General features: G+C 61.9%; 201 protein-coding genes, 2 tRNA genes, 1 other RNA gene, 17 pseudogenes and 1 riboswitch. Of the genes and pseudogenes, 113 read left to right on the forward strand and 108 right to left on the reverse strand.

Annotation, left to right across the window (positions count from 1 at the left end):
* The first annotated feature begins 122 nt into the window (after nucleotides 1-122).
* The 3 genes from M1B35_RS03420 to M1B35_RS03430 are packed head-to-tail and all read left to right on the forward strand — an operon-like array spanning nucleotide 123 to nucleotide 3,688.
* Nucleotides 123-782 carry a paraquat-inducible protein A gene (locus M1B35_RS03420; protein ID WP_268261220.1) on the forward strand — a complete coding sequence of 220 codons (660 nt, stop codon included), beginning with the start codon at nucleotides 123-125 and terminating at the stop codon, nucleotides 780-782.
* Nucleotides 769-1,392 (forward strand): paraquat-inducible protein A, encoded by a 624-nt coding sequence (locus tag M1B35_RS03425; protein WP_123337942.1) that lies wholly within the window; start codon nucleotides 769-771, stop codon nucleotides 1,390-1,392. Before M1B35_RS03420 ends, M1B35_RS03425 begins: the two co-directional genes overlap by 14 nt.
* Complete coding sequence (locus M1B35_RS03430; protein WP_123337940.1) at nucleotides 1,385-3,688, forward strand: PqiB family protein; 2,304 nt, start codon at nucleotides 1,385-1,387, stop codon at nucleotides 3,686-3,688. The genes M1B35_RS03425 and M1B35_RS03430 overlap by 8 nt, the downstream gene beginning before the upstream one ends.
* Nucleotides 3,689-3,824: 136 nt before the next feature.
* On the opposite strand, the pseudogene mksF reads toward M1B35_RS03430, so the two are convergent.
* The 3 genes and pseudogenes from mksF to mksB all read right to left on the reverse strand — a co-directional run bounded on the left by mksF (nucleotide 3,825) and on the right by mksB (nucleotide 8,635).
* Nucleotides 3,825-6,661 (reverse strand): annotated as a pseudogene (gene mksF / locus M1B35_RS03435) (Mks condensin complex protein MksF).
* Nucleotides 6,658-7,365 carry an Mks condensin complex protein MksE gene (gene mksE / locus M1B35_RS03440; RefSeq protein ID WP_123337935.1) on the reverse strand — a complete coding sequence of 236 codons (708 nt, stop codon included), beginning with the start codon at nucleotides 7,363-7,365 and terminating at the stop codon, nucleotides 6,658-6,660. Before mksE ends, mksF begins: the two are co-directional and overlap by 4 nt.
* Entirely contained in the window at nucleotides 7,355-8,635 is a 1,281-nt protein-coding gene (gene mksB, locus M1B35_RS03445; RefSeq protein ID WP_123337965.1) for an Mks condensin complex protein MksB, read from the reverse strand. Before mksB ends, mksE begins: the two co-directional genes overlap by 11 nt.
* Before the next feature lie 178 nt (nucleotides 8,636-8,813).
* Between mksB and M1B35_RS03450 the strand changes: the two genes are divergently transcribed.
* Together M1B35_RS03450 and rimI are read left to right on the forward strand one after the other, a co-directional pair.
* Nucleotides 8,814-9,623 (forward strand): energy transducer TonB, encoded by an 810-nt coding sequence (locus M1B35_RS03450; protein WP_268261221.1) that lies wholly within the window; start codon nucleotides 8,814-8,816, stop codon nucleotides 9,621-9,623.
* On the forward strand, nucleotides 9,620-10,072 hold the full coding sequence (gene rimI / locus M1B35_RS03455; RefSeq protein ID WP_123337931.1) for a ribosomal protein S18-alanine N-acetyltransferase: 453 nt from the start codon (nucleotides 9,620-9,622) through the stop codon (nucleotides 10,070-10,072). Before M1B35_RS03450 ends, rimI begins: the two co-directional genes overlap by 4 nt.
* A 108-nt stretch (nucleotides 10,073-10,180) precedes the next feature.
* On the opposite strand, the gene M1B35_RS03460 is transcribed toward rimI, so the two are convergent.
* Nucleotides 10,181-10,513: a serine kinase/phosphatase gene (locus M1B35_RS03460; protein WP_268261222.1), complete on the reverse strand. Its 333-nt coding sequence runs from the start codon at nucleotides 10,511-10,513 to the stop codon at nucleotides 10,181-10,183.
* Between the two features lie 153 nt (nucleotides 10,514-10,666).
* Between M1B35_RS03460 and can the strand changes: the two genes are divergently transcribed.
* Nucleotides 10,667-11,311 carry a carbonate dehydratase gene (gene can / locus M1B35_RS03465; RefSeq protein WP_123337927.1) on the forward strand — a complete coding sequence of 215 codons (645 nt, stop codon included), beginning with the start codon at nucleotides 10,667-10,669 and terminating at the stop codon, nucleotides 11,309-11,311.
* An 83-nt stretch (nucleotides 11,312-11,394) separates the two neighbouring features.
* Here the strand turns inward: can and M1B35_RS03470 are convergent, their stop codons facing one another.
* Nucleotides 11,395-12,567, reverse strand: coding sequence for a hypothetical protein (locus tag M1B35_RS03470; RefSeq protein WP_268261223.1), 1,173 nt, complete (start codon nucleotides 12,565-12,567; stop codon nucleotides 11,395-11,397).
* A 152-nt stretch (nucleotides 12,568-12,719) separates the two neighbouring features.
* Nucleotides 12,720-14,420, reverse strand: a complete 1,701-nt coding sequence (locus M1B35_RS03475; RefSeq protein WP_268261224.1) for an acid phosphatase — start codon at nucleotides 14,418-14,420, stop codon at nucleotides 12,720-12,722.
* Nucleotides 14,421-14,657: 237 nt separating this feature from the next.
* Between M1B35_RS03475 and M1B35_RS03480 the strand changes: the two genes are divergently transcribed.
* Together M1B35_RS03480 and M1B35_RS03485 are read left to right on the forward strand one after the other, a co-directional pair.
* A complete protein-coding gene (locus M1B35_RS03480; RefSeq protein WP_268261225.1) occupies nucleotides 14,658-14,891 on the forward strand; it encodes a helix-hairpin-helix domain-containing protein in 234 nt (77 codons plus the stop codon).
* A 4-nt stretch (nucleotides 14,892-14,895) separates the two neighbouring features.
* Nucleotides 14,896-16,293, forward strand: a complete 1,398-nt coding sequence (locus M1B35_RS03485) for an aminotransferase-like domain-containing protein (protein WP_268261226.1) — start codon at nucleotides 14,896-14,898, stop codon at nucleotides 16,291-16,293.
* On the opposite strand, the gene panB is transcribed toward M1B35_RS03485, so the two are convergent.
* Nucleotides 16,269-17,096: a 3-methyl-2-oxobutanoate hydroxymethyltransferase gene (gene panB / locus M1B35_RS03490; RefSeq protein ID WP_268261227.1), complete on the reverse strand. Its 828-nt coding sequence runs from the start codon at nucleotides 17,094-17,096 to the stop codon at nucleotides 16,269-16,271. The genes M1B35_RS03485 and panB overlap by 25 nt on opposite strands.
* 178 nt (nucleotides 17,097-17,274) lie before the next feature.
* On the opposite strand from panB, the gene M1B35_RS03495 reads away from it, so the two are divergent.
* Nucleotides 17,275-18,594, forward strand: coding sequence for an MFS transporter (locus M1B35_RS03495; RefSeq protein WP_268261228.1), 1,320 nt, complete (start codon nucleotides 17,275-17,277; stop codon nucleotides 18,592-18,594).
* 246 nt (nucleotides 18,595-18,840) lie between these two features.
* The gene (locus tag M1B35_RS03500; RefSeq protein ID WP_268261229.1) at nucleotides 18,841-19,296 is read left to right on the forward strand and encodes a hypothetical protein; all 456 of its coding nucleotides are present in this window, start codon (nucleotides 18,841-18,843) and stop codon (nucleotides 19,294-19,296) included.
* A 22-nt stretch (nucleotides 19,297-19,318) separates the two neighbouring features.
* On the opposite strand, the gene M1B35_RS03505 is transcribed toward M1B35_RS03500, so the two are convergent.
* The gene (locus M1B35_RS03505) at nucleotides 19,319-19,747 is read right to left on the reverse strand and encodes a lysozyme inhibitor LprI family protein (protein WP_268261230.1); all 429 of its coding nucleotides are present in this window, start codon (nucleotides 19,745-19,747) and stop codon (nucleotides 19,319-19,321) included.
* A gap of 34 nt (nucleotides 19,748-19,781) precedes the next feature.
* A complete protein-coding gene (locus tag M1B35_RS03510) occupies nucleotides 19,782-20,255 on the reverse strand; it encodes a RidA family protein (RefSeq protein ID WP_268261231.1) in 474 nt (157 codons plus the stop codon).
* Between the two features lie 193 nt (nucleotides 20,256-20,448).
* Between M1B35_RS03510 and M1B35_RS32100 the strand changes: the two are divergent.
* From M1B35_RS32100 to M1B35_RS03520, 3 genes and pseudogenes are all read left to right on the forward strand, one after another.
* Nucleotides 20,449-21,225: pseudogene (locus tag M1B35_RS32100) on the forward strand (PAS domain-containing protein); the annotation flags it as partial.
* A 108-nt stretch (nucleotides 21,226-21,333) separates the two neighbouring features.
* Nucleotides 21,334-21,765 (forward strand): annotated as a pseudogene (locus tag M1B35_RS32105) (methyl-accepting chemotaxis protein); the annotation flags it as partial.
* A gap of 88 nt (nucleotides 21,766-21,853) precedes the next feature.
* Complete coding sequence (locus M1B35_RS03520; protein WP_268261233.1) at nucleotides 21,854-22,453, forward strand: flavin reductase family protein; 600 nt, start codon at nucleotides 21,854-21,856, stop codon at nucleotides 22,451-22,453.
* A gap of 17 nt (nucleotides 22,454-22,470) precedes the next feature.
* Here M1B35_RS03520 and M1B35_RS03525 read toward each other — a convergent pair whose 3' ends face one another.
* Nucleotides 22,471-23,379 (reverse strand): LysR family transcriptional regulator, encoded by a 909-nt coding sequence (locus M1B35_RS03525; RefSeq protein WP_268261234.1) that lies wholly within the window; start codon nucleotides 23,377-23,379, stop codon nucleotides 22,471-22,473.
* A gap of 131 nt (nucleotides 23,380-23,510) precedes the next feature.
* Here M1B35_RS03525 and M1B35_RS03530 point away from each other — a divergent pair.
* A pseudogene (locus M1B35_RS03530) lies at nucleotides 23,511-24,876 on the forward strand (MFS transporter).
* Between the two features lie 38 nt (nucleotides 24,877-24,914).
* Here M1B35_RS03530 and M1B35_RS03535 read toward each other — a convergent pair.
* From M1B35_RS03535 to M1B35_RS03545, 3 genes are all read right to left on the reverse strand, one after another.
* Nucleotides 24,915-25,310 carry a cupin domain-containing protein gene (locus tag M1B35_RS03535; RefSeq protein WP_268261235.1) on the reverse strand — a complete coding sequence of 132 codons (396 nt, stop codon included), beginning with the start codon at nucleotides 25,308-25,310 and terminating at the stop codon, nucleotides 24,915-24,917.
* 79 nt (nucleotides 25,311-25,389) lie between these two features.
* On the reverse strand, nucleotides 25,390-26,199 hold the full coding sequence (locus tag M1B35_RS03540) for an AraC family transcriptional regulator (RefSeq protein ID WP_268261236.1): 810 nt from the start codon (nucleotides 26,197-26,199) through the stop codon (nucleotides 25,390-25,392).
* 186 nt (nucleotides 26,200-26,385) lie between these two features.
* Nucleotides 26,386-27,645, reverse strand: a complete 1,260-nt coding sequence (locus tag M1B35_RS03545) for an MFS transporter (RefSeq protein ID WP_268261237.1) — start codon at nucleotides 27,643-27,645, stop codon at nucleotides 26,386-26,388.
* 176 nt (nucleotides 27,646-27,821) lie between these two features.
* On the opposite strand from M1B35_RS03545, the gene M1B35_RS03550 reads away from it, so the two are divergent.
* Together M1B35_RS03550 and M1B35_RS03555 are read left to right on the forward strand one after the other, a co-directional pair.
* Nucleotides 27,822-28,298, forward strand: a complete 477-nt coding sequence (locus M1B35_RS03550; RefSeq protein ID WP_268261238.1) for a GNAT family N-acetyltransferase — start codon at nucleotides 27,822-27,824, stop codon at nucleotides 28,296-28,298.
* Nucleotides 28,299-28,393: 95 nt separating this feature from the next.
* Nucleotides 28,394-28,747 carry a gamma-glutamylcyclotransferase family protein gene (locus M1B35_RS03555; RefSeq protein ID WP_268261239.1) on the forward strand — a complete coding sequence of 118 codons (354 nt, stop codon included), beginning with the start codon at nucleotides 28,394-28,396 and terminating at the stop codon, nucleotides 28,745-28,747.
* A 9-nt stretch (nucleotides 28,748-28,756) separates the two neighbouring features.
* Here M1B35_RS03555 and M1B35_RS03560 read toward each other — a convergent pair whose 3' ends face one another.
* From M1B35_RS03560 to M1B35_RS03615, 12 genes and pseudogenes are all read right to left on the reverse strand, one after another.
* Nucleotides 28,757-29,338 (reverse strand): hypothetical protein, encoded by a 582-nt coding sequence (locus M1B35_RS03560; RefSeq protein ID WP_268261240.1) that lies wholly within the window; start codon nucleotides 29,336-29,338, stop codon nucleotides 28,757-28,759.
* 218 nt (nucleotides 29,339-29,556) lie between these two features.
* Nucleotides 29,557-29,928: a helix-turn-helix domain-containing protein gene (locus M1B35_RS03565; RefSeq protein ID WP_268261241.1), complete on the reverse strand. Its 372-nt coding sequence runs from the start codon at nucleotides 29,926-29,928 to the stop codon at nucleotides 29,557-29,559.
* A gap of 5 nt (nucleotides 29,929-29,933) precedes the next feature.
* A complete protein-coding gene (locus M1B35_RS03570) occupies nucleotides 29,934-30,236 on the reverse strand; it encodes a type II toxin-antitoxin system HigB family toxin (RefSeq protein WP_123337886.1) in 303 nt (100 codons plus the stop codon).
* Between the two features lie 112 nt (nucleotides 30,237-30,348).
* Nucleotides 30,349-30,426, reverse strand: a pseudogene (locus M1B35_RS03575) (DUF3077 domain-containing protein); the annotation flags it as partial.
* Nucleotides 30,427-30,484: 58 nt separating this feature from the next.
* Nucleotides 30,485-32,326 carry a gamma-glutamyltransferase gene (gene ggt, locus M1B35_RS03580; RefSeq protein ID WP_268261242.1) on the reverse strand — a complete coding sequence of 614 codons (1,842 nt, stop codon included), beginning with the start codon at nucleotides 32,324-32,326 and terminating at the stop codon, nucleotides 30,485-30,487.
* Nucleotides 32,327-32,386: 60 nt separating this feature from the next.
* Entirely contained in the window at nucleotides 32,387-33,127 is a 741-nt protein-coding gene (locus M1B35_RS03585; RefSeq protein ID WP_268261243.1) for a T6SS immunity protein Tli3 family protein, read from the reverse strand.
* 196 nt (nucleotides 33,128-33,323) lie between these two features.
* Nucleotides 33,324-33,400: transfer RNA gene (locus tag M1B35_RS03590), tRNA-Met, on the reverse strand.
* Nucleotides 33,401-33,480: 80 nt separating this feature from the next.
* Nucleotides 33,481-34,953 (reverse strand): amidase, encoded by a 1,473-nt coding sequence (locus M1B35_RS03595; protein ID WP_268261244.1) that lies wholly within the window; start codon nucleotides 34,951-34,953, stop codon nucleotides 33,481-33,483.
* Nucleotides 34,954-35,011: 58 nt separating this feature from the next.
* Entirely contained in the window at nucleotides 35,012-36,046 is a 1,035-nt protein-coding gene (locus M1B35_RS03600; protein ID WP_268261245.1) for an ABC transporter substrate-binding protein, read from the reverse strand.
* Between the two features lie 27 nt (nucleotides 36,047-36,073).
* Nucleotides 36,074-36,883, reverse strand: coding sequence for an ABC transporter permease (locus M1B35_RS03605; RefSeq protein WP_123337878.1), 810 nt, complete (start codon nucleotides 36,881-36,883; stop codon nucleotides 36,074-36,076).
* Complete coding sequence (locus M1B35_RS03610) at nucleotides 36,880-37,800, reverse strand: ABC transporter permease (protein ID WP_123337876.1); 921 nt, start codon at nucleotides 37,798-37,800, stop codon at nucleotides 36,880-36,882. The genes M1B35_RS03605 and M1B35_RS03610 overlap by 4 nt, the downstream gene beginning before the upstream one ends.
* Nucleotides 37,801-37,815: 15 nt before the next feature.
* Nucleotides 37,816-38,934 (reverse strand): ABC transporter ATP-binding protein, encoded by a 1,119-nt coding sequence (locus tag M1B35_RS03615; RefSeq protein ID WP_268261246.1) that lies wholly within the window; start codon nucleotides 38,932-38,934, stop codon nucleotides 37,816-37,818.
* A gap of 248 nt (nucleotides 38,935-39,182) precedes the next feature.
* On the opposite strand from M1B35_RS03615, the gene M1B35_RS03620 reads away from it, so the two are divergent.
* Nucleotides 39,183-40,091 (forward strand): LysR substrate-binding domain-containing protein, encoded by a 909-nt coding sequence (locus tag M1B35_RS03620; RefSeq protein ID WP_123337872.1) that lies wholly within the window; start codon nucleotides 39,183-39,185, stop codon nucleotides 40,089-40,091.
* Nucleotides 40,092-40,136: 45 nt separating this feature from the next.
* Here the strand turns inward: M1B35_RS03620 and M1B35_RS03625 are convergent, their stop codons facing one another.
* On the reverse strand, nucleotides 40,137-42,194 hold the full coding sequence (locus M1B35_RS03625) for a methyl-accepting chemotaxis protein (protein WP_123337871.1): 2,058 nt from the start codon (nucleotides 42,192-42,194) through the stop codon (nucleotides 40,137-40,139).
* Nucleotides 42,195-42,528: 334 nt separating this feature from the next.
* Between M1B35_RS03625 and M1B35_RS03630 the strand changes: the two genes are divergently transcribed.
* Nucleotides 42,529-43,746 (forward strand): MFS transporter, encoded by a 1,218-nt coding sequence (locus M1B35_RS03630; RefSeq protein ID WP_123337869.1) that lies wholly within the window; start codon nucleotides 42,529-42,531, stop codon nucleotides 43,744-43,746.
* A gap of 97 nt (nucleotides 43,747-43,843) precedes the next feature.
* Here the strand turns inward: M1B35_RS03630 and ychF are convergent, their stop codons facing one another.
* The 8 genes and pseudogenes from ychF to M1B35_RS03670 all read right to left on the reverse strand — a co-directional run bounded on the left by ychF (nucleotide 43,844) and on the right by M1B35_RS03670 (nucleotide 50,761).
* Nucleotides 43,844-44,944, reverse strand: a complete 1,101-nt coding sequence (gene ychF, locus M1B35_RS03635) for a redox-regulated ATPase YchF (protein WP_123337866.1) — start codon at nucleotides 44,942-44,944, stop codon at nucleotides 43,844-43,846.
* 23 nt (nucleotides 44,945-44,967) lie between these two features.
* Nucleotides 44,968-45,552, reverse strand: a complete 585-nt coding sequence (gene pth, locus M1B35_RS03640; RefSeq protein ID WP_123337864.1) for an aminoacyl-tRNA hydrolase — start codon at nucleotides 45,550-45,552, stop codon at nucleotides 44,968-44,970.
* A 169-nt stretch (nucleotides 45,553-45,721) separates the two neighbouring features.
* On the reverse strand, nucleotides 45,722-46,318 hold the full coding sequence (locus M1B35_RS03645; protein ID WP_123337863.1) for a 50S ribosomal protein L25/general stress protein Ctc: 597 nt from the start codon (nucleotides 46,316-46,318) through the stop codon (nucleotides 45,722-45,724).
* A 140-nt stretch (nucleotides 46,319-46,458) separates the two neighbouring features.
* Nucleotides 46,459-47,399, reverse strand: a pseudogene (locus M1B35_RS03650) (ribose-phosphate pyrophosphokinase).
* Between the two features lie 47 nt (nucleotides 47,400-47,446).
* A tRNA-Gln gene (locus M1B35_RS03655) sits at nucleotides 47,447-47,521 on the reverse strand.
* A gap of 37 nt (nucleotides 47,522-47,558) precedes the next feature.
* The gene (gene ispE, locus M1B35_RS03660; RefSeq protein ID WP_268261247.1) at nucleotides 47,559-48,410 is read right to left on the reverse strand and encodes a 4-(cytidine 5'-diphospho)-2-C-methyl-D-erythritol kinase; all 852 of its coding nucleotides are present in this window, start codon (nucleotides 48,408-48,410) and stop codon (nucleotides 47,559-47,561) included.
* Between the two features lie 4 nt (nucleotides 48,411-48,414).
* Entirely contained in the window at nucleotides 48,415-49,032 is a 618-nt protein-coding gene (gene lolB, locus M1B35_RS03665; RefSeq protein WP_268261248.1) for a lipoprotein insertase outer membrane protein LolB, read from the reverse strand.
* A 4-nt stretch (nucleotides 49,033-49,036) separates the two neighbouring features.
* A complete protein-coding gene (locus tag M1B35_RS03670; RefSeq protein ID WP_123337857.1) occupies nucleotides 49,037-50,761 on the reverse strand; it encodes a tetratricopeptide repeat protein in 1,725 nt (574 codons plus the stop codon).
* A 183-nt stretch (nucleotides 50,762-50,944) separates the two neighbouring features.
* Here M1B35_RS03670 and hemA point away from each other — a divergent pair, with 183 nt between their 5' ends.
* The 6 genes from hemA (at nucleotide 50,945) to M1B35_RS03700 (ending at nucleotide 56,302) form a co-directional block, all read left to right on the forward strand.
* A complete protein-coding gene (gene hemA, locus M1B35_RS03675; protein WP_123337855.1) occupies nucleotides 50,945-52,222 on the forward strand; it encodes a glutamyl-tRNA reductase in 1,278 nt (425 codons plus the stop codon).
* Nucleotides 52,219-53,301, forward strand: a complete 1,083-nt coding sequence (prfA, locus tag M1B35_RS03680; RefSeq protein ID WP_123337853.1) for a peptide chain release factor 1 — start codon at nucleotides 52,219-52,221, stop codon at nucleotides 53,299-53,301. Before hemA ends, prfA begins: the two co-directional genes overlap by 4 nt.
* Complete coding sequence (gene prmC, locus M1B35_RS03685) at nucleotides 53,302-54,132, forward strand: peptide chain release factor N(5)-glutamine methyltransferase (RefSeq protein ID WP_123337852.1); 831 nt, start codon at nucleotides 53,302-53,304, stop codon at nucleotides 54,130-54,132.
* Nucleotides 54,126-54,881 (forward strand): molybdopterin-synthase adenylyltransferase MoeB, encoded by a 756-nt coding sequence (locus tag M1B35_RS03690; protein ID WP_123337850.1) that lies wholly within the window; start codon nucleotides 54,126-54,128, stop codon nucleotides 54,879-54,881. The genes prmC and M1B35_RS03690 overlap by 7 nt, the downstream gene beginning before the upstream one ends.
* Nucleotides 54,874-55,665, forward strand: coding sequence for a glutamate racemase (gene murI / locus M1B35_RS03695; protein ID WP_268261249.1), 792 nt, complete (start codon nucleotides 54,874-54,876; stop codon nucleotides 55,663-55,665). Before M1B35_RS03690 ends, murI begins: the two co-directional genes overlap by 8 nt.
* A gap of 118 nt (nucleotides 55,666-55,783) precedes the next feature.
* Nucleotides 55,784-56,302: an acyloxyacyl hydrolase gene (locus M1B35_RS03700; RefSeq protein ID WP_123337846.1), complete on the forward strand. Its 519-nt coding sequence runs from the start codon at nucleotides 55,784-55,786 to the stop codon at nucleotides 56,300-56,302.
* Between the two features lie 8 nt (nucleotides 56,303-56,310).
* Here M1B35_RS03700 and M1B35_RS03705 read toward each other — a convergent pair whose 3' ends face one another.
* The 12 genes from M1B35_RS03705 to M1B35_RS03760 all read right to left on the reverse strand — a co-directional run bounded on the left by M1B35_RS03705 (nucleotide 56,311) and on the right by M1B35_RS03760 (nucleotide 66,380).
* Entirely contained in the window at nucleotides 56,311-56,616 is a 306-nt protein-coding gene (locus M1B35_RS03705; RefSeq protein ID WP_123337844.1) for a YkgJ family cysteine cluster protein, read from the reverse strand.
* 54 nt (nucleotides 56,617-56,670) lie between these two features.
* Nucleotides 56,671-57,186, reverse strand: coding sequence for a DUF2878 domain-containing protein (locus tag M1B35_RS03710; protein WP_268261250.1), 516 nt, complete (start codon nucleotides 57,184-57,186; stop codon nucleotides 56,671-56,673).
* Nucleotides 57,179-58,450 carry an SAM-dependent methyltransferase gene (locus tag M1B35_RS03715; protein WP_268261251.1) on the reverse strand — a complete coding sequence of 424 codons (1,272 nt, stop codon included), beginning with the start codon at nucleotides 58,448-58,450 and terminating at the stop codon, nucleotides 57,179-57,181. Before M1B35_RS03715 ends, M1B35_RS03710 begins: the two co-directional genes overlap by 8 nt.
* On the reverse strand, nucleotides 58,437-59,255 hold the full coding sequence (locus tag M1B35_RS03720) for a DUF1365 domain-containing protein (RefSeq protein ID WP_268261252.1): 819 nt from the start codon (nucleotides 59,253-59,255) through the stop codon (nucleotides 58,437-58,439). The genes M1B35_RS03715 and M1B35_RS03720 overlap by 14 nt, the downstream gene beginning before the upstream one ends.
* Nucleotides 59,252-60,499, reverse strand: a complete 1,248-nt coding sequence (locus tag M1B35_RS03725) for an NAD(P)/FAD-dependent oxidoreductase (RefSeq protein WP_123337836.1) — start codon at nucleotides 60,497-60,499, stop codon at nucleotides 59,252-59,254. The genes M1B35_RS03720 and M1B35_RS03725 overlap by 4 nt, the downstream gene beginning before the upstream one ends.
* Complete coding sequence (locus M1B35_RS03730; protein ID WP_123337834.1) at nucleotides 60,496-61,278, reverse strand: SDR family NAD(P)-dependent oxidoreductase; 783 nt, start codon at nucleotides 61,276-61,278, stop codon at nucleotides 60,496-60,498. The genes M1B35_RS03725 and M1B35_RS03730 overlap by 4 nt, the downstream gene beginning before the upstream one ends.
* Nucleotides 61,275-61,700, reverse strand: a complete 426-nt coding sequence (locus M1B35_RS03735) for a nuclear transport factor 2 family protein (RefSeq protein ID WP_123337832.1) — start codon at nucleotides 61,698-61,700, stop codon at nucleotides 61,275-61,277. Before M1B35_RS03735 ends, M1B35_RS03730 begins: the two co-directional genes overlap by 4 nt.
* Entirely contained in the window at nucleotides 61,693-63,138 is a 1,446-nt protein-coding gene (gene phrB, locus M1B35_RS03740; RefSeq protein WP_268261253.1) for a deoxyribodipyrimidine photo-lyase, read from the reverse strand. The genes M1B35_RS03735 and phrB overlap by 8 nt, the downstream gene beginning before the upstream one ends.
* A gap of 13 nt (nucleotides 63,139-63,151) precedes the next feature.
* Entirely contained in the window at nucleotides 63,152-64,087 is a 936-nt protein-coding gene (locus tag M1B35_RS03745) for a MerR family transcriptional regulator (protein WP_123337828.1), read from the reverse strand.
* Nucleotides 64,088-64,090: 3 nt separating this feature from the next.
* The gene (locus tag M1B35_RS03750; RefSeq protein ID WP_268261254.1) at nucleotides 64,091-65,062 is read right to left on the reverse strand and encodes a YbgA family protein; all 972 of its coding nucleotides are present in this window, start codon (nucleotides 65,060-65,062) and stop codon (nucleotides 64,091-64,093) included.
* Between the two features lie 119 nt (nucleotides 65,063-65,181).
* A complete protein-coding gene (locus tag M1B35_RS03755) occupies nucleotides 65,182-65,397 on the reverse strand; it encodes a TIGR02450 family Trp-rich protein (RefSeq protein WP_268261255.1) in 216 nt (71 codons plus the stop codon).
* Nucleotides 65,394-66,380: an NAD(P)/FAD-dependent oxidoreductase gene (locus M1B35_RS03760; RefSeq protein WP_268261256.1), complete on the reverse strand. Its 987-nt coding sequence runs from the start codon at nucleotides 66,378-66,380 to the stop codon at nucleotides 65,394-65,396. Before M1B35_RS03760 ends, M1B35_RS03755 begins: the two co-directional genes overlap by 4 nt.
* Nucleotides 66,381-66,575: 195 nt before the next feature.
* Between M1B35_RS03760 and M1B35_RS03765 the strand changes: the two genes are divergently transcribed.
* Together M1B35_RS03765 and hemH are read left to right on the forward strand one after the other, a co-directional pair.
* A complete protein-coding gene (locus M1B35_RS03765) occupies nucleotides 66,576-67,478 on the forward strand; it encodes a TIGR01777 family oxidoreductase (RefSeq protein WP_268261257.1) in 903 nt (300 codons plus the stop codon).
* A 13-nt stretch (nucleotides 67,479-67,491) separates the two neighbouring features.
* Nucleotides 67,492-68,517, forward strand: coding sequence for a ferrochelatase (gene hemH / locus M1B35_RS03770; protein ID WP_268261258.1), 1,026 nt, complete (start codon nucleotides 67,492-67,494; stop codon nucleotides 68,515-68,517).
* A 57-nt stretch (nucleotides 68,518-68,574) separates the two neighbouring features.
* Here the strand turns inward: hemH and M1B35_RS03775 are convergent, their stop codons facing one another.
* The gene (locus M1B35_RS03775) at nucleotides 68,575-69,849 is read right to left on the reverse strand and encodes a uracil-xanthine permease family protein (RefSeq protein WP_123337817.1); all 1,275 of its coding nucleotides are present in this window, start codon (nucleotides 69,847-69,849) and stop codon (nucleotides 68,575-68,577) included.
* Nucleotides 69,850-69,851: 2 nt separating this feature from the next.
* Nucleotides 69,852-70,490, reverse strand: coding sequence for a uracil phosphoribosyltransferase (gene upp / locus M1B35_RS03780; RefSeq protein WP_123337815.1), 639 nt, complete (start codon nucleotides 70,488-70,490; stop codon nucleotides 69,852-69,854).
* 165 nt (nucleotides 70,491-70,655) lie between these two features.
* Between upp and M1B35_RS03785 the strand changes: the two genes are divergently transcribed.
* The 4 genes from M1B35_RS03785 (at nucleotide 70,656) to M1B35_RS03800 (ending at nucleotide 72,668) form a co-directional block, all read left to right on the forward strand.
* Entirely contained in the window at nucleotides 70,656-71,213 is a 558-nt protein-coding gene (locus M1B35_RS03785) for a hypoxanthine-guanine phosphoribosyltransferase (protein ID WP_123337961.1), read from the forward strand.
* A gap of 3 nt (nucleotides 71,214-71,216) precedes the next feature.
* A complete protein-coding gene (locus M1B35_RS03790) occupies nucleotides 71,217-71,690 on the forward strand; it encodes a WbuC family cupin fold metalloprotein (RefSeq protein ID WP_123337813.1) in 474 nt (157 codons plus the stop codon).
* A gap of 141 nt (nucleotides 71,691-71,831) precedes the next feature.
* A complete protein-coding gene (locus tag M1B35_RS03795) occupies nucleotides 71,832-72,317 on the forward strand; it encodes a hypothetical protein (protein WP_123337812.1) in 486 nt (161 codons plus the stop codon).
* A gap of 63 nt (nucleotides 72,318-72,380) precedes the next feature.
* Nucleotides 72,381-72,668, forward strand: coding sequence for a PA4642 family protein (locus M1B35_RS03800; RefSeq protein WP_123337810.1), 288 nt, complete (start codon nucleotides 72,381-72,383; stop codon nucleotides 72,666-72,668).
* 158 nt (nucleotides 72,669-72,826) lie between these two features.
* Here the strand turns inward: M1B35_RS03800 and mqo are convergent, their stop codons facing one another.
* Nucleotides 72,827-74,335 (reverse strand): malate dehydrogenase (quinone), encoded by a 1,509-nt coding sequence (gene mqo, locus M1B35_RS03805; protein WP_123337809.1) that lies wholly within the window; start codon nucleotides 74,333-74,335, stop codon nucleotides 72,827-72,829.
* Nucleotides 74,336-75,071: 736 nt separating this feature from the next.
* Nucleotides 75,072-75,305, reverse strand: a complete 234-nt coding sequence (locus M1B35_RS03810; RefSeq protein WP_268261335.1) for a hypothetical protein — start codon at nucleotides 75,303-75,305, stop codon at nucleotides 75,072-75,074.
* Between the two features lie 205 nt (nucleotides 75,306-75,510).
* On the opposite strand from M1B35_RS03810, the gene M1B35_RS03815 reads away from it, so the two are divergent.
* A complete protein-coding gene (locus tag M1B35_RS03815; protein WP_123337805.1) occupies nucleotides 75,511-76,095 on the forward strand; it encodes a YajG family lipoprotein in 585 nt (194 codons plus the stop codon).
* An 86-nt stretch (nucleotides 76,096-76,181) separates the two neighbouring features.
* Here M1B35_RS03815 and M1B35_RS03820 read toward each other — a convergent pair whose 3' ends face one another.
* Nucleotides 76,182-76,388: a hypothetical protein gene (locus tag M1B35_RS03820; protein ID WP_123337802.1), complete on the reverse strand. Its 207-nt coding sequence runs from the start codon at nucleotides 76,386-76,388 to the stop codon at nucleotides 76,182-76,184.
* Nucleotides 76,389-76,580: 192 nt separating this feature from the next.
* Between M1B35_RS03820 and M1B35_RS03825 the strand changes: the two genes are divergently transcribed.
* Entirely contained in the window at nucleotides 76,581-76,868 is a 288-nt protein-coding gene (locus tag M1B35_RS03825; RefSeq protein ID WP_268261336.1) for a hypothetical protein, read from the forward strand.
* 75 nt (nucleotides 76,869-76,943) lie between these two features.
* Here M1B35_RS03825 and M1B35_RS03830 read toward each other — a convergent pair whose 3' ends face one another.
* The gene (locus M1B35_RS03830) at nucleotides 76,944-78,107 is read right to left on the reverse strand and encodes a 1-acyl-sn-glycerol-3-phosphate acyltransferase (RefSeq protein ID WP_268261259.1); all 1,164 of its coding nucleotides are present in this window, start codon (nucleotides 78,105-78,107) and stop codon (nucleotides 76,944-76,946) included.
* 144 nt (nucleotides 78,108-78,251) lie between these two features.
* Between M1B35_RS03830 and M1B35_RS03835 the strand changes: the two genes are divergently transcribed.
* From M1B35_RS03835 to M1B35_RS03845, 3 genes and pseudogenes are all read left to right on the forward strand, one after another.
* Nucleotides 78,252-78,434: a CPXCG motif-containing cysteine-rich protein gene (locus tag M1B35_RS03835; RefSeq protein WP_268261260.1), complete on the forward strand. Its 183-nt coding sequence runs from the start codon at nucleotides 78,252-78,254 to the stop codon at nucleotides 78,432-78,434.
* A gap of 12 nt (nucleotides 78,435-78,446) precedes the next feature.
* Nucleotides 78,447-78,707, forward strand: a complete 261-nt coding sequence (locus M1B35_RS03840) for a putative signal transducing protein (protein WP_123337796.1) — start codon at nucleotides 78,447-78,449, stop codon at nucleotides 78,705-78,707.
* 36 nt (nucleotides 78,708-78,743) lie between these two features.
* Nucleotides 78,744-79,363: pseudogene (locus tag M1B35_RS03845) on the forward strand (SOS response-associated peptidase).
* A 121-nt stretch (nucleotides 79,364-79,484) separates the two neighbouring features.
* Here the strand turns inward: M1B35_RS03845 and M1B35_RS32110 are convergent.
* Both M1B35_RS32110 and M1B35_RS32115 read right to left on the reverse strand, forming a co-directional pair.
* Nucleotides 79,485-80,327, reverse strand: coding sequence for a methyl-accepting chemotaxis protein (locus tag M1B35_RS32110; protein WP_425273385.1), 843 nt, complete (start codon nucleotides 80,325-80,327; stop codon nucleotides 79,485-79,487).
* A 12-nt stretch (nucleotides 80,328-80,339) separates the two neighbouring features.
* Nucleotides 80,340-81,626: pseudogene (locus M1B35_RS32115) on the reverse strand (methyl-accepting chemotaxis protein); the annotation flags it as partial.
* 273 nt (nucleotides 81,627-81,899) lie between these two features.
* Between M1B35_RS32115 and M1B35_RS03855 the strand changes: the two are divergent.
* A complete protein-coding gene (locus M1B35_RS03855; RefSeq protein WP_123337790.1) occupies nucleotides 81,900-82,718 on the forward strand; it encodes a M48 family metallopeptidase in 819 nt (272 codons plus the stop codon).
* Between the two features lie 85 nt (nucleotides 82,719-82,803).
* On the opposite strand, the gene M1B35_RS03860 is transcribed toward M1B35_RS03855, so the two are convergent.
* The 3 genes from M1B35_RS03860 to M1B35_RS03870 form a co-directional block, all read right to left on the reverse strand.
* Entirely contained in the window at nucleotides 82,804-83,388 is a 585-nt protein-coding gene (locus M1B35_RS03860) for a TMEM165/GDT1 family protein (RefSeq protein ID WP_123337788.1), read from the reverse strand.
* Between the two features lie 88 nt (nucleotides 83,389-83,476).
* Nucleotides 83,477-83,601: riboswitch (yybP-ykoY riboswitch) on the reverse strand.
* 51 nt (nucleotides 83,602-83,652) lie between these two features.
* Nucleotides 83,653-84,651, reverse strand: a complete 999-nt coding sequence (locus tag M1B35_RS03865; RefSeq protein WP_268261262.1) for a class I SAM-dependent methyltransferase — start codon at nucleotides 84,649-84,651, stop codon at nucleotides 83,653-83,655.
* Between the two features lie 32 nt (nucleotides 84,652-84,683).
* A complete protein-coding gene (locus tag M1B35_RS03870) occupies nucleotides 84,684-85,649 on the reverse strand; it encodes a 2-hydroxyacid dehydrogenase (RefSeq protein ID WP_268261263.1) in 966 nt (321 codons plus the stop codon).
* Nucleotides 85,650-85,733: 84 nt separating this feature from the next.
* On the opposite strand from M1B35_RS03870, the gene M1B35_RS03875 reads away from it, so the two are divergent.
* The 5 genes from M1B35_RS03875 (at nucleotide 85,734) to M1B35_RS03895 (ending at nucleotide 94,799) form a co-directional block, all read left to right on the forward strand.
* On the forward strand, nucleotides 85,734-86,363 hold the full coding sequence (locus tag M1B35_RS03875) for a LysE family translocator (RefSeq protein WP_268261264.1): 630 nt from the start codon (nucleotides 85,734-85,736) through the stop codon (nucleotides 86,361-86,363).
* A gap of 184 nt (nucleotides 86,364-86,547) precedes the next feature.
* Entirely contained in the window at nucleotides 86,548-88,230 is a 1,683-nt protein-coding gene (locus M1B35_RS03880) for a fatty acid--CoA ligase (protein ID WP_123337780.1), read from the forward strand.
* Nucleotides 88,231-88,566: 336 nt separating this feature from the next.
* The gene (locus M1B35_RS03885; protein ID WP_268261265.1) at nucleotides 88,567-90,423 is read left to right on the forward strand and encodes a DUF1302 domain-containing protein; all 1,857 of its coding nucleotides are present in this window, start codon (nucleotides 88,567-88,569) and stop codon (nucleotides 90,421-90,423) included.
* 30 nt (nucleotides 90,424-90,453) lie between these two features.
* Nucleotides 90,454-91,818, forward strand: a complete 1,365-nt coding sequence (locus tag M1B35_RS03890) for a DUF1329 domain-containing protein (RefSeq protein ID WP_123337958.1) — start codon at nucleotides 90,454-90,456, stop codon at nucleotides 91,816-91,818.
* Between the two features lie 245 nt (nucleotides 91,819-92,063).
* The gene (locus tag M1B35_RS03895) at nucleotides 92,064-94,799 is read left to right on the forward strand and encodes a winged helix-turn-helix domain-containing protein (RefSeq protein WP_268261266.1); all 2,736 of its coding nucleotides are present in this window, start codon (nucleotides 92,064-92,066) and stop codon (nucleotides 94,797-94,799) included.
* A gap of 114 nt (nucleotides 94,800-94,913) precedes the next feature.
* On the opposite strand, the gene M1B35_RS03900 is transcribed toward M1B35_RS03895, so the two are convergent.
* Nucleotides 94,914-98,627: a M10 family metallopeptidase gene (locus M1B35_RS03900; RefSeq protein ID WP_268261267.1), complete on the reverse strand. Its 3,714-nt coding sequence runs from the start codon at nucleotides 98,625-98,627 to the stop codon at nucleotides 94,914-94,916.
* Between the two features lie 379 nt (nucleotides 98,628-99,006).
* Here M1B35_RS03900 and M1B35_RS03905 point away from each other — a divergent pair, with 379 nt between their 5' ends.
* The 3 genes from M1B35_RS03905 to M1B35_RS03915 all read left to right on the forward strand — a co-directional run bounded on the left by M1B35_RS03905 (nucleotide 99,007) and on the right by M1B35_RS03915 (nucleotide 101,047).
* On the forward strand, nucleotides 99,007-99,507 hold the full coding sequence (locus tag M1B35_RS03905; RefSeq protein WP_268261268.1) for a methylated-DNA--[protein]-cysteine S-methyltransferase: 501 nt from the start codon (nucleotides 99,007-99,009) through the stop codon (nucleotides 99,505-99,507).
* A gap of 58 nt (nucleotides 99,508-99,565) precedes the next feature.
* A complete protein-coding gene (locus tag M1B35_RS03910) occupies nucleotides 99,566-100,210 on the forward strand; it encodes an MBL fold metallo-hydrolase (RefSeq protein WP_268261269.1) in 645 nt (214 codons plus the stop codon).
* A gap of 111 nt (nucleotides 100,211-100,321) precedes the next feature.
* A complete protein-coding gene (locus tag M1B35_RS03915; protein ID WP_123337768.1) occupies nucleotides 100,322-101,047 on the forward strand; it encodes a YiaD family glycine zipper/OmpA-like lipoprotein in 726 nt (241 codons plus the stop codon).
* A gap of 78 nt (nucleotides 101,048-101,125) precedes the next feature.
* On the opposite strand, the gene M1B35_RS03920 is transcribed toward M1B35_RS03915, so the two are convergent.
* Entirely contained in the window at nucleotides 101,126-101,560 is a 435-nt protein-coding gene (locus M1B35_RS03920) for a Z-ring associated ZapG family protein (protein ID WP_123337766.1), read from the reverse strand.
* Nucleotides 101,561-101,704: 144 nt separating this feature from the next.
* Here M1B35_RS03920 and M1B35_RS03925 point away from each other — a divergent pair, with 144 nt between their 5' ends.
* From M1B35_RS03925 to zapE, 3 genes are all read left to right on the forward strand, one after another.
* On the forward strand, nucleotides 101,705-102,334 hold the full coding sequence (locus tag M1B35_RS03925; RefSeq protein WP_268261270.1) for an alpha/beta hydrolase: 630 nt from the start codon (nucleotides 101,705-101,707) through the stop codon (nucleotides 102,332-102,334).
* 24 nt (nucleotides 102,335-102,358) lie between these two features.
* Nucleotides 102,359-103,714, forward strand: a complete 1,356-nt coding sequence (locus M1B35_RS03930) for a tryptophan--tRNA ligase (protein ID WP_268261271.1) — start codon at nucleotides 102,359-102,361, stop codon at nucleotides 103,712-103,714.
* 88 nt (nucleotides 103,715-103,802) lie between these two features.
* Nucleotides 103,803-104,897 (forward strand): cell division protein ZapE, encoded by a 1,095-nt coding sequence (gene zapE, locus M1B35_RS03935; RefSeq protein WP_268261272.1) that lies wholly within the window; start codon nucleotides 103,803-103,805, stop codon nucleotides 104,895-104,897.
* Nucleotides 104,898-104,949: 52 nt separating this feature from the next.
* Here zapE and M1B35_RS03940 read toward each other — a convergent pair whose 3' ends face one another.
* Nucleotides 104,950-105,849: a GlxA family transcriptional regulator gene (locus M1B35_RS03940; RefSeq protein WP_185039450.1), complete on the reverse strand. Its 900-nt coding sequence runs from the start codon at nucleotides 105,847-105,849 to the stop codon at nucleotides 104,950-104,952.
* A gap of 243 nt (nucleotides 105,850-106,092) precedes the next feature.
* Between M1B35_RS03940 and M1B35_RS03945 the strand changes: the two genes are divergently transcribed.
* Complete coding sequence (locus tag M1B35_RS03945) at nucleotides 106,093-107,229, forward strand: acyl-CoA dehydrogenase family protein (RefSeq protein WP_268261273.1); 1,137 nt, start codon at nucleotides 106,093-106,095, stop codon at nucleotides 107,227-107,229.
* A gap of 81 nt (nucleotides 107,230-107,310) precedes the next feature.
* Here the strand turns inward: M1B35_RS03945 and M1B35_RS03950 are convergent, their stop codons facing one another.
* Entirely contained in the window at nucleotides 107,311-108,351 is a 1,041-nt protein-coding gene (locus M1B35_RS03950) for an NADP(H)-dependent aldo-keto reductase (protein WP_268261274.1), read from the reverse strand.
* Between the two features lie 248 nt (nucleotides 108,352-108,599).
* Between M1B35_RS03950 and rplM the strand changes: the two genes are divergently transcribed.
* The 7 genes and pseudogenes from rplM (at nucleotide 108,600) to M1B35_RS03985 (ending at nucleotide 113,479) form a co-directional block, all read left to right on the forward strand.
* Nucleotides 108,600-109,028: a 50S ribosomal protein L13 gene (rplM, locus tag M1B35_RS03955; protein WP_007928449.1), complete on the forward strand. Its 429-nt coding sequence runs from the start codon at nucleotides 108,600-108,602 to the stop codon at nucleotides 109,026-109,028.
* 14 nt (nucleotides 109,029-109,042) lie between these two features.
* Nucleotides 109,043-109,435 (forward strand): 30S ribosomal protein S9, encoded by a 393-nt coding sequence (rpsI, locus tag M1B35_RS03960; RefSeq protein ID WP_003205364.1) that lies wholly within the window; start codon nucleotides 109,043-109,045, stop codon nucleotides 109,433-109,435.
* A gap of 253 nt (nucleotides 109,436-109,688) precedes the next feature.
* On the forward strand, nucleotides 109,689-110,282 hold the full coding sequence (gene petA / locus M1B35_RS03965) for a ubiquinol-cytochrome c reductase iron-sulfur subunit (RefSeq protein ID WP_123337754.1): 594 nt from the start codon (nucleotides 109,689-109,691) through the stop codon (nucleotides 110,280-110,282).
* A pseudogene (locus M1B35_RS03970) lies at nucleotides 110,282-111,492 on the forward strand (cytochrome b). The gene petA and the pseudogene M1B35_RS03970 overlap by 1 nt, the downstream one beginning before the upstream one ends.
* Nucleotides 111,492-112,274 carry a cytochrome c1 gene (locus tag M1B35_RS03975; RefSeq protein ID WP_268261275.1) on the forward strand — a complete coding sequence of 261 codons (783 nt, stop codon included), beginning with the start codon at nucleotides 111,492-111,494 and terminating at the stop codon, nucleotides 112,272-112,274. The pseudogene M1B35_RS03970 and the gene M1B35_RS03975 overlap by 1 nt, the downstream one beginning before the upstream one ends.
* A gap of 151 nt (nucleotides 112,275-112,425) precedes the next feature.
* Entirely contained in the window at nucleotides 112,426-113,043 is a 618-nt protein-coding gene (locus M1B35_RS03980) for a glutathione S-transferase N-terminal domain-containing protein (RefSeq protein ID WP_123337747.1), read from the forward strand.
* Between the two features lie 16 nt (nucleotides 113,044-113,059).
* Entirely contained in the window at nucleotides 113,060-113,479 is a 420-nt protein-coding gene (locus M1B35_RS03985) for a ClpXP protease specificity-enhancing factor (RefSeq protein ID WP_268261276.1), read from the forward strand.
* A gap of 54 nt (nucleotides 113,480-113,533) precedes the next feature.
* On the opposite strand, the gene M1B35_RS03990 is transcribed toward M1B35_RS03985, so the two are convergent.
* The 4 genes from M1B35_RS03990 to M1B35_RS04005 all read right to left on the reverse strand — a co-directional run bounded on the left by M1B35_RS03990 (nucleotide 113,534) and on the right by M1B35_RS04005 (nucleotide 116,992).
* Complete coding sequence (locus M1B35_RS03990) at nucleotides 113,534-114,115, reverse strand: BON domain-containing protein (RefSeq protein WP_123337743.1); 582 nt, start codon at nucleotides 114,113-114,115, stop codon at nucleotides 113,534-113,536.
* A complete protein-coding gene (locus M1B35_RS03995) occupies nucleotides 114,112-114,705 on the reverse strand; it encodes a phosphoheptose isomerase (protein WP_057451753.1) in 594 nt (197 codons plus the stop codon). The genes M1B35_RS03990 and M1B35_RS03995 overlap by 4 nt, the downstream gene beginning before the upstream one ends.
* Nucleotides 114,706-114,809: 104 nt before the next feature.
* Complete coding sequence (locus tag M1B35_RS04000) at nucleotides 114,810-115,181, reverse strand: YraN family protein (protein ID WP_268261337.1); 372 nt, start codon at nucleotides 115,179-115,181, stop codon at nucleotides 114,810-114,812.
* Nucleotides 115,181-116,992 carry a penicillin-binding protein activator gene (locus tag M1B35_RS04005; protein WP_268261277.1) on the reverse strand — a complete coding sequence of 604 codons (1,812 nt, stop codon included), beginning with the start codon at nucleotides 116,990-116,992 and terminating at the stop codon, nucleotides 115,181-115,183. The genes M1B35_RS04000 and M1B35_RS04005 overlap by 1 nt, the downstream gene beginning before the upstream one ends.
* Before the next feature lie 237 nt (nucleotides 116,993-117,229).
* On the opposite strand from M1B35_RS04005, the gene rsmI reads away from it, so the two are divergent.
* The 18 genes and pseudogenes from rsmI (at nucleotide 117,230) to lpxC (ending at nucleotide 136,634) form a co-directional block, all read left to right on the forward strand.
* A complete protein-coding gene (gene rsmI, locus M1B35_RS04010; protein WP_185039449.1) occupies nucleotides 117,230-118,084 on the forward strand; it encodes a 16S rRNA (cytidine(1402)-2'-O)-methyltransferase in 855 nt (284 codons plus the stop codon).
* A gap of 73 nt (nucleotides 118,085-118,157) precedes the next feature.
* An RNA gene (gene rnpB, locus M1B35_RS04015) (RNase P RNA component class A) lies at nucleotides 118,158-118,511 on the forward strand.
* 308 nt (nucleotides 118,512-118,819) lie between these two features.
* Nucleotides 118,820-119,275, forward strand: coding sequence for a division/cell wall cluster transcriptional repressor MraZ (gene mraZ / locus M1B35_RS04020; protein ID WP_011063319.1), 456 nt, complete (start codon nucleotides 118,820-118,822; stop codon nucleotides 119,273-119,275).
* Nucleotides 119,272-120,219: a 16S rRNA (cytosine(1402)-N(4))-methyltransferase RsmH gene (gene rsmH / locus M1B35_RS04025; protein ID WP_425273383.1), complete on the forward strand. Its 948-nt coding sequence runs from the start codon at nucleotides 119,272-119,274 to the stop codon at nucleotides 120,217-120,219. The genes mraZ and rsmH overlap by 4 nt, the downstream gene beginning before the upstream one ends.
* A complete protein-coding gene (gene ftsL, locus M1B35_RS04030; RefSeq protein ID WP_123337735.1) occupies nucleotides 120,216-120,509 on the forward strand; it encodes a cell division protein FtsL in 294 nt (97 codons plus the stop codon). The genes rsmH and ftsL overlap by 4 nt, the downstream gene beginning before the upstream one ends.
* Nucleotides 120,506-122,229, forward strand: a pseudogene (locus M1B35_RS04035) (peptidoglycan D,D-transpeptidase FtsI family protein). Before ftsL ends, M1B35_RS04035 begins: the two are co-directional and overlap by 4 nt.
* Nucleotides 122,229-123,692 (forward strand): UDP-N-acetylmuramoyl-L-alanyl-D-glutamate--2,6-diaminopimelate ligase, encoded by a 1,464-nt coding sequence (locus tag M1B35_RS04040; protein ID WP_268261278.1) that lies wholly within the window; start codon nucleotides 122,229-122,231, stop codon nucleotides 123,690-123,692. The pseudogene M1B35_RS04035 and the gene M1B35_RS04040 overlap by 1 nt, the downstream one beginning before the upstream one ends.
* Entirely contained in the window at nucleotides 123,685-125,067 is a 1,383-nt protein-coding gene (locus M1B35_RS04045; protein WP_268261279.1) for a UDP-N-acetylmuramoyl-tripeptide--D-alanyl-D-alanine ligase, read from the forward strand. Before M1B35_RS04040 ends, M1B35_RS04045 begins: the two co-directional genes overlap by 8 nt.
* Nucleotides 125,067-126,149, forward strand: a complete 1,083-nt coding sequence (gene mraY, locus M1B35_RS04050; RefSeq protein ID WP_123337727.1) for a phospho-N-acetylmuramoyl-pentapeptide-transferase — start codon at nucleotides 125,067-125,069, stop codon at nucleotides 126,147-126,149. The genes M1B35_RS04045 and mraY overlap by 1 nt, the downstream gene beginning before the upstream one ends.
* A gap of 5 nt (nucleotides 126,150-126,154) precedes the next feature.
* Entirely contained in the window at nucleotides 126,155-127,501 is a 1,347-nt protein-coding gene (gene murD, locus M1B35_RS04055; RefSeq protein WP_268261280.1) for a UDP-N-acetylmuramoyl-L-alanine--D-glutamate ligase, read from the forward strand.
* Nucleotides 127,498-128,715, forward strand: coding sequence for a putative lipid II flippase FtsW (gene ftsW, locus M1B35_RS04060; RefSeq protein ID WP_123337723.1), 1,218 nt, complete (start codon nucleotides 127,498-127,500; stop codon nucleotides 128,713-128,715). Before murD ends, ftsW begins: the two co-directional genes overlap by 4 nt.
* On the forward strand, nucleotides 128,705-129,775 hold the full coding sequence (murG, locus tag M1B35_RS04065) for an undecaprenyldiphospho-muramoylpentapeptide beta-N-acetylglucosaminyltransferase (RefSeq protein ID WP_268261281.1): 1,071 nt from the start codon (nucleotides 128,705-128,707) through the stop codon (nucleotides 129,773-129,775). Before ftsW ends, murG begins: the two co-directional genes overlap by 11 nt.
* Nucleotides 129,768-131,225, forward strand: coding sequence for a UDP-N-acetylmuramate--L-alanine ligase (murC, locus tag M1B35_RS04070; protein ID WP_123337719.1), 1,458 nt, complete (start codon nucleotides 129,768-129,770; stop codon nucleotides 131,223-131,225). The genes murG and murC overlap by 8 nt, the downstream gene beginning before the upstream one ends.
* Entirely contained in the window at nucleotides 131,222-132,178 is a 957-nt protein-coding gene (locus M1B35_RS04075) for a D-alanine--D-alanine ligase (protein ID WP_268261282.1), read from the forward strand. Before murC ends, M1B35_RS04075 begins: the two co-directional genes overlap by 4 nt.
* A gap of 4 nt (nucleotides 132,179-132,182) precedes the next feature.
* Complete coding sequence (locus M1B35_RS04080) at nucleotides 132,183-133,049, forward strand: cell division protein FtsQ/DivIB (protein ID WP_123337715.1); 867 nt, start codon at nucleotides 132,183-132,185, stop codon at nucleotides 133,047-133,049.
* 14 nt (nucleotides 133,050-133,063) lie between these two features.
* Entirely contained in the window at nucleotides 133,064-134,323 is a 1,260-nt protein-coding gene (ftsA, locus tag M1B35_RS04085) for a cell division protein FtsA (protein ID WP_123337713.1), read from the forward strand.
* Nucleotides 134,324-134,413: 90 nt separating this feature from the next.
* Nucleotides 134,414-135,610 (forward strand): cell division protein FtsZ, encoded by a 1,197-nt coding sequence (gene ftsZ, locus M1B35_RS04090; protein ID WP_123337711.1) that lies wholly within the window; start codon nucleotides 134,414-134,416, stop codon nucleotides 135,608-135,610.
* A gap of 112 nt (nucleotides 135,611-135,722) precedes the next feature.
* Nucleotides 135,723-136,634 (forward strand): UDP-3-O-acyl-N-acetylglucosamine deacetylase, encoded by a 912-nt coding sequence (gene lpxC, locus M1B35_RS04095; protein ID WP_009045509.1) that lies wholly within the window; start codon nucleotides 135,723-135,725, stop codon nucleotides 136,632-136,634.
* Between the two features lie 66 nt (nucleotides 136,635-136,700).
* On the opposite strand, the gene M1B35_RS04100 is transcribed toward lpxC, so the two are convergent.
* The 7 genes from M1B35_RS04100 to M1B35_RS04130 form a co-directional block, all read right to left on the reverse strand.
* Nucleotides 136,701-138,194, reverse strand: coding sequence for a diguanylate cyclase (locus M1B35_RS04100; protein WP_425273384.1), 1,494 nt, complete (start codon nucleotides 138,192-138,194; stop codon nucleotides 136,701-136,703).
* Between the two features lie 150 nt (nucleotides 138,195-138,344).
* Nucleotides 138,345-139,673 (reverse strand): OprD family porin, encoded by a 1,329-nt coding sequence (locus tag M1B35_RS04105; protein ID WP_268261283.1) that lies wholly within the window; start codon nucleotides 139,671-139,673, stop codon nucleotides 138,345-138,347.
* 161 nt (nucleotides 139,674-139,834) lie between these two features.
* The gene (locus M1B35_RS04110; RefSeq protein WP_123337706.1) at nucleotides 139,835-140,059 is read right to left on the reverse strand and encodes a hypothetical protein; all 225 of its coding nucleotides are present in this window, start codon (nucleotides 140,057-140,059) and stop codon (nucleotides 139,835-139,837) included.
* A gap of 216 nt (nucleotides 140,060-140,275) precedes the next feature.
* Nucleotides 140,276-141,640: a heavy metal sensor histidine kinase gene (locus M1B35_RS04115; protein WP_268261284.1), complete on the reverse strand. Its 1,365-nt coding sequence runs from the start codon at nucleotides 141,638-141,640 to the stop codon at nucleotides 140,276-140,278.
* Nucleotides 141,630-142,307, reverse strand: a complete 678-nt coding sequence (locus M1B35_RS04120) for a heavy metal response regulator transcription factor (protein WP_123337702.1) — start codon at nucleotides 142,305-142,307, stop codon at nucleotides 141,630-141,632. Before M1B35_RS04120 ends, M1B35_RS04115 begins: the two co-directional genes overlap by 11 nt.
* A gap of 8 nt (nucleotides 142,308-142,315) precedes the next feature.
* The gene (locus M1B35_RS04125) at nucleotides 142,316-145,411 is read right to left on the reverse strand and encodes a multidrug efflux RND transporter permease subunit (protein WP_268261285.1); all 3,096 of its coding nucleotides are present in this window, start codon (nucleotides 145,409-145,411) and stop codon (nucleotides 142,316-142,318) included.
* Entirely contained in the window at nucleotides 145,408-146,568 is a 1,161-nt protein-coding gene (locus M1B35_RS04130) for an efflux RND transporter periplasmic adaptor subunit (protein WP_268261286.1), read from the reverse strand. Before M1B35_RS04130 ends, M1B35_RS04125 begins: the two co-directional genes overlap by 4 nt.
* Nucleotides 146,569-146,791: 223 nt before the next feature.
* On the opposite strand from M1B35_RS04130, the gene M1B35_RS04135 reads away from it, so the two are divergent.
* The 3 genes and pseudogenes from M1B35_RS04135 (at nucleotide 146,792) to M1B35_RS04140 (ending at nucleotide 148,780) form a co-directional block, all read left to right on the forward strand.
* Entirely contained in the window at nucleotides 146,792-147,043 is a 252-nt protein-coding gene (locus tag M1B35_RS04135; protein WP_123337696.1) for a hypothetical protein, read from the forward strand.
* Nucleotides 147,044-147,199: 156 nt separating this feature from the next.
* A pseudogene (locus tag M1B35_RS32120) lies at nucleotides 147,200-147,481 on the forward strand (PAS domain-containing protein); the annotation flags it as partial.
* 243 nt (nucleotides 147,482-147,724) lie between these two features.
* Entirely contained in the window at nucleotides 147,725-148,780 is a 1,056-nt protein-coding gene (locus M1B35_RS04140) for a methyl-accepting chemotaxis protein (protein WP_425273386.1), read from the forward strand.
* A gap of 37 nt (nucleotides 148,781-148,817) precedes the next feature.
* Here M1B35_RS04140 and M1B35_RS04145 read toward each other — a convergent pair whose 3' ends face one another.
* From M1B35_RS04145 to norR, 5 genes are all read right to left on the reverse strand, one after another.
* A complete protein-coding gene (locus M1B35_RS04145; protein WP_123337692.1) occupies nucleotides 148,818-149,567 on the reverse strand; it encodes a YkgJ family cysteine cluster protein in 750 nt (249 codons plus the stop codon).
* Nucleotides 149,568-149,659: 92 nt separating this feature from the next.
* Nucleotides 149,660-149,986 carry a hypothetical protein gene (locus M1B35_RS04150; protein WP_268261287.1) on the reverse strand — a complete coding sequence of 109 codons (327 nt, stop codon included), beginning with the start codon at nucleotides 149,984-149,986 and terminating at the stop codon, nucleotides 149,660-149,662.
* A gap of 56 nt (nucleotides 149,987-150,042) precedes the next feature.
* A complete protein-coding gene (locus tag M1B35_RS04155; protein ID WP_268261288.1) occupies nucleotides 150,043-150,525 on the reverse strand; it encodes a GNAT family N-acetyltransferase in 483 nt (160 codons plus the stop codon).
* Between the two features lie 3 nt (nucleotides 150,526-150,528).
* Nucleotides 150,529-151,431, reverse strand: coding sequence for a chemotaxis protein CheV (locus M1B35_RS04160; RefSeq protein ID WP_123337686.1), 903 nt, complete (start codon nucleotides 151,429-151,431; stop codon nucleotides 150,529-150,531).
* 125 nt (nucleotides 151,432-151,556) lie between these two features.
* Nucleotides 151,557-153,116, reverse strand: coding sequence for a nitric oxide reductase transcriptional regulator NorR (gene norR, locus M1B35_RS04165; RefSeq protein WP_268261289.1), 1,560 nt, complete (start codon nucleotides 153,114-153,116; stop codon nucleotides 151,557-151,559).
* 156 nt (nucleotides 153,117-153,272) lie between these two features.
* Between norR and hmpA the strand changes: the two genes are divergently transcribed.
* The 9 genes from hmpA (at nucleotide 153,273) to queC (ending at nucleotide 162,417) form a co-directional block, all read left to right on the forward strand.
* Nucleotides 153,273-154,454, forward strand: coding sequence for an NO-inducible flavohemoprotein (gene hmpA / locus M1B35_RS04170; RefSeq protein ID WP_268261290.1), 1,182 nt, complete (start codon nucleotides 153,273-153,275; stop codon nucleotides 154,452-154,454).
* Between the two features lie 263 nt (nucleotides 154,455-154,717).
* Entirely contained in the window at nucleotides 154,718-155,227 is a 510-nt protein-coding gene (locus tag M1B35_RS04175; RefSeq protein ID WP_123337680.1) for a disulfide bond formation protein B, read from the forward strand.
* 794 nt (nucleotides 155,228-156,021) lie between these two features.
* Nucleotides 156,022-156,963, forward strand: a complete 942-nt coding sequence (gene cyoA, locus M1B35_RS04180) for a ubiquinol oxidase subunit II (protein WP_123337678.1) — start codon at nucleotides 156,022-156,024, stop codon at nucleotides 156,961-156,963.
* A 3-nt stretch (nucleotides 156,964-156,966) separates the two neighbouring features.
* On the forward strand, nucleotides 156,967-158,985 hold the full coding sequence (gene cyoB, locus M1B35_RS04185) for a cytochrome o ubiquinol oxidase subunit I (RefSeq protein ID WP_268261291.1): 2,019 nt from the start codon (nucleotides 156,967-156,969) through the stop codon (nucleotides 158,983-158,985).
* 3 nt (nucleotides 158,986-158,988) lie between these two features.
* Entirely contained in the window at nucleotides 158,989-159,615 is a 627-nt protein-coding gene (locus M1B35_RS04190; RefSeq protein WP_123337674.1) for a cytochrome o ubiquinol oxidase subunit III, read from the forward strand.
* Complete coding sequence (cyoD, locus tag M1B35_RS04195; protein ID WP_123337672.1) at nucleotides 159,615-159,950, forward strand: cytochrome o ubiquinol oxidase subunit IV; 336 nt, start codon at nucleotides 159,615-159,617, stop codon at nucleotides 159,948-159,950. Before M1B35_RS04190 ends, cyoD begins: the two co-directional genes overlap by 1 nt.
* 11 nt (nucleotides 159,951-159,961) lie before the next feature.
* Nucleotides 159,962-160,849: a heme o synthase gene (gene cyoE / locus M1B35_RS04200; protein ID WP_123337670.1), complete on the forward strand. Its 888-nt coding sequence runs from the start codon at nucleotides 159,962-159,964 to the stop codon at nucleotides 160,847-160,849.
* A gap of 193 nt (nucleotides 160,850-161,042) precedes the next feature.
* Nucleotides 161,043-161,597, forward strand: a complete 555-nt coding sequence (locus M1B35_RS04205) for a cytochrome b (RefSeq protein ID WP_268261292.1) — start codon at nucleotides 161,043-161,045, stop codon at nucleotides 161,595-161,597.
* Nucleotides 161,598-161,718: 121 nt separating this feature from the next.
* Nucleotides 161,719-162,417 carry a 7-cyano-7-deazaguanine synthase QueC gene (gene queC, locus M1B35_RS04210; RefSeq protein ID WP_123337954.1) on the forward strand — a complete coding sequence of 233 codons (699 nt, stop codon included), beginning with the start codon at nucleotides 161,719-161,721 and terminating at the stop codon, nucleotides 162,415-162,417.
* A 78-nt stretch (nucleotides 162,418-162,495) separates the two neighbouring features.
* Here queC and M1B35_RS04215 read toward each other — a convergent pair whose 3' ends face one another.
* Nucleotides 162,496-163,377 (reverse strand): queuosine precursor transporter, encoded by an 882-nt coding sequence (locus M1B35_RS04215; protein WP_123337666.1) that lies wholly within the window; start codon nucleotides 163,375-163,377, stop codon nucleotides 162,496-162,498.
* Nucleotides 163,364-163,966, reverse strand: coding sequence for a helix-turn-helix transcriptional regulator (locus tag M1B35_RS04220; RefSeq protein WP_268261293.1), 603 nt, complete (start codon nucleotides 163,964-163,966; stop codon nucleotides 163,364-163,366). Before M1B35_RS04220 ends, M1B35_RS04215 begins: the two co-directional genes overlap by 14 nt.
* Nucleotides 163,967-164,494: 528 nt before the next feature.
* On the opposite strand from M1B35_RS04220, the gene M1B35_RS04225 reads away from it, so the two are divergent.
* Nucleotides 164,495-165,850 (forward strand): serine hydroxymethyltransferase, encoded by a 1,356-nt coding sequence (locus tag M1B35_RS04225; protein WP_268261294.1) that lies wholly within the window; start codon nucleotides 164,495-164,497, stop codon nucleotides 165,848-165,850.
* Between the two features lie 60 nt (nucleotides 165,851-165,910).
* Here the strand turns inward: M1B35_RS04225 and M1B35_RS04230 are convergent, their stop codons facing one another.
* A complete protein-coding gene (locus M1B35_RS04230) occupies nucleotides 165,911-166,612 on the reverse strand; it encodes a hypothetical protein (RefSeq protein ID WP_268261295.1) in 702 nt (233 codons plus the stop codon).
* A gap of 187 nt (nucleotides 166,613-166,799) precedes the next feature.
* Entirely contained in the window at nucleotides 166,800-167,699 is a 900-nt protein-coding gene (locus M1B35_RS04235) for a LysR family transcriptional regulator (RefSeq protein ID WP_268261296.1), read from the reverse strand.
* Between the two features lie 96 nt (nucleotides 167,700-167,795).
* Between M1B35_RS04235 and M1B35_RS04240 the strand changes: the two genes are divergently transcribed.
* Nucleotides 167,796-168,971, forward strand: coding sequence for an MFS transporter (locus M1B35_RS04240; RefSeq protein ID WP_268261297.1), 1,176 nt, complete (start codon nucleotides 167,796-167,798; stop codon nucleotides 168,969-168,971).
* 26 nt (nucleotides 168,972-168,997) lie between these two features.
* Here M1B35_RS04240 and M1B35_RS04245 read toward each other — a convergent pair whose 3' ends face one another.
* From M1B35_RS04245 to M1B35_RS04275, 7 genes are all read right to left on the reverse strand, one after another.
* Entirely contained in the window at nucleotides 168,998-169,924 is a 927-nt protein-coding gene (locus M1B35_RS04245) for a CobW family GTP-binding protein (RefSeq protein WP_268261298.1), read from the reverse strand.
* Nucleotides 169,921-171,669 (reverse strand): amidohydrolase, encoded by a 1,749-nt coding sequence (locus M1B35_RS04250; protein WP_268261299.1) that lies wholly within the window; start codon nucleotides 171,667-171,669, stop codon nucleotides 169,921-169,923. Before M1B35_RS04250 ends, M1B35_RS04245 begins: the two co-directional genes overlap by 4 nt.
* Before the next feature lie 120 nt (nucleotides 171,670-171,789).
* The gene (locus M1B35_RS04255) at nucleotides 171,790-172,971 is read right to left on the reverse strand and encodes a pyridoxal phosphate-dependent aminotransferase (protein ID WP_268261300.1); all 1,182 of its coding nucleotides are present in this window, start codon (nucleotides 172,969-172,971) and stop codon (nucleotides 171,790-171,792) included.
* 43 nt (nucleotides 172,972-173,014) lie between these two features.
* Nucleotides 173,015-173,704, reverse strand: coding sequence for an ABC transporter permease (locus M1B35_RS04260; protein ID WP_123337642.1), 690 nt, complete (start codon nucleotides 173,702-173,704; stop codon nucleotides 173,015-173,017).
* Nucleotides 173,705-173,713: 9 nt separating this feature from the next.
* The gene (locus M1B35_RS04265) at nucleotides 173,714-174,427 is read right to left on the reverse strand and encodes an ABC transporter permease (protein WP_123337640.1); all 714 of its coding nucleotides are present in this window, start codon (nucleotides 174,425-174,427) and stop codon (nucleotides 173,714-173,716) included.
* Nucleotides 174,428-174,478: 51 nt separating this feature from the next.
* On the reverse strand, nucleotides 174,479-175,252 hold the full coding sequence (locus tag M1B35_RS04270) for a transporter substrate-binding domain-containing protein (RefSeq protein WP_268261301.1): 774 nt from the start codon (nucleotides 175,250-175,252) through the stop codon (nucleotides 174,479-174,481).
* A gap of 50 nt (nucleotides 175,253-175,302) precedes the next feature.
* Nucleotides 175,303-176,097: an ABC transporter ATP-binding protein gene (locus M1B35_RS04275; RefSeq protein WP_123337636.1), complete on the reverse strand. Its 795-nt coding sequence runs from the start codon at nucleotides 176,095-176,097 to the stop codon at nucleotides 175,303-175,305.
* A gap of 224 nt (nucleotides 176,098-176,321) precedes the next feature.
* Here M1B35_RS04275 and M1B35_RS04280 point away from each other — a divergent pair, with 224 nt between their 5' ends.
* The 4 genes and pseudogenes from M1B35_RS04280 (at nucleotide 176,322) to M1B35_RS04295 (ending at nucleotide 180,384) form a co-directional block, all read left to right on the forward strand.
* Nucleotides 176,322-177,242: a LysR substrate-binding domain-containing protein gene (locus M1B35_RS04280; RefSeq protein ID WP_268261302.1), complete on the forward strand. Its 921-nt coding sequence runs from the start codon at nucleotides 176,322-176,324 to the stop codon at nucleotides 177,240-177,242.
* 123 nt (nucleotides 177,243-177,365) lie between these two features.
* A pseudogene (locus M1B35_RS04285) lies at nucleotides 177,366-178,972 on the forward strand (5-guanidino-2-oxopentanoate decarboxylase).
* Between the two features lie 81 nt (nucleotides 178,973-179,053).
* Complete coding sequence (locus M1B35_RS04290; protein WP_123337630.1) at nucleotides 179,054-179,509, forward strand: HIT family protein; 456 nt, start codon at nucleotides 179,054-179,056, stop codon at nucleotides 179,507-179,509.
* Between the two features lie 71 nt (nucleotides 179,510-179,580).
* A complete protein-coding gene (locus tag M1B35_RS04295; RefSeq protein ID WP_268261303.1) occupies nucleotides 179,581-180,384 on the forward strand; it encodes a GNAT family N-acetyltransferase in 804 nt (267 codons plus the stop codon).
* A gap of 54 nt (nucleotides 180,385-180,438) precedes the next feature.
* On the opposite strand, the gene M1B35_RS04300 is transcribed toward M1B35_RS04295, so the two are convergent.
* Nucleotides 180,439-181,488, reverse strand: a complete 1,050-nt coding sequence (locus tag M1B35_RS04300) for a LacI family DNA-binding transcriptional regulator (RefSeq protein WP_123337626.1) — start codon at nucleotides 181,486-181,488, stop codon at nucleotides 180,439-180,441.
* A 185-nt stretch (nucleotides 181,489-181,673) separates the two neighbouring features.
* Here M1B35_RS04300 and M1B35_RS04305 point away from each other — a divergent pair, with 185 nt between their 5' ends.
* The 5 genes from M1B35_RS04305 (at nucleotide 181,674) to M1B35_RS04325 (ending at nucleotide 185,963) form a co-directional block, all read left to right on the forward strand.
* The gene (locus tag M1B35_RS04305; RefSeq protein WP_268261304.1) at nucleotides 181,674-182,771 is read left to right on the forward strand and encodes a fatty acid desaturase family protein; all 1,098 of its coding nucleotides are present in this window, start codon (nucleotides 181,674-181,676) and stop codon (nucleotides 182,769-182,771) included.
* Nucleotides 182,772-182,817: 46 nt separating this feature from the next.
* Nucleotides 182,818-183,138, forward strand: a complete 321-nt coding sequence (locus tag M1B35_RS04310) for a MocE family 2Fe-2S type ferredoxin (protein WP_268261305.1) — start codon at nucleotides 182,818-182,820, stop codon at nucleotides 183,136-183,138.
* 14 nt (nucleotides 183,139-183,152) lie between these two features.
* A complete protein-coding gene (locus M1B35_RS04315; protein ID WP_268261306.1) occupies nucleotides 183,153-184,394 on the forward strand; it encodes an NAD(P)/FAD-dependent oxidoreductase in 1,242 nt (413 codons plus the stop codon).
* A gap of 2 nt (nucleotides 184,395-184,396) precedes the next feature.
* A complete protein-coding gene (locus M1B35_RS04320) occupies nucleotides 184,397-185,254 on the forward strand; it encodes a sugar phosphate isomerase/epimerase family protein (RefSeq protein WP_268261307.1) in 858 nt (285 codons plus the stop codon).
* 67 nt (nucleotides 185,255-185,321) lie between these two features.
* Nucleotides 185,322-185,963 carry a hypothetical protein gene (locus M1B35_RS04325; RefSeq protein ID WP_268261308.1) on the forward strand — a complete coding sequence of 214 codons (642 nt, stop codon included), beginning with the start codon at nucleotides 185,322-185,324 and terminating at the stop codon, nucleotides 185,961-185,963.
* A gap of 6 nt (nucleotides 185,964-185,969) precedes the next feature.
* Here the strand turns inward: M1B35_RS04325 and M1B35_RS04330 are convergent, their stop codons facing one another.
* Nucleotides 185,970-186,599: an SMI1/KNR4 family protein gene (locus M1B35_RS04330; protein ID WP_268261309.1), complete on the reverse strand. Its 630-nt coding sequence runs from the start codon at nucleotides 186,597-186,599 to the stop codon at nucleotides 185,970-185,972.
* A 315-nt stretch (nucleotides 186,600-186,914) separates the two neighbouring features.
* Between M1B35_RS04330 and M1B35_RS04335 the strand changes: the two genes are divergently transcribed.
* Nucleotides 186,915-187,358 carry a DUF3592 domain-containing protein gene (locus M1B35_RS04335; protein WP_268261310.1) on the forward strand — a complete coding sequence of 148 codons (444 nt, stop codon included), beginning with the start codon at nucleotides 186,915-186,917 and terminating at the stop codon, nucleotides 187,356-187,358.
* A gap of 4 nt (nucleotides 187,359-187,362) precedes the next feature.
* Nucleotides 187,363-187,950 (forward strand): hypothetical protein, encoded by a 588-nt coding sequence (locus tag M1B35_RS04340; protein WP_268261311.1) that lies wholly within the window; start codon nucleotides 187,363-187,365, stop codon nucleotides 187,948-187,950.
* Here M1B35_RS04340 and M1B35_RS04345 read toward each other — a convergent pair.
* Both M1B35_RS04345 and M1B35_RS04350 read right to left on the reverse strand, forming a co-directional pair.
* Nucleotides 187,938-188,540: a DedA family protein gene (locus M1B35_RS04345; RefSeq protein ID WP_268261312.1), complete on the reverse strand. Its 603-nt coding sequence runs from the start codon at nucleotides 188,538-188,540 to the stop codon at nucleotides 187,938-187,940. The two genes, M1B35_RS04340 and M1B35_RS04345, sit on opposite strands and share 13 nt — an antisense overlap.
* A gap of 100 nt (nucleotides 188,541-188,640) precedes the next feature.
* Nucleotides 188,641-189,147: a DUF2938 domain-containing protein gene (locus M1B35_RS04350; protein WP_268261313.1), complete on the reverse strand. Its 507-nt coding sequence runs from the start codon at nucleotides 189,145-189,147 to the stop codon at nucleotides 188,641-188,643.
* A gap of 118 nt (nucleotides 189,148-189,265) precedes the next feature.
* Between M1B35_RS04350 and M1B35_RS04355 the strand changes: the two genes are divergently transcribed.
* Nucleotides 189,266-189,937 (forward strand): ArsR/SmtB family transcription factor, encoded by a 672-nt coding sequence (locus tag M1B35_RS04355; RefSeq protein WP_268261314.1) that lies wholly within the window; start codon nucleotides 189,266-189,268, stop codon nucleotides 189,935-189,937.
* Here M1B35_RS04355 and M1B35_RS04360 read toward each other — a convergent pair whose 3' ends face one another.
* From M1B35_RS04360 to gcvA, 3 genes are all read right to left on the reverse strand, one after another.
* Entirely contained in the window at nucleotides 189,938-190,309 is a 372-nt protein-coding gene (locus M1B35_RS04360) for a DUF7079 family protein (RefSeq protein ID WP_268261315.1), read from the reverse strand.
* A gap of 3 nt (nucleotides 190,310-190,312) precedes the next feature.
* Nucleotides 190,313-192,247 carry an alkaline phosphatase D family protein gene (locus M1B35_RS04365; protein WP_268261316.1) on the reverse strand — a complete coding sequence of 645 codons (1,935 nt, stop codon included), beginning with the start codon at nucleotides 192,245-192,247 and terminating at the stop codon, nucleotides 190,313-190,315.
* Between the two features lie 117 nt (nucleotides 192,248-192,364).
* On the reverse strand, nucleotides 192,365-193,285 hold the full coding sequence (gene gcvA, locus M1B35_RS04370; RefSeq protein WP_268261317.1) for a transcriptional regulator GcvA: 921 nt from the start codon (nucleotides 193,283-193,285) through the stop codon (nucleotides 192,365-192,367).
* A gap of 101 nt (nucleotides 193,286-193,386) precedes the next feature.
* Here gcvA and M1B35_RS04375 point away from each other — a divergent pair, with 101 nt between their 5' ends.
* The 7 genes and pseudogenes from M1B35_RS04375 (at nucleotide 193,387) to M1B35_RS04400 (ending at nucleotide 202,681) form a co-directional block, all read left to right on the forward strand.
* The gene (locus tag M1B35_RS04375; protein ID WP_268261318.1) at nucleotides 193,387-194,514 is read left to right on the forward strand and encodes an MFS transporter; all 1,128 of its coding nucleotides are present in this window, start codon (nucleotides 193,387-193,389) and stop codon (nucleotides 194,512-194,514) included.
* 480 nt (nucleotides 194,515-194,994) lie between these two features.
* Nucleotides 194,995-195,513: an Hcp family type VI secretion system effector gene (locus M1B35_RS04380; RefSeq protein WP_123337596.1), complete on the forward strand. Its 519-nt coding sequence runs from the start codon at nucleotides 194,995-194,997 to the stop codon at nucleotides 195,511-195,513.
* An 88-nt stretch (nucleotides 195,514-195,601) separates the two neighbouring features.
* Nucleotides 195,602-197,557: a type VI secretion system Vgr family protein gene (locus M1B35_RS04385; protein WP_123337594.1), complete on the forward strand. Its 1,956-nt coding sequence runs from the start codon at nucleotides 195,602-195,604 to the stop codon at nucleotides 197,555-197,557.
* Nucleotides 197,558-197,589: 32 nt separating this feature from the next.
* Complete coding sequence (locus M1B35_RS04390) at nucleotides 197,590-198,039, forward strand: DcrB-related protein (protein ID WP_123337592.1); 450 nt, start codon at nucleotides 197,590-197,592, stop codon at nucleotides 198,037-198,039.
* Nucleotides 198,040-198,082: 43 nt separating this feature from the next.
* Nucleotides 198,083-198,253: pseudogene (locus tag M1B35_RS32520) on the forward strand (hypothetical protein); the annotation flags it as partial.
* A gap of 48 nt (nucleotides 198,254-198,301) precedes the next feature.
* Nucleotides 198,302-202,300: an RHS repeat-associated core domain-containing protein gene (locus M1B35_RS04395; protein ID WP_268261319.1), complete on the forward strand. Its 3,999-nt coding sequence runs from the start codon at nucleotides 198,302-198,304 to the stop codon at nucleotides 202,298-202,300.
* Nucleotides 202,301-202,681 carry a hypothetical protein gene (locus M1B35_RS04400; RefSeq protein ID WP_268261320.1) on the forward strand — a complete coding sequence of 127 codons (381 nt, stop codon included), beginning with the start codon at nucleotides 202,301-202,303 and terminating at the stop codon, nucleotides 202,679-202,681.
* A gap of 345 nt (nucleotides 202,682-203,026) precedes the next feature.
* On the opposite strand, the gene M1B35_RS04405 is transcribed toward M1B35_RS04400, so the two are convergent.
* From M1B35_RS04405 to M1B35_RS04415, 3 genes and pseudogenes are all read right to left on the reverse strand, one after another.
* Nucleotides 203,027-203,281: a hypothetical protein gene (locus M1B35_RS04405; RefSeq protein WP_268261321.1), complete on the reverse strand. Its 255-nt coding sequence runs from the start codon at nucleotides 203,279-203,281 to the stop codon at nucleotides 203,027-203,029.
* 142 nt (nucleotides 203,282-203,423) lie between these two features.
* The gene (locus tag M1B35_RS04410) at nucleotides 203,424-203,708 is read right to left on the reverse strand and encodes a hypothetical protein (protein ID WP_268261322.1); all 285 of its coding nucleotides are present in this window, start codon (nucleotides 203,706-203,708) and stop codon (nucleotides 203,424-203,426) included.
* Nucleotides 203,695-204,481, reverse strand: a pseudogene (locus tag M1B35_RS04415) (MlaA family lipoprotein). The gene M1B35_RS04410 and the pseudogene M1B35_RS04415 overlap by 14 nt, the downstream one beginning before the upstream one ends.
* A gap of 167 nt (nucleotides 204,482-204,648) precedes the next feature.
* On the opposite strand from M1B35_RS04415, the gene M1B35_RS04420 reads away from it, so the two are divergent.
* The 3 genes and pseudogenes from M1B35_RS04420 to M1B35_RS04430 all read left to right on the forward strand — a co-directional run bounded on the left by M1B35_RS04420 (nucleotide 204,649) and on the right by M1B35_RS04430 (nucleotide 207,229).
* Nucleotides 204,649-205,359, forward strand: coding sequence for a response regulator (locus M1B35_RS04420; RefSeq protein WP_268261323.1), 711 nt, complete (start codon nucleotides 204,649-204,651; stop codon nucleotides 205,357-205,359).
* 71 nt (nucleotides 205,360-205,430) lie between these two features.
* Nucleotides 205,431-206,704 (forward strand): annotated as a pseudogene (locus M1B35_RS04425) (sensor histidine kinase).
* Nucleotides 206,705-206,770: 66 nt separating this feature from the next.
* On the forward strand, nucleotides 206,771-207,229 hold the full coding sequence (locus tag M1B35_RS04430) for a MerR family transcriptional regulator (protein ID WP_268261324.1): 459 nt from the start codon (nucleotides 206,771-206,773) through the stop codon (nucleotides 207,227-207,229).
* Here M1B35_RS04430 and M1B35_RS04435 read toward each other — a convergent pair.
* The 3 genes from M1B35_RS04435 to M1B35_RS04445 all read right to left on the reverse strand — a co-directional run bounded on the left by M1B35_RS04435 (nucleotide 207,153) and on the right by M1B35_RS04445 (nucleotide 209,843).
* Nucleotides 207,153-208,133: an NAD-dependent epimerase/dehydratase family protein gene (locus M1B35_RS04435; RefSeq protein WP_268261325.1), complete on the reverse strand. Its 981-nt coding sequence runs from the start codon at nucleotides 208,131-208,133 to the stop codon at nucleotides 207,153-207,155. The genes M1B35_RS04430 and M1B35_RS04435 overlap by 77 nt on opposite strands.
* Nucleotides 208,134-208,219: 86 nt before the next feature.
* The gene (locus tag M1B35_RS04440; protein WP_268261326.1) at nucleotides 208,220-208,960 is read right to left on the reverse strand and encodes a hypothetical protein; all 741 of its coding nucleotides are present in this window, start codon (nucleotides 208,958-208,960) and stop codon (nucleotides 208,220-208,222) included.
* 37 nt (nucleotides 208,961-208,997) lie between these two features.
* Nucleotides 208,998-209,843, reverse strand: coding sequence for an AraC family transcriptional regulator (locus M1B35_RS04445; RefSeq protein WP_268261327.1), 846 nt, complete (start codon nucleotides 209,841-209,843; stop codon nucleotides 208,998-209,000).
* A gap of 81 nt (nucleotides 209,844-209,924) precedes the next feature.
* Here M1B35_RS04445 and M1B35_RS04450 point away from each other — a divergent pair, with 81 nt between their 5' ends.
* The 3 genes and pseudogenes from M1B35_RS04450 (at nucleotide 209,925) to M1B35_RS04465 (ending at nucleotide 211,807) form a co-directional block, all read left to right on the forward strand.
* Complete coding sequence (locus tag M1B35_RS04450; RefSeq protein ID WP_268261328.1) at nucleotides 209,925-210,557, forward strand: glutathione S-transferase family protein; 633 nt, start codon at nucleotides 209,925-209,927, stop codon at nucleotides 210,555-210,557.
* Nucleotides 210,558-210,618: 61 nt separating this feature from the next.
* Nucleotides 210,619-211,517: pseudogene (locus M1B35_RS04460) on the forward strand (DMT family transporter).
* A gap of 83 nt (nucleotides 211,518-211,600) precedes the next feature.
* The gene (locus M1B35_RS04465) at nucleotides 211,601-211,807 is read left to right on the forward strand and encodes a hypothetical protein (protein ID WP_123337565.1); all 207 of its coding nucleotides are present in this window, start codon (nucleotides 211,601-211,603) and stop codon (nucleotides 211,805-211,807) included.
* Nucleotides 211,808-211,885: 78 nt separating this feature from the next.
* On the opposite strand, the gene M1B35_RS32125 is transcribed toward M1B35_RS04465, so the two are convergent.
* The gene (locus tag M1B35_RS32125) at nucleotides 211,886-212,797 is read right to left on the reverse strand and encodes a methyl-accepting chemotaxis protein (protein ID WP_425273387.1); all 912 of its coding nucleotides are present in this window, start codon (nucleotides 212,795-212,797) and stop codon (nucleotides 211,886-211,888) included.
* 3 nt (nucleotides 212,798-212,800) lie between these two features.
* A pseudogene (locus M1B35_RS32130) lies at nucleotides 212,801-213,991 on the reverse strand (FIST signal transduction protein); the annotation flags it as partial.
* Between the two features lie 244 nt (nucleotides 213,992-214,235).
* Here M1B35_RS32130 and M1B35_RS04475 point away from each other — a divergent pair.
* On the forward strand, nucleotides 214,236-216,179 hold the full coding sequence (locus M1B35_RS04475) for a putative bifunctional diguanylate cyclase/phosphodiesterase (protein WP_268261332.1): 1,944 nt from the start codon (nucleotides 214,236-214,238) through the stop codon (nucleotides 216,177-216,179).
* Here M1B35_RS04475 and M1B35_RS04480 read toward each other — a convergent pair.
* The 5 genes from M1B35_RS04480 to M1B35_RS04500 form a co-directional block, all read right to left on the reverse strand.
* Complete coding sequence (locus tag M1B35_RS04480) at nucleotides 216,101-217,510, reverse strand: TolC family outer membrane protein (RefSeq protein WP_123337559.1); 1,410 nt, start codon at nucleotides 217,508-217,510, stop codon at nucleotides 216,101-216,103. The two genes, M1B35_RS04475 and M1B35_RS04480, sit on opposite strands and share 79 nt — an antisense overlap.
* Before the next feature lies 1 nt (nucleotide 217,511).
* On the reverse strand, nucleotides 217,512-218,831 hold the full coding sequence (locus M1B35_RS04485) for an HlyD family type I secretion periplasmic adaptor subunit (RefSeq protein WP_123337557.1): 1,320 nt from the start codon (nucleotides 218,829-218,831) through the stop codon (nucleotides 217,512-217,514).
* Between the two features lie 19 nt (nucleotides 218,832-218,850).
* Entirely contained in the window at nucleotides 218,851-220,572 is a 1,722-nt protein-coding gene (locus tag M1B35_RS04490) for a type I secretion system permease/ATPase (protein WP_123337555.1), read from the reverse strand.
* A gap of 309 nt (nucleotides 220,573-220,881) precedes the next feature.
* Nucleotides 220,882-221,250: a PH domain-containing protein gene (locus tag M1B35_RS04495; RefSeq protein ID WP_268261333.1), complete on the reverse strand. Its 369-nt coding sequence runs from the start codon at nucleotides 221,248-221,250 to the stop codon at nucleotides 220,882-220,884.
* 27 nt (nucleotides 221,251-221,277) lie between these two features.
* On the reverse strand, nucleotides 221,278-221,607 hold the full coding sequence (locus tag M1B35_RS04500; protein WP_268261334.1) for a hypothetical protein: 330 nt from the start codon (nucleotides 221,605-221,607) through the stop codon (nucleotides 221,278-221,280).
* Nucleotides 221,608-222,118 lie beyond the last annotated feature (511 nt).

A 222,118-nucleotide genomic window follows, 5' to 3' on the forward strand; every position in this document is an offset into this window, starting at 1 on the left:
AAGCAGTTGGGGTTTTGTTTGTGCGCAAAGAAAATGTGCGCTGCTTCGGCGAAAATTTGCACAGTTATTTTCGAGCCGGAACACTAGAATAGCCGCAACTCTTTTCAGACTCAGAGCCCCCTATGCCAGATCCGGTTGACGCCCCCGGGTTGTCAGAATTACCACTGGACGACCTGGTAGCCTGCCATGAATGCGACCTGCTGATGCATAAGCCTCAGCTCGCCCACGGTGAAAAAGCCCAGTGTCCCCGCTGTGGTTATGAGTTGTACGCCCATCGTCATAACGTGGTCGAGCGCAGTCTGGCGTTGGTGATCGCGGCGTTGTTGTTGTACGTCCCGGCGAACTTTTTACCCATCATGCAGCTCAATCTACTCGGACAGTCTTCTGAAGATACGGTCTGGAGTGGCGTGGTCGGGTTATTCGACACCGGCATGCAGGGGGTCGCAGCGGTGGTGTTTCTCTGCAGCATGGGCATCCCCTTGCTCAAGCTGGTCTGTCAGTTGCTGGTGTTGCTGAGTATCCGTTGGGATATCGGCCGCAGCTACGGCCTGTTGCTCTATCGCATTTATCACCACCTGCGCGATTGGGGCATGCTCGAGGTTTATCTAATGGGCGTGCTGGTGGCCATCGTCAAATTGGCGGATATGGCCGTCATCAACGTGGGCCTGGGGCTCATCTGTTTTATCAGCTTGTTATTGGTCCAGGTCTGGTTGGAAGTGGTGATGTCCCCCCATCAGATCTGGCAGGCGTTATCGGGAGAAGATGTGCATGCGGGCGATTGATGCAGGCATTCTGATTTGCACGGAATGCCATGAGTTGAACAAGCAGGAGCCCGACACCGACGAGCAGGTCTGTACCCGCTGCGGAGCCTTGGTTCATGCGCGTCGACCCAACAGTATCATGCGCACCTGGGCGCTGCTGGTGACCGCAGCCATCCTGTACATCCCGGCCAATGTGTTGCCGATCATGACTGTGAGTTCATTGGGACAGGGTGATCCAAGTACCATCATGTCCGGCGTTATCCAGCTGGTTCAACACGGGATGATTCCTATCGCCGCCGTGGTGTTTATCGCCAGTATTCTGGTCCCCACTTTCAAGTTGGTAGGGATCGGTCTGCTGTTGTTTTCGGTACAGCGTCATCAGCCACTCTCGGCGCGGCAGCGGATCATCATGTACCGCTTTATCGAGTTCATTGGCCGCTGGTCGATGCTCGACATCTTTGTCATCGCCATCCTGGTGGCCCTGGTCAACTTTGGCCGGCTCGCCAGTATCGAGGCCAATCTTGGCGCGGTGGCTTTTGCCAGCGTAGTGATCCTGACGATGCTGGCCGCAGTAACTTTCGATCCCCGACTGATCTGGGATAACACGGAGTCGGACGACGACCATGAGTGATTTGCCTACAGCCAAAACCCGACCGGCTTCCAATTGGTCGGCTATCTGGGTCTTACCCCTGATTGCCCTGGTGATCGGCGGTTGGTTGGGTTGGCGTGCCTATAACCAGACCGGCATCGAGATCCAGATCCGCTTTGAGAGCGGTGAAGGCGTACAGGCAAACAAGACCGAGGTGGTCTACAAAGGCATGCCCGTGGGCAAGGTCAAGACTTTGGCCCTGGATGACGAAGGCACCAGCAAAGGGGTCATTGCCACCGTCGAGATGAATAAGGACGTGGAGCAATACCTGCGCACCAACACCCGTTTTTGGCTGGTCAAGCCGAGTGTCAGCCTGGCAGGCATCACCGGTTTGGAAACCCTGGTCTCGGGCAACTACATTGCCGTCAACCCTGGGGAGGGTGAGCCCACCCGCAAGTTCAAGGCCTTGGCCGAGGAGCCGCCGCTGTCGGATGCCAAGCCCGGTTTGCACCTGACCATCAAGGCTGATCGCCTGGGTTCGCTGAACCGTGGCAGCCCGGTGTTCTACAAACAGATTCAGGTCGGCCAGGTGAAGAGCTACCTGTTGTCCGAAGACCAGAATACTGTCGAAATCAAAGTCTATATCGAGCCGACCTACGCCAACCTGGTGCGTAAACACACGCGTTTCTGGAACGCCAGCGGTATCAGCGTCGATGCCAACCTGTCGGGCTTGAAGATTCGTAGCGAGTCCCTGTCCAGCATCGTCGCCGGCGGCATTGCTTTCGCCACGCCGGAGAACCGCAAGGACAGCCCGCCCACCGATCCAAGCCTGCCGTTCCGCTTGTATGAAGACTTCGATGCCGCCCAGGCCGGGATTCGGGTCAAGGTCAAACTCAGCGATTTCGAAGGGCTGCAGGCCGGGCGAACCCCAGTCATGTACAAAGGCATCCAGGTCGGTAGCCTCAAGGCCCTGAAGGTCGACCCGGACCTGTCCAGTGCTACGGCAGAGCTGACCCTCGATCCATTGGCCGAGGACTATCTGGTCCAGGGCACCCAGTTCTGGACGGTCAAGCCTTCGATCTCCCTGGCCGGTATCACCGGTCTGGAGGCCTTGGTAAAGGGCAACTACATCGCCATTCGCCCTGGTGACAAAGGCGCCACGCCTCAGCGTGAATTCGAAGCCCGGGCCAAGGCGCCGCCGCTGGACCTGCGCTCACCTGGTCTGCACATGGTGCTGTTCACCGACAACCTGGGCTCCCTGGATGTCGGCAGCCCGATCCTCTACAAACAGGTGAAGGTCGGTTCGGTGCAGAGCTACCAGTTCTCCAAGACCCGTAACCAGTTGGTGATCGGTGTCCATATCGAGAAGGAATACGCCAACCTGGTCAACGGTTCGACACGCTTCTGGAATGTCAGCGGCATCACCTTGACCGGCGGCTTGACCGGCGGCATCCAGGTCAAGAGTGAATCGCTGCAAAGCCTGATGGCCGGCGGTATTGCCTTTGAGACGCCGCAACCCAACGTGGCGCTGAAAAAACGCATTCCGCGCTTCCGCCTGTTCGCCAGTCAGGAAGAAGCCGCGCAGCGGGGCACTCTGATCAGCATCAAGGTCGACCGCGCGGATGGCTTGCGCCCTGGCACGCCGGTGCGTTTCAAAGGCCTGGATGTCGGCAAGATCGAAGACGTGGACCTCAGCGCCGACTTGCAGTCGGTCATGCTCAAGGCGCGGATCACTGAAGTGCCGGAGCGCATTGCCCGGGCTGGCAGCCAGTTCTGGGTGGTCAAGCCCGAGTTGGGCCTGATGAAGACCGCCAACCTGGAAACCCTGGTCACGGGTCAATACATCGAAGTGCAGCCAGCGGTGAAAAGCCAGGGCCCGCAGACCCATTTTGTCGCCTTGCCCCAGGCGCCGGAAGCCTCTGCGCCCGAGGCTGGGCTGAGCCTGGTACTGAGCGCCGCCCGCCGTGGTTCGCTGAAGATCGGTGTGCCGGTCACTTACCGCGAAATCGCGGTCGGCAAGGTTACCGGATACGAGTTGGGGCAGACGGCGGATCGAGTGTTGATCCATATCCTGATCGAACCCAAGTACGCGCCGCTGATCCGGGGAGGAACGCGGTTCTGGAACAGCAGCGGATTCGGCGTGGACTTTGGCCTGTTCAAAGGCGCTACGGTACGCACCGAGTCCCTGGAAACCCTGATCCAGGGCGGTATCGCCTTTGCTACGCCAGATGGCGAACGCATGGGCAATCCTGCACGTCCGCAACAGACCTTCCCCCTGTTCGACAAGTTCGAGGACGAATGGCTGACCTGGGCCCCCAAGATCCCCCTCGCCCAATAACCCCGTTGTAGGAGCCGGCTTGCCGGCGATAGCGTCCGTAAAGCATTCGGAATAGTTATCGCCTGGACCACCACCGCCCACAAAAAAGGCCGCGTTCGAAAGAACGCGGCCTTTGTCGTTTCAACGGGCTACGAAATCAGACTTCGTCCAACTCCGCCTGCGGTTCGACCGCCACGCTGGCCTTGGCCTGATCGTGACGGCGGATGAACTTCCAGTCCGCCTCGTCGATGTAGATGCCGTTCGCCCACTGCCACCTTCCAGGTCGATGGCCACCTGGGCCGAAACCTGTGGCTTCACACTGGCGAGGATCGGCACGAAGCCCAGTTGCAGGCTGGTTTCCAGCAACGCCGACTGGTTCTTCTCGTCGATATCCGCCGCCTCGTCGAGGTAGTAGGGCAGGCGAATACGCCCGGCCTGATCGCGGTCCATCAAGTGCAGCAACAGGTACATGTTGGTCAGCGCCTTGATGGTCATGGTGGTGCCGTTGGACGCCGCGCCATCGATGTCGGTGTGGATCACCGGCTGGCCGTTGACCTTGGTGATCTCAAAGGCCAGCTCGAACAGGTCCTTCAAGCCCAACTGGTTGTGGTTGGCAGCCACCAGGCGCGCCAGGTATTCCTTGGCCTCTTCGTTCTTGTTGTCCTGCTCGGCACTCTGGCTCAGGTCGAATACCGACAGGGTTTCGCCTTCCTCGTACTGGCCGGCGCTGTGGATGATCTGGTCGATGTGCTTGAGGGCTTCCTTGTTCGGCGCCAGGACGATGCGGAAGCTCTGCAGGTTGGACACCTGGCGTTTGTTGATCTCGCGGTTGAACAGCGCCAACTGGTGCTCGAGGCTGTCGTAGTCACTGCGGATATTGCGCAAGGTCCGAGCGATATCGGTCACTGCCGCGCGGCGCGCCTTGCCCAGGGTCAGGGCTTCGTCGGTGCGGTGGGCATAGGCGTTGATCAACAGTTGCAGGCGCCGTTCGACGTCGTCTTCGCTGTCGAACTTGGCCACGCCCTTGAGGCGTACCTGCGCATACAACGCTTCGATCTGCCCATCGACCCGCTGCAACCCCTGCCAGCTGTCCTGGTAGTCGTTGAGCAGGGGCAGCAGGTTGTCCATGGAGTCGTCCACCGGGTCCATGAACGGCGTGCCGAACGGCAAATCCGCCGGGAGCAGTTGGCGACGGCGCAGGGCATCGTCGAGGGTGCGCTGCTTGGCTTCCATGTCGCCGATCTGCCGGCCCACCAGTTGCAGCTTGGCCGACAATTGCTGGACGCGTTCGGTGAAAGCGTCGCTGGAGCGCTTGAGTTCGTCCTGGGCGGCTTCCATCTGCGCCAGTTGTTCCAGCTTCTCGCCTTCTTCAGCGCTCAGGGTCTGGGAGCGACGGAAGTCCTCAAGGGCCTTCTGTGCATCCAGCACCTGCTGATACAGGGCTTCGGTCTGGGTCTTGCTGGCCGCACGGTCGGCGACCACCGAGGCTTGGGTCTTCAGTTGCTTGAGTTCTTTTTCCAGGCGCTCTTTCTGGTCACGCAACGCGGCGCGGTCAGCCAGGGCCTGCAAGGCCGGCGGCTCGATGTGCGAGATGTCGATGGACAGCCCCGGCACTTCGAAGCGTTCACCCTTGAAGCCGTCGAGGATCAGCTCCAGGGATTTGACCCACTGGCCATCCTCGTCCAGGGCAATGCCGTGCTCGCCCAACGGCAGGCTGAACAGGGCGCTGTTGAACAGGCGCATCAGGCGCTCGACGTCCTGTTGCGAGAACTCTTCACGCAGACGCGCATAGCTGTTGTTGTCGGCGTGATCCAGTTGCTGCTTCACCGACTTCAGGCGCTTTTCCAGGTCCCGCAGCCGCTCATCCAAGTCTTCGGCGGAGAACTGCCGGGACTGGGCCAGGGCGCCGGCCAGCTCATCATGAGCATCCTTGGCCGCCAGCAGTTGCTGCTCCAGGACCTTCACATTGTCCACCAGGGCGAAGCGGTGCTTGAGCACCGACAACTCGCCGAGCCAGCGTTGGGTGCCCGTGATTTCCCGCTCCAGGCGCATCATTTCCTGAGTGCTGCTGCGCTGGTCGTTTTGCAGGGCATCCTGCTCGTGGCGATAGTGCTCGGCCTGCAGGGTCAGTTCTTCCTTGCGTGCACCGGCGTAATCCGACCACGTGCCCAGCAGCGAATCCAGCAACGGCGACAGGCGATGCAACTTGCCACGCTGGATGTCGCGTTGCTTCACGCCGTTGGCCAGGGCTTCCACCAGCGGGCCGGCGGAGACCAGGGAGTTGTAGTCCTGCTCCATGCGCCGCACATCGCGGAAGGCTTCTTCGCAGGCGGCGATGTAGTCGACGCTGCCGGAGCGCAGGCTGTGCTCGAAGGCATCGAGGAACAGTTGCTTGAGCTTGGCCGCAGTGATCTCACGCATGTGCAGCAGGTTGATAAACAACGCGCGGAAGGTCTTCAGGCTCTGCTCGCTGGTGGAGCGCAGCGGAATCAGGGTCAGGTCCAGCGGGATCGACGTATGGCCGCCCACCAACAGCCGGCGCAGTTCATCGGGCTTGAGCTCATAGGCTTTCAGGCCCTGGCGTTCAAGGTTGCTGAACAGCTCTTTCTGCCGCAGGCAGGTGTCGTCTTTCTGGTAATGAGCCAAATCCAGTTGCCCCGCATAGGCGAAGAACTGGTGGCCAAAGCCGCCGCCCGGGCCGCGACCGACCACGCCAATCACGTGAGGGCCGTGGGGCAGCGAGACTTCAACCAGGATGTAGCTGGTGTCCGAGGCGAAGTAGAAACGCCGGGATTGCTCCAGGCTGTACTTGCCGAAACTCATGTCCGACATACGCGCCAGAATCGGGAATTGCAGGGCGTTGATTGACGCCGACTTACCCAGGTTGTTGGCCCCATAGACCGACAGCGGTTCTTCCAGGGGGAACAGCCCGAGGCTGTAGCCGGCGGTGTTCAAAAGGGCAAAGCGGCGAATGCCGTAGCGTTCCTTGCTCATGCGTCGAGCTCCTGTTCTTCGGCAATGGCACGGGCCAGGGCGTCTTCTTCACTTTCGTCGGTGTCGCCGAATTCGCTCAGGTCTAGCGGGTCATCGGTTTCCAGGAGTTTTTCATCGCTGTCGTTATCGATCAGCACCGGGGTTGGCAGCGGCAGCACGCTGTGCAGGCTGGCGGCCAAGTCGCGGTCCTGTTGCACCGACAGGCAGACATCAAGGAAACGGTGCATCGGCGGCAGGAAACGGTAGATGCCCGGCTCCTCGCCGGCAAAACCCAGTTGGGTCATGCGGCGCATGATTTTTTCTTCCAGTTCGTCCTGGGTCTGCACTTCGGCCTGGATAAACAGGTCGCGGTACTTCTCCAGCAACGACGGCAGTTCGTCGCGGCCCAGGCTGCCGCCGTCGAGCACGGCGATCGGGTCACGGCCTTGGTCGGCCAAGTGTTCCACAAGGATGAAAGTGAACAGCGCCAGGCGCTGGGCGGTCTTGTTCACCTGGGCGGCGGCGTTGTCCGGCACGAAGTAATAGAAGCCGCGGGTGTCGCACACCAGCTCAAAGCCCAGGGCCTTGAACAGGGTGCGGTACTGATCCTGGAAGTTCGACAGTTGGGCGTACAGCTCCGGGTCGCGGCGGCTGACGTGATACCCCTTGAACAGCTCGCGAAAGATCGGCGCCAGCTGTGACAGTTCGGAAAGATCAAGATGCATGGGGAGTGCTCGCAGAATTCTCGGGCTGGTCATCACGGGCCGAGAGCAGGGCGAAGGAGCGCAGGCTGACCTGGTGCTCGTGGGTGTGGTAATCACGGCGCTCCAGGCGCTCGCGGGTAAAGCGTTTTTCCCGGGACAGGCGCGAGAACCAGTACAGCAGTTCGTCGGTGGCGCCGTCCGGCTCCTGCTCCAGCAGCCAGCTCATCAGGTCCGGCATCGGCAGGGCGTCCGCGCAGCGGTCCAGCATTTCGCGGACTGTGCGTGGTGCTCGTGGCGCTTCGCCGCCCTTGTGGCTCTTGTGCGCCTTGGGGAAGCGCGCCGGCTTGGGTTCGAAGCGGGCCAGGGCATACACATAGGCTTCCACCTGGCCGGAGCTGCCGAGGAAGGTGCTCTGTGGCCGGGTGAACAGAGGCATGGCCGCCTGGGGCACGGCGTCGATGCCCTTGCGACGGATCGCCGACAGGGCCAGCGCCGCGCCGCGGGTCACGGCGTTGTGCCGGCGGGCTTCTTCACGCAGGGGCAGCAGCAGTTCCCGAGCATGGCGCAGGGTCAACTGGGCGCTGGTCTGCATTTCGAGGATCCGCGCGTGGGTGCGCAGCAGCATGTCATCGTCCACTAACTGGCCCAGGCGCTGCTGCTCGGTGAGCAGGCGCAGCAGGACGTTTTCCACCTTGCGCACGCCTTGCTCGAACGCGCCATCGGCGTTCACCAACTGGATCATCGGTTCGACGTATTCGTCCCAGGTGGCCAGTACTTCGGCATAACGCTGGCGCAACGGAATCTGCCGGTCGCTGGTCTTGGCCCGCTCGGCGACGGCCACCAGGGCCTGTTCGTCATTGGCGAGTTTTTTCAGTACGTCCCGTACGCGCATGTCCAGCAGGCGCAATTGGCGCGCCAGGTCATGGCCGTCGCGGATGTCGAAGGCGTCCTGGATGTAACCGGCCAGGCGTTCCAGATGGCGCAGGTAGGCTTCGATTTCCAGGCACAGGCCCAAGCGGTGCTCGCGGCGCAGGTAGGCGAGAAAGTCGTGGATCTGCGCATTGAGTTCGAAGCGGTTCGGGCTTTTGGCCACGGGAACCAGGATGTCCAGGCGGATCCACACATCCAGCAGGCTGGTGATGTCCTGGGGCGTGCTGTCCAGTTGTTGGGCGGCCAGCTGTGAACGCAGTTCGGCAAGACTCAAGGTGCCTTGGTCGAAGTGCTCGCACAGCGGCTCCAGAAGTGCCCAGTGTTCGGCGAGGGCGCGCAAGACGCGCTTGGGTTCGATCATCGGAATGGCCGGCTGGTTGGCAAATGAAAAGCAGCGATTGTACTGCATCGAAGGGCCGACGATTCACCCCCGGTCTTGTCAGGGGGCTGGTGGTCGGTTTTCTCATGATCAACAGCGGGCGATCTTGGCCGAAGGGCGGTAGAATCCCCCACCTCAGTTATCCACAAGTGGCCGACCTTTGCTTATCGAGTCCCGTCGCCGCGCCTATTTGACCGCCATGCAGGTGGTCAGCTGGCTGCCGCGCACCGAATTGCCCTTTGCCGCGCCGTCGCGCCCTGAGCTGCTGGCGTTGCCAGAGCCGCTGGTGGAGGCGCCCGCACCCTCGCCAACGGCCAGGGCTGCGGTCGAACCGGTGGCCAAGCCCCAGGGCAAGCCCAGCGAGCGGCCGAAAATCGAGGTGCCGCGGCCGTCCAGCAGTGCCGCCAAGGGCGCTGCCAAGCCAGTTGCCGAAGAAACGCCCACCGTCCCCCAGGTGCCCAAGGCCCCGCCGGTGCAGCCGCCGCGTTTCTCCTTGCAACTGCTGCGCGCCGGGCGCTGCCTGCTGTTGGTGGAGTTACCCACAGGCGAAGCCTTCCAGAGCCGCGACCCGGCCTACCTGCTGCTCAAGGATATGTTGCGCGCCGCCGGCCTGCCGGACAGCCCGCAGATCCTCGCCGAGCCGGTACGCTGGCCGATGTTGACTCGCGGCAACCTGGACCAGGGGCCCGAGGCGGCCCGGGATTTCATCCAGGCCTTTGTCGGTGCCCGCGTCGAAGAAGAACCTTGCGTGTGCGTCTGGCTGATCGGCTTGCCGGCCGTGCGTTTTGCCGGTGAGGCCAACGCGGAATCCTACAACCGTGAACTTCAGGTCGAAGGCCTGGGGTCGGCCTGGGCCTTGCCGGGGCTGGAACTATTAATGGAAGAGCCACAGCGTAAGGCTGATGTCTGGCAAGCCATGCGTCGGCTGATGGCGCGCTGGAAGAGCACTGATGAGCAGAATGACCAATGAGTGACGCGTTGACCTTCCGCCTGGCGACCGAGGCGGACCTGGATAGCATCCTGAAAATCGAATATGCGGCGTTCAGCCATCCCTGGACCCGGGGCATTTTCATGGACGCGTTCAAGTCCTACGAAGTGTGGCTGATGTTCGAAGGCAGCCAGCAGGTCGGGCACGGGGTGATCCAGGTGATCATCGACGAGGCTCATTTGCTGAACATCACCGTCAAGCCGGAAAGCCAGGGCCGTGGCCTGGGCCTGAGGCTGCTGGAGGAGCTGATGAAACGCGCCTACCAGAAGGAGGCACGGGAATGCTTCCTGGAAGTGCGCTCTAGCAACCAGACCGCTTATCGGTTGTATGAACGCTACGGTTTCAACGAAGTGGGCCGACGACGCGACTACTACCCAGCCGTGGGCGGCCGTGAAGACGCCCTGGTCATGGCCTGCACTCTGGTGGATTGATAGCCGGCAAGCCAGCTCCCACATAGAGGCGGTCGTAGGAGCGGGCTTGCCAGCGATGGCGTCACTGACAACGGTGCAAGGCTCAAGGCCCAATCGCCGGCAAGGGCCTCAGGGGTTGCCGTCCAGTGGGTCGCGGCGGGCCAGTTCGGCTTCATCCAGGCCGGCGCCGCCACCAATGTCCGCGCCATCGACAATACTCAAATCCCAGTCTGCCGGTTTATCGCCGCCGGCTTCCCGGGCGGAGCGGGCGCCGTCTTCATGGATCAGGGTTTCGGGGCTCAGGTCGTCGTCCGTGGATCCGTCGCTGGTGACACCGGCACCGCTGCCGACGGCGGGTTCGTCGTCATCGAAATGCAGCTCCTCCATGGAGCCCATGCGGTCTTCGTTATCGTCGATGGGCTCGGGTTGGGGAGCCCCGTAGGGACGTCGTGATTCGGTCATGGCGGTTACTCATACTTTTAGGGACTTAAGAGGTGGACCCGGGACGCCGCTCAAGATTCCACTGCAAGGGATGGCCGGTATCTGCAGAACAACGCGTGACCTCGACAGGCGGTCGTCTGTCAAAGCAGCGCATCATTCTTGAGGCCTCACAGCATGAACGAACTACAAGATCTGATTGATAACAACGAGCGTTGGGCCGAAGCGATCAAACAGGAAGACCCGGACTTCTTCTCCAAGCTGGCCCGCCAGCAGACCCCGGAGTACCTGTGGATTGGCTGTTCGGACGCGCGGGTGCCGGCCAACGAGATCGTTGGCATGTTGCCGGGCGATCTGTTCGTGCACCGCAATGTGGCCAACGTGGTGCTGCATACCGACCTCAACTGCCTGTCGGTGATCCAGTACGCGGTGGATGTGCTCAAGGTCAAACACATCCTGGTCACCGGCCACTATGGCTGTGGCGGCGTGCGCGCTTCCATGCAGGACCGTCAACTGGGGTTGATCGACGGCTGGCTGCGCTCGATTCGCGATCTGTATTACGAGCACCGCGACGCCCTGGGGCAATTGCCCACGGAAGAGGAGCGCGTGGACCGTCTTTGCGAGTTGAATGTGATTCAGCAAGTGGCCAACGTCGGCCACACCAGCATCGTGCAGAACGCCTGGCATCGGGGGCAGAGCCTGTCGATCCACGGTTGCATCTACGGCATCAAGGATGGCCGCTGGAAGAGCCTGAACGCGACCATCAGCGGCTTTGAGCAACTGCCGCCGCAGTACCGCCTGCGCCCGGTCGGAGCGCCCTAGGTCCGAACTGCCGGCGATAGCCGCCGGGCTATCGCCGGCCAACCGGCACCCACCCGGTCACGGGTGAGCGCCGGCGTGCGCCTTTAGAGTGTCGGCACCGCCGTGCTAGGCGACGGTGCCGGTGCTTTCAGTTGTTGCAGTTGAGTCTTGATCGGCGCGCTGGTGCATTGCGCCTGGGCCTGTTCCTGCGTCAGGTTGCGCACCGAGGTGTAGAACAGCTCGCAGGTCTTTTCCTTCTGGGTTACTTGCCAGGTTTGCGTACAGCGCTGCAGTTGCGCCGCGGCGTCGCTGCCCGGTGTGCTGCCCATGGCCGCTTGCCAACAGGCGGCGCTCAAGTCTTGCCCCATCACCTTCAAGCCCGCCGCATCGGCTTTGGCCTGGTCGTTGTCGTAGTTCGCCGGGTCCGCCGCGTACCAGATGTAGCTCGGGTGGTTGGAACCCAGCACCGGCACCTTGAGCCCTTCGCTCGGGCTGATCTGCCCCAGGCCCAGCACGTTCACCGTGACGCCGTATTGCTGCTTGATCCAGTTCCGCACCGGTGCGCCGAAGGCCACCATGGGCAGCGCTGCGCCTTGGGCATTCCGGCTGACCTCCTTGACCATGGTGGTCTGGTAATCCTTGAAGTAGTCGTAGACCCCTTCCAGGTCCTTGCCGGCACTGGACGGTGCGGCAATCGGGGCGATGTCGATGATGGTCTGGTAGGCCGGGGTTTGCTCGCTGGCAATGCCGTTGGCCGTCAGCAAGGTGGCCCAGCGATCAGTGGTGGCCGATTCGAGGTAATCCTGGGCGCGGGTCAGCGAGTAGTCGGGTGGGAAGTGCAGCAACTCGACGCTCTTGCGGTTTTCCAGGGCCATACCCAGGGGCAGGAACAGGTACCAACTGTAGGCCCACTTGCCGTCGGCGTTGAGCCGGTAGGCACCGTTATAGGCCAGGTCGCCGGCGTCGAGCAGGGCGCTCAAGGGTTTTGCATAGTCGGCGGGCACGCCGCTGATGTGCGCGTACAGTTGGTCGTTATCGCTGGCCACCTTGACCTTGGCGGCGCTGTAGCCATCGCGCTGCACACTCTGGGTCAGGTAATGCTCAACGGTCTGTTCCAGTGTCCAGTTACGGAAACAGATCACATTGCAGTTGTTGGGGTAGGCGAAAAGCCGGGTGACGCGCTGGGTATCCCCCAGCTTGATGTCAGCATCGGCGTGGGCGGTGGCACTCAGGGAGAGGGCCGCCAGGGCGAGGTACAGGCCTGCGGGTTTGAACATGCTCAGATCCTTTTCAGCGTGGGCCCCTCACAGACAGGGCGACCCTTACTGAAGCACAGAGCCGAGGGGAAAAAACGGGGTGCTGAAAAAAATATCCACACCGTCATCCAGGGCGATGCGCGCCGTGCGCATCGCCCTGGTGCGGCGCCGTATCAACTTTGGAATTGCAAGGCGTTGGTCAGGTCACCCATGGGCGTCTGGCCGCGGGTGATCATCTGCTGGTCACGCTGCTTGATGCCGTCGAGGGTCTCCAGCTTGAACACCCGGGTGATCAACCGCAGGATCGAGGCGGTGTCGTAGACCGTGTGATCCACTGTGCCCTTGCGGGCGAACGGCGACACCACCAGCGCCGGGATACGCGTGCCCGGGCCCCAGCGGTCGCCCTTGGGCGGCGCCACGTGGTCCCACCAGCCACCGTTCTCGTCCACCGTGACCACCACCACCATGTTTGGCCATTGCGGGCTTTCCTGCAGCACTTTCAGGGCCCGGGCGATGTGGCGGTCGCCGGCGGCCACATCGGCGTAGCCGGCGTGCATGTTGAGGTTGCCCTGGGGTTTGTAGAAGCTCACGGCGGGCAGCTTGCCGGCCTCGGCGTCGGCAAAGAACCGGTTGCTGCTCGATTCGTCGCCCAGTCCGCCATCCCGCAGGCGCCGGCTGCGCTCGGCGGGGTTCTCCGGGCCTTGGCGCAGGAAGTAGTTGAACGGTTGGTGGTGGTACTGGAAGTTGGGGATCTTCGGAATGCCCGCCGACTCCTTGAACTGCTCGAGGGTCGCTTGCCAGGCGCCGCCGTACCAGGCCCAGTCGACGTTGTTTTTCGACAGCTTGTCGCCGATGTGTTCGTGGGTTTGCGGCACCAGCACGCTGGGCAGGTCGGCCTTGGCGTAGTCCGGGCGCTCAGGGTCGCGGATCCAGGTCGGCCAATAGGGCGGGGCCATGGTGTTTACCGCGTAACCGTCCGGGGTCAGGGCGCTGGGCCCGAACTGCGGCGGGCCGCTCATGGCACTGGCCGGCGACCCGTCCAGTGGCTTGAGGCGCGTGTCGCTCGGATCATCGCTTTGCAGGGTGGCGATCATCGACTTGGCCACCGAATTCGTTGCGTCCGGGTAGAACGGCACGGTCGCGCTGATCAGGTACTGGTGGTTGAGGAAGGAGCCACCGAAGGCGCCCTGGAAGAAGTTGTCGCAAAGCACGAACTCCCGGGCCACGTCCCACAGGCGCAAGGCGTAACGGCTTTGTGAGTAGTGGCCCATGGTCAGGGCCCCTGAATCGGCCCAGGCGACGAAACCGTCATTCTTGCCGCCGTTGATCTGCATCTGGTTCTGATAGAACACGTGCCATAGGTCACGGGTCACCAACCCCAGTGGCAAGTCCTCGCCGCCAGGGCCCTTGAGGGCGAAGGGCGCGTTGGGCAGGTGTTCCTGGAACTGGGTGCCCACCGGGTACGTCACGCCATCCAGGCTTTGCGGGCCGACCTGGAGGATGCCGCCCCACACCGGCGGCAGTGTCTGTAACAGGCTGCCGTCCCGGTCCCGCTGCTGGCTGGCCTGGGGCTTGAGTGCGCTAAGGGGCTGCTCCAGCCCCGGGAAGTCGGCGAACAGGTTATTGAAACTGCGGTTTTCGGCGTAGATCACCACCACGGTTTTCACTTGCTCCGCGAGGACCTGGTCCAACTCGGCTGCTGAACGCTGGCGCTGCGGCGCCGGGCCCTGGGGCTCGCGGGTGTTGCCGCAGCCGCTCAAGGTGGCGCCCACGCCGAGCACGGCTACGCCGCCGAGGAAGCGGCGGCGGCTGGTATCGGTGGGTTGGTTGGCGGGGGAGGAGGCTGTGTCGCTGTGTTCTTTATCGTCACTCATTACGGTTCCCTGCTCGTCATTTCGACAATTCGTTACAAAATATTTCGGTCGCACGGTAGCAATCGAATATGACGCAACGGTGACGTAAAGACGCTAGGAGCCAGCTGGAGATGCCTTGGGAAAGCTCTGAAAACCTTGAGAGAAAAAACACATCGTCACCGGCGGGCCTCAGCGCGAGCGGGGGTGAAAGCTGTGCCAGAATGCGCGATTGCCATGGACTGCGAAGGAACACCCCCAATGTCATTTTCCCTGGAAGAACGCCAGGCACTGCTCAAGGTCAAGGGTGTCGGCCCGACAGTGGTCGGTCGCCTGGAACAACTGGGCATCCGCTCCCTGGCGCAATTGGCCGAGGCCGACGCCCTGGAGATCGTCACCCAGGCCTCAGCCCTGGTGGGCTCCAGTTGCTGGAAAAACAGCCCCCAGGCCCGCGCAGCGATCCAGGCCGCCATCGCCATGGCCAGGGACACCTGAACCGGTGAGCCGTGAAACCCCCTTCGCCTATCAGGCGGTTTACCGCTACCTGATGGAGTGGATCGACAATGCCAGCGAGGCCGAGCAGCGGCTGCCCTCGCTGCGGGCCCTGGCGCTGCGGCTGAAGGTGTCGATCTCGACCATCAAGCACGCCTACGCCTTGCTTGAAGACCAGGGGCGCATCCAGTCCCGCCCTAAACAGGGCTATTTCCGGGTGCCAATGGCGCCGCCGCAACTGCCGGTGGATGGGCCGAGCCTGATCGACAGTGTCTACGCCCAGGCCCGCCAGCCCGGCATGTTGGCGCTGTGCAGCGATGCGCCGGCCATGCTGCTGTCCCTGGAGAACCCGTTGCTGATGACCGAGCGCGAGCTCACCCGGCAGTACCCGCGCTCCCAGGCGCCGCTGTACCAGCCCTTTGGCGAACCCGAGCTGCGCGCGGTGTTGGCCGAGCGCTATACCCGCTCCACCGCTGACTATTGGCAGGCCGAACAGGTGTACCTGGGCCCGGACCTGCGCAGCCTGCTGGAGTTGGCGCTGCAAGCCTTGGAGCTGACAGGCAGCGTGGCGCTGGTGGAGTCGCCCTGTTCCTGGGCGGTGTTGCGCCAACTGCGCGCCGCGAATATTCGGGTCATCGAACTGCCGCTCGACAGCGCTGGGCGTTTCGATCAACAGCAACTGCAGGACCTCCTGCTACGTGAGCCGGTGCGCCTGGTGGTGCTGTCATCGACTTTTAGCGTGCCCCACGGCAGCCTGATGCCGGCCGCCGACAAACAACAGCTGTGCCGGTGGTTGGACGAGCGAGGTATCTGGCTGTTTGAAAACGACAGCTATGGCGAGTTTTGTTTCAGCCCGGCCCCCGTGCGTTTTCGTGACTACGCCAACCCCGAGCGGCTGTTGGTGTTTGCCACTTGCGACAAGCGGATTGGCGCCGAGGCTCCGTTCAGCTACGTGCTGACCCGTGGGCATGGCCAGCGCCTGCACCGGCAGTTCCTCGAACGGGCCTTTCGCCTGTCACCGCTGCGCCAGCAGGCTGTGGCCCGGCTGTTCAGCTCCGGGCGAGTCGACCAGCATTTGCTGAAACTGCGGGTGCTGTTGCGCGAGCGCATGGGCCAGATGCAGGGCCTGCTTCAGGAACATGCCTGTCAGCAATTGCAGGCACAGCCGGCGGCCGGTGGCGCGACCTTATGGGTCGAGGCCCAGCGCCCGGTGGAGATGCGCCAGGTGTACCAGCGCCTGTTGGCCCAGGGCCTGGTCATCGCCCCCGGGGCAATGTTCAGCCAGCAGGGCCTGTGGCGGCATCACCTGCGCCTGAGCTACACCCTCGACTGGCGCCAGGATATTCCGGGCGCCATCCAGGCCCTGGCCCAGGCAATCGATCAGGAACCCTGCCCGACGCCATAGCAGTGCTGCGCCTCGGGAAACTGCCCGTCGCGCACTTCGGCGGCAAAGCGCTCGCAGGCCTGACTGATCAGCGCGGCTGCGTCGGCGTATTGCTTGACGAAGCGCGGCACCTGCTCGCCGCCCAGGCCCAGCAGGTCCTCGGTGACCAGCACCTGTCCGTCGCAGGCCGGGGAAGCGCCGATGCCGATGGTCGGCATGGCGGAGAACTGGCTGATGCGCCGGGCCACCGGTTCCGCTACCCCTTCCAGCAGCAGGCTGAAAGCGCCAGAGGCGAGGTGGGCGCGGGCGTCGTCTTCAATCGCTCGGGCCGTGGCTTCATTCATGCCTTGCGCCTTGAACCCGCCCATGGCGTTGACGTACTGGGGCATCAGGCCGATGTGGGCCATCACCGGAATGCCCCGTTGCACCAGAAACTCCACGGTCGGCGCCAGGGCCTTGCCGCCTTCAAGCTTGACCGCGTCGCAGCCGGTCCGCGCCAGCACCTGGGCGCAGTTGCGGTAAGCCTGTTGCGGCGACTCCTGGTAACTGCCAAATGGCATGTCGGCGATCACACAGGCCAGGCGGGTGCTGGTGACCACGGCGCGGCTGTGGGCGATGATTTCCTCAAGGCTCATGTCCAGGGTCGAGGTGCGGCCGTAGCCGACCATGGCCGTGGAGTCGCCGATCAGCACGAAGTCGACAAACGGATCCATCAGCCGGGCCATGTGGCTGGTGTAGGCGGTCAGGGAGACGATTTTCTGCCGGCCTTTCATCGCCACCAGTTGCGGTACGGTCAGGCGGCGGGTGCGGGTATGGATGCTCATGGCGGCTTTCCTGTTCTGCTGCGGTTTGGAAAGTTGCCGATTATTGCTGCTGCCCAAAGGGATTCAATGCACAGAAATTGGCTAAAAATAGACCCAGTTACGGGTTCGGGTTGTTCCTGGCTGTTTTTGCGTAGACCATTGGCGCCTTGGTTTCTGTCCCCCCTACAGAGTGACTGCTATGCCTTTGCCTCCAGAGACGCGACCGGCGCCGTTTTCCCGGTCCGACTATAAAACCCTGGGCCTTGCGGCCTTGGGTGGCGCGCTGGAAATCTACGATTTCATCATCTTCGTGTTCTTTGCCCTGACCCTGAGCCAGCTGTTCTTCCCGCCGGAAATGCCCGAGTGGCTGCGCCTGCTGCAAAGCTTCGGGATCTTTGTCACCGGCTACCTGGCGCGGCCCCTGGGCGGCATCCTCATGGCCCACTTCGCTGATCGCCTGGGGCGCAAGAAGGTCTTCAGCCTGAGCATCTTGATGATGGCGCTGCCGTGCCTGCTGATCGGCATCATGCCGACCTACGCGCAGATCGGTTATTTCGCGCCGCTGTTGTTGCTGGTGCTGCGGGTGCTGCAAGGCGCCGCAGTAGGCGGCGAGGTGCCCAGTGCCTGGGTGTTTGTCGCCGAGCACGCGCCGCCAGGGCATCGCGGTTATGCCTTGGGTTTCCTCCAGGCCGGGCTGACCTTTGGCTACCTGATCGGGGCCTTGACCGCGACCTTGCTGGCCCAGGCCTTTACCCCCGCAGAAATCCTCGACCAGGCCTGGCGTTATCCCTTCCTGCTGGGGGGGCTGTTCGGCGTGATCGGTGTCTGGTTACGCCGCTGGCTCAGTGAAACCCCGGTGTTCATGGCCTTGCAGGCCCAGCGCGAGGCGGCCACCGAACTGCCCTTGCGCACCGTGCTGCGGGAGCATCGCCTGGCCATGCTGCCGGCGCTGATCCTCACCTGTGTCCTGACCTCGGCGGTGGTGGTGTTCGTGGTCATCACCCCGACCATGATGCAGAAAACCTTCGGCATGACCGCCAGCCACACCTTTGCCTTGAGCAGCCTGGGCATCGTGTTCCTGAACATCGGTTGTGTGTTGGCCGGGTTGATCGTCGACCGCATTGGCGCCTGGCGCACGGTGATGCTCTACAGCCTGCTGCTGCCGGTGGGCATTGCCCTGCTGTACGGCAGCCTGATCAGCGGCGGGGAGTGGATCGGCCTGGCCTACGCCGTGGCCGGTTTGGGGTGCGGGGTGGTTGGGGCGGTGCCGTCGGTGATGGTCGGACTGTTCCCGGCGCGGATTCGTGTCTCCGGGATTTCCTTCACTTACAACATTGCCTACGCCCTGTGGGCCAGCACCACGCCGTTGCTGTTGATCGGCCTGATGCCCTGGAGCCCCTGGATTTGCGTGATCTATTGCGCGGTGATGGGCACGGTGGGCGTGGTGAGTGCCGGCTACTTCGGCTCACGCATGGCCGAGCCGACAGAGTCGGCGCTGCAAGAGAGCTGGTGCCGATAGCGCCGTCTGCCGGTCTGTCGCGACGGCGGTAACGCCCTGGCAGAAACGCGTCGGCCCGGGCTAGAGCCTTCGCTGCCGAGGACGCCCAACGGCCCGCAAACAGCGGGAAAAATAGCCCTTAGCCCAGGGCGAAATTCCCGCTAATCTCCCCGAATCGCGCGGCCTGCGCCTGAGTGTCCGAGGCCTGTCTTGATTCGCACAAGCAAAGCGTTCGCAGCTTTGGCGCCCCTGCTGCAGGTGGCCCTGGTGTCCTTCCTTCTCGGGTTGGTGTTCGCCCTGATCCAGCTATGGACCCTGAATACCACGGACGACGGCCTTGAGGGCGCCAGCGTCGAAAGCGCTCGCGCCAGGGTGGTGTCCCTGGACAGTTTCAGCCTGATGACCGAGGACCTGGACAGCGGCGAGCGACGTCAATTGAAGGAGGTGCGGGGGCTGACGCGCTGGGTGGTGGAGCGCGGGACGGTCAAAGGCCAGGTCCTGGAACTCACCTATCTGCGGGACTACCTGCTCAGTGGCTCGTTCAACGGTGCGGCGGTCTGTGTGGCCCTGTGTTCGAACGCCCTTGAGTGCCAGGAAAACCGCCGAGAACGTGAGTCGTCCCTGGCCATGCTGCTCTTCGCCTGGGGCACGACCCTGGGCTGCTTGGTGCTGCACGGCATGAGGTTACGGGCGAGCAAAACCACGCCGCTCCCGCCCGGCTGATTGCCTGTGCTTGCCACCCTCCTCAGCTACAGCACTCCGGCAGCGTCTGGTCCAGGTCCCGCGCCCGCTCCTGGCTCAAGCGGGCCACGCAGGCATTGATCAGGGTGGTGTGGGCCGGCATGCCCGGCTGCACCTCGAAGGCTTCCACTACGCAGTTGGTGTCGCGGTACTTGATCCAGGCCCGTTGGGCGTTTTTCAGCTTGCCGAGAAACTCCTGCTCCAGCACCGGGCTGGCCTGGTACTGATGCTGCACTCGCCCCAGCAAACGCTGGTAACTGGCATTGAGCGTGGCGTCGGCGCGCTCCTTATCGAGGTGCGCGCATCGATCTACCTCGACGCTGGTCTGGCGGCGTTGGCAATCGAGGTCAGCGGCCCAGGCCGGGGCCAGGCCGCTGCAGGTCAAGAGGGTGAGGGCGGCAACGAATCGGCGGTGCCGTGGCTGATGACGCATGGGGCTTCCTTGGGCCGAAAAGCGAGGGCGCATTCTACAGGGCGACGATCATGTCGACTTCCACCGAGGCGTTCTTGGGCAACTGATAAACCCCCAGCGAGGTCCGGGTGTGGACGCCGGCGTCGCCGAAGATCCGGTACAGCACCTCGGAAGCGCCATCAGCGACTTCGCTCTGCTGGGTGAAGTCGGCCGCGCTTTGCACATACACATTGATGCGCAGGATTTTGCGAATCGGCTCCAGGTCCCCCAGCATTTGGCCGAGAATCGCCAAGGCGCGCATGGTGCAGATTTGTGCCCCGTGGCGCCCCTGCTCCAGGGTCACCTCGCTGCCGACCCGACCCACCACCATTACCTGGTTGTCGATGCGTGGAATCTGCCCGCTGACGTAAATGTCATGGCCGTTGCGTACCGCCGAAACGTAATTGCCGCCGATGCGTATTTCACCGTCGAAGCTGTAGCCCAACTCCGCCGCTACCTGATCGAAAACCGCCTTACGTGAAGCGTCCATTGAGCTAACTCCGTCGATCGCCGTTGATTGTTCCGGGAGGCGACTATAACTGTTCCCGGATACCGCCAGATATCTCCCCCAAAGCCCTCGAGTATTTTTTCCGCCGAGGGCAAAAGGCACTTCAGAAAAGTCGTTCAGCGCCGATGGTTAAGCCCAAAGCTGCCAACCCTTTCTGCCCAGCGGTGTGTCCCCCATGTTCAACAAACGCTTGAAGCAAGAGCTCGTCGCTCTTCGCGAAGAACTCTCGAGCCTCCAGCAAGTGAGGGACAGCCTCGAAAGCGAGATGCTGGTCATCATTCTTGACCCGGAAGGCCGGATCCAATCGGTCAATCACAACTTCGCCCAAGAGATGCTCTACAAAAGTGGCGACCTGGTGGGTCGTTACCTGGAAGATATCGTGCCGGCCCATGTGAAGTCCGATGAGTTTCATTTGCGCTTCAAGGCCACCCTGACCCGTGGCGAACATTTTGCCGGCGCGGTGCGGCTGCTGCGGGGCAATGGCGAGGAAGCCTGGCTGCGTTCGATCTCCCAGCCGGTGCGTGACTCCAATGGGCGGGTGAAAAACGTCGCCATCTATTCCAGCGACCTGACGCGCACCATCGAAGCCTCCCGCGAACACGAGAACCTGATCGGCGCCCTGGTGCGTTCCACCGCGGTGATCGAGTTCGACCTCAGCGGCCACGTACTGACCGCCAACGACCGCTTCCTCAAGGGCATGGGCTACACCCTGGCGCAGATCAAGGGCAAGCATCACCGCATGTTCTGTGAAACCCAGGATGCCAACAGCCCGGAATACCAAGCGTTCTGGAAGCGCCTGAACAATGGCGAGTTCGTTGCCCACCGTTTCAAACGTGTCGACAGCCTCGGCCGCGCCGTATGGCTGGAGGCGTCCTACAACCCGGTGGTGGACGCCAATAACAAGCTCTACAAAGTGGTGAAGTTCGCCACAGACATCACCGACCTGGTGAACCAGGAACAGGCCGTGGCCGAGGCGGCCAACATCGCCTACAGCACCTCGCTGCAAACCGACAACAGTGCCCAGCGTGGCACCACGGTGGTCACCGAGGCGGTGAATGTGATGCGCGACCTGGCCAAGCACATGCAGCAGGCCGGTGACGGTATCGAGGCCTTGAACGAGCAGTCGCTGGTGATCGGCACCATCGTCAAAACCATCAGCGGAATTGCCGAACAGACCAACCTGCTGGCCCTCAACGCGGCCATCGAAGCCGCCCGCGCCGGTGAGCAAGGGCGGGGCTTCGCGGTGGTCGCCGACGAAGTCCGGCAACTGGCCTCGCGCACCAGCAAGGCCACCGAGGAAATTGTCACGGTGGTGCGGCAGAACCAGGACATGGCCCGTGAAGCGGTAGCGCTGATGGCCGACGGCAAAATGCAGGCCGAACAGGGCTTGGCCCTGGCGGCCGAGGCCGGCACGGTCATCGTCGAGATTCAGGACGGAGCGCAAAAAGTAGTGAGTGCGGTGGGGCAGTTCGCCAACCAACTGTCCACTTAAGCCTCAGGGCTCGCAGAGGGGGGCATCGACGGTGACTGCTGCCCCCGGGCGGATGCCGTTACAATCGCTGCTTTTCCAGGAGCCTGCCATGAGCCCATCCCTGCGTCGCCCGGTCCCGCTGTCCAAAGCCTACCGCCTGCTCAACCATGGGCCCACGGTGCTGGTCAGCGCGGCCCATGGCGGGCAGCGCAACATCATGGCGGCGGCCTGGGCCATGCCCCTGGACTTCGAGCCACCGAAAGTCGCCGTGGTGCTCGACAAATCCACCTGGACCCGCGAACTGCTGGAGGCTTCCGGCAGCTTTGTGCTGCACGTGCCTTGTGTGGCCCAGGCCGATATCGTGCAGACCGTAGGCTCAACGTCAGGCCTGGAATTGAGCCGCGAACCGGGCCATGACAAGTTCAGCGCCTATGGCTTGCAGACCTTTGCCGGTGAGCAGGTCGAGGCGCCGTTGCTGGAAGGCTGTGTGGCCTGGCTGGAGTGTCGCCTGCTGCCCGAACCGCACAACCAGCAGCAGTACGATCTGTTCCTGGGCGAAGTGATCGCCGCCCAGGCCGATGAGCGAGTGTTCAGCGACGGTCGCTGGCACTTCGAAGGGCACGACTCACTGCGCACGCTGCACCATGTGGCCGGCGGGCATTTCCTCAGCATCGGTGCCGCGCTGGACGGCAAGTCCCTGGCGGACTGAGCCGCTGTACTTAGAACTTAGCACTCAGAGGGCGGTGTAACCGCCGTTGCGCTGTGCTCCAGGGCCGCGGCGAAGGCCATGAGTTTGGGCGAGCATTGCCGCGACGGTGGATACACCAGGGACAGCTCGCGGCTACGCCCGGCGAAGTCTTGCAGGATCGGCACCAGGCGCCCGTCGGCGACGGCGTCCTGCACCGCGAACTGCATCACTTGGGCGATGCCGAAACCGCCGAGCACTCCGTCTACCAGGGCGTCGCCAATATCGAAGATCAGACGCCCGGCCACCGCCACTTCCCGCTCCTTGCCCCGGTCCATGAACGGCCATTCCACCAAGCGCCCAGTGTGCAGGTTGCGCACCGTCAGGCAGTCGTGTCGCTGTAGGTCGTCGAGGGTCTGCGGCGCTCCGTGGCGGGCCAGGTAGGCAGGGGCGGCTACCGTGACCCAGTTCAGCGGCGGCAGGCGCCGGGCAATCAAGCGCTGGTCCTGGATGGGGCCGGTGCGCACCACGGCATCGAAGCCTTCTTCAATGATGTCCACCAGGCGATCGGTCATCACCGCCTCGATACACAGGTCGGGGTATTGCTGGGTCAATTCGCCGATCACCGGCATCACCACCTTGCGTCCGTACAACGACGGGGTGCTGATTTTCAGCACCCCGCTCGGCGAGTCGCGGCGGTCCAGCAGCAGGTCGCGGGTCTGGGCCAGTTCCGCCAGCAACGGCGTCGCCCGCTCCACCAGCACCCGGCCGTCCGGGGTCAGGCTGACGCTGCGGGTATTGCGTTGCAGCAGGCGCACACCCAATTGCTGCTCCAGGCGTGAAATGGCTCGGGACAGGCCGGACTGAGTCAGCCCCAGGTCGCTGGCGGCCCGGGTAAAACTGCGGGTTTCGGCGACCTTGACCAGCAGGCGCAGGGCGTTCAAATCCATGATTAAAGTCATTACTGAAAGAAGAAAGTCCGTATTTATCATTTCTGAGTCATCAGTGACACTGGCCGCCGATTTTTCTTTCAAGGACTCCACCCATGCCTTCTTCCGTCGTGCCGCGTCCCAGCGGCTGGATGCTGTTCTTGCTGGCCTGCGCCCAGTTGATCATCGCTCTGGACGCCACCATCGTGTTTGTCGCGCTGCCGGAAATCGGCCGTGACCTGGGCTTTTCCGCGCAGCAACTGCAATGGGTGGTGAGTGCCTACAGCGTGGCATTCGGCGGCTTCCTGCTGCTGGGTGGGCGGGCTTCGGACCTGCTTGGCAAACGGCGCTTTTACATGATCGGCCAAGGCTTGTTCGCCCTCGCGTCCCTGGCGGGCGGCCTGGGCGGCAGTGCCTTGCTGCTGGTGCTGGCCCGGGCGGTGCAGGGCGTGGGCGGCGCCTTGCTGTTCCCCGCGACCCTGGCCCTGATCAACACCCACTACGCCGAGGGGCCGGCGCGCAACCGCGCCTTCGCCGTGTGGAGCGCGCCTCGGCGCCGGCCTGGCCCTGGGGGCATTGCTTGGCGGTGTGCTGACTCAGTGGCTGGGGTGGGAGGCGGTGTTTCTGGTCAATGTGCCGTTGGCCGGTGCCTGTGGCTTGCTGGCCTGGCGCTGGATTCCCGCCGACCCGCCGGCGCAACCCGGTCGGCATTTCGATGTGAGCGGTGCGTTGACGGTGACCCTGGGCGGCACCTTGCTGGTGTTCTCCATCGTCCAGGCGCCCGAGTGGGGCTGGACGGCGCCGGCGACCCTGGGCTGCATGGCGCTGGCCTTGACCCTGCTGGGGCTGTTCGCCTGGATCGAGCAGCGTGGCCATGACCCGCTGATGCCTTTGCGGCTGTTCCAGCATCGCGGTTTGCGCCTGTCGATGTGGCTCACCGGTTTGTTCATGAGCAGCTTCGGCGTGCAGTACTACTTCCTGGCCTTGTACTTCCAGCAGGTCTACGGCTACAGCGTGTTGCTCAGCGGCCTGGCCTTCCTGCCGTCGACTCTGGTCTGCACCCTGGGCATCTGGCTGGCCGAGCGCATGCTGCGACGGTTTGGCCTGCGCGGCACCTTGGTCAGCGGGCTGCTGGCCGGTGCCTTGGGCATTGCCCTGGTGGCGTGGGCCCTGCCTCAGGGGCAGGGGTTCTGGGGGCTGTTGCCGGGCATCGTGGTCCTGAGTCTGGGCCAGGGCATGACGTGGACCGGCATGTGGGTGGCGGCCGGGCAGGGCATTGCCGCGACGGAACAAGGTGTGGCGGCGGGCATGGCGTCCACCAGCCAGCAGATTGGTGGGGCGCTGGGGTTGGCGTTGTTGGTGTCCCTGGCCAATGCTGCAACCCAGTCCAGCGACCTGGCCCACGGCATTCAACTGGCGGTGGCGGCGAGCGCCTTGCTGGCGTTGTTCGGCGCGGCACTGGCGTGGCGCCTGCGCCAGCCCTCGGCGGCACTGTTGCGCTGCGCCGAGGCCGGCTGAGCCCCCTGCTCCTCAGGGCGTATGCCGCAGAGCGCGAGTCAGATCCACACGTCGTTGGCCGCCGTGCGTTCACCGCCTTCACCGCCGGTATTGCGCACGCCCTTGGGCTCGATCAGCAGCAGTTTCACTTCCTCTTCGGCGTAGGGTTTATGTTGCTGGCCCTTGGGCACGACAAACATTTCCCCGGCGTTGAGGGTCACTTGGCCGTCGGGAAAGTCGATGCGCAGCGTGCCTTCGAGGACGATAAACGTCTCGTCGGTGTCCAGGTGGTCGTGCCAGATGAAATCCCCGTGCAGTTTCACCAGCTTGAACTGGTAGTCGTTCATTTCAGCGATGACCTTGGCTTGCCAGTGCTCGTTGATCAGGCCGAGTTTCTGCGCAAAATTCAGGCTTTGGTAAGGGGCGTGGGCGGCGGAAGTCGGGGTGGTGTTCATGGGGCGGATCCTGAGTCGAAGATTGAGCGCTCAGGGTAGCCAGGGCCGCCGGGGTGATTCTTGAACGATTGTGCGTGGCTCAGCGGCCATGCATTTTCAGCCAGCGTGCCGGCGGCAGGCCGTAGGTCTTGCGAAATTGCCGGGTCATGTGGCTCTGGTCGGCAAAGCCGGCCATCAGGGCGGCATTGGCCAAGGGCTGGCCCTGGATCAGCAGGGCGCGCACCAGGTCCAGGCGGCGCATGGTCAGGTAGCGATAGGGGCTGGTGCCGAACAGCAGGCGAAAGTCCCGGGACAGGCTCCAGCGGTCGCGCTCGCTGTGGGTCGCCAGTTGTTCCAGGGTGATGTTCTGGTCCAGGGCGCTGTGCATAAAGGCGCGGGCCCGCTCCGCCGCCCGGTAGTCAAAAGGGGCACCGGGGGCGGGTACGCCGGCAACGTTGTTCAGCGCGTGGGCCAAGTCGAACAGGGCGTCTTCCTGCTCCAGTGGGTCCAGCGGGCTGTCCATGCTGCGCAGCAACACATCGGTGGCGGCGAACAGGCGCGGGTCGGTGGACAGCCCGTTCTTGATAAAGGGCAATGGCTGGCCGCCGAGGATCTGCTGGATCAGCGCCGGCTCGACGTAAATCATCCGGTACTGAAAGCCGTCCTGGGTTCCGGCCTCACCGTCGTGGGCTTCGTCCGGGTGCAGCACCATGGTTCCGCCCGGCAGGCTGTGGCGCCAGCCGCCGCGGTACTGAAAACTCTGCACCCCGGACAGGGTGCGGCCGATGGCGTAGGTGTCGTGGCGGTGCATGTCATAGCCATGGCCAGAGAAATACGCCTCGATGCGCTCCAGCCCCTGAGCGGGTGGCGCACGCTGAACCCAATCGATCAGGGGGGCGGGTCTGGCCATGGGCGGTCCTGTGTTCGGCGTTGACGGAGGGCACTGGCCGCGACGCACTCGATGTCGCTGCCAGCGGCTAAAAATACCCGGATTCCAGCCCGAGTGCTGGGGTAAACAGCGGGGCGGTACCTGGCGGCGGGGTGCTGCAGGGCACACGGGCCGGCCAACGCCGGCCCGTGCCCGATGATCGCGGGTTCATGTCAGCAGCGGCGGTGCTGGATCGTTGTTCAGGTTTGTGTCGGCTGGGGAGCGCTGCAACGTCTCCGGCATGGCCACCAGCAACAGTACGAAGGCAGTGCCCGCTATGGCCGCGAGGGTCAGGAACGCCGCGCTGTAACCGGCTTGTTGCACCACCAGGCCGGCCAGGCCGTTGCTCAGGGCGGCGCCCAGGCCGAACACCGTGGACAGGGCCCCGAGGCTGACATTGAAGCGCCCGGTGCCCTGGGTCAGGTCCTTGACCACCAAGGGGAACAGCGCGCCGAAAATCCCTGCGCCGACACCGTCGAGCAACTGCACGGCCACCAGCCAATAAGGATCATCCGACAGGGTGTACAGCACGCCGCGCAGGGGCAGGATGAGAAAGCCGGCCAACAGCAGCGGCTTGCGCCCCCAGATGTCTGCCTTGGCCCCCACCAGCAAGGCCGCCGGTACCATGACCAGTTGCGCTGCCACGATGCAGGCTGACGTCAGGGGCGTGGCCAGGTGCAGGTTCACCAAGGAGAGTTTCTGGCTCACCAGCGGCAGCATCGCCGCATTGGCCAGGTGGAACAGCGCGCAGCATAGGGCGAACAACAGCAGTGGACGGTTGTGCAGCAATACGCTCAGCCCTGAAGGCTGTTCACCATGGGCCGGGCCTTGAGGGTCGAATCCGCGGGCCACATCGTGGTCGATGGCGTCGGGGTTGATGCAGGCGATGGCGATTACACTGGCCAGGGCCATCAGCGCCATCAGGTAGAACACCGCCACCGGGCCGAACAGGTACGCCAGGCCGCCGGCCAGCAGCGCGGCGCAGGCGTTGCCGGCATGGTTCCAGGTTTCATTGCGCCCGGTGCGGCGGGTGAAGGCCTTGGGCCCGGTGATGCCCAGGGAGATCGCTGCAATCGCCGGGGCAAACACCGAGGCCGCCGCCGCGCTGAGGGCCTGGGTCAAGGCCACCCACGTGAAGGAGGCGGTAAAGGGCAGTACCAGGCAACTGGCGGTCACCAGCAAGGCCGCGATGACCAGCAGGGCACGTTTGCCCCGGATGCGGTCGATCAGTGCCCCGGCGGGCGTCTGGGTCAGTAGGGCGGCGATGCCGGCCAGGGTCATCACCAGGCCGATGCTCGCCGGGTCCCACTGGTGAACGGCCAGCAGGTAAATCGCCAGGTAGGGCCCCAGACCGTCGCGAACGTCGGCCAGGAAGAAGTTGAGCCCGTCCAGTGAGAGGGCGTTACGACGATCGGCGGCTGTGTTCAAGACGATGCTCTCGGGCAGGGGGCAGCAGGGTATTAGCAATGACTCATGTTGAGTGACGGAAGTTTCAGGCGCCACTTGCCTTTGCGCGGCCTGCTGGTGCTTCATGCCTCGGCAGCCCGGCTGCGTGATGGACCAGCCCCCTTTAGACGACACGCCGACGTGTCTGGAGACCGAACATGGCAGTGACTTTCCGTCCGGTGGACGAGCAGGATATTGCGCGCATCTGCAGCTTTGCGCGGACCCAGGAAGAACAGTTTTTCTTCTTTCCCGCCGCCACCTGGCCGCTGACCCACGAACAATTGCGTGACTCCATTGCCCGCCGCTCCGACTCGACGGTGATCGAGCGCGATGGGCAGGTGGTGGGGTTTGCCAATTTCTACCGCTGGGAAACCGCCGGTGTCTGCACCATCGGCAATGTCATCATCGACCCCGAAGCGCGGTCCGGCGGCCTGGGCGCGCAGTTGGTCAAACACATGATCAGCATCGCCTGCGACCGGCACCAAGCGACGGAGGTGACCTTGTCTTGCTTCAACAGCAATGTGGCGGGGCTGCTGCTCTATCCAAAGCTGGGGTTTGTGCCCTTTGCCATCGAGGAGCGGGTGAGCAAGCAACAGGAGCGGCTGGCGCTGATTCACCTGCGCTATCGCCCCTGATCCCTTAGTGAACGGTCGCAGGAGCGGCCTATCACGCATCAGGCCATGAACCTAAACCGCTGAGGCGGCTGACCTTTAAAATCGGGGCGTAACCCATGAGTGCGGCAACAGAAGCATCGGTTTATCTTTTTTCCTACGGCACCCTGCAGGACAAGGCGGTCCAACTGGCCAACTTTGGTCGTGAGTTGCAGGGCCGCGAGGACGCGATGCTCGGTTATGAGCAGAGCTGGGTGGAAATCACCGATCCGCAGGTGCTGGCCACCAGCGGCAAGACCCATCACCCGATCCTGCGCCCGGGCTCGGCAAGCAGCGCGCCGATTCCGGGCATGGTGTTTCTGATTACGCCTCAGGAGCTGGCCGCGGCCGACAGCTATGAAGTCTCGGACTACAAACGGGTCAGCGTGACCCTGGCGTCCGGGATTGAAGCCTGGGTCTACGTCAGCGCCTGAGGGGCGGGGTCATTCGGGTGGCAGGAACACGCCGACGCAGGCCAGCGCCAGCACCACGCCACCCAGCACCATGAACACATAGTTGAGCGGCGTGAAGCGGTCGTTGCTGCGGCCTTCGGGGTCGCCAGCAGCGGCATTCAGGCCGCGTTGGCCGAGCCAGGTGACCCAGGCCAGCACCGGCAGCAGCACCAGGCTGGCAACGTCCACCAGCGGGTAGCCGATGTTGTTGCGCGACAGGGCGTCGACCAGGTTGGTGACGACCACGCCCACTACATAGAGGGTCGCCAGTTCACTAGGGCGCCAGTCATGGCTACGGCCATCTTGCTTGAGCCGAGCATCGGCTTCGCGGTACAGCGCGTGGGTGAAAAAGACCGCGAAGAACGCCCGGGCCACCGGCCAGATATCCCCACCATTGGCGAGCTTGAACTGTTGCCAGTTTTTGTAAGCCCAAAACAGCTGGTAGATGCCCAGGGTGAGGATGAAGAGGGTGAGGAACTTGCGCTGTGACACCACATAAAACGCTTGCAGCTCCACCGTCGGGGACGGGGTGACCAATTCTGCTTGTGGTGGGGCATAGAGATTGTCAGACACGATTACTCCTTGTTGAGGTCTGAAGGGGCGGCAACGTTAGCGCAGCTTGGTGGGTACGCCTAGTGCTGCTGTAGGCGCCCTTCGCTCAGGAGGCTGTCATCTGGCCTGGCCAGGCCTTGTGAAAACGCCTGCTCACCTCGGTGGCCCGTCGACGATCCCGGTGCTGGATCGGACGGGTACATCGGTACGGCGTGAGCGGGCGCCGGCCCTGGCGGGGCTCAAGACGACTTGCCGGGTTTGATCAGGCTCTGGGCAGGAATGCCGAACAGTTGGTGCAGTTTCCAGATCATGGGCAACGTCAGTGCCCGTTTGCCATTGAGCACTTCGTAGACACGGTTGGTTCGGCCAATGGCGGGCGCCAGGTCGGCCGCGGATAACCCGGACTGCTCCATGCGGAACCTGATCGCGTCGATCGGGTTGGGCAGGTCCACGGGAAACTGCTTGGCTTCGTACGCTTCGATCAGGGTGATCATGACGTCGAAGTAATCGCCTTCAGGCGTCCCTGGCTGGGGTTCGTTATCAAACAGAGGCGAGACGCTTTTCAGCGCTGCACGGTAGTCCTGGTCGGTGTGGATAGGACGAATGTTCATGCTGGTTACTCCATTTCTACGCTGTCGGCGTGAATGGCATCGTACTGTGAGTGGGTGCCTACGAACTTGATGTAGAGCGCGCCGAAGTCATAGGCCGGCGCCACGACCACTCGATACTCGTTCCCCTTGATGTTGAAGACCACCCTGCGACTGTTCAGAATGCTGGCGCTGCGATAGTGCTCCTTGATTTGCCCAGGGTTGGACCATGTTGCATTCCTTGCTTCATCGATCCAGGCCAGTAAGGGCTGTTCTGCGTCCGGGTGCTGGTCCCAGAAGGCCTTTAACTGACGGACTGCAATAATTCTCATGGCGTGATCCTGGTCCCGTTATGGGACTTTAATAAATCGCTGGGGGCATTAGCCGATGTACGGGCAGCTTGATCAGTCTGCCCGTAAAAACGCCTGCCCAGCGGTGATCAGGTCATGCAGAGAGGCCGGCGTGCACGTCATCCATCAGTGCCTTGCCCATCTCTGCCAGGTAGTGTGCAGCCCGCGCATAGCGGTCACTCTAGGGCTCCATCGCGGCCTCGCCAGCCCTTGGGTTTATCGGCGGTCGATCAATCCCCCAGTGCTTCTCCTTCACGTCGTGGGTCGGCGCCACCGGCCCAGGAGGTTTTGCCCTGGGCGTCGCGCACACGAACGATGGCCTGGGTGCCGCTGGTCATGTCGATCTCGTTCACTTCATGCCCCTGGGCCTGCAGCGCCTGTTTCAGCGCCGGGCTGAACTGGCCTTGTTCCAGTTCGGTAGGGCCGTTGCGGCTGCCGAAGTTGGGCAGACTGATGGCGGCCTGCGGGTCGAGGTTCCAGTCCAGCAGGCCGATCACCGATTTGGCCACGTACTCGATGATCTGCGAGCCGCCGGGGGAGCCGACGCTGGCCAGCAGTTCGCCGCTGGCGCGATCAAAGACCAGGGTGGGCGCCATGGACGAACGTGGGCGTTTACCCGGCTCGACGCGGTTGGCCACGGGCTGGCCGTTTTCCTCCGGGATAAAGGAGAAGTCGGTCATCTGGTTGTTGAGCATGAAGCCCTGGACCATCAGGTGCGAGCCGAAGGCTGCTTCCACCGTGGTGGTCATGGACACGGCGCCGCCCAGGTCGTCTACTGCCACCACTTGCGAAGTGGAGATGCGCATCGGCGAGCGGTCCGGCGCGTAGGCCACCTGGATGCCCTGGGGTTTGCCCGGCTCGGCCTTGCCCATGCTGCGTTCGCCGATCAGCGCGGCGCGTTGGGCCAGGTACTCAGGGGCGATCAGGCCGGCCACCGGCACGGGCACAAAGTCGCTGTCGGCCACGTACAGGCCCCGGTCGGCGTAGGCCAGGCGTTCGGCTTCGGCGATCAGGTGCACGGCTTGTGGCGCCGGCTCCAGGCCCGCCGGCAAGTGGGTTTTCTGCGGTTTGAGGGATGCCAGGGCATAGCGGGGATCGCGCTGCTCCAAGGCCTGCAAGGTGCCGAGGATTTGCGCCACCGCCACACCGCCTGACGAGGGCGGCGGCATGCCGCACACCTGCCAGCGTTTGTAATCGCTGCACAGCGGCGCGCGCTCTTTGGCGCGATAGCCTTGCAGGTCATTGAGCGACAGGCTGCCAGGGTTGGCATGGCCCTGGACCTTGGCGACGATTTCCGAGGCTATCGGGCCCTTGTACAACGCGTCCGGCCCTTCCTGGGCAATACGCTTGAGCACCGCCGCCAGCGACGGGTTTTTCAGCAGGGTGCCCACGGCCTTGGGGCTGCCATCGGCATTGAGGAAGTAGGCGGCCATGTCCGGGGATTTCGCCAGGTAGGGATCGGCGGCAATCATGCTGTGCAAGCGTGGGGATATCGCAAAGCCCTGTTCGGAGAGTCGGATGGCCGGCTTGAACAACTCGGCCCACGGCAAGCGCCCGTGTTGTTTGTGAGCCAGCTCCAGGGCCCGCAGCACGCCGGGCGTACCGACCGAGCGGCCACCGATCTGCGCCTGGGGGAATGTCATCGGCTGGCCGTTCGCCTGCAGGAACAACTGCTCGGTGGCGCCTGCCGGTGCGGTTTCGCGGCCATCATAGGTGCGCACAGCCTTGCCGTCCCAGAGCACGATCATCGCGCCGCCACCGATCCCCGAGGATTGCGGCTCCACCAGGGTCAGTACCGCCTGCATGGCAATCGCAGCGTCAATCGCTGACCCTCCCTTGCGCAACATCTCGCGCCCGGCTTCGGCCGCCAGCGGGTTGGCCGCGGCCGCCATGTGTTGGTCGGCATGCCGGGTCTGCAGGTCGGTGCGGTAGCCCGAAGCGATCTCCGGTGCGGCGGGCAGGGCGCTGGTGTTGGCGGGCGGGGTGTTGTGGCAGGCATTGAGGGTGAGGGCGGCGGCTATCAGCGAGAGGGTGGTAAGCCGGCGGTGACGCGGATGGAAGATCGAAAACACGCGTTGAACTCCGTTCACTGGGAAAAATGATGTGTCGTCCGTGACGGGAATCTACCGCACTCACGGGCCAAGAGGGGCGCGAACCTGTGCGTCGAGAGGATTCTGGAGGGGTGAGTCCTGGGTGTTTCCGGTTGCGCAATTGAAGCGGTCATCGATGGGGGCTTGGCGAGCTGGTTCGAAGTAACCGGGCGTACGACGGCTTTCGACGCGTTGCCAGCGCTGTGGATAAGACAGCATCGAATAGGGGGACGGGTCCTTCAGCGTTTCGTAGTGCAGGGACAGGTCGATCTGCACGGCGCCGTGCAGAAAGGGGCCTTCGACTGAAAGCAGGGAGCCGGTCAGCCAGGTGCTGTCCGGGCTTTCAAGGTAACCCGGGGCGGTGATGTGCAGCCAGGTGCGTCCGGCATCCTGGGAAAAATACAGACGCGGCAAACCGCCACCGCCGTGACCAAAACTCGGTGCCCGAATGATCGGGATGACCAGGTAGTCGGAGTTGGCGGCATCGATCATCAAGGGGGCGCCTTTACCCCGCACGGTGATGCCATTGAAGGTGCCAAAAGGCGCGACCGGCGTGTGCACGCCAAGTCGGGTGTCGGTGTAGTACACCATGTCGCCTGAACTGGCGATGACCGGCGAGGTGCCAGTGCAGAGTTTGAAGGTGGTCCGATCGATCTCGAAGAAGCGCGATGAGTCGATGCGATAGATTACCCGGCCGGGCAAGTACTGGATCGGTTCGGGGGCGCTGCTGCAGGCTCCCAGTACCACGCACGACATCAGGGTCCACTGCGTCCTTGCCCACATGAACATACGGCTCCTTGTTTCTGCTTGAATGCAGGGTCCGGCTTTATGGCCCGTCTGAAGCGCTTACGCAACACTGGCAATGCATTCGGCAGGGCTCGGCTTCCAGGAAGGCGCTGCTCGACACTGGCGTCATCCCTGGTACTTTTCTGCAGGCATAAAAAAACGGCCTACCTTGCGGTAAGCCGTTTTTAGTACTTGGTGGCTACACAGGGACTTGAACCCCGGACCCCAGCATTATGAATGCTATGCTCTAACCAACTGAGCTATGTAGCCAAGTGGCGCGCATTATTCGCTCAGAACGATAAAGCGTCAAGCGTTTTTATAAAAAAATTATCTACGCTATCAACCGTTTATCAAACTCCCCCTTCCACAGCCTCCTTTAGCAAGGGTGATGGGCAGCGCTGGAACCAGCGGCTGGCCTGTTCGTACGCGTGGGCCAGTTGCAGGACGGCGAAGTCGGCTTGGTGGCGGCCGATGATCTGCAGGCCCATGGGCAGGCCGTTTTCATTGAAACCGGCCTGTACGTTGGCCACCGGGCAGCCGGACAGGGTGCCGGGGATGACCACTTCCATCCAGCGGTGATAGGTGTCCATGGCCACCCCATCGATGCGCCGCGGCCAGGGAATGGTTTTGTCGAAGGGGAAGACCTGGGCGCTGGGCAGCAACAGGAAGTCGTAGCGCTCGAAGAGTCGATGCAGGGTCCGGTACCAGTCGCTGCGTGTCGCCGAGGCGGCAAAGATGTCGCTGGCGGACAGTTTCAGGCCATTTTCCACCTCCCAGCAGGCCTCCTCCTTGAGGTGGGGGCGTTTCTGCGGGTCGGCGTAGGCGCTGCCCAGGGAGCCGGCGACCAGCCAGTGACGCAGGGTGCGCCAACTGCTCCAGAGCCGCTGCGGAGTGAAGTCGACGGCTACCGGCTCAACCTCGCAGCCCAGGCTTTGGAAGTCGCCGAAGGTTTTTTCGCAGAGCTCAAGCACGCCCTTTTCCATGGGCAGGTAGCCGTTGAAGTTGCCCAGCCAGCCCAGGCGGGTGCCGTTGAAGTCGCGTTCCAGCGGTGCGCTGAAGGCCTCGCCGGATTCGGCAATGGACAGCGGCGAGCGGGCGTCGCCGCCGGCCTGCACCGAGAGCAGCAGCGCCGCGTCACGCACGCTGCGGGCCATGGGGCCTTCATAGCCGAGCTGATCGAAAAACAGGTCGGCGCTGTCGTCGAAGGGCACCCGGCCCTGGGACGGGCGAAAGCCGATGATATTGTTGAAGGCAGCGGGGTTGCGCAGCGAGCCCATCATGTCGCTGCCGTCTGCCACTGGCACCAGGTGCAGGGCCAGGGCTGCGGCGGCGCCTCCGCTGCTGCCGCCGGCGGTCTTGCTCGGGTCAAAGGCGCAGCCGGTGGCACCGAACAGCGGGTTGTAGGTTTGGGAGCCGAGGCCGAATTCCGGGGTGTTGCTCTTGCCGATCAGGATCGCCCCCGCGGCCTTGATCCGTTCCACCATGATGCCGTCGCGCTCAGGCACGAAGTCGCGGTACAGCGGCGAGCCCAGGGTGGTGGGAATGCCCCGGGTCAGCGACAGGTCTTTGATGGCGTGGGGCAGGCCGTGCATCCAGCCACGGTACTCACCGCGACCCAGCTCGGCGTCGCGCTGGTCGGCCTGGGCCAGCAGGTCCTCGGGGGCTTGCAGGCTGATCAAGGCATTGACCTTGGGGTTGAAGCGCTCGATGTGGTCCAGGTACGCCTGCATCACTTCCCGGCAGGACACCTGGCGCTGGCGAATATGTTCGGCGAGTTGGTGGGCCTGGAGCAGGACCAGTTCGCTGAGGGGAGTAGAAGTCATGGCAGCAGCCTTATGCTCGGCTAAAAGAAGCCCCGCCGCACAAGCGGGGGGGGGCAGGTCAACGCATCAGGTTGGTCCACAGACGGTCGGCCAGGCGGATCGCCCCTTCGCCGCAGGTCTGGCTGAAGACCACCTTAGTGCCCTCGGGAATGTGCAGCTCGGGGGCATCCTTCAGCCCGGCGTCGAGGAAGGGTTCCACGCCCTTGATCGGGCTTTGGTGCTTGAGGAAGTTCTGGGTCAGCGCAGCGTTCTCAGGCTGGCTGAGGAAGGCGATAAACGCCTTGGCGTTCGCCGGGTTCTTGCTGCCCTTGGGGATGACCATGTTGTCCACCCAGGCCAGCACGCCCTCTTTCGGGTAGAGGTACTTGAGGCTGGGTTTCATCTCCCGGGCGCGCATCGACGAGCCGCCCCAGAACATCGACATGTCGATTTCCCCGGCTGCCAGGTTCTCGCGGATCGAGCCCGCCTTGGAACTGTAGGTTTTCACAAAGGGTTTCTGCGCCTTGAGCAGGGTCAGCACCTGCTGCATTTGCTTGGGGTCTTCGCTGCACAGGGGGATGTTCAGGTACAGGCTGGCCATGTCGATGACGTCGCTGACCGAGTCGAACATGTTGATCCGCCCTTGCAGCTCTTTGGGCGGCTCGTAGAGCACTGCGTAGCTGTCAGCCGGGCCTTGGTAGCGCGCGCCGTCCAGGACCACGCTGGTGGTGCCCCAGATAAACGGCACCGAGTAGGCGCCTTGCGGGTCCCAGGTGGGTTTCTTCAGGTTGTCGATCAGGCTTGCGTAGTAGGGCTCCTGGGCCGGGTCGAAGCGTTCCAGCAACTGCTCCTTGACCAGGATCGGGATGAACTGGTGCGACGGGATCGCCACGTCATAACCGGTGCCGCCCTGTTTCAGCTTGGCCAGCAGAGTCTCGTTGGAATCGTAGGAATCCACGGTGACTTCGATGCCGGTCTGCTTCTGGAACTTGGCGAGAATCTCCGGCGAAAAGTAGCCGCTCCAGCTCACTACGTTGAGTTTCTCGGCGGCGTGCGTGGCCAGTGGCAGGCTCAGCAACAACGAGGTACCCAGGCTTGCGATCAACTTGCTCATGTCATTTCCCCAAGGTCAGTGGAAGGTTCAAGCGTGTTTTTTGCCCAGCAGGTAAGAGAGGCTGACGAACAGCACCGACACGCCCAGGATCAGGGTCGAAACGGCATTGACGTCGGGTGTCACGCCCATGCGCAACAGGCCGAAGATGAAGATCGGCAAGGTGGTGGTGCCGGCCTGGGAAACCATCATCGAGATCACGAAGTTATCCAGGGAGACGATAAATGCCAGCATCAGCCCGGAGACGATCCCCGGCGTCAGCAGGGGCAGGGTGACCTTGTGAAAGGTCCGCCACGGGCCGGCGTACAGGTCCGCCGAGGCCTGTTCCAGGGACAGGTCCATGTCGTTGAGGCGGGCGCGGATCGGCAGGTAGGCGAAGGGGATGCAGAACACCGTGTGGGCGATGATCAGGTTGCCGTAGCCCAGGGACAGGCCAATGCTGGAAAACAGCGCCAGGGTGGCGACGCCGACGACGATTTCCGGCAGCACCAGGGGCAGCATGATGGCGCCCATGGACAGTTGCAGGCCCTTGAACTTGGCACCGCGCGAAGTGCCCAGGGCGGCCAGGGTGGCAAGCGCAGTGGCGATCATGCTGGCGCACACGGCAATCAGCAGGCTGTTGCCGGCGGCCTGGCGCAGGGCCTGGTTGGCGAAGGCGGCGCGGTACCAGTCCAGGCTGAAACCGCTCCACACCGTGGCCGACTGGTTGGCGTTGAAGGAGAACACCACCAGCACCAGGATCGGTGCGTAGAGGTACAGGTAGAACAAAAAGCTGAAGCCGCCGAACCCTGGGAAGTCCTGCACGCCCAGACGGTTGGCTTTGAAAAGTCGGCGCATCATGCACCTCCCTGGACAGCGCGCTGGCGCTTGGCGCGCAGGGCATACACCGTCAGTACCAGCATCACCGCCGCCATCAACACCAGTGACAGAGCGGCCCCCAATGGCCAGTTACGCGCATCGCTGAACTGTCGGAAGATCAGGTTGCCGAGCATCATCCGCGTACCGCCGCCCAACAGTTCCGGGGCGACCATGGCCCCGAGGCAGGGCACGAACGTGAGGATGGCCCCGGCCAGGATCCCCGGCTTGGCAATGGGCAGCACCACCTTGCGCAAGGTGCGCAGCCGCCCGGCGTAGAGGTCCTGGGCGGCTTCCAGCAGGCGGATGTCCATCTTTTCCAGGGTGGCGTAGATCGGCAGCACCACGAAGGGCGCGTAGGTGTAGACCAGCCCCAGCAGCACCGCGCCGTCGGTGTAGAGCAGTTGCAGCGGTTGCTCGATCAGCCCCAGGCCCATCAGGCTGTTGTTGATCACCCCGGTGTTGCGCAGCAGCAGGATCCAGGCGTAGGTGCGGATCAGCAGGTTGGCCCAGAACGGTACGGTGATCAGGAAGATCAGCAGGCCACGCCTGTTCGGCGGTTGCATGGCCAGCCACACCGCCACCGGAAAGCCGATCAGCAGGGTGATGAGGGTGGTCAGCCCGGCGATGCCGATGGAGCGCAGGGCGATGACCAGGTAGGCGTCAGCGAAGGCCAGGCTGTCGTCCAGCTGCCGCTCGTAGAGCAGGGCGGTGTAGGCGTCCTGGCTGAAGACCGGATTGACCCCGCCGTAGGGGTTGGCCTCCATCAGTGAGTAGCCGACGACGATCAGCATCGGCACGATCAGAAACAGGCCGATGGCGACCAGCGCCGGGCTGACCCCCAGGACATTGCCCAGGGCCTTGCGCCGTTCCAGGGTGTTGCACAGGGTTGAGGCGTGCATGGCGAATCCTCGTGTTCAATCCAGCAGGACGCTGGCGCTGCCACGGTCGAAGCGCAAACCGGCACGGCTGCCCACGACGTGGCGCTGGCTGTGATCGACGCTGTTGGGCGTACGCACGGTGAGGCGTGAACCGTCGCTGAGGCTGACCTGGTATTGCAGGTCGGTGCCGAGGTAAATCTGCGCTTCGATCCGGCATGGCAACGCACCTTCGCTGCCGTCGGCCACCAGGTGCAGGCGTTCGGGCCGGACCGACAGGGTCACCCGGGCCCCGACCTGTGCATCGTTGCAAGGTTGCGCCGGCAGCGGATGCCCGGCGGGGCCGGTGAACCAGGCGAGGCCGGCTTCCACCCGGGTCACGTGGCCCTGGATAAAGTTGGTCTCACCGATAAAGTCGGCGACGAAGCGGTTGCGCGGATGCTCGTAGATCGCTTGCGGCGGGCCGACCTGTTGCACTTCACCGTCGGCGAGCACGGCGATACGGTCGGACAGGGTCAGGGCTTCTTCCTGATCGTGGGTGACGAAAATAAAGGTGATGCCAGTCTGGGTCTGGATGGCCTTGAGTTCTTCGCGCATGGCCTGGCGCAGCTTGAGGTCCAGGGCCGACAGCGGCTCGTCCAGCAGCAATACCTTGGGGTGGGGCGCCAGGGCGCGGGCCAGTGCGACACGTTGCTGCTGGCCGCCGGAGAGTTGGCCGGGCTTGCGCTTGGCAAAGGCTTCCATCTGCACCAGGGCCAGCATTTCCCGCACGCGTTCGGCGATTCGCGCTTTGTTCAGGACTTGGCCCATGGGCTGGGATTCCAGGCCGAAGGCCAGGTTCTCGGCAATGGTCATGTGGGGGAACAACGCGTAGTGCTGGAACACGGTGTTCACCGGGCGCTGATAAGGCGGTCGGTCGGCGATGTTTTCGCCGTAGAGCAGGATCTCGCCCTGGGTCGGAAACTCGAAGCCGGCGATCATCCGCAGCAGGGTGGTTTTGCCGCAGCCGGAGGGGCCCAGCAGGGTGAAGAATTCGTTGTCGCGGATATCCAGGTCGATGTTTTTCAGGGCCACCGGGCCGCTGTCCGGGTCACCGTAGACTTTGCGCACCGCGCGCACAGACACCGCCATCGTTTGCAGCGAATGCAGGGCATTCATGGGTTACCTCCGATTCCCCCATCGCCTGTGCCGAGGTGCTGTGAGCGCCGTATCGTCAGGCCATGGATCTTATTTTTCTGGGCAGGATCGAGATGAATTCGGGTGTGCAGCGAGCCGCTTTTTTCGCGCCCTTGTGGGCTTTTATTCTGCGGTTGTGGGCCGATTATCAGTGAGGGGTTGCGGGGGCGAAACTTCAATTTTAACATAGCAGCTGTTAATTAATTTAATAGCAAAAGGCGCCCCAAGCCATGGCTGATCAGCGTTTGCCGCCCTTGAATGCCGTCCGTGCCTTTGATGCAGCCGCCCGCTTGGGCAGCTATGTTGAAGCCTCTAAAGCCTTGCACGTGACCCAGCCTGCCATTGGCCGCCATGTGCGCTTGCTGGAGGAGTGGCTAGGCGTCCAGCTGTTCGAACGCACCTCTCGCGGGGTCATCCTGACCCTGGCCGGGGAGAAGTATCACCGCAAGATCGCCTCGGCCTTGCAGCTCATTATCGAGGCCGGCAAGGAGTTGCAACCCAAGGGGGGCGAGCGCTGGCTGCGGATTATGGTGGTGCCGGGCTTCGCCAAGCGCTGGCTGACGCCTCGGCTGGAAGCACTGCGCCACCTGCGCCCAGGCTTGAAATTCGCCATCGAACCCAACTCGACCTTTACTGAAGTGGACGCCAAAAGCAGCGACCTGGGCATCGCCTACGGCCTGGACGGGCAATACGCCGAGTCTCGCGCGACCTTGATCTGCCCCCGGGTTTTCCCCATCTGCACCCCGGCTTACCTGGCCAGTATCGAACCGCTGTCGTGCCCGGCCGATTTGCTCAAGCATGAGTTGATCCACTTCGACGACGGTGAGTGGTGGAACATGTGGTTCGCCGCCAATGGCCTGGAGATCCAGCTCACCTCGGACCTGATTTACGTCAACAATGACCACGCCCTGTCGGTGGCGGAAAGCGGGCAGGGCATCGCCTTGGCCAATGAGGTGCTGGTGCGCGAGGAGCTCAAGGCGGGGACCCTGGTACGGGCCCTGGAGGATCAGGTGAAGCTGGAAAGCTACCGGATACTGACGCCGTCGGCGGTGCTGACGGCGGATGTGCAGTGGTTTATCCAGTGGCTGAAAACCGAGCTGGAGCAGGACTTTCCTGAGGCGGTGATTGCGCACGAATGAGCCGGGCTCATTCGTGCGCACGGTGCTTGGCCCGTGGGGCTTGTGTCAGGCCAGTTGGAAGCGCCCGGTGTTGTCACTCAAGGCCCGGCTGCCGAGGCTCAGGGTATCCGCCGCGAGGTTCACCGCCCGTGCACCTTCCAGTAGCCGCAACGCCGCCTGATCCACTTGCTGGATATTGCTGCTGACTTCGTCGGCGGTGCTGGCCTGTTCTTCTACCGCCGTGGCGATTTGCGCCAGGGTATCGGTGACGCCTTGCACGGCGTTGGCGATTTCCACCAGACGTTCACCCAGGCCTGTCACTGATTGCGCATCGCTTTGCGCCTGGCCACAGGCGGCCTCCATCAGGCTGACCGCTTCATTCACCGTGCTGCGCAGGCTGTCCACGGTGCCGGCGATCTGCGCGGTGGAAGATTGAGTACGTTGCGACAAGCTGCGCACTTCATCGGCCACCACGGCAAAACCGCGGCCCTGTTCACCGGCCCGCGCGGCTTCAATCGCCGCGTTGAGCGCCAGCAAGTTGGTTTGCTCGGCCACGCCGCGAATGGTGTCCACCACCAACTGAATCTGTTGCCCTTGCTCACTGACTCGGCCCAGTGCCGCAGCGGTGTCGTTCAGGCGCTGGTTGAGTTGTTGGATGCTGGCGGTGGTGCGCTGGCTGTCGCGGCTGCTTTCGGCGGCAATCCGTCGTGTGTGCTGAGCGCTGCCGGAGGCCTGTTCGCAACTCTGGGCCACCCCTTGCGAGGTGGCGGCCAGTTGGGTGGCGGCGGCAGCGATCTGGCTGATCTGTTGCTGCTGGGCTTCGACTTCACCCAAGGCGCCGCTGGAGTGATCGTTGAGGCTGCGCACAGCGTTACCCAGTTGCAGGGTTTCGTGGTCCACGCCCTGCAGGCTGGCGCGCAGTTGCACCACCGCGACATTCAGCGCGGTGCTGATGGCCGCCAGTTCGTCACGGCCGTGCACCGGCACTTGCAGGCACAGGTTGCCGTCGCGCAGGGCTTCGGCCAGCAGGGTGATGCCGCTGGCGCTGCGGCGGATCGCCGCCTGCAGGCAGATGAACAGGTAGAGCGCTGCCAGTACCAGGCAGCCGAGGACCGTGGCCACCAGGATAAATTGGCGCAGGGCCGAGCCCTGGTGCTGATCCAGGCGGCTGTCGAGTGCCTTCAACGAGGTTTGGCGCAGGGCCGCGAGGTTGCCCAGCAAGGCATCGAGATTGCGTTCGAAGTCTTCCGGCTTGAGGTTGATGCTGCCGCCGAACACGCCGTCGTCGAGGACTTTGAGGGTGGCGTCGAGGTGCTTCAGACTGCCTTGATACTGCCCGGCCCAGGCGTTCAGTTCACTGGGCAGGCGAGCCTCCAGCAGGCTACCGGTCTTCACCAATTGTTCCCGAGCATCGCCGATGCGGCTGCGCAAATCGCGCAGTTGCAGGCGGCTTTGCAGGGTGAATTGCCCGGACACCACCGAGGCCTGGCCGACGCTGGCCAGGCGCCCGACGCGTTCGATCAGGTCGGGTGCGTGCTGGGTGGAGATCTGCGTCAGTAGATAGGTTTCCAGCCAAGGGGCGAGGGTCAGGCGGTTGTCCATGGCGATCTGTTCGCGCAGGGCTTGCAGGGCACTCAAGGCGCTGGTGAAGCGGTCATAACCGTCCGGCCACCAGCCGACGCTGCTCAGGCTCTTGGAGTCGAGCCCATTCAGTGCCGTTTGCAGGGCCTGGTAGCGGCTCAGGATCGGCGCTTCGGCACCTTCCTTTTGCAGGGCCTCGCCCAACTCGCTGGCGGCCTGGGTCAGTGCGGGTTGCACGGCATCGAACGCGCCCATGGCGGCGACCGTGGCAGGTGTTGGCTGGCGATTGGTTTCCGTGGCGCGCCAGCGTGCTGCGCGGTCACGTTGGGCGGCCAGCAGGTTGTCGAGGTTATCCAGGGCCAGCAGTTGACGCACCCCGGCGCGTTCCCCGGCGACCAGGCTCAGCTTGTCGCGGTAGTCCTGGCCGATCATCCACAGGCTGCCCAGCAACGGCAGGATAAACAGCAGGAACAGCAGCTGAAACTTGCGGGCGAAACCGAAACGCCCAAGCAGTCGAATCCCCGGTGCTAGAAAAAGATGCATTCGACAGTTCCCCCAAGGCACCACGCACCACTGGCGTGCGATCGCGGCCTTTGGCCTCGACTCTGTGCCCTTGTAAAAAGGCCTCGGAAAGTGCGCCAGTGCAGCCTTTGTCGGGCCAGCGCTGTAGCGATACTTCCCATTTTCGGCCCCCTTTGTAAGGCGACCGGGTTAGGACGGTTGGGGGAGCAAGATTCAGACCATGGCGATGGGCTATCAGTCGGAAGATTCAACAAAGGTCGGTCGTTAGCAAGCTAATGGGATGGCGTGCCTGCACTGAAAAATGGCACATTGGCGCACCTGCACCTGTGCACCCATCCGCTGTACGGAAATTCTCATGGCTATCAGCAATGCCCAGCCCGTCCCGACGACGGCGCCCACTCCCTCGCAAAGCAGCCCGTTGGTCATGCGCATCATTGGTGCGGTGGCGTTGGCGCATTTGATCAATGACCTGATCCAGGCGGTGCTGCCGTCGATCTATCCGATGCTCAAGACCAACTACGGCCTGAGCTTTACCCAGGTCGGCCTGATTACCCTGACCTTCCAGCTCACTGCCTCGTTGCTGCAACCCTGGGTGGGCTACTACACCGATCGCCACCCCAAGCCGTTCCTGTTGCCGGCGGGCATGGTCTGCACCCTGGTGGGTATTTTGCTGATGTCTCAGGCCGGTAGCTTCGCCATGATCCTCCTGGCGTCAGGCCTGATCGGCATCGGTTCCTCGACCTTTCACCCGGAAGCCTCGCGGGTGGCACGCCTGGCCTCGGGCGGGCGTTTCGGCCTGGCGCAGTCGACCTTCCAGGTCGGTGGCAATGCCGGGACTGCATTCGGCCCGCTGCTGGCCGCGGCGATCATCATTCCCTACGGCCAGGGCAACGTCGCCTGGTTCGGGCTGTTCGCGGTCTTTGCCCTGGTGGTGCTCTATGCCATCAGCCGCTGGTACGCCAACCACCTGAAGCTGTTCAAGCTCAAGCAGGGCCAGGCCGCGACCCACGGTTTGTCCCGGAACCGGGTGATGGGTGCGCTGGTGGTGCTGGGGATGCTGGTGTTCTCCAAGTACTTCTACATGTCCAGCCTGACCAGCTACTTCACCTTCTACTTGATTGAGAAGTTCGACCTGTCCATGGCCAGCTCTCAGTTGCATCTGTTCTTGTTCTTGGGGGCGGTGGCGGCGGGGACCTTCTTTGGCGGGCCAATCGGCGACAAGATCGGGCGCAAGGCGGTGATCTGGTTCTCGATCCTCGGCGTGGCACCGTTCACCCTGTTGCTGCCCCATGTGGACCTGTTCTGGACCAGCGTACTCAGCGTGGTGATCGGCTTCATCCTGGCTTCGGCGTTCTCGGCCATCGTGGTTTACGCCCAGGAACTGGTGCCGGGTAACGTGGGCATGATTGCCGGGGTGTTTTTCGGCCTGATGTTCGGTTTTGGCGGGATTGGCGCGGCGCTGCTGGGGCGTCTGGCGGACATTCATGGCATCGAGTACGTGTACTTTCTGTGCTCGTTCCTGCCGTTGTTCGGCGTGCTGGCGATCTTCCTGCCGCGCACTCGCAAAGCCTGAAGCCCTTTGCTGGAGCGGCTGGCGTGACAGCACCTCGAGCAGAAAATCCGGGCATAAAAAAACCGCGTATTCACGCGGTTTTTTTGTGCGGTACGGCTTAGACGTTGAAGCGGAAGTGCATCACGTCGCCGTCCTTGACGATGTATTCCTTGCCTTCCAGGCGCCATTTACCGGCTTCCTTGGCACCGGCTTCACCCTTGAACTGGATGAAGTCGTTGTAGGCGATCACTTCGGCGCGGATAAAGCCTTTCTCGAAGTCGGTGTGGATCACGCCAGCGGCTTGTGGTGCGGTGGCACCGACGCGGACGGTCCAGGCGCGGACTTCTTCGACACCGGCGGTGAAGTAGGTCTGCAGGTGAAGCATTTCGTAGCCCGCGCGGATCACGCGGTTCAGGCCAGGCTCTTCCAGACCCAGGGCCTCGAGGAACATGTCTTTCTCTTCACCGTCGTCGAGCTCGGCGATTTCTGCTTCGATCTTGTTGCAGACCGGAACAACCATCGCGCCTTCTTCTTCGGCAATGGCCTTGACCACGTCCAGGTGCGGGTTGTTCTCGAAACCGTCTTCCGCGACGTTGGCGATGTACATGACCGGCTTGGTGGTCAGCAGGTGGAAGCCCTTGATCACGGCTTTCTCGTCGGTGCTCATGTTCTTCATCAGGCTGCGCGCAGGCTTGCCTTCGGTGAAGTGAGCGATCAGTTGCTCCAGCAGGGCTTTCTGAACGACGGCGTCCTTGTCACCACCCTTGGCGTTGCGAGTGACTTTCTGCAGTTGCTTTTCGCAGCTGTCGAGGTCGGCGAAGATCAGTTCCAGGTCGATGATTTCGATGTCGCGCTTCGGGTCGACGCTGTTGGAAACGTGGATCACGTTCTCGTCTTCGAAGCAGCGCACGACGTGGGCGATGGCATCGGTTTCGCGGATGTTGGCCAGGAACTTGTTGCCCAGGCCTTCACCTTTCGACGCGCCGGCCACCAGGCCTGCGATGTCGACGAATTCCATGGTGGTCGGCAGGATGCGCTTCGGATTGACGATGGCAGCCAGTGCGTCCAGTCGTGGGTCCGGCATCGGCACGATACCGCTGTTGGGCTCGATGGTGCAGAAGGGGAAGTTCTCGGCCGCGATCCCGGATTTGGTCAGGGCGTTGAACAGGGTGGACTTGCCGACGTTAGGCAGACCGACGATGCCGCAATTGAATCCCATGGTGTTTCCCCGAGGAGTTAGAGTCAGGCCTTCTGGCTGTGCAGGTTTTTCATCGCACGGTTCCATTCACCGGCGAAGATATCCGGCAGCACGCCGAGGGCAAAGTCGATGCTGGCATCGAGTTTTTCCTGTTCGGCGCGTGGCGCACGACCCAGGACAAAGTTTGAAACCATACTGGCAACGCCTGGGTGGCCAATGCCGAGCCGCAGACGGTGGAAGGTATTCTGATTACCGAGCTGCGCGATGATGTCCCGCAGTCCGTTGTGCCCGCCATGCCCGCCGCCGGTCTTGAGTTTGGCGACGCCGGGTGGCAAGTCGAGTTCGTCGTGGGCCACCAGGATCTCTTCCGGCGCGATGCGAAAGAAGCCGGCAAGTGCCGCTACGGCTTGGCCGCTGCGGTTCATGTAGGTGGTGGGGATCAACAGACGAATGTCCTGACCTTGGTGACTGAAGCGCCCGGTCAGGCCGAAATACTTGCGATCGGCGACAAGGCTGACACCTTGTTTGTCGGCGATGCGCTCAACAAAAAGGGCCCCTGCGTTATGCCGGGTCTGTTCGTATTCGGCGCCTGGATTACCCAGGCCAACGATCAGTTTGATGGCAGTCACGATAGGGGCCCTTCCTTTGGAGTGGTGGATGACATCGCCGCAACAGGGGCTGCGGCGAAAGTGGACGACAAGAGCTGATTTACCTTGCGGCAAACTTCGCGTTCTCGCCCGCTTTCTCGCTACGTTCCAGTCCGCGATGTATTCCGCTTACTCCGGCGTCAGAGTGAAATTACTCTGCAGCGCCTTCTGCTTCTGGAGCAACACGTGGTGCGTGGACGTTGGCTACTGCCAGGTCGTTGCCGTGTGCCAGAGCGACGAACTCAACGCCTTTAGGGGCCTTGATGTTCGACAGGTGAACGATGGTGCCGATTTCAGCGTCAGCCAGGTCGACTTCGATGAACTCAGGCAGGTCTTTCGGCAGGCAGGAAACTTCGATCTCGGCGATAACGTGCGAAACTTCGCCGCCTTTCTTGATCGGAGCTGCTTCGCCAACGAAGTGTACAGGCACGATAGCGGTCAGTTTCTGACCGGCTACAACGCGTACGAAGTCAGCGTGCAGTACGTGGCCTTTAGCCGGGTGACGTTGCAGTGCCTTGATGATGACGTTCTGCTTGGTGCCACCAACGTTCAGCTCGATGATGTGGCTGTAAGCCGCGTCGTTTTCGAGCAGTTTGGCAACTTCTTTGGCCAGCATGCTGATGGATTCAGGGGCTTTCTCGCCACCGTAAACTACAGCTGGAACCAGGCTTGCGAGACGACGCAGGCGGCGGCTCGCACCTTTCCCCAGGTCGGAACGCACTTCAGCATTCAGAGTAAAATCGTTCATGTTGTATCTCCAAAATAACCACATTCGCCCTAGCGTTTGCGACCAGCGCTAAAGGCGATATGGGCAAAAAAGCCCCGCCCCAGCAGGAATGCTGGGGCGGGGCGCTTTTCGTCATTGAGATGTTGGGCTAGGGCAGGGCCTTAGCGGAACATCGCACTGATCGATTCTTCGTTGCTGATGCGGCGAACCGCCTCGGCAACAACCGGTGCGATATCCAGTTGGCGGATACGCGCACAGGCTTGTGCTGCAGCGGACAGCGGGATGGTGTTAGTCACCACCAGCTCGTCCAGCACGGAATTTTCAATGTTCTCGATGGCTCGACCCGACAGCACAGGGTGTGTGCAGTAGGCAAAGACCTTGGCTGCGCCATGCTCTTTCAAGGCCTTGGCCGCGTGGCACAGAGTGCCGGCGGTATCGACCATGTCGTCGACCAGAATGCAGGTACGCCCTTCGACATCACCGATGATATGCATCACTTCAGAGTGATTGGCTTTCTCACGGCGCTTGTCGATGATCCCGAGATCCACGCCCAGGGACTTGGCCACGGCACGTGCACGCACGACGCCGCCAATGTCCGGGGACACGATCATCAGGTTCTCGAAGCGTTGGTCTTCGATGTCATCCACCAGTACGGGGGAGCCGTAGATGTTATCTACCGGAATATCGAAGAAGCCCTGAATCTGGTCAGCATGCAGGTCAACCGTGAGAACACGGTCAATGCCGACAACGGTGAGCATGTCAGCAACCACTTTCGCGCTGATAGCCACACGTGCGGAACGCGGACGGCGATCCTGACGGGCATAACCAAAATAAGGAATAACAGCAGTGATACGAGTTGCTGAGGAGCGGCGGAAGGCATCAGCCATCACGACGAGTTCCATCAGGTTATCGTTGGTCGGAGCGCAAGTCGGCTGGATAATGAAAACGTCTTTACCGCGGACATTTTCATTGATCTCGGCAGTAATTTCGCCGTCGAAAATTTTCCAACAGAGATGTCACCGAGAGGGATATGCAGCTGACGTACGACACGCCGAGCCAGATCGGGGTTAGCGTTCCCCGTAAAGACCATCATCTTGGACACGCGCAGTACCTGAAGGCTGAGGGTATACCTGGATGAGTATAGGAAAATGGCAGGGGCGGCTGGATTCGAACCAACGCATGGCAGGATCAAAACCTGCTGCCTTACCGCTTGGCGACGCCCCTGTATCTGTTGCTTGCAAGTGCCGAGCACTTGGTTCCTTTAGAGCAGACTTTGCAGCTTGCGATGCAACATTGAAATGTTGCTTCCTTTCGCTACAAACCCTGTAAGGGTCTCTGTCAGAAGGGCCGAGACTTTATCAGCTTCAGCTTTGCTTGGGAAGCCCCCAAACACACAACTTCCAGTGCCGGTTAGTTTTGCTTCGGTAAATTTACCTAGCAAATTCAATGCGTTACGTACATCTGGATAACGCCTTGCAACAACCGGCAAGCAGTCATTTCGACTGTTTCCCTTGGGAACGGGGCGCACTTTAATGGGCGGGGAGTTACGTGTCAACAGCGGATCCGAAAAAATTTCTGCTGTACTAACAGAGACTTGCGGCACCAGCACCAGATACCACGGTTCTTCGGGTTCCACAGGGGTGAGTTTCTCTCCCACGCCCTCGGCAAAAGCGGCATGCCCACGGACGAAAACCGGGACGTCGGCGCCTAGGGTCAGGCCCAGTGTGGCGAGACGATCTTCATCCCACCCCAACTGCCAAAGGTGGTTGAGCCCCAGCAATGTAGTGGCGGCGTTTGAACTGCCGCCGCCGATGCCGCCGCCCATGGGCAGGACCTTATCGATCCAGATGTCGATGCCCTGCGCACAGCCGGATTGTTCCTGCAGTTGTTTGGCCGCCCGCACAATGAGGTTGCTGTCGTGGGGCACACCAGGGAATTCGGTGTGCAGTTGGATCACACCGTCATCGCGCACGGCGAAGGTGATTTCATCGCCGTAGTCGAGAAACTGAAAGATCGTCTGCAATTCGTGATAGCCGTCCTCACGACGACCCAGGATATGCAGCATCAGGTTGAGTTTGGCGGGAGAGGGCAGGGTCAGGCGTGGAGCAGTCATGAATTTACTGCCCCAGCTTGCGCGGTTGCCATTCCTTGATCACCAGGGTGACATCAAGGTCGCTGCCGTGGAGCTTGATTCGCTCCGGCAGCCAATAGCCGTTCTGCTCGGCATAACTCAGGTATTCGACCTGCCAGCCATCCTGTTCGAGACCGGCCAGGCGGCTATCGCCATTCAAGGTCAGGCGGCTTTTGCTCTCCGGCGCAGGCAGCCCACGCACCCACCAGGCCAAATGAGACACTGGCAACTTCCAGCCGAGTTGCTCTTCCAGCAGGGCTTCCGGCGTGGTGGCGTCAAAACGGCCCTGGTTGGCGACTTCCAGCGACACCTGACCCGGGCGACCGGTCAAGCGAGCCGCACCGCGACCCAGGGGGCCAGACAGGCGGATGTCGTAGTAATCCTGGCGTTGCAGCCAGAACAGGGTGCCACTGCCGGAATCCTTGGGTGCGCGAATGCCGATTTTTCCGTTGATCTGCCAGCCATCGAGGCTGCTCAGCTGTTCTTTGTGCGCTCGCCATTGTGTTGGGGTGCCCTGGCCTTGGACGGACTCTCGAGCACCAAAGCCCGCGCAACCGGCGAGCAGGGCGATAAAACTGAAAACGATAATGTGGCGCAAAAACATGGTCTTAAAGGGTCTCTGATCCGGTCAGGCGCTTGATGGTGCTGCGCAAAATAGGGCTGTCGGGCTGTTCCTTGAGGAACTTGCTCCAGATCTGTCTGGCTTCCCGTTGCTTGCCATTGGCCCAGAGCACTTCACCCAGGTGTGCAGCCACTTCCTGGTCGGGGAAACGCTCCAGGGCCTGGCGCAGCAGGCGCTCGGCTTCGTCGAGGTTGCCCAGGCGATAGTTGACCCAGCCCAGGCTGTCGAGGACTGCCGGGTCTTCCGGGTTCAGCTCATGGGCTTTTTCGATCAGTTCCTTGGCTTCCGCATAGCGGGTGGTGCGGTCCGACAGGGTATAGCCCAGGGCGTTGAGGGCCATGGCATTGTCGGGGTCGCGCTTAATGATCAGGCGCAGGTCCTTTTCCATCTGCGCCAGGTCATTGCGCTTTTCCGCCTGCATGGCCCGGGTGTAAAGCAGGTTCAGGTCGTCCGGGTATTGCAGCAGGGCTTGTTGGAGGATTTTCCAGGCGCGATCCCCTTGGTCATTGGCCGAGAGGGTTTCGGCTTCGACCAGGTACAACTGGATGGCGTAGTCGGGCTGGGCGTCGCGGGCAGCGGCCAGGCGCTTTTCGGCCTCGTCGGTACGGCCGTTGTTCATCAGGATATCGGCCTGGCGCAGTTGCGCCGGCAGGTAATCGTTGCCCGCGCCAACCTGGGCGTACTCGACCAGGGCACCCTGCGGATCGTTGAGCTCTTCTGCGATGCGACCCAGGTTCAGGTGGGCCGAATCGACATGGCTTTCACGAGCGATCAAGTCTTCCAGGTAACCCTTGGCTTCTTGCCAAGCCTTGGCTTCCAGGCACACCAGCGCCAGGGAGTAACGCAGTTCGTCGTCTTCCGGGTACTGCTGCACCAAACTCGAGAACTGAGTCTTGGCGTCGTCCATGCGGTCCTGCTCCACCAGCATGCGGGCGTAGGTCAGGCGCAGGCGCTTGTCGTCCGGGTACTTGCGGATGCTTTTTTCCAGCAGCGGCAGCGCTTCCTTGCCACGGTCGAGGCTTTGCAGCAGGCGAGCGCGCAACAACAGCGGCGCGACTTCACCGTCTTCCGGTGGGTTCTGCTCCAACAGGGTGAGGGCACCCTTGGCGTCGCCGTCCTGTTGCATCAGCAGGGCCTTGCCGAAAATCAACTGGCTGTTATTCGGGTGTTTCACCAGCAAGCGGTCGAAGCTCTTGACCAGGCCATTGCGGGTGTCCTGGTCGGTATCGGCAGCCGACAAGGCGAGGAAGTCGAAATGGGTGTCGCCCTTGCCCTGCAGGACTTTCTCCATATACACCATGGAGTCGTCATAGCGGCCGGCGCGAGCCAGTTGAATCGCCGCAGCCCGCTGTGCTTCCAGGTCGTCCGGGGCGTTTTTCGCCCAGATCAGCGAGGTGTCCAGCGCTGCCTGGTCAGCGCCCAGGTACTCGGCGATGCGAAAGGCACGCTCGGAAATGCCCGGGTCCTGGGTGTTGATGGCCTGGGTCACGTAGTTGTCCAGGGCAATGTCGAAGCGATTGCGCTGGCCGGCCAGTTCCGCGCTTAGCAGGCTGAACACGGTTTCTTCACTGAAGGAAGAATAAACCTTGGGCTTTTCAGGGGCTGGAGTGCTGTCTTCAACCGGCGGCGTACCGTCCGACGAAACGGGAGCCAATGACTGGCAGCCGCTGAGGAAGACAAAGGCGAGGAGCAACGCGGAAGATCTATTCATATAGGAAGAGGACGACTAACCTGCGGTCGGATCATCATGACACAAGCCTTCGGCCAAACATAACCGAGACTCAACGGGGAGCCAGAACAGAGGCCGTCTATTAGGACAATAGTCGACGGTGGTTGTTCTGAATCTTTCGAAGTAGGACAATTGTCGGCTTCTCGACATCATCAGCGACCTTGAATGGCCTTCCTTGCACTCGGTATTAACCACAAGACTGCTTCAGTAGACGTCCGCGAGCGCGTGGCCTTTACCCCTGAGCAGTTGGTTGAGGCCTTGCAGCAGCTCTGCCGCCTCACCGACAGCCGCGAAGCTGCGATCCTCTCCACCTGCAATCGCAGTGAGCTTTATATAGAGCAGGATCACCTGTCGGCGGATATCGTGCTGCGTTGGCTGGCCGATTATCACCATTTGAGCCTGGATGAGCTGCGTTCGAGTGCTTATGTGCACGAAGATGATGCGGCAGTTCGTCACATGATGCGCGTCGCCTCCGGGCTGGATTCGCTGGTGCTGGGCGAACCGCAGATCCTCGGGCAAATGAAGTCGGCCTACGCCGTGGCTCGGGAAGCCGGCACCATTGGCCCGCTGCTCGGTCGCTTGTTCCAGGCCACGTTCAGCGCCGCCAAGCAGGTGCGCACGGACACCGCCATTGGTGAGAACCCAGTATCGGTGGCCTTTGCCGCGGTGAGCCTGGCGAAACAGATTTTCAGTGACCTGCAACGCAGCCAGGCCTTGCTGATCGGGGCCGGCGAGACCATTACCCTGGTGGCCCGTCACCTGCACGACCTGGGGGTCAAGCGTATCGTCGTGGCCAACCGAACCCTGGAGCGGGCCAGCATCCTGGCCGAACAATTTGGTGCCCACGCCGTGTTGCTTTCGGACATTCCCCAGGAGCTGGTGCACAGCGATATCGTCATCAGTTCCACCGCCAGCCAGTTGCCGATCCTCGGCAAGGGCGCTGTGGAAAGCGCTCTGAAGCTGCGCAAGCACAAGCCGATTTTCATGGTGGATATCGCTGTTCCCCGGGATATCGAGCCAGAAGTCGGCGAGTTGGACGACGTTTATCTCTACACCGTCGACGACCTCCACGAAGTGGTCGCGGAAAACCTCAAGAGCCGCCAGGGTGCTGCCCAGGCCGCCGAAGAGCTGGTGACCATCGGCGCCGAAGATTTCATGGTGCGCCTGCGCGAGCTGGCGGCGGTTGATGTGCTCAAGGCCTACCGCCAACAGAGCGAGCGCTTGCGCGACGAAGAATTGCAAAAGGCCCAGCGCCTGCTGGCCAATGGCGCGAGCGCCGAGGACGTGCTGGTGCAACTGGCCCGTGGCCTGACCAACAAATTGCTGCACGCGCCGAGCGTGCAGTTGAAAAAGCTGTCCGCCGAAGGCCGCCTCGATGCGCTGGCCATGGCCCAAGAACTCTTTGCCCTCGGAGAGGGCCCTTCGGATAAAACCCCGCAATGAAAGCGTCACTGCTCAATAAGCTGGACATTCTCCAGGACCGTTTCGAGGAATTGACCGCCTTGCTCGGTGATGGCGAAGTCATCTCCGATCAGACCAAATTCCGCGCCTATTCCAAGGAATACGCCGAAGTCGAGCCGATCGTCGCCGCCTATAAACAGGTGCTCAAGGTGCAGTCTGACCTTGAAGGCGCCCAGGCGCTGCTCAAGGACAGCGACCCGGACATGCGGGAAATGGCCGTGGAAGAAGTTCGCGAAGCCAAAGAGCAATTGCTGGAACTGGAAAGCACCCTGCAACGCATGCTGCTGCCCAAGGACCCCAATGACGGGCGCAACGTGTTCCTGGAAATCCGCGCCGGCACCGGTGGTGACGAGGCGGCGATCTTCTCCGGCGACCTGTTCCGCATGTATTCGCGCTACGCGGAGCGTCGTGGGTGGCGCCTGGAGATCCTCTCGGAAAACGAGGGCGAACACGGCGGCTATAAAGAAGTCATTGCCCGGGTCGAAGGCGACAACGTCTACGGCAAGCTCAAGTTCGAATCCGGTGCCCATCGCGTGCAGCGGGTCCCGGCCACTGAATCCCAAGGGCGCATTCACACCTCGGCCTGCACCGTGGCGGTATTGCCCGAGCCGGACGAGCAGGAAGCCATCGAGATCAACCCGGCGGACTTGCGTGTCGACACTTACCGCTCCTCGGGCGCCGGTGGCCAGCACGTGAACAAGACCGACTCGGCGATCCGCATTACCCACCTTCCCACGGGGATTGTGGTGGAGTGCCAGGAAGAGCGCTCCCAGCACAAGAACCGTGCCCGGGCCATGTCCTGGCTGTCGGCCAAACTGAATGACCAGCAGACCAGCGCCGCGGCCAACGCCATCGCCAGCGAGCGCAAGTTGCTGGTGGGTTCCGGTGACCGTTCCGAGCGGATTCGCACTTACAACTTTCCCCAGGGCCGGGTCACCGACCATCGGGTCAACCTGACCCTGTATTCCCTGGATGAAATCCTCGCCGGTGGCGTCGAAGCGGTGATCGAACCGTTGCTGGCCGAGTACCAGGCGGACCAACTTGCGGCTTTGGGTGAGTAAATGACCATCATTGCCAGCCTGCTGCGCGCAGCCGAGTTGCCTGATTCCCCGACCGCCCGCCTGGACGCCGAGCTGCTGCTGGCGGCTGCCCTAGGCAAGTCCCGTAGTTTTCTCCACACCTGGCCCGAGCGCATCGTGCCCAGCGAGGCCGCGCTGGTGTTCGCCGAGTACCTGCAACGCCGCCGCTCCGGCGAGCCGGTGGCCTACATCCTCGGCCAACAGGGGTTCTGGAAGCTTGATCTGGAAGTGGCGCCCCACACCCTGATCCCGCGGCCGGACACCGAGTTGCTGGTGGAAACAGCCCTGGATCTGTTGCCGGCGACCCCGGCCAAGGTGCTGGACCTGGGCACCGGCAGCGGTGCGATTGCCCTGGCCCTCGCCAGCGAGCGTCCGGCCTGGAATGTCACGGCGGTGGATCGGGTGCTGGAAGCCGTGGCCCTGGCCGAGCGCAATCGCCAGCGCCTGCAGTTGCATAACGTCAGCGTACTCAACAGCCACTGGTTCGGCGCCTTGCAGGGCCAGCGTTATCAGTTGATTGTCAGCAACCCGCCCTACATTGCGGCCGCCGATCCCCATCTGGCGGCCGGTGATGTGCGCTTCGAACCTGAAAGCGCCCTGGTCGCCGGTCATGACGGCCTGGACGATCTGCGCCTGATCATTGCCCAGGCGCCGCAGCACCTTGCGGCGGGCGGCTGGTTGATGCTCGAACATGGCTACGATCAGGCCGTGGCGGTGCGTGACCTGCTGCTCAGCCAAGGCTTTATCGAGGTTCACAGCCGCGTTGACCTCGGGGGCCATGAACGCATCAGCCTGGGGCGCCTGCCGTGCTGAACGATCAGGAGCTGTTGCGCTATAGCCGGCAGATTCTGTTGCAGCACGTCGACATCGAAGGCCAGTTGCGCCTGAAAAACAGCCGGGTGCTGATCGTCGGTCTCGGCGGCCTCGGCGCGCCGGTCGCGTTGTACCTGGCGGCCGCGGGGGTGGGCGAGCTGCACTTGGCGGATTTCGACAGCGTCGACCTGACCAACCTGCAACGTCAGATCATTCACGACACCGCCAGCGTCGGCATGAGCAAGGTCGACTCGGCCATGGCGCGCTTGAGCGCCCTCAACCCACAGATCCAGTTGCTGCCAAGGCGCACTGCGCTGGATGAGGATTCCCTGGCCGCAGCGGTGGCCGCCGTGGACCTGGTGCTTGATTGCAGCGATAACTTCACCACCCGTGAGTCGGTCAACGCCGCCTGTGTGGCGGCGGGCAAACCCTTGGTCAGCGGCGCGGCGATTCGCCTGGAAGGGCAACTGTCGGTGTTCGATCCACGGCGCCCGGAAAGCCCCTGCTACCACTGCCTGTACGGGCATGGCAGCGAGGCTGAACTGACCTGCAGCGAAGCCGGCGTGCTGGGCCCCTTGGTGGGCTTGGTCGGCAGCCTGCAAGCCTTGGAGGCGCTAAAGCTGCTGGCTGGGTTCGGTGAACCGCTGGTGGGCCGCCTGTTGCTGATCGATGCCTTGGGCACGCGCTTTCGCGAGTTGCGGGTCAAGCGCGACCCAGGCTGCAGCGTCTGTGGGTCGCACCATGGGTGAAGCGCCCATCGGCGTTTTCGATTCCGGCGTTGGCGGCCTGTCGGTGCTGGCCGAAATTCAGCAACGCCTGCCTCAGGAATCGTTGTTGTATTTCGGCGATTGCGGGCACATTCCCTACGGCGAAAAATCCCCTGAATTCATTCGCGAGCGCTGCAGCGTGATGGCGCGCTTTTTTCACCAGCAAGGCGCCAAGGCCCTGGTGCTGGCGTGCAATACCGCCACGGTGGCCGGGGTGGCCGATTTACGTCGTGATTACCCCGATTGGCCCATCGTCGGCATGGAGCCGGCGGTCAAGCCGGCGGCTGCGGCTACCCGCAGCGGCGTGGTTGGCGTGCTGGCCACCACCGGCACCTTGCAGAGCGCCAAGTTTGCCGCCTTGCTTGATCGTTTCGCCACCGATATGAAAGTCATCACCCAACCTTGCCCGGGGTTGGTGGAGCGGATCGAAGACGGCGACTTGCACAGCCCGGTCCTGCGCGGGCTATTGCAAGGCTATGTGGAGCCGTTGCTGGCCGCCGGTTGCGACACCATCATCCTGGGCTGCACCCACTATCCCTTCCTCAAGCCTTTGCTCAAGCAGATGCTGGCCGACGATATCAGCCTGATCGACACCGGCGCTGCAGTGGCGCGGCAACTCCAGCGCTTGCTGGACGAGCGTGGGCTACTGGCTTCAGGTCCTGCACGTGACACTCGCTTCTGGACCAGTGGCAATGTGCAGCACTTCGCCCAGGTCTTGCCCGTGTTATGGCAGGGTGCTGGCGCGGTACAGGCGTTTCCCGGTTAATCCCCATCCAGCAAAAAATTCGAATCGGCGCTGAACTTCTGTTTCGGCGCAGATTTCTATACGCCCTGTACGACCTTGTACTAAAACCTACAAAAATCGATCAGAAAGGGTGTTCTTGATGAGGCGACTATTTTGTCTGGCCGCACTGGCGGCCGCTATGGTGGGGCACAGTGTTTCTGCGCAAGCCGCAGGCGTCGAATTTGCCGTGGGGCAAACCAGCGACTCGACCCAGACTTATCGCTTGGGTATGCAATGGGATTGGGACAAGAGCTGGCTGCAAAGTGATGTCGGTCGTCTGACCGGCTACTGGAGCGGGGCCTACACCTTCTGGGATGGCGACGATAAAGCCAACAATCACAGCCTGTCGTTCTCGCCGGTACTGGTCTACGAATTCACCGGTGCCAGCGTCAAGCCATACATCGAGGCGGGCATTGGTGTGGCCGCGTTCGCCCACACCGAGGTGGAAAGCAACAAGCTGGGCTCGGCGTTCCAGTTCGAAGACCGCCTGGGCTTCGGCTTGCGTTTCGCTGGCGGGCATGAGGTGGGGATTCGTGCGACGCACTATTCCAATGCCGGTATCGCCAGCCCCAACGATGGGGTCGAGAGCTACGCGCTGCACTACACCCTGGCGCTGTAAGGCGCCCCTCAGCGATACGCCGTGGCGATGCCTCGGCGTTCGTTGATGCAGTCCACTTCGCCCATCTCGAACTCCCGGCAAATCAGCGGGCGTTTCTCGTAGATGCTGCACATCATGGTGTTGCGATCCAGCGCGGCGCACCAGCCGTCATCCAGGCGCAGCATGACTTCCCCACCCCAATCGTCGGTGTCGATGTAACGCTCGGGCACGCCGGTGTCAGTGATCAGCATGACCTCCAGCTGGCAGCAGCAGGCGGCGCACGTTGAGCAGGTGACGGCGGGTTCGGCGATCTGGGTAATGGGGATAGTGGTCATAGGCGCGCAGTGTAAGGCAGCCGGCGATGGCTGTGTGAAGCCCCTGACAGACGTTCAGGGATTATCGTGCAATGGCGTGCCAGCCTCGGCGTAGCGGGCCAGGGCATGTAAGCCCGGAAACACCAGGCCCCAGAGCACTCCCAGGCCCACCAGGGTCGGCCATGTGCCGTAGGGAAAGTGCACCCCCGCCAGTTGCCCGCCGGCGTAGTAGGACAGCGGGCCGCCGACTGCGCCCAGTACTGCAGCCAGCCACCAGGGGCGCGCGCTCCAGGCCAGGCAATGGCGCAAGGTGGTGGCCAGCAAGGCCCAGAGCAGCATCAGCCAGAAGGGAATCAGCAGGGTGACCTGTTGGAACTCGAACACCCCCAGCCAGTGCAGGAAACTGTCCAGCACCGTGCCCAGCAAGGCCACGCTGATCACCAGCCGACCCTCTTCGGCCCAGGTGCCGATCCACAGCAGGTGAATCACCAACACGGTGGCGCCGAGCAACAGCCAGGGGCCATCGCCGCCCATGACGCAGGCGAACCAGCCCAACTGAAACAGCAGGGCGTTGGCCAGGCGTTTACGCATTGAAGCGTCCCAACAGCGGTTGTGGCACCGCAGCAGGTTTGGCCAGGAGCATCTGGGCGGTGCCGATGGTGCGTTCCAGGAAGCCGCCCTCGCAGTAGCACAGGTAGAACTCCCACAGGCGCAGGAAATACTCGTCGTAGCCCAACTCACTCAGACGGCCATGGGCGCGGCGGAAGTTCTCGTGCCACAGGCGCAGGGTGCGTGCGTAGTGCAGGCCGAAGTCTTCCATGTGCAGCAGGTTCATGTCGGTGTCGCGGCTGACCACTTCGAGCATCTTGTGCACGCTGGGCAAGGCGCCGCCTGGGAAAATATAGCGCTGGATAAAGTCCACGGCGTTTTTTGCCTGCTCGTAGCGCTGGTCGCGAATGGTGATCGCTTGCAGCAGCATCAGGCCGTTGCTTTTCAGCAACTGCGCGCATTGCTTGAAATAGGTCGGCAGGAAGCGATGGCCTACGGCCTCGATCATCTCGATCGAGACCAGCTTGTCGTACTGCCCCGTCAAGTCGCGGTAGTCCTCCAGCAGCAGGGTGACTTGGTCCTGCAGGCCCAATTCGTCGATGCGTTGCCGGGTAAAGGCGAACTGCTCTTTGGACAGGGTCGTGGTGGTGACCTTGCAGCCATACTGCTGCGCGGCGTACAGGGCCATGCTGCCCCAGCCAGTGCCGATCTCCAGCAGGTGGTCGTCGGGGGTGAGGGCGAGTTTCTGGCAGATGCGCTCCAGCTTGTTCAACTGGGCCTGCTCCAGGCTGTCGTCCTCGCGCAGGAACTGCGCGGCCGAGTACATCATCGTCGGGTCGAGAAACTGTTCAAACAGCTCGTTGCCCAGGTCGTAGTGGGCGGCGATGTTCTTCTGCGAGCCCTTGCGCGTGTTGCGGTTAAGCCAGTGCAGGCCCTGGATCATTGGCCGGCCGAGCTTGACCAGGCCGCCTTCCATGGCGTCCAGCACCTCAAGGTTGCTGACGAACACCCGCACCACCGCGGTCAGGTCCGGCGTGCTCCAGTAGCCGTGGATAAAGGCTTCACCGGCACCGATCGAACCGTTGCTGGCGACCATGCCCCAGGCAGCAGAGTCGTGGATGTGGACCTCGCCCAGCAGGCTGGCGCCGCTGGCACCGAAAACATGTCGCTCACCGTCTTCAATTACCACCAGTTGGCCGTTGCGCAACTGGGCCAACTGGCGCAGGACCCCGCGACGCAACAGGTTGCCGGTCAGGCCGTGGGCGCTGAGCAGGTTGGGCTTGGCCGATACGCTAGAGGATTTCATGGCGGCGATCCTTGGGTTGTACAACGGCTGTTTGATAGGCGCCGTCGGCAGCCTGATGGGGGAAGAACGGAATGCGTTTACCGGCCAGGCGCAGGGCCTGCCAATAGATGGCCAGGCAGGTCTTGGCGGTCATCCAGGGGAAGCGCAGCAGGTACTGGTGCAAGCTGCGCCGGCTCAGGGCCTGGCGTTGCAGGTTGAGGGTGGCGTCGAAGACTTTCAGTTCACCCTGCCAGTCGGCCATGTGCACGCCGAGTCGCTCGCTGGGCGGGCTGAAGCTCATGCGGTATTCCAGGTTCCGGGGCAGAAAGGGCGAGACATGGAAGGCCTTGGCCACGGCGAAGTGCTGATGGCCGGGCGCTTCATCGGCGGCCTGGGCTTTGGCCGGCAGCACGTAGTGATAGCGCTCGCGCCAGGGCGTGTTGGTGACTTCGCAGAGAATCGCCGCCAGGCGCCCGTCGTTTTCGAAGCAGTAGAAGAAACTCACCGGGTTGAACGACAGGCCCCAACTGCGGGCTTGGGTCAGCAGGCAGACCGAACCGCCGGGCACATGGCCGATGGCCTTGGCGACCTGTTGCCGCACCGCGTCGATCAGGCGCATGCCCTGGCTGGTAAAGGTTTTCAGGTAATCGCTCTCACGGAACGAGAAGGGCGCAAAACGCCGGCTGCCGGCCAGGGGCGACAGGCCAAGCACCGTTTCCTGCTCATCCAGGTCCAGGTACAGCAGGCCGATCCGATAGCGGAAGGCATGGTCCTTGGGCGAGAACCGCCGGTGGCTTATCCAGCCGCTGTACAGGGCGCTGTTCACAACAGTTCCCCAAAGGCCTGGGCCACGCGCAGGGCACTGACCACGCCGTCTTCGTGGAAGCCGTTGGCCCAGTAGGCGCCGCAGTAATAGCTGTGGTGCGCGCCCTGCAGTTCAGTCCAGCGTGCTTGCGCGGCTACGGCCGCCAGGCTGTATTGCGGGTGGGCGTAGGTGTAACTGGCGAGAACCGTTGCCGGGTCGATGGCGGCGGTCTGGTTGAGGCTGACACAGAAGGTGGTGTCGCTTTGGATGCCCTGGAGGATGTTCATGTCGTAGGTGACCGCGGCCTGCTGGTCGCCTGCACCGCCCAGGCGATAGTTCCAGCTGGCCCAGGCCAGGCGGCGTCGGGGCAGCAGGCGGGTGTCGGTGTGCAGCACCACCTGATTGTCGGCGTAGGGCAGGGCGCCGAGGATGTCTTGCTCGATGTGGCTGGGTTCGGCCAGCAGTTGCAGGGCCTGGTCGCTGTGGCAGGCGAACACCACCTTGTCAAAGCGCTCGCTGCCGGCCGCGCTGTGGATCACCACCCCCTGTTCATCGCGCTCGACCCGAGTGACCGGGCAATTGAGGCGAATCCGCTCGCGGAAGCTGCTGGTCAACGGCTCGATGTAGCGGCTGGAACCGCCCTCGATCACGCACCATTGCGGGCGGTTGCTGACGGACAGCAGGCCGTGGTTTTTGAAGAACCGCACGAAGAACTGCAGGGGGAAACCAAGCATCTGTTGCAGGGACATCGACCAGATCGCCGAGCCCATGGGCACGATGTAGTGCCGGATGAAACGTTCGCCGTAGCCTTGGTCTCGCAGGTAGTCGCCGAGGGTCATGGCCGGGTCGATCTGCTGGTGCTCGAGGTCGCGGATCGCTTCTTTGTTGAAACGCAGGATGTCCCGCAGCATGCCCCAGAACCCCGGGGACAGCAGGTTGCGACGCTGGGCGAAGAGGCTGTTGAGGTTGTTGCCGTTGTACTCCAGCCCCGAGGCGGGGTCGGTCACGGAAAAGCTCATTTCGGTGGGCTTGAAGGTGACACCGATCTGCCCCAGCAGCCGGATGAAGTTGGGGTAGGTCCAGTCGTTGAACACGATGAAGCCGGTGTCCACGGCGTGGGTTTCACCCTTTACCGAAACGTCCACGGTGTGGGTGTGGCCGCCGATCCAGCTGCCGGCTTCGAAGACGCTGATGTCATGGCGGCGATTGAGCAGGTAGGCGCTGGTCAGCCCGGAAATGCCGCTGCCGATAATGGCGATTTTCATGAGGGGTTCCCTGTCGGCGAAGCGTTACGGGCCAGGCGGCGTCCCACCGCCAGTTGCAGGCGTCCAGGCAACCAGGACAGCAGCTTGAGGCCAAAGATAAAGCCGGCCGGAAAGGCGATTTCCAGCGGCCGCCGCGGCAGGCGCTGATGGATATGCCGGGCGGCCCGTTCCGCGCTCCAGCTCATGGGCATGGGAAAGTCATTACGTGCGGTCAGCGGCGTTTCGACGAAGCCGGGGCTGACCAGGGTGACGTCGATCCCTTCGGCGGCCAGGTCGACGCGCAGGGACTGCAGGAGGTAGCGCAACGCCGCTTTGGACGCGCCGTAGGCTTCGGCGCGCGGCAGGGGAAAGTAGGTCACCGAACTGGCCACGCCCACCAGATGGGGGCGAGTGCCGGCACGCAGCAGCGGCAGTGCGACTTCGATGCAATAGCTGCTGGCGAACAGGTTGCTGCGCATCACCTGTTCGATGACCGTAGCGTCGAACTGACGGACTTCAACGTATTCACAGGTGCCGGCGTTGAGAATCACTGTGTCCAGGGCGCCCCAGTGCTGGGCGATTTGCGCGCCGATCCTGTGCACTTGTTCGCGGTCGGTGAGGTCCCCGGGGACCACCAGCACGCGGCCGGGATACTGTTGGGCCAAGGCATCCAGGGGCTCTCGCGAGCGTGCGCTGAGGGCCAGCTGGGCGCCGGACTTGAGCAGCGCTTGCGCCAATGCCGCGCCGATCCCGCTGCTGGCGCCGGTCAGCCAGATACGCTGCGGCAATGGGCTGTTCATGCCAACCTCCCTTTCAACCAGTGGATGACCCGACCCAGCAGGGGCAGGTGTTCGTAAAGCAAGGCGCCGGCGTCGAAATAGTCGCGGTGGCGATAGACCTTGTCGTCGCGCCACAGCAGGTGCGAGCAGCCTTCGACCTGGATCGGCTGGCCACCCTGCAAGCGCGGGTGCCGGTAGGTCATGGTCCAGCGCAGGTAACCCTGGCCTTCGCCGCTGGCATCAAAGCCATGGACGTTGAATTTCAGCTCGCTGACATTGGCGTACAGCTCGGCGAAGTAGCGCCGCACTTGCGGCAGACCCTGCACCTCATGCAACGGATCGGTGAAGCGGATGTCGTCGCTGTACAGCTGGCTCAGGCGCTCGAGGTTGTGTTTGTCCAGGGCCGCGAAGTCCCGGGCAAAGCCTTGCAGGAACTCACTCATAGGTTCCTCCGGCGTCCATCCTTGAGGGCAGGCTCTTGAAGGCCGCCAGGGCACGTTCCCGGGACATCGACAGGTTGACGATGGGCGCCGGGTAATCGGCGACGCCGAACAGGCCGCCCAGGGCCGCCGGGTTGTGGACCTCTTTTTTGTTCAGCCCCGCCAGTTGTGGCAACCACTGCTTGATAAAGCGCCCCTCGCTGTCGAACTTCTCCGACTGGCTCACGGGGTTGAAGATGCGGAAGTAGGGCGCCGAGTCGGTGCCGGTGGAGGAACTCCACTGCCAGCCACCGTTGTTGGCCGCCAGGTCGCCGTCGATCAGGTGCTGCATAAAGAAGCGCTCGCCTTCACGCCAATCGATCAACAGGTTCTTGGTCAGGAACATCGCCACGATCATCCGCAGGCGGTTGTGCATCCAGCCGGTTTCCAGCAGTTGGCGCATGGCGGCGTCGATGATCGGCAAGCCGGTGCGGGCTTCCTGCCAGGCGGCGAGTTCCTCGGGGGCGTCGCGCCAGGCCACGGCCTCGGTTTCCGGGCGAAAGGCACGGTGCCGGGACACCCGCGGGTAACCCACCAGAATGTGTTTGTAGAACTCGCGCCACAGCAGCTCGTTGATCCAGGTAACGGCGCCGACATTGCCGCTTTCGAACTCGCCCTGGTTACTTTGCAGCGCGGCGTGCAGGCACTGGCGTGGCGAAACCACCCCGGCGGCGAGGTAAGGCGACAACTGGCTGGTGCCGGGTTTGGCCGGAAAGTCGCGCTCGCTCTGGTAGTCGCTGATCTGCTCATCGGCAAACTGCTCCAGGCGGCGCAGCGCCTCGGTTTCGCCGGCGGGCCAGAGATCACGCAGCGCCTGGCTGGGCGTGGGGAAACCTGGGACCTGTTGCGGCACCGGGTCGGCCTGGATGGCCAGGGCGGCTTGGGCCTTGGGCGTGCCCGCTAAACCTGGCAGGGCGCTGTGCAAACGGTTGTAGCAAACCTTGCGGAACTGGCTGAAGACCTGGAAGTAGGTGCCGGTCTTGGTCAGCACGCTGCCGGGCTTGAACAGCAACTGGTCGAGGTGGCTGTGGAAGAGCACGTCCTCGGCGTCCAGGGCTTTGGCGACGGAGCTGTCACGGCGACTTTCGTGGATGCCGTACTCCTCGTTGACGTGCACGGCCTTGATTCCGAGTTGCCGGCACAGCTCCAGCAATACCTGCGGGGCCTGTTCCCAGGTCGGGGCGCTGCGGATCAACAACGGAATGTTCAGTTGCCCCAGGGCCTGGCTCAACGTCGCCAGGTTGCGCAACCAGAAGTCCACTTTGCAGGGCGCGTCGTCATGGGTCAGCCACTGCTCCGGGCTCAGCAGGTACACGGCCACGGTGGGGCCGCGCTGGGCGGCGGCGCACAGGGCGGTGTTGTCATGTAGGCGCAGGTCGCTGCGCAGCCAGATCAATTGCATGGGACGTTCCGCATCAGATAAGTCCTCGTTGAACCAGTGCCTGATGAGCCGAGACGGGGTCTTCGGCCAGGTACAGGTCAGCGATTTCAGTGGTACATACGGCCAACTCGGCGTGATGGATGCACACCGTGGGGCCGACAATGAATTTTGCGCAGGCAATGCCGTTGAGCAGCTTGGGCAACTGGCCCGGGTTCAGGGCCTTGCTGGAGTACAGGAGCACGCCCCGGGCTTGCAGGTGGTCGGCGGCCAGGGCCAGTTCGCCCACGGGCAACGGCCAGTCGAAGACTTCCACCGGACAGTCGGCGCTGCTGATCAGCCAGGCGGTGAGCCAGAGATTGGGCTCCAGGGGCAGGTCCGAGTGGTTGATCAGTAGCAGCGGCGAGCTCTGCAGTTGACGGTTGTTGTGATAGATCCGCGCGCCCAGTTTGCTGCGCAACCAGGAGTAGAAAAACACCTGCTCCATCTGGCTGCCGAACTGGCCTTGCCAGCGCTGCTCCAGTTCCGCCAGCAGCGGCACCATCAACTGTTCGCACAAGGTTCTGGGGGGGTACAGGGCCATGGCCTGGTTAAACGTGTCATCGACCCTGCGTTCCGCCAATTGGCTGATGGCCTGGATCAAGGTCTGGCGCAGCAGGTGCCAGTCGTTCTCGGCCGGTTCGCTGAAGGCAGGGGAGGAACTCAGCAGGTGCTTGACCTGGCTCACCGCCACGCCGCGATTGAGCCAGGTGAGGATGGTGAAAATCTGCTGCACATGCTCGGCCGAGAACAGCCGATGCCCCTTGGGCGTGCGCTGGGGCACGATCAGCCCGTAGCGGCGCTCCCAGGCGCGCAACGTGACGGCGTTGACTCCGGTCTGGCGCGCCACCTCTCGAATCGGCAGCCAGCCCTCTTCCAGTGCCCGGTTGTAATCGGTGCCGGCGTTGTCGTCGTCGACCGTCGTCTGCGTCATGGCTCAGATTCCATTGCGCAGGCTGAGGTTTTCCGGGTGCGGCTGCAGGTACACCTGCTGTGCCACATAGGGATCGGGGTGTTGGCGGAAGTGGTGCTTGAGCAGGGTCAGCGGTACGACGAGAGGCACGATGCCGTGGCGGTACTGGCCGATGATCTGCTGCACTTCCTGCTTGTCTTCGGCGCTGATGACTTGTTTGAGGTAGCCGCTCAGGTGTTGCAGGACGTTGGTGTGGGTGCGGCGCGTGGCGCATTTCTTCAGGGCCGCCATCAGTTCACTGAAATAGCGTGGGCCGATTTCTTTCGGGTCGCCCTTGCCCATGCTGCCCAGCAGATTGCCCAGGGTTTTGTACTGCACCGGGTTGTGGGCCATCAGCAGGTATTTGTATCGGGAGTGGAATTCCACCAGGCTGCGGCGGGTCAGGCCTTGCGTCGCCAAGAGGTCCTGCCAGGCGCTGTAGGCGAAGACTCGAGTCAGGAAGTTCTCCCGCAGTACCGGGTCGTTGAGACGCCCGTCTTCCTCCACCGGCAGGTCCGGGTGCAGGTCGCAAAAGGCTTGGGCGTAAATGCCGCGGCCACCGTCATCGCTGGGCATGCCGTTGGCCTGGTAGACCTTGACCCGCTCCAGGCCGCACGACGGCGACTTTTGCATGAAGATGTAGCCGCAGATATCACCCAGCGCCTCGGCCATGCGCCGGCCGTAATCGGCCAGGGGCTCGGTCACGTCCAGGCTAGCGTCCACCGTGCCCACGGCTTGGGGATGTTGCGGGTTGCCCACCAGGCGAATGGGTTGCCGTGGCGTACCGAGGCCGATGGCGGCCTCGGGGCACAGGGGCACGAAATCAAAATGCTCGCTCAGCACCCGGCTGCACAGCCGTGATTCCTTGTGCCCGCCGTTGAAACGGACCTCGATGCCCATCAGGCAAGCACTGATGGCGATTTTGGGTTTGCCGTCACGGGGTGCGATGTCGGGCATGGGAGGACCTCCAAACGATACCTGTACAAAATAAATATCCTGTACAACTTGGCTCATCATAGGAGTAAGGCTGTACAAGTCAAATATTTTGTATAGGTTTTGTCGGTGGCGGTCCGGGGCTATTTCCAGCCCATCTTCCAGTCCTGATCGTTTTGCAGGGTCTGCCAGGTCAGGCGTTGGCTGCGCTTGCTGAGCACCGCCTGCAACTCGATGTCCAGCACGGTGCCTTCGTCGTCGCAAAACAGTTCGGTGACCAGAAAGTGTTTCTCACGATTTTGCGGGCGGGCTGCTGTCCATTTCGACAGCAGCAACTTGCGCGGGTTGAGGCGGTTCACTGCAGGCTCTCGTGGAGTCGGCGCGCGGCTTCCTGGCCGCTCAGCCAGGCGCCTTCGACGCGGCCGGACAGGCACCAGTCGCCACAGACATAAAGCCCCAGGTCGGCATCCGCCAGGGCGCCCCATTCATGGCTGGTGGCAGGGCGGGCATAGAGCCAGCGGTGGGCGAGGCTGAAGGTCGGCGCGGGCATGGCGCTGTGCAGCAACTCGGCGAAGGCACCGTGCAATTGCTCGATCACCGCTTCTTTGGGCAGGTCGATGTGCTGGCGGCTCCAGATGCTGGTGGCGTGCAGGACCCAGGTGTCCAGCGTGCTGTCGCGCCCGGGTTTGCTGCGGTTGCGGGCCAGCCAGTCCAGGGGGCTGTCTTGCACGAAGCAACCTTCGACGGCGGTCTCAAGGGGCTTGTCGAACGCCAGGGCGACGGCCCAGGTCGGGTCCATTTTCACTCCAGCGGCGACTCCCGCGAGCTTCGGTGCGGCGGCCAGCAGCGCGGTGGCCTGTGGCGCCGGCGTGGCGATGACCACATGGCTGAACGGACCGTGGGTGAAGCCCTCGGCGTCCTGCAAATGCCAGTGCCGTTCGCCGCGAAACACCTCGGTAATACGACAGGCGAAATGCACTTCGGCGTCGCCGAGCAAGGCCCGGGTAATGGCGCTCATACGCGGGCTGCCCACCCAGCGAGTCTGCTCGTCGGGCGAGGGGCTGAGTTGACCACTGTGGGAGTTGTAGAGTTGCGGCGTCCATTCGGCGACCCAGCCATTGGCTTGCCAACGCTGCACTTCATTGACGAAGCGCCGATCACGCGCGGTGAAGTATTGGGCCCCCAGGTCCAGCGCGCCGGCATCACTGCGCTTGCTCGACATGCGCCCGCCACTGCCGCGGCTTTTATCGAAGAGTTGTACAACGTGCCCGGTGTCTCGTAGCGCCTGGGCCGCTGAGAGTCCGGCGATGCCGGTACCGATGATTGCGATGGGTACTGTCATAGGGGCCTCGTTTACCTTTCTGTACAGACTACGCCGTCACTAAAACCTGTACAATATTGTTTTTTGGTATAGCTTTTGGCGGTTGTCGGAGGTTCAGGTTGTCTATTGTTAAAAGAGAGCCTGCCCGATTGAAAAGATCCCTGCCTATAAAAATAGACTAGTGATTCAGGTTAAACGCCACGCGAGGAAGAACTCATGCACATATTGCTGACCGGCGGTACTGGTTTGATTGGGCGTGAGCTCTGCCGGTACTGGCTTTCTCAAGGGCATCGGCTGACGGTCTGGAGCCGTCACCCCGAAACTGTCGCTTCGTTATGCGGTGCTCAGGTCCGCGGGATCAAGCAGTTGCAGGAGTTGGGCCAGGAACCTCTGGATGCCGTGGTCAACCTGGCCGGAGCTCCAATTGGTGATCGGCCATGGACCCACAAGCGCAAGGCGCTGCTCTGGAGCAGTCGTGTCACCCTCACGGAAACCCTGCTGGCCTGGCTGGAAAGTCGCGAACAAAAGCCCGCCGTATTGATCTCGGGATCGGCCGTGGGCTGGTACGGCGATGGCGGCGAGCGCGAACTGACCGAAGACTCGCCACCGGTGAATGAGGATTTCGCCAGCCAGCTGTGCATCGCCTGGGAGGAAACCGCGCAACGCGCTGAAGCCCTGGGCATGCGTGTGGTGTTGGTGCGCACCGGGTTGGTGCTGTCGGCCGAAGGCGGCTTTTTGTCGCGCCTGCTGCTGCCATTCAAACTGGCCCTGGGCGGCCGCATTGGTAGCGGTCGGCAGTGGATGCCGTGGATTCACATCAAAGACCAAATCGCCCTGATTGATTTTCTCCTGCATCGCAGTGATGCCAGTGGTCCTTATAATGCGTGCGCGCCGAAGCCGGTGCGCAATCGCGAGTTCGTCAAGGCGCTAGGCCGTGTGTTGCACCGGCCCGCCCTGTTGCCGTTGCCGGCGTTTGCCTTGCGCATCGGCCTGGGTGAGCTGTCGCTGTTGCTGCTCGGCGGACAACGGGCATTGCCCGCACGCTTGCAAGCAGCCGGGTTCACTTTCCAGTTCACTGATTTGCCCGCGGCCCTGGACGACCTGTCCAGCCGCCTCTGAAATAGGACGTTGCATGACCGATCACGCGTTGCTCCTGGTCAACCTGGGTTCGCCGGCTTCCACCTCGGTGGCGCATGTGCGCAGCTACCTCAATCAGTTCCTGATGGACCCGTACGTCATCGATTTGCCGTGGCCGGTGCGGCGTCTGCTGGTGTCGCTGATCCTGATCAAGCGCCCTGAGCAGTCGGCACACGCCTATGCCTCGATCTGGTGGGAAGAGGGCTCGCCACTGGTGGTGCTCAGCCGTCGCCTGCAACAGGTGATGAAGCAGGAATGGCAGCAAGGTCCGGTGGAGTTGGCGATGCGTTACGGCGAGCCTTCCATCGAATCGACCCTGGTGCGCCTGGCCGCTCAAGGGCAGAAAAAAATCACCCTGGCGCCGTTGTATCCGCAGTTTGCCGACAGCACCGTGACCACGGTGATCGAGGAAGCCAAGCGGGTGGTTCGGGAAAAACGTCTCGATGTGCAGTTCTCGATACTGCAGCCCTTCTACGATCAGCCCGAGTACATCGATGCCCTGGTGGCCAGCGCCCGGCCTTATCTTGCCCAGGAGCATGATCACCTGCTGTTGAGCTTTCACGGCTTGCCGGAGCGTCACCTGAGCAAGCTCGACCCCACCGGCCAGCATTGCTTCAAAGATGCCGATTGCTGCAAGAATGCGTCACCGGCGGTGTTGGCCACCTGTTATCGCGCCCAGTGCATGCGCACCGCCTCAGCCTTTGCCGAGCGCATGGGCTTGGCGCCAGGCCAGTGGTCGGTGTCGTTCCAGTCCCGTTTGGGCAAGGCGAAATGGATCGAACCCTACACCGAGGCGCGTCTGGATGAGTTGGCCAAGCAAGGGGTGAAAAAGCTGCTGGTGATGTGCCCGGCGTTTGTCGCGGACTGCATCGAGACCCTGGAAGAGATTGGTGATCGCGGGCGTGAACAGTTCCGCGAAGCCGGGGGCGAAGAGTTGGTGCTGGTGCCGTGCCTGAATGATGACCCGCAATGGGCCAAGGCGTTGACGACCTTGTGTGAGCGGGCGCCGTTGGCGCTTTAAGAGCATCGTCAGCAAGCCGGGCCCCTTAGGCGCCGGCTTGCTGGCGATAGGTTTGGCTTAAATCAGCGGCTCGTCGGCTTTTTTGTTCTTCCAGCCATCATTGCCCGGCAGGATCAGGTTCAGCGCGATCGCCACCACGGCGCACAGCGCAATCCCCTTGAGGCCGAAGTCATCCGGGCCGGTGCCGGTGCCTACCAGCACACCGCCAATTCCGAACACCAGGGTCACTGAGACAATCACCAGGTTGCGTGCTTCTCCCAGGTCGATCTTGTGGCGGATCAGGGTGTTCATGCCCACCGCGGCGATCGAGCCGAACAACAGGCAGAGAATCCCGCCCATCACTGGTACTGGAATGCTTTGCAGCAGCGCACCGAACTTGCCGATAAAGGCCAGGGTAATAGCGAACACCGCCGCCCAGGTCATGATTTTCGGGTTGTAGTTCTTGGTCAGCATCACCGCGCCTGTGACTTCGGCGTAGGTGGTGTTGGGTGGGCCACCGAACAGGCCGGCGGCGGTGGTGGCGATGCCGTCACCAAACAGGGTGCGATGCAGGCCAGGCTTCTTCAGGTAGTCGCGACCGGTCACGCTGCCTACGGCAATCACGCCGCCGATGTGTTCGATGGCCGGAGCCAGGGCCACGGGCACGATGAACAGGATCGCCTGCCAGTTGAACTCCGGTGCGGTGAAGTGGGGCAGGGCCAGCCACGGTGCCGCCGCAATCTTCGCGGTGTCGACCACGCCAAAGTAGAAGGACATGGCAAAGCCCACCAAGACCCCGGAGATGATCGGCACCAGGCGGAAGATGCCCTTGCCGAACACTGCAACGATCAGGGTGGTCAGCAGCGCTGGCATCGAGATCATCATTGCCGTCTGGTAATGAATCAGCTCGCTGCCATCACCGGCCTTGCCCATCGCCATGTTGGCGGCGATCGGTGCCATGGCCAGGCCAATGGAAATGATCACCGGGCCGATGACCACGGGTGGTAGCAGGCGGTCGATAAAACCGGTGCCCTTGATCTTCACCGCGAGGCCGAGAAAGGTGTAGACGAAACCGGCCGCCATCACGCCGCCCATGGTCGCGGCGAGGCCGAACTGGCCCTTGGCGAGAATGATCGGGGTGATGAAGGCAAAGCTCGACGCCAGGAACACCGGCACTTGGCGCCCGGTGACAACCTGGAACAACAGAGTCCCGAGACCCGCCGTGAACAGCGCCACGTTGGGGTCAAGACCGGTAATCAGCGGCATCAACACCAACGCGCCAAAGGCCACGAAGAGCATCTGCGCGCCAGACAGCACCTGGCGCCAGAGCGGATCGTTGAACTCATCCTGCATGGTCAGGCGTCCTTCTGCTTGGTACCGAAGATCTTGTCGCCGGCATCGCCCAGGCCCGGGATGATGTAGCCGTGTTCATTGAGTTTTTCATCGATGGACGCGGTGTAGATGATCACGTCGGGGTGGGCCTTTTCGACCACGGCGATGCCTTCCGGCGCGGCCACCAGGACCATGGCGCGGATGTCTCGGCAGCCGGCTTTTTTCAGCAGGTCGATGGTCGCGACCATGGAGCCGCCGGTGGCCAGCATCGGGTCGATGATCATCGCCAGGCGCTCGTCAATTTCCGGCACCAGCTTTTCCAGGTAGGTGTGGGCTTCGAGGGTTTCCTCGTTGCGGGCCACGCCGACGGCGCTGACCTTGGCCCCTGGGATCAGGCTCAATACGCCTTCAAGCATGCCGATGCCGGCACGCAGGATCGGGACCACGGTGATCTTCTTGCCGGCGATTTTTTCCACCTGGACCGGGCCGCACCAGCCAGGAATTTCGTAGCTTTCCAGGGGCAGGTCTTTGGTGGCTTCGTACGTCAGCAGGGCTCCGACTTCCTGAGCGAGCTCGCGGAAATTCTTCGTGCTGATGTCGGCGCGGCGCATAAGGCCAAGTTTGTGTCGGATCAGCGGGTGGCGGATCTCGCGGATGGGCATAGGGAAAAGCTCCGGCGGCGGGCAAAAAAACCGGCCTAGATTAATCTATCCGGGGTTGTTGTCCTATAGACATGAAGTACGTTAGTCCAGAAAGGCTTGATCTGACCCGGCGGGATGCGTACCTTTGCCCGCTTTTCCGAAACTGCCACCCCCTTGGAGAGCGCCATGTCCGCTGATCTCGAGCATATCCGTCAAATCATGCGAGAGGCTGACTGCCTGTACACCGAAGCTGAAGTCGAGGCGGCCATCGCCCGGGTCGGTGCACACATCAATGAAGAACTGGCTGAGCGCAATCCGGTGGTGTTTTGTGTGATGAACGGCGGCCTGATTTTCGCCGGCAAGCTGCTCACCCACTTGCAGTTCCCGCTGGAAGCCTCCTATTTGCACGCCACCCGTTATCGCAATGAAACCAGCGGCGGCGAGCTGTTCTGGAAGTCCAAGCCGGAAGTCTCCTTTATTGACCGTGACGTGCTGATCATCGACGACATCCTCGACGAAGGTCACACCCTGGGCGCGATCATCGACTTCTGCAAACACGCCGGCGCTCGCGCGGTGCACACCGCAGTGCTGATCGACAAGGACCACGACCGCAAGGCTCGTCCTGACCTGAAGGCCGATTACGTTGGCCTGCCGTGCGTTGACCGCTACATCTTCGGCTATGGCATGGACTACAAAGGTTACTGGCGCAACGCGGCTGGCATCTTCGCCGTCAAAGGCATGTAAGCCATGAGTCAGCCGAGCTTTCTCGACCAATCGCTGTTTGCCGAGTTGGCCGAGAAGGCCGCGGCCAACCCCCGTGGCCGGCAGCACCACAATTTCCACCAGATGGATGAGCCGTGCCATCGCATGGCGGTCGGCCTGCAACCGGCCACCTATATACCGCCACACCGCCACCTGAGTGCTGACAAAGCGGAAACCCTGCTGGTGCTCAAGGGGCGATTGGGCTTGCTGGTGTTTGACGAGGCGGGCCATGTCCTGGCCAAGCGGGTGCTGCAGGCCGGTGGTGAGTGTGTCGGTGTCGATCTGCCGGCCGGGGTGTTCCACGGCCTGGTGGTGCTGGAGGCTGACAGCCTGATGTTCGAGTGCAAGGCCGGCCCCTATCGTCCGGTGGGCGAGGGTGAGCTGGCTGCCTGGGCTCCTCGCGAGGGCGAGCCGGCAGTGGCCGAGTATCACGCCTGGATGCGTGCCCAGTTCGACTGATCCTGCGGCGTGCAGCGTTTCTGCCGTTCGCAGGCACCTGCCCATCTCCGGGGTTGTTTGCATGGCCTACAGGCTCCACCGCTGCATGCAAGGCTGATCAGAAGCCGTGCTAGAGTGATCGGCCCTTGCCTGGAGCCTGTCATGAGCCTGTTGATTCGCAGTAGCGCGGCCCTTCTTTTGACCCTGAGCCTTCCACTGGCGGCAGCCCCGGCGCCGATGCATGCGCAGTTCCTGCCCCCCGATGACCTGACCTTGCGTGACTCCGCGCCGGAGCAGCAGCAACTGCTGCAAGTCACCGAGTACTCGGTGGTGATCGGCAGCCAGCGTCAGTCCAACCAGCAACCCATTCCAGTGACTTCGCCCTTGCTGGTGCGCCTCAAAGGCAAGCCGTTGAACAAGGGGGCGAGCATCAGCCAGGTGTTGGTGAACTTCGACGGCGAAAGCAAAAGCCTGAAAAAGCCGATTTTCGACCCTAAGAGCAAGACCCTGACCCTGTACTACCCGCTGTCCCAGTACCGGGTGGTGATGGACTTGCTGCGCAACGACACGGTGTATTGCCAGTTCCTCAGCTACGCCAATGGCCATGTCTGGGCCGACTTGCACACCGGCGCCGTACGCTCGCGTTGAGGCCCGGTGCTGCCTGGGGGTAAACTGCCCGCCCCGTGAAATGTCTGCGAGCTGGAGTCGGCAATGCGTAAAGATAAGAAACAACTGATTGGTGACGAGATCGGCGATGGGCAGATCAAGTTGTTCCTCGATTTCGAACCGGTCGACGCGACTTCGCCGTCCCTGCACAAACTGATCAAGGCCTACCGTGGCCTGCGTATCGATGATTTTGAGCGTTTTTTGGTGTTCTTTGTCGAAGCCGGTCACGACCTGGACGGCAAGGACGAGCAAGGCAAGACCTTCGTTGACCTGATCCAGGACCAGCGCAACGCAGCCGAGTACATCGAGCTGATCGAGAAGGCCCGCGGCTGATCGGTGCTCCTGTAGGCGCGGGCTTGCCCGCGAAGGGGCGCGCAGTGTTGCTAGCGGCCCCCTTCATCGTTGTTCGCCGGCCTTGTGTCCCTATAAGAAGCCCAAAAAAAAAACGCCCCGTCCTGCAGCAGGACGGGGCGTTTTTTATGGGGCGCCGATTACGCGAAGCTTTCGCTTTCCTGGTTGGCCTCGACCAACTCCAGGCTGACGTTGTTCTCGCTGTTGACCTTGCGGTACAGCTCGGCGTCGGTTTCCAGGACCTTTTCCCGAGCCGGGAAGATTTCCTTGAGCTTGGCCGCCCACTCGCCACTGGCCTTGGCTGGGAAGCAGCGTTCGATCAGTTCCAGCATGATCGACACGGTCACCGAAGCGCCCGGGGACGCGCCGAGCAGGGCGGCCAGAGAGCCGTCCTTGGCCGCCACCAGCTCGGTGCCGAACTGCAGCACACCGCCTTTCTTCGGGTCTTTCTTGATGATCTGCACCCGCTGGCCGGCCACTTCCAGGCGCCAGTCTTCGGCTTTCGCCTCCGGGTAGAAGCGGCGCAGGGATTCCAGGCGCTGCTCCATGGATTGCATGACTTCGCTGACCAGGTACTTGGTCAGGTCCATGTTGTCCCGGGCCACGGCCAGCATCGGCCCGATGTTGCCGGCGCGAACCGACAGCGGCAGGTCGAGGAATGAACCGTGTTTGAGGAACTTGGTGGTGAAGCCCGCGTAAGGCCCGAACAGCAGGGATTTCTTGCCATCGACTACACGGGTGTCCAGGTGCGGCACCGACATCGGTGGCGAACCCACGGCGGCTTGGCTGTAGACCTTGGCTTGGTGGTGCTTGACCACTTCCGGGTTGTCGCAACGCAGCCACTGGCCACTGACCGGGAAACCGCCAAAACCTTTGCTCTCTTCGATGCCCGAGGCTTGCAGCAGCGGCAGGGCCGCACCACCGGCGCCGAGGAACACGAACTTGGCGTCGACGTCGCGGCTGGCGCCGTTGTTGACGTCCTTGATGCTCACGGTCCAGCCGTTGGCATTGCGCTTGAGGCCGGTTACGCGCTTGCAGTACTTGACCTGTGCATCGGGGGCGCTGGTCAGGTGCTTGAGCAACTGGTTGGTCAGGGCGCCGAAGTTGACGTCGGTGCCGTTCAAGACGCGGGTGGCGGCGATGGTTTCATCCGCCGGACGGCCCGGCATCATGAGGGGCATCCACTCGGCCATCTTGGCTTTGTCTTCGGTGTATTCCATGTCCGCAAAGGCATGGTGCTGGCTCAGCACGTCAAAACGCTTCTTGAGGAAGGAAACGCCTTTGTCGCCCTGGACGAAACTCAGGTGCGGCACCGGGCTGATAAAGGACTTGGACGAACCGAAGGTGCCTTGCTTGGTCAGGTACGACCAGAACTGCTTCGACACCTCGAACTGGGTGTTGATGTGCACGGCTTTCTTGATGTCGACACTGCCATCGGCGGCCTGTGGTGTGTAGTTCAGCTCACAGAGGCCAGCGTGGCCGGTACCGGCGTTGTTCCACGGGTTGGAACTCTCCGCGGCACCCGAATCCATCAGCTCAACGACTTCCAGCTTGATGCTGGGGTCGAGCTCTTTGAGCAGTACAGCGAGGGTGGCACTCATGATGCCGGCCCCAACCAATACAACGTCTACTGCTTCGTTATGCGCCATTAACGCGTCTCCAAAATCTGCAGCACCAAATTGACGGCATAGCTGCCAGGAGTGACGGGGCGGTTCACGTGATGCCCCAAGTTACCCATGGCCAGGATCACCATGTCCGAATCTTCGCAATTTTTTGCAACTTCTACGGACGCTGCCCACCCGGCCTAAGGTGCGTATGAACGCATCCCGGGGCGCTGGGGGCAATTCGACTTATGGTCGAGGCCTCCGTTCGTGCAACCAAATCCGTCAGCGGACAGGCATCAAGCGCAAGTATCTGAGGAGGGCTCGGTCCTGTGTAATCGGGCTGTTGTAGAGGCTAATGGTGCCAGTTCAGACGCAAAACTATTCATTTGCTCGCCACACTCTTGTGAAGTTGTGAAAACCCGTTTTTTCACGCTCTTTTGAAGACGTGAACCTCAAAAAAGGGCTGCCTCAGCCTGGCACCTGGCCCGAATGGATGACGCCATGCAGGGCATGGGGCACAAACGGGCGAACAGCTTCAGTGTCCGAGCAATGGCAGCTCTGGCAGATTCGCGAAAAGTGGTGGTTTGCAAGGTGCACAGCAAGCACGCAGCTTCACTCGATCTGTGTGGGCGGCTCTCTGTGGGCGGTGCGGGGTGCCAAATACCTGGGTATTGGCGGTGCTGCGAGGCCCGATCAGGAGACGTCCTTATAATCGGGGGGAGATTGTAACGAAGAAATGCGCAGAAATGATCCTGTTTAATGACTTTTATTAGGTGTTTGGTCAGGTGGCCAGCAAGGGTTGTACCCCGGGGCGGGCCAGGCGCGGGGTGATACGGGCGCTGGCGGGCAGCGGCTGGTGCAACCAGTTGAGGCGGATTTCTTCTATCTCCACCCAACCATGGCCCGCAGGTGCCTGGCTGCAATGCTTGAAGGCTTGGCAGCGACCCTGGGCGTCGAGCAGGGCGTAGCTGCGAAATTTGGGCCGAGGGCTGAACAGGGACCAGAGAAAGTGCATGGCGATGTACCAGTTGGGGCAAGTAGGGCCAGCATGCATGGTCGGCGTTACACCGCTGTGTAATGCCTGTGACGGCGAGGTGACAGGAACCGCGGTGTGCCGTCCCTGTCTGAGCCTTGACTAACTCTTGGCTGACGCTGGTTAGCCGCTGCCGAGCCCCGCTATACTGGCGCCCTGTTTGTGCCTGATTTCTGGAGAAATGAGCATGTTGCAACGCCTGTTGTTCGGTTTGATCACTGTGACCAGCTTGTCCCTGGTTGGCTGCGCCCACAGCCCGCAACAACTCAGCCCTGAACCTAAACTCACGACTCAACTGGCCCCTGTAGGTCACGGTCAGCCGGTGGTGGTGCGGGTCGTGGATGGTCGTCCGTCGCCGACCCTGGGCACTCGCGGTGGCCTGTACCCGGAAACCAGTGCCATCACTGTCCAGGGTGCGCAAATCCTGCCGAAACTGCAGGCCCAGGCTGAAGCCGCCGTCCGCCTGTTGGGCTTTACCCCAACGTCCAACGCCTACAACGCTCCTCAATTGACCGTGACCCTGGCCGAACTGAAGTACCAGTCGCCCAAGGAAGGCCTGTATGTGACTGAAGCCACCATTGGCGCGACCTTCCGCTCCGATGTGCAGAACGCCAACCGTCGCTACAGCGGCCGTTATGGCGCGTCGCTGGATCAGCGCTTCGGCATGGCGCCGAACCAGGAAACCAACACCAAGCTGGTGGGCGATGTACTGAGTGACGCCCTGACCCGCCTGTTCAAGGACCCGACCATCGGTCAGATCCTCGGCGAGTAACAGCCCGCCCCGAATCATCGGCGGGCCCAAAAGAAAGCCCGGCTTCATCCCTGAAGCCGGGCTTTTTCATGTTCGCGGGCCGGGGTTCAGGCGGCTTCCACGTAGAAGTCCAGGAAGCTCAGGCCGGTGGCCGGATCGCTTTCCGGCAGGTCCGCATGCTGATGGCCGCCCAGGGCGCAGTACACCAGCCAGTGACGGTCCTGGACGTTGAACGCCAGGGCGCCAATCAAGGCTTCCTGCTCGTCGCTGGGGGAGATCAGGTACAGGCGATCCTGGTTTTCGGCGTGCAGCATGACAAGCTCCATGGACTATCAAGGTGCAACAGACTGGCTTGTTCAGATGACGAATGGATGACAGGGCAATTTAAACCGCCAGTCCCCGTAACTGGTCGGAAAAAACCGGGCAAGGTGTCGGGCTTTGGGTAGAATCCGCGCCGCGCGCTGTCGATCGACGGCCCGCCAGTTCTGTTTGATTCGAGGTTCATGATGTCGCTGCAAGTGCTTTGGTCGTTGTTCAATGCCCACCCCGCCAAACTGATCAACATTCTCGCCCTGCTGTTTGCCTGCCCAGGCGGCTGGGTGCTGCACGCCACCCGTCGTCGTGAGCAACGCGCCATGGCCAGCCTGGCGGCACAAAGCACCCAGCGCGGCGTCGAACAGCCGCTGCCCATGCTCGACCTGGCGACCGTACGCATGAACCGGTTTTTCTACCGCTTCGGTTTTTCCTGCCTGGGCCTGGCGCTGCTGGTGTCGTGGATTAGCACGCGTTTCTGAGTCGGCGCGCGGGACGGTTCTGCACCTACAACAACGGCGCCCTGGGGCGCCGTTGCGGTTTTTCTGATCGGTGTTTTACAGCGCCAGCCCGGCCTTGACCCGGTACTGATTGCGCACCGGCGTCGCGTATTGCAGCACCAGGTACGGGCGATGCTCGGGTGGACAGGCGTCCAGCCGGCGCTGCCATTCTTCCTGGGCCTTGGCCAGCTCCTGGGCCGGGAACACGTCCTCGGCCTTGGGCACCTGCAACTGCGGGTCGGCCTCGTTCCACTGGGCATACGCCAGGTAATGCACCGGGAACAGGCGGTAGCCGCCGAGAATTTGCCGGTCCATCTCAATGGCCAATTGCTTGGTGTCTTCAAACGGCTCGCTGATGGGCGGGGCGAAGTTCACATGGACCCGGCCTTTATAGCCCGTGATGCCCTTGGCGATGCTGACGTCGTCCTCGCCCGGCACCTTGGTGTAGCTGCCGGTGGTGGCGCGGATGTACAGCTCCCGGGCCTTGGCCTGATCGCAGGGGTCGTATTCGTAGCTGATGGACACGGGCGTCAGGTTCAGCGACTGGATCACTTCACCGAACGGCTCGTCCTTGCGGCTCATGTGGAACATCTTGAGGATCGCCGACTCGGTGCGATCGTCGCCGTCCTTGGCCCGGCCTTCGGCCTGGGCGATCCAGATCGATTGGCAGTCGTTGCGGATCGAGTGGTTGATGTACGCCGACAGCAGTTGGTAGGCCGCCATCTTCTCGCGCCGACCGGTGATCGAACGGTGCACGATAAAGCTCTTGTTCAGGCGCATCAGGTCGCTGACGAAGGGCTTTTGCAGGAGGTTGTCGCCAATGGCGATGCGCGGCGTGGGCAGGCCGGCGTGATACACCGCGTAGTTGACGAAGGCCGGGTCCATGACGATGTCACGGTGGTTGGCCAGGAACAGGTAGGCAACGCCGGACTTGAACTGCTCGACCCCGGTGTAGGTGACGCCGTCAGTGGCCCGCTCGATGGTGTGGTCGACGTAGAACTCGACCTTGTCCTGCAAGGTCGCCACCGTCGTGACCCCGGCGAACTCACGGCGCAGCCGTTGCGCGATCAGGGGTTTGAGCAGCCAGCCGAACGTGCCGGCAAAACGCGGGAAGCGGAAGTGGGTGAGGATATCTAGAAACGCCTTGTCCCCGAGCAGCCGGGCCAGCACCGCTGGTACTTCACTGTCGTGGTAAGGTCGGATGGCATCGAATTCGCCCATCATGCTCTCTTGTTGGAAACGGCTAGGGTAAGAAGAAGGTTTGGATCGAAAAATGGCCGGGCACGGTCTGAAAAGTCAGCTCAAACAAAAATAGCCCTGCGAATAGACCGGCGATTATACGCACAAGTCACTCGGGAGACCGCGATGCTGGAAACCGATCACTATCAATGCCCTTACTGCGGTGAAGACGCTGAAGCCGTGCTGGATCTGTCCGGTGGCGACCAGACCTATATCGAAGACTGTCCGGTGTGTTGCCGGCCCATTGTGTTCCACCTGCAAACCGATGGTCAGGAATGGATGCTCGACGTTCACAGTGAAAACGAGTGATGGGGTGGCCCTATGCAGCGCATCTACGAACCGGAAAATCTGATGGAAGGCGAGTTGTTGCAGAGCATGCTGGCCAGCGAGGGCATTGAGGCTCACCTGGTAGGGCGCGATCTGCTGGGGGGCGTTGGCGAGCTGCCGGTGTTCGGTTTGCTGGGGCTGTCGGTGGAAAACGATCAGGCGCAATACGCACGGGAGTTGATCGCCGCGTACAATGCCGCGCTGCCTATGCCCGGCGAAGAGCCGGAAAGCTTTGCTGGCGTGCTGGTCTGTTAGGCTGGCCGCCGATCCTGTCGAGAGTTGTCTTGCCTCATGTGTGGACGTTATGCGCTGTTTCGTTGGAATCCCGCCTTTGCCGCCTTGCCGGGGTTCCCGGCGGACCAGCGGGCGCAGTGGAGTATTTCGCCCAACGATTCGGTGCTGATCCTGCGAGCCGACGGTGACCAGCGCAGCCTGGCCCGGGCTCGCTGGGGGCTGACGCCGCCCTGGCTGACGGACCTGTCGCGCACCCCGGCCCATGCCCGGGCCGAAACCCTGGCCGAGCAACCGATGTTTCGCCAGGCCTTTCGTGAGCGTCGCTGCCTGCTGCCGGCCAACGGCTTTTATGAATGGCGCGGCACAACCCGCAAGCGGCCCTACTGGCTGACGCCGGGGGAGGGTTCATCGATCTTCTTTGCCGCCATCTGGGAGGCGTATCCGGTTCAGGAGCAGGTCTGGCTCAGCACGGCGGTGGTGACCCAGGCGGCGTCGTCCTTGCGTCGCCGCTGATCCTCGACGCCGAGGGCCAGGCGGCCTGGCTCAATCCCGAGACCCCGCTGCACACCCTGCAAGCCCTGCTGGCCAGCGAGCCCGCGCCCTTGCGTGAGCGGGTCCTGGCCAACCTGGTCAACGACCCCAAACTCAATGGCCCTGAATGCCTGACCCCCGCCTAACCCCGCCTCGCGCCCTGTAGGCGCTGGCTTGCCAGCGATACGCCCGCAAGCCTTCAACACCATTATTCGCGCGGGCGCTTGAGATGGCTTCGCCGGCAAACCGGCTCCTACAAAGAGGCGTTCAGACCCGGAACTGGTTGATCAGGCGCCGCTGTTGTTCGGCCAGTTTGGTCAGGCCAGCGCTGGCGGCGCTGGATTCATCGGCGCCACCGGCCATTTCATTGGCCACCTGGCCGATGTTGATGACATTGCGATTGATGTCCTCGGCCACCGCACTCTGTTCCTCGGCGGCGCTGGCGATCTGGGTGTTCATGTCGTTGATCACCGACACCGCCTGGGTGATGCTTTCCAGGGCCTGGGCGGCCTTGGCGGCGTGTTCCACGCTCTGGTCGGTCTTGTGCTGGCTGTCCTCCATGACCCGCACCACGTCCCGTGTGCCTTGTTGTAGCTGTTGGATCATCGACTGGATTTCTTCCGTGGCCTGCTGGGTTTTCTGCGCCAGGTTGCGCACCTCATCCGCCACCACGGCAAAACCCCGGCCCTGCTCACCGGCCCGGGCGGCTTCGATGGCGGCGTTCAGGGCCAGCAGGTTGGTCTGTTCGGCGATGCCACGAATGGCCGTGAGAATCGCATTGATGTTTTCACTGTCCTTGGCCAGGGTTTGCACCACGCCGACGGCCTTGCCGATTTCCGCAGCAAGGGCGCCGATGGCCCCCGAGGTGTCGCGCACAATCTGCAGGCCCTGGCTGGCGGCCTGGTCGGCGTGGCTGGCGGCTTGGGCGGCCTGGGTTGCGTTGCGCGCCACGTCCTGGGCGGTGGCCGTCATCTCATGCACCGCGGTGGCCACCTGGTCTATTTCCACCATCTGTTTGTGCACCCCTTGGTTGGTGCGAATGGCGATGTCAGCGGTGTGTTCCGAGGAGTCGCTGACGCTCTGCACCGAGGTCACCACCTGGGTGATCATCGCCTGCAGTTTGCCGAGGAAGGTATTGAAGCCCTTGGCGATGGCGCCCAGTTCATCGGCCCGGTCGCTGCTCAGGCGGCGGGTCAGGTCGCCTTCGCCCTGGGCGATGTCGTCGAGCATGGCCACCATTTGCTTGAGGGGGCGGGCGATGCCATGGCCCACCAGCCAGATCACCAGCAGGCCGATGCCTGCAATCACCAGGCCGACCATGGCCATGCTGAAGGTGTCGGCCTTGCGTTGGGCTGCCAGTTCGCCCTGGAGTTTTTGCAGGTCAGCCATCACCGCATCCAGGGGCAGGTGCAGCATGAAGGTCCATTGTGCCTCGGTTTGGCCGATGCCGAACGGCAGGTAGAGTTCGATCTCGTTGCCGGCCTGATCGACGCTGTACGTCACTTCGCCGCGCTTGAGGTGGTTCAGCTTGGCGAGCTTCTCGGCGTCTAGCACTGTGCTGACCGGCTCGCCGAATTTGCTCGAGTCCTGGGTGTAGGCCACCAGGCGTCCATTGCTGCCGATCAGGGCCATCTCCCCGACCCCGTTGTAGAGCTTCTGGTTGGCGCTCAGGAGCATGTCCTGGATGAAGTTCACCGACAGGTCGGCGCCGACAATCCCTTGGAACTGGCCATTGATCAGGATCGGCTGGATAAAGGAGGCGAGCATTACCACCTTGTCCCCGACCTTGTAGGGTGCCGGGTCGATCACGCAGGACTTTTTACTGTCCTTGGAGCACAGGTAGTACTCGCTGGCGCGCACGCCGGTGGACAGGAGTTTTTGGTCATTCACGTCTGCCAGCTTGTCCAGGCCCAGGCTGCCGTCGTCGTTGCGGAACCACCAGGGCAGGAAGCGCCCGCTGGCGGCGTCGATGCCGATGACCGAGCTGCCGATGAAGGCCGCGTCGTTGTGGTCGACGGCACCCGGCTCCCAGGCGATATAGGCGCCGAGCATTTTCGGATTTTTTACGAGGTTTTCCTTGAGCAGGGCGATCAGTTGTTCGCGGCTCAGGTTCAGTTGCGCCTGGCCCTGGGCATCTCTGGCCCCCAGTAGTGCGTTGACCCGCACCAGGCCGTCGGCAATCAGCAGCGGGGCTTCCAGGTCACGCAGGATCTGGCTGACCTGGTTCTGTGCCAGCCCGCTCAGGCGCTGCTCGATGACCTGCTCGAACTGGGCCTGGGTCCGCTGTTGCACCATGTCCTGGGTGCGAGCGCCGGAAAACAGGGCATAGACCACCAGGGCTGCCACCACGCTGAGGACAATGGCACCGGCCAATGCGGCCACAGAAAACTGGATCGACTTGAACTTCATAGAGGCTCCGGGCGCAGGAATTTAGGTCTGCCGTGTTGTATCGGCCGCCGCCTTGCGGGTCATGAGCCTTGAGTGTCGATATGACCGTTTTAGATGGGTTTATGTCGCTATTGATAAGGCGTATTCCGGGTGGTTGGCGCTCTGGCGGGGCATATGAAATTTTTCCTACAGGGTTGGCATATGTATCTGAATCGCGACCGATAACGTGTTTTGCATCTGGCGCGGATACAGTTCCGCCCTTAGGATACGCGCCATGTTTTCAGGGAGGTTTGCATGAAGAAGTCATTAGTTGTGTGCGCACTGAGTGCTGCGGTTCTGCTCGCCGGTTGTGAAACGGTCAACACCACCAGCGGAGGCGTGGTGGGCGTGGATCGCAAGCAATCCATGTTCAGCATGGTGTCCAGCGCCGAGGTCAACCAGTCCTATGCTCAGTCCTACCAGGAGACTCTGGGAGAGGCGAGCAGCCAGGGTGTGCTGGACAAGACCAGTGCCAACGCCAAGCGTCTGCAGGTCATTGCTGATCGTCTGATCGCCCAGGCCCCCACTTTCCGCCCTGATTGCGCGCAGTGGAAATGGGAAGTCAACCTGATCAAGAGTGACGAGCTCAACGCCAACTGCGGTCCTGGCGGCAAGATCATTTTCTACTCCGGGCTGATCGAAAAACTGAAACTGACCGACGATGAAATCGCCGCGGTGATGGGTCATGAAATTGCCCACGCCCTGCGCGAGCACGGTCGTGAAGCCATGTCCAAGCAGTACGCGGTCGGCGCAGGCAAGCAGATTGCTACTTTGTTCGGGGTTTCCCAGCAAACCGTCGCCCTGGGCGACAACGGCGTGAGCTTGCTGATGACCCTGCCCAACAGCCGCGAGAACGAAAACGAAGCGGACCTGATCGGTCTGGAGCTGGCCGCTCGCGCCGGTTACAACCCGAATGCAGCCATTACCCTGTGGAACAAAATGGGCCAGGCTGCCGGCGGTTCCGCACCGCCTGAGTTCATGAGCACTCACCCGGCTTCCACCAGCCGTATCGCTTCGTTGCAGGCGGCGATTCCCAAGGTGATGCCGTTGTACGAGCAAGCCAAGAAGTCTTGATCCCCCCGCGTCATTCTCGGTGACGCTTTCGCCGGCAAGCCAGCTCCTACGTACTTTGTAGGGGCCGACTGGCCGGCGATTTCATTTACAGCCAGCCGCTGCTCTGCATGGCCTTGTACACCGCCACCACGGCGAGAATGACAAAGGCCGACGCCGCCAGGCGACGAATCAGGGTCAGGGGCAACTTGTCCGCCGCAAAATTACCGGCCAGTACCACCGGCACGTTGGCAATCAGCATGCCCAGGGTGGTGCCGATGATCACCAGCCACAGCTCCGGGTATTGGGCGGCCAGCATCACCGTGGCGACCTGGGTCTTGTCCCCGATTTCGGCGAGGAAGAAGGCGATCAGAGTGGTCAGGAATGGGCCGAACTTGCGTGCGGTGCTGGCTTCGTCATCGTCCATTTTGTCCGGGACCAGGGTCCAGAGCGCAGTGGCGGTGAAGCTGGCGGCAAGTATCCAGTGCAGCGTTGCGTCCGAGAAGAAACTGCCGACCCAGGCGCCGACAGCCCCCGCAGCGGCGTGGTTGGCCAGGGTCGCGGCGACGATGCCGGCGATGATCGGCCAGGGTTTGCGGAAGCGTGCGGCAAGAATCAGGGCAAGCAGTTGCGTCTTGTCGCCGATTTCGGCCAAGGCAACGATTGCGGTGGGGACGAGTAGAGAATCCAACATCAGGGTTTTCCTAAGGGGCGGGTCGACACGGCTATGACACGTACAGCCTTCCCGCCCCGGGTAAGGTGTTCGTGTCATAGGTCTTGTCAAACCCCGGGATCCGTCTGTGCGGAACCTCTGGGTCGCATGCGCCATGGTCTGTTGACCAAGTATGTTGACGCATGCCGGACGAGCGTGGCGCTCGTGGGAGACTACTCCCCTAGGACGGAGCGGATTCTGCCTAGGCAAAACCCTTTCGGCAAGCCTTGTGTGTGAAAAATAATCTCAACCACGCTTGGCGCTGTAGATCCGGAATCCCTGGCCTTCGGCCTTGACCGAACAGGGCCCCAGATGCTCTTCGATCAGCGGTTGGTAGCGCAGGAAGCTGTTGGCAACTAGCCGAAGTTCGCCACCATTTTTCAGATGTTGCTTGGCTTTTCGCAGCAGGTTTTCCGTTGCCTGATAGTCCGTGTGAACACCGACATGGAACGGCGGATTGGTCAGGATGCTGTTCAAACCCATGGGCGCGGCGTCGATTCCGTCGCCGGTCAGCACCTCGGCTTCCAGGCCATTGGCAGCCAGGGTCAGGCGGCTGCTGGCGGTAGCAAAGGCGTCGACATCCAACAGAGTGACGGTGTTGTGGGGGTAGCGGCGTTTCACCGTGGCCCCGAGCACCCCGGCGCCGCAACCGAAGTCCAGCACATGGCCGCTCGGCAGTTTGTCCAGGTGCTCCAGCAGCAGTGCGCTGCCGCGATCCAGGCGTCCATGGCTGAATACCCCCGGCAGGCTGACGACTTTGAGCGGGCCTTCGGCCAGGGGCAGTTCATATTCCTGGGCCAGGCTTTCCAGGGCGACCGCCTCGGGGGCGTTGGCCACGGTCACTTGCCACAGTTGGCAGTGCCGCGCGCTGTCCAGCTTGCGCGGCTTGCCGAAGGGGTTGAGCTGCTTGGCCGCACTTTCCACGCCGCTGCGTTTTTCGCCCACCAGGTACAACTCACGGCCGGCCAGACGCGAGGCCAGGGCGTTGAGCAGGTAGTCGGTCAGGTCCTTGGATTTGGGCAGGAACAACACCGCCGTTTCGAAGGCTTCGTTGGGGGCGTGCACGCCGAAATGGCTGCGCTCGGCAAAGCGCGCATCCAAGGCGGCCTGGTCACCGGCGTGCCAGCACCAGCCGCGGGCATTGGGCAGACGACCGAGCAGATCGTCGGCGGGCAAGCCGGCCAGCAGCAGGGAACCTTGAAACAATTCAGCCTGGCGTAGCAGTACTTCGCTGCGAGTGTCCATTGTCTGCACCTGAAAAAAAGTGGCGCAGTTTATCAATTCACAACCCGCAGCGGTGCGCCGTTGAAAAATGCCCGGGCATTTTCCGCCAGTTGGCCGACGATGCGCTGCCGGGCCTCGCGGCTCCCCCAGGCGTTGTGGGGCGTAACGATCAAGCGCGGGATGTCATTGGCCAACAACGGATTGCCAGCGCTAGGCGGTTCGACACTCAGCACATCGGTGGCTGCGCCGCCCAAGTGGCCGCTGCGCAAGGTGTCGGCCAGGGCTTGTTCGTCGATCAGGCCGCCGCGAGCGGTGTTGACCACCAGGGCGCTGGGCTTGAGCAAGGCCAGCTCCCGGGCGCCGATCATGTGGCGGGTATGTTCGTTGAGCGGGCAGTGCAGGGTCAGGGCATCGACCTGGGGCAGTAGCTCGTCCAAGGGCAGGCGGTCGGCCCGGGCGGGGCGACCGGGAATCTGCCCCAGCAACACACGCATGCCGAAGGCTTCCGCCAGGCGCGCCACGGCGCTGCCTAACTCACCGTGGCCCAGCAGGCCAAGGGTTTTGCCTTCGAGTTCGATGATGGGGTAGTCCAGCAGGCAGAACTGCTTGGCTTGCTGCCAGCGACCGGCACCGACCGCGTCCTGGTAGTCCCGCAGGCGGGTGGCCAGGTTGAGCAGCAGCATCAGGGTGTGCTGGGCCACCGAGGGGGTGCCGTAGCCCTGGCAGTTGCTGACGCTGATGCCTTGGGCGCGGGCGGCGGCCAGGTCGATGTTGTTGGTGCCGGTGGCGGCCACCAGGATCAGTCGCAGATCGGGGCACGCAGCCAGGGTGCGCGCATCCAGCAGCACTTTATTGCTGATGGCGACCTGCGCCCCCTGCAGGCGTTCGATCACCTGTTCAGGTGCGGTTTGCGCGCAGAGCTCCAACTCGCTGAAGGTCTCGCGCAGCGGGGTCATATCAAGGTCCCCGAGGTCCAGGGAAGGGTGATCAAGGAAGACCGCGCGGTGATTGTTGGTCATCAACTGTACCTTTTGCACAAGGGTTCGAAGGCGTAATCTGCCGAGCCTAACAGATGAAATAATTAGACACATGCAGGAGCGTCCATGTACCTCACCGAGTTTCTGACCGTTGCCTTGATTCACCTGCTGGCCGTGGCCAGCCCCGGGCCTGACTTCGCCGTGGTGGTGCGCGAAAGCGTGACCCATGGCCGCCGTGCTGGCACCTGGACCGCCCTGGGTGTGGGCTCGGCCATCTTTCTGCATGTGGGGTATTCGCTGCTGGGCATCGGCCTGATCGTGTCCCAGTCGATCGTGCTGTTCAACGCCCTGAAATGGCTGGCGGCGGCTTACCTGCTGTACATCGGCTTCAAGGCCCTGCGCGCGCAGCCGGCCAAGCCGGCAGCGGATGACCTGCAGCAGGAGGCTGGCGAGCGCACGGCCCGCGGTGCCTTCACTTCCGGTTTTGTCACCAATGGCCTGAACCCCAAGGCCACACTGTTCTTCCTGTCGCTGTTCACCGTGGTCATCAACCCGCATACGCCTTTGGCGATCCAGGCCGGTTACGGCGTCTACCTGGCGGCCGCCACGGCGGTCTGGTTCTGCCTGGTGGCGATGCTGTTCAGCCAGCAGCGGGTGCGCGCCGGGTTTGCCCGCATGGGGCACTGGTTTGATCGGACCATGGGCGCGGTGCTGATCGCCATCGGTGTGAAATTGGCTTTTACCGAGATGCATTGAGCGGGGCAGGGCGCCGATTCGGCTGATTCAAGGGCCTGGAGCCCTGGATTGCCCCACAAATACTGGCTTAAAGCTAGTATTTGGGGGCCCTGCAAATCATCCCTTTGGCTGATTTAGCGGTGGCGCAGGAGCTCTAGAGTGAGCATTCTTCAGCTACGACCGAGCAGTCAGAAAAGGGATTCTTATGTTGCAGACTCGTGTGATTCCGCCCGCCGACGGTGCTTACCAATACCCACTACTGATCAAACGGCTGCTGATGTCGGGCGCCCGCTATGAGAAAACCCGCGAAATCATTTATCGGGACAAGCTGCGTTACACCTACCCGACCCTGATCGAGCGTGTGGCGCGGTTGGCCAACGTACTGACCGAGGCCGGGGTCAAGGCCGGGGATACCGTGGCGGTGATGGACTGGGACAGCCATCGCTACCTAGAATGCATGTTTGCCATCCCGATGATCGGCGCGGTGATCCACACCATCAACGTGCGCCTGTCGCCGGAGCAGATCCTCTACACCATGAACCATGCCGAAGACCGCTTCGTGCTGGTCAACAGTGAGTTTGTAGGGCTCTACCAGGCGATCGCCGGGCACCTGACCACAGTGGACAAGACCCTGCTGCTCACCGACGGCCCGGAAAAAACCGCGGAACTGCCGAACCTGGTGGGCGAGTACGAAACCTTGCTGGCCGCTGCCAGTACCCAGTACACGTTCGAGGATTTCGACGAAAACTCCGTTGCCACCACCTTCTACACCACCGGTACTACCGGCAACCCTAAGGGCGTGTACTTCACCCATCGGCAGTTGGTCCTGCACACCATGGGCGTGTCGACCATCATGGGCTCCATCGACAGCGTACGCCTGCTGGGCAGCAACGATGTGTACATGCCCATTACCCCTATGTTCCATGTGCATGCCTGGGGCTTGCCGTACGTGGCCACCATGTTGGGCCTGAAGCAGGTCTACCCCGGCCGCTACGACCCCGAGTTCCTGGTGGAGTTGTGGCGCAAGGAAAAGGTCACCTTCTCCCACTGCGTGCCCACCATCCTGCAGATGCTGCTCAATGCCAAGGCCGCCCAAGGCACCGACTTCGGCGGCTGGAAGATTGTCATTGGCGGCAGCGCCCTGAACCGCGCTCTGTACGACGCCGCCAAGGCCAAGGGGATCCAGTTGACGGCCGCCTATGGCATGTCGGAAACCGGTCCTCTGGTGTCCTGCGCCCACCTCAATGACGAACTGATGGCAGGCAGCGAAGACGAACGCACCACCTACCGGATCAAGGCCGGGGTGCCAGGCCCCTTGGTGGAGGCGGCGATCATTGACGCTGAAGGCAACTTCCTCCCGGCGGATGGCGAATCCCAGGGCGAATTGGTGTTGCGTGCGCCGTGGCTGACCGAAGGGTATTTCAACGAGCCGCAAAAAGGCGCCGAACTGTGGCACGGCGGCTGGCTGCACACCGGTGACGTGGCGACCCTGGACAGCATGGGCGTGATCGATATTCGCGACCGTATCAAGGATGTGATCAAGACCGGCGGCGAATGGATCTCCTCCCTGGACCTGGAAGACCTCATCAGCCGCCATGTGGCGGTACGTGAAGTAGCAGTGGTGGGGATTGCCGACCCGCAGTGGGGCGAGCGGCCGTTTGCCCTGCTGGTGATCCGTGAAGGCCATGTGATCGGGGCCAAGGAACTCAAGGAACACCTCAAGCCCTTTGTCGAACTGGGGCACTTGAGCAAGTGGGCCATCCCCAGTCAGATCGCCCTTGTTACTGAAATTCCCAAGACCAGCGTCGGTAAGCTCGACAAGAAGCGCATCCGCGTCGATATCAGCGAATGGCAAGCCAGTAATAGCACCTTCCTCTCCACGCTCTGAGCGTCCGTTGTCGTGCCCGAAAGGGCACGACATGCCCACCAAGCAAGCGCTTGGCTTGTGAAATCCGAATTTTCAGCCATTCTCCCATCGCCAGTTTCTGCTGGTATGGCAAAGGGGCGCTCCAGCGCGCGCGGGGTCTGCAAATCACACTTTAGAGGGATCAAGCACTACCCCCTGCTGGATATAGTCCGTTCAAGGAATTCTTAAGAACGATGCACCGCGCAGTGCGCTGCGCCATGCAACTTTGGAGGGGGACGCAAGGTTTGTTTGCCCTTCTTTCGAAGTGTTTTTAGAAGAACTCACTGCCATAACAATAATGCACATGGAGTAGCGTCGATGACCTCTGCAAACCAGTTCTGGCGCCGGGCGAAACTGCCTCTGGCCGTCAGCCTCGCTTCAACGCTCGCCGGCCCGGCATTCGGTGTCACCTTCAACGTCGGTGAAATCGAAGGCAGCTTCGACTCGTCCCTGTCGCTGGGGGCCAGTTGGTCTACGTCAAAAGCCAATCGCGACCTGATCGGCGCCAACAATGGCGGCAAGGGGTTGTCGCAAACTTCCGACGACGGTCACCTGAACTTCAAGCGTGGGGAAACCTTCTCGAAGATCTTCAAGGGCATTCATGACCTGGAGCTGAAGTACGGTGACACCGGCGTCTTTGTGCGTGGCAAGTACTGGTATGACTTTGAGCTGAAGGACGAAAGTCGCCTGTTCAAGGACATCAGCGACAACAACCGCAAGGAAGGCGCCAAGTCCTCCGGCGGGCAGATCCTCGACGCCTTTATCTACCACAACTATGCGATTGCCGATCAGCCGGGTTCCGTGCGTTTCGGCAAGCAGGTGGTGAGCTGGGGCGAGAGCACCTTTATCGGTGGCGGCATCAACTCGATCAACCCGATCGACGTCTCGGCGTTCCGTCGTCCAGGCGCAGAGATCAAGGAAGGCCTGATCCCGGTCAACATGTTCTACGTGTCCCAGACCCTGACCGACAACCTCTCGGCCGAGGCGTTCTACCAACTGGAATGGGACCAGACGGTGACCGACAACTGCGGCACCTTCTTCTCCCAGCCGGACATCATTTCCGACGGCTGTGACAACAACCTGCGCGTCTTGAACAAGCGTTCGACCATCAACCCATTGGCGCTTCCGACCATCGATGCCTTGGGCGTGGACGTTAACGAAGAAGGTGCCCTGGTTCGCCGTGGCCCAGATCGTGATGCCCGTGACAGTGGTCAGTTCGGGGTGGCCTTCCACTACAACTTTGAGCCGCTGGACACCGAGTTCGGCGCCTATTTCATGAACTATCACAGCCGTGCGCCAATCTTCAGCGCCCAGGGCGCCTCGCAGTTCTACTACAACGTGCCGCTGGGGCCTCTCGCGGGCGCACGGCCGTTGATCGTCGCCGGCAACTCCAACTACTTCGTCGAGTACCCGGAAGACATTCGCCTGTACGGTTTGAGCTTCTCGACCACCTTGCCCACCGGCACCGCCTGGAGCGGCGAGTTGAGCTACCGGCCTAACGCACCGGTGCAGTTGAACTCCACCGACATCCTGTATGCGGGTGTGACCCCCATTGGCGGCTTTCAAGATGCGTCGCTGCTGAAGGGGAGTCCAGGCCAGGACCTGCATGGCTATCGGCGTAAGGAAGTCACCCAGTTCCAGACCACCTTTACCCACTTCCTCGATCAGGTCATGGGCGCCAGCCGCCTGACCCTGGTGGGCGAGATTGGCGTGACCCATGTGGGCGGCCTGGAAAGCAAATCCGATGTGCGTTATGGCCGTGACCCGGTATTCGGTCCAGGCGAGTTGCCCAATGGCTTCTGCACCACCCTTAACGCCGGGACCGCAGCGGGTGCGGGTACCACTGCCAGCAACGTCAACAGCAACTGCAACAATGACGGCTTCACCACCGCCACGTCCTGGGGCTACCGCGGTCGGGCGATCTGGGAATACCCGGATGTGTTCGCAGGCGTCAACTTCAAGCCCAACGTGGCCTGGTCCCATGACGTCAAAGGTTACTCGCCAGGCCCTGGCGGCAACTTCGAGGAAGGTCGCAAGGCCATCAGCCTCGGGCTGGACGCCGAGTACCAGAACACCTACACCGCGAGCCTGGCCTACACCAACTTCTTTGGCGGCGATTACAGCACCGTGGACGACCGGGACTTCGTGGCCTTCAGCGTTGGCGCGAACTTCTAAGCACACTGTCTTTTCAGGAAGAACAACATGATGAAAACCACCAAGAGTCTGTTGCATATCGGTGTGCTAGGCCTGTCGCTGTTGGCGACCAGCGTCATGGCCGCGGTGTCGGCCGACGAAGCGGCCAAGCTCGGCACCAGCCTGACGCCGATGGGCGCGGAAATGGCCGGCAACGCCGCCGGTACCATTCCCGCCTGGAAGCCGTTGGCGACCAATGCCGGGACTGTGGACAGCAAGGGGTTCCTGTCCAACCCTTACGCCAGTGAGCAGCCGCAATTCACCATCACGGCGCAGAACGTCGATCAATACAAAGACAAGTTGGCACCCGGCCAGTACGCGATGTTCAAGCGCTACCCGGAAACCTTCAAGATGCCGGTCTACCCGTCCCATCGTGGCGCTACAGTGCCCGCGGATGTGTTCGCCGCTATCAAGCGCAACGCCACCAACACCAACCTGGTGTCTGGCGGCAACGGCCTGGAGAACTTCGAAACTGCCGTACCGTTCCCGATTCCGAAGAGCGGTGTGGAAGTCATCTGGAACCACATCACCCGTTATCGCGGTGGCAGCGTGACCCGCCTGGTGACCCAGGCCACACCGCAAGCCAACGGCTCCTACAGCCTGGTGTACTTCCAGGACCAGTTCGTGTTCCGCGACAAGATGAAGGATTACGACCCGAAAAACCCGGGCAACATCCTGTTCTACTTCAAGCAGAAAGTGACCGCCCCGGCGCGCCTGGCCGGTGGCGTGCTGCTGGTTCACGAAACCCTGGACCAAGTGAAGGAACCGCGTTCGGCGTGGGTCTACAACGCCGGCCAACGCCGTGTGCGTCGTGCGCCGCAAGTGTCCTATGACGGCCCGGGTACTGCCGCCGATGGCCTGCGTACCTCCGACAACCTGGACATGTACAACGGCGCCCCGGATCGCTACGACTGGAAGCTGGAAGGCAAGAAGGAGATGTACATCGCCTCCGACAGCTACAAGCTCGACTCGCCGACCCTGAAGTACGCCGACATCATCAAGGCCGGCCACATCAACCAGGACCTGGCGCGCTATGAGTTGCGCCGTGTCTGGCACGTGGTCGCCACCTTGAAGGAAGGCCAGCGTCACATCTACGCCAAGCGTGACTTCTACATCGACGAGGACACCTGGCAGGCGGCAGTGATCGATCATTACGACGGTCGCGGCCAACTGTGGCGCGTGGCCGAGGCCCATGCCGAGAACTACTACGACAAGCAAGTGCCGTGGTACGCCCTGGAAACCCTCTACGACCTGCAGTCCGGCCGCTACCTGGCGCTGGGCATGAAGAACGAAGAGAAACAGGCCTACGACTTTGGCTTCACCGCCACCACCAGCGATTTCACCCCCGCCGCTCTGCGCCAAGACGGCGTGCGTTAATCGGTTGTACCTATAGAGGCCGCATCCTCGCTAAACGCCCCGACTGGTTCGGGGGCGTTTTTTTTGGACTTTTTGTGGCTTGGTCTAATGTTCATTGGGATAAATCTGGCTCGACTACAGATCGTTACATTTTCTTTGTAGGCGTTTTCTATCCATCTGTAGCAAAAATCTCCAAATGGCCGGTTTTTACGGCTAGTCTGCGGGCATCTGCGACGCCGACACCCGCACATCAATAAGAGTTGGCTATGACTGAGCTGTCCCGAATTCCAGGACCTGCCAGTGCGGCAATTCCCGCGTTGGAAGGGCGCTTTTATCGACCTCCCTTGCCCGATGGCCATGTTCCACGAGGCCGTTTGTGCGAGCGCTTGAGTGCCGGCTTGAGCGGGCGCCTGTTGCTGGTGTGCGCGCCCGCCGGGTTCGGTAAAAGCTCCCTGGCCGTGGAGTTTTGCCAGGGCCTGCCGAGTCATTGGCACAGCCTGTGGCTGGGGTTGAGCCGACGGGACAACGATCCGGGACGGTTTCTCGAACGGCTGATGGAGGGCCTGCAGCAATATTTCCCCCTGCTGGGTGGCCAATCCCTCGGGCTGCTGAAAATGCGCCAACGCCATCAACCGTTCGCCTTCGAAGAGTGGCTGGACGGGCTGCTGGATGAGTTGGCGGTGCATTTATCCAGCGCTTCGCCCTTGTTACTGGTCCTCGACGACTATCACTTGGCCCAGGGCCCGGTGCTGGACCGTTGCCTGCAGTTTTTCCTCAACCACCTGCCCGATGGCTTGCTGGTGCTGGTCACCAGCCGGCAACGCCCGGACTGGCACCTGGCTCGCTTGCGCTTGTCGCGGCAGTTGCTCGAATTGCATGAGCAGGATCTGCGCCTGACCCATGACGAATCCTTGAGATTGCTTGATCGCCACAGCAGTTCACTGCGCGGCGAGGCCCTGGAAAACCTGATCCGGCGCAGTGAAGGCTGGGTGGCCGGGTTGCGTTTCTGGCTGTTGGCCGCGTCCGAGGCCGGGAGTGATGGTTTGCCCCAGGTCCTGCACGGCGGTGAGGGGCTGATTCGCGATTATTTGCTGGAAGAGGTCATCGATTGCCTGCCCGCCGAGGTGCAAGCTTTTCTGTACGACACCGCATCCCAAGAGCGTTTTTGCAGCGAACTGTGCGACGCCATTCGCGAAGCCCATGACAGTGCCGAGATCCTGCGGTTTCTCCAGGCCCATCAAGTATTCCTGGTGCCGCTGGACGAACACGGCCATTGGTACCGTTATCACCACCTGTTTTCCGACCTGTTGCGCACCCGCCCAACGGCCGATGCGGTCGTGCCCGCGGCCAGCCTGCACCTGCGGGCCTGTCGCTGGTTCAACGCCCAGGGGCTGCTGGACGAGGCGGTGGAGCAGGCCTTGCGCGCCGGTCACCTGGATGTGGCGGCCAACCTGGTGCAGAACCTGTCTGAAGAACAACTGCTGGCGGAACAGAACGTCGGCATGTTGCTGCGCTGGAAAATGGACCTGCCCGACAGCCTGCTGATCAGCACGCCGCGCCTGATTGTGCTGTACAGCTGGGCCTTGGGGCTGGCGTGTCAGTTGGATGCTGCCGAGGAGCTGGCGGCCCATTTGAGTCGCTTCCTGCCGGCGCCTTCGGCCACGGCGCAAAAGTCCATGCTCGCGCAATGGCTGGCCTTGAGCGGCATTATCGCCCGGGGCCGAGGCCACCGTGAGTTGACCCTGAGCTATTGCAGCGAGGCGCTCGCCAGCTTGCCCCACAAGCGTTATGGGCAACGCCTGATGTGCCTGTCGACCCTGTCCAACCTGGCCATTGCCGACGCCGACCTGTGGCGTGCCCGGAGCCTGAACCGCGAGTCGCTGGAGCTGGCGCAGCGGGTCGGCAATCCGTTGTTCGAGGCGCTGTCCCATTACGATCGGGCGCGGGTGCTGCAGGCCCGTGGCGAAGTGTTGAGGGCCCAGGAAGAGGTGCGCCTGGGCCAGGAGCGCCTGCTGGGCTTATCGGCGCAACGCTTGTATGCGGTGCGTGCCCGGCTGACTTTGTACGAAGGTTATCTGCTGACCCTGCGTTTGCAGCCCGAGGCGGGGTTGGCGCGTTTGCAGGCCGGGCTGGTGGAGGCCCGTGCCTGCCGGGATATCAGCGTGCTGATCGGGCATTGCGTGATTGCCAAGCTGGAAGGCCAGGCCGGGCAGTTCGCCAGGGCCTTTGCCGAGTTGGCCGAGGCTGAGCGCCTGATGCACATCTGGGATGTGCCGCCGATCTACTACCTGGCGATGATTACCCTGGTGAAGTGCGAGCTGTGGCTAGCTCAGGGCCGTACTGACCTGGCCCAGGCCTGGCTCACCCGCCTGGGCCAGACCTACACCGGCGGCCAGGCCGCGGCACCACCGGAATTCCACCCGCAACTGCCGCTGCACATTGAGTTGCAACAGGCGCTGCTGGAGCGTATCCAGGGCCAGCCGGAGCTTGCCGAGGAGCGCCTGGAGCGCTTGCTTGAACACGGCCAGCAAAGTGGTCGGCAGTTGCTGAGCCTGATGGCCCTGAGTCAGAAGGTCAGTTTGCTGCTGGCCAGCGGCCGTGCCCCTCAGGCTCGCCAGGCGTTTATCCAGGCCCTGGAGTCGGCCCAGGGAGGGGCGTTGCAGCCGTTCGACGGGTTGATTCGCGAGCACCCCCAGTGGTTGCGCGAGCAGTTGCAGCAGGCTCAGCAAAGCCCCTTGGCCGAGGCCTTGTTGGCGCGGCTGCCGCAGGCCGCTGCACGAGAGGTCAGCGAGGCTGCGCATCACAGTGAGACCCTGAGCTCCCGGGAGCTGGCGGTGCTGCAGTTGATTGCTCACGGCTGCTCCAATCAGGAAATCAGCGAGCGGTTGTTCATTTCCCTGCACACGGTGAAAACTCACGCCAGCCATATCAACAGCAAGCTGGGCGTGGAGCGACGGACCCAGGCGGTGGCCCGAGCTCAGGATTTGGGGTTGCTGGGTTGAGGAGGCGTCTGTCGGGCTTGATTGGGCGTGGCGATCGCCTATCGCCTGCAAGCCGGCTCCTACAGGATAAAAAAAACGCCCCGGATGTCGGGGCGTTTTCATTGGGGCTTGGGGTTACGCCGCTAGGTCGTTGGCGGTGAAGCTGGTGACACCCACCAGATGGATCTCGAAATCCGCGGCCAGGTTGCCGTTGATATTGCCCGAGAGTATCTCGTTGTCGAAGCGCAACTGCCCGGCGCCGGTGAAGCTTTCGGAGCCGATAAAGGTGAAGGCGTCGAGACCGGTTTTGAGCAGGTTGGCGTCGATCTTGGTCAGGTCGATCTTGTCGCCTTCGGCGCTGCTGAAATCGGTGATCACGTCCCGTAAGGTGCCCAGGCCCAATTCCTTCAACAGGTTGAAGACAAAGCGGTCGGCGCCGGTGCCTCCGGTGAGGGTGTCGGTGCCGAGGCCGCCGATCAGGATATCGTCGCCTGCGCCGCCATCCAGCGTGTCGTTGCCCGCGCCGCCATTGAGCACGTCATTGCCGGCACCGCCCTCCAGGATATTGGCCTGGGCGTTGCCGATCAGGGTGTTGTCCTGATCGTTGCCGACGACCCGGAATAGCCCGCTGCCTATCAGGTTGACGTTCTCCACATTGAGCAGGTTGAGGGCGCTCAGGTCGACGACATCGGTGGTGGCGGTGGCTTTGTAGGTGATGTTGAGGGTGTCGTTGCCCTCGTTGGCCAACTCCTTGATCAACCCCAGTTCGCCGAATTGGTCCAGCACGTAGGTGTCGTTGCCGTCACCGCCTTCCATGGTGTCCAGGCCGGCCTTGCCGTCCAGCAGGTTGTCGCCGGCATTGCCGATCAGCACGTTATTCAGGGTATTGCCGGTGCCGTTGAGGTTGTCGTTGCCGCTGAGAGTGAGGTTTTCCAGGTTGGCGCCCAGGCTCCAGTTCACCGACGAAATCACGGTGTCGATCTCGGTGGCCAGTTTGCTGGTTTCCACGATCACGTCGCGGATGTTGTCGACGATGTAAGTGTCGTTGCCCAGGCCACCGACCAAGGTGTCGATGCCGGCACCGCCGTCGAGGATGTTGTTGCCCGCGTTGCCGGTGATGCGATTGTTCAGGGCGTTGCCGGTGCCGTTGAGGTGGTCGGTGCCAGTGAGGGTGAGGTTCTCCAGGTTGTCGCCCAGGGTCCAGTTCACCGAGGCAAACACGTTGTCGATTTCTTTCAGCGACGTGCCCAGTTCGATGATCACGTCATTGACGTCGTCGACATAGTAGGTGTCGTTGCCGGCGCCACCGTCGAGAATGTCCGCACCCAGGCCGCCGTCAAGAATGTTGGCGCCACTGTTGCCGATCAGGGTGTTGTTCAGGCTGTTACCGGTGAGCTTGAGGGCGGCACTGCCGAGCAATTGGCCGTCTTCGATGTGGTCGGCGAGGGTGTAGCTGATGCTGGTCTTGACCAGGTCATGGCCTTGGTTTTCGAGCTCGATGACTTCGTCGCGGATGTTGTCGACGATGTAGGTGTCGTCGCCGGTGCCGCCCTTCATGATGTCAGCACCCGCGCCGCCATTGAGCAGATCGTTGCCGGCACCGCCTTCCAGGGTGTTGGCCTGGGCGTTGCCGATCAAGGTGTTGTCCAGGTCGTTACCGACCACTTGAAACAGCCCGGCGCCCAGCAGTGTGACGTTTTCGACGTTACGCAGATTGCTGGCGCTGAGGTCGACAATGCTGGTCGCGGTGGTGGCTTTGTAGGCGATGTTCAGGGTGTCATTGCCCTGGTTGGCCAGTTCTTCGATCAACGCCAGTTCGCCGAATTGATCCAGCACGTAGGTGTCGTTCCCGTCACCGCCACGCATGGTGTCCAGGCCGGTCTTGCCGTCCAGCAGGTTATCGCCGGCATTGCCGATCAGCAGGTTGTTCAGGGCGTTGCCGGTGCCGTTGAGGTGGTCGCTGCCGGTAAGGGTCAGGTTTTCGAGGTTGGCGCCCAGTGTCCAATTGACCGAGGACATTACGGTGTCGATCTCTTCGGCCAGTCTGCTGGTTTCAATGATCACGTCGCGGATGTTGTCGACGATGTAAGTGTCGTTGCCCAGGCCACCGACCAAGGTGTCGATACCGACACCGCCATCGAGGATGTTGTTGCCCGCGTTGCCGGTGATACGGTTGTTCAGGGCGTTGCCGGTGCCGTTGAGGTGGTCGCTGCCGGTGAGGGTGAGGTTCTCCAGGTTGTCGCCCAGGGTCCAGTTCACCGAGGCGAACACGTTGTCGATTTCTTTCAGCGACGTGCCCAGTTCGATGATCACGTCATTGATGTCGTCGACGTAGTAGGTGTCGTTGCCGGCGCCGCCATCGAGAATGTCCGCCCCAAGGCCGCCGTCAAGAATGTTGGCGCCACTGTTGCCGATCAGGGTGTTGTTCAGGCTGTTGCCGGTGAGCTTGAGGGCGGCACTGCCAAGCAGTTGGCCGTCTTCGATGTTGGCGCCCAGGGTGTAGCTGATGCTGGTCTTGACCAGGTCATGGCCTTCATCTTCGAGCTCGATGATTTCGTCGCGGATGTTGTCGACGATGTAGGTGTCGTCGCCGGTGCCGCCGATCAGTGTGTCAGCGCCTGCGCCGCCGTCGAGCACGTCGTTGCCGGCTCCGCCCTCAAGGAGGTTATTGCCGGCGTTGCCGGTCAGAATATTGTCCAGTTCGTTGCCCGCGCCGTTGATATTGCCGCGGCCGGTGAGGGTCAGCACTTCAACGTTGGCACTCAGGACGTAGCTCACCGACGCCAGGACGGTATCGATCTCGCTGGCCAGGGTGCTGGTTTCCACCACGATGTCGCTGACGTTGTCGACGATGTAGGTGTCATTGCCCAGGCCACCGGTCATGATGTCGGCGCCGGCTCGTCCATCCAGAACGTTATCCAGGTCGTTGCCGATCAGGTTGTCGTTGTAGATCGAGCCGATGGCGTTCTCTATCTTGGTACCGAAGGCGATTGCCAGGCCGTTGTTGATTTCGACGCCACGCTGATAGTCGATGAAGGCCTTGCCGATGTTGCTGAACTGCCCTTCATTAAGGTTCAGGGTGACCGCAGCGGCCTGGTTGCTGGCATCGATGGTGTCGGTGCCACCGCTGTCCCAGAGGGTCTCGAAGACCGACTGGTTGGTGGCCCATTTGTAGGTGTTGTTACCGGTTTGCCACAGATTGTTGGCCCCGTAGAGTTTCTGGATGGCCAGAATATCCAGAAGCATTGGCGTGGTTGGCTCGTAAGAGTAGGCGTTGGTGTAGCTCATGATGGTGTAGTGCACATCATCATATTCATCCGCCAGTACCGTGCTGTTCTGGGGGCTGGTGCTGAAGGGGTGTTTCAAGCCCAAGGCATGACCGATTTCATGCATGAAGGTCATGTAGTCGTACGTGCCTTTGATCGGGCTCTTGTTGTTGGTCGCGTAGCCGATCCAGACGTCTCCAGCCACCGGTGCGTCGCCTGGGAAGTAGCCCCACGCCGCGGTGTTGCTGTCCATCCCGGCGTAGCCGCCAAAACGCAGGTCACCGACGTTGCTCCTGCTTTCACTGACCTGAGTGAACTTGATATTGGCCACTGCCGCCCAAGTGCCAAGGCTGCTGGTGATTGCCGTTTTTTGCGCTGAGGTCAGGGCGTAGCTGTTCTGATACTCGTTGTCGCTGCTGTAATTGCGGGCGAACAGTGATGAGCCCGGCGTGATGAAGCTGTAGCTCAGCCATGCAGTGTTGACCCCATCGCCCCAGGAGGTGCCGAACACCAGACTGTCGAGCAGAGGGTTATTGGTCAAGGTCACCGACCAACTTGGGGAGTAACTGAGTGGACTGGGCATTCTAACTTCCTGAAATGACGGCGGCCTTCCCGATGTGACCGCTACATGGTGCGATTCATCGTGAGAACGTATCGCGTTTAAAGGGGCTTTTAGAAAAAATTGACGCCAGAAAAGCGCGCATTCTATCGAGCTTTATCGGACGAATGTGTCAGAAACTTAAGAATATGGCTAATAGCCATCTTTCTCCGACTGTCGGTCTGTCGCTAGGGGGATGACCGTTGCGAAAATGCCTGAAGTTCAACCGCAAGAAACACAGTTCATGGCGATGGCCTTGAACGTAAAGTGAGCACTTTCCCAGCCGGGACAACGGTATTGTGAGGGCCTGAACCTGCAGCTTTATGATCGCCTCATCGATGCCCGCGACCCAAGGAGCCGGCCCATGCCCTGTACCTACACCTTGATGAACTCCCCTGTTGGTCAACTGACGCTGGTGGCCAGGGGCTCCAGGCTGGCGGCCATTTTGTGGGAGAACGACGCTCCCCAACGGGTCCGCCTGGGGCCGATGCGGGAAGCCCCCGACACGCCGGTGCTGCAGGAAACCCAGCGGCAATTGGGCGAGTACTTTGCCGGTGGCCGAAGCGGCTTCGAGCTTGAGCTGGATTTTACGGGGACCGAATTCCAGCGCCAGGTGTGGCAGGCGCTGCTGACCATTCCTTTCGGAGAGACCCGCAGCTACAGCGACATTGCCCGGCAAATTGGCCGGCCCAAGGCGGTACGCGCGGTCGGTGCGGCCAACGGTCGAAACCCCATCTCGATCATCGCCCCCTGTCATCGAGTGATTGGCGCTTCCGGCAGCCTGACCGGGTTCGCGGGTGGCCTGCCGGCCAAGCAGTTTCTCCTGGCCCTGGAGGGCGGTGCGACCGGGCAATTGGCGTTCTGATTCTGCGGCTCGGCGGGCTGTGCCAAAATGCCCGCTCAAATTTTCACAGGAACGCCCCATGGACGTCGCCCGCCCGGCTCTTATCCGCGAAACCTTCCCCGTCGGCCCTTTGCAGTGCAACTGCACCATCATCGGTGACCCCATCACCAAGAAGGCCATCGTCGTTGATCCGGGCGGCAATCCGGAATTGATCCTGGCGCGTCTTGAGGCCCTGGGTTTGCACGTGGTGAGCATCATCCACACTCATGCCCACCTGGATCACTTCCTGGCGTCGGGGCAGATGAAGGAGAAAACCGGCGCCACCTTGCACCTGCACAAGGAAGACCAGTTCCTTTGGGACAACCTGGAAATGCAATGCAACATGTTCGGCGTGCCCTATACGCCGGTGCCAGCCCCTGATCGCTGGCTGACCGACGATGAGGAGCTGGCCTGTGGCTGCGGCGTCGCTTTGCACACGCCAGGACATACGCCAGGTTCCATGAGCTTTTGGTTTTCCGAGGCTAAGCTTCTGATTGCCGGTGACACCCTGTTCAAGCGTGGTGTCGGGCGCACGGATTTATGGGGCGGCGATCAAGCCACCATCGTGCGCTCGATCAAGCAGCGCTTGTACACCCTCGATGAGGACGCAATTGTGGTCGCTGGGCATGGTCCCGACACGCGTCTGGGCGATGAAATGCGTGAAAACCCCTTTGTCAGAGCCTGATTTTTTGCTGAGCGGCCCACGGAATTTTTGCCACCCCGTGCGTTCCAACGCCAGCAGAGGTCGGTTGCCAATGTCCGCTGCATCACAGAATGCAAAAAGTAGGAGCTTTCCATGTTCACCTCGCGTCGTTTGATTATTGTCGCTACTGCTGTGGCCCTGTTGTCCGGCTGTGCTTCGCCTAACCCTTATGACAATCAGGGGCAGGCCGAGGGCTCCTCGGGCATGAGCAAAACTGCAAAATACGGTGGCCTGGGGGCCTTGGCCGGTGCGCTGGCCGGTGCCGCCATCGACCACAACAACCGTGGCAAGGGCGCGCTGATCGGCGCCGCAGTGGTCGGGGCATCTGCCGCCGGTTACGGCTACTACGCTGACCAGCAGGAAAAGAAACTGCGCGCCAGCATGGCCAATACCGGTGTTGAAGTGCAGCGCCAGGGCGATCAGATCAAACTGATCATGCCGGGCAACATCACCTTCGGCACCGACTCGGCGAACATCGCTCCGAGCTTCTATCAGCCGCTGAACAACCTGGCCAACTCCCTCAAGGAGTTCAACCAGAACCAGATCGAGATCGTCGGTTACACCGACAGCACTGGCGCCCGCCAGCACAACATGGACCTGTCTCAGCGTCGGGCGCAAAGCGTGGCCACTTACTTGACCTCCCAGGGTGTCAGCGGTGCCAACCTGTCGGCACGCGGTGCCGGCCCGGATAACCCGATTGCCAGCAACGCCGACGTCAACGGCCGTGCCCAGAACCGTCGTGTCGAGGTCAACCTCAAGGCCATTCCAGGCCAGCAATACCAGCAACAGGGTCAGCAGCAGTACCAGCAATATCCGTAAGTACCCGGCCTGAACGTCAGGCACAAAAAAGCCCGCCCGATCTGAGAATCGGGCGGGCTTTTTTATGCCGGAAGAAGGTTACTTCTTAAGACCGTAATGTTCGTCCAGCATGCCCGGCGCGTTTGGCGTCTTGGGCGCGTAGTCCCGTGGCGGCTCCTGATCGCGTGGTGGAGTCAGGCGTTCGCGCGGCGCTTGGGCCGAGTCCGAATGCAGGGCTGCCAGCAGGCGTTGGCGGGTCAGTTCGTCCAGGGCCAGGCGGTTGGCACCCTCGGCGAGATGATCCTGCACTTCCTGATAGCTTTGGGTGAGTTTTTTCACCAGGGTGGCGGTGCTGTTGAAGTGGGTGACCACTTCGTTCTGATAGCTGTCAAAACGTTCCTGGATATCATCCAGCTGACGTTGCGTGCGGTTAGGCGCGGCGTTCGGCAGCAGGCGAGCGATCAGGAATCCGATGGCGACACCCGCGACCAATGCAAGAGTCGGCAACAACCAAACTAAGAGCGAGTGTTCCACGAGTCCTTCCTCTATAAACGGCTTTGCTTTACGTTAACGGCTCGAACCTGCGCTGTATACCGCGATTCACTCGCAATAGATTGGCACAGACAATTTGCTAGACGAGTCGACCCGATTCGAGGTCACGGAGTTCCTTCCTTGCTAATGCGTGAAACCCCTGTAGTGATTGCCGGCCCGGTGGGCCAGTTGGAAGCCCTGTATCTGGAAGTGCCCGACGCTCGCGGTGTGGCGTTGATCTGCCACCCCAACCCGGTGCAAGGCGGCACCATGCTCAACAAGGTGGTTTCCACCTTGCAGCGCACCGCGCGGGATGCCGGCTTGACCACCTTGCGTTTCAACTACCGTGGCGTCGGTGCCAGCGAAGGCAGTCACGACATGGGGAGCGGCGAAGTGGATGACGCCCAGGCCGCAGCCGAGTGGTTGCAGGCCCGGCATCCGGAACTGCCATTGACCCTGCTGGGTTTCTCCTTCGGCGGTTTTGTCGCTGCCAGCCTCGGCGGTCGCCTGGAAGCCCAGGGCGTGCAGCTCAAGCACCTGTTCATGGTGGCCGCAGCAGTGACCCGCCTGCGCGATACCGACGTGCTGCCGGAGAACTGCCCGCTGACCCTGATCCAGCCGGAAACCGACGAGGTCATCGACCCGCAAGCGGTGTATGACTGGTCTGCCGCGCTTGTTCGTCCCCATGAGCTGCTGAAAGTGGCAGAATGCGGGCACTTTTTTCACGGCAAGCTCACCGATCTCAAGGATCTGGTGCTGCCCCGACTCTCGAATTGATAGCAGTCTGATAAGCGATTACCCATGACGACTCGTACCCGTATCCTCACCGGCATCACTACCACCGGCACGCCGCACCTGGGCAACTACGCCGGTGCGATCCGCCCGGCGATCCTTGCCAGCCAGGACGCCAATGCCGACTCTTTCTACTTCCTGGCCGACTACCACGCCCTGATCAAGTGCGATGACCCGCAGCGCATTCAGCGTTCGCGTATGGAAATCGCCGCGACTTGGCTGGCCGGTGGCCTGGATGTGAACCGGGTGACTTTCTATCGTCAGTCGGACATCCCGGAAATCCCCGAACTGACTTGGCTGCTGACTTGCGTTGCCGCCAAGGGCCTGCTCAACCGTGCCCACGCTTACAAGGCGTCGGTGGATAAAAACGTCGAAGCCGGCGAAGACCCGGATGCGGGCATCAGCATGGGCCTGTACAGCTACCCGGTGCTGATGGCGGCGGACATCCTGATGTTCAATGCGCACAAAGTGCCGGTCGGCCGTGACCAGATCCAGCACGTTGAAATGGCCCGGGACATCGGCCAGCGTTTCAATCACCTGTTCGGCAAGGGGAAAGAGTTCTTCACCATGCCGGAGGCGTTGATCGAAGAAAGCGTTGCCACTTTGCCGGGCCTCGACGGCCGGAAGATGTCCAAGAGCTACGACAACACCATTCCGTTGTTTTCCAGCGCCAAGGACATGAAAGACGCCATCTCGCGGATCGTCACCGACTCCCGCGCGCCTGGCGAAGCCAAAGACCCGGACAACTCGCACCTGTTCACCTTGTTCCAGGCATTTGCCAGCAAGGCCCAGGAAGAAGAGTTCCGTGCCGAGTTGCTGCAAGGCCTGGGTTGGGGCGAAGCGAAAAACCGCCTGTTCCAACTACTGGATGGTCAACTGGGCGAAGCCCGCGAACGTTATCACCAACTGATGTCGCGCCCGTCGGATATGGAAGACCTGTTGCTGGTCGGCGCCAAGAAGGCCCGTGCCGTAGCGGCTCCGTTCCTGGCCGAGCTGCGTGAGGCCGTTGGCCTGCGCTCGTTCGTCGAACAGGCCGTAGCGCCGGTCGCCACCAAGAAGAAAGCCGCAAAAGCCGCACGCTTTGTCAGTTTTCGCGAAGACGACGGCAGTTTCCGTTTCCGCTTGTTGTCGGCTGATGGCGAGCAGTTGTTGCTGTCGCGTCACTTTGCCGATGGCAAGGCTGCCGGTGCGGTGACCAAGCAGTTGCAAGCCGGTGAGGCGTTGGATCTGCGCAGCGACGAGCTGAGCTTCAGTGTCTGGCTGCAAGACCAATGCGTGGCGGACAGCCCGGCGTTTGCCGATGCGGCTGAGCGTGATGCGGCCATCGAGCAGTTGCGTGTCGCTTTGACTCCGGCGCAGGACTAATCGGAATCATCCCGACCAAGGGCTGATTGCCATTCCCCAGGGCCGTCGCTACAGTGACGGCCCGTTTTTGTTGCCTTGCTAACGAATTATGACGCCCCTAGAACGATATCAAGCTGATCTGAAACGCCCCGAGTTCTTCCACGACGCTGCGCAGGAAACGGCGGTGCGTCATTTGCAGCGTCTGTATGACGACCTGGTTGCGGCTTCGCAGAACAAGCCGGGCCTGTTGGGCAAACTGTTCGGCAAGAAAGACCAGGCGCCGGTCAAGGGCCTGTATTTCTGGGGCGGCGTGGGTCGTGGCAAGACCTATCTGGTGGACACCTTCTACGAGGCTTTACCGTTCAAGGAAAAGTCGCGGACGCACTTTCACCGCTTTATGAAGCGTGTGCACGAAGAGATGAAGACCCTGGGCGGCGAAAAGAACCCGCTCACCATCATTGCCAAGCGTTTTTCCCAGGAAGCCCGGGTGATCTGCTTTGACGAGTTCTTCGTGTCCGACATTACCGACGCGATGATCCTTGGCACCTTGATGGAAGAGTTGTTCAAGAACGGCGTGACCCTGGTGGCGACCTCGAACATTGTTCCGGATGGCTTGTACAAAGACGGTCTGCAACGGGCGCGTTTCCTGCCGGCCATTGCCTTGATCAAGCAGAACACCGAGATCGTCAACGTCGACAGCGGCGTGGATTACCGTCTGCGTCACCTGGAACAGGCCGAGCTGTTTCACTTCCCCTTGGACGAGGCGGCCCACGAAAGCCTGCGCAAGAGCTTCCGCGCGCTGACGCCGGAATGCACCCAGGCTGTGGAAAACGATGTGCTGATGATTGAAAACCGCGAAATTCGTGCCTTGCGTACCTGCGATGATGTGGCCTGGTTCGATTTTCGTGAGCTGTGCGATGGCCCGCGGAGCCAGAACGACTACATCGAGCTGGGCAAGATTTTCCATGCGGTGTTGCTCAGTGGCGTGGAGCAGATGAGCGTGACCACCGACGATATCGCCCGACGTTTTATCAACATGGTCGACGAGTTCTACGACCGTAACGTCAAGCTGATCATTTCGGCGGAAGTCGAGCTCAAGGACCTCTACACCGGCGGTCGCTTGAATTTCGAGTTCCAGCGCACCCTCAGTCGATTGTTGGAGATGCAGTCCCACGAGTTCCTGTCGCGGGCGCACAAGCCGTAACGGCGCTTCGGATCGACGCAAAAAAGGGCCTGCATTGCAGGCCCTTTTTCATTTACGCGGCTTGTTGCAAAAACTGCTGTCGGTACTGGTTGGGCGACAGTTCGGTGTGCTGGCGGAACAGCCGGGCAAAGAAGCTCGCATCGTCATAACCCACCTCGTAGCTGATGGTCTTGATGCTCTTACGGGTACCCGAAAGCAAGCCTTTGGCAGTTTCGATGCGCAGGCGTTGCAGGTAGTGCAGGGGCTTGTCGCCGGTGGCAGTCTGGAAGCGCCGCATGAAGTTACGAATGCTCATGCCGTGTTCTCGGGCTACGTCTTCGAAGCGGAACTTGTCGGCGAAGTGTTCCTCGAGCCACTGTTGGATCTGCAGGATGATCACGTCCTGGTGCAGTTTCTGGCCGCCGAAACCGATGCGCCCGGGGGAGTAGCTGCGCTGCACCTCATAGAGAATGTCCCGGGCCACCGCCTGGGCCACGTGGGCGCCGCAGAAGCGCTCGATCAGGTAGATGTACAGGTCGCAGGCCGAGGTGGTGCCGCCGGCGCAATAGAGGTTGTCGGCGTCGGTCAGGTGTTTGTCCTGGTTGAGCTGGACGTTGGGGAAGCGTTCGCTGAAAGCGTTGAAAAAACGCCAGTAGGTGGTGGCTTCCTTGCCGTCGAGCAGGCCCGCTTCGGCCAGCCAGAAGACACCGGTGGCTTCGCCGCAGAGCACGGCGCCGCGAGCATGCTGCTCCCGCAGCCAGGGCATGATCTGTGGATAACGCTGGCACAGCGTCTCGAAGTCATCCCAGAAGGCCGGGAGGATGATCACATCGGTGTTTTCCAGGGCGCCGTCGACCGGCATGATCACGTCGCTAAAACTGCACACGGGTTGGCCGTCAGGGCTGACCAGGCGAGTTTCAAAGGCCGGGGTCAGGCCCAAGCCCAGTTGTTTGCCGTAGCGCAGGCTGGCCAGATGGAAAAAATCCTTGGCCTGCATGAGGGTTGAAGCGAAAACCCGGTCGATAGCCAGGATGCTGACGCGCCGCAAGGGCGTGGAGGTTTGGTTAGACATAATTCAATTGTTCTTATAGGGGAAAGTGGTCACCAGACGGCTGGATCGTCTTATTTTTTGTCGGATGTGTCCAGTGCCCTGTGTGGCAGGTCGGGCATAGGCTTTGTGGGCTGATCCCCTCCGACAATTCTTTAAGGTGGCCGCATGATCCCTAGAACCTTGTTCAGTTCCGAGCACGAGCTTTTCCGTGACAGCGTGCGGACCTTCCTGGAAAAGGAAGCCGTGCCGTTTCATGGGCAGTGGGAAAAGCAGGGCTACATCGACCGTCAGCTATGGAACAAGGCGGGGGAGGCGGGGATGTTGTGTTCCCATCTGCCGGAGCAATACGGCGGCTTGGGTGCGGATTTTCTCTACAGCGCGGTGGTGATCGAAGAAGTGGGGCGGCTCGGCCTGACAGGGATCGGCTTCTCTCTGCATTCGGACATCGTTGCGCCGTACATCCTGCATTACGGCAGCGAGGCCTTGAAGCGGCACTACCTGCCGAAACTGATTTCCGGGGAGATGGTCACGGCCATCGCCATGACCGAGCCGGGGGCGGGGTCCGACCTGCAAGGGGTCAAGACCACGGCGGTGCTGGACGGTGATGAGTACGTGATCAATGGTTCCAAGACCTTTATCACCAACGGTTACCTGGCTGACTTGGTGATAGTGGTGGCCAAGACCGATCCCAAGGCTGGCGCCAAAGGCACCAGCCTGTTTCTGGTGGAGGCGGATACGCCAGGCTTCTCCAAGGGCAAGCGCCTGGAGAAAGTGGGCATGAAGGCCCAGGACACCTCCGAACTGTTCTTCCAGGATGTGCGGGTGCCCAAGGAAAACCTGCTGGGGCAGGCGGGGTTGGGCTTTGCCTATCTGATGCAGGAGTTGCCCCAAGAGCGCCTGACGGTGGCGATTGGCGGCCTGGCGTCTGCCGAGGCGGCGCTGCAATGGACCCTGGACTACACCCGTGAGCGCAAGGCGTTCGGGCAAGCCATTGCCGATTTCCAGAACACCCGGTTCAAACTCGCGGAAATGGCCACCGAGATTCAGATTGGCCGGGTGTTTGTCGACCGCTGCCTGGAGCTGCATCTCCAGGGCAAGCTGGATGTGCCGACCGCAGCGATGGCCAAGTATTGGGGCACGGACCTGCAATGCAAGGTGCTCGACGAGTGCGTGCAGTTGCATGGTGGCTACGGTTTTATGTGGGAATACCCGATTGCTCGGGCTTGGGCGGATGCGAGGGTCCAGCGGATTTATGCCGGGACTAACGAGATCATGAAGGAGATCATCGCGCGCTCGCTGTAGGAGGCGGCTTGCCGGCAAATGAACGCGACGCGCAATGCGTGTCGCGCCATTTGCCGGCAAGGCTGCGGCTACAGCGGCGGTTTATGGCGCAGGGTTTGGGTGGTCCTTGTGGATCGCCTCGATCCCGGCCAGCACTTCATCCGACAGCTTGAGCTCGAAGCTGGCGATGTTGCTGTCCAGTTGTTCCAGGGTCGTCGCACCGATGATGTTGCTGGTCACGAACGGCTGTTGGTTCACGAATGCCAGGGCCATTTGTGCCGGGTCCAGGCCGTGCTCGCGCGCCAGGGTCACGTAACGGCTGCAGGCCGCTTCCGATTGCGGGTTGAAGTAGCGGCTGAAGCGGTTGTATAGGCTCAGGCGACCTTTCGGCGGGCGGGCGCCGCCTTCGTATTTGCCCGACAGGAAGCCGAACGCCAGGGGCGAGTAGGCCAGCAGGCCGCATTGTTCGCGCAGGGCGATTTCCGCCAGGCCGACTTCAAAGCTGCGGTTGAGCAGGTTGTAAGGGTTCTGGATCGACACTGCCCGTGGCCAGCCGCGGCTTTCGGCCAGGGCCAGGAACTTCATGGTGCCCCACGGCGTTTCGTTGGACAGGCCAATGTGACGGATCTTGCCGGCCTTGACCTGTTCGTCCAGGGCTTCAAGGGTTTCTTCAAGCGGCGTGAAGTCTTCATCGGCCTTGTGCTTGTAGCCGAGTTGGCCGAAGAAGTTGGTGCTGCGCTCGGGCCAGTGCAGTTGGTACAGGTCGATCCAATCGGTTTGCAGGCGCTTGAGGCTGGCGTCCACGGCTTCGACGATGTGTTTGCGGTTGTGCTTGAGCTGTTTGTCGCGGATGTAGTCGATGGTGTTGCCGGGGCCGGCAATCTTGCTGGCCAGGATCCAGTCGGCGCGGTCACCGCGGCTCTTGAACCAGTTGCCGATGTAGCGCTCGGTGGTGGCGTAGGTTTCGGCTTTGGGCGGCACCGGGTACATCTCGGCGGTGTCGATGAAATTGATCCCGGCGTGCTTGGCCCGTTCGATCTGGGCAAAGGCTTCGGCTTCAGTATTTTGCTCGCCCCAGGTCATGGTTCCCAGGCAAATGGCACTCACATTCAGATCGGTTCGGCCTAGCTGGCGATAGTCCATCGGGTACTCCCTTGGCAAAACAATCATAAAAGCAGGTTGAAATTTTTTTCGCAATCTGCATAATTCCGCAGCTCTTTCTGCAGTGGAAGTGATGCGCCGCCTGCCGAAGAATCTTGCCGTATCACGGACGCGCTGACCCGAGCCCCCGATAGCGTCTGTATCCGGCTGCCTTTGACCTTGTCAAAGTACGCACTATTCAGTAAGATCCGCCGTCTAATTTATCAGGGCGGCCCCTGAGGCTATAAAGAATGAAAACTTTTACTGCTAAACCGGAAACAGTTAAGCGCGACTGGTTCGTCGTCGACGCTGCTGGTCAGACCCTGGGTCGTCTGGCCACCGAAATCGCGAGCCGTCTGCGTGGCAAGCACAAGCCTGAGTACACTCCTCACGTTGACACCGGCGACTACATCGTCGTGATCAATGCCGAGCAGGTACGTGTTACTGGCGCTAAAACCACTGACAAAATGTACTACTCCCACTCCGGTTTCCCGGGCGGCATCAAGTCGATCAACTTCGAAAAGCTGATCGCTAAAGCCCCTGAGCGCGTGATCGAGACCGCGGTTAAAGGCATGCTGCCTAAGAACCCGCTGGGTCGCGACATGTACCGTAAGCTGAAAGTCTATGCGGGCGCTGCTCACCCTCATACTGCTCAGCAGCCCCAAGAACTGAAGATTTAACGGAATAGTTCATTATGTCGGCGACTCAAAATTACGGCACTGGCCGTCGCAAGACTGCAACCGCACGCGTTTTCCTGCGTCCGGGTACTGGCAATATCTCCATCAACAACCGCTCCCTGGATAACTTCTTCGGCCGCGAAACTGCCCGCATGGTAGTTCGTCAGCCGCTGGAACTGACCGAGACCGTCGAGAAATTCGACATCTACGTCACCGTTATCGGTGGTGGTGTGAGTGGCCAAGCTGGCGCAATCCGCCACGGCATCACTCGTGCCCTGATGGACTACGACGAAACTCTGCGCGGTGCTCTGCGTAAAGCTGGCTTCGTAACTCGCGACGCTCGTGAAGTTGAACGTAAGAAAGTTGGTCTGCGTAAAGCGCGTAAGCGTCCGCAGTACTCGAAGCGTTAATTCGCTTCCGCGTTCAAAAACGCCCAGTCTCCTCGCGGAGCTGGGCGTTTTTTATGGGCGATGTTTTTTCATGTGACAACTTGCCACATCCGTAGAGCCCCTATAATACAAGGCTTGGAGCTTGGACGACTTGGTAATTACCTTGTCAGAGGTGGGGCTTTTCATTACCATTCGGCAAAATTTTTATAAGTTCAGATTTTTACTTAGTAGACGCCTGATTTAACAGGCCACAAAGCTGATGGGAGAGGACTGAATGAGCAATGACGGCGTGAATGCAGGCCGGCGTCGCTTCTTGGTAGCAGCCACATCCGTGGTGGGTGCTGCAGGAGCGGTGGGGGCTGCGGTCCCGTTCGTGGGGTCATGGTTTCCCAGCGCCAAGGCGAAAGCCGCAGGTGCTCCGGTGAAAGTGAATATCAGCAAGATCGACCCAGGTCAGCAGATGATTGCTGAGTGGCGTGGTCAGCCGGTATTTATCGTCCGCCGCACTGAGGAGATTCTGGGGAATCTGAAAAAGATCGAGGGCCAGCTCTCTGATCCCAACTCCAAGAACTCGGACCAACCCACCTACGTCGACCCGGAAGTGCGTTCGATCAAGCCAGAGATTCTGCTGCTGATCGGTATCTGCACCCACCTGGGCTGTTCTCCAACCTTCCGTCCTGAAGTGGCGCCCGCGGATCTGGGCAAGGACTGGGTCGGTGGCTATTTCTGCCCTTGCCACGGCTCCCACTACGATCTGGCTGGCCGCGTCTACAAGTCGCAACCCGCGCCTTTGAACCTGCCAGTACCCCCGCATTCCTATGAGTCGGATGACCTCATTGTCATTGGCGTCGACACGGAGAAAGCGTGATGAGCAAGTTCATGGATTGGGTTGATGCGCGCTTCCCCGCAACCAAAATGTGGGAAGACCATCTCAGCAAGTATTACGCTCCGAAGAACTTCAACTTCTTCTACTTCTTTGGCTCCTTGGCGCTGTTGGTTCTGGTCAACCAGATCGTGACTGGTGTCTGGCTGACCATGAGCTACACCCCTTCGGCGGAAGAGGCTTTCGCTTCCGTTGAATACATCATGCGTGACGTCGAGTACGGCGCCATCCTGCGTCTGCTGCACTCCACCGGCGCGTCAGCGTTCTTTGTGGTGGTTTACCTGCACATGTTCCGTGGCCTGCTCTACGGTTCGTACCAGAAGCCTCGTGAGCTGGTGTGGCTGTTCGGCATGCTGATTTACCTGGCGCTGATGGCTGAGGCCTTCATGGGTTATCTGTTGCCGTGGGGGCAGATGTCCTACTGGGGCGCCCAGGTGATTATCTCGCTGTTTGGTGCGATCCCGGTCATCGGCAAGACCTGACTCAGTGGATCCGTGGTGACTACCTGATTTCGGGCATCACCTTGAACCGCTTCTTCGCCTTGCACGTTGTCGCTTTGCCCATCGTGATCCTCGGTCTGGTGGTCTTGCATATCTTGGCGTTGCACGAAGTGGGTTCGAACAACCCGGATGGTGTCGACATCAAGAAGCATAAGGACGAAAACGGTATCCCGCTGGACGGCATTGCCTTCCACCCGTACTACACCGTGAAAGATATCGTCGGCGTAGTGGTGTTCCTGTTCATCTTCTGCTCGATCGTGTTCTTCTTCCCAGAGATGGGTGGCTATTTCCTCGAGAAGCCAAACTTCGAGCAGGCCAACCCGTTCAAAACGCCTGAGCACATCGCCCCGGTTTGGTACTTCACCCCGTTCTACGCGATCCTGCGGGCGGTTCCGGACAAGCTCCTGGGGGTTATTGCCATGGGCGCGGCAATCGCGGTCCTGTTCGTGCTGCCTTGGCTCGACCGCAGTCCGGTCAAGTCCATGCGCTACAAAGGCTGGCTGAGCAAGATCTGGTTGGTGGTGTTCTGCATCTCGTTCGTGATCCTGGGTGTGCTGGGGGTTCTGGCGCCGACTCCGGGTCGTACGTTGCTGTCGCAGGTATGCACCTTCCTGTACTTCGCCTACTTCATTCTGATGCCGTTCTACACCAGGCTCGAGAAGACCAAACCGGTTCCGGAAAGGGTGACTGGCTGATGAAAAAGCTATTTGCTGTACTGATTCTTGCGGCTATGCCTGTGTTGTCCTTTGCGGCTGAGCATGGTGGCCCTGAGCTGGAAAAGATTGATATCGATCTGTCCGACAAGGCTGCGATGCAGGATGGCGCGCGCACGTTCGCCAACTACTGCATGGGTTGCCACAGTGCCAAATTCCAGCGCTATGAGCGCGTGGCTGATGATCTGGGCATTCCCCATGACTTGATGCTGAGCAAGCTGGTCTTCACCGGTGCCAAGATTGGCGATCACATGAATATCGGCATGCAACCAACGGACGCCAAAGCCTGGTTCGGTGCTGCTCCGCCGGATCTGACCCTGGTGGCTCGTGTTCGCGGTACCGACTGGCTCTACGGTTACCTGAAGTCGTTCTATGAAGACCCGGCGCGCCCTTGGGGTGTGAATAACAAGGTGTTCCCGAACGTCGGCATGCCTAACGTATTGGTGGGGTTGCAAGGTCGCCAGGTGGTGGGTTGCAAGCAGATTCAGACGGTGGTCGATGGCAAGAAGCAATACGACACCTTGACCGGTACGCCGCTGACTCACGAGGCCTGTGACCAACTGACCATCGTGGAGAAAACCGGGACCCTCAACGAGCAGCAGTTCGATGAGAAGGTCAAGAATCTGGTGACGTTCCTGGCCTATTCGGCCAACCCAGTGAAACTGCAGCATCAGCGTATTGGTACCTACGTGTTACTGTATCTGGCCTTTTTCTTCGTGTTCGCTTATCTGCTCAAGCGCGAATACTGGAAAGACGTTCATTGATATAGCTGTAAACAATAGCTGTTGAATGCGCGCGCCCCAGGGCGTCTCTGAAGGTGTAGCGAGTCTGGATCATCCAGCCGTTACGAGAGGCGCCCTCCGGGCGCGCTCGTTTTTCTGCTTCCGATAATTTCAACAAGCGAGGAGGATCGCCATGGGCGTGACCAATCGGTTGGCCTGTTACTCCGACCCCGCCGACCACTATTCCCACCGAGTACGTATCGTACTTGCAGAGAAGGGTGTCAGCGCCGAGATCATCAGTGTGGAGGCGGGGCGTCAGCCGCCGAAACTGATCGAAGTGAACCCTTACGGCAGTCTCCCCACTCTGGTCGATCGTGACCTGGCGTTGTGGGAGTCGACCGTGGTGATGGAATATCTGGATGAGCGTTACCCGCATCCGCCTTTACTGCCGGTTTATCCTGTGGCGCGTGCCAATAGCCGCCTGTTGATTCATCGCATCCAGCGTGACTGGTGTGGGCAGGTGGATCTGATCCTGGATCCGCGGACCAAGGAAGCGGCCCGCGTGCTGGCTCGTAAAGAGCTGCGGGAAAGTCTGACGGGGGTTTCTCCCTTGTTTGCCGAGAAGCCGTTTTTCCTCAGTGAGGAACAAAGCCTGGTGGATTGCTGCCTACTGCCCATACTCTGGAGATTGCCGATTCTGGGTATTGAATTGCCACGGCCAGCCAAGCCGTTGCTTGATTATATGGAGCGCCAATTTGCGCGTGAGGCTTTCCAGGCGAGTCTGTCTGGCGTCGAACGTGATATGCGCTAAGGCTTAAGGAGCCGCTATGAACTCCAGTCGACCTTATTTGGTCCGCGCGCTCTATGAGTGGATTGTGGATAACGATTGTACGCCGCACATGCTGGTCAATTCCGACTATCCGGCTGTGCAGGTGCCTCAGGGGTTTGCCAGTGATGGGCAGATCGTCTTGAACATCTCGCCGAGCGCTGTGCGCCATTTGCACATGGATAACGATGCGGTGACCTTTGAGGGGCGCTTTGGTGGCGTGCCTCATAGCCTGCACGTGCCTATAGCTGCGATCCTGGGTATTTACGCTCGGGAGAATGGTCAGGGTATGGTCTTTGATCTGGAGTCGCCCCTGGATGACGAGGGTGATGATGAGATCGATCAGGACGATGATGCCCCGCCACCTGATAGCGAGCCACCGCGCCCCAGCGGTCGGCCAAGCCTGAAGGTAGTGAAGTAATAAAAAAAGGCGATCCGATGGATCGCCTTTTTTATGCCTGTCGTTTGTGCCGTGTCAGTCGATGTATTCGAACACTTTCACAATCTTCTGGACCCCGGAAACACCCTGTACCGCATTGCTCGCCAGGTTGGCTTCCTGCTGGGTCACCAGGCCCATCAGGTAAACGATGCCGTTTTCGGTGATGACCTTGATTCGCGAGCCGGGGATGTTGGAGTCAGTCAGCATCTGGGCCTTGATCTTGGTGGTCAGCAAGGAGTCGTTGCTGATTGCCAGCAAGGTGATGGGCTCCATGACTTGCAGTTCGTTATGCACCTTCTTCACGCGTTGCACGGTGCTCGCCGCTTGCTCGGCCTGGGCCTTGAGATCCTCGCGCGGAGTTTGCCCGACCAGCAGTACCACGCCGTTGAAGCTGGTCACGCCGATGCGCGACGCGCCGTTGCTCAGGTCGGTGGCGGCTTTGGCGACATTGACTTCGACCTTGGTCTTGATCAGTGAGTCGTCGATCTTGCTGCCGAAGGTGCGTGTACCACGGTCGTCCTCGATGGGGGTGTCACGGCTCGCAGTGATCACCGAGCTGCACCCGCTGATACCAAGGCACAAGGTCAAAGCCAGTAGGCTGAGGCGATTAACGGTCATTCTTCACTCCCGAACAGTTGGCTGTCGATCAAGTCGCAGAGGCAGTGGATCGCCAGCAGGTGGACTTCCTGGATACGTGCGGTGACGTTGGCCGGTACGCGAATCTCGACATCTTCGGGTAGCAGCAGCGAGGCCATGCCGCCGCCATCGCGTCCGGTCAATGCTACGACAACCATTTCGCGATCATGTGCGGCCTGGATCGCTTGAATAATGTTCGCCGAGTTGCCACTGGTTGAAATCGCCAGCAACACGTCCCCGGGTTGGCCCAGGGCGCGGATCTGCTTGGAGAAGACTTCGTTGTAGCTGTAGTCATTGGCGATTGAGGTGATCGTCGAACTGTCGGTCGTCAATGCGATGGCTGGCAAGCTCGGGCGCTCACGTTCAAAGCGATTGAGCAGCTCCGAGGAAAAGTGCTGAGCGTCTCCGGCGGAGCCGCCGTTGCCGCAGGAAAGCATTTTGCCTTCGTTGAGCAGGGCGTTGACCATCACCTGGCTGGCTTGCTCGATGTGCGGTGCAAGTACGTCCATCGCCTGTTGCTTGGTGTCGATACTGGCCTGAAAAAGCTGGCGAATTCGGGATTGCATGTCCATCTGTGTGACCTTAAGTAGCGCGGCTTTTTGGCACAAAAATGTGCAGCCCGCAAAGCAAAGAGCAAAAGTGTTAAGTGAAAATGGGCTCTGCCTGAGCGCCTTGATCAGCTGTCAAAGGCATTGCGTAGCCAGTTCAAGTGAGGTTCTGCGCCAGGGGCTTTTTCTATGGCGATCACGTCGAAGCGGCAAGGGTGGTTGGACCAGCGCGACTCGCGTTGCAGAAAAGACTGCGCGGCGAAAATCAGTTTTTGCCGCTTGCGCCCGTCGATGCTGCCGAGCGCGCCACCCCATTGCGTGTGTTGTCTGTAGCGGACTTCGACGAATACTACTGTATCGCCGTCCAGCATGACCAGATCAAGCTCGCCGCCTTTGCACAACCAGTTCTGCGCCAGCAGGTGCAGCCCCTGTTGCTCGAGATACCGCAGCGCTTGGCTTTCGGCATCTCGACCGCTTTGCAAGCGTGATCCTTGGAGCATCAGCGCGGCGTGTCGGGCAGGCGAGTCACCTGGCCGCTGACGAACTGTGCCCATGGCAATTGGCGCTCAACGCGACGGCTTGGGCTCATGCTCAGGCTGCCGGTCACCCCTTCCACGCGGCTGTCCGGCAAGGCCTTGAGTTGGCCGATGCGGGGGGCCAGGCGATAGGCGTCGATACCCAGGGCATACAGGCGGCCCAGGCTGCCACCGGCTGCCGGCCATTGCGCTGCAACCTGTTTGCGCAGTGGGTCATTGGCGTCCAGCAGCCACGGGGTTTCGCAGAAGCGTACGCCGTTCATATCGTTGTACTGATTCTGGTCGCCGCTGGCGCTGAACACCTGGGAAGTGGCATACACCGGCACATCGCCTGCGTACTGGAAGTTCAGTGTCGGCTTGATCTGCTGGGCTTGTTGCGGTGTGGCGTCGAGGAAGATGAACTCGATGTCCTGGCGTCTCGACGGCTGTGCGGCCACTTGTGTGCCTACGGTGCTTTGCAGGCTCTTGGCGCGCCCTTCGCTCTGACGCAGGTGGAACATGTCGGCGATTTGCTGGGCCAGGGCTACGGGCTGGTCGACGCGAACGATGTCGATGATGCTGCCGCCGTTGGCTTCCCAATCCTGGCGGAAGGCCTTGACCATGCGATCGCCTCGCTCCCCTTTGGAGATCATGATCGCTGCACGATGCAGGCCGTCGGCACGAGCGCGACGCGAGACTTCGCGGGCCTCGTCCTCGGGTGCCAGGCCAAACTGGAAGAGTTGGGCTGGGCCTTGTTCACCTTCGCTGTAATTCAGCGCCAGGGTGGTGATAGGCAGCTGGGGGCGGGCGGCCAGTTGTTTGACTTGGTTCTTCTCCAGTGGGCCGATTACCAGTTGTACGCCGGCGGCCTGGGCCTTGCTGTAGAAGTCATCCAGGGATGTCAGGCGCGAGCTGTCATAGAACTCGATGCTGGGTGGCTTTTGTCCGGCTTGTTGAGCCTGATAATGCGCCGCCATGAAACCTTCGCGCAGGGCCTTGGATACCGACGCCAGTGGGCCGTCCTGCGGTAGCAGCAGGGCGATTTTCGACAGTGGCTGGCTGGCCAGTTGCTTGAGCTGGGTCAGTGGCAGTGGCAGTTGAACAGCGGCTGGGTGTTTTGGGTTTTGCGTGCGCCAGTTGTCGATGGCGGCTTGCTGTTGTTCCAGAGTGCCAGCGGATTTGACCGCCAGGGCCAGGCTCATCCAACCGGCAAGGTCGTCGCTGCCGGCAGGTTGCAGTTGGTCGATCGGCAGTGCGGCAATCAGGGCCCAGATGGCCTCGTGGTTCTTACTCGCAGCATCGCCTGTCAGCATTGGTGCGATGAAGATGCGTTCGCGCGCGGCAGCCAGGGTCTGGCCGTCGGCTTCAAATGCGCGTGCATGCACGGTGCCGGTGCGTACCTGCTGGTCGGCCGGCAATTCATTCAGCCGTTGCAGGCTGGGGTGGCTGAGCGCGGTCAGTGCGGCTTTTGGCTGGTTGCGCACCATGGCCAATTCGGCAGCCAGAGTGCTGGCGAAGACCTGTTGGCCTGGCTTGAGGGACTCCATTGGAACTTGTTGGAGAATTTGTCCAGCGCGGCCCGCGTTGCCTTGGCGGTAAGCCATGTCGGCAGCGCTCAGGCGCAGCAGGGCAGCCTGGTCAGGGGTTTTGCTATTGGCGGCCTGTTCAAGCAACTGCTCGATACTGGCATCCGGAGTCCGTGGAAGTTCGCCAAGGCTGGAGGAGGGCGAGCTGGCGCAAGCCACCAAAAGGGTAGCCAGGCAAAGGGCAAAGAGCAGCCGCAAGCAAGCGATCATGTAAGTGTTCCTGATACTCGATCAAATTAGCCCGGGATTGTACCCAAGCGTCGACCGGGGCGCGATGTTAGTGGCGATAAACCGTTTATTTAGGTCGTGGAAATGTTACAGCTCGTCGGGACGGGGCGCGTTATGCCGATCTAAAGGCTGGTAGCGGTGACTATTCTGAGCGCCTTGACGCGTTACAATGGCGCTTTTGTCGTTCATGAGGTGTGCGCTTTGACTGCTCCAGGTCCTTTGAATTCAGCTGCGGGCTCGCTTTATGTGGTGGCGACGCCTATCGGCAACCTGGATGACATCAGTGCTCGTGCACTGAAGTTGCTGCGGGAAGTCGCCCTGATTGCTGCGGAAGACACGCGTCACTCCCAGCGGTTGTTACAACATTTCGGGATTTCCACGCCGCTTGCAGCCTGTCATGAGCATAACGAGCGAGATGAAGGCAGTCGCTTTATCACGCGGCTGCTGGCTGGCGATAACGTGGCCTTGATCTCGGATGCGGGCACGCCGCTGATTTCCGATCCCGGTTATCACTTGGTTCGCCAGGCGCGTGCAGCAGGCATCAATGTGGTGCCTGTGCCCGGTGCCTGTGCCTTGATTGCTGCGTTGTCGGCGGCAGGGCTGCCGTCGGACCGTTTTATCTTCGAGGGCTTTTTGCCGGCCAAGGCGGTGGGGCGTCGTGCGCGTCTGGAGCTTGTAAAGGAAGAGCCGCGAACGCTGATTTTCTACGAAGCGCCGCACCGTATTCTCGAGTGCCTGCAGGATATGGAGTGGGTGTTTGGTGGCGAGCGCCCGGCGTTGCTGGCCCGGGAGCTGACCAAGACGTTTGAAACCCTCAAGGGCTTGCCCCTTTCGCAACTGCGCGAGTTCGTCGAGTCCGACAGCAATCAGCAACGGGGTGAGTGTGTTGTACTGGTCGCAGGTTGGACAGCTCCACAGAGCGATGAGGCGGTCAGTGGCGAGGCGATGCGCATTCTCGATCTGTTATTAAAGGAGATGCCGCTCAAGCGGGCGGCGGCGCTGACAGCGGAAATTACCGGTGAGCGCAAGAATGTCCTCTACCAGGTCGCACTGGATAAACAGAAAGCCGAGTAAAGGGTGGCGGCAAAGTGGCAAAAGGCTTTTAGCGCTTGTTCTTCCGCCTCTCTGCCGTTAACCTGCGCGGCGGAGAGTCGATTGGACAGTCGCTGCCCTCTATGAAAATTAGGGGGGGGAGGAAAGTCCGGGCTCCATAGGGCGGAGTGCCAGGTAATGCCTGGGGGGCGTGAGCCTACGGAAAGTGCCACAGAAAATAACCGCCTAAGCACTTCGGTGCCGGTAAGGGTGAAAAGGTGCGGTAAGAGCGCACCGCACGTCTGGCAACAGTTCGTGGCTAGGTAAACCCCACTCGGAGCAAGACCAAATAGGGTTCCAAGGCGTGGCCCGCGCTGGAACCGGGTAGGTTGCTAAAGATGTCCAGTGATGGCCATCGTAGAGGAATGACTGTCCTCGACAGAACCCGGCTTACAGATCGACTCTCCACCTTTTCCCTCCCTGCTTGATTCAATAGCAGAAGCGTTTTTGTAATACCGAAAAAATCTTACTCTTAACAAACTACTTTAACTTCGTGATGCAGCTTCATGAGCTGGATGAAGTTATTGGGTCAAAACCCTCCGCAAATTCTTGTTATCCCTCTTTTTCGTCTCCTAAATCTCCGATCTATAAGGCTTTTCCGTCGCTGCGCGCCTTGACGGTGTGGTGGGCGCATTCCTATAGTGTGCGCAAGTGGCGGAAAGTGGCATGAAGTGGGTTTTTTGAGCGCAAAACGCTAAAATTTGGAGAAACGCTGACGTGTTTCGCGGAGCTAACGCTATCAGTCTCGATGCAAAAGGCCGTCTCGCCATGCCGAGCCGGTATCGTGACGAGCTGGTTTCGCGAAGTTCCGGGCAGTTAATCGTCACGATCGACGCTGTTGATCCTTGCTTGTGTGTTTACCCCCTTGATGAGTGGGAGCTGATTGAAACCAAACTGCGCGCACTGCCTTCGCTTCGCGAAGAGAACCGTCGTTTGCAACGTTTGCTGATTGGTAATGCCGTCGACCTCGAGCTCGACGGCAGTGGTCGTTTTCTGGTTCCGCCACGCCTGCGCGAATATGCCAAGTTGGATAAGCGCGCAATGCTGGTTGGCCAACTGAACAAGTTCCAATTGTGGGACGAGGATGCCTGGAACGCTGTGTCTGCAGCGGACCTGGCAGCTATTCAACAACCGGGCGCGATGCCTGATGAACTGCGTGATTTGATCCTGTGACTATTGATAGCGGCTTTAACCACATCACCGTACTGCTTGACGAAGCCGTTGAGGCTCTCGCCGTGCGTGCTGATGGCTGCTATCTGGACGGTACGTTCGGTCGGGGTGGCCACAGTCGCTTGATCCTCAGCAAGCTCGGGCCGGGTGGTCGGCTCCTCGGGTTCGATAAAGATCCCCAAGCGATTGCCACCGGGCAAGCGCTAGCGGCCGAAGACGGCCGCTTTGTCGTTGTACAGCGCAGTTTTGCCGAGCTTGGGTCGGAGGTCTCCGATCGCGGCCTGGATGGCAAAGTCAGCGGGGTTCTGCTGGACCTGGGCGTGTCGTCGCCACAGTTGGACGATCCTGAGCGTGGCTTCAGTTTCCTCAACGATGGCCCCCTGGACATGCGCATGGATCCGACTCGTGGTATCAGCGCTGCCGAGTTCATTGCCACGGCTCCCGTGGAAGAAATCGCCCGTGTGTTCAAGGAATACGGTGAAGAGCGCTTCTCCGGACGCATGGCCCGTGCCGTGGTCGAGCGTCGCGAGATCCAGCCCTTTACGCGTACCGCCGATCTGGCCGAAGTACTGAAAGTCGCCAACCCCGCTTGGGAAAAAGGCAAGAACCCGGCGACTCGCGCATTCCAGGGACTGCGTATTCATGTGAACAATGAGCTGGGCGATCTGGAAGCCGGTCTTGAGGCTGCGCTGGAATCCCTTGAAGTGGGCGGCCGTCTGGTAGTGATCAGCTTTCACTCCCTGGAAGATCGCATCGTCAAACTGTTCATGCGTCGTCTGGTGAAGGGTGAGTCCGATAACCTGCCGCGCAACCTGCCGGTACGTTTTGAAGCCTTCGTGCCGAAAATCAAAGTCCATGGCAAAGCGCAGTTCGCCTCCGAGGCCGAACTCAAAGCCAACCCACGCTCCCGCAGTGCTGTCATGCGCGTTGCGGAGAAGCTGCGGTGAGCAAGCTTTTCGCCAAGCCACTTCCAGGCGGAAGCTTTTTCATGCTGCTGCTGTTTGTCGGCGTGCTGGTTTCCGCGATCGCGGTGTCTTACAGCGCCCACTGGAATCGTCAGTTGCTCAACACGCTTTACGGCGAGTTGAGTGTGCGCGACAAAGCCCAGGCTGAGTGGGGGCGACTGATTCTCGAACAAAGCACCTGGACGGCTCATAGCCGTATCGAAGTCCTGGCGACCGAGCAGCTGAAGATGCGCATTCCTGGCGCTGCCGAAGTGCAAATGGTGGCCCCATGAAGCTCGAGGGCGCGCTCTATCCATGGCGCTTCCGCCTGGTGCTCGGCCTGCTGGCAGTGATGGTGTCGGCGATTGCCTGGCGCATCATTGACCTGCAAGTTGTCGACCGTGACTTTCTCAAAGGCCAGGGCGACGCGCGCAGCGTTCGACATATTCCTATCCCGGCTCACCGTGGTCTGATCACCGACCGTAACGGCGAGCCATTGGCCGTGAGCACCCCAGTGACCACCCTGTGGGCCAATGCCAAGGAAATGCAGCTGGCAAAAGACAAGTGGCCGCCTTGGCTGCCGCTCTTGGCCAAGACCCTAAAGCCCTGGCCGAGCGTCTTGAGGCCCAGGCCAACAAAGAATTCATTTACCTGGTTCGCGGCCTGACCCCTGAGCAGGGGCAACTGGTGCTCGACCTGAAAGTACCCGGTGTCTATGGCATCGAAGAGTTTCGGCGTTTCTACCCTGCCGGTGAAGTCACCGCCCATATGGTTGGTTTTACCGACATCGATGATCGAGGGCGGGAAGGGGTCGAACTGGCCTATGACGAATGGTTGGCCGGGGTCGCCGGCAAGCGCCAGGTCATCAAGGACCGGCGCGGTAGGCTGATCAAGGATGTGCAAGTCACCAAAAACGCCAAGGCCGGTAAGCCCTTGGCGTTGTCCATTGACCTGCGCCTGCAATACCTGGCCAACCGTGAATTGCGTAACGCCATCGTCGAGAACGGCGCCAAGGCCGGCAGTCTGGTCATCATGGACGTGAAGACCGGCGAGATTCTGGCCATGGTCAACCAGCCGACCTACAACCCGAACAACCGTCGTAACCTGCAGCCGGCGATGATGCGCAACCGCGCCATGATCGATGTGTTCGAGCCCGGTTCGACCATGAAACCGATCTCCATGAGTGCGGCACTGGAAACCGGCCGCTGGAAACCCAGCGACACCGTCGAGGTGTATCCGGGGACCCTGCAGATCGGCAAGTACACCATTCGTGACGTATCCAAGACCGAAGGTCCAGTCTTGGATCTGACCGGCATCCTGATCAATTCCAGTAACGTGGGCATGAGTAAGGTCGCCTTCGATATCGGCGGCGAAGCCATTTTCCGGCTGATGCAGAAGGTCGGCCTCGGCCAGGATACGGGCCTGGGTTTCCCGGGCGAGCGTGTGGGCAACCTGCCGAACTACCGGGAGTGGCGTAAAGCCGAGACCGCGACGCTGTCCTACGGCTACGGCCTGTCGGTCACCGCCATCCAGCTGGTTCATGCGTTCTCGGCACTGGCCAACAACGGACGTATTGCGCCCCTGACTCTGATCAAAACCGACAAGGTTCCGGACACCGCTCAGGTGATTCCGGAAAACGTCGCCAAGACCATGCAGGGCATGTTGCAACAGGTCATCGAGGCCCCGCGCGGCGTGTTCCGTGCCCAGGTTCCGGCTTATCACGTGGCTGGCAAGAGTGGTACCGCGCGTAAGACTTCGGTCGGCACCAAGGGGTATGCCGAAAACTCCTACCGTTCCCTGTTCGCTGGCTTTGGCCCGATGAGCGATCCGCGTTACGCAATCGTGGTGGTCATCGATGAGCCGAGCAAGGCGGGTTACTTCGGCGGCCTGGTCTCGGCCCCGGTGTTCAGCAAAGTCATGTCCGGCACCCTGCGTCTGATGAACATTACGCCCGACAACTTGCCACCGACCCAACAAGTCAATGCAGCTCCAGCCAAAGGAGGGCGCGGCTGATGTCTCTTAGCCTGAACAAGATTTTCGCCCATGCCGGCCGTGATTTGCTGATTCGTGAACTGACACTGGACAGCCGCCAAGTGCGCGCCGGTGATTTGTTTCTGGCTGTGCCTGGCGGTAAGTTCGACGGGCGTGCGCACATTGCCGATGCACTGCAGCGCGGTGCGGCCGCCGTGGCTTATGAAGTCGATGGCGCCACGGTGCTGCCGATCACCGATGCTCCCTTGATTCCCGTCAAAGGCCTGGCCGCCCAACTGTCCGATATCGCTGGGCGCTTTTATGGCGACCCGAGCCGCCAGCTCAACCTGGTGGGTGTGACCGGTACCAATGGTAAAACCAGCGTGACCCAATTGGTCGCCCAGGCGTTGGACCTGCTTGGCCAGCATTGCGGCCTGGTGGGGACCTTGGGCACCGGTTTTTATGGCGCACTGCAAAGCGGCCAGCACACCACGCCGAATCCGATTGCGGTGCAAGCCACCCTGGCCGACTTAAAAAAGGCCGGTGCCAAGGCGGTGGCCATGGAAGTGTCGTCCCACGGCTTGGATCAGGGTCGTGTCGCGGCTCTGGCCTTCGATGTGGCGGTGCTGACCAATCTGTCCCGGGACCACCTGGATTATCACGGCACCATGGAAGCGTACGGCGCGGCCAAGGCCAAACTGTTCAACTGGACCGACCTGGCGTGCCGGGTGATCAATCTTGACGATGACTTCGGTCGTCGGTTGGCCGCTGAAAAGCACGACTCGCGCCTGATCACTTACAGCCTGGAAGATGCCAGCGCCTACCTGTATTGCCGCGAGGCGCGGTTCGATGATGAGGGCGTGCGCGCCACGCTGGTCACCCCCCAGGGTGAGCATCACTTGCGTAGCACCTTGCTCGGGCGTTTCAACCTGAGCAACGTTCTGGCGGCGGTCGGCGCCTTGTTGGGCCTGGATTACGCGCTGGATGAAATCCTCGCCGTGCTGCCCAAGCTCGAAGGCCCGGCCGGGCGCATGCAGCGTTTGGGTGGCGGCAATCAGCCGCTGGTGGTGGTCGATTACGCCCACACCCCGGACGCGCTGGAAAAGGTTTTGCTGGCCCTGCGTCCCCACGCCAAGGGGCGCTTGCTGTGCCTGTTCGGTTGCGGCGGCGATCGTGATCGCGGCAAGCGGCCGTTGATGGCGCAAGTGGTGGAGCGCTTGGCGGACGCGGTGCTGGTCACCGACGACAATCCTCGCACTGAAGACCCTGCGCTGATTTTCGACGACATCCGAAGTGGTTTTGCTGCAGTGGACAAGGTCGAGTTTGTCGCCGGTCGTGGTTTGGCCATCGCCCAACTGATTGCCAGTGCTTCGGCAGAGGACGTGATCGTTCTGGCCGGCAAGGGCCATGAGGACTATCAGGAAATCAACGGTGAACGCCACGGGTTTTCCGACTTGGTGGAAGCCGACAAAGCCCTGACTGCCTGGGAGGTCGCCCATGCTTAACGCTTTGAAACTGAGCGAACTGACCCGCGTCTTGGCCGGGCGCCTGGTTGCCGCCGATGCCTCCTTCAATGGCGTCAGCATCGACAGTCGCGCCATCCAGCCCGGGCAGTTGTTTATTGCCTTGGCCGGCCCGCGTTTCGACGGTCATGACTATTTGAATGAAGTCGCTGCCAAGGGTGCGGTCGCAGCCTTGGTTGAGCGTGAAGTCGTGGACTCCACCCTGCCGCAACTGCTGGTCAGCGACACCCGTGTGGCCCTGGGGCAACTCGGCGCGCTCAATCGTTCGGCGTTTACTCAGCCGGTGGCGGCTATTACCGGCTCCAGTGGCAAGACCACGGTCAAGGAAATGCTCGCCAGTATTCTGCGTACTCGCGGCCCGGTGCTGGCCACGCGCGGCAACCTGAACAACGACCTCGGTGCGCCACTGACCTTGCTCGAACTGGCTCCGGAACATACAGCCGCGGTCATTGAGCTGGGCGCTTCGCGGATCGGTGAGATCGCCTACACCGTTGCCATGACCCGGCCTCAAGTCGCGGTCATCAACAATGCCGGGACCGCTCACGTCGGTGAGTTCGGTGGCCCGGAGAAGATTGTCGAAGCCAAGGGCGAAATTCTTGAAGGGCTGGACGCTTCTGGCGTCGCCGTGCTGAACCTTGACGACAAGGCCTTTGCGATCTGGAAAGCCCGGGCTGCTGGCCGGCAGATCTTGAGCTTCGCTTTGAGCGACCCTCGTGCGGACTTCCATGCGTCGGATATAGACCGCGATGCGCGGGGCTGCCCCTCGTTCAAACTCCACAGCCCGCAAGGCGTGGAGCAGGTGCAGCTGAACTTGCTGGGCACCCATAACGTGGCCAACGCCTTGGCGGCGGCTGCAGCCGCCCACGCCATGGGCGTCTCGCTGTTTGGCATCGCCACAGGCTTGAACGCCGTGCAGCCAGTGAAGGGGCGCACGGTGGCGCAGTTGGCGAAAAACGGCATTCGCGTGATCGATGACACTTACAACGCAAACCCCACCTCCATGTGCGCCGCCGTTGATATACTCGCCGGCTTTTCCGGCCGCACCGTCCTGGTGCTCGGAGACATCGGCGAGTTGGGCGAGTGGGCGGAGCAGGGGCACCGCGAAGTGGGTGCATATGCCGCCGGCAAGGTTTCGGCCTTGTACGCCGTAGGTCCGATGATGGCCCATGCCGTGGACGCCTTTGGCGAACATGCGCGCCATTTCGCCAGCCAGGCTGACCTGATTGCCGCTCTGGACGTCGAGCAAGACCCCAATACCACCATTTTGATCAAAGGATCGCGCAGTGCGGTGATGGAAAACATCGTCGTGGCGTTGTGCGGTCCCCTTCTTCAAGAAAAGAACGGAGTGAAACATTAATGCTGCTGCTGCTAGCGGAGTACCTGCAACAGTTCTACAAAGGCTTCGCGGTCTTTCAGTACCTGACCCTGCGCGGGATTCTCGGTGTGCTGACCGCGTTGTCGTTGTCGCTGTGCCTGGGGCCGTGGATGATCCGCACGTTGCAGAGCCGGCAGATCGGTCAGTCCGTCCGTAACGACGGGCCGCAGTCTCACCTGTCCAAATCCGGCACCCCCACCATGGGCGGTGCGCTGATTCTTTCTGCCATTGGTGTCAGCACCCTGCTGTGGGCAGACCTGCGCAACCACTATGTGTGGGTTGTGCTGTTGGTGACCCTGGCGTTTGGCGCCATCGGTTGGGTGGATGACTACCGCAAGGTGATCGAGAAAAACTCCCGAGGCTTGCCGAGCCGCTGGAAGTATTTCTGGCAGTCGGTGTTCGGCCTGGGTGCGGCGATCTTCCTTTATATGACCGCGCAGAGTCCGGTGGAAACCACCCTGCTGATCCCGATGCTCAAGGACGTCAGCATTCCATTGGGCGTGGGCTTCGTGGTGCTGACCTACTTCGTCATCGTCGGTTCGAGCAACGCGGTCAACCTCACCGACGGCCTCGACGGCCTGGCGATTATGCCGACCGTGATGGTGGGCGGTGCGCTGGGCATTTTCTGCTACCTGTCGGGTAACGTGAAGTTTGCCGAGTACCTGCTGATCCCTTACGTACCGGGCGCTGGTGAGCTGATTGTGTTCTGTGGCGCGTTGATTGGCGCCGGCCTGGGTTTCTTGTGGTTCAACACTTACCCGGCCCAAGTATTCATGGGCGACGTCGGCGCACTGGCGCTGGGCGCGGCCCTGGGCACCATCGCGGTAATCGTTCGCCAGGAAATCGTCCTGTTCATCATGGGCGGTGTCTTTGTGATGGAGACCCTGTCGGTGGTGATCCAGGTGGCCTCTTTCAAACTCACCGGTCGTCGTGTGTTCCGCATGGCGCCGATTCACCACCACTTTGAACTCAAGGGCTGGCCCGAGCCGCGCGTGATCGTCCGTTTCTGGATCATCACTGTGATTCTCGTGTTGGTCGGCCTTGCCACCCTGAAGCTGAGGTAGAACGAGTGTCTCTGATCGCTTCTGACCACTTCCGCATCGTTGTCGGCCTCGGCAAGAGCGGCATGTCCCTGGTTCGCTTCCTGGCGAGCCGGGGCGTGGCGTTTGCAGTGGCCGACACGCGGGAAAATCCACCTGAGCTGGCCACGCTGCGTCGTGACTACCCTCATGTGGAAGTGCGTTGTGGCGAACTGGACGTGGAATTCCTGTGCCGTGCCGACGAGCTCTACGTGAGCCCTGGCCTGGCCCTGGCCACGCCCGCCCTGCAAGCGGCAGCAGCCCGTGGCGTCAAGCTGTCGGGTGACATCGAGCTGTTCGCGCGTAACGCCAAGGCGCCGATCGTCGCCATCAGCGGCTCCAACGCCAAAAGCACCGTCACCACCCTAGTCGGCGAGATGGCCGCTGCGGCGGGCAAGCGTGTGGCGGTGGGCGGGAACCTGGGGACCCCGGCCCTCGACCTGCTCAGCGACGACGTCGAGCTGTACGTCATGGAGTTGTCCAGCTTTCAGCTGGAGACCACCCACGACCTGGGTGCCGAAGTGGCGACCGTGTTGAACATCAGCGAAGACCATATGGACCGCTACAGCGGCCTGCCGGCCTATCACTTGGCCAAGCACCGGATCTTCCGCGGGGCGCGGCAAGTGGTGTTCAACCGTCAGGATGCCTTGACCCGTCCGCTGATCGGCGAAGGCCTGCCGTGCTGGACCTTCGGCCTGGGCAAACCCGACTTTAAGGCCTTCGGTATTCGGGAAGAGAACGGCGAGAAGTACCTGGCCTTCGAATTCCAGAACCTGATGCCGGTACGTGAACTGAAGATCCGTGGCGCGCATAACCAGTCCAACGCCCTGGCGGCCTTGGCCCTTGGGCATGCGGTGGGCCTCCCGTTCGATGCCATGCTCTCGAGCCTGCGCACCTTCGGCGGTCTCGAGCATCGCTGCCAGTGGGTGCGCGACCTGGACGGTGTCAGCTATTACAACGATTCCAAGGCCACCAACGTCGGTGCTGCATTGGCCGCTATCGAAGGCCTGGGGGCTGATATCGACGGGAAGCTGGTGTTGATCGCCGGTGGCGACGGCAAGGGCGCCGATTTTAAAGACCTTAAAGCACCCGTGGCCGCGCACTGCCGCGCGGTGGTGCTGATGGGCCGCGATGCCGATTTGATCGCCGCTGCCCTGGGCGACGCCGTGCCGCAAGTACGCGCCACGTCCCTGGACGACGCCATCGCCCAGTGCAAGGCGCTGGCCCAACCCGGCGATGCGGTGTTGCTGTCGCCGGCGTGCGCCAGTTTCGACATGTTCAAGAACTACGAAGAGCGTGGGCAGCTGTTTGCCCAGGCTGTGGAGGGCTTGGCATGAACCTGCGCAATATCATCAAGCCTTATCCGTCGCCGCTGATTACCGGTCGTGGTATCGACCTCGACTTCCCATTGCTTGCCGGTTGCCTGGCACTGCTGGGCCTTGGGTTGGTGATGATCACCTCGGCCTCTTCAGAAGTGGCCGCCGTGCAGTCGGGTAACCCGCTGTACCACATGATTCGCCATTTGATTTACCTGGTCATCGGCCTCGGCGCTTGTGTGGTGACCATGATGATTCCCATCGCCACCTGGCAGCGCCTGGGTTGGTTGATGCTGATCGGTGCCTTCGGCCTGCTGGTGATGGTGCTGGTGCCGGGTATTGGTCGTGAGGTCAACGGTTCGATGCGCTGGATCGGCTTCAGCTTCTTCAACGTGCAGCCCTCCGAGATCGCCAAGGTGTTTGTGGTGATCTACCTGGGCGGCTACCTCGTGCGTCGGCAGAAGGAAGTGCGTGAGAGCTGGATGGGCTTCTTCAAGCCGTTCATCGTGCTGCTGCCCATGGCGGGCCTGTTGCTGATGGAGCCGGACTTCGGCGCCACCGTGGTGATGATGGGCGCGGCGGCGGCCATGCTGTTCCTGGGCGGTGTCGGGCTGTTCCGATTTACCTTGATGGTGGTGTTGGCAGTGGCGGCGGTCACCATTCTGGTTCAGGCCCAGCCCTACCGGATGGCGCGTTTGATCACCTTTACCGACCCCTGGGCCGATCAGTTCGGTTCCGGCTACCAATTGACCCAGGCGCTGATTGCCTTCGGTCGCGGCGAGTGGCTCGGCGTTGGCCTGGGCAACAGCGTGCAGAAGCAGTTCTACCTGCCTGAAGCCCACACCGACTTCGTGTTCTCGGTACTGGCTGAAGAGCTGGGCGTAGTGGGTTCCCTGGCCACCGTCGGGCTGTTCGTATTCGTGTGCGTGCGTGGCATGTACATCGGTCTGTGGGCCGAGAAGGCCAAGCAGTACTTCGCCGCTTATGTGGCTTACGGTTTGTCGTTCCTGTGGATTGGTCAATTCCTGATCAACATCGGCGTGAACGTAGGCTTGTTGCCGACCAAGGGCCTGACTTTGCCGTTCCTCAGTTATGGCGGCAGTTCCCTGGTGATCTGCTGTGCCTGTCTGGGCTTGTTGCTGCGCATCGAGTGGGAGAGTCGAACCCACTTGGGCAGTGAAGAAATGGAGTTCAGTGAAAGTGATTTTGCCGAGGAGCCAATCCATGGGCGCTAACGTGCTGATCATGGCGGGCGGTACCGGGGGCCACGTGTTCCCGGCCTTGGCCTGTGCGCGGGAATTCCAGGCCCGTGGCTACAGCGTGCATTGGCTCGGGACCCCGCGAGGCATCGAGAATGAATTGGTGCCGGGTGCCGGGTTGCCCCTGCACCTGATCAACGTCACCGGCCTGCGGGGCAAGGGCAAGCTGTCCCTGCTCAAGGCGCCGTTCGTGCTGATCAAGGCCGTGTTGCAGGCGCGCAAGATCATTCGCCAACTGAAGCCGGTCTGTGTGCTGGGCTTTGGTGGTTATGTCACGGGCCCTGGCGGAGTCGCCGCCAAGTTGGCCGGTGTGCCGGTGATCGTTCATGAACAGAACGCTGTGGCCGGTACCGCCAATCGGCTGCTGGTGCCGTTGGCTGCGCGAGTCTGCGAAGCTTTCCCGGACACCTTTGCCACCTCCGTCAGCCGCCGCACCACGGGCAACCCGGTGCGTGGCGAGCTGTTCCTCGAAACACCGCGTGAGGCTCTGGCCGGACGCAAGGCGCGTTTGCTGATCCTCGGTGGAAGCCTGGGTGCAGAGCCGTTGAACAAGTTGCTGCCTGAGGCCCTGGCGCTGGTCGATCCCCAGTGGCGCCCGGAGGTCTTCCACCAGGCTGGCAAAAACCACGATGAAGTGACTGCGCAGCGTTATCGCGACGCTGGTGTCGAGGCGCAAGTGCAGCCCTTTATCAAAGACATGGCTCAAGCCTATGGCTGGGCCGACCTGGTGGTCTGTCGCGCAGGTGCGTTGACCGTCAGTGAACTGGCCGCCGCCGGTCTGCCCTCGATGCTGGTGCCTTTGCCCCACGCGATCGACGATCACCAGACCCGCAACGCCGACTATTTGGCTCGTGAAGGCGCTGCCTTCCTGATGCCGCAAAGAACGACTGGTGCCGCGGATTTAGCCGCTCGCCTGACAGAGGTTTTGATGCAACCGGAACGACTCGACAACATGGCGCACGCAGCGCGCCGACTGGCCAAACCCGAAGCCACCCGCAGCGTGGTCGATATCTGCCTGGAGGTGGCCCATGGTTGAGAATCAGAAAGCCATGCCGCATCCGGAGATGCGCCGCATCCGTCGTATCCACTTCGTCGGTATCGGCGGCGTGGGCATGTGCGGGATCGCTGAAGTGCTGTTGAACCTGGGCTATGACGTCTCGGGTTCCGACCTCAAGGCGTCGCCGGTTACCGAGCGCCTGGAGTCGTTCGGTGCGCAGATCTTTATCGGCCACCGTGCCGAAAACGCCGCCAATGCCGATGTGCTAGTGGTGTCCAGTGCCGTGAATACGTCCAACCCGGAAGTCGCCACCGCCCTGGAACGCCGCGTACCCGTGGTGCCGCGTGCGGAGATGCTCGCCGAGCTGATGCGCTACCGCCACGGCGTGGCCGTTGCCGGTACTCACGGCAAAACCACCACCACCAGCCTGTTGGCCTCGGTGTTCGCCGCTGGCGGCCTGGACCCGACCTTCGTCATCGGTGGCCGGCTGAATGCAGCCGGTACCAATGCACAGCTCGGTACCAGCCGTTACCTGATCGCCGAAGCCGACGAAAGTGATGCCAGCTTCCTGCACCTGCAGCCGCTGGTGGCCGTGGTCACCAACATTGACGCCGACCACATGGCGACCTACGACGGTGACTTCAACAAACTGAAGAAAACCTTCGTCGAATTCCTGCACAACCTGCCGTTCTATGGGCTGGCGGTGATGTGCCTGGACGATCCGGTGGTGCGCGAGATTCTGCCGCTGGTCAAGCGTCCGACCGTGACTTATGGCTTCAGCGAAGAAGCCGACGTACGCGCGATCAATGTGCGCCAGCAAGGCATGCAGACGTTCTTCACTGTGCTGCGTCGCGACCGTGAGCCGCTGGACGTCTCGGTGAACATGCCGGGCAACCACAACGTCCTGAACTCCCTGGCGACCATCTGCATCGCCACCGACGAAGGCATCAGCGATGAAGCCATCGTCCAGGGCCTGTCAGGCTTCCAGGGCGTGGGCCGACGCTTCCAGGTCTACGGCGAGTTGCCGGTGGAAGGCGGCAACGTGATGCTGGTGGACGACTACGGTCACCACCCGACCGAAGTGGCCGCAGTGATCAAGGCGGTTCGTGGTGGCTGGCCGGAGCGCCGCCTGGTGATGGTTTACCAGCCGCACCGCTTCAGCCGCACCCGCGACCTGTACGACGATTTTGTGCAGGTCTTGGCCGACGCCAACGTGCTGCTCTTGATGGAGGTCTACCCGGCCGGTGAAGAACCGATCCCGGGTGCCGACAGTCGCCAGCTGTGCCACAGCATTCGCCAGCGTGGTCAGCTCGACCCGATCTACATCGAACGGGGTGTCGACCTGGCTCCTCTGGTCAAGCCGCTGCTGCGTGCCGGCGACATCCTGCTGTGCCAGGGCGCCGGTGATATCGGCGGCCTTGCGCCCAAATTGTTGAAAAGTCCGTTGTTCGCCGGTGCCGTGGTGGCTGGACAGGAGAAGTTGAAATGACCGCTGCTTACGCCAGCCTGTTTTCTACCCTCGACCCGAAAGCCTTCGGTCGTGTTGCTGTGCTGTTCGGCGGCAAGAGCGCCGAGCGTGAAGTGTCGCTGAAGTCCGGCAATGCCGTGTTGCAAGCCCTGCAAAGTGGCGGTGTGGATGCGTTCGGCATCGACGTCGGCGACGATTTCCTGCAGCGCCTGCTGAGCGAGAAGATCGACCGTGCCTTCATCATTCTCCACGGCCGTGGCGGTGAAGACGGCAGTATGCAGGGCCTGCTGGAGTGCCTGGGCATCCCCTACACCGGCAGCGGTATCCTTGCGTCGGCCCTGGCCATGGACAAGCTGCGCACCAAGCAGGTCTGGCACAGCCTGGGGATTCCAACGCCACGCCACGCCGTCCTGAGCTCCGAAGCCGATTGTATTTCTGCGGCTGCGGAACTGGGCATGCCTTTGATCGTCAAACCGGCTCATGAAGGTTCCAGTATCGGTATGGCCAAAGTGACTTCCGCGTCTGAATTGATCGACGCATGGAAAGCGGCCAGTACCTACGATTCGCAAGTCTTGGTTGAACAATGGATTCAAGGTCCGGAGTTCACCATCGCGACGCTGCGTGACCAGGTGTTGCCACCCATTGCCCTGGGCACTCCCCACACATTTTACGACTACGACGCCAAGTACCTGGCTTCCGATACCCAGTACCGGATCCCTTGTGGCCTCGATAGCGCCAAAGAACAAGAGCTCATGGACCTTACGGCGAAAGCCTGCGAGGCGCTCGGTATCGCCGGTTGGGCCCGGGCCGACGTGATGCAGGACGCCGATGGGCAGTTCTGGTTCCTGGAAGTGAACACCGCCCCAGGCATGACCGATCACAGCCTGGTGCCGATGGCGGCCCGTGCTGCGGGTCTGGATTTCCAGCAGTTGGTATTGGCCATTCTGGCCGCCAGTGTCGAGGCACGAGGTTAAGTCCATGCAAGGCGCATCGCTACGTCATCAGCAACCCGCTCCCGGCCGCAAGCCGGTGCCGCGGGGTGCCAGCCGGATGGTGGCTAAAGAGCCGATGTCGGTGCGCCTGCCGAAAGCCAACTTCGGCTTTCTGAAAAGCCTGTTCTGGCCCGTGTTGCTGGTGGTGCTGGGTTTTGGCACCTACGAAGGCGCCCAGCGCCTGCTGCCTTACGCGGACCGGCCGATCACCAAGGTCGCGGTCCAGGGTGACCTGAGTTACATCAGCCAGCAGGCGGTGCAGCAGCGAATCGCGCCTTACGTGGCGTCGAGCTTCTTCACCATCGACCTGGCGAGCATGCGCACCGAGCTGGAACAGATGCCCTGGATCGCCCACGCCGAAGTGCGTCGGGTGTGGCCGGACCAGGTGGTGATTCGCCTGGAAGAGCAACTGCCGGTGGCCCGTTGGGGCGACGAGGCACTGTTGAACAACCAGGGCCAGGCGTTCACTCCGCGTGAGCTGGCGAACTATGAACACTTGCCGCAGTTGTTCGGACCCCAGCGGGCCCAGCAGCAAGTGATGCAGCAGTACCAGGTGTTGAGCCAGATGCTGCGGCCCATGGGCTTTTCGATTGCCCGTTTGGAGCTGCGCGAGCGTGGCAGCTGGTTCTTGACCACCGGTGCCGGCAGCGCCGGGCCCGGCATTGAGTTGCTGCTGGGTCGCGATCATCTGGTGGAAAAGATGCGCCGCTTCATTGCCATTTATGAAAAGACGTTGAAAGAACAGATTACGAACATTGCGCGCATCGACCTGCGCTACGCCAACGGCCTGGCCGTCGGCTGGCGGGAACCTGTAGCGCCCACGACAGCCGAACCCGCTGTCGCGAAGAATTAAGAAGAGGCAGGACCATGGCAAACGTGCAAAGCGGCAAAATGATCGTCGGTCTGGATATCGGCACCTCCAAAGTGGTGGCGCTGGTGGGCGAAGTCGCGGCCGATGGCACGCTGGAAATCGTCGGTATCGGTACGCACCCGTCCCGCGGCCTGAAGAAGGGCGTGGTGGTGAACATCGAATCCACCGTGCAGTCGATCCAGCGCGCGGTAGAAGAAGCGCAACTGATGGCCGGCTGCCGGATCCACTCGGCGTTCGTCGGCGTTGCGGGCAATCACATCCGCAGTCTGAACTCCCATGGCATCGTGGCGATTCGCGACCGCGAAGTGAGCTCTGCCGACCTGGAGCGTGTGCTGGACGCCGCCCAGGCCGTGGCGATCCCTGCTGACCAGCGGGTGCTGCACACCTTGCCGCAGGACTACGTGATCGATAACCAGGAAGGCGTCCGCGAGCCTCTGGGCATGTCCGGTGTGCGCCTTGAAGCCAAGGTGCACGTAGTGACGTGCGCGGTGAATGCCGCGCAGAACATCGAGAAGTGCGTGCGTCGCTGTGGCCTGGAAATCGACGACATCATCCTCGAGCAACTGGCGTCTGCGTACTCGGTACTGACCGATGACGAGAAAGAGCTGGGCGTGTGCCTGGTGGACATCGGTGGCGGCACCACGGACATCGCGATCTTCACCGAAGGCGCGATCCGTCACACCGCAGTGATCCCGATTGCCGGCGACCAGGTGACCAACGACATCGCCATGGCCCTGCGTACGCCGACCCAGTACGCCGAAGAAATCAAGATTCGCTACGCCTGCGCCCTGGCCAAGCTGGCCGGTGCCGGTGAAACCATCAAGGTGCCGAGTGTCGGCGACCGTCCGCCCCGCGAGCTGTCCCGTCAGGCCCTGGCCGAGGTGGTCGAGCCACGTTACGACGAGCTGTTCACCCTGATCCAGGCAGAGCTGCGTCGCAGCGGTTACGAAGACCTGATCCCGGCGGGCATCGTGCTCACCGGCGGCACGTCGAAAATGGAAGGCGCGGTCGAATTGGCCGAAGAGATTTTCCACATGCCGGTGCGCCTGGGGGTTCCGCACTCCGTCAAAGGCCTGGCCGATGTGGTGCGCAACCCGATCTATTCCACCGGCGTCGGCTTGCTGTTGTACGGGCTGCAGAAACAGTCCGACGGCATCTCGTTCTCCGGGATCGGCAGCCGCGACAGCTACAGCAATGAAGAGCCGAAAGCGGCCCTGCTCGATCGCATCAAGAGCTGGGTGCAAGGCAACTTCTAAGCAACGGTTTCACGCGACACGTTTCAAGCAACAGGCAGTAAACGCAGTAGGCAGTAGGCGAAAAACTAGAGAAATGAAAGGAGAGGGAAAATGTTTGAACTCGTAGACAACGTCCCGCAAAGCCCGGTAATCAAGGTTATCGGTGTCGGCGGTGGCGGCGGCAACGCCGTCAATCACATGGTCAAGAGCAACATCGAAGGCGTGGAATTCATCTGCGCCAACACTGATGCTCAAGCGCTGAAAAACATCGGCGCGCGGACCATCCTGCAACTGGGTACTGGTGTTACCAAGGGTCTGGGTGCCGGCGCAAATCCTGAGGTCGGTCGTCAGGCCGCTCTGGAAGACCGCGAGCGCATCGCTGAAGTCCTGCAGGGCACCAACATGGTGTTCATCACCACAGGCATGGGCGGTGGTACCGGTACCGGTGCTGCGCCGATCATTGCCGAAGTGGCCAAGGAAATGGGGATCCTCACCGTTGCGGTGGTGACTCGTCCGTTCCCGTTCGAAGGCCGCAAGCGTATGCAGATCGCCGATGAAGGCATCCGCGCGCTGAGCGAAAGCGTCGACTCGTTGATCACCATTCCCAACGAGAAGCTGCTGACCATCCTCGGTAAAGACGCCAGCCTGCTGTCGGCGTTCGCCAAGGCTGACGACGTGCTGGCGGGTGCCGTTCGCGGTATCTCCGACATCATCAAGCGTCCAGGCATGATCAACGTCGACTTCGCCGACGTGCGTACCGTGATGAGCGAAATGGGCATGGCGATGATGGGCACTGGCTGCGCCAGCGGTCCGAACCGTGCACGTGAAGCCACTGAAGCGGCCATCCGCAACCCGTTGCTGGAAGACGTGAACCTGGAAGGCGCACGCGGCATCCTGGTGAACATCACCGCCGGTCCTGACCTGTCCCTGGGTGAGTACTCCGACGTGGGTAGCATCATCGAAGCCTTCGCTTCCGAGCACGCCATGGTCAAGGTCGGTACCGTTATCGATCCGGACATGCGTGATGAGCTGCATGTCACCGTGGTTGCCACCGGTCTGGGCGCGAAAATCGAGAAGCCTGTAAAGGTCATCGACAATACCGTTCACACCAGCCACGCCAGCCAGTCGGCTGCCGCTCCAGCGCCTGCGCGCCAGGAACTGCCGTCGGTGAACTACCGTGATCTGGACCGTCCGACCGTTATGCGCAACCAGGCTCAGGCCAGTGCTGCGACTGCGGCGAAGCTGAATCCGCAAGATGATCTGGATTACCTGGACATCCCGGCCTTTCTGCGTCGCCAGGCCGATTGATGGAATGTATCAGGGGTATTAGGGTGATTGGTGTTCAGCAAAGGCATGGTCTGCTATTATCGCCAGCCTTTGTTGATACCAGTTCGCAATTTGCGCTGAAGCGGCCCAAGCCATGATTAAACAACGCACCCTAAAGAATATTATCCGTGCCACAGGTGTAGGCCTGCATTCCGGGGAGAAGGTTTACCTGACTCTCAAGCCTGCGCCTGTCGACACCGGCATTGTGTTTTGTCGTGCCGACCTGGACCCTGTGGTGCAGATTCCTGCTCGCGCGGAAAATGTTGGTGAAACCACGATGTCGACCACATTGGTCAACGGTGACACCAAAGTGGACACGGTGGAGCATTTGCTCTCGGCCATGGCTGGCCTGGGCATCGATAACGCCTACGTCGAGCTCTCCGCGTCCGAAGTCCCGATCATGGATGGTAGCGCTGGACCCTTCGTATTCCTGATTCAATCTGCCGGCCTGGAAGAACAGGACGCAGCTAAGAAGTTCATCCGCATCCTTCGTGAAGTGACTGTGGAAGATGGCGACAAGCGCGCCACTTTCGTGCCTTTCGATGGTTTTAAAGTGAGCTTTGAGATCGATTTCGATCACCCGGTTTTCCGTGACCGCACCCAGAGTGCCAGCGTGGACTTTTCCAGCACGTCGTTCGTGAAGGAAGTCAGCCGCGCCCGGACCTTTGGTTTCATGAGTGATATCGAGTACCTGCGCAAGCACAACCTCGCACTCGGCGGCAGCGTGGAAAACGCCATCGTGGTCGACGCGGATGGTGTACTGAACGAAGACGGCCTTCGCTATGAAGACGAATTCGTGAAGCACAAGATCCTCGATGCAATTGGTGACCTCTACCTGCTGGGCAACAGCCTGATAGGTGAGTTCAAAGGCTTCAAGTCGGGCCATGCCCTGAACAACCAGCTACTGCGCAAGTTGATTGAGCAGAAAGATGCCTGGGAAGTTGTGACTTTCGAAGACGCCAGCACTGCACCGATCTCTTACATGCGTCCGGTTGCGGCCGTGTAATTTACTCTCTCTTTCCTTTTGTTTTTAAAGGCTGCCCTTAGGGTGGCCTTTTTTTATGCCTGTTTATTAACCCGGTACCACGCGATTGCGGCCATTGTGCTTGGCTCGGTAAAGCGCTTTGTCGGCGTTGTAGAGCAGGTTCTCCAGGGTGGCGCCGGTTGTTCCCGACCAAGTGCTGGTACCGATGCTGGCGGTCAACGTCGACACTTGGGGGCCGATCGGTGCCAGTTGTTCAATGGCGATACGAATCTTTTCCGCCAGGGCCAAGGCCCCCATCACGTCGGTGTCGGGCAGGATCACCGAGAACTCCTCACCGCCGTAGCGTGCCGCCAGGTCGGCAGGGCGGCGCACATTGGCCGCGATCAACTGGGCTACCACCTGCAAGGCGGTGTCCCCAAGCTGATGACCATGGCGGTCATTGAATTGCTTGAAGTGGTCGACATCGATCATCAGCAACGACAGCGGCGTGCCCGAGCGTTGGGCCCTGGCCCATTCGCGGGCGAGGGTTTCGTCCAGGGTTCGGCGATTGGCCAGGCCGGTCAAGGCATCAATGGCCGCCAGTTGTGCCAACTCCTGCTCGGCGCGATGGCGCCGCCTGAGTTCGTGGCACAGCAGCAACGTCAGCCACAGCAGGCCAATGCACAGGGCACCGGTGGCGCCGCTCACCAGCCAGGCCGTGCGCTGCCAGGAGGCGTAGACCTCGGCCGAGGACAGTGCCACCACCACGATCAGCGGCAAGTCGCCCACTTGGGAAAAGGTGTACAGGCGCGGCGTTCGGTCGACGCTGGAGATGCCGCTGAAGCTGCCGTTGCCCTCGCGCAGGATGCGCACGAAGTTCGGCCGCTGGCTGAAGTCCTTGCCGATCAGATCGTCGGCCAGGGGCGGTTGTTGGGCCAGCAGTATGCCGTCGCGGCTGACCAGGCTGATCGAGCCGTTGCGTCCGATATCGAGGTTTTTGAACAGCTGGTTGAAGTAGTTCAGGCGCATGGGCGCTTCGGCGACACCGAAGAATTGTCCCTGCTCGTCCACCACTCGGCGGCTGAAACTGATGCGCCAGTCATGGTCTGCGGTGCGGGTGCGGAACGGTGGGCTGATTGTCATGCCCTGGTTGGGGTTTTGCACATGGGAGCGGAAGTACTCGCGATCGGCGTAGTTGCCCGTCCTGGGCGTGACCGAGGCCGAGTCAGCGAGGACGTCGCCGTGTTTGTCCAACAGTAGGATGTCGCCCTTGTAGGGCGCGGCAGTGGCGCGGTCGAAGAGCGCCAGATGGCGGATCTCAGCCGAGACTTTTTGCAGGTCTTCACGTCCGGCCGCGGCAATCAGGCCTTTGAGGGACAGGTCATAGAGTTCGACGTTGCGCAGTACGTCGGCGTCGATCAGTTGCACAATGTTGTTGGCCGAACGGGCCGCTGCCTGCTCGGCGCTGGCGTATTCGCGGATCAGTAAAAACGTCACGATGCCCAGGATGGCGATCACCATCAGTGAGCTTCCAGCGATCAGCATCCGTTCCGAGCGTGTTGAAAGCATCATATTGCGAGGTATCGCACTCCCTTCGCCCACGGTTCTGATTACGGCCGTTGGGTGAGTTGATAAGAATCCTTTTGGATAACGCCGACGCGCTGGCAAGGGCCGGCCATCCCTGCGGCGCATGTATAAATCCCAGGCACAAAAAAGGCCAGCAAAACGTGCTGGCCTTTTACTTCGCTGAGCTTAGAACAGGTTGAGCGGGTAATCGACGATCAGGCGATATTCATCCGTGTCGTTGTCCAGGGCGGCATAACCGCCGCTGCCGTGATGGGTCGCCCACTGCAGGCGCAGGGCCAGGTCTTTGGCTTCGCCGCCTTGCACCACGTATTGCAGGTCCAGGTCGCGCTCCCAATGCCGGGCATGCTTGCCCTCTGCGCTGTACCAGCTGGCGTAGCCACGGCTCTGCGGATCAACCCGGGTCAAGTCCAGTTCGCCACGGGAGTAGGACAGGGCCGACGTCAGCCCAGGCACGCCCAGGCCGACGAAATCGTACGCGTACTTGAGTTTCCAGGAGCGTTCATGGGGGCCGTTGAAGTCCGAGTATTGCTGGGAGTTGTCCAGGTACACGCTGTCGCCCTGGGCGATGTAGTCGAAGGGCGTGTCACCGTTGACCCGCTGATAGGCGGCCGTGACGCTGTGGTGACCCACGCCAACCGTCAGGTGCAGGCTGTAAGTGGTGTTGTCGATGTCGCCCAGTAACGCCTGGCCGGTGTCCTGGGTGTGGTAGAGGTGCAGGCCGGGGTTGATGACCAGTTCGTTCAGCATGTAGCGGTAGTCGAGGTCGTAGTAGTACTGGTTCCAGATGTCTTTGAGCTCTGAGGCGTACAGGCTGCTGGCCCACCCGGGAACGCCGCTCCAGGCCGCGCCGGCCCAGTTCAGGTGTCGGCTTTTGTCGCCGTCACCCAGGGTTCCGTAACTGCTGCCGATGCGCACGTGGTCGCTCTGGTTATAGGGTTTGGTGAAGCTGGCCTGGCCGCCTTCGAGCAGCCAACCATCGAAGCTGTGGTTGCTCAGGCTCACGCCGCGAAAGGTCTGGGGCAGCATGCGAGTCTGGCCGCCGGCGATCACCGGGTTGTTGAGGAACAAGTCGCCGATTTTGAGCTCGGTGTCGAAGGCCCGGACTTTCAAGGTTGCGCCCGCCGTAGAGAACGACCCCGGTGCTTTGCCGCTGCCGTCGCTGACCGGCAGGATGCTCGAACTGTCGGTGCCGCCACCGCCATCGAGCTTGAGGCCGAGCATGGCATTGGCGTCCAGGCCGAACCCCACGCTGCCCGTGGTGTAGCCCGATTCGAATACCCCAAGGAATCCTTGGCCCCATTCGATGTTGTCGTCGTTGTGCTGTTGTCGGTTGCGATTCATGTAGTAGTTGCGGGCATTGAGCTTGAGGCTCGAACCCTCGACGAATCCCTCGGCCGTGCTATCGTCCGCTGCGTGGGCGGTACACGCCATCGTTGCAGTCAATGCAATGAACAGGGGGTTGAGTGTTCGTGTTGCCTTTATCGCTGCCTTCATCGTATCGGGGCTCCTTGGGTCAATGGCGGCGTTTTTTATTCTGCACCGTCGCCAGTTTTCTACAGGGCAAAAAAAAGCCGCTGCAAGCAGCGGCTTTAAGACAATGGTCGCCCGGGTTGAACGCGGCGGCCTTGTCGAGGGAAACGTTCTAACGGGCTGCCTCAGCTGTCTTTCCGGGTGTCGGCCTGGTTGTGTTCGGCCGTGATTTTCTGGGCACTTTCACCTGTTTTCTGGCGGGTTGCCTGGGCCACCTGAGCGTCCTGGAACGCTGCGTCGCGTGCCGCATTGCGGGCCACGAAAGCCTGGGACTCTTCGGCCATGGCCAGGGGGCTGAGGAACAGGGAAGACAGGATAAAAGCGCTGGCGATACCCATGCTGTTTGACATCGTTGGCAGACCTTCTTGCAAAGCAAGTTCAATTCGGTGTGGCAAAAATATAGCGCCGCGCCTCAAGGAAAAAGAGCTCAAGCGTAAAAGGACTATTACCAAATAAACAAAAGTGGGCGCTGGCTTGTCAGCGATAGCGGTAACGCGGTTTGCAGCTGAGGGGCTGGCGTGATCGTCGGCAAGCCGGCTCCCACAGAGTCAACGTCAGAGCCAGCATCAGAGGGGGAGGTGGAGGCCGAAGGTGTTGATGCCTTGCTCGCTGCGCACAAACACCTCGCCACCGTGCATCAGGGCAATGGCCTTGACGATGGCCAGGCCCAGGCCATGGTTGGCGCCGCTGTTGCGACGTGAGGCATCGACTCGATAGAAACGCTCGAACAGCCGCGGCAAGTGCTCGCTGGCGATGCCCAGGCCGGGGTTGCTCACGGCAATCGCCACGTGTTGTTCGTGGCGCTGGATACGCACTTGGATCACCTGTCCGGGTTCGGTGTGTTGCACCGCGTTGCTCAGCAGATTGATCAATGCCCTGCGCAAGTGGGCGATCTCGATGGGCACCTGGGCATCGCCTTCGACTTCTACCCGGACCTGGGCGTCTTCCAGAATGAAATCCAGGTAGTCCAGGGTCGTCGCCACTTCCCCGGCCAGGGAGGTGCTGGTCAGGTGGGTGGCCTTGCTGCCTTGGTCGGCGCTGGCCAGGAACAGCATGTCGTTGATGATCGAGCGCAGGCGCTCCAGTTCTTCGAGGTTGGATTGCAGCACTTCGAAGTAATGTTCTGCCGAGCGCCCGCGGGTCAGCGCGACTTGGGTCTGGCCGATCAGGTTGGTCAGGGGCGAGCGCAATTCATGGGCCACATCGGCATTGAAGGATTCCAGCCGCGAATAGGCCTGTTCCACCCGCTCCAGGGTGGAGTTGAACGAGTTGACGAACTGGCTCAGCTCCGGTGGCAGCGGCGACAGCTGCAAGCGCCCGGACAGCCGAGGCGGCGCCAGGCGCTGGGCTTCCTGGGACAGCTTGATCAAGGGTTTGAGGCCGATCCGCGCCACCCAGTAGCCCAGGGCCGAGGCCAGCAACACGCCGACGATGGCCAGGCCGATCAGGGCTATCAGCAACTGATGCTGGGTCTGGTAGAAGGTCTCGGTGTCGATGGCGATCAAAAAGCGCAGGGCCGGGCGCTGTTCCTTGGCCGGCAGTTGGCTGACCAGCACTTTCAACGGGTAGGGATGCTCGGCCAGTGTCAGGTCGTGCATGCCCGCAGGGCCCTCGGCGAGGTCGCGGATCTGCCGGTCAGGGTTGCCGTATTCGTAGGCGGGGTCGCCGCTGACCGCCCAGAAGCGGATCCGCTTGTCTTCTTCGCTGAGCAGCTTGAGCTTGGCGTTGATCTTCGCCCAGTGCTCGGGCGTGCCGTAGCGGGTCAGCGCCGACTCCAGCACGCTGTAACGGGCGTCCAGTTCGGCTTCGGGCAACAGGCCCAGGCCCTTGTCCACCTGTTGATAGAGCGCACCGCCGATCAACAGGAAGATCAGCAGCGCCACCAGGGTGAACAGGCCGCTCAGGCGCAGGGCGATGGAGTTACTGGGCACTGCGGCTCTCCAGCACATAGCCCATGCCACGGATGGTGTGCAGCAGTTTTTCTTCAAAAGGCCCGTCGAGCTTGGCCCGCAGGCGCTTGATCGCGACTTCGACGACATTGGCGTCGCTGTCGAAATTGATGTCCCAGACCATTTCGGCGATGGCGGTCTTGGAGAGGATTTCGCCTTGGCGGCGGGCCAGCACGCTGAGCAGGGAGAACTCTTTGGCGGTCAGGTCGAGGCGGCTGCCGGCGCGGCTGGCCTTGCGGCTGATCAGGTCGATCCACAGGTCGGCGATGCTGATTTGCACCGGCTCGTGGCCACCGCTGCGCCGTGTCAGGGCTTGCAGCCGGGCCACCAGTTCAAGGAAGGAAAACGGCTTGCCCAGGTAATCGTCGGCACCGTCACGCAAGCCCTTGATGCGGTCCTCCACACGCTCGCGGGCGGTGAGCATGATCACCGGCGTCTGCTTGCGCGCGCGCAGGGCTCGCAATACACCAAAGCCGTCGAGGCCCGGCAGCATCACGTCGAGCACGATCACCCCGTAGTCGTTTTCCAGGGCCAGGTGCAGGCCCTCCAGCCCATCCCGGGCCAGGTCCACGGTGTAGCCCTGTTCCGTCAGGCCACGGTGCAGGTAGTCCGCGGTTTTTTCTTCGTCTTCGATAATCAGAACGCGCATGACCCGCCTCAGGTAGTGGTCGCCAGCACCGGGGCTGGTTTGGGCCGGTGGAATAGTCGCTCAAGCCACAAGTATATGACCGGCGTGGTGAACAGCGTCAGGGCCTGGCTCACCAGCAAGCCGCCGACCACCGCAATGCCCAGGGGTTGGCGCAGCTCGGCGCCGGCGCCGTAGCCGAGCATCAGCGGCAGGGCGCCGAGCAAGGCGGCCAGGGTGGTCATGATGATCGGGCGAAAGCGCGTGATACAGGCCTGGTAGATCGCGTCCTGTGGCGACAGACCGCGCTGGCGCTGGGCTTCCAGGGCGAAGTCGATCATCAGGATGCCGTTCTTCTTGACGATGCCGATCAGCAGCACCAGGCCGATCAGGGCCATGATCGAGAAGTCCTGGCCGAGCAGCCAGAGCATCATCAGCGCGCCGAGCCCGGCCGAGGGCAGGGTCGAGATAATGGTCAGCGGGTGCACGAAGCTCTCATAGAGCACCCCGAGAATGATGTACACCGCCACCAGCGCCGCGAGAATCAGCCAGGGCTGGCTGGCCAGGGAACTTTGGAACGCCTGGGCCGCGCCCTGGAAGTTGCCGCTGATGGCCGCCGGCATGCCGATCTCGTTCTTGGCCTGGTTGAGCAGGATCACCGCGTCCCCCAGGGCCACGCCAGGTGCCAGGTTGAAGGACAGGTTGGCCGCCGGGAACATGCCGTCATGGGCGATGGACAGTGGGCCGATGGTGGGCGCATCGAAGCGCGCCAGGGCCGACAGCGGCACCATTTCCCCGGTCAGCGGCGAGCGCAGGTAGAAGTAGTTGAGGCTTTCCGCCTTGCCGCGCTGGCGGGTGTCGAGTTCCAGGATGACGTTGTACTGGTTGATCTCGGTCTGGAATTCGTTGATCTGCCGTTGGCCGAAGGCGTCGTACAGGGCCTCGTCGACATCACTGGCGGTGAGCCCGAAGCGCGCCGCAGCGACACGGTCGATGTCGATGTGGGTGATGCTGCCGCCCAGTTGCAGGTCATTGGAAATATCGCGGAACGCCGGGTTGCTGCGCAGCTTTTCCGTCAGGCGCTGGGTCCAGGTGCTGAGGGTCGGGCCGTCGTTGCTCTTGAGCACATATTGGTATTGGGCCCGGCTCGGCCCGGAGCTGAGGTTGATGTCCTGGCCGGCCCGCAGGTACAGGACGATGCCGGGTATCGTCATTAATTTCGGGCGGATGCGGTCGATGAAACCGGCGGCAGAAACGTCGCGGTCGCCCCGTTGTTTCAAGGCAATCCAGAAGCGGCCGTTGGCGATGGTCTGGTTGTTGCCCGACACCCCGACCGAATGGGAGAAGGCCTGCACCGCCGGGTCGGTGGCGAGTATCTCGGCCAGCGCCTTGTGCTTTTTCACCATGTCCGGGTAGGAAATGTCGGCGGCGGCTTCCGTGGTGCCGAGGACGAAGCCGGTGTCTTGCACCGGGAAGAAGCCCTTGGGAATGAAGATGTACCCAATCACCGCCATGCCCAGGGTCAGGCCGAACACCCCCAGCATCAGTTTCTGGTGGGCCAGGGCCCGACGCAGACCGCGCTCGTAGAGCGCCAGCAGGCGCTCACCAAAGCCCGGCTTGGCGTGTTCCGGGTGCACCGGTGCGCGCATGAACAGCGCCGCCAGGGTCGGGGCCAGGGTCAGGGACACCACCACGGAAATCATGATGGTGCTGGTGGCAGTCAGGGCGAACTCCTTGAATAGCCGCCCGACCACGCCGCCCATGAACAGCAGGGGGATAAAGGCGGCGACCAGGGAGAAACTGATGGAGACCACGGTAAAGCCGATCTCGCTGGCGCCCTTGATGGCCGCCTCGCGCATGCCGTCGCCGGCCTCCAGGTGACGGTGGATGTTTTCCACCACCACGATGGCGTCGTCCACCACAAACCCCACCGCGACCACGATGGCCACCAGCGTCAGGTTGTTCAGGCTGAACCCCAACAGGTACATCAGGGCAAAGCTGGCGATCAGCGACACCCCGAGCACCGCCGAGACAATCAGGGTCGCCGACCACTGGCGCAGGAACAGCGCCATCACCGCCACCACCAGCAGCACGGCGATCAACAGGGTGATTTCCACTTCATGCAGCGAGGCGCGGATGGTCTGGGTGCGATCGATCAGCACCTGGACCTGCACTGACGCCGGCAGCATGGCCTCCAACCCGGGCAGGGCGGCGTGGATACGGTCCACGGTCTCGACGATATTGGCCCCCGGCTGGCGCGAGATCACCAGGTTGACCCCCGGCTGATCGCCGGACCAGGCCTGGATGTAATCGTTTTCCGGGCCGCTGACCACCTGCGCCACGTCCCTCAGGTGCACAGGGGCGCCGTTCTTGTAGGAAACGATCAACTGGCCGTATTCGTCGGGATGGAACAACTGATCGTTGGTCGACAGGGTGGAAATGCTCGACGCGCCATACAGCGCGCCCTTGGCCAGGTTGAGGCTGGTTTGCTGGATGGCCAGGCGGATGTCAGCCAGGGTCAGGCCGATGGCCGCCAATTGGTCAGCCGAAGCCTGGACCCGGATGGCCGGGCGCTGCTGGCCGGTGATGTTGATCTGGCCGACCCCATCGATCTGGCTGATCTGCCGGGCCAGTAGGGTTTCTGCGTAGTCGCTGAGTTCGGTGCCGGGCATTTGCGTGGAACTGACGCTGAGGATCAGCACTGGGCTGTCCGCCGGGTTGACCTTGCGCCAGGTGGGCAGGGTCGGCATGTCCTTGGGCAGTTTGCCGGCGGCAGTGTTGATCGCTGCCTGAACCTCCTGGGCCGCAGTGTCAATGCTTTTGTCCAGGGTGAACTGCAGGGTCAGCAGGGATGTGCCCAAGGCGCTGCTGGAAGTCATCTGGGTCATGCCGGGGATGGCGCTGAACTGCACTTCCAGGGGCGTTGCCACCGATGACGCCATGGTGTCCGGGCTGGCGCCGGGCAGGGCGGCAGACACTTGGATGGTGGGGAATTCGGCTTCCGGCAAGGGCGCGACCGGCAACCTCGGAAAGGCAATCAACCCCAGCAGCACCAGGGCAAAGGTCAAGAGCACGGTGGCGACCGGATGGTCGATGCACCAGGCCGATACCGAACCGTGCCCCTTCATGGCTGCGGCTCCACGGCCACCGCTTGCGGCGGCTCGCTGAGCACCTGGACCTGGGCGCCGGGCTTGAGCCGCGACTGGCCATCGCTGACCAGCACGTCATTGGCTTGCACACCCTTGATGATGTTCAGCTCGCTGTCCTGGTACACCAACTGCACCGTCACGGCCTCCACCTGGTCGCCCTTGATACGGTAGACAAAAGGCTGCTCCAGCCCGCGCTGCACCACCCCGGGCGGCACCGTCAGGGCGTTCGGGGCCACGGCGGTCTGGATCTTCACCGTCACCAGTTGCCCGGGCCAGAGCGCCTGCTGGGCGTTGTCGAATTCGGCTTTGGCGCGGATGGTGCCGGTGCTGGTATTGATCTGGTTGTCGATCAGGGTCAGGTGGCCATCCCCCAGCAACTGGCCGGTATCGGCCTGGGTGTCGGCCCCGATGTAGGCCTTGACCGCCGCTGGCTCAGGCGCCCGAATCAGCCCTTGCAGGGTCGGCAGCATCTGCTGGGGCAGGGAGAACTCCACGGCGATGGGGTCGATCTGGGTCACCGAGAACAGCCCCTGGGTATCGCTGGTGCGCAGGAAGTTTCCTTCATCCACGGTGCGAATGCCCACCCGGCCGCTGACGGGCGAGCGAATCTGCGTGTAGGAAAGCTGTACCTGGGCGGCGTCGATGGCGGCCTGGTTGCCCTGGGCCGTGGCCTTGAGCTGGTTGACCAGCGCTTGTTGCTGGTCGTAGGTCTGCTTCGACACGCCGTCGTCCACGGACAGCAACTTGTAGCGTTTGAGGTTGATCAGGGCCACTTGCAGTTGCGCCTGGTTTTCCGCCAGTTGCGCCCGGGTCTGGTCCAGGTTGGCGCGGATCGAACGATCATCAATGGTTGCCAACAGATCACCGACCTTGACCCGTTGCCCCTCCTTGACCAGCACCTTGGTGAGGATGCCGTCCACCTGCGGGCGAATCACCACGCTGTGCAGCGACAACACCGAGCCGATACCCGTGGTGTAGCGCGGCACGTCGCGCTGCTGCACAGCCACCACCCGCACGGGGATCGCAGTCGGGGCGGCCAGTTTGGCCTTGGCCGGTTTGTTCAGCAGCCACAGGCCGGCGGCCAGCATCACGGCGAGCACGCCGACGATCACGACTGTTCTTGAGGAGGTTCGCATGGGAGTAGAGCGCCGGGGGCAATTGAAGTCGGGGAACGGCCAATAGCAATGGCTCATTTATAGCGTGTTAACCCGGTCAGCAACGTGACGGCTACCTGTCAGCGCTGTCAGCAAAGGCAGCCAATGCATGGGCGCAGGTTAAAGATCCGCAGCGCACAGGTATACTGCCGCCTTCTGTGGCCTGTTCCTTGGCCCGGTTCTTCTTTATCTCCCCGGAGCTTCCATGAATTCCCCTGTACAACCGCCAGTGGACGACGCCCTGAGCGCTGATCCGGTTGCCGAGACCAGCGAACACCCAGCCGAGGCTGAGGGCGGTGCCGCCATCCCGGCCTTCAAGTTTCCGTTCAATCCGTCGGCGTTCGCCCAGGCGAAAAACGCCCAGCAGCCTTGGTACAAGAACGGCGCGACCAACGGCCATACCAAGACACCAGGGGCTGCACCACCCGGCACCCGTCGCTCCATGGGCAAGCGCTAACGCTTGCAGGTGATGAGCATTGGCGCATGTTTGCCGAAGTTCCCAGCAATGATGGCTAATTGCTTTAACCCTGAGCTGGATCAGTATTTGTGGAATCAGTGCGCTTAGAGTCAGCAGCCCTGCCGAGACTCTTCCAATAATACGAGCGCGCTTTCCATGAAGATCAATCTCCCGGTAACGGGGCGAAATGTGGATTTTGCCCCTGATGCGAACATTCTCTCGACCACCGATCTGACCAGCGCGATCACCTACGCCAATCCCGATTTCATCAGGATCAGCGGCTACAGCCGGGAAGAGCTGCTGGGCTCGCCGCACCATCTGTTACGCCATCCAGACATGCCGCCTGCGGCTTTTGCCCACATGTGGCGAACCCTCAAGAGTGGGCGCTCATGGATGGGGCTGGTGAAAAACCGCTGCAAGAATGGCGACCATTATTGGGTCAGCGCTTATGTCACCCCGGTCACCCGGGACGGTGTGGCGGTGGAGTACCAGTCGGTGCGCACCAAACCCACGACCCGGCAGATAGCCGCAGCGGAACAGGCCTACGCGCGCCTGCTCAAGCCTGGGCCACGTTGGCGCCGGCTGCCATCTGTATCCCTGTCGCTCAAGCTTTGGGGCTGGGTGAGCCTGGCGTTCGTTGGTTCCCAAGGGCTGGCGACGGCGCTGCTGCCAGGGTCGGCCCTGGCGACGGTGTTGGCGGTGGGGCTCGGCAGCGGGCTCAGTGCCTTGGGCGTCGGGCTGCTGTTACGGCCCCTCAAGCGCCTGACTGAGCGGGCCTTGGACATTGCCGACAACCCTTTGAGCCAAAGGCTTTATACCGGGCGTGGGGATAGCGTTGGGCAGATCGAATTCGCGCTGCACATGCTGGAAGCCCAGGTCGGTGCCGTGGTCGGCCGTATCGGCGATGCGTCCCAGCGCCTGGCCGGGCACGCCGCGCAATTGGTCGAGCACCTGCAGCACAGCCACCGCAGCACCTTGGAGCAACAGGCAGAAACCGACCAGGTGGCCGCCGCCATCCAGCAAATGGCCGCCAGTGTGGCTGAAGTCGCCAGCCACGCCCAGCAAGCCTCGCGCACCGCCGACCAGGCTGAAAATGAAACCCGCGAAGGCCATCAGTTGGTGGGCGAAAGCCGCAGCGCTGCGCAGTACCTGGCGGGGGAGTTGGCCCGTGCCACCGAAGTGATCCATCAACTGGAAAGCCACAGCGCGGATATTTCCGGGGTGCTGGAGGTGATTCGCAGCATCGCCGAGCAAACCAACTTACTGGCGCTGAATGCGGCGATCGAGGCAGCCCGGGCTGGTGAGCAGGGCCGTGGTTTCGCGGTGGTGGCCGATGAAGTGCGCGGCCTGGCCCGGCGTACTCAGGAATCGACCCAGGAAATCCAGCGCATGATCAGCACCCTGCAAAACGGCGCGCGGGACGCGGTGCAGGTCATGCAGCAGAGCAGCGAGCATGCGCAGAACAGTGTGGATCAGGCCCAACGTGCGGCCGCGGCCCTGGACGGCATCAGCCTGCGGGTCAACCAGATCACTGAAATGAGCCTGCAAATCGCCTCGGCGGTGGAGCAACAGAGTGCGGTCAGTGAGGACATCAACCGCAACATCATCGGCATTCGCCAGGCCTGCGACGTGACGGTCAGTGCCGGGCAGCAGAGCCACATCAACTCAGGCGATGTGGCTGGGCTGGCGGGAGACCTGCGGCAACTGGCCCAGGAGTTCTGGCACAAGCGCGGCTAGGCCGATCATCGGCCGGCCGTCACTGGCTGCCCGGAACTCAGGCCGCGCGCAGGGATATGAAGGTGTAGTCCAGCGCGGCGTCCAGGGTCACCTCGGCCCCGGCCGCCAGGACCTGTTCGGCAACGTCCGTACCGGAAACATGGAAGCGCCAGGCGTGGCGGCTTTCCGGCAAGGCTTGGGTCTTGACCTGGTCGATGGCCATCGCCAGCGCCTGCATGTTGGGCAGGTAGGCGGTAAACCCGTCGCCCTTGAGCGCCGTGGTCCGAATACCGAGTGCGGCGCAGATCGCTTCCTTGAACGGGATGTCGTCACGGTCGGCCTGGCGCGAGCGTTGGATCAACTCGGCCAGGGGCTGGTCCACCAACTGGTCGGCGAGGATCAACAGCGGGCCCTGTTCCCAGGATTCGGGCGGGCATTCCTTGGCATCAGGCTTGAGGGGGATGTGGGGATTGATTTCCATCGGGTAGATGCGGCACACCAAGGGCCGTCGCTCGTAGATGCGGCACAGGTTTTCTTCGTCAAGATTCCGGCAGCGCCCCGGGTTGAAGGCGGCAAAGGTGATGGCCACATAGGCTTGAGCCTGGCCGCTGGGCACCATACAGGAACGGCGCTGGGCGTGTTCGCGCTGTTCCACCGGCAGCCCCAGGCCATTGCCCAGGAACCCTTCCACCAGGACGATCACCTGGCCGCCGTCAGTCGCCCAGTCCCGGGCTTCCGTGAGGGTCAGGGGAACGTGATGGTCGGTGCAGCACTTGCCGCAGCCGACGCAGGAAAACTGTGTATTCATTGAGCGAAAAGCCGTGATCGGAAAGCCATAGGCGCGCCGGGATTACAGCGGTCGACGCGAGAAGAGCAGTGTCGAAGCAAGTTGTGCGCCAGTCAGCGGGCTTTCAGGGTGGGGGCAATGCTGTCCCACTCGCTGACATGGGCGGTCTTGCTGGCTTTGTGATAGAGGCACAGCTCGATGCCTTTCTGGCCCTTCATGTGTTTTTGCGGGTACTGGCCCTGTAGTAGCAGGGCGCTGTAGCCCACCTTGTCGTCGAATTGCGCGGCACGGCCGCTGGGTTGGGGATTTTTCAGGCCGCTGGCCTTGAGGCAACTGGCGATGACCGCCTTGTCATATTGGGCCCAGGCATCGCTGCTGGAGGCCTGTGCCAGCGGGCTCAGAAGACAGGAGCAGGCGAGGGCGGCGAGGAGGTTTTTCATGTGGGTGCTTCCCGGGGTTCCCTTGGATGCCGGGCAGTATGCCTCAACGACGCAGGTTACCGCGGGATCGGTTCACGCCGTACCAAGCGCATGCCGACGCTGGCATACAGGTGCCGGGCAGGCTGGTTGTCTTCCCTCACCTTGAGGTCGACCCAGCCTTCGCGACGCTGTTGGAACACCTGGAACACGTGCTGCAGCAAGGCTCGCCCCAAGCCCTGGCGGCGGGCTCGCGGGTGGACCACCAAGTCCTTGAGGTAGGCGCTGGTCCAGCACTGGGCAACGGCCACCGGGCCTTGGGCGTCGACCGCGACAAAGCACAGCGCCGGATCGTATTCGGCGTCCTGTTCCAGTTGTTGGCGCCAGGTGTCAAGCGTGGGCATGTCGCCACCGGCCTCTTCCTGGCCGAGTACCAGCAGTTGGTGCACGGCCGCGGCCTGGTGCGGCTGGTAGGGCTGGAGCTGGATACCTGCCGGCCAATCTGGGGCGGGCAGTACCGGGGCCAGGTCGCGCCGCAGCAGCAGGCAGTAGTCCTCGGCCAAGGTTCAGGCGCTCTGGGTCTCGATGGTTTTGGCCGCCTCGATCAGGCAGCGGGTCAGCTCAGGCGACGAGAACTTGGTGAGTACCGCGTTGGCCCCGGCCAGCCGTGCCTTCTCGCTGTTCATGGCGCTGTCCAGGGAGGTGTGCAGCAACACGTAGAGGTGGGCGAAATCCGGGGTCTCGCGCAGGGTGCGGGTCAGGGCGTAGCCGTCCATTTCCGACATCTCGATGTCCGAGACGATCAGGTTGATCTCGTTGGCCGTGCCTTGCAGTTCCAGCAGGCACTCGATGGCTTCCCTTGCGCTGCGGGCAGTGTGGCATTGCAGGCCGAGGTTGCGCAGGGTGTGCACCGATTGCGCCAGCGCCACCTGGCTGTCATCCACCACCAGGATGCGTGCGTTGCCCAGGGCCTCGGCGTCTTCCATGTTCAGCTCAGTGGGGGCCATTTCGATCTGTGCGGGGGCGATCACGTGGATCACTTTCTCGATATCCAGTACCTGCACCAGGGTGCCGTCGACCTGGGTCACGCCGGTGATGTAGGACTTGACGCCGCCGGAACCGAACGGCGGTGGACGAATATCGGTGGTCAGGCAGTGGACGATCTTGCTCACCGCCTGCACATGCAAACCCTGCTTGGAACGGCTGACGTCGGTGACGATCAGGCAGCCACCGTCCGGGTCTTCCAGAGGGCGTTCGCCAATCGCTCGGCTCAGGTCGATGACCGACAGTGAGGCACCACGCAGCGTGGCGATGCCTTTTACATGGGGGTGGGACTCCGGCAGCTTGGTCAGCGGCGGGCAGGGGATGATTTCACTGACTTTCAGCAGGTTGATCGCCATCAGCTTGCCGCTGCGCAAGGTAAACAGCAGAAGCGATAGAGAGTCTGCGCGGGCTTTGTTGGAGGACATAAAAACCTTCTTGGGAAAAATTGGCGTGTGGCTCGACCCACGGACAACCATTGATAACGGGTTATCGACGTATTCAGGGCTGGCTTTAGCGCCGAGCCGGCTTTCTGTCGTCTTGCAGTGCCTGTTTACCGGCGCAGGCCCAGGCGCTTGGCCAGGCGGCTGAGGTTGGCCCTGTCCAAGCCTAGCTCACGGGCCGTGCTGGCCCAGTTGTGTTGGTGCCGTTCAAGACAGGCATTGATCAGGTGGCGTTGATAGTCGTCAGTGGCCTGGCGCAGGTCACCAGGGAAGGGGGCTGTGCTGGCGGCTTCAAACTGGAGGGCCGGTGTCGCGGAGTCTTGCTCGCTGATGTGGGGCAGGTCCAGGTCCTTGGCATCCAGGCTGAGGATCTTCGGTCGCTCTCGGCAATTGCCCAGGGCTTTGAGGGCGCTGCGGCCAATCAGGTGTTCCAGTTCGCGTACGTTCCCCGGCCAGTCATAGGCCAGCAGTGCCGCTTGCGCGTCCGCGCTCAGGCGCAGGCTGCCCAGGCCCATGCGCGAGCGGTTCTGTTCGAGGAAATAGCCGCTGAGCAGCAACACATCGCGCCCGCGTTCGCGCAGGGCCGGGACCCGCAGCGGGTAGACGCTGAGGCGGTGGTAGAAGTCGGCGCGGTAACGGCCGCTGCGCACTTCTTCGGCCAGGTCGCGGTTGGTGGCGGCAATCAGGCGCACGTCCACTTGATGTTCCTTGTCTGAGCCCAGGCGCTGTAGCTGGCCGCTTTGCAGGACCCGCAGCAACTTGGCCTGGACCGTCAGCGACAGCTCGCCCACCTCATCGAGAAACAGGGTGCCGCCATTGGCCAGTTCGAATTTGCCGCGACGGTCGGCGGTGGCGCCGGTAAAGGCACCGCGGACATGGCCGAAGAGTTCGCTTTCCACCAGGGTGTCGGGCAGGGCCGCGCAGTTGAGGCTGATGATGGGGCGGCTGGCACGGTTCGACGCGGCGTGAATGGCTTGGGCCACCAGCTCCTTGCCGACCCCGGTTTCACCGGTGATCAACACCGTCAGCTCGCTGCCGCCCACCAGTTGGATTTCTTCCAGCAAGCGTTTGTGGGCCTTGCTCTGGCCGATCATCTCGCGGTTCTGGCCGCTGGCCTGGCGATAGACTTCGGCCCGCTGGTGTTCATCTTCGGCACGCAGGGCCAGGCGTTCAATGCGTTCGGCGACGTTGACCGTCGCCGCGGCCAGGCTGGCGAAGGCTTGCAGGGCGTCCAGTTCAATGGGTTCGAAGCGCTGCGGGTCCAGGGCATCTAGGGTCAGCAGGCCCCAGGGGCGCTCGTCGATAAACAGCGGGCAGCCCATGCAGTCGTGGACTTCCAGGTGCTCGGTGAGCCCTTCCACTAAGCCGTCATAGGGGTCGGGCAGGGGGCTGTCGCTGGCAAAACGGATAGGGCCTGGGCTGCTTAGCAGTGCGGCAAAGCGCGGGTGCTCGTTGACCTTGAAGCGTCGGCCCAGGGTATCGGTGCTCAAGCCGTCCACGGCCAGGGGCACCAGGCAGTCGCTGTCCAGTCGCAGCAGCGCGGCGGCGTCGCAGGGCAGTAGGGCGCGCATGGCTTCCAGTAGGCGCCGGTAGCGTTCGCCTTCCGGCAGCTCGCGGGACAGGTCGGCCACCAGGGGCAGCAGGGTCGTGAGCAACGATTTTGCAGTCATAAAGACTCCTATTGGTCGTTTTGACTATAAAGCGTCTGTGGTCTTAATGACTATGTATTTTATAAGTATTTGATTTGTATGGTTTTTTTAAGTGGCATGAAATCTGATTAGACCAAGGCAACCTGCTAGATACCTAAAAGCCCAGGAGTTGTCCTTATGCTTAGCGTCCAAGATCGCGCCATTATCAAATCCACGGTTCCCCTGCTGGAAAGCGGCGGTGAAGCCTTGATCACCCACTTCTACCGGATGATGCTCAGCGAGTACCCGCAGGTGCGGCCCCTGTTCAACCAGGCGCACCAGGCCAGCGGCGACCAGCCCCGGGCGCTGGCCAATGGGGTGCTGATGTACGCCCGGCACATCGACCAGTTGGATCAACTGGGCGACCTGGTGGCGAAAATCATCAACAAGCATGTGGCCCTGCAGATCCTGCCGGAACACTACCCGATTGTCGGCCACTGCCTGCTTCGGGCGATCTCTGAAGTGCTGGGCGACGAGATTGCCACCCCCGAGGTGATGCAGGCCTGGGGCGCGGCCTATCAGCAGTTGGCGGATATCCTGATCGGTGCCGAGTCGGCCATTTACGAGCAGAAGGCCAGTGCCCCCGGTGGATGGCGCGGGTCTCGGCCCTTCACCCTGGTCAAACGGGTGGAAGAAAGCGCGGAAATCACGTCGTTCTACTTCGAACCTGCGGACAAAGGCCCGATCCTGGTGGCAGAGCCGGGGCAATACATCGGCTTGCAGCTGTTCCTGGGCGGTGAGGAAATCCGTCGCAACTACTCGCTCTCGGCCCTCTCCGACGCCGGCCAGTACCGTATCAGCGTCAAGCGCGAAGCCGGTGGCCGCGCCTCCAATTATCTGCATGACCAGCTACAGGTCGGCGCCGAGATCCAGCTGTTCCCGCCAGCAGGGGAATTCACCCTGGCTGCTGGCGACAAGCCGCTGGTGCTGATCAGCGGTGGCGTGGGTATCACCCCGACCCTGCCGATGCTCGAAGCGGCCCTGGCCAGCCAGCGCCCGGTGCACTTTATCCACTGCGCGCGCAACGGCGGGGTGCATGCGTTTCGTGAGTGGGTGGATGGGCTTGCCGCCCGTCATCCCCAGCTCAAGCGCTTCTACTGTTACGCCGAGGACGACGGCGTCAGCCCGGCGGCCGACCAACTGGGCCTGCTGAGCCAGGAGCGACTGGCGCAATGGCTGCCCCAGCAGCGTGACCTGGACGCCTACTTCCTGGGCCCTAAAGGCTTTATGGCGGCGATCAAGGGGCATCTCAAAGCCCTGGGCGTGCCGGAGCGGCAGAGCCGTTACGAGTTCTTCGGCCCGGCCGCTGCCCTGGAGTAACCGAGCGCCTGGCGCTGCCGTGTCGCTTGCGCACGGGGCGACCAGCGCTGGCCAGCCCGCTCCTGCCAGGGCGCGGGCTGGCCTGATAGGCGGCCAGCATTAATCCCTCCTTAACCTGCCTAGCGTTAATTCCTCCGATGCTGTTTGCGGGCAGGTGCTCAAAGCCCCTGGCCAGCGTGTAGACTTCCCGGCAAACAGGCCTATCGAAGACCCTCTCGGCGGCGGCGCGCTGCGGCCGAACCATAGACAAGAAAGGAATTGGGATGAGTGACGACACACTGCGTTTGGGACGCGAGCGGCGTTTCCTGGTGCTGCTGGGCGTGATCTGCCTGGCGCTGATCGGCGGCGCACTGTACATGCAGGTGGTGTTGGGCGAGGCGCCTTGCCCGCTGTGCATTCTGCAGCGTTATGCATTGCTGCTGATCGCCCTGTTCGCTTTTATCGGGGCGGCCATGAGAACCCGACGTAGCCTCACGATCCTCGAAACCCTGGTGGTCCTCAGTGCCATCGCCGGGGCTGCGGTGGCGGGGCATCACGTGTACACCCAGTTCTACCCGGCGGTGAGTTGCGGCATCGATGTGCTGCAGCCGATTGTCGACAGCCTGCCCCTGGCCACGATCTTCCCCCTGGGCTTTCAGGTCGACGGCTTCTGCTCCACGCCTTACCCGCCGGTGCTTGGTTTGTCCCTGGCGCAGTGGGCGCTGGTGGCCTTTGTCCTGACGGTGGTACTGGTACCGCTGGGGGTTGTCCGCAATCGCAAGAAAACCGCTTGAGCGTTCCGTAAAAGCCTTGGCCCCCACAGTGGGCGCCGAGGCTTTTTTTTGCCTTCAGCGCGCAGGTCAAGGGGTCGTGATTCAGGGCAAACAAAGGCGGCTAAAAAGTGCGACATGTTGTCACACGCAGGGTGTCGCAGTGGGTGGCTCAAGTGAGGCTTCAGGGCGCGTTTCGAGACGATGTGAACCACGGGTGCCTGTCAGTTTGTGCAGCCGGGTGAGGGGGGCAATAAGCGTAGCCTGCTATCGAAGTAACCGGCTTAAACCCTCGTTTTACAAGGGATGGCGCCATGCCATGGGGTTGCTCAGAGTATTCTCGGGGCGGCTCGGATAAATGCTTTGAAGGTCGTTTTAGGGCTTTTTGTTGCGAATGAAAATCGCTATTATCCGAGCCTTTCGTAACAGTCGTCAGGCATTGTTGCGCCATTCGATAAGATTTATTTCGGGATGAGACATGGTTTATGAAACGCGACATATCTACAATCGCCCGCACTAAATCCCGGCGCTGCTCATCCCGTGAGCATACGAGGGTGGTCTCGGGGCGAAGAATGCTCGATTGAGGCCCCAGGTGTCGGCACCTTCCAAACTTCCGCACCAAATGGAATTGGTCTGTAACAAGGCCTTTGACCACGAATTCGAATAAGAACTCACTGCTGGCCCAGGATTTGTCGTTGAGCGATTAACGCGATGGGCAGGCCCTTATTCAATCGAAGAGAAATGCCAACCCTTGGCAGGGTGAAGTGTTGGCGATCAAAACCCAACTGCATTGCGCAAGCTGCTTTAGAGGTCGTGAGATGAGTAAAAACAGGTACACCCGATTACTAGGCTTATTGCCTCTGGCCGGCATGCTGTTGCTGCTGGGAGGTTGCAAGTGGACCTTGCTCGATCCAAAGGGCCAGGTCGGTCTGGATCAACGCAACCTGATCATCACTGCCACCTTGCTGATGCTGTTGGTTGTGGTTCCGGTGATCGTGATGACCTTCGCGTTCGCCTGGAAGTATCGTGCGTCCAACACCAACGCCACCTACGCGCCTAAGTGGTCGCACTCCACCAAGATCGAAATTGCGGTCTGGCTGGTTCCGGTGCTGATCATCATTGCCCTGGGTTACATCACCTACAAGTCGACCCACGCTCTGGACCCTTACCGTCCGCTGGATTCCGACGTCAAGCCGGTCACCATTGAAGTGGTCGCGCTGGACTGGAAGTGGCTGTTCATCTATCCCGAGCAAGGGATCGCCACGGTCAACAAGATCGTGTTCCCGGCCAACACGCCAATCAATTTCAAAGTCACTTCCGACGCCGTGATGAACTCGTTCTTCATCCCGGGCCTGGGTGGCCAGATCTACGCGATGGCGGGCATGCAGACCAAGCTGCACCTGATTGCCAACCAGAACGCCGAGCTTGATGGTATCTCCGCCAACTACAGTGGCGCGGGCTTTACCGGCATGAAATTCAAAGCAATCGCCACCACCCAGGAAGAGTTTGACGCCTGGGTAAAAGAAGCCAAGAGCTCACCAAAACAGCTTGAAAAAGCTGAATACGAAGCCCTTGCCAAGCCAAGCCAGAACAACCCTGTAGAGCTGTACTCCTCGTACGCGCCGGACCTGTTTCAGAAAATCATCGATAAGTATGAAGGGATGAAACCAGGCACGCCGGTCAAGCACGAGAAGAAAGAAGTGGCTGCTGTGGAAGGGACGGACGCAAATTCGCATTCAGCTGCCGGGGCAGAGGAGTAAACGATGTTTGGTAAATTAAGTTGGGAAGCGGTCCCGTTCCACGAGCCGATCGTGATGGTGACCATCGCCATGATCGCGCTGGGTGGTCTGGCGCTGTTTGCGGCAATCACCTACTTCAAGAAGTGGACCTACCTGTGGACCGAGTGGCTGACTTCGGTCGACCACAAGAAAATCGGTGTGATGTACATCATCGTCGCCATGATCATGCTGCTGCGTGGTTTTGCCGATGCCATCATGATGCGTACCCAGTTGGCCATGGCCACCGAGGGTTCGCCGGGCTACTTGCCGCCTGAACACTATGACCAGATCTTCACCGCCCACGGTGTGATCATGATCATCTTCATGGCGATGCCTTTCTTCACCGGCCTGATGAACCTGGCAGTGCCGCTGCAGATCGGCGCGCGTGACGTTGCGTTCCCGTTCCTCAACTCCCTGAGCTTCTGGCTGCTGGTTTCCGGCGTCGTGCTGATCAACCTGTCCCTGGGCGTCGGCGAATTCGCCAAGACCGGTTGGGTTGCCTATCCGCCGTTGTCGGGGCTGCAATACAGCCCGGGCGTGGGGATGGATTACTACATCTGGGCGCTGCAGCTATCGGGTCTAGGGACAACGCTGACGGGGGTCAACTTCCTGGCCACCGTGCTGAAAATGCGTACCCCTGGCATGAAGCTGATGGACATGCCGATCTTCACCTGGACCTGCACCTGGGCCAACGTGCTGATCGTGGCTTCGTTCCCGATCCTCACCGCTACCCTGGCACTGCTGACGCTTGACCGTTACATGGATTTCCACATTTTCACCAATGAACTTGGTGGCAATCCAATGATGTACGTCAACCTGTTCTGGGCTTGGGGTCACCCTGAGGTTTACATTCTGATTCTGCCGGCGTTCGGGATCTTCTCCGAAGTCATCTCGACCTTCTCCGGCAAGCGTCTGTTTGGCCACCACTCGATGATCTACGCTTCCGGCGCGATCTCGGTACTGGGCTTCATGGTTTGGCTGCACCACTTCTTCACCATGGGTTCTGGGGCTAGCGTCAACGCCTTCTTCGGCCTGGCGACGATGCTGATTTCGATCCCGACGGGGGTGAAGCTATTCAACTGGCTGTTCACCATCTACCACGGCCGTCTGCGCATCACCAGCCAGGTTCTGTGGACCCTGGGCTTCATGGTGACCTTCGCTATCGGCGGCATGACCGGCGTACTGCTGGCCATCCCGGGTGCTGACTTCGTACTGCACAACAGCCTGTTCGTGATCGCTCACTTCCACAACGTGATCATCGGCGGCGCGGTATTCGGCTACATCGCAGGTTTCAGCTTCTACTTCCCGAAAGCGTTCGGCTTCAAGCTGCACGAGGGTTGGGGCAAGGCTGCATTCTGGTTCTGGATCTCGGGCTTCTTCGTCGCGTTCATGCCGCTCTATGCACTGGGCTTCATGGGCATGACCCGTCGTCTGAACGCCACCACCAACCCTGAGTGGGTGCCGTACCTGTACGTCGCCATGTTCGGTGCGGTGATGATCGCTATCGGTATCGCCTGCCAGCTGATCCAGCTGTACGTCAGTATCCGTGACCGCAAGCAGAACGAATGTGTGTCGGGCGACCCATGGAATGCTCACACCCTGGAATGGTCGACCTCGTCGCCACCGCCGTTCTACAACTTCGCCGTGCTGCCGAAAGCCACCACGATCGACCCGTTCACCGAAGCCAAGGAAGACGGTACCGCGTACCAGAAACCGGCTCGCTACTCGCCGATCCACATGCCAAATAACACCGCTACCGGTGTGGTCATGGGCGCTCTGTTGACGGTCTTCGGTTTCGCCATGATCTGGCACATCTGGTGGCTGGCCATCGCAAGCCTGGCAGGCACCGTGATCTATTTCGTGATCCACGCGGCTCGTGATGATCAAGGCTACATGGTGCCGGTCGACGTGATCGAACGCATCGAAGCCGAGCAGCACGCTCGCCTGGTAGCCGAGAAGAAGATTCCGGCCAACCGTGTTGAAACCTCGTTGGAACAGGCTTAAACCATGTCGAACTTAGTGACCAATGCTGGACACGCCCATGTCGATGACCATGGGCACGATGACCATCACCACGACTCGGGCGAGATGACCGTCTACGGTTTCTGGCTCTACCTGATGACCGACTGCATCCTGTTTGCGTCGATCTTCGCGGTGTACGCGGTACTGGTAAACAACGTAGCGGGTGGCCCGTCGGGCCACGACATCTTCGAACTGCCTTACGTACTGGGCGAAACCGCCTTGCTGCTGTTCAGTTCGATCACCTACGGCTTCGCCATGCTGGCGTTCTACCGGGGTAACAAGAAGGGCGTCCTGACCTGGTTGGGCCTGACCTTCGTGCTCGGCCTTGGCTTTATCGCCATGGAGATCAACGAGTTCCACCTGCTGATCTCCGAAGGCTACGGCCCTAGCCGTTCCGGCTTCCTGTCGGCGTTCTTCACCCTGGTCGGTACCCACGGTCTGCACGTGACTGCAGGTCTGATCTGGATGGCGATCATGATGTACCAGGTCAACAAGCATGGCCTGACCTCGACCAACAAGACCCGCCTGAGCTGCCTGAGCCTGTTCTGGCACTTCCTGGACGTGGTCTGGATCTGCGTCTTCACCGTTGTCTACTTGATGGGGACTCTGTAATGGCTAATGCACACTCCCATGACAGCCATGATGCGAGCCACGGCAGCGTAAAGTCTTACGCTATCGGCTTCATCTTGTCGGTGATCCTGACGATCATCCCGTTCGGCCTGGTGATGTACCCGACCCTGCCGAAGGCCACCACTCTGGCCATCGTGTTGTTGTTTGCAGTGATCCAGGTGGTTGTTCACCTGTACTACTTCCTGCACCTGGACCGTTCCCAGGCTCAGCGTAACAACGTGATTGCGTTTGTCTTCACGGCCATTGTGATCGTCCTGCTGGTTGGCCTGTCGTTGTGGATCATGTTCAGCATCCACACCTACATGATGGCGAAGTGAGGTAAGAACCGATGTCGCTCAAGCACTTTATCCAAATCACCAAACCGGGGATCATTTTCGGTAACGTGCTTTCTGTGGCAGGCGGTTTCTTCCTGGCCTCCAAGGGGCATGTCGATCTGGCCATTTTCCTGGCTGCGATGATCGGCACGTCCCTGGTGGTCGCTTCCGGTTGCGTGTTCAACAACTGCATCGACCGCGACATTGATCTGAAGATGGAACGCACCAAGAACCGGGTGCTGGTCCAGGGCTTGATCTCCCTGAAACTGGCCCTGGTCTACGCGACCATCCTGGGCATCGCTGGCGTGGTGTTGCTGTACCGCGTGGCCAATCCGTTGGCCGCACTGTTCGCGGTCATCGGTTTTGTCATCTACGTCGGCTTCTACAGCCTGTACCTCAAGCGCAAGTCGGTTCACGGCACGCTGGTGGGCAGTCTGTCGGGGGCGATGCCGCCGGTGATCGGTTATGTGGCCGTGAGCAACAGCTTCGACATGGCTGCATTGACCCTGCTGGTGATGTTCAGCCTGTGGCAGATGCCGCATTCCTACGCCATCGCGATCTTCCGCTTCAACGATTACCTGGCCGCATCGATTCCGGTGCTGCCGGTGAAGCGCGGCATCCTGGTGGCCAAGAAGCACATCCTGCTCTACATCCTGGCGTTCCTGATTGCGACGCTGATGCTGACCTTCAGTGGTTACGCTGGCATGAGTTACCTGGCTGTGGCAGCCGCCATGGGCATGTACTGGTTGTACATGGCCTGGACCGGCTACAAGGCGGTGGATGACACCGTCTGGGCCCGCAAGCTCTTCGTCTTCTCGATTTTCACCATCACCGCGCTGAGCGTGATGATGTCCCTGGATTTCAAGGTACCGACTGAACTGCTGCTGACCTACGCGCCTTAAGCTGCACCGGCCGATGAAAGCCCCGCCTTCGACAGAAGCGCGGGGTTTTTTTTGCGCGTTTTTTGTCCCCTTGCCAGCCCTTTGGTTGGGCCGTGAGCGTGCAGGGGGTCACATCATTTAAATCTTTTAGCTCCCAAGCGCCCACCCGGCTCCCGTAAAATTGTGGCCTTGAGTTTGAAGCCGAGTGGATGCAATGGACAACAGCGTTGAAATGACCGACTCGAAGGCCCGCTACGGTGTCGTCAGTCGCAGCTTGCACTGGGCCATGGCCTTGGCCTTTACCTGGATCTACTGCACCACCTGCGCCCATTACCTGCTCTCCGATTCGGCGCTGGACAAGTTCCTCTGGCCGACCCACAAACAAGTGGGCCTGCTGTTGATGGGCCTGCTGGTGCTGCGCGTGGTCTGGAGCCTGCTGAACCGGCACCGCCGGCCACCGAGCATCAACCTCGGCGCCCACCTGGGGCACCTGGTGCTGTACGGCTTTATGTTCGCCATCCCGTTTCTCGGGCTGTTGCGCCAGTACGGCTCGGGCCGGGCGTTTTCGGCGTTCGGCCTGCCGGTGATGGCGGGTTTCGAGGGGGAGAAAGTGCAGTGGATGATCGACCTGGGCAGCAACTTCCACAGCCTGCTGGGCTGGACCCTGCTGGTGCTGATCGTCGGCCATATCGGCGCGGTGGTCCTGCACTGCGTCAAGGGTGATCGGCAGATCCTCCTGCGCATGGCCGGCCAGGCTTCGAAGGCCTGAGCCTGTCGCCCGAGGACAAGAAAGCCCCGCCTTTGAGAGAGGTGCGGGGTATTTTATGAGCAGCCCCTCCGTGGGCTGTTTACGTTATTCAAATGGCTCTAGAGATGCAGGAAGCACAATGATGAAGAAAAAAGCCGTAATCGTTTTCAGCGGCGGACAGGACTCGACCACCTGCCTGATTCACGCATTGCCCCTCTACGACGAGGTGCACTGCATTACGTTTGACTATGGTCAGCGTCACCACGCGGAAATAGAAACAGCCCAGCGGCTTGCAAAACACCTGGGGGCGACCGTCCATAAGGTACTGGATGCTTCGTTGCTGAACGAATTGGCGATCAGCAGCCTCACCCGGGACAATATTCCGGTTCCAACGGTGAACAGCTCCGGCGAAAGCTTGCCCAGTACGTTTGTGCCAGGAAGAAATATTCTGTTTCTGACGCTGGCGTCTATTTATGCCTATCAGGTAAAGGCTGAAAGCGTCATTACCGGTGTATGCGAGACCGACTTCTCGGGTTATCCGGATTGCCGGGATGAGTTTGTAAAAGCCTTGAACAAGGCCCTTGAACTGGGCATGGAATACAAACTGCGCCTTGAGACGCCGCTGATGTGGCTGAACAAGGCAGAGACATGGGCGCTCGCGGATTACCACGGCCAGTTGGACTTGATTCGTGAGCAGACGCTGACGTGCTACAACGGCATCATGGGCAGCGGCTGCGGCAACTGCGATGCGTGCAACCTTCGAATGAAAGGCTTGAATCAGTATCTTGAAAGCCGATCCGAGACCCTGAACAGCTTGAAAGACAAGCTGGCGCTGAAGTAAGGGTTTATGGCGCTTTGATGGCAGTTCAACACTGCGCCTGCCTGGCAGGCGAGTGTTGAGGAGGGTGATTACGTCGTATTACTTTGTCTGGCCGTCTGTGATGTAGCGTCTGAACAACGACCTTGCACCGTAGGCTGGCAAGATATTGAAAAACGCGAAACACACTTTGATGGCGATCTGCACATAAATCATGTTCAGGATATCGCTGTTTTGCATGGCGCCATAAAAAGCGATGTAGCAAAACAGGAAACTGTCGATGATGACCGCAAACAAAGTGCTCAAGAATATGCGGAGGAAAAGGAATCTGGAGTTGGTCAGCTCTTTTATCTTGCACAGCAGGTATGAGTTTATATTTTCAGAAACAAGAAAAGAGACCGAAGAGGCGACCAAGACAGAAGACACATGGAGGATCACGTCGTTATAAGGCGTATCGAGTTTCCAGCCCGGCAAACCGGGAAGAAACGTCGAGCCGTAGAGCAAGATGATAATCATGGCGTTACTTGCAAATGCAAATAAAATGGCCTTTCTTGCAAGCCTGAGTCCAAAGTTCTCGTTCAATAAGTCAACGATCAGAAAGGTCAAGGGATACAGAAAGGTGCCCGGAGTGATAATGATATCAAGCGACTCCAGGTAAATCGGTTTGGTCGCAGCAATGCTGGTGAAAATATAAAACGTAAATAGCAGCAGGTTCAGGATGATGTAAATCATCCATGAGTTTTCGTGGCGGTCGTTCAGGTCGTAAGCGGTCAGAGCGCCTCCCTGGGAATAAAACTTTTTATACAGATTCTTGATTTCCGCTTTATTCAAATTGTCCATTATTTCGCTGTTCAGTACTTCGCGTAGCTTGATTTTGATGACCTTGCCCGTGGCGATGACCATGATCACCGCCAGGTTTTTATTGTTTTCAAAACCCAGCAGTTTGTATTTGCTGTTCTCGAACTCGCCTTCATACGCTGTCATTGAATCGCTCCTCGATGATATCGCCCACTACACACATGCGATCAGAGTCGGAGCACGGCGTATTCATGATGATCAGTTTCTTCGTCAGTCTGTCGTAAGCCAGTTTTTCTCTGTCATCCGTCGACGAACCTTTTTGAACGATCAACAGATCACCAGGCTCATTCATATCGCTGATGTCGTTCTCCAGCAGTACTGCTATCAAGTTGCAGCAGGTGCCGAAGTAATAGGTCAATGGGTACAGCGTGGCCAGTTCACCAATCCGCCTGTCCATGTTGGCCATCAACAGGCTTTCCTTGATAATCGGGACGGCCGCGGGGTTCATGTTGCCTTGAGGAGAAATACTGCTCTCGATAATCTCTTTCTCTTCAAAGTCGACGGTTTCTATTTCTCCGTAGGACACACCGAAGAAGTCAGAGATTTTGCGAATAGTGGATTGCTGCACATTGGTAACTTTGCCTTCCAGAATGTTGTAGATGGTGGTTCTGGTCAGGCCACTGGCGTTGCATAAAGACAGTTGCGTTTCACCGCGACTTTTTATCAGGTATTTAATATTGCTCTTTAAATACGCTGTCCTTTCTCTTCTGTGCATAAAATGCTCACCACTTCCTTATAGTCATTACGCATTCAGTCGTTCATCACGAGGGTGCCGTGCATGGCATTCAGCTACTCAGGGCCGATAGCTCAAACATTGCGACAAGAGTTTGTCAGGCGTTTTCGTTGTGTTTAGCCACTCGCTGCTACTCCTTTAGCCAGCCGATATCCGTCCTGGGATATGTCGCTGTCGGTATGTTGGGCACTCAAATCGTGGGGAGGCCGATCCGGGGGGGCGCCGAGGCGGATAAGTGTTGCATGCGCCAGCCATGACAATAAAGCCCCAGGCACTGGTCTTCATGGTTTCGCTGGTGAAGGTTCAGCGACAACACAGGGTAAATGTTGCTCCGCTTCAAAGAAAAGCATCATTTAATTTGTGTTGTGTTTAATTTTTTGATTAATTCTGTTGCGCCTCATACAGGCTGAGCCAAGGCTCGGCTCAGCCTGATTTGCATCAACGAACGTGAAACCCAGGAAGCGTGCTGTCGTTCGTGGCACGCAAGACACAAGGACGGAACACAGAATAATGACCCCCCCTACTGAACCACTCAGGAACCAGGCCAACCTGCTGCGGCGTGGCTTGGCCGATCTGCAAGCAGAAGACCCCGAACTGGCAACGATCCTGGACGCTGAAGTGACGCGTCAACACGGCACGCTGTCACTGGTTTCATCTTCCTGCGCGGCCAGCCCCCGAACCCTGGCCGCCGCCGCCTCGGCGCTGGTCAATGTCACCGCGCAGGGCACTCCCGGCAGGCGCAATCACGCCGGTTGCGAGAACGTTGATCGGGTCGAGGCCCTGGCTGTCCGCCGGGCGCGAGAGTTGTTTGCTGCGCAATACGCGGGCGTGCAATCACACTCGGCCTCAAGCGCCAATTACCAGGTGCTGGGCGCCCTGCTAGAGCCTGGGGATACGGTTCTGGGCATGGCCCTCGATCATGGCGGGCACCTTAGCCATGGCAGCACTCTTGCGTTTACGGGAGCCAACTACAAGGCGATCCGCTACGGCACCACCTCTCAGGGCGTCATCGACTACGACGAAGTGCGCGAACTGGCGCTTGCCCATCGTCCGCGCATCATCATGTGCGGTGCGACGGCCTATTCGCGGGCCGTGGATTTCCAGCGCTTGCGTGGGATTGCCGATGAGGCAGGGGCGATCCTGCTCGCGGACATCTCCCACATCGCGGGGCTGGTGGCCACGGGGCGGCATCCGAGCCCTATCGATCTGGCGCACGTCACGATCACCTGCACCCACAAGCAACTCGCCGGGCCTCGCGGTGGCCTGATTCTTTCGGGGCGGGACGCCCACACCAAGGTGCCCGGCTTGCGGTCGACCTTCAGTCGCATCCTCGATCAAGCGGTATTTCCCGGAATGCAGGGGGCGCCGGCAGTCAACATGATTGCTGCCAAGGCCGCTGCCTTTGGGTACGCCCTGTCTCCGGCGTTCGATGCCGACATGGAGCGGGTGCGGACCATCGCGGATGAAATGGCCCGCGCGTTCATGGCGCAGGACTACGAGGTGGTGGGAGGGGGCACGGAGAACCACACGATTGTGCTGCGCTTGCGTGGCGGCATTACCGGTTCCGTTGCGCAGGCGGCATTGGAAGGGTGCGGCATCATCGTGGAAAAAAAGCGCGCACTCGGGGAAAACCGATCGTCGTTTGCCGCCAATGGCTTGTGCATCGGCACGGGCTCCCTGGCCCAGCGTCGTATCGATTCCCAGGGCTGCCGCCAGGTCGTCGAGCTGATTGCGCGGATCCTGGACCAGGTGATGTCCCAGAACGAGCCAAAGCACGGCCTGGAGCCCGCCTTGCAGGCGCAGTTCCGCCGAAAGACCGAGGCCTTGTGTGCGATGTACCCCATCGCGGATTACGGGGAGCGTTGAGGTGCGAGGCCGAGCCCCGACTTCGCAAGGAAGTTCGGGGTCGGTTGCTGCTCGCGGGGCTTACTGCTGGGCGGCGCTGTAGCCTTCGAAGGCAGTCTGCTGCTGGATCGCGGTGACGATGGCCTTGCGGGTGGCCGGCTGTTCATTGCCGTCCTTGTCGAAGAACACTTCGCTTTCCAGTTCCGCTTCGTCGCCTTCGCCGACAAAGGCAAAGCCGAGGAACTCGTAGGCTTCACGGTCCACGTTGGCCTTGGAGCGCGGGCGCATCGGCAGGGTGATGCTGATGCCGTCCTTGCTGATGGCAAACACTTCCATTTCTTTCTTCGGCCGTGCGGCCTTGCCCTTGCCGCCGCTTGGGTTGCTGATGGCCTGGTGGGTCTGGTTCAGCACTTTCAGCGCCAGGCCGTACACCAGTTCCTGGAAGGCCGGGTCGTCCTTGTAGCTGGACAGGATGCGGCTGATGGGGAACTGGCTGCTGAGGCTCTCCAGGGCGGCGATGTCCGAGGCTTCGGCGTCCTTGAGTTGTTTCAGCTGGCCCATGAGGTCATAGGCGGTGTCGTCGTCAAAACTGTCGTGGGCCTGGCGAATCGCGGCGCGCAGCTCGCGAATCTGCTCGCTTTCCTTGGTGCTGTGAAAGGCGTCGAGGACCATCTCGCTGATGGTCTTGGCCTGAGGCACGTGCTGGGAAAGGTTGATTGCGTTTTCGTACTCGGCCTTGTTCGACAGGGCGCTTACGGATGCATCGATGTTGGAGTCAGGCATTGAAAATCCACTGCTTCGTTTAACCAGGTGTAAGGCACGAAAAGCCCGGGGGCATTTTCGGGCCGCCTAATCTATTGGACGGGGACGGTGTTGTCACGGAGCAACAGGACAACCGGGGAAATGGATGATGGAGGGCCGCGCCGGGTCAAGGGGCCAGCATGCCCGACAGCCCCCATGGCGCAAGGCTTCAGTGGGCGCCCAGGCACTGCTCGATCACCGCCAGGAACGCCTCCACCAGCACGCTGCGTTCCCGGGCTCGGGTTAGCACCAACAAGGGCGCGACGGCGGCCTGATCGGCCACGGGGCGGTAGACCACGCCGGCCTTCGCCAGGGCCTGGGTGCATGCCGGCACCAGCGCCACGCCCTGGCCGGCGGCGACCAGGGCGATGATCGAGGTGATCTGCAAGCCACGGGGGCCAGTCTTCAGCGTCAGGCCCGCGCGCTGGAAGAGTGTTTCGATGGACTGGTTCAAGCCCGAGCCGTAGTCGGCAGGGTAGAGGATCAAGGGCCGTTCGCTGAGCTGGGCCAGGGTCAGTGGGCCGTGCCCGACCAAGGGGTCATCGGCAGGCAGCGCCGCCAACAGGGGTTCTGCTTCCAGGGTCAGTACCTGGACCTCGTTCTGCTCGCCAGGGGGCAGCAGGCGGCTGAGGCCGATGTCGATGCGGCCATCGAGAATCTGTGACCATTGGCCTGCCGAGGCGCCTTCCACCAGGCGCAATTGCACGTCCGGAAAGCGCTGGCCGAACACCTGCAATGCCTGGCTGAAACCGTCCGCCAGGGCGATCGAGCTGGCGTAGCCCAGGGTCAGCTGGCCGGCGGTTCCGGCGGCCAGCTTGTGGGCCATGTGGCTGGCCTGCTCGACCTGTTCCAGCACCGCCCGGGCGTAGGGCAGGAAGCAGCGCCCCTGGGCGGTGAGGGTCACGGCACGGCTGCTGCGGTCGAACAGGCGAAACCCCAGGTCGTGTTCCAGGGCCGAGATCTGCCGGGTCAGGGGCGGTTGCGCGAGGTGCAGCCGCTGGGCCGCGCGGCCAAAATGCAGCTCCTGGGCCACCATCAGAAAGTAACGCAAGCGGCGTAAGTCGAGCATGCTGATCCCTGTGGTATTGATCGGTCCGAATTCGGTATTGGTGATCCACAACCGCTGCATTCTATAAAGGCGCTTGGTCTTTCAACGAGTGGTTTTATGCGTCCCCGTGCCGGCTCTGCCCGCATCGCCCTGTTTCTCTGCGGCTGTGCGGCGTTTCTCAATCTGTACTCGACCCAGAGCATCCTCCAGGAATTTGTCAGCGGCTTTCAGGTGAGCATCCGTGAGGCCGGCTGGAGCATCACGGCCACCACGCTCGGGGTGGCGTTGGGCGCGCCCTTTGTCAGCCGAGTGTTTGGGCATCTGCCGCAGAGACAGGTGATTGCCGGTGCCGCCTTGGCCCTGGCCCTGCCGGCTCTGCTGGCGGCCCATGCCGGCAGTTTTGGCGAGCTGTTGTGGTGGCGTTTCGTAATTGGCTTGCTGATCCCCGTGGTGTTTGCCACCAGCGTGGCCTACATCGGCGAACGCTGGAGCGGTGGCAGCGTGACCGAAGTCACCAGCCTCTATGTGGCCGGGACGGTGTTGGGTGGGTTTGCCGGGCGCTTGATCACCGGGGTGATGACCGAGTACGCCGACTGGCACATGGCCTTTGAGCTGTTGGCCGGCCTGAGTCTGCTCCTGAGCCTGGGAATTTACGGGCTGCTGCCGGCCAATCCACCCCGAGCGCTGCCAGCGCCAGTGGCGCCGCGAGCCGCTGCCCGAGAACTGCGCAGCCCACCCTTGCTGGCGGCCTATGGCGTAGGTTTCTGCGTGCTGTTCTCGCAAGTCGCGACCTTCACCTACGCGGGCCTGTACCTCAGCCAGGCGCCCTTTGAGCTGGGCACGGCAGCGCTGGGATCGATCTACACCGTGTTCCTCCTGGCCCTGGTGGTGATCCCCATCGCCGGGCGCTTGAGCAAGGCCCGGCCGCAGTCGCAGTTATTGCGGCTGGCGGCCTTGCTCGGGGTCAGCGGTTCGCTGCTGACCTTGCTGCCCTCGTTGTGGTTGATTGTGCTCGGCCTGGCCTTGAGTTCCACCGGGGTCTTCCTTGCCCAAGCCGCCGCCAGCGCGTTCACCACCGCCACCGCCCGCCACAACAAGGCCGGCGCCGTGGGGGTTTACCTGACCTGCTATTACCTGGGGGGCAGTGTCGGTGCGGTGCTGCCGGCCGTGCTCTGGAACCACTGGGGCTGGCCAGGTTGCGTGGCGCTGATCATCGGCTTCCAGTTGCTCTCGCTGCTGCTGGCCCTGCTCGGTTGGAAGCCCTCGGCCCCGCCAGCGCCAGGCGCTGGCTGAGACGGGGGCGCTGCCAACGCTCCGAGTTACAGCGCCTGGAGATCCCTGAGCCCGGCCTCCAGATCGGCCCGCAGCTCACTGCCGTGCCGGGCGATGAACACCAATTGCGCGGCCTGTTCCATGGGTTGGCCGGTGGCCAGGCTGAACTGGCTGCGGCTGCCCACGTGTTGCAGCCAGTAGGGTTGTTCGTTGCCTTCCAGGCGTACCAGGCCTTTGAGGCGCAGCAGCTCCGGTGGCAATTGCGCCAGCCAGTCGCGCAGGGCCTTGGCCGGCAGCGGCCGGTTGCCGGTCCAGACCCAGCTTTCGAACAACTGGTCGTGGGTCTGGGGCAGGGCCCGGAACAAGACCTCGCTGGAGCGCTCCGGTGCCGACAGCAACACGTCGTCGGGCCATTGCGCTTGCACGGTCTCGAACACCTGGGCGCCGCGCCCCATGCCGCCACGGATGCTCTGCAACTGTTCCGGGCTGACCAGGTCGGCCTTGTTCAGCAGGACCCAATCGGCGCACGCCACCTGGGCCCGGGACAAGCGAGCGAATTCGCCTTCCAGCTGGCTGTAGCCGCTGGCGTCCACCAGGGTCACCACGGCGTCCAGGTGCAGGCGACCGCGCAGTTGCGGGTAGCCGATGGTTTGCACGATGCGCTGCGGGTCGGACACGCCGCTGCACTCGATGACGATGCGTTCCAGGGCCGGACGCAGTTTCGACAGGCTCACCAGTTGCGCCAGCAAGTCTTCCTGCACAGTGCAGCAGATGCAGCCGTTCTGCAGGCTGTACACCGCGTCGGTGACCTCGGCGATGATCGCCGCATCGATGTTCAGCTCGCCGAAATCGTTGACGATCACCGCCATGCGCCCGGCATCGGCGCGTTGCACCATGCGGTTGAGCAGGGTGGTCTTGCCGGCGCCGAGAAAGCCGGCGACCACGGTGACCGGAATGCTGTTCGGGCTGCTCATGATGGCGTGCTCTCGATCACTGGCGGTTCGCCTTGCCACACCGCTTGCAACGGTGTGTCGGCAAAGCTGCCCTGGCGGTCATAGACCAGTTGCCCTTCGATAAAGGTCAGCTCCACCTGGGTGCGGTGGATAAAGTTGCGCGGCTCTTGGGCGAACAGGTCACGGTCGAGGACGATCAGATCCGCCGACTTACCGGCTTGCAGGCTGCCGGTCAGGTGCTCCAGGCCCATGGCGTGGGCACCGTTGAGGGTCGCCACTTGCAGGGCCTGCTCCAGGCTGATGGGCTCGCCGAAGGTCTCGGGTTCCTGGTTCCACGGGTTCTGCCGGGTGACCATGGTTTCCAGGGCCAGCCAGGGGTCGATGGACGCCACCGGCCAGTCGGTGCCCATCACCGCAATGCCACCGGCGGCCAGCACACCCTTGAAGTCGTAGATGCGTTTCAGGCGTTCCTGGCCGTAGCCGGAGCGTGCGCCGCTGGCGAAGGGCGTCGGGTACCAGGCCGCCGGGGAAAACTCGGCGATGACGTTGAGTTCCTGGAAACGCTTGAGGTTGCCCGGGTGCAGCAGGGTGCTGTGGGCGCACTGATGGCGGATGCCGCTGTAGCCGTTGCGCCGCCGGGCCTCGGCCACGGCGTCGAGGAACACATCGGAGGCGCCGTCGCCGGTGCAGTGGGCAATCACCCGCAGGCCGCGCTTGTCCATGTCCACCACCATGTCGGTGATGTGCTCCGGGGTCAGGTTGAGCTTGCCGCGCCAGCTCGATTCTTGTGGCCAGGGCGTCAACAGGTACGAGGACTTGGGTTCCACGGTGCCGTCGAAGTGGAATTTCACCGCGTTGGCGTTCAAGCGCGAACTGCGATAGAAATGTCGCTCGCCACTCAGCAGTTCCCAGCGTCGGCGCACCGGGAAGATGTCGTCCTGCCAACTGATGGCCGCCTCGACCCGCAAGGTCAGTTCGCCGGCATCGTCCAGTTCCTTGAGAGCTTGCAGGCGGTTTTCACAGACGTGCACGTACTTGGTGGCAGTCACCCCGCGGGACGTCTGGAAGTGCACGCCATCGCGGTAGGCACGGCGCAGCACCGCCACAGGCGTCGGCGGCATGGCGGCATGGATCAGCGCGTAGGCGCCGTCAATCATCAGGCCGTTGGGCTCGCCGGTCAGTTCGTCACGCTCCAGGTAACCGTTGCGCGGGTCACTGGTGTGGCGGTCGATGCCCGCCAGTTCCAGGGCCTTGGAGTTGACCATCATGGTCCCCCACATGCGGTCCAGCAGGGCCACCGGACGGTCCGGCATGACGCTGTCGAGCCAGTCGCGGCCTGGGGTCAGGCCGGCTTCGCGGAAGGTGTAGCGCACCCAGTACTGACCATAAATCCAGCCGTCCCCCGGGTGGCTGTCGGCGTAGGCGTGGATCGCCGCCGCCAGCTGTTCCGGGGTCGGGTCTTCGATGCCCACGTCCAGGTCGTCGGCGTAGCGCGGTGCCAGGGCCAGGTCCGGGTGGGTGTGCATGTCGTGCAGCCCGGGCATGCAAAAGGCCCCGTGCAAATCCAGTTCGTGGGTGTTGGGGCCGATCAGCGAGGCGAGGGATTGGCGGCTGCCCACGGCCAGCAAACGGCCATTGCGGATCGCCACGGCCTCGGCCCAGGGTTGCGCCGGGTCCAGGGTGTAGAAGCGGCCGTTGTGCAGCACCCGTTCAGCGTACTGATCCAGGGCACTGTGGGTGGAGGTGAATTGGTCGGAAGCAGTCACTGGGGTCAACCTCTCAAGCAGGGGTGCCCTTCAAAAGGGGGCGAAAAAGTCAGGCGCAACAGTATTTTTATAAGGGGTCGGGGTGCGACCGTGGAGGGAGCGGGCTCCCTCGCGATTGAATCAGCGTGGGGCGCCGAGGCCCTCGACAAAGGCGGCGATGCGCTGGCAGGCGTCCTTGAGCACTTCGTCGGCGACGGTGAAGGAGATCCGCACAAAACCCTGGGCGCTGCTGCCAAACGCCTGGGCGTCGAGCACCGAAACTCCGGTGGCGCGGAACAGTTGCCAGGCGAAGTCCATGCTCGACAAGCCGGTACGGCGTACGTCCACCAGCATGAACATCCCGGCTTCAGGCTCCCGGCAGTCCAGCAGCGCCACCTGTTTCAGGCCTGCCACCACCAGGTCGCGGCGCCGGCGGTAGATCCGGCGAGCCTCGCTGACCACCTCTTCATCCAGTTCCAGGGCCTTGAGCGCGGCTTCCTGAACAAACCCCGGCAGGCCGTAGAGCATGCACAACAGTAGGTTGTCCAGGTGCCCGACCAGGGCTGGCGGCGCAACGACCCAGCCGACGCGCCAGCCGGTCATGGCGTGGGTTTTCGACAGGCTGTTGAGGACCACGGTGCGCTCGGCCATGCCCGGCAACGAGGCGATGCTCAGGTGCGGCCGGTCGTAGGTCAGCTGGCCATAGACTTCATCGGAGATCACCCACAGGTCGTGCTTGAGTGCGACTGCCGCCACCGCTTCCAGCTCTTCACGGCTGTAGACGTTGCCGGTGGGGTTGCACGGCGTGGCCAGGGCGATGCCCCGGGTCTTGTCGCTCAAGGCCGCTTCCAGGGCGTCGGCGGTCAGGCGAAAGCCCCCGGCGGCGGGTTGTTCGACACAGGCGATACGCGCCCCTGACGCATGGATGCAGGCCTCGTAGGTCAGGTACATCGGCTCTGGCACCAGCACTTCATCGCCCTGGTCGAACAGGCACAACGAGGTGGCGAACAGACCGTTTTGCGCACCGGCCACCAGGGCCACGTTGTCGGCCGTGACGGGCAGCCCCAGCAGCGCGCTCTGCTTGGCGGCGATGGCTTCACGCAGCAACGGCCGGCCCAGCACGTGGGTGTAGTGGGTGTCGCCTTGCTCCAGGGCCGCGGTGGCCGCAGCGCTGATGCGGCTGTCGGTGGCGAAGTCCGGGTCACCGACACTGAGGACGATCACATCCTCGCCGCGCCCGCGGGCGTCGATGGCGGCGTAGTGGATATCCCAGGCGCTGACGGATTCGCCGCTGATGCGCTGGACAAAAGGTGAGTAACGCATGTGTGCTCCTCACGGGCGTCAGGGCCCGCGTCGCTAAGTAAAGTCAGGCCTGGCGCTGTGGAACCTGGCCCAGGCGTGCACAAAGTTTTTCGATGACAAAGGCCAGGACGATGTAGATCAGGGCCACGGCCAGCAAGGGTTCATAGACGTTCAAGGTTTGCGCCCGCACCAGGTTGGCGGCGCCCAGCAGGTCGGTCACGGCCACGGTGGACGCCAGGGCGGTGGCCTTGAGCAGCAGCACGCATTCGCCCACCAGGGTCGGGCGCACCAGCTCCAGGGCGCGGGGCAGCCAGACTCGGCGCAGCACCAGCCAGCGGCCCATGCCGTAGGCGCGGGCGGCTTCCAGCTCGCCTCGGGGCACCGCCCGCAGGCCGCCGCGCAGCACTTCGCCAACGTAGGCGCCGACGCTCAGGGTCAGCGCCAGGGCCACGTACCAGAAGCCTTCGCGCAGGTAAGGCCAGAGCATGCTGCCGCGAATCGGCGGGTAGGCGGCGAACAGGCTGCCCACCCCGTAGTAAAGGATGTAGATCTGCACCAGCAACGGGGTGCCGCGAAACACGCTGATGTAGAAGCGCAACGGCGCGCTGATCAACGGGTTGTGGGACATGCGCCCAAGCCCCACCAGCACCGCCAGGGCAAACCCGCAAAGGCCACTCAGGGCCAGGAGCTTGAGGGTGATGCCCAGGCCGTGGACCAGCTCGCCGGCAAAACCGTGAATCCAGGAAAAATCCATCACAGCCTCCTAGTGCTGGGGCAGCCAGCGATTGGTGCGACGCTCGAGGAGACGAAACACGCCGCCGGAGACCAGGGTGATGACGAAGTAGAAGGCCGCCACCGCCAGGTAGAACACCAGGTAATGCTTGGTGGAGCCGGCAGCCTGCTTGCCCACCGAGAGCAGTTCGCTGTAACCGACGATGCTGATCAGCGCGCTGTCCTTGACCAGCACCAGCCACAGGTTGGTCAGGCCGGCCATGGCGTAGGGCAGCATGCTCGGCAGCAGGATGCGCCGCAGCAGCAACCAGCGTTCGATGCCGTAGGCGCGGGCGGCCTCGATCTGGCCGTAGGGAATGGCCAGGATCGCGCCCCGGATGATCTCCGCCGAATAGGCGCCCTGGACAATGCCCAGCACCAGCACCGCGGCGATAAAACCGTTGACCGTGACGCTGGGCTGGCCCATGGCGGCCATCGCCAGGTTCAACAGGTCGGTGCCGGCGTAGTAGAGCAGCAGGATCAGCAGCAGCTCCGGCATCGCCCGGTACAGGGTGGTGTAGACGTTGGCCAGGTTCACCAGCCAACGCGGGCCCTTGAGCTTGATCATCGCCACCAGCAGGCCGATGCCCAGGCCGAGGACGAAGGCGCCGGCGGAAATCTGCAGCGACACCAGGGCGCCCTGGGCCAGGGCACCGAGCCAGCCATCGGCGATAAACAGTTGGGAAAGGTCGGACAAAGCGATCATGAGCTATCCAGTCACGGCCAGGAGCCCGCCGCAGCGGGCTCGCCGGGTGCCTCAGTTGGCGGAGATGTCGACGCTGAAATAGCGGCTGCGGATCTGGTCGTAGGTGCCGTCGGCCTTGAGGGCGGCCAGGGCCGTGTTGATCCGCTGTTGCAGGGCGCTGTCACCCTTGCGCATGGCCGCGCCGATGCCCGAGCCGAACAGCGGGTCCTTGGGCGCCAGGCCCTTGTCTGCCAGGCCCGCACCGGCGGCTGACTTGAGGATGGGTTCGATGGTCAGGGCGTCGGCGAGCATCACGTCGATCCGGCCGCTTTGCAGGTCGGCGATCATGTCGTCCTGGGTGGCGTAGTAGCGCAGGGTCGAGCCCTTGGCGTAGTAGGCCTTGGCGAAGGTGGCGTTGGAGGTAGAACCCTGCACGCCGATCAGCTTGCCCTTGAGCCCTTCGGGGGTGGTGACCAGTTCCAGGCTTTTATCGGCGACCCACATGGCCGGGGTCTGGTAGTAAGGCTCGGAGAAATCGATGACCTTCTGCCGCTCCTCGGTGATGCTCAGGGAGTTGAGGATGACGTCGATCTGGCTCGATTGCAGGGCCGGGATCAAACCGTCCCACGCCACTTCCTTGAGTGGGCACTGGGCCTGCATACGCTCGCACAGGGCTTTAATCAGTTCCGGCTCGAAGCCGCTCCAGTCACCGTTGCCGCTCTTCATGGAAAACGGCGGGTAGGGTTCCAGGGCAATGCCGAAGACAATCTTGTCGGCGGCCATGGCGTGGCTGGCCAGGGCGCTGAACAGGCAACCGGTGGCGAGGACCTTGAGCAGGTTTTTCATGGTTTTTACCCTTTATCGAAGTTGTTGTTATCAAGGCGTACGGCGGCGTTTCAGACCCGGTTGTCCTGGGCCATGACAAATTGCCGGCAGCGTTCGCTGTTGGGGTTGAGAAACACCTGTTGCGGCGGGCCTTCTTCTTCCACCAGGCCCTGGTGGAGGAACATCACTTTGCTGGAGACGTCCCGGGCAAAGGCCATTTCGTGGGTCACCAGGATCATGGTGCGGCCCTCCTCGGCAATGCCCTGGATGACCTTGAGCACTTCGCCCACCAGTTCCGGGTCCAGGGCCGAAGTCGGCTCGTCCATCAGCAAGACTTGCGGGCGCATGGCCAGGGCCCGGGCAATGGCCACGCGTTGTTGCTGGCCGCCAGAGAGGAAGGATGGAAAGGCGTGGCGCTTGTCGGCCAGGCCGACTTTTTCCAGCAGGTGTTCGGCGTGGGCGATGGCGTCCTTGCGGTCTTCCCCAAGCACGTAGACCGGGGCCTCGATGACGTTTTCCAGGACGCTGCGATGGGGCCACAGGTTGAAGCTCTGGAACACCATGCTCAATTGGGTGCGCAGGCGTGCGACCTGGGCCGGGTCGGCCACCCGTGGGTTACCGGCGCGGTCGTGCTTGAGGCGGACCTCTTCGCCATTGATGCGCAAGCTGCCGCTGCAGGGAATTTCCAACAGGTTGATGCAGCGCAGCAGGGTGCTTTTGCCCGAGCCGCTGGAGCCGATCAGCGACACCACTTCACCTTCATTGGCGCGCAGGTCGATGCCCTTGAGCACATGGTGATCGGCGTAGCTCTTGTGCAGAGCGTCGATCGCCACCACGGGATTGACGGAATTGGGCTGCGATTGCAAGGCTCGACCCTCTTGTTATTGTGCGATGGCCGGGGGGAGCTGGCCGGGGACAGGGCTTGAGAATTAGCCATGGCGGGCGAGGGGTCAATCGAGGTTTTTTAGCCGGACCCGGTAATTTTTTTCAGCAATCAGGCCCGTGATCAAAAAATCCCCAGGCTTTGTCCGGGGGCCGATTGCGGCTATCGTGCGGGCCTGGTTTCCGGCTATTCGAGGTTTGATCGGTGATGCGTTATCCCTCCATGACAGCGTTGCGTGCACTGGATGCAGTGGCGCGCCTGGGCAGCGTGGCCGAGGCCGCCGACGAGCTGAACCTCACCCCCAGCGCCATCAGCCACCAGATCAAGAGCCTGGAGCAGACCCTGGGGTTCGCCCTGACCGAACGCCAGGGCCGGAGCATCCGCATCACCTACCAGGGCGAGCGCTACGCCCGGGACATTCACCTGTTGCTGGCCAATATCCTCGAAGCCGGCCAGCGCTCCGATGGCCAGCAAGTCAGCGGCCGGCTGTGCATCAGCAGCCCGGCGGGCTTCGCCACCTATTGGTTGTGCACCCACATTGCCGAGTTCCAGGCGCTGTACCCGCAGATCGAGTTGCAACTGATATCGCCGCGTACCCCCGGAGACACCAGCGACAGCAGCGCCGACCTGTTCGTTGCCTACGGCATGGGCGACTGGCCCAACCAGCACGTGCAGAAGATCGTTTCCCTGCGCTATTTCCCGGTGTGCAGCCCGCGGCTGGTGAACGCCATGGGCGGCCTTAACAGCCTGGAAGCCCTGGACAGCGCGTTGCTCCTGCACATGCTCGACTATTCCGATTGGCGGGTCTGGCTGGCGGCGGCCGGGGCGCCCAATGTCGAGGTCCGTCGCGGCATCGTGTTCGCCGATGCGCACTTCGTGCAGTCGGCCTGCATTGCCGGCCAGGGCATCGCCATGGGCGACAACCTGATCAGTGGCGACGCCCTGGCCAAGGGGCTGCTGGTGCAGCCCTTTGAAACCGCCATCGAATCCAATCGCGGCTACTACCTGGTGGCCGATCAGCTCAAGGCCGAGCGCCCGGTGGTGCAGGCCTTCAGTGAGTGGGTCAAATCCCAGTTGCATGGCATCACCCGCTTGTACCCGGAACCTCGGCGTGGCGGCAAAGCGTGAATTTTATTGCGCAGTCGTGCGGATTTTTTTCGATTGTTCGGTGCTGCGTCTAACGACTAAGGTCCCTTGAAAGTCGTCGAACCCAGGCTGGCGTTCGACCCACAAGAACAAGAGGATTCGTCGATGATCAGCTGTGCCCAGTCCCTGGTTCGTTTGCTCGAAGGTTATGGCGTAGACACCGTGTTCGGGATTCCCGGGGTGCACACCGTCGAGTTGTATCGCGGCCTGCACGGCAGCCGTTTGCGCCATGTGAGCCCGCGGCACGAGCAGGGCGCGGGTTTTATGGCCGACGGTTATGCCCGGGCCAGCGGCAAGCCCGGGGTGTGTTTCATCATCACCGGCCCAGGGATGAGCAACATCCTCACGGCCATGGGCCAGGCGTACGCCGACTCGGTGCCGATGCTGGTGATCTCCACCACCAACCGCCGCGAGCAATTGCACCTGGGTCACGGCCACCTGCATGAACTGCCGGACCAGCGGGCCATGGTCGCCGGGGTCTGCGCCTTCAGCCATACCCTGCAAAGCCCGGCGCAACTGCCCGAGTTACTGGCCCGGGCCTTTGCCGTGTTCAAGTGCGCGCGGCCACGCCCGGTGCACATTGAAATCCCCCTGGACGTGCTGGACATGCCCGCCGACCAACTCAACCTGATGCCCCGCAGCCTGCCCGGAGCCCCGGCCCCGGCGGCGGCTTCGATCCAGGCGGCAGTGGAGTTGCTCAATGGCGCCCATCGGCCATTGATTCTTGCCGGCGGCGCGCCCGGGGTTGCGCCAAGGCGTTGCGGCAACTGGCCGAGCGCTTGCAGGCACCGGTGGCCCTGACCACCAACGCCCGAGGCCTGTTGCCGGTGGATCACCCGTTGCTGCTGGACGGGGTGCAGTCGTCGGCCCATGGCCGGGCGCTGTTCGACGAGGCCGATGTGGTGCTCGCCGTGGGCACCGAGCTGGGGGAAACCGACTACGACTTCTTTGGCTTGGGCCCGTTGCAGTTCAAGGCGTCGCTGATCCGCCTGGACATCGACCCGATGCAGGTCATGGGCCTGCAACGGGCCCATGTCGGCCTGGTGGGCGATGCCCGGGAAGGCTTGCAGGCGCTATTGGCCCAAGTGGCGACGCCGAACGCGCGGGGGCGCTGGGCGGTGGACAGCGTGCAGCGGGTCAACCAGGCGGAACGCAGCGGCTGGAGCGCCAGGCAACAGGGCCTGCAAGGCTTGCTCGACCTGCTGCGCGACAGCCTGGGGGCGCCGATTCTGGTGGGGGACTCGACCCAGCCGGTGTACCAGGGCGCCAGCGGTTACCAGGCGCCGACGCCGGCCAGTTGGTTCAATGCCGGCAGCGGCTACGGCACCCTGGGCTACGGCTTGCCTGCGGCCATGGGGGCCAAGCTGGCGCGGCCGGACAGCCCAGTGGTGGCCCTGGTCGGGGACGGTGGCCTGCAGTTCACCTGCGCCGAGTTGATCGCCGCCCGGGAAGCCGAGATCGGCGTGATCCTGCTGGTGTGGAACAACCAGTGCTACGGCGAAATCCGTGACTACATGCAGGCGCGGGACATTGTGCCGCTGGGCGTGGAAATCCTCACTCCGGACTTCAAGGCCATGGCCGCCAGCTTCCATGTGCCTTACTACAGCGCCCGCAACCCGGGGCAACTTCAGGAGCTGTTGCAGGCCCTGGGCGATACCCGTCAGCCGGTGATGATCGAGGTGAATGCCGAGGCCTATCTGGCGGATGCATGAACCCCGGGCGTCCTCGACGGGCCAGGTGAGCTACATTGTCCTCGCCCCAAGGCAACCCTTCTTGCCGTCGAGGATTCATGGATGACCTGTATTTTTTGCCAGATTGTCGCCGGCACCTTGCCGGCGGCCCTGGTGTACCGCGATGAACACTGCATGGCCTTCATGGACGTGCACCCCCTGGGCGAAGGCCACCTGTTGCTGATCCCGCTGTTGCATGTGGAGAAGCTCGAACAGTTGCCGACCTTTGTGCGTCAACACCTGTACCAAGTCTTCGACGGCCTGCTGGCGGCTCAGCGCCGTGCCGGTTTTGGCGTGGAGGGCACCCACCTGATCGTCAACGATGGCAAGGCCACCAACCAGCACATCGCCCATGCCCATTTACACCTGGTGCCTCGTCGCGCTGGCGATGGGCTGAGGTTTGCCCTAGGCATGGTGCTGCACATCAGCGGGCTGTTCGGACGGCGGAAAAAACCTGAAATGCTGCAACAGCAGGCGACACGCATCGCCCAGCACATCGGGGTGATTTGGCCGGGTTGAGGCCTGGGCCCGTGCAGATTGCTGTATGTTCCAGCGCCACGTGTTGTTCACCCGACAGAGGATTCCCAGGCATGGAGCGGCCCAGCGCCTTACAGATCGAAGCGGCTGAAAGCCAATACTTGCGTGCCCGGGTGGCGGGGCTGGCCGCGTTGCCGGGCAACCCTTACCAGGCCGTGCTGAGTAGCGGCGACGACGCTTTGGCCTTTGCCGTCGCGGCCAGTGGCAGCCCGATGTTGAACCGTGTCTGCGGCGACAGTACGGCGGACCCGCAAGGGCTTGCCCGACAGTTGCAGGCCTTCGAGCGCTACAACCCGGCGCTGGCTGTGGTGGGCCGCTCGCGGCAGATGCCGGCCACCCTGAACCTGGCGGGGCTGACACTGGCCAAGCTCAGGGGCTGGACCCATTTGCAATTGGCCTGCTCCCTGGAGGCCGTTCACCAGGCACCGCCAGACGTGGAGATCCAGCCGGTGACGGCGGCGACGCTCGCTGCTTTTGCCGCCTTGCACGCGGAGGGGTTTCATCGCGACCCGGCTGTGCGCGCGGTGAATGAGGCGTCGTTCAGTGGGCTGCTAGAGGACCCGCGCGCGCGGCTCTCTCTGCTCTACGCCGAAGGCCAGCCCGTGGCCGGTGCCGCCTTGTTCTGCGCCAGCAATGGCGTGGCCTACCTGGGCACCGCGTTCACCAGCCGGGCCGCTCGGGGCCAGGGGTTTCACCAGGCCCTGATTGGCCATCGCCTGGCCCAGGCCCGGGAGCGGGGTTGCCTGTGGGCGGCGGCCACGGCGCTGCCGACCTCGAAAAGCCGGCGCAACCTGGAACGCTGTGGTTTGCATTTGTCCCACGTGCAGGCGTTGTATGGGCGGGTTGCCGAGGCGTGATCCGGGGTGTCGCGCACGGCTGTGGGTGCCCCCGCCGTCAGTTGCCCAAGGCGCTCAGGCCCGAGCGTTTTCCGCCGTGACAATCTGCAACGGTACGTAAATCCGTTGAGTTGCGGCGCAGAACGCCGGTTCGGTCTGCAGGCGCACCATCAACTCGATCAACTGCGCCGCCAGCAGCGTGGGCTGGGTGTCGATCACCAGGCTGATCAGGCCCTGGCTCAAGGCCTGGCGCGACAGCTCGGTGGACTCCAGCAGAATGCTGCACAACGTCGGCGGCTTGGGCAGTTGGGCCAGGGCGTTGATGATGCCATCGCCACCGCCGCCGACCACGCACAGGCCGCGTAAGTCGTCATGTCGGGCCAGCAGTTCCAGGGTCGCCTCTTCGCTGACGTCGCTGTTGTCCAGGGTGATCACCGGCTCCAGCACCCGCAGGCGCGGGGCCTTTTGTGCCAGGTAACTGCGCAAGCCTTCGACTCGCGCCTGGTGCCCGAGGAAGCGATGGCCGCCCTGCAACACGCCGATGCTGCCCTTGCCCGCACCGCCCATGTGGGCCAGCAGCCAGCCCATGGTGCGCCCGACTTCGTGGTTGTCCTGGCCGACATAGGGCTCGGCGGCGGTCTCGTCGATGTCCGACAGCAGCGCCACCACCGGCACCCCGGCGGCCCGGATCTGGGCGATGGCGGCGTTGATCAGTGGGTGGGCGAAACTCACCACCGCCAGGCCATCGCATTGCACGGCCAGTTGCTCGATCTGAGCGACGATGGCGGCCGGGCTGCGGTCGACGATGGTCTCGAACTGGCAGCTCAGGTTGCACTCGGCGCGGTGCTGGGCGGCGTGCTCGATGGCCTGGGCGACATTGCGGTAGAAGGCCTGTGCGGTGCCCAGCAGGAGAATGCCGAAGCGGTAGCTGGGGCGCCGTTCGCGGATCCGCTGGCCAATCAGCCGGGCGGCGAAATAGCCCACGGCTTCGGCGGCCTCGAATACTCGTTCGCAGGTCTCCGGGTTGACCGGCGCCCGGGCGTTGAGCACCCGGTCGACGGTGGCGACACTCAGCCCGGCCTGGGCGGCGACGGTGGCAATGGTGGGGCGCTTGGCATTGCTCATGTGGGGTCCCGGAAAGCCCTTGATAGAAAACCATCATGCTCGGCTGGGGCTGGATGATAGCTTGATAGTGAATGCCGGCAAGGCCTTGAGCGGGATTTGTGCGCTCCCTAGTATTTTCTCCAGCGATGTCCCCCCGACATCCCGGCAAGTGACTAACAACAATCATGCTTGCGGAGAAAATCACCATGCCTGAATCAAGCGCCACCTTTGACCATCGCGCCAAGCCTGGGCGCCGAGACTACCGATTGACCGGCCCCGAAGCGGCCCGTGCTGCCGAACGCGGCCTGGTCTCGGCCCACTGGTACCAATCGCCGGTACCGCGCAAACGCATGAAAGAACTGATGCAACGCCGCGACGGCCCGGCCCTGCGGGACACCGCCTTGTGGTTCACCGCGCTGCTGGTCAGCGGCCTGGGCGGCTACTGGTTCTGGGGCTCTTACGCGTGCATCCCGTTCTTCTTCGTCTATGGCCTGTTGTACGGCACCGCGTCCAACGCCCGCTGGCACGAAACCGGCCACGGCACTGCTTTCAAGACCCGCTGGATGAACGACGCGGTCTATCAGGTCTCGAGTTTCATGTGCCTGTTCGAGCCTGATGTGTGGCGCTGGAGCCACGCCCGGCACCACACCGACACCATCATCGTGGGCCGCGACCCGGAGATCGTCGAACCGCGTCCGCCGAGCTTCCTGCGGATGTTCCTGAACTTCCTCAACCTGCCGCGAGCCTATGGCGTGCTCCGTTCTTCCTGTCTTCACGCCCTGGGGCGGATCGATGAGCAAGAGCGGGATTTCATCCCCGAATCCGAGTGGCCCAAGGTGGTGCGCACGGCGCGGATCTGGCTGCTGGTCTATGGGGCGACCCTGGGCGCTGCGCTGTACCTGCAGAGCTGGCTGCCGCTGATGTTTATCGGCTTGCCGAGCCTGTATGGCGGCTGGCTGTCCTACCTGTTCGGCCTGACCCAGCACGTCGGTCTGGCCGAGGACAGCCTCGATCACCGCAGCAACTGCCGGACCATCCTGATGAACCCGGTGCTGCGCTTTTTCTACCTGAACATGAACTACCACGTGGAGCACCACATGTTCCCCATGGTGCCGTACCACGCACTGCCGCAACTGCATGAGGCCATGGCCGCCGATTGCCCGCCGCCGTACCCGAATATCTTTGCTGCCTTTGGCGAGATCTTCCCGGCCCTGTGGCGCCAGCGCCAAGACCCCACTTACTTCGTGCGGCGCCCCATTCCCCAGGCCGCCGAGTCGCAGACGCCGGTATCGAGCGCAGCCTGACTCCCGCTGTCGCTGTTCTTCCCGCCCAACAACAAGAGAAGCCGCCATGACCGAGCATTGGATCGACGTATGCGCCGTGGACGATATTGACGAAGAGGATGTGATCCGCTTCGACCACGGCCCCCACACTTATGCCCTGTACCGCTCCGCTGACAGCGAGTTTTTCGCCACCGCCGGGCTCTGCACCCACGAGTCCATCCACCTCGCCGACGGCCTGGTGATGGAGCACGTCATCGAGTGCCCCAAGCACAACGGGCGTTTCGACTACCGCTCGGGCAAGGCACTGGGGGCGCCGGTGTGCGTCAACCTGAAAACCTATCCGGTGCGGGTCGAGGCCGGTCGTGTGTGGCTGGCGATTGCCGGTTGATAAGGAGTGAACCCATGCAATCTACCAACGCTCCACTGGTGATCGTCGGTGCCGGCCACGCCGGCGGCCGCGCGGCCCTGGCCCTGCGCGCCGAGGGCTATGCCGGGCGCCTGGTGCTGATCGGCGATGAGCCCCATCTGCCCTATGAGCGGCCGCCGCTGTCCAAGGGCCTGTTGCAAGGCCAGGTCGACTTGCTCGGTTGCAGCCTGGGGGCGGCGGAGCAGTTCGCCGAACTGGGTATCGAGCACTTGAGCGGCAACCCGGTCAGCCGCTTGGAACCCGAGCGCCATCGCCTGCAATTGGCTGACGGTCGCTGGCTGGACTACGGCCGCCTGCTGCTGGCCACCGGTGGCCGGGCGCGGCGTTTGCCCCAGGTACCGGAGCACCTGGAGAACCTGCTGTACCTGCGCACCCACGATGAGGCCCAGGCCTTGCGCGAGGCTCTGGTGCCGGGCTGTCGCCTGGTGATCGTCGGTGGCGGTTTTATCGGCCTGGAAGTGGCCGCCAGCGCTCGCGCCATGGGGTGCGCGGTGACCCTGTTGGAAGCCGGGCTCCGGCTGGCTGGGCGGGTGCTGCCGGCGCGGGTGTCCGACGCCTTGCAGGCGCTGCATCGGCAACAGGGGGTTGAGGTCCACCTGGGCGTGGGCATCGAGCGGGTGGTGGGCGCTGCGCGGGTGGAGGCGGTGCAACTGGTGGATGGCCGATGCCTGCCCTGCGACCTGATGCTGGTGGGCATCGGCATGCAGCCCAACATGGAACTGGCGGCTGCCGCGGGCCTGGACGTGGGGCAGGGCATTCGGGTGGACGACTGCCTGCGCACCAGTGCCCCGGACATTTTTGCCGCTGGCGATGTCTGCGAGTTTCGCCTGCACCCCGAGGGCGCCTATCAACGCCAGGAAACCTGGCGCAACGCAGAAACCCAGGGGCGCCACGCGGCCCTCAATCTGCTCGGCCACGGGCTGGCTTTCAGTGGCATTCCCGGCTTCTGGTCCGATCAGTACGACTGGAGCGTGCAGACCGTGGGCCAGGTCGGCAGCACCGAGCCCACAGTCAGCCGGGACACGGCCGGTGGCGGTTGCCTGCTGTTTTACCTGGATGCCCACCAGCGTCTGCAAGGCGCGTGCGGTTGGGGACTGGGCAACAGCGCGGCCAAGGACATCAAACTCTGCGAGCGCCTGATTGTCCAGCAGACCCCGCTCGACTTCCAGCAGTTGGCCGATGCCGCTGTGTCCCTCAAATCTGTGTTGCGGAGCTGATGATGCGCCAATTCCTGGTGTTCCAATCCCTGTGGGCCATGCTCGATCACCGCGGCCAATCCGAGCGGCCCCTTGAGGCGCAACTGGAGCAGATTGCCGCCGCCGGCTTCGATGGCGTCACCGATCATTTCTGGGTGCCCGAGCATGCGGCGCGCCTGTCCGCGGCGGCTAAAAGCCTGGGCCTGCACATCGAGGGTCAGTTGTTCCCCCGCAGCGTGGCGGATGTGGCCGAGGCCATTGAGGTTGCCAGCCGCCATGGCTGCCATCACCTGACCCTGCAGGCCGATGTGCGGCCCCGGACCTTGAAAGAGGCGGTGCTGCTGGTGGAGGGCTGGCAGCGCCTGGCCGAGCAGGCGGACTTTCCGATCCTTCTGGAAACCCATCGCTACCGGCTGACCAGCGACCTGCTGTTCACCCTCGACCTGCTGGATCAAGTGCCGGACCTCAAACTGTTGGCCGACCTGTCCCACTACGTGGTGGGACGGGAGTTACCCGAGCCGGCGGACGCTGAGGACGAGGCCCAGTTGCAGCGTATCTTGCGCCACAGTTGGGGCTTCCATGGACGTGTGGCCAGTAGCGAACAGGTCCAGGTGCCCCTGGGGTTTCCCCAGCATCAGCCTTGGGTGCAGCGTTTTCTGCGGCTTTGGCGCTACGGCATCGAGGACTGGTTGGCGCGCCCGGACGTCCCGGGCAGCCTGTCGTTCACCTGTGAGCTGGGCCCGCCGCCCTATGCCATCACCGGCGCCGATGGCCGCGACATCAGCGACCGTTGGGCCGAGGCGTTGCAGCTCAAGGAACTGGCCCGAGGGCTCTGGGCCGAGTGCCTGGCGCACACGGCGAGGCCCTTGGCACCGCGCTAGGGTTGAGACAGCCCCTGGCAACTGGCGTACCCTCCGGTCTGGTTTTTCGACGTCCTAAGGATGGGTCATGCAACGCACAGTCTGCGGCACCTTGAGCCTGACAATCATCGTTTCATCCCTGGGTGGTTGCACCAGCCCGCCGCCCAGGGAGCGGGTCAGCGGGCCACAGGTGTTTGGCTACGAACTGCAGCAGCCGTTGTCCGCCGAGGCGTTCAAGGCCTTGACCTACGCTCGTCTCGACCCGGCGTATGCCGAGCCCGATTACCTGAGTTATCAGGCGGATGGTGCGGTATTGGCCTTGGACCTGCAGCGAGACCGGACCCTGACCCGGATCCTCAAGCGCAGTCGGGCCTTCGACAGCCGGGCTGATTGTCAGGCCGCGCTGGATCAGGACCGGGCGAGCTTGCAAGGCCCGGTGGATGCGTTCAATGCCCGGCACGCCAAAGGCCCAGGTGTCGCGCCCCAGGTCGGGGAGCCGGTCGCCAGTTTTTCCGTGCGTGAGTGTTGGCAGCGCGGCGGGCGTGGCGCCGACAGCCAGAGCTATCGCTATGAAGCCTGGGCCAGCCAGGGGCCGGTGTCGGCACCGAGCAAAACCCGGCAGCCGAACGTGGTCGAGCAAACAGCCGGTGGCGTGTTGGTGGGGTTGTTCGCCATTGTGATGCTGCCCTTCGCCCTGATCGGCTGGGGCGTGGACAAGGCCCGTGACTGAGCCCCCTCAGTAGCGCCACTTGTGAATCAGCGCCTGGCCGTGGCGCTGGCTGATCAGTGCTTCGCCGCTTTCATCGTCGTCGTAGACCTCGGCCAGGCACAGCAGCATCAGGGCGTCGAGGTAGTCTTCGGGGGCGTCGAAAAACCGCGTCAGCGCCGGGTCGGTGTCGTGGTCAAAGTAATAGACCGCGTCCGTGTCCCGGTGAAAACAGAACAGGTTGCCGTTGCCCAGGTAGTCGCCAAAGGCAACCAGCTTGTCCACCAGCGCCCGGTCCAATTCACGTTCATCCATGTCGACAATGCCCGGATAGGCCTGCAACAGCGGTTGGATCGGCTCGCTGCCGGGGTGCACGCTGCACAGGGTTTCTGCCAGGGACAGGGCGCCCAACTGGGTGTGATAGCGACGCAACGCCGGGGGCAAGGGGCAGCCGATCAGGCCTTCGCATTGCTCCAGTTCGGCGGGGCTGGCGGGCTTGAGTTGCGGCGCGCTGGCGTGGCCCGACCACAAGGCGCCGTAGGCGTTGATCACCGCCCGGTACCAATCAAAACGCGCCGCCTGATCGGGCAGATGCGGCCAGGCCAGGGGCGGGCAGTCGGCCGGTGGCCAGGTGTCGTCGGTGTGCTCGAGGTCGGACATGGGGGCATCCTTGCAAGGGGGAGGGTGGTGGGCGAGCCTACTGCATCGCGCGCCCTGGCGCATCGCCTGAGGGCGCTGAGATTGTTGCGCGCAGGGGCGGAACTTCCGGCGCCGATTGCAGACAAAGTTTTCCGTAGCTCCGCGCGCGGGCTCTTCAGCTCGGGTCACTCCCGGGAAAGACCAGCCCACGTTTGGCCCACCCCTTGCCGCATTTCTGAGCAGTGGGTCACAGAGTCGCGGCAGGCGTTTTTTCCTCGGTGACGTTGCTGTTAACGTGGCCTCCCTTATTTCACGGAAGAATAACGAGGCCGCCCCATGGCTCACTCCTCTCAGTCACGCTGGCTCGACATTCTGCGCAGCCTGTTCATCAGCCTGGTCGGTATTGTGCTGCTGGTGATCGCCGGCTACCTCCTCAGCAATCGCCTGGAATTCCTCGACAACGCCCTCACCGCCGACGGCGTGGTCAGCGGTTTGAACGCCGGTGGTTCGCACCCCGAGATCGCGTTCACCAGCGCCCAGGGCGAACAGATTTCCTACCCCCAGGGCGGCTTTATCTTCGGTTACCAGACAGGCCAGCCGGTCAAGGTGCATTACCTGGCGGAGCGCCCGGCCAACAGCGCCGTGGTCGATGATCGAATGGCGCTCTGGGCGACGCCCGGGGTGGTGGGCGGCATGGGGTTGATTTTCCTCGGCGCTGGCCTGTTGGGCATCTTCAAGCGTAAGGGCCAACGCCCTGCGCGCTCTCTGAAAGGACTTTGAAAGCATGAGCATCTCCATCCCGATTCCGGTCAATGAAAGCAAATGGCAGTACTCGACTGCGAGCGGCGGCGGCCTGACGGTGGCTCTGGTCGCTGGCAGCGGCGGCTCGATCATCTTGCGTTCGCCCCAGGGCCAGGACGTCAGCTTCCGTTACGGCGGTGTGGGCGTGGGTGTGGGCGTCGGTGCTCGCCTGCCGCGTATCGGCAAGATCAACATCAAGGTCAAGGGCACAGGGGTGGCTGCAGCGGGCGCTGCGGAAGCCTTTCCCAGCACCGGTAAGGTCTTTGTCAGCGATGCGTTGAAGGCCAGCGACCTGACCAGCGATGACATCACTGGCCCTTGTGTCTACACCGAAGTGGCAGCTGGCCTGGTGGTCGGCGGTTCGGCCACGGCCCTGCTGTTCGGCCTGGACCCCAAGTTGCTGGCTATGTACCTGGCGCTCAACAGCAACCCGGCGACGTCAGTGATTGCCGCGCAATTGGTCAATCGCCAATTGCTGCAATCGGCCAAAGGCGCGGTGGTCATGGTCGGCATGAACGCCGGCGCGCAGGCCGGTGCGGGAGTGGGGATTTTCCTCGGCTACCTGTTCTGATCTTGAGTGGGCAAGCGGCGCGCCTTGCGCCTGGCCCGCAGGTGGCGGACCAGCGCCGCGGTCGCCACCAGCAGCACCACGCCGATCACGATCGGCAGGCGGTAAGGCTTCAAGTCACCGAACAGGTGCTGCAAGGCTTCCCCGGCCCAGTAGCCGGCGCTGACAAACAGCGTGGCCCAGACCGTCGCCCCTAATAGATTCAACAGTGCGAAGCGCCACGGCGACAGGCCGCTGGCGCCGATCACCAGTGGTCCCACCAAACGCATGCCATAGAGAAAGCGCACGGCGAACACCGAGGTCGAGGGGTAGCGCTCGATCAGCCCGCTGACCCGGTCAATCGCGCCCTGATGGCGTTTGAGCCTGGGCAGCAGACGAGCGCCAAAATAACGCCCACTCCAGAACAGCAACTGATCCCCCAGCACACCGCCGAGGATGGCCAACGCCAGCACCGTCCAGAATTGCAGCGCCTGCTGATGGGCGGCCATGCCCCCGAGGATCAGCACCGTCTCGCCTTCCAGCAGGCAGCCTATAAACACCACCCAGTAACCGTAGGTGGCGAGGAGGGCATTGAGGTCCAGGTGTTCGAGCATGCAGGGAAGGTCCTTGTTCAACGAGCCGTGAAGCGCCTGCCGCGGTGGGGCGGCAAGAACTCTGAGTGTATCGGCCCGTGGAAGTGCCGCCGTTTTTTGCTCAGCCCAGGGCCCGCAGCACCGCCCAAAACAATCCCGCGCCATACAGCCCCAGACCAAACACCGAGTGGGAGATCAGGCTGCGCATGCGCGCCAGGTTCGGCTTGGGCGTCTTGCTGGCGGCGATGCCCGCGCCCATCCCCGGTTGCAGAATGAAGTACGGCGCCGCCACGCTCAGCACGCCCACTATCAGGGCCGGGAGCAAGGTTGGGTGCTCGGCCCATTGCAGGCCGAACAGCGCCAGGAGCACCCCGGCGAAGACAACGCCCACCAGGTAATGGGCGGTCCAGCCGATCAGGTGTTCGCCGGGCACCGGTGCTGCCTGGGCAATGCTCTTGTGGATAAACTGCCCCCGTGGAAAATACCCGACCCAGCGCCCAACCAGCGCCCAGTTGGCTTTGGGCACGCCCCAGGCGGCGTGTTGCAACAGTGCCCAAAGGTCGAGGATGGCGGTGGCCCCCACGCCGATCAACAGGGCGTGCAAGGCAAAATCCAGGGTCGGGTGCATAACAACTCCTTGGTGTGCTGGGACAGTGAATGAGAGTGGCGATGCAGGCCGAACCCTCGGTTTCTGTGTTAGGCTTTCATTCAATTGAATAATTGAATGATCGAGAAGGCAGTGCTTCATGTCAACGACTGATTTGCCCACCGCCCAGTCGCCCATCGCCGAGATGGCCGACTTGGCGCGCATCCTCGGCCACGCCCACCGGCTGATTCTGCTGGAACACATTGCCCAGGGTGAGCAAGCGGTAGAACGTCTGGTGGAGCTGTCCGGCCTGTCCGTGGCCAACACCTCCCAGCACCTGCAAACCCTGCGTCGGGGCGGTTATGTGCAGACCCGGCGCGACGGCAAGCGAGTGCTCTACAGCCTGGCCCAGGGGCCGCTAGCGCCGTTGCTCCAGGCCCTGCGGCAATACGCCGAATACAACCTGGGGCAGATCCGCGAGCTGTTGACGGACAGCGACCAGCAGCCGACGCGCCTGGAAGGCATCTCCCGCGAGGAACTCAGCCGACGCCTGGTGGAAGGCGGCATGACCTTGCTCGACGTGCGTTCGCCCGAGGAGTTCGCCAAGGGCCATTTACCGGGGGCGATCAATATTCCTGGGGATGAACTGGAGCAGCGCCTGGCCGAGTTGCCGGCCGATCAGGAACTGGTGGCTTACTGTCGTGGGCCCTATTGCGTGCTCTCGCAGCAGGCAGCAGCGCTGCTGCGGGCCAAGGGTTTTCAGGTGCAGCGCCTGGCCGACGGCTTTGAAGAATGGCAAGCGGCGGGGTTGGGGGTGGAGTGGGGACGCTGATCAGTCCGGGTAGTGCTGGGTGATTTCCGCCCAGATATAGGCGCAACGCCAGCGGATCCAGCTCACGTACACAAGGGCCCAGGCCCGTAGCAGGCGGCTGCGGCGCAGGCCTTCGAGCCACTGCTGGATGTCTTCCAGCAGTGGCGCCCGGGCAAAACCGGTCCAGATCGGCGGGACCGCCGCTGCCAGGTTGGGGTAGCACACCGGCGCCACCTCTTCGTAGAGCATGCGTTTGATTTCGTGCCGGTCGTACGCCTGGGTCTGCCGCGCAATCAGCGCGTAATCCACCTGGCTATCGACGAAAGCCTCCGAGAGGGCACAGTAAATATCCTCGCGCTGTGCTGGGCTGATCGGCGTGTGTCGGCGTTCCATGGCTCAGTCCGGGGCTTGCATGCGGGTGGCTGGCGAGCCATCGGCGTTGAGTTGGTAGATCGCCCGCGGCTGGCCCTGGTCGTTGAAAAACACCTGGCCGATGCCCGCCGAGTTCCACAGCCGCTCACCGGCCTCGGCATGCTCCGGCACATGGGGGATGACCCGCATCAAGCGGCGTTTGGTGAACCAGTTCAAAGGCGAGCGTGGCGAATAGAGCCAGCGGTTGAGGCGGTCGAACCATTCCAGCAGGGTGTCGGGGAATTCGTTCTTGATGCCGCTGCTGGTGATCTGCCAGATGCGCGGGCCGCCCTGGCGGTGACGGATCAGCACTTCGTAGACAAAGGAATAATGCACGTCGCCGGACAGAATCACGTAGCTGCCCGGGGTTCGCGAGTGGCGGAAGATGTTCAGGATCACCTGGGCCGAACCGCGATGGGCCATCCAGTTTTCCGCGTCCACCAACAGCGGGTAGCCGCACCAACTGAAGACCTTTTGTATGGTCTCGATCAGCTTGACGCCGAAGATCGGCGCCGGTGACACGATGATCGCTGAGGGGTGATCCAGCAGTTCATGTTGCAGTTCGCACAGGGCCTCCCAGTCCAGCAGGCCCGAGGGTTGGCCCAGGTTGGACTCGCTGCGCCAGCGCCGGGTGCGGGTGTCCAGCACCACCAGCGCCGGGGTGCTGGGCAGCACGTATTGCCAGTTCTGGAAGCGCAGCAGTTCGTCGATCAACCCGTCCAGCGCCGGGCTGTCCAGGTAGCCGTCGCGACCCGGCGCGGCCGCGCTCAGGGCCTGGGTGCGCTCCAGCACCTGGGTGAACACATCCGGGTTGTTGCCCCAGCCCTGGCAGAGCAGGTAAGCCAGCAAAGCGTTGCCGATGATGCGCTTGGAGAAGGGGTGGCCGTAGGCGGTTTCTTCCCACTGGGCGCTGAGGTTCCAGTCATCGGTGATGTCGTGGTCGTCGAAGATCATCAGGCACGAGACATGGGCGAAGACCCGGGCCACCTTGCCCAGCCCAGAGACGAAGACGTCGATCTGCTGTTGTTCGCGGGCGTAGCGCTGTTGTTCTTCGGGTGCCAGTTGCGGCGGCTGCGGGGCGATCAGGGTCCAGGGCAGCGGCGACCACACCAGCAAATACATGGCCAACACTTCAGCCAGGGTGACCAAGTGATTGTCGGCGCTGCTGCTGGTGAAAATGGGTTTTTTCACCCCGCCGAAAAAACGCTCGCGCAGGGTTTCGTTGCTCTTCAGGGCGGGCAGCAATTCGGCGCGATGGTAATAGCTGGCGCGGTGCTGATAGAGCGCGGCGCTGTCGGCCACCACGGCGCCGTCCAGGCATTCGTTGAACAAGCCCAGGCGCTCGATCAGTTCGTGAATGGCCCGCAGCATCGGCCCGGCGACATCGTCGGCATACACTTGGTCGCCGCTCATCATCAGCAGCGCCGGGCGTTGCCCTGGCTCGGGCGCTTCGGCCAGCAGGCGATCGACACACAGCAGGCCATCCGCCGCCGGGTGGTGTGGCTTGCGGCAGGAGCCGTGGACCAGTTGCTCGATACGGCTGTGCAGCACGAACGTCGGGCATTGCGCATCGCCGTACAACAGGTGGGGCGCCCACTGCGCGATGCCGGCCGTGGTGCCATTGCTTTGCTGGATAAGCACGTCATAGGCAATCGCCACGTCCTGGGGCAGGGCGCAGTCCAGGGCCACATCGATCAGATGGATAAAGGCATGCCGGCCGACCGCGACCACCTGGCACTGGCGGGCATCCAGGGCGATATCAAGGTCGGCCCCATGGTCGGCCAGGCGCAAGCGCAGGGTCAGTTGCAGTGGCTCGGAGCCCACCAGCCAGAGCACCAATCGCGTCGGCTCCAGGCGCCGCAACAGCGGGCCGGCGAGAACGGGAGGCAGGTCGTGGCAGGCAGGTGTGGTCAAGGGCATCGCAGTCGGGCTTTTACGGCAAAGAGAGGCGGCGATATTACTCCAGCCAATGTCGAAGAAATGTTGGTTAAAGGCCCTGAATCGGCACATTTGTATCGGATTATTTGTGGGGGCTGGTCATCCTCTGCGATGCGCCTGGGGTCGGTTGTCTTGCGCATCTTTCTCGATCTGCGCCAGCATCCAGCGGATAAACACTTGGGCCTCGGGCGTGGCATCACCGGCCACCCCGTAGTAATAGCGGGTCAGGGGTTGGCGCAACTCGGGCAAGGGGCAGACCAGGCGGCCGCTGGCCAGGTCCTTGGCCAGTAGCGAGGCGGGGCACAGCGCCAACCCCAACCCATCGACACAGGCCTGGAGCACGAAGTGCATGTGGTCGAAATGCAGCATCGGTGGATGGCGCAGCGGCTTCAGGGCGCAATGCTCCAGCCATTTCTGCCAGTCGCTGGCGCGGGTGCGGCTGTTCAGCAACGTATGCCGGGCCAGGTCCTTGGGGGTGTTCAGCGCAGTGGCCTGCAACAGCGACGGCGCCGCCACCACCAGGATTTCATCCTCCAGCAAGCGCTGGGGCTGCAGCGCCGCCGACCAGCCTGAGCGACCCCGGCGAATCACCAGGTCGAAGGTTTCCCTGGCCGGGTCGGGAGCCAGGGTGCTGGTCACCACCTCCGGCTGAATCTCCGGGTACAGCGCCATGAACTGCGGTAACCGTGGGATCAGCCAGCGCACGGCAAAGGACGGCCGCACATTGATGATCACTTTGCGCAGCTTCGCGCCCCGGCGCAGGGACGTGGCGGCGTTGGCGATTTGGGTCAGGGCCACGCTGACCTGTTCATAGAAGGCCTGCCCGGCGGGCGTCAGCAACGATTGGCGAATGCGCCGCTCGAACAGCAAGACCCCGAGGTGTTCTTCCAGCAACTTGATATGGCGGCTTACCGCGCTGTGGCTCACATGCAGTTCTTCAGCCGCGCGGCTGAAGCTCTCGTGGCGAGCGGCGGCGGCAAAGGCGCGGACGGCATTCAGGGGCGGGAGGTCATTGATCATGGGTCTAATTTAGTCACCTATACGGCGCAATTAAAGTGTTTGTCAGCGCCGCTGTCGACGGTCAGGCTGGAGTCCGTTTGTGACCTGCCGGTTTGCCCGCCATGCCTGATACCCACGCCCGCACCACCGATAAACACTCCGCCCGCGCCGCCTCGATCCTGGGCCTTTGCCTGCCCGGCGACACCTTGCTCTACCTGCTGCTGCCCATGCAGCACGAAGCCTTCGGCGTGACCCTGGCCGAAGCCGGCTTGTTGCTGGCGGCCAACCGCCTGGTGCGGATTTTCGGCTACAGCCACGTCATGGGCTTCTACGCCCGGCACGGTGATCGCCCGATCTGCGTGCTGGCCGCTGCCACGGCGGCCCTGTGCGCCCTGGGCTACGCCACGTTGTCCGGCTTCTGGTGGCTGCTGCTGTTGCGCCTGGGCTGGGGCCTGACTTACGCCGCCCTCAACCTTTCGACCCAAGTCATGGCCACCGCCGAACCTGACGGCGCGGCTCGGCGTACCGGCCGCTCCCGGGCACTGATCGCCACCGGCCCAATGCTGGCCTTGCCCCTCGGCGCCCTGGTCAGTGTTGAATACGGCCCTCGGGTGATCTTCTTCCTGATGGCCCTGACGTCACTGATCGCGGTGTATCTGGCCCTTGCGCTGCCGAACAAAGCCCATCCCCTGGCCACCTCTCCCCGGCGCTTCCAGCGCCCCGACAGCGTGGCCGTGTGGTCCTTTGTCGAAGGGCTGGTGCTGGACGGCCTGTTCATCATTGGCCTGTCGCTGCTGGCCGAACAACTCATGGCCGGCAACGCCGTACTCGTGGCCGGAGGCCTGCTCGCCCTGCGCTACCTCTCGGAAATGCTCCTCAGCCCCCTGGGCGGCCTCGCGGCTCAACGTTGGGGCGCGACCCGCATGCTCATTGTCTTTTCTCTGCTCACCTGCGTGGCCCTGGTGGGTTTTGGTTGCCACTGGCTGATCGTTGGCGGTGCCCTGGTGTTGGTGCTGCGGGCCCTGCAACTGCCGTTGGTGGTGACCGTTGTGGCCCAACGGCACCCAGGTCCTGGACGCGTCCGAGCCTTGGCGGCCAACGCCGTATGGCGCGACATCGGCGCCGGCATCGGCCCGCTGATTGCCGGGCTGCTCCTGCCGGTGGCGTCCACGGTGTGGGTGTATTCGCTGGCGGCGGGGTGCCTGGCGGTGAGTGCGTTGGCCTGTCGGGAGGCCCGTGTGCGGGGGTAAGCGGCACACGCCAAAAACTGCAGCGCCAGGGTCGCAGGGTGAGCCAATAGCCGGCGAAAAAATCCGCACCCAGCTGTTGATCGAACCTCCCGGTCCACGCCCTTATCGGTACACCGCTCGGGCAGAGTGAGAGGCATTGATGGCTGTTTTGCGGGCGTCAGTTGTCGTGGTGCGAGCTCAGGGCAAGTGCGCAACTTCTTGCGCACTTCACTGTGGATAAGTTTGTGCATACATCGCTGTAAGGCAGGTATTGCCAGCGTTGTAGACGACTGCGCAACTTCTTGCACAGTACTGCGCAACTTCTTGCGCACTTTTCAAGGAGTTTTGCGGTTGCGCCGGCCTGAAAATACCCGGAACCGCGCTGAAGGTCCCGGCCCGCTTGGTTATGACGATTTCTGGCACGTTCCTTGACATAGCTTTGGGTAGCCATTGGGCAATGTTGCCCATTGGTTATTCTCACTTTTAGCAAGGAACGCACCCATGGCTACACCCGCGTACATGTCCGTCACTGGCACCAAACAAGGCCTGATCACTGCTGGCGCCTTCACCGCCGATTCGGTGGGCAACACTTATCAGGAAGGCCACGAAGACCAGGTCATGGTCCAGGGCTTCCAGCACGAAGTGATCATTCCTCGTGACCCGCAATCCGGCCAACCCACCGGCCAGCGCGTACACAAGCCGGTGATCATCACCAAGGTTTTCGACAAGGCGTCGCCCCTGTTGCTGGCGGCCCTGACCTCGGGCGAGCGCCTGACCGAGATCGTTATCCACTGGTACCGCACGTCCGCTGCCGGCACCCAGGAGCACTACTTCACCACCACCCTTGAAGACGCCATCATCGTCGACATCAAGGACTACATGCACAACTGCCAAGACCCATCGAACTCGCACTTCACCCACCTGGAAGACGTGCATTTCACCTACCGCAAAATCACCTGGACCCACGAAGTCTCCGGTACTTCCGGTTCCGATGACTGGCGCACCCCGGTCGCCGGCTAAGGCGGGTCGATCGTCACAGCACATGGACCTGCCGCGTCGGTCCATGTGCTTTTTTCGCTTCTGACGCACTTACACAGAGGAACAGGGATTGTTCAGTTCAGCCAACCAGACCCATTTCAGCCTGGTCGTCGAGGGGCTCCAGCATGATTTTCAAGTGCTCTCCTTTGTGGGCAAGGAAGCGATCAGCACGCTCTATGCCTTCGATGTGGAGTTGGTCAGCGAGCGACATGAAGTGGACCTTGAGAGCTTGCTGCATAAACCCGCCTTCCTGGCCTTTAGCGACCGGGGCGAGGGCATTCACGGGATCATTCACCGTGCGGAGCAGGGTGCCAGCGGCAAGCGCCTGACCCGTTACAGCCTGACCCTGGTTCCACACCTGGCTTACCTGAGCCACCGAATCAACCAACGCATCTTCCAGCACCTGCCGGTCAACCGGATCATCGCGCAGATCCTGGAAGAGCACGGCATCCTCAGCGATGCCTACCAGTTCCACCTGGGCATGGTTTACCCGGAGCGGGACTACTGCGTGCAGTACGACGAATCCGACCTGCAATTCGTGCAACGCCTGTGCAGCGAAGAGGGTATCCATTACCACCATCGCCATAGTCAGGCCGGGCATGTGCTGATGTTCGGGGATGACCAGACGGTGTTTCCCCAACTGCCGCAAGCGACGGAGTACCAGGCCGGTAGCGGGATGGTTGCCGACCGGCCGGTGATCAAGGGTTTTGACCTGCGGGTCGAGGCGCGCACCGGCCGCACCACGCGCCGTGACTATGACTTTGAAAAGCCGAGCATGCTGCTGGAGTCAAAGTACCAATCGGAAAATCAGGCCCCGCAGCCTGACCTGGAAGACTACGACTACCCCGGGGCATTCAATCGTCGTGATCGTGGCAAGGTGCTGAGCCAGCGCGCGCTGGAGCGGCACCGTGCCGACTACCGCCTGGTCAAGGGCCACAGCGACGAACCGGCCCTGGTCAGCGGGCATTTCCTGACGTTGGCCAAGCATCCGCGCATGGCCTGGAATGACCTCTGGCTGATCACCGAAGTCGCTCACCAGGGCTTGCAACCACAAGTGCTGGAGGAATCGGTCACCAGCGATGTGAAGCCCGAAGACGGCTTTGTGCAGGGCTATCGCAACACTTTTTCCGCCATCCCCTGGGACACGTTTTACCGCCCGCCGATGCCGGCACGAAAACCCGTATTGGCCAGCCAGACGGCGAGGGTGACCGGCCCAGCCGGTGAAGAAATCCATTGCGATCAGTATGGCCGGGTCAAGGTCCAGTTCCATTGGGACCGTGAGGGCCGTTTCGACGAAACCAGCAGTTGCTGGGTGCGGGTGGCTTCCAGTTGGGCGGGCCCGGGGTTTGGCCAGGTGGTGATTCCACGGATCGGCATGGAGGTGTTTGTCACCTTCCTTGAGGGCGACCCCGACCAACCGCTGATCACCGGTTGTGTGCCGAACAAAATCACCCCGGTGCCTTATCCGCTGCCCGAGAACAAGACCCGCAGCGTGTTCAAGACCAACAGCAGCCTGGGGGGCGCGGGCTCCAATGAAGTGCGGGTGGAAGACCGGGCCGGGCGCGAGCAGATCTACATCCATGCGCAGCGCGACCAGGATTGCAGCGTCGGCAACAACGAGACCCACTGGGTGGGTGTCGACCGGGCTCACTCCGTGGGGCAGAACGAAACCGTGACCATCGGCCAGAACCGCCTGAGGACGGTCAAGGTCAACGACACCCTGCAAGTCGGCGGCGCCAAGCGCGACAGCGTCGGCACCCAGTACCTGATGGAGGCGGGCAGCCAACTGCGCCTGGTGTGTGGCCAGAGCGTGATCGAAATGAATGCCAGCGGCGAGATCAACCTCTACGGCACCGCGTTCAATTTCTCGGTCACCGGCGACGCCGAGATCAATACCGGCGGCAATCTCAACATCAACATGCCGGGCGGCGCGGCGGGCACGGCCCCGGGTGCCGATGGGGCCAAGGGCAGCATCGACAGCCAGGTGCAAGGCGTCTTTTCCAACCCACCCCAGCCGGCTTCCTAAACCCCCTATTCCAACCTGAGGGCACATCGCCAATGGACTACCTGATTCAAGAAGGCACGCTCACCCTGCCGGCCGGTTTTCACGACCGCAGCGTCAACATGTTTGTCCCGGGCGTTTCCTTGCCAGCCCCGTTCAGCTTGACGATTTCACGGGACACCACACTGCCCGGCGAAGCCTTGTCCGACTACGTCGAGCGCCAGGTCGGCCTGATCGCCTCCAAGCTGCGCAAGTACCAGCGCCAGAGCATCCTCGAGGTTGAGCTCTCGGCCAGCTCACCGATCCCGGGTCGGCAAGTCGATGCCCATTACCAGAGCGATGGGCGCCCGGTGTATCAGCGCCAGTCGGCTTTTTTCATCGCCCCTGAACGGGTGCTGGTGTTTACCGCCACCAGCCAGATGCCGTTTGACGCCCAGCTGAATCAGCTGTGGCTGGAGGTGCTGGCGAGTTTTCGAGCCCATCCCTCCAGCCCCGCCACCCCTTAAGGATTTCCGGCCCTAAACAGTCGGCATGACATGGATGTCACGCATGTTTGAAGCAGCACGTTTTGACGACGAGATTGCGCACACCAACGCTCTCGTGGGTTTTTTGGTGGGCGCCGCGCTGGGATTGGCGCTGGTGGCTGCCGCCTCGATTTTTGTCGTTGCGACCTGCGGAGCCGGGGCCGTGTTGTTACCCCTGCTGATTGGGGTGGTTGCGGGCGCTGCCGGTTCAGGGCTGGTGATGGCGGGGGAGGGCATAGGGCGAATGAGTAAGGCGCCCGCCGGAGGGATTACCAGTGGTTCCAGCGACGTGTTTATCAATGGCCTGAAGGCGGCCTTTGTCCAGGGCAGCGTTGGTATCTGCACAAAACACCCGGTGCCGCCGATGGTTGCAGAGGGCTCGGCCAAGGTGTTTATCAACGGCCTGCCAGCGGCCCGCAAGGGTGACAAACTGACCTGCGGCAGTGTGATCGACAGCGGTTCGGAGAACGTGTTCATCGGCGCTGAAAAGGAACAGTACCTGCCGATCGACGACGAAGTACCGAAAATCATACGCGACACGGTGGAGGTCGCCATGGTCGTTGCCGGCCTTGTCGGTGGCGTTGGGCAACTGCTGTTCAAGGCCAGCCAGGTCGGGCTCAAAGCTGTGGCCCCCTGCGCCATGCGTTTCGCCAGCACTTTTGTGGTGGGCGAACTGGCTGGACAGTTCGTTATAGGCCCAGCCGTCGGGCGCGTCGCCGGGGCACTGTTTGGCAACCCGGTGGATGGGATCAGCGGGCGCAAATTGCTCTTGGAAGAAAGCGAAACCGACTTTGATCTTCCCGGCCTGATGCCGATTGTCTGGGCACGTTTTTATGCCAGCGATGTTCATCACGAAGGGCTGCTGGGGCGCGGCTGGGTGCTGCCGTGGGAGCAAAGCCTGCGTCTGCAAGAGGGTCAGTTGTACCTGCGCGACAACCAGGGGCGCGACCTGAACCTGCCCGTGCTGGAGCCTGGGGAGCGGTTTTTCCTGGCCAGCGAGCAACTGTTCCTGGTGTGCTCCGAAGGCGGGCATTACCTGATTCAGACGCCCGACAACACCTTCTTCTATTTCGGTGAGTTGGCCGACAGTGGCCAACCCTCGCCACTGCGCCGTATCGAGAATGCACTCGGGCATTTCCTGAGCTTCCACTACGACGGCCAAGCACGCCTGAGTGATATCTGTGCCAGCGGCGGCATTCGTCTGCACCTGTGCTACGAGCGCCATGAACGGCGCCTGAGTCGGGTGGAAAGGGTGGTGGACAACCGGCCTGTGGAAACCCTGGTTCACTACCAGTACGACGCCGATGGGCAACTCCAGCAGGTGATCAATCGCAATGGCGATCGAGTGCGCCAGTTTGCCTACGAGCAAGGGCGCATGGTCGCCCACGAAAATGCCCTGGGGCTGGTTTGTCAGTATCGCTGGTCGACCCGCTTCGACGATCATCAGCCCCGTGTGGTCGAGCACTGGACCAGTGACGGTGAGCGTTATCATTTCCACTACGACCTGGCCCAGCAGCAAACCGAAATCCGTGACGTGCTCGACCGTGTCGCGCTGATTCACTACAACGATGGCCGTCGGGTAACGGCTTGCCGTGACTTCGGCGGCGAGCACTACCGGTTCGAGCTGGACGACGCAGGCAACATGACGGGCCTGGAGCTGCCGGACGGCAACTCACTGGCCTTTGTCTACGACGACTTCGCGCGCCTGGTCGAGGAAGTCGACCCCCTGGGCCGCAGCACCTGCTACAGCTACCACCTCAACACCAGCCTGATCACCAGCATCCAGCGCCCCGACGGCAGCACCCAGAGTTGGGTCTACGACAGCAACGGCACGCTGCTCGATAGTGTCGATCCGTTGGGGCATGTCACTCAGTACTTCAACACCAACGACGGCTTGCCCCACACCTGCACCGACCCGCTGGGCAACACCACGCACCTGTGGTGGAACGCACTGGGGCAAATCGAGCAGTACCAAGACTGTTCCGGTCATCGCACCCACTATGCCTACGACCAGAACCTGCACCTGCTCAGCATCAAGGATGCCCTGGAGCGCACCACCCGCCTGATCCGCAAGGCCGACGGTGAAGTGCTGCGCGTCGAGCACCCGGACGGCAGTCATGACGCTTACAGCTACAACGCCCTTGGCCAACTGCTCAGCCATACCGATGCCGACGAGCGCACCACCTATGTGACGCGCACGCCCCGCGGGTTGCTGAGCAAACGCCAGGACCCGAGAGGGCAGCAGGTTCACTATGAGTACGATAACTGCCAGCGCCTGATCGCCTTGCTCAACGAGAACAAGGCAGCCTATCGCTTCACTTACGACGCGAGCGATCGCCTGCAGGAAGAAGTGCGGGTCGACGGCCTGCGCCGGCGCTTCCGTTACACCCTCAGCGGCGCCCTGGCACAGTTGGAGGAAGTCACCCGGCAGGGCTTCAATGACCTCTCCCGCCAGCAATACTTCGAGCACGATGCTGCGGGGCGCCTGCTCAGCCGCATCACCGACGATGGGCGTCTGGACTACCAGTACGATGATGTCGATCGGCTGATTGCCGTGGATCGTCAGCCGAGTGCAGCAGGCAAGGCTCGTGGTGTCGGCCTTGATCACCTGGCGTTCAGTTACGACGCCGCCGGCCAACTGCTGAGTGAAGAGAGCAGCACCGGCAACCTCGGCTACAGCTACGACGCGTTGGGCAACCTCACCGGCTTGACGCTGCCTGACGGGCGCCAGGCGAACTACCTTCACTACGGCAGCGGTCACCTGCACCAGATCAACCTCGACGGTCGGATGATCAGCGACTTCGAGCGTGACGCCTTGCACCGCGAAACCCTGCGTACCCAGGGGGCGCTCACCAGCCGCTATGGCTACGACAGCAAGGACCGCAAGGTGTGGCAGGCCGCAATCCGCCTGCCCCACGAGCAACTCAGCCAGCTTCAGGAAAAAACCGACAGCCTGCTCGGCCACCCACAGCACCCGGCCACCGCCCTGCATCGTCGCTACCACTACAGCCCAGGCGGCGAAGTGCAGCGCGTGACCGATAAACAGCGTGGGGTGACTCACTTCACCTACGACGCCAGCGGCCAACTGCGCAGCCGCCAACCTGATCACCCACAGTTGCAGACCGAGGACTTCTCCTACGATCCCGCCGGCAACCTCAGCGGCAGCGGTCGTTGGCACTTTGAAAGCCTGCCTGATAACCGCCTGGTCGCCTTCAAGGACCTGCGTTTCAGCTACGACACCTGGGGCAACCTCAGCGAAAAGAGCAGTGCAACCGGGGCCATGCAACGCTTTCACTACGACAGTGAAAACCGCCTGATCAAAGCCGAAACCTGGCAAGGCCCGAAACTGCGCAGCGAGGCCCGTTACCACTACGACGCCCTGGGCCGGCGCATCGGCAAACACGTCACGCAAGACGGTCAGGCCGAGGAAACCAGGTTCCTCTGGCAAGGCCTGCGCCTGCTCCAGGAACAGCAGTCGCAACTCCACAGCCTGTACCTCTACGAACCCGGCAGCTACGCGCCCCTGGCCCGTATCGACACCGACCCCGAACTGCCGGAACGAGACGCCCGGCACTACTACTTCCACACCGACCAGATCGGCACGCCGCAAGAAATGACCAACGCCGAAGGGCACGTGGTGTGGCGCGCCTACTACAAGGCATGGGGCGGGCTGGAAGCGTTATCACCGAACCTGGTGGAACAGAGCCTGCGCTTTCAAGGGCAGTACCACGACCGGGAAAGCGGGCTGTACTACAACACTTTCCGGTACTACGATCCGGCAGTGGGACGGTTTACCACCCAGGATCCAATTGGGTTGATGGGGGGGGGGAATCTTTATCGGTATGCCGCTAACCCAACAAGCTGGGCCGACCCTTCAGGTCTTACATGTAGCTCATATTCAGGAAAGCTTAATATAAAATCGTCTGAGATGCTGCCGTTAGTTAGAGGGTCTAAGGGGTGGAAGCAAGCAGTAAAAGATTCGCAAAGTGCAATATCTGATGGTAAAAAGTTTCAGGTTAAAGTGCAGTCTAGTTCGGATGCGAAGTTGTTTCTTAAAGAGTCGCAAGGGAGTATGAATCGCTACAAAGCACATACTCAGAGTAAGCGAGATGACGGAGTACAAAAGTATAAGAAGGGTTACGAGCAACACATGGCGCCTGAAAATGGGATGGGCGATACGCCGCATATTAAATGGTATAACCAAAACTCGGATGGACACATTTTTTATGACGTACCTAATTAAATGAAAAACTTATATAAATTTAATTTTTTGGTGAAAAGTGAAGTTCCTTCAGGACTGAGTGAACCCGATGTTTTTTTCAAAATGAGAGATCTCACGTGTAAAGGAGAGCTTAAGTTAATGCTTGATGATGCTGAGGACGTTATTGAGTGTTTAATGGATGGTTACTATTATGTTGCACATAACTTAGTAACTTTTAAAGGTAAAAAGCCTATTTTCTTAGGTAGGGTTTTTATGGCAGAAAAAACTGATTTGGTATCATTTATTCGGTTTTCTATGGAGTCTGGCGATCTCAGATCTATGCTTTTATCACCATGCTTTGATAGGGAGCCAAGTCAGGTGATACTTGTGACGGAAGATGCAAGTTGTTTGTATGCTTTGTAAGCAAAAAGTATTTTATTTTTATCGTTGTTACGCAAAGATGACATTGCATTTCCAAGACGGCACGATGGTTTTTTACTACGGTTGGAAAAAATTGGCAAGCGTAGAAGCTGATCAACGTTAAGGTACAAGTCAAGTGGTGGCGGATTGTAAAGCTTGGCGCGGGCTGGAGTTTTTTCGCACAGTATGTGTTGCCAAAGGCAATACTACGGCGGGTGGCTGGGCTGGTGTTACAACCTATTGAACTGTCACGACTCTGCGGCTGGTTATTGCCCCACCCTGCACCAACCTATCAAAACCTACCCGAATCTCGACACTCGAACTTCTGACCTAGTTGAAGCTTCAAACTCAGACCCTCAGTTCTTTCACCACCTCGACCGCAGCCGCCGGGGTCGAGAGGCTGCTGATGGTCGGGGTTTTGTGCGGCATTGTGGGGAATACGGTGAGTGCCACGATAAATGCGATAAAGCCGGCAACCGCTCCTGCCAGGTTGGCGGGGAGCCGTCCGAAGCGGCCGCGTTTTTTGACCACGATGACCCACACACCGGCCCAGATGGACAGGAGCAGTTTCAGGTACAGCAGCGCATAGATTTCGAGAGGCATGGCTTATCGCAATCAAACGCCTGTGCCGGGCAGGAGAGCCGCTGGGCACAGGGCGGGTGGATGGGATTGGTACGATAGCAAAGTCTTCTGCGGCTCTCCCAGTGCTTCGTTCAATCCGGTCTTGCCCAGGCTCCCGCGCGGCTCAGTGAGCCGCCACGTTCAGTTTGGCCGACGGGGCGCTCTGCAGCAGTGTCGGCGGCTGGCCTTCTTCGATGATCCAGCGCAGCAGTTCGGCTATTGGTACTTGGTGTTTGCGTTCGACCCATTCCATGCCGTCGGGGCTGTAGCGTTCGCTGTAGCGACTGAGGATCAGGTGTTGCTGGTCCTCGGAGAGGTCCAGGCTGATTTCTCGACAGTGCAGGCAGGCGTCGTCTTGCATAGCCACCTGTTGTAGCAGCATCAGCGAGCGGGGTTCAGAAGGTGTCATGGTCGGGGCCCTCGCAGCGGTTTTTCCCGGGATCGGTCAGCCCCTGTTTGCCTTCTTCGACGAAGGCGCGCGGTGTTCGGCGACGACGTTGCGCAGGGCGCTGTAGTAGTCCGGCATGTTTTGCAGGCTGTCGGTGAGCGGCAGCAGGGCGGCGCGGCCGTCGATCACGCCGCCCACCGTGGCCACGGTGCCCAGGGTTTGTACGGTGTCGCTGTGGTCGCCGAAAGGGTCGAAGAAAAAGCTCAGCACGCGCCCGCTGGCATCGCGGCTATTGGCCGTGCCCAGCAGGGGCAGTTCGACGATCGGGCCGTTGCCGATGCCCCACACGCCAAAGGTCTGGCCGAAGTCGGCGTCGTGACGGGGGATGCCCAGCGGGTCGGAGACATTGATCAGGCCCAGCACGCCGACGGTGCTGTTGACCGCAAAGCGCCCGAGGGTGTTGACCGAGCGTTTGGGGTTGCCTTGCAGCAGGTCGTTGATAAACACCTTGGGTTCGCCAAAGTTGCTGGCGAAGTTATGCACACCCTGTTGCACCACGTCGGCAGATGGCGATAACCCCGGGCGACCGGCGCCAGGGCGTAGTCATCGACCACGCGGTTGAAAGCGAAGATGCCACGGTTGACCCGTTCCGCCGGGTCGTACACGACCGTATCGGTCGGGGTGCAGGGGCGCGGCTCGGTGGGGGCCTGGCTGCTGCAGCCGGCGAGCCAGGACAGGGTCAGTGCCAGCGCCGCATGGCGGGCCAGGGCGGGGGAAGGTTTCAGCAACGGCATGGGCGAAGGATCTCCATCAAGGGGAGGCCGATGCTGGCATTCGCTGCTTGCGCAAAGATGTCTGCTTTATTGCCTGGGTGAAGGTTTGTTACCGCATTGAAATATATGACGGCTGGCGTCGAATGGTTTTAGATAACCGCTCTTTCACCCCTTAAGTGATGCCGCTGGTGAGCAGTCTTTTAATCGTCGACGACGACCTTGAGGTCCTCGCGCTGCTGAAGAAATTTTTTGTGCAACAGGGCTATCAGGTCGAGGTCGCCACCGATGGTGTGTCGCTCTGGGCGGCCTTGGAGCGCCAGGCCCCGGACCTGATCATCCTCGACCTGATGCTGCCCGGGGAAAATGGCCTCAGCCTGTGCCAGCGCCTGCGTCAGCAGCGGGCCACGCCGGTGATCATGCTCACCGCCATGGGCGAGTTGAGTGATCGGGTGGTGGGCCTGGAAATGGGTGCCGACGATTACCTGAGCAAACCCTTCGATGCCCGCGAACTGCTGGCCCGGGTGCGGGCGGTGCTGCGGCGGGCCGGGGAGAATCGACCCTTGAGCGGTGAAGCGCCTCGGCCGCTGATCAAGTTCGCCGACTGGCAACTGGACCTCACCCGCCGCGAATTGCGCTCGCCAGAGCAGGTGATGATCCCGCTGTCGGCCGGGGAGTTCGACCTGTTGCTGGTGTTTGTCGAGCACCCCCAGCGCATCCTCACCCGCGAGCAGTTGCTGGACTTGGCCCGGGGCCAGGCCCATGACGCTTTCGATCGCAGCATCGATGTGCAGGTCAGCCGCCTGCGGCGCAAGCTGGAGTTCGACACCAAGCGGCCGGCGATGATTCGCACCGTGCGCAATGGCGGCTATCTGTTCACCCCCAGCGTGAGCCGTCAGTGAAAGCGTTTCGTGCCGCGCTGCGTTATCGCCCGCGAGACACGGTGGCGCGCTGGATCGCCCTGACCATCGTCATGGCCATGCTCACCGCGTTGGCCTTCAACAGCCTGTTCGTGCAGTTGGCCGGGGTCTGGGCCAAACCGCCGCTGACCGAGACGGGCCTGCTGGAACGGGTCGCCGCCATCACCCGGGTGATCGAAGCCTCGCAACCGGCCCAACGTCCGCGGCTGGCCGCCGCCGTGAGCGACGACAAGATCAACGCCCAGTGGTACAGGAGCCGCGACGGCCTGGGCTTGCCGTACCAGGATGACTCGGAGTTCGGCAGCGGTTCCCGGGTACTGCGCAGCGCGCTGAGCGGGCCGCCGCGGCATATCGAGGCCTACGAACCCAGCGACTGGCCCGGCGGCGGTGGCGGCTATGCGCTGCTGATTCAGTTGCTCGACGGTTCCTGGCTGTTGTTCTCGTCGGCGTCCCGCAGTTGGGGGCTGGAGGAGGGGCCGCGCAACCTGATCCTGATTGCCCTGGTGCTGCTGTCCATCAGCCTGGTGGCGCTGATCGCCACTCGCCGCCTGGCCAGGCCCTTGCAGCAGTTCGCCGAGGGCGCGCGGCGTTTTGCCGTGGACTTTCATGCGCCCCCCATCGAGCCGGTGGGGCCCATGAAATCCGCCAGGCGATCCTCGCTTTCAATGCGATGCAGGCGCAGTTGCAGCACTTCATTCAGGACCGCACCCAGATGCTGGCGGCGATTTCCCATGACTTGCGCACGCCCCTGACGCGCATGCGCCTGCGCGGCGAGTTCATCGAAGACCCCGACCAGCAGCAACGGCTGTTTCGTGATGTGGATGAAATGCAGGCCATGATCAACTCGGCCCTGGAGTTCTTCCGCGACGATGCGCGGCTTGAGCAGGCGACCTCGTTTGACCTGGCGGAGTTACTGCAGACCCTGGTGGACGATTACCGTGACCAGTCCATCGACATTCACTTCAGGGGCCCGTCACGGCTGGTGTTCTGCGGCCGTCCTTTGGGGCTGAGGCGGGTCATGGGCAACCTGCTGGACAACGCCATCAAGTACGGCCGCGAGCCGGCCATCGAACTGGAGTCGCGGGCGGACCAGTTGTTGATCCGCGTGCTCGACCGTGGCCCGGGCATCGCGCCTGAATTCCTGGAGCAGGTGTTTGCGCCGTTCTTCCGCCTGGAGACCTCCCGCAACAAGAGCACCGGCGGCGTGGGGCTGGGCTTGTCAGCGGCCCGGGCGATTGTCCTGGAGCAGGGTGGCGAGCTGACCTTACACAATCGCGCGGGTGGCGGGCTGGAAGCGCGGGTGCTGCTGCCGGTGCTGGCGCGTTAGCCGGCAAGACGCCGGGCTCGGCTTGCCGGTAAGCTGCGCGGCGTATCAGGGGTCAGGGAGAGGACTATGTACATCGGCACGCTGGCTAACTTATCGGGCTGCACACCCAAGGCCATTCGCCTGTATGAGCAAATGGGCTTGTTGCGCCTACCTCCGCGCCAGGGCGCCTATCGGGTCTACAGTGCTCATCATCTGGACGTGGTGCGGCTGATTCGCGCCGCCCAGGCGGTGGGCTTCAAGTTGAGCCAATTGCGCGAACTGGTTGAGGCCAAGCAGGCGGCCGAAGGGTTTCCGGTGGCGCTGGCTCAGCAAGGCATCGACGCCAAGCGCCAGGAAATCCAGGCACAGATTGCTGCCTTGCAGGCCCAGGACCTGCAATTGTTGGCGCTGCGGGGCGAACTGGCGCAACGTTTCGGGCCTGGGGCTGTGCCCGCCTGTGACAGCTCGCTCAGCGTTGCTGCAAGTACGCAAACGCCTGTTGCAGCGCCAACTGCGGTGGCCGGGGCTGGTAACCCAGTTCGTTGATGGCCTTGTCGATGCAGTATTCCTGGGGCACCCCATAAAACATCCGCACCTGGCTGAGCAGCAGTTCGGCGGGGCGGCCGCTGAATCGAGCACGTTGTTCCTCAATCCAGGCCAGGGCCAGCAGCAGGCCTTTTGGCGCCCGACGTGGCACTCGGTAACCGGGCACCACTTGGTTGACGGCCTGAATAATCTCGGCCAGCGACGAGCATTGGCGGTTGGCGAGCAGGTAACGTTCTCCCGGCCGACCCCGTTCTGCGGCGCTGATGATGCCGGCGGCCACATCCCGCACATCGACGAAGTTGAACAGGAAGTTCGGGTCCAGCGGCACCCGGCGCGCCAGCACTGAAGCAAGAAAACCCAGGGTGTCGGTGAGGCGCGCGGCATGGGGACCGATCATCGCCGAGGGCAGCACCGTGACCAGGGGCAGGCCCAGTTGTTCGGCGCACTGCCAGGCGGCTTGTTCGGCGAGGATTTTCGAACGGTAGTAGGGGTTTTGCAGGTCGCTGTTCCAGTGGCCCTCATCCAGGGGCTGGCCGTTGTGCCCCACAGCCGCCACGGAGCTGACATACACCACGCGCTTGACCCCGGCTTCGGCGGCGGCGCGCAGCACATTGCGGGTGCCCTGGACATTGACCTCGACGATCTCCCGCTCGGGGTCCCTGGCCCAGTGCTTGAACACCGCGGCCACTTGATACAGCACGTCCACGCCGTGCAGGGCTTTGCGCAGGGAGGCTGGGTCTCGCAGCTCGGCTTGTACCGGCTCGCAGGTCAGCCCGGCTAAAGGGGCTGTGTGTGCGAGGTCGCGAACCCCGGCCCGAACCCGTTGCCCCTGGGCCAGCAAGGTCCGCACCAGGGTATTGCCCAGGTGCCCGTTGGCACCGGTGACCATGGCGAGGGTGTGCATAAGTGTCCTTGCCCGCCTGCGGCGGTGCCTGAAAAAGATCAGGCACTGTGCAGCCTGTCCCTAGGGACAGAGTCAAGGGGCAGGGGTCAGGACCAGTCGAAGGTCAACAGCACCAGGCCTTCTTCAGGCTCGTAGAGCATGACGATGGCGTCGGCCCCGGCGCTGCGGTAGTGCCAGCCCGGCACGCTGAGCACGTGCTGGAAACGGCGTCCAGCAGGGCTCAAGGGCCAGACCTGGGAGTCACCGCTGTCGTCATCGGCTTCGATGATGTGCATGGGGAATTCCACGGTTTCCACCCAGTTGGCGCGGCCATCGAGGTCGCCGCCCAGAGACTCGATAAACTCCAGCGGCCGGCCGTCCTCCCAGTCGGTACGGACCAGGTGCCCGTGCTCGTGGTAGTGCTGGCGCGTGGCCTCAAAGGAAGCCTGTTGTTCGGCGTAGTGCGCTTGCAGCTTCTTGACCTGTCGGGGTTCGGCCTCGTGCAGTTGGGTGTTGTCCGGGTGCAGGAAGAAGTAGCGCGGGTCGCCGCACAGGCGGTAGCGGCCGTCTTCCAGCTTGAAGCCGATCCAGTTGGTTTTCACCAGGTCGCTGTGCAGGAACCAGTCTTCGGTCAGCTCACCCACCAGGCCTTCGTCGGGCTCCAGAGGGCTGAGCAGGTGCAGGTGGCCGGACCATTGCGGGTTGATGCTGCTGGCGTCGACGCTTAGCAACGGGTGCAGGTGGCGGGCCAGTTCTTGCTGGTCGGCGACGAACACCTCGCTGGCCTCGGGGAAGGCCACGGCGCCAGCCGGGAGCTGGGTGAAGTCAGGGGTCTGTTCGTGGGGCATGGAAGCGAATCCTTTCAGGGAGTGTTGGGCCGCCCATTCAGGGGCGGCTGTTACGAAAGTGGCCGGGGGTGACGCCGACCACTTTTTTGAACGCGCGGGTCATGTGGCTTTGGTCGAAGAAACCGCACAGCAGTGAGGCATCGCTGATACTCACCCCGGCACGCAGCAGGTTCTGTACTTGGGCGATGCGCTTCTGGATCTGGTAGCTGTGGGGCGAGACGCCGACCTGCTGCTTGAACACGCGGATCATGTACAGCGGGTCGAGGTCCACCGTGGCTGCCAGTTCCTCCAAGGGAATGTGCTGGGCAAAGTCATCTTCGAGCCGTTGTTTGATGCGCATCACCGCTTGGCGTTCCGTGCCTGCAACCACCGGAATGGGCAGGCCGTTGCGCTGGAACACCTGGGCCAGCAAGTCGAGGAGCAGGGTTTCCCGCTCAAGGCTCGGGGCGCAGCTTTCAATCAGCCGGTGGCGCTGCAGAAACAGGCAGGCCAGGGCCGGGTCGTGGCGCATGACCTCCTGGAAGCGGTGGATGTACCCGGGTGCCAAACGCTGCGGGTCGAGCACGGCGTTGAGCCAGGCCGGGTCGATGTAGAGCATGCGGTAGACCCAGCCTTCGGCGCTGCCGGGCACGCCATCGTGGATATCGTCCGGGGTGATGGTGACCACGCTGCCGGCGGTGCACAGGTGCTGGCGGCCACGGGAGAAGAGCTTTTCCACGCCGCCGGTGATCACGCCGATGGCGTAGCGCTCATGGCTGTGGCGGCCGAAGGACTGTTGGCTGTAGCGCGCCGACAGCAGCTCGCAGTCACCTTCGGGGATGCGCCAGAACCGCGAGAAGTCGCCCGTGGGCGGCAGGGTGGTGGGGAGCCGGGGCGCATCCATGAGCGAGTCCAGTTTTGTGCAATACGGTGAAAAAAACGGCGGGTAAATTTAGCACCCCTTACTTGAAGCGAGCTAGATGAAATGACGGCCACCCTGATTATCGGCGACTACCGCAAGTCCTCCTGGTCCTTGCGTCCCTGGCTGGCGTTGCGCGCGGCGGACGTGGCCTTCGAGACCTTGTTGATCAAGCTCGACGAGCCCGACACCCGGGCCAATATCCTGCGCCATTGCCCGACCGGCAAGGTGCCGGCGCTGCGCCTGGATGACCTGCTGATTCATGACAGCCTGGCGATCTGCGAGTACGTCGCCGAAACCTGGCCCGACGCCGGGCTGTGGCCTGCCGATGCGCGCCTCAAGGCCCTGGCCCGTTCGGCCTGCGCCGAGATGCACAGCGGCTTTGTCCCCTTGCGCAGCCAACTGTCCTTCGGGGTGGGCACGGGGGAGAGTGCCGGGCCTTTGAACGATGACACCCAGGCCGATATCCAGCGCATCTTTGCCCTGTGGCGCCAGTTGTTGATGCTGAGCGGCTCCGAGCAGTTCCTGTGCGGGACCTTTGGTGTGGTGGATGCCATGTTTGCCCCGGTGGTGTTGCGCTTGCGGCGTTATGGCGTGGCGGTGCCGACGGAGCTGGCCGGCTATGTGCAGCAGGTGCTTGAGTACCCGCCGCTGCAACAGTGGCTGCAAAAGGCGGCCGAGGAAGGCGCCGGGGTGTGAGGGAGGGCGCCGGCCTGGGGCCGGCGCCGAGTGTATAGACCAGTATTTTTCGGAGTCGCGTATGTCGACCAATAGAGCGGTGGTGGAACTGACCCTGGGCGGCCTGATGCTCAGCCTGTCGGCCCTGGCCGTGGCCTTTGCCAACATGGGCGCCGGCGGTGTGGGTTTCTACCGCATGCTGTTCGCCTCGGTGCTGTTTTACCTGACGCTGAAGTGGCGTCGGGTTCCGGTGCACCTGGCCAGCCTCGAGCCCGGCGCTACACGGCGCTGGCCGGGGTGTTTCTGGCGGTGGACCTGATCCTCTGGCACCAGAGCATCTACATCGTCGGCCCGGGCATTGGTTCGATCCTGACCAATTGCCAGGTGTTCTTCATGACCTTGCTCGGCCTTTCGCTGCTCAAGGAAAAACCGTCGTTGTACTTCCTGCTGTCCATCACCCTGGCGTTTGCCGGTCTGTATCTGTTGCTGCTGCCGGAGATGGGCACCACGGTGGGCATCCAGGGTGTGGTGTTTGGTGTGTTGTCCGGGTTGGCGTATGCGATTTGCGTGTACTTCCTCAAGGTCAACACCGACTTGCCTGACGGCGGCGGTGACAAAATCGCGCAGATGCTGCACCTGAGCCTGTGGGCCGCGGCGGTGTTGCTGGGCTATGCCCTGGTGCAGGGGGAAAGCCTGGTGATCGCCGACCAACAGACCCTGTGGATGTTAATCATCTATGGCGTGCTGGTGCAGTTCGTGGGCTGGTTGCTGGTCAATCGCGCCATCGGCTCCATCAGCCTGGGGCTGGCGGGCTTGATCCTGCTGTTGGAGCCGGTGATTACCTACTTCATCGACGTGGCGTTCTTGGACAAGGCCAGCTCCGCCCTGCAAATCGGCGGCGCCCTGCTCACGGTGGTCGCGGTGTACATCGGCTCGATCAAACCGCCGAGCAAGACGCCGGCGGTGAGCGAGGCGGCGTGAAAGATCGGCGGCGAGGGTTTTGCCCTCGCAGGTTGGCTGCTAGAGTCCGCCCCGCCAATTATCCAAGGGAAGGAACGCTTCAAGTGAAATACATCCATGCACTGACTTTGTTCGCAGCGGTTATGGCTCTCAATGGCTGCGTGGTGCAAAGCACCTACAGCAAAAGTATCGCCGTGACCAAGGACGCGGAAGGTCGTGTTGTGCAGACCGTCGAGACTGAGACCGTCGTGCAGCCGGCGCAGGGCTATCCGATGCGTTTGGAAAAAATCAAAGGCATCCAGCCGCAGTAATTGCAGGCTGCCCACCCAGGGCGCAAGGAAACCGGCCATCGCCGGTTTTTTTGTGCCCAAGCGTCAGGCCCGTACAACCTAGCGCCGGGTCAGGCCGATCAAGGTATCGGCCACGTCCCGGGTGCGCTGGGAGGTGCCGGCGGTGGCGCTGCTGGAGCCTTCAAGCTCCGAGAGCAGATCGCTGAGGGTGCCGACTTCCGTGGATTGCTCCTCGATGTGCTGCGCCACCTTGCGGATCTCGGCGGCCAGGCGGTCGATGTCGTCGCCGATTTCGCCGGCGTTCTGGGTGGTTTTTTCCGCGAGTTTGCGCACTTCGTCGGCCACCACGGCAAAGCCTCGGCCCATTTCTCCGGCGCGGGCGGCTTCGATGGCGGCGTTGAGGGCCAGCAGGTTGGTCTGCCCGGCGATCTGCTGGATCACCTGCACCACCGATTGGATGCGCAGGCTGGACTGGGCCAGGTCCCGGGAGCTGATCACCACGTCGTCGGCTTGCTGGGCCAGGGTCTTGACCGTGCTTCCGGCCTTGTCGATCACTTGGCCCTGGAGCTGGATGGTGCTGCTCAGTTCGTCCATCGAGACGTGCAACTCGCCGGAGTAACGCTGCAACTGGCTGGAAATCTGCTGCTGGTCGCTGTCGGCACGATGCAGCACCTGGCCCAGGTCCGAGAGGCCGGCGAACACCGGCTGGATGTGCTCGTCCAGGCCCAGGGTGTCGATGGCTGCGCTGAAGTTTTTCTGCTTGAACTGCTCGATTTGCTTCACCACCACTTGGCTCAGTCCCGAGAGCTTCTTGATTTGCCGACGCAGGAAGAAGGCTTTGAATTCGCCGTAATAGGCGATGAAGTTATCCAGGTATTCGTCGTGAAAGTGCGCTTTGGGCGGTACGCGAAAGAAGAACACGGCGGTCAGGGTCTGGTTGAGGTTCAAGCCCAGAATCTCGCCGAAGGTCGAAAAGCCTAGCACCGGGGTATCGCCGAACACACCGCCCATGCGGCCCAGTTCGGCGCTGTTATTCAGGCGTCGCAGGATGCAGTCGTTAAGCAGACCGATCAGCGCCTGGCCCGGTTTGTTGCTGAGGAAGCGGGCGAAGTCCTTACGGGTTTCGTCCACCAGGGGGGTGCGCTTGACCATCACCAGTTCTTCCCCGGGGGCCACGTCGCAGAACAGGTGCACGCGCTCGCTCTGCAGGTCGATGCGGGCGATGGAGCGCACAAACAGTTCTTCGCCCACACGGATGGCGAAGGAGTACTGGGCCAGGTGCTGTTCCAGTTGCCCGGGGGGGCAGTTGAAGGTCTCGCACAAGGCGGCAACCATGCTGCTGATATCGCCATTGGCCTTGACCACCTGGCTGATGTAACGCTCTTCCAGGGAGGCGGTGAGCACGCTTAGGCTGAAAGTGGTTTTCTCGAAGTTCTGGCTCTTGAACACACCGAAGCGGATGTTTTTCGCGCTTTTGAGAAACACCACTTGGGCGTGGTTGGCGTAACTGCGCTGGCCGTCGTGGATCAAGGTGCTCTTGAAGTCGAGCTTGCCGCCCGCCGAGCCACCGACAAACAGACAGGGGAAGCGCCCGGACTCGTAGAGCGCTTCCATGAAAAACGATTCCGAAGCCGAGAGGCCGTCGAAGGTCACGTAGGCCAATGTGTCGCGGTGGTCGATGGCGGTGGACACGCGCACGGCTTTGATCGAGCTGACCAGCTGCGCGATGCGTTCGCGCATGTTCAGGCGCCGGCCCTGGCCGCGAATGTCCTCGCTGTGCAAGGGGATGTGCACCGCCTCGGCGGATGCAATGACCGTGGAATCGAACAGCGCCAGAACGATGCGGTCCCATTGCTGACCGGTCTCGCAGTACAGGCCGCTGGCGCTTGAACGCAGTTCGCCGGCGCTGGTGCACAGGCTCAGGGTAGCGCCCGGGAAACGCGCAGCGATGCAACGTGCGGCCTGGTCCAAGTCGATGTGGGGCGACACAAAGCCGGTGATGTACACCGGCACGATGCTCAGCGCCGCCACGTGCTCGGCCAGCTGTCGGGCGGAGGTCACCAGGGAGACGACTCCCGAGTCCTCGGCGCTGGCGGTTTTGAAGCGGGAAAATAAACTCATGGTGTCGGTCCGATAAGTGAGCGGCGAGCGAGGGCTATTCATCTGGCCAGAAGGGTGCGCGTCCGGGCGCTGTCTGGTCGTCATCAATAGCGGTTTTCTTTTTCGCCCACAGAGACTCACATCAATGAAAATGCCGGGGCAATGGTGCTTTGGTCGCGATTTTCGGTGCCTTGCCTGGTGGGGCGCCCTATGGGTTTTTTATCGCCGGGATTGCAGAAGCCCCCGCTCAGGCCGATATCAGGTTGAGTTGGGTAAACCCTCCAGCAGTATCGGTATGACGAGTGGGGGATGAGGGTATGAGCCAGCCTGAGTGCAGGGATCAACAACAATGAAAATAACCTTGCTGGGCCGCCTGCGCGGACTGATGTCGGTGCAGAGTGATAATCCACGGTTGCTGCGGGCGCAATTCATCGCCCTGTCTCGGCAGCTGCCCTTGATGTATTTCATGCTGGTGGTCAACACCCTGGCGCTGGCGGCCACCCATTACGGCCTCGCGCCGCTCTGGCTGGTGGTGTACTGCCCGCTGGCGATGACGGTGCTGTGTACCTATCGGGCGACCTTGTGGTGGTGTAGCCGGGCACAGCAGCCGTCTGCGGAGCAGATGTTCCGCTCGTTGCAGCGCACCAATCGCCTGGCCGGGATCATCGCGTTATTTTTTGCCTGGTGGTCGCTGTCGCTGTTTCCCTACGGCGACAGTTACGCCCAGGCCCACGTGGCGTTCTACATGGCGATCACGGTGATCGCCTGCATCTTCAGCATGATGCACCTGCGCCCTGCGGGGCTGATCACCGCGGTGGTGGTGAACACCATTTTCATTCTGTTTTTTGCGTCCACCCGCAACATGACGTTCATGGCCATGGCCATCAACGTGCTGCTGGTGTCCTTTGCCATGTTGTGGATTCTGCAGAACCAGTACCAGGCCTTCACCGAGTTGGTAACCATGCAGGCCAATACGGAACAGCTGAGCAACGAGAACCGCCTGCTGGCCAACCTCGACAGCCTGACCGGACTGCCCAACCGCCGGCAGTTCTTCAGCGTGCTCGAGCAGTCGTTGAGCCAGGCTCGGGCCAGTGGGGCGCGCCTGGCGGTGGGGCTGCTGGATCTGGACGGGTTCAAACCGGTGAATGACCTGTACGGCCACAGTGTGGGTGACAAGTTGCTGTTTCAGGTGGGGCAGCGGCTGCAGGGGTTGCGTGCCCCCGGTATCCACATTGCCCGCCTGGGCGGCGATGAGTTTGCCCTGATCATGACCGAGGCGGTGCACGACGAGCAGGTGCTGGAACTGGGGCGCAAGGTCTGTGCGATGTTGCGCGAGCCCTTCCTGCTGGTGGACATCCCGATCCAGATCAGTGCCTCACTGGGCATCGCCACCTTCCCGGACATGGCTGCCAATGAGACCGAAGTCTACGAATACGCCGACTACGCCCTGTACCAGAGCAAGGGCCAGAAGCGCGGCGGGGAGTGCCTGTTTTCCAGGGAACACCTCAACCAGCTTCACGGTGATGCCCTGATCGAACAGGCGTTGCGCAGGGCCGACCTGCAAGCCGAGTTTTTTGTGGTGTTCCAGCCAGTGGTGGATAACCGTACCCGCCGCACCATGGGCTTTGAGGCCCTGGCCCGCTGGCGCAGCCCGGAATTGGGCAACGTGCCGCCCAGCCAGTTCATCCCCATTGCCGAACGCATCGGCATGATCAATCGCCTGACCCTGCCGTTACTGGAGAAAGCCTTGTATGCAGCGCAGGGTTGGCCCCGGGAGATCGGGCTGTCATTCAACCTGTCGGTGCATGACTGCGCTTCGGCCGATGTGGTCGCGGCGATTATCGAGGTGATCAACGGCAGCGGCTTTGACCCGGCGCGCCTGGACCTGGAAATTACCGAGACCGCAGCGATCCAGGACATCGCCCAGGTGCAGCGGGCCATCGGCCTGTTGCGGCGGATGGGCTGTGGCATCTCCCTGGATGATTTCGGCACCGGCTATTCCAGCCTTAGCCAGATTCACGCGCTGTCACTGACCAAGCTGAAAATCGACCGCTGTTTCGTCACCGACATCCAGCACAACCCGGCCAGTTTCAAGATCGTCAAATCGCTGATTGCCCTGAGCCTGGACATGGGGTTGGAGTGCATTGTCGAAGGTGTGGAAACCCTGGAGGAGCTGGCCGCCCTGGAAAGCCTGGGCTGCACCCTGGTCCAGGGTTATCTGTTTTCGGCACCGATTTCACTGGCCGAGACCGGGCCCTGGCTGGAGCGCACGCTGGCCTTGCCCACCGGTTGAGCGCTGGCCATGGGCGGCACCACCAGCCAGTCATTGGCCTTGCGCAAATCGGCGTCGGTCAGGCGCCCGCTCCAACGGTGCAGCACCAACAGGTTGGTGATGAACTTGTACTGCGACTGGTAGAAGTCGCGCCGGGCGCGGAACTCGTTCTGGATGCTGTCCAGCACGTCTGAAGCATTCTTCTGGTGATACTTGAAGGAAATCTCCGTGGCCTTGCGCGAGGCTTTGGCCGAACTTAGGGCCACCCGGGTCGCCTTGATCCGGCTCAGCCCGGCGGTGATGCCGATGTAGGCCGAGCGGGTTTCCTTGCGCACTTGGCGACGCAGGGCTTCAAGGTCTTGCTGGGCGGCGTCCTTGTCGCCTTCGGAAGCCGCCACCCGGGCGCTGGTGGAGCCACCGCTGAACAGCGGCACTTGCAGGTCCAGGGAGGCAACGAAGTTGTCCGAGCGCGGGGTCAGGGTGCCTTCGTAACCGATGTCGCTGCGCTGGGCCGTGAGGTTCAGGCCCAGGCGCGGCAGGTGCCCGGCCCTGGCTTCGCCGACGGCCGCTTCGGCGGCATTCAGGCTGTGTTCGCGGGCGCGTAGGGCCGGGTTGTTGTGCAGGGCGGCGTCGACCCAGTAGTCCATTTCCTGGGCAGGCAGGTTGAAGGACGGGGTCTTGCTGATGCGCTTGAGGGGCTCCTGGATATCCCGCCCCACCAGCTCGGAGATCGCTTCGCGGCTGATCTGCACTTTGTTCTGTGCTTCGATTTCGTCGGCCACCAGCTTGTCCACCCGGGCCTTGATGTCCAACTGCTCGGGCTTGGTGATCATCTGCGCGGCATACAGGTGGTTGGCCCGGTCCAGGTTCTTCCGGGTCATTTCCAGCTCCTGGCGCACCAAGGACAATTCGTCCTCGGCGGCCAGCACGGTGAAGTAGCGTTCAGTCAGGTCGATGCTACTGAGCACCTGAGCGTCGGCAGACTCGTATTGGCTCTGCTGCGCCAGCTCGGAAAATTTCTGATAGCTGCGCCACACCTGCGGGTCGTAGATCACTTGGTTCAGGGCCAGGGCTGCACGCTTGCCGTTGTATTCAGTGCGGCTCAGGTCATCGTCGCGACGGCTGCGGTTGACGCTGCCGCTGGCGTTGAGCTGGGGCAACATCTGGCCGAAGGCCGCGTCTTTGCGGCCCTCGCCGCTGCGCACCTGGGCCTGGGCCTTGAGCACGCGCGGGTCGGCGCCCCGGGCTTCCTGTTGCAGTTGCCAGAGGTCCAGGTAGTCGGTTTCGGCGACGCTGGCAGCCCAGACGGGCAGGGCGCTGAGGGACAGGCACAGAGCAAGAAAACGCTTCATGTCAGTCCTCGATCAGCGAACGGGCAAAGGCGTTGGTCGCCGGTTGCATCAGGTATTGCAGAAGGGTGCGGGCGCCAGTGTTGATCAGCACTTCAGCCGGCATGCCCGGCACCAGGGCCAGTTTGCCGAGGGCCTTGCGGCCTTCTTCGGTGACGGCGACCCGGGCCAGGTAATAGCTGACGCCGTTGTCTTTGTTGGTCAGGCGGTCGGCGGAGATCTGCACCAGGGTGCCGCCGATCACCGGCGTGGTGCTGCTCTTGAAGGCGCTGAAGCGGATATCCACCGGGCGGCCGACGGCGACGCGGTCGATGTCCATAGGCGATACTTGGGCTTCGACGATCAGTTCTTCGCTGGCCGGCACAATGTCCATCAGCGGGGTGCCGGGGCTGATGACTCCGCCCAGGGTGTGCACGGTCATGCCCATGACCATGCCGGACTCGGGGGCGAGGATTTCCGTGCGCTGGTCGCGGTCCTTCACCGTAGCCAGGCGCTCGCGCAGGTCGTAGACCTTGGTCCGGGTTTCCCCCAGTTGGCCGGCGACGTCGCTGGCAAAGGCTTTTTTCAGTTGCAGGATCTTCAGCTTGGCTTCGCCGATCTGCACGGCGGCGCGGGCGCTTTCCGATTGCTGTTCGGCCACTTCGGCCTGTAAGCGGGAGAGACTGCGTTCCTGGTCGCGCAGGCGTAATTTGTCCACGTAGCCTTCGGCGAGCAGAGCGCGCAAGTCGACGATCTCTTCTTCATAGGAGCGGGCGAGGCTCTGCTTGCTGGCGATGATCGCCTTGAAGCCGCGGATTTGCTGTTCGATCTGGCCGATGGATTGTTCCTGCAGGCCTATTTCACCCAGCAGCGAGGTGCGCCGGGTCTGAAAGATCCGTGCTTCGCTGTCGTGGGCTTCACGCACCCGCGGGTCCTCGGGGTTGAGGCCGGGTACCGGCAGGGGGGCGGGCAAGCCGTCGCGCTCGGCCACCAGGCGCGCCTCAAGTTCCTGGGCGGCAATCAACTGACTGCGCATCATCTCCATTTCGGAGCGTGCCTGGGTGTTGTCCAGCACCATCAGTACATCGCCGGTCTTGACCTGATCGCCGTCACGCACCCGCAGCTCACGGACGATGCCGCCTTCCAGATGTTGCACGGTCTTGCGGTAGCTTTTGACGGTGACTACGCCAGGGGCCAGGGCAGCACTGTCCAGGGGCGCCAGGGTTGCCCAGCCACCAAACAGGCCGAAGGTGAGGAACAGGATCAGGTAGCCGACGCGACGGGTTGGGCGGTCGTCCACTGGCAGGTCGGTGGTTTCAGTGGATAAGGACGTGGAGTTTTGCATGGGATGACTGTTCTAGACCTTATCGTTGCACAGGGGCAGGTTGCGTGGCGGCGGCACCCTGTTGCGTGTTTTGCAGTTTGGCCCAGACCTGGTCCCGCGGACCGTACAAGGCCAGCTCGCCGTTACTCAGCACCAGCAGCTTGTCGACATTGGACAGCACGCTGGGGCGGTGAGTGATGACAAACACGGTGGCGCCGCTTTGCTTGAGCTTCTGCAGGGCCTGGGCGAGCATTTTTTCGCCGACGTCGTCGAGGTTTGAGTTGGGTTCGTCGAGTACCACCAAGCGTGGCTGGCCATACACTGCGCGGGCCAGGCCGATGCGCTGGCGCTGGCCGCCGGAGAGCCCGCCGCCGTTGGCGCCGATCAGGGTGTCGTAGCCGTTGGGCAATTGCAGGATCAGTTCATGCACCCCGGCCATGCGCGCGGCCGCCACCACGGCTTCGGCGTTCAGGTCGCCGAAGCGCGAGATGTTCTCGCTGATGGTGCCTTCGAACAACTCGATGTCCTGGGGCAGGTAGCCGATGTGCGGGCCCAGCTCGTCGCGGCGCCACTGGGTCACGTCGGCGCCGTCGAGGCGCACGCTGCCGGTCAGGGGCGGCCAGACGCCCAGCAAGGCTCGGGCCAGGGTGGATTTGCCGGAGCCGCTGGGGCCGATGATCCCCACCATTTCACCCGCGGCGACCCTCAGGCTCAGGCCGCGCAGGGTCGGCTTGCGGCTTTCCGGTGGAGCCACGCCGAGGTTCTCGATGGAGATCGCGCCCTGGGGCGCCGGCAGCGACATGCGTGGTGGTTCGGCGGCGATCTTTTCCAGTAACTCATGCAGACGCGCGTATTGCGAACGGGCGCCGACAAAGCCTTTCCATACCCCGATCAACTGGTCGATAGGTGCCAGCGCTCGGCCCAGGAGGATCGAGCCAGCAATCATCAGGCCCGAGGAAATCTCGTGCTGGATCGCCAGGTAGGCACCCAGGCCGAGAACCAGGGATTGGACGATCTGGCGGAAGGTCTTGGAAATCGCCGAGATCGCCCCGGCACGGTCGCTGGCCGAGCTTTGCAGGGACAGCACCTTGTGCACCCGTGCGCTCCAGCGTTGGCGCAGGTGGCCGAGCATGCCCATGGACTCCACCACCTCGGCATTGCGCAGGCTTTTATTGGTGAAGCTGGTGGCGGTCATGTGCTCGCGGTTGGCGGCATGCAGCGGGCCATTGGTCAGCTTGTCGTTGATATAGGCCAGGCCGGCCAGCAACAGGGCACTGATCACGCCCATCCAGCCGTACCAGGGGTGGAACATGAACATCACCGCCAGGTAGATGGGAATCCACGGGGTGTCGAAGAAGGCGAATAGACCATTGCCAGTGAGGAACTGGCGCAGGCTGCTCAAGTCGCTCAACGGCTGGGCCGAAGCGTTCATACCGCCGGTGTTGAGGGCCTGCTTGAAACTGGCGTCGAACAGCCGTTGTCCGAGCAGGGTTTCCAGGCGGGTACTGATGCGCACCATGATCCGCGAGCGCACCCACTCCAGGCTGCCCAGAGTCACCATCAACAACAGCATGATCAGGGTCAGCATCAGCAGGGTCGACAAACTGCCGCTGCCCACGGCGCGGTCATACACCTGAAGCATATAAAAGGAGGGAACCAGCATCAGCAGGTTAACGAAGAAACTGAAGAAACCGACTGAAAGAAAGCTCCCTTTGCACACGGCAAGCGCTTGTTCCAGCTCGGTTTTTTGAAGTGCTGACATGGATTTATAACCTCAGACCCGCCCTGGGCCAGTCCGAAAAAACGTTGGCCGCGGGAGATTACTCTCGTGGCGAAAAAAAGTCAGGCCGCAACCAAAGGTCGCGGGCTGATTGGCGAGGCTTTAAAGCCCTCGCCGGGTGCTCTTTGGCAACAGCAGTGGTGCAGAGGCTTTAGTCAACGTCGGTAAAATAGAGTGCTGGCTGTCTCTAGCAACGAAGCATAGGTGGCTTTTGCGATAGAGATATGAACCGGGCTGAGAGGATTAGGGTTTGGCTCAGGCCTTCAGGTCGCAATCATTGCCGGGGGGAGGTCAAAGCAGGTGCTTGGAAATCAGCTTCGATATCTCAACCATTGAGGTCTTGCCGGTGAACTCGAATTTCACTTTTCCCAGGGATGAGAAGTAGATTTCCAGCTCTGAATCCAGATCAAAGGTGCCTGAGGTTTCCACGGAGTACGCGACGATGTTTTTGTAGGGCAGGGAGGTGAAGTCTTTTTTACTGCCTGTAATGCCTTGCACGTTCACGGCGATGATCCGCTTTGTGGTGAACACCACACCATCGCGCATGGACTTGTAAGCGTCGACCACTTGCTCGTCGTCCAGCAGCAGGGACGTAACGCGTTCGGCGTACTCATGGTTCTGCTTGAGCTTGAAGAAGCCTTTGTTGTTGAAGTCGATCATGGGGCAGTCCTTGTGTTTGAAAAGCCTTCACTGAATGTCTTTCAGGTAATCCTTGAGCAGGCCAAGTGGAGCGTTCAGTGCTTCCATTGTTTGTGCCTGGCGAACCTCTGCGGCCAGCCGCTGTAGCTCGCGCCCGAGTACGGTATCCGCGCCGCCCACTGTCTTCAGCGCCAAGCTCAGGGGGACATCCACTTTGAGTTGGATGGCTTTGACATCGGCAGCGCGCACCAGCAAGCCGAAGACTTCCCGTTCATACTCGGCCATAAGCTGATCGTCCCTTAAGATTGGGCTGGCGCCTTCGGTCTCATAAGCCAGTTTGAGGGCAAAAAGCGCAATGGCTTCCAGCGTCAATTCCATCGTCCAGGTTCCTCTGCTGTTGCGGTTGGGCGGCGATCATCACTTTTCCGTGAGTGAAAAAAAAGGCCTTGCTGGGTAGGGCCTTTCTTCTTCTGGGTGACGGGCGAGCACGCACCGCTATTAAGTCGGTGTCGGTGTTTTCATATGGTCGGCTTTCTCTTGCCTTATATAAGAGGCGTAGCCCGCCTCATCTGCCCAGTCGGCTAAGCGCTGTGTCCTGAGCGGTGCTATTAAAGAAGCGTCTCTATAGCGGCGCGGGCATGCTGCCCGTTGCCCTCGTGCTTTGTATGGGGAGCAGCAGCTTTATATAGGGGAAATCCAGGTTCTTTGATCAGGGAAAAGAATTTTCAGATTAGGGGGTTGACGGTCGTGTGTAACGCTGTAGAATTCGCCTCCCGCTAACAGTGATCGGAAGCGAAGTGGTTGAAAGTTGTTAAGGAAATCCTTGAAAACTTCTGAAAATAATCACTTGACAGCAAATGAGCTGCTGTAGAATGCGCGCCTCGGTTGA

The organism is Pseudomonas morbosilactucae (assembly GCF_023241665.1).
Taxonomy (GTDB): domain Bacteria; phylum Pseudomonadota; class Gammaproteobacteria; order Pseudomonadales; family Pseudomonadaceae; genus Aquipseudomonas; species Aquipseudomonas morbosilactucae.

Bases quoted from the DNA above. Each gene is read 5' to 3' on its own strand.
- can (WP_123337927.1), top strand. From the start codon at position 10,667: ATGAACGAACTACAAGATCTGATTGATAACAACGAGCGTTGGGCCGAA.
- M1B35_RS03475 (WP_268261224.1), bottom strand. From the start codon at position 14,420: ATGAGTGACGATAAAGAACACAGCGACACAGCCTCCTCCCCCGCCAAC.
- M1B35_RS04245 (WP_268261298.1), bottom strand. From the start codon at position 169,924: ATGAGCAGCCCGAACAGCATTCCGGTCACCGTGGTCGCCGGCTTTCTC.
- ftsZ (WP_123337711.1), top strand. From the start codon at position 134,414: ATGTTTGAACTCGTAGACAACGTCCCGCAAAGCCCGGTAATCAAGGTT.
- M1B35_RS03710 (WP_268261250.1), bottom strand. From the start codon at position 57,186: ATGCGTAAACGCCTGGCCAACGCCCTGCTGTTTCAGTTGGGCTGGTTC.
- M1B35_RS03735 (WP_123337832.1), bottom strand. From the start codon at position 61,700: ATGAGTGAGTTCCTGCAAGGCTTTGCCCGGGACTTCGCGGCCCTGGAC.
- M1B35_RS04230 (WP_268261295.1), bottom strand. From the start codon at position 166,612: ATGCCTGACTCCAACATCGATGCATCCGTAAGCGCCCTGTCGAACAAG.
- ychF (WP_123337866.1), bottom strand. From the start codon at position 44,944: ATGGGATTCAATTGCGGCATCGTCGGTCTGCCTAACGTCGGCAAGTCC.
- M1B35_RS03815 (WP_123337805.1), top strand. From the start codon at position 75,511: ATGTTGCAACGCCTGTTGTTCGGTTTGATCACTGTGACCAGCTTGTCC.
- M1B35_RS04080 (WP_123337715.1), top strand. From the start codon at position 132,183: ATGCAAGGCGCATCGCTACGTCATCAGCAACCCGCTCCCGGCCGCAAG.
- M1B35_RS03895 (WP_268261266.1), top strand. From the start codon at position 92,064: ATGACTGAGCTGTCCCGAATTCCAGGACCTGCCAGTGCGGCAATTCCC.
- hemA (WP_123337855.1), top strand. From the start codon at position 50,945: ATGGCCTTCCTTGCACTCGGTATTAACCACAAGACTGCTTCAGTAGAC.
- M1B35_RS03505 (WP_268261230.1), bottom strand. From the start codon at position 19,747: ATGCGTCATCAGCCACGGCACCGCCGATTCGTTGCCGCCCTCACCCTC.
- M1B35_RS03890 (WP_123337958.1), top strand. From the start codon at position 90,454: ATGAAAACCACCAAGAGTCTGTTGCATATCGGTGTGCTAGGCCTGTCG.
- mksB (WP_123337965.1), bottom strand. From the start codon at position 8,635: ATGATCGAACCCAAGCGCGTCTTGCGCGCCCTCGCCGAACACTGGGCA.
- M1B35_RS04135 (WP_123337696.1), top strand. From the start codon at position 146,792: ATGAATTCCCCTGTACAACCGCCAGTGGACGACGCCCTGAGCGCTGAT.
- M1B35_RS04405 (WP_268261321.1), bottom strand. From the start codon at position 203,281: ATGCCTCTCGAAATCTATGCGCTGCTGTACCTGAAACTGCTCCTGTCC.
- M1B35_RS04390 (WP_123337592.1), top strand. From the start codon at position 197,590: ATGGACTACCTGATTCAAGAAGGCACGCTCACCCTGCCGGCCGGTTTT.
- M1B35_RS04355 (WP_268261314.1), top strand. From the start codon at position 189,266: ATGTCAACGACTGATTTGCCCACCGCCCAGTCGCCCATCGCCGAGATG.
- M1B35_RS03555 (WP_268261239.1), top strand. From the start codon at position 28,394: ATGAGTGCGGCAACAGAAGCATCGGTTTATCTTTTTTCCTACGGCACC.
- M1B35_RS03905 (WP_268261268.1), top strand. From the start codon at position 99,007: ATGCCCTGTACCTACACCTTGATGAACTCCCCTGTTGGTCAACTGACG.
- M1B35_RS32110 (WP_425273385.1), bottom strand. From the start codon at position 80,327: ATGATCACCCAGGTGGTGACCTCGGTGCAGAGCGTCAGCGACTCCTCG.
- prfA (WP_123337853.1), top strand. From the start codon at position 52,219: ATGAAAGCGTCACTGCTCAATAAGCTGGACATTCTCCAGGACCGTTTC.
- upp (WP_123337815.1), bottom strand. From the start codon at position 70,490: ATGCCCATCCGCGAGATCCGCCACCCGCTGATCCGACACAAACTTGGC.
- zapE (WP_268261272.1), top strand. From the start codon at position 103,803: ATGACGCCCCTAGAACGATATCAAGCTGATCTGAAACGCCCCGAGTTC.
- M1B35_RS04500 (WP_268261334.1), bottom strand. From the start codon at position 221,607: ATGGAATTGACGCTGGAAGCCATTGCGCTTTTTGCCCTCAAACTGGCT.
- ftsA (WP_123337713.1), top strand. From the start codon at position 133,064: ATGGCAAACGTGCAAAGCGGCAAAATGATCGTCGGTCTGGATATCGGC.
- M1B35_RS03745 (WP_123337828.1), bottom strand. From the start codon at position 64,087: ATGACGCAGACGACGGTCGACGACGACAACGCCGGCACCGATTACAAC.
- M1B35_RS03565 (WP_268261241.1), bottom strand. From the start codon at position 29,928: ATGAACATTCGTCCTATCCACACCGACCAGGACTACCGTGCAGCGCTG.
- M1B35_RS03495 (WP_268261228.1), top strand. From the start codon at position 17,275: ATGCCTTTGCCTCCAGAGACGCGACCGGCGCCGTTTTCCCGGTCCGAC.
- M1B35_RS03885 (WP_268261265.1), top strand. From the start codon at position 88,567: ATGACCTCTGCAAACCAGTTCTGGCGCCGGGCGAAACTGCCTCTGGCC.
- M1B35_RS04160 (WP_123337686.1), bottom strand. From the start codon at position 151,431: ATGTCCTCCAACAAAGCCCGCGCAGACTCTCTATCGCTTCTGCTGTTT.
- M1B35_RS03470 (WP_268261223.1), bottom strand. From the start codon at position 12,567: ATGTTCAAACCCGCAGGCCTGTACCTCGCCCTGGCGGCCCTCTCCCTG.
- M1B35_RS04320 (WP_268261307.1), top strand. From the start codon at position 184,397: ATGCGCCAATTCCTGGTGTTCCAATCCCTGTGGGCCATGCTCGATCAC.
- queC (WP_123337954.1), top strand. From the start codon at position 161,719: ATGAAGAAAAAAGCCGTAATCGTTTTCAGCGGCGGACAGGACTCGACC.
- cyoD (WP_123337672.1), top strand. From the start codon at position 159,615: ATGGCTAATGCACACTCCCATGACAGCCATGATGCGAGCCACGGCAGC.
- rimI (WP_123337931.1), top strand. From the start codon at position 9,620: ATGAGTGACGCGTTGACCTTCCGCCTGGCGACCGAGGCGGACCTGGAT.
- M1B35_RS03840 (WP_123337796.1), top strand. From the start codon at position 78,447: ATGCAGCGCATCTACGAACCGGAAAATCTGATGGAAGGCGAGTTGTTG.
- petA (WP_123337754.1), top strand. From the start codon at position 109,689: ATGAGCAATGACGGCGTGAATGCAGGCCGGCGTCGCTTCTTGGTAGCA.
- M1B35_RS04005 (WP_268261277.1), bottom strand. From the start codon at position 116,992: ATGATCGCTTGCTTGCGGCTGCTCTTTGCCCTTTGCCTGGCTACCCTT.
- M1B35_RS04430 (WP_268261324.1), top strand. From the start codon at position 206,771: ATGTACATCGGCACGCTGGCTAACTTATCGGGCTGCACACCCAAGGCC.
- gcvA (WP_268261317.1), bottom strand. From the start codon at position 193,285: ATGATCAATGACCTCCCGCCCCTGAATGCCGTCCGCGCCTTTGCCGCC.
- rplM (WP_007928449.1), top strand. From the start codon at position 108,600: ATGAAAACTTTTACTGCTAAACCGGAAACAGTTAAGCGCGACTGGTTC.
- M1B35_RS03975 (WP_268261275.1), top strand. From the start codon at position 111,492: ATGAAAAAGCTATTTGCTGTACTGATTCTTGCGGCTATGCCTGTGTTG.
- mraY (WP_123337727.1), top strand. From the start codon at position 125,067: ATGCTGCTGCTGCTAGCGGAGTACCTGCAACAGTTCTACAAAGGCTTC.
- M1B35_RS03980 (WP_123337747.1), top strand. From the start codon at position 112,426: ATGGGCGTGACCAATCGGTTGGCCTGTTACTCCGACCCCGCCGACCAC.
- M1B35_RS04315 (WP_268261306.1), top strand. From the start codon at position 183,153: ATGCAATCTACCAACGCTCCACTGGTGATCGTCGGTGCCGGCCACGCC.
- M1B35_RS04450 (WP_268261328.1), top strand. From the start codon at position 209,925: ATGACGGCCACCCTGATTATCGGCGACTACCGCAAGTCCTCCTGGTCC.
- M1B35_RS03995 (WP_057451753.1), bottom strand. From the start codon at position 114,705: ATGGACATGCAATCCCGAATTCGCCAGCTTTTTCAGGCCAGTATCGAC.
- M1B35_RS32125 (WP_425273387.1), bottom strand. From the start codon at position 212,797: ATGGGCGGTGTGTTCGGCGATACCCCGGTGCTAGGCTTTTCGACCTTC.
- M1B35_RS04105 (WP_268261283.1), bottom strand. From the start codon at position 139,673: ATGAAGGCAGCGATAAAGGCAACACGAACACTCAACCCCCTGTTCATT.
- M1B35_RS03855 (WP_123337790.1), top strand. From the start codon at position 81,900: ATGAAGAAGTCATTAGTTGTGTGCGCACTGAGTGCTGCGGTTCTGCTC.
- M1B35_RS03900 (WP_268261267.1), bottom strand. From the start codon at position 98,627: ATGCCCAGTCCACTCAGTTACTCCCCAAGTTGGTCGGTGACCTTGACC.
- ispE (WP_268261247.1), bottom strand. From the start codon at position 48,410: ATGACTGCTCCACGCCTGACCCTGCCCTCTCCCGCCAAACTCAACCTG.
- M1B35_RS03715 (WP_268261251.1), bottom strand. From the start codon at position 58,450: ATGAAATCCTCTAGCGTATCGGCCAAGCCCAACCTGCTCAGCGCCCAC.
- M1B35_RS04000 (WP_268261337.1), bottom strand. From the start codon at position 115,181: ATGCTCCAAGGATCACGCTTGCAAAGCGGTCGAGATGCCGAAAGCCAA.
- M1B35_RS03985 (WP_268261276.1), top strand. From the start codon at position 113,060: ATGAACTCCAGTCGACCTTATTTGGTCCGCGCGCTCTATGAGTGGATT.
- M1B35_RS04150 (WP_268261287.1), bottom strand. From the start codon at position 149,986: ATGAAAAACCTCCTCGCCGCCCTCGCCTGCTCCTGTCTTCTGAGCCCG.
- hemH (WP_268261258.1), top strand. From the start codon at position 67,492: ATGACCGATCACGCGTTGCTCCTGGTCAACCTGGGTTCGCCGGCTTCC.
- mqo (WP_123337809.1), bottom strand. From the start codon at position 74,335: ATGGCGCATAACGAAGCAGTAGACGTTGTATTGGTTGGGGCCGGCATC.
- norR (WP_268261289.1), bottom strand. From the start codon at position 153,116: ATGACTGCAAAATCGTTGCTCACGACCCTGCTGCCCCTGGTGGCCGAC.
- M1B35_RS03525 (WP_268261234.1), bottom strand. From the start codon at position 23,379: ATGGATTTGAACGCCCTGCGCCTGCTGGTCAAGGTCGCCGAAACCCGC.
- M1B35_RS04485 (WP_123337557.1), bottom strand. From the start codon at position 218,831: ATGCAAAACTCCACGTCCTTATCCACTGAAACCACCGACCTGCCAGTG.
- M1B35_RS04335 (WP_268261310.1), top strand. From the start codon at position 186,915: ATGGCTCACTCCTCTCAGTCACGCTGGCTCGACATTCTGCGCAGCCTG.
- M1B35_RS03875 (WP_268261264.1), top strand. From the start codon at position 85,734: ATGTACCTCACCGAGTTTCTGACCGTTGCCTTGATTCACCTGCTGGCC.
- M1B35_RS04375 (WP_268261318.1), top strand. From the start codon at position 193,387: ATGCCTGATACCCACGCCCGCACCACCGATAAACACTCCGCCCGCGCC.
- cyoE (WP_123337670.1), top strand. From the start codon at position 159,962: ATGTCGCTCAAGCACTTTATCCAAATCACCAAACCGGGGATCATTTTC.
- M1B35_RS04120 (WP_123337702.1), bottom strand. From the start codon at position 142,307: ATGCGCGTTCTGATTATCGAAGACGAAGAAAAAACCGCGGACTACCTG.
- M1B35_RS04175 (WP_123337680.1), top strand. From the start codon at position 154,718: ATGAGTGACGACACACTGCGTTTGGGACGCGAGCGGCGTTTCCTGGTG.
- M1B35_RS04240 (WP_268261297.1), top strand. From the start codon at position 167,796: ATGCGTCCCCGTGCCGGCTCTGCCCGCATCGCCCTGTTTCTCTGCGGC.
- M1B35_RS03990 (WP_123337743.1), bottom strand. From the start codon at position 114,115: ATGACCGTTAATCGCCTCAGCCTACTGGCTTTGACCTTGTGCCTTGGT.
- M1B35_RS04495 (WP_268261333.1), bottom strand. From the start codon at position 221,250: ATGATCGACTTCAACAACAAAGGCTTCTTCAAGCTCAAGCAGAACCAT.
- M1B35_RS04380 (WP_123337596.1), top strand. From the start codon at position 194,995: ATGGCTACACCCGCGTACATGTCCGTCACTGGCACCAAACAAGGCCTG.
- M1B35_RS03730 (WP_123337834.1), bottom strand. From the start codon at position 61,278: ATGAACAGCCCATTGCCGCAGCGTATCTGGCTGACCGGCGCCAGCAGC.
- M1B35_RS04365 (WP_268261316.1), bottom strand. From the start codon at position 192,247: ATGCCCTTGACCACACCTGCCTGCCACGACCTGCCTCCCGTTCTCGCC.
- M1B35_RS04280 (WP_268261302.1), top strand. From the start codon at position 176,322: ATGCGTTATCCCTCCATGACAGCGTTGCGTGCACTGGATGCAGTGGCG.
- M1B35_RS03705 (WP_123337844.1), bottom strand. From the start codon at position 56,616: ATGACCACTATCCCCATTACCCAGATCGCCGAACCCGCCGTCACCTGC.
- M1B35_RS03800 (WP_123337810.1), top strand. From the start codon at position 72,381: ATGCGTAAAGATAAGAAACAACTGATTGGTGACGAGATCGGCGATGGG.
- M1B35_RS04125 (WP_268261285.1), bottom strand. From the start codon at position 145,411: ATGAAGGGGCACGGTTCGGTATCGGCCTGGTGCATCGACCATCCGGTC.
- cyoA (WP_123337678.1), top strand. From the start codon at position 156,022: ATGAGTAAAAACAGGTACACCCGATTACTAGGCTTATTGCCTCTGGCC.
- M1B35_RS04410 (WP_268261322.1), bottom strand. From the start codon at position 203,708: ATGACACCTTCTGAACCCCGCTCGCTGATGCTGCTACAACAGGTGGCT.
- M1B35_RS04045 (WP_268261279.1), top strand. From the start codon at position 123,685: ATGCTTAACGCTTTGAAACTGAGCGAACTGACCCGCGTCTTGGCCGGG.
- M1B35_RS04215 (WP_123337666.1), bottom strand. From the start codon at position 163,377: ATGACAGCGTATGAAGGCGAGTTCGAGAACAGCAAATACAAACTGCTG.
- M1B35_RS04360 (WP_268261315.1), bottom strand. From the start codon at position 190,309: ATGGAACGCCGACACACGCCGATCAGCCCAGCACAGCGCGAGGATATT.
- M1B35_RS04330 (WP_268261309.1), bottom strand. From the start codon at position 186,599: ATGTCCGACCTCGAGCACACCGACGACACCTGGCCACCGGCCGACTGC.
- M1B35_RS03520 (WP_268261233.1), top strand. From the start codon at position 21,854: ATGAGCCCATCCCTGCGTCGCCCGGTCCCGCTGTCCAAAGCCTACCGC.
- M1B35_RS03460 (WP_268261222.1), bottom strand. From the start codon at position 10,513: ATGACCGAATCACGACGTCCCTACGGGGCTCCCCAACCCGAGCCCATC.
- M1B35_RS04340 (WP_268261311.1), top strand. From the start codon at position 187,363: ATGAGCATCTCCATCCCGATTCCGGTCAATGAAAGCAAATGGCAGTAC.
- M1B35_RS03480 (WP_268261225.1), top strand. From the start codon at position 14,658: ATGTCATTTTCCCTGGAAGAACGCCAGGCACTGCTCAAGGTCAAGGGT.
- M1B35_RS04145 (WP_123337692.1), bottom strand. From the start codon at position 149,567: ATGAATACACAGTTTTCCTGCGTCGGCTGCGGCAAGTGCTGCACCGAC.
- M1B35_RS03870 (WP_268261263.1), bottom strand. From the start codon at position 85,649: ATGACCAACAATCACCGCGCGGTCTTCCTTGATCACCCTTCCCTGGAC.
- M1B35_RS03585 (WP_268261243.1), bottom strand. From the start codon at position 33,127: ATGTGGGCAAGGACGCAGTGGACCCTGATGTCGTGCGTGGTACTGGGA.
- M1B35_RS03825 (WP_268261336.1), top strand. From the start codon at position 76,581: ATGTCGCTGCAAGTGCTTTGGTCGTTGTTCAATGCCCACCCCGCCAAA.
- M1B35_RS03835 (WP_268261260.1), top strand. From the start codon at position 78,252: ATGCTGGAAACCGATCACTATCAATGCCCTTACTGCGGTGAAGACGCT.
- M1B35_RS04435 (WP_268261325.1), bottom strand. From the start codon at position 208,133: ATGCACACCCTCGCCATGGTCACCGGTGCCAACGGGCACCTGGGCAAT.
- M1B35_RS04260 (WP_123337642.1), bottom strand. From the start codon at position 173,704: ATGGATTTTTCCTGGATTCACGGTTTTGCCGGCGAGCTGGTCCACGGC.
- M1B35_RS04205 (WP_268261292.1), top strand. From the start codon at position 161,043: ATGGACAACAGCGTTGAAATGACCGACTCGAAGGCCCGCTACGGTGTC.
- M1B35_RS03750 (WP_268261254.1), bottom strand. From the start codon at position 65,062: ATGCCCGACATCGCACCCCGTGACGGCAAACCCAAAATCGCCATCAGT.
- M1B35_RS04345 (WP_268261312.1), bottom strand. From the start codon at position 188,540: ATGCTCGAACACCTGGACCTCAATGCCCTCCTCGCCACCTACGGTTAC.
- M1B35_RS04295 (WP_268261303.1), top strand. From the start codon at position 179,581: ATGGAGCGGCCCAGCGCCTTACAGATCGAAGCGGCTGAAAGCCAATAC.
- cyoB (WP_268261291.1), top strand. From the start codon at position 156,967: ATGTTTGGTAAATTAAGTTGGGAAGCGGTCCCGTTCCACGAGCCGATC.
- M1B35_RS03810 (WP_268261335.1), bottom strand. From the start codon at position 75,305: ATGCACTTTCTCTGGTCCCTGTTCAGCCCTCGGCCCAAATTTCGCAGC.
- ftsW (WP_123337723.1), top strand. From the start codon at position 127,498: ATGAACCTGCGCAATATCATCAAGCCTTATCCGTCGCCGCTGATTACC.
- panB (WP_268261227.1), bottom strand. From the start codon at position 17,096: ATGAGCATCCATACCCGCACCCGCCGCCTGACCGTACCGCAACTGGTG.
- M1B35_RS03540 (WP_268261236.1), bottom strand. From the start codon at position 26,199: ATGGCCAGACCCGCCCCCCTGATCGATTGGGTTCAGCGTGCGCCACCC.
- mksE (WP_123337935.1), bottom strand. From the start codon at position 7,365: ATGCATCTTGATCTTTCCGAACTGTCACAGCTGGCGCCGATCTTTCGC.
- M1B35_RS03785 (WP_123337961.1), top strand. From the start codon at position 70,656: ATGTCCGCTGATCTCGAGCATATCCGTCAAATCATGCGAGAGGCTGAC.
- M1B35_RS03630 (WP_123337869.1), top strand. From the start codon at position 42,529: ATGGCTATCAGCAATGCCCAGCCCGTCCCGACGACGGCGCCCACTCCC.
- M1B35_RS04400 (WP_268261320.1), top strand. From the start codon at position 202,301: ATGAAAAACTTATATAAATTTAATTTTTTGGTGAAAAGTGAAGTTCCT.
- M1B35_RS03830 (WP_268261259.1), bottom strand. From the start codon at position 78,107: ATGGGCGAATTCGATGCCATCCGACCTTACCACGACAGTGAAGTACCA.
- M1B35_RS03420 (WP_268261220.1), top strand. From the start codon at position 123: ATGCCAGATCCGGTTGACGCCCCCGGGTTGTCAGAATTACCACTGGAC.
- M1B35_RS03795 (WP_123337812.1), top strand. From the start codon at position 71,832: ATGAGCCTGTTGATTCGCAGTAGCGCGGCCCTTCTTTTGACCCTGAGC.
- M1B35_RS03620 (WP_123337872.1), top strand. From the start codon at position 39,183: ATGGCTGATCAGCGTTTGCCGCCCTTGAATGCCGTCCGTGCCTTTGAT.
- M1B35_RS03425 (WP_123337942.1), top strand. From the start codon at position 769: ATGCGGGCGATTGATGCAGGCATTCTGATTTGCACGGAATGCCATGAG.
- M1B35_RS04265 (WP_123337640.1), bottom strand. From the start codon at position 174,427: ATGATCGCTTTGTCCGACCTTTCCCAACTGTTTATCGCCGATGGCTGG.
- M1B35_RS03610 (WP_123337876.1), bottom strand. From the start codon at position 37,800: ATGCACGCCTCAACCCTGTGCAACACCCTGGAACGGCGCAAGGCCCTG.
- hmpA (WP_268261290.1), top strand. From the start codon at position 153,273: ATGCTTAGCGTCCAAGATCGCGCCATTATCAAATCCACGGTTCCCCTG.
- M1B35_RS03645 (WP_123337863.1), bottom strand. From the start codon at position 46,318: ATGAACGATTTTACTCTGAATGCTGAAGTGCGTTCCGACCTGGGGAAA.
- rpsI (WP_003205364.1), top strand. From the start codon at position 109,043: ATGTCGGCGACTCAAAATTACGGCACTGGCCGTCGCAAGACTGCAACC.
- M1B35_RS03510 (WP_268261231.1), bottom strand. From the start codon at position 20,255: ATGGACGCTTCACGTAAGGCGGTTTTCGATCAGGTAGCGGCGGAGTTG.
- M1B35_RS03670 (WP_123337857.1), bottom strand. From the start codon at position 50,761: ATGAATAGATCTTCCGCGTTGCTCCTCGCCTTTGTCTTCCTCAGCGGC.
- M1B35_RS04235 (WP_268261296.1), bottom strand. From the start codon at position 167,699: ATGCTCGACTTACGCCGCTTGCGTTACTTTCTGATGGTGGCCCAGGAG.
- M1B35_RS04480 (WP_123337559.1), bottom strand. From the start codon at position 217,510: ATGAAGCGTTTTCTTGCTCTGTGCCTGTCCCTCAGCGCCCTGCCCGTC.
- M1B35_RS04290 (WP_123337630.1), top strand. From the start codon at position 179,054: ATGACCTGTATTTTTTGCCAGATTGTCGCCGGCACCTTGCCGGCGGCC.
- M1B35_RS03535 (WP_268261235.1), bottom strand. From the start codon at position 25,310: ATGAACACCACCCCGACTTCCGCCGCCCACGCCCCTTACCAAAGCCTG.
- M1B35_RS03790 (WP_123337813.1), top strand. From the start codon at position 71,217: ATGAGTCAGCCGAGCTTTCTCGACCAATCGCTGTTTGCCGAGTTGGCC.
- M1B35_RS03880 (WP_123337780.1), top strand. From the start codon at position 86,548: ATGTTGCAGACTCGTGTGATTCCGCCCGCCGACGGTGCTTACCAATAC.
- M1B35_RS03600 (WP_268261245.1), bottom strand. From the start codon at position 36,046: ATGAGCAAGTTGATCGCAAGCCTGGGTACCTCGTTGTTGCTGAGCCTG.
- M1B35_RS03625 (WP_123337871.1), bottom strand. From the start codon at position 42,194: ATGCATCTTTTTCTAGCACCGGGGATTCGACTGCTTGGGCGTTTCGGT.
- murG (WP_268261281.1), top strand. From the start codon at position 128,705: ATGGGCGCTAACGTGCTGATCATGGCGGGCGGTACCGGGGGCCACGTG.
- prmC (WP_123337852.1), top strand. From the start codon at position 53,302: ATGACCATCATTGCCAGCCTGCTGCGCGCAGCCGAGTTGCCTGATTCC.
- M1B35_RS03860 (WP_123337788.1), bottom strand. From the start codon at position 83,388: ATGTTGGATTCTCTACTCGTCCCCACCGCAATCGTTGCCTTGGCCGAA.
- M1B35_RS04255 (WP_268261300.1), bottom strand. From the start codon at position 172,971: ATGCGTTACTCACCTTTTGTCCAGCGCATCAGCGGCGAATCCGTCAGC.
- M1B35_RS03930 (WP_268261271.1), top strand. From the start codon at position 102,359: ATGACGACTCGTACCCGTATCCTCACCGGCATCACTACCACCGGCACG.
- phrB (WP_268261253.1), bottom strand. From the start codon at position 63,138: ATGCAATTGATCTGGCTGCGCAGCGACCTGCGCCTACATGACAACACC.
- M1B35_RS03820 (WP_123337802.1), bottom strand. From the start codon at position 76,388: ATGCTGCACGCCGAAAACCAGGATCGCCTGTACCTGATCTCCCCCAGC.
- M1B35_RS03865 (WP_268261262.1), bottom strand. From the start codon at position 84,651: ATGGACACTCGCAGCGAAGTACTGCTACGCCAGGCTGAATTGTTTCAA.
- M1B35_RS04220 (WP_268261293.1), bottom strand. From the start codon at position 163,966: ATGCACAGAAGAGAAAGGACAGCGTATTTAAAGAGCAATATTAAATAC.
- M1B35_RS03550 (WP_268261238.1), top strand. From the start codon at position 27,822: ATGGCAGTGACTTTCCGTCCGGTGGACGAGCAGGATATTGCGCGCATC.
- M1B35_RS03700 (WP_123337846.1), top strand. From the start codon at position 55,784: ATGAGGCGACTATTTTGTCTGGCCGCACTGGCGGCCGCTATGGTGGGG.
- M1B35_RS03775 (WP_123337817.1), bottom strand. From the start codon at position 69,849: ATGCAGGATGAGTTCAACGATCCGCTCTGGCGCCAGGTGCTGTCTGGC.
- murC (WP_123337719.1), top strand. From the start codon at position 129,768: ATGGTTGAGAATCAGAAAGCCATGCCGCATCCGGAGATGCGCCGCATC.
- M1B35_RS04305 (WP_268261304.1), top strand. From the start codon at position 181,674: ATGCCTGAATCAAGCGCCACCTTTGACCATCGCGCCAAGCCTGGGCGC.
- lpxC (WP_009045509.1), top strand. From the start codon at position 135,723: ATGATTAAACAACGCACCCTAAAGAATATTATCCGTGCCACAGGTGTA.
- lolB (WP_268261248.1), bottom strand. From the start codon at position 49,032: ATGTTTTTGCGCCACATTATCGTTTTCAGTTTTATCGCCCTGCTCGCC.
- M1B35_RS03915 (WP_123337768.1), top strand. From the start codon at position 100,322: ATGTTCACCTCGCGTCGTTTGATTATTGTCGCTACTGCTGTGGCCCTG.
- M1B35_RS04110 (WP_123337706.1), bottom strand. From the start codon at position 140,059: ATGTCAAACAGCATGGGTATCGCCAGCGCTTTTATCCTGTCTTCCCTG.
- M1B35_RS04490 (WP_123337555.1), bottom strand. From the start codon at position 220,572: ATGTCAGCACTTCAAAAAACCGAGCTGGAACAAGCGCTTGCCGTGTGC.
- M1B35_RS04040 (WP_268261278.1), top strand. From the start codon at position 122,229: ATGTCTCTTAGCCTGAACAAGATTTTCGCCCATGCCGGCCGTGATTTG.
- M1B35_RS04300 (WP_123337626.1), bottom strand. From the start codon at position 181,488: ATGAGCAATGCCAAGCGCCCCACCATTGCCACCGTCGCCGCCCAGGCC.
- M1B35_RS03925 (WP_268261270.1), top strand. From the start codon at position 101,705: ATGCGTGAAACCCCTGTAGTGATTGCCGGCCCGGTGGGCCAGTTGGAA.
- M1B35_RS03760 (WP_268261256.1), bottom strand. From the start codon at position 66,380: ATGACAGTACCCATCGCAATCATCGGTACCGGCATCGCCGGACTCTCA.
- M1B35_RS04270 (WP_268261301.1), bottom strand. From the start codon at position 175,252: ATGAAAAACCTGCTCAAGGTCCTCGCCACCGGTTGCCTGTTCAGCGCC.
- M1B35_RS04445 (WP_268261327.1), bottom strand. From the start codon at position 209,843: ATGGATGCGCCCCGGCTCCCCACCACCCTGCCGCCCACGGGCGACTTC.
- M1B35_RS04075 (WP_268261282.1), top strand. From the start codon at position 131,222: ATGACCGCTGCTTACGCCAGCCTGTTTTCTACCCTCGACCCGAAAGCC.
- M1B35_RS03910 (WP_268261269.1), top strand. From the start codon at position 99,566: ATGGACGTCGCCCGCCCGGCTCTTATCCGCGAAACCTTCCCCGTCGGC.
- M1B35_RS04350 (WP_268261313.1), bottom strand. From the start codon at position 189,147: ATGCACCCGACCCTGGATTTTGCCTTGCACGCCCTGTTGATCGGCGTG.
- M1B35_RS04475 (WP_268261332.1), top strand. From the start codon at position 214,236: ATGAAAATAACCTTGCTGGGCCGCCTGCGCGGACTGATGTCGGTGCAG.
- M1B35_RS04225 (WP_268261294.1), top strand. From the start codon at position 164,495: ATGACCCCCCCTACTGAACCACTCAGGAACCAGGCCAACCTGCTGCGG.
- M1B35_RS04440 (WP_268261326.1), bottom strand. From the start codon at position 208,960: ATGCCCCACGAACAGACCCCTGACTTCACCCAGCTCCCGGCTGGCGCC.
- M1B35_RS03615 (WP_268261246.1), bottom strand. From the start codon at position 38,934: ATGAATGCCCTGCATTCGCTGCAAACGATGGCGGTGTCTGTGCGCGCG.
- murI (WP_268261249.1), top strand. From the start codon at position 54,874: ATGGGTGAAGCGCCCATCGGCGTTTTCGATTCCGGCGTTGGCGGCCTG.
- M1B35_RS03570 (WP_123337886.1), bottom strand. From the start codon at position 30,236: ATGAGAATTATTGCAGTCCGTCAGTTAAAGGCCTTCTGGGACCAGCAC.
- M1B35_RS04130 (WP_268261286.1), bottom strand. From the start codon at position 146,568: ATGCGAACCTCCTCAAGAACAGTCGTGATCGTCGGCGTGCTCGCCGTG.
- M1B35_RS04325 (WP_268261308.1), top strand. From the start codon at position 185,322: ATGCAACGCACAGTCTGCGGCACCTTGAGCCTGACAATCATCGTTTCA.
- M1B35_RS03605 (WP_123337878.1), bottom strand. From the start codon at position 36,883: ATGATGCGCCGACTTTTCAAAGCCAACCGTCTGGGCGTGCAGGACTTC.
- M1B35_RS03950 (WP_268261274.1), bottom strand. From the start codon at position 108,351: ATGGACTATCGCCAGCTAGGCCGAACCGATCTGAATGTGAGTGCCATT.
- M1B35_RS04395 (WP_268261319.1), top strand. From the start codon at position 198,302: ATGAGTAAGGCGCCCGCCGGAGGGATTACCAGTGGTTCCAGCGACGTG.
- M1B35_RS04310 (WP_268261305.1), top strand. From the start codon at position 182,818: ATGACCGAGCATTGGATCGACGTATGCGCCGTGGACGATATTGACGAA.
- M1B35_RS03945 (WP_268261273.1), top strand. From the start codon at position 106,093: ATGATCCCTAGAACCTTGTTCAGTTCCGAGCACGAGCTTTTCCGTGAC.
- M1B35_RS04190 (WP_123337674.1), top strand. From the start codon at position 158,989: ATGTCGAACTTAGTGACCAATGCTGGACACGCCCATGTCGATGACCAT.
- M1B35_RS03430 (WP_123337940.1), top strand. From the start codon at position 1,385: ATGAGTGATTTGCCTACAGCCAAAACCCGACCGGCTTCCAATTGGTCG.
- M1B35_RS03595 (WP_268261244.1), bottom strand. From the start codon at position 34,953: ATGACTTCTACTCCCCTCAGCGAACTGGTCCTGCTCCAGGCCCACCAA.
- M1B35_RS03765 (WP_268261257.1), top strand. From the start codon at position 66,576: ATGCACATATTGCTGACCGGCGGTACTGGTTTGATTGGGCGTGAGCTC.
- M1B35_RS03725 (WP_123337836.1), bottom strand. From the start codon at position 60,499: ATGAAAATCGCCATTATCGGCAGCGGCATTTCCGGGCTGACCAGCGCC.